The organism is Phycobacter azelaicus (assembly GCF_014884385.1).
In the GTDB taxonomy this organism is placed as follows: domain Bacteria; phylum Pseudomonadota; class Alphaproteobacteria; order Rhodobacterales; family Rhodobacteraceae; genus Phycobacter; species Phycobacter azelaicus.
This window is the reverse complement of record NZ_WKFH01000003.1, coordinates 1,497,486-1,721,156: the sequence shown is the minus strand read 5'-3', so window position 1 is coordinate 1,721,156 and position 223,671 is coordinate 1,497,486. Positions and strand designations below refer to the sequence as shown.

225 protein-coding genes, 1 tRNA gene and 1 pseudogene (1 of these 227 cut by a window edge) are annotated in these 223,671 nt (G+C 60.5%); 108 read left to right on the top strand and 119 right to left on the bottom strand.

Annotated elements, in window-relative coordinates:
- Positions 1–201: 201 nt before the first annotated feature.
- From INS80_RS09285 to rpsL, 5 genes are all read right to left on the bottom strand, one after another.
- Positions 202–1,224: an acyltransferase family protein gene (locus INS80_RS09285; RefSeq protein ID WP_192965363.1), complete on the bottom strand. Its 1,023-nt coding sequence runs from the start codon at positions 1,222–1,224 to the stop codon at positions 202–204.
- Positions 1,225–1,474: 250 nt separating this feature from the next.
- On the bottom strand, positions 1,475–2,650 hold the full coding sequence (gene tuf / locus INS80_RS09280) for an elongation factor Tu (protein ID WP_192965342.1): 1,176 nt from the start codon (positions 2,648–2,650) through the stop codon (positions 1,475–1,477).
- A gap of 63 nt (positions 2,651–2,713) precedes the next feature.
- A complete protein-coding gene (fusA, locus tag INS80_RS09275) occupies positions 2,714–4,831 on the bottom strand; it encodes an elongation factor G (RefSeq protein WP_192965362.1) in 2,118 nt (705 codons plus the stop codon).
- Positions 4,832–4,852: 21 nt separating this feature from the next.
- Complete coding sequence (rpsG, locus tag INS80_RS09270) at positions 4,853–5,323, bottom strand: 30S ribosomal protein S7 (RefSeq protein ID WP_192965361.1); 471 nt, start codon at positions 5,321–5,323, stop codon at positions 4,853–4,855.
- An 18-nt stretch (positions 5,324–5,341) separates the two neighbouring features.
- Positions 5,342–5,713, bottom strand: a complete 372-nt coding sequence (gene rpsL / locus INS80_RS09265; protein ID WP_005621086.1) for a 30S ribosomal protein S12 — start codon at positions 5,711–5,713, stop codon at positions 5,342–5,344.
- 413 nt (positions 5,714–6,126) lie between these two features.
- Between rpsL and INS80_RS09260 the strand changes: the two genes are divergently transcribed.
- Complete coding sequence (locus tag INS80_RS09260) at positions 6,127–6,933, top strand: putative rhamnosyl transferase (RefSeq protein ID WP_192965360.1); 807 nt, start codon at positions 6,127–6,129, stop codon at positions 6,931–6,933.
- A gap of 32 nt (positions 6,934–6,965) precedes the next feature.
- Positions 6,966–7,805 carry a putative rhamnosyl transferase gene (locus INS80_RS09255; protein ID WP_192965359.1) on the top strand — a complete coding sequence of 280 codons (840 nt, stop codon included), beginning with the start codon at positions 6,966–6,968 and terminating at the stop codon, positions 7,803–7,805.
- On the opposite strand, the gene INS80_RS09250 is transcribed toward INS80_RS09255, so the two are convergent.
- From INS80_RS09250 to rplK, 7 genes are all read right to left on the bottom strand, one after another.
- Positions 7,764–8,630: a DMT family transporter gene (locus INS80_RS09250; protein WP_192965358.1), complete on the bottom strand. Its 867-nt coding sequence runs from the start codon at positions 8,628–8,630 to the stop codon at positions 7,764–7,766. The genes INS80_RS09255 and INS80_RS09250 overlap by 42 nt on opposite strands.
- A 450-nt stretch (positions 8,631–9,080) precedes the next feature.
- A complete protein-coding gene (gene rpoC, locus INS80_RS09245) occupies positions 9,081–13,322 on the bottom strand; it encodes a DNA-directed RNA polymerase subunit beta' (RefSeq protein WP_192965357.1) in 4,242 nt (1,413 codons plus the stop codon).
- 51 nt (positions 13,323–13,373) lie between these two features.
- Complete coding sequence (gene rpoB, locus INS80_RS09240) at positions 13,374–17,510, bottom strand: DNA-directed RNA polymerase subunit beta (RefSeq protein WP_192965356.1); 4,137 nt, start codon at positions 17,508–17,510, stop codon at positions 13,374–13,376.
- Positions 17,511–17,790: 280 nt separating this feature from the next.
- The gene (gene rplL, locus INS80_RS09235; protein WP_192965355.1) at positions 17,791–18,165 is read right to left on the bottom strand and encodes a 50S ribosomal protein L7/L12; all 375 of its coding nucleotides are present in this window, start codon (positions 18,163–18,165) and stop codon (positions 17,791–17,793) included.
- Between the two features lie 81 nt (positions 18,166–18,246).
- Positions 18,247–18,765 carry a 50S ribosomal protein L10 gene (gene rplJ / locus INS80_RS09230; protein WP_192965354.1) on the bottom strand — a complete coding sequence of 173 codons (519 nt, stop codon included), beginning with the start codon at positions 18,763–18,765 and terminating at the stop codon, positions 18,247–18,249.
- 393 nt (positions 18,766–19,158) lie between these two features.
- Positions 19,159–19,857 (bottom strand): 50S ribosomal protein L1, encoded by a 699-nt coding sequence (rplA, locus tag INS80_RS09225; protein ID WP_192965353.1) that lies wholly within the window; start codon positions 19,855–19,857, stop codon positions 19,159–19,161.
- A 1-nt stretch (position 19,858) separates the two neighbouring features.
- Complete coding sequence (gene rplK / locus INS80_RS09220) at positions 19,859–20,284, bottom strand: 50S ribosomal protein L11 (protein ID WP_192965352.1); 426 nt, start codon at positions 20,282–20,284, stop codon at positions 19,859–19,861.
- A 293-nt stretch (positions 20,285–20,577) separates the two neighbouring features.
- Here rplK and INS80_RS09215 point away from each other — a divergent pair, with 293 nt between their 5' ends.
- Positions 20,578–21,747: an aminotransferase class V-fold PLP-dependent enzyme gene (locus INS80_RS09215; protein WP_192965351.1), complete on the top strand. Its 1,170-nt coding sequence runs from the start codon at positions 20,578–20,580 to the stop codon at positions 21,745–21,747.
- A 325-nt stretch (positions 21,748–22,072) separates the two neighbouring features.
- Positions 22,073–22,369, top strand: coding sequence for a hypothetical protein (locus INS80_RS09210; RefSeq protein ID WP_192965350.1), 297 nt, complete (start codon positions 22,073–22,075; stop codon positions 22,367–22,369).
- 58 nt (positions 22,370–22,427) lie between these two features.
- Here the strand turns inward: INS80_RS09210 and nusG are convergent, their stop codons facing one another.
- The 4 genes from nusG to INS80_RS09190 all read right to left on the bottom strand — a co-directional run bounded on the left by nusG (position 22,428) and on the right by INS80_RS09190 (position 25,312).
- Positions 22,428–22,961 carry a transcription termination/antitermination protein NusG gene (gene nusG / locus INS80_RS09205; protein WP_192965349.1) on the bottom strand — a complete coding sequence of 178 codons (534 nt, stop codon included), beginning with the start codon at positions 22,959–22,961 and terminating at the stop codon, positions 22,428–22,430.
- A gap of 223 nt (positions 22,962–23,184) precedes the next feature.
- Positions 23,185–23,382, bottom strand: a complete 198-nt coding sequence (gene secE, locus INS80_RS09200; protein ID WP_192965348.1) for a preprotein translocase subunit SecE — start codon at positions 23,380–23,382, stop codon at positions 23,185–23,187.
- 81 nt (positions 23,383–23,463) lie between these two features.
- The gene (locus INS80_RS09195; protein WP_192965347.1) at positions 23,464–24,240 is read right to left on the bottom strand and encodes a hypothetical protein; all 777 of its coding nucleotides are present in this window, start codon (positions 24,238–24,240) and stop codon (positions 23,464–23,466) included.
- The gene (locus INS80_RS09190; RefSeq protein ID WP_192965346.1) at positions 24,224–25,312 is read right to left on the bottom strand and encodes a GSCFA domain-containing protein; all 1,089 of its coding nucleotides are present in this window, start codon (positions 25,310–25,312) and stop codon (positions 24,224–24,226) included. Before INS80_RS09190 ends, INS80_RS09195 begins: the two co-directional genes overlap by 17 nt.
- A gap of 236 nt (positions 25,313–25,548) precedes the next feature.
- Here INS80_RS09190 and INS80_RS09185 point away from each other — a divergent pair, with 236 nt between their 5' ends.
- Positions 25,549–27,738, top strand: coding sequence for an O-linked N-acetylglucosamine transferase, SPINDLY family protein (locus INS80_RS09185; RefSeq protein WP_192965345.1), 2,190 nt, complete (start codon positions 25,549–25,551; stop codon positions 27,736–27,738).
- A 162-nt stretch (positions 27,739–27,900) separates the two neighbouring features.
- On the opposite strand, the gene INS80_RS09180 is transcribed toward INS80_RS09185, so the two are convergent.
- Positions 27,901–27,976, bottom strand: a tRNA-Trp gene (locus INS80_RS09180).
- A gap of 142 nt (positions 27,977–28,118) precedes the next feature.
- Here INS80_RS09180 and INS80_RS09175 point away from each other — a divergent pair.
- The gene (locus INS80_RS09175) at positions 28,119–28,826 is read left to right on the top strand and encodes a lysophospholipid acyltransferase family protein (RefSeq protein WP_369411384.1); all 708 of its coding nucleotides are present in this window, start codon (positions 28,119–28,121) and stop codon (positions 28,824–28,826) included.
- Positions 28,827–29,036: 210 nt separating this feature from the next.
- Here the strand turns inward: INS80_RS09175 and INS80_RS09170 are convergent, their stop codons facing one another.
- The 4 genes from INS80_RS09170 to INS80_RS09155 all read right to left on the bottom strand — a co-directional run bounded on the left by INS80_RS09170 (position 29,037) and on the right by INS80_RS09155 (position 34,172).
- The gene (locus INS80_RS09170; RefSeq protein ID WP_192965343.1) at positions 29,037–29,519 is read right to left on the bottom strand and encodes a hypothetical protein; all 483 of its coding nucleotides are present in this window, start codon (positions 29,517–29,519) and stop codon (positions 29,037–29,039) included.
- Positions 29,520–29,828: 309 nt separating this feature from the next.
- The gene (gene tuf, locus INS80_RS09165; protein ID WP_192965342.1) at positions 29,829–31,004 is read right to left on the bottom strand and encodes an elongation factor Tu; all 1,176 of its coding nucleotides are present in this window, start codon (positions 31,002–31,004) and stop codon (positions 29,829–29,831) included.
- Between the two features lie 164 nt (positions 31,005–31,168).
- Positions 31,169–31,741: a hypothetical protein gene (locus INS80_RS09160; protein WP_192965341.1), complete on the bottom strand. Its 573-nt coding sequence runs from the start codon at positions 31,739–31,741 to the stop codon at positions 31,169–31,171.
- An 82-nt stretch (positions 31,742–31,823) separates the two neighbouring features.
- On the bottom strand, positions 31,824–34,172 hold the full coding sequence (locus INS80_RS09155) for a DNA topoisomerase IV subunit A (RefSeq protein WP_192965340.1): 2,349 nt from the start codon (positions 34,170–34,172) through the stop codon (positions 31,824–31,826).
- A 250-nt stretch (positions 34,173–34,422) separates the two neighbouring features.
- On the opposite strand from INS80_RS09155, the gene INS80_RS09150 reads away from it, so the two are divergent.
- The 6 genes from INS80_RS09150 (at position 34,423) to INS80_RS09125 (ending at position 38,775) form a co-directional block, all read left to right on the top strand.
- Entirely contained in the window at positions 34,423–35,088 is a 666-nt protein-coding gene (locus INS80_RS09150) for an SH3 domain-containing protein (protein ID WP_192965339.1), read from the top strand.
- A 39-nt stretch (positions 35,089–35,127) separates the two neighbouring features.
- Positions 35,128–35,958, top strand: coding sequence for an SDR family NAD(P)-dependent oxidoreductase (locus INS80_RS09145; protein WP_192965338.1), 831 nt, complete (start codon positions 35,128–35,130; stop codon positions 35,956–35,958).
- A gap of 83 nt (positions 35,959–36,041) precedes the next feature.
- Positions 36,042–36,248, top strand: a complete 207-nt coding sequence (locus tag INS80_RS09140) for a twin transmembrane helix small protein (RefSeq protein ID WP_192965337.1) — start codon at positions 36,042–36,044, stop codon at positions 36,246–36,248.
- A gap of 3 nt (positions 36,249–36,251) precedes the next feature.
- Positions 36,252–36,824 carry a cob(I)yrinic acid a,c-diamide adenosyltransferase gene (locus INS80_RS09135; RefSeq protein WP_192965336.1) on the top strand — a complete coding sequence of 191 codons (573 nt, stop codon included), beginning with the start codon at positions 36,252–36,254 and terminating at the stop codon, positions 36,822–36,824.
- A gap of 263 nt (positions 36,825–37,087) precedes the next feature.
- Complete coding sequence (locus INS80_RS09130) at positions 37,088–37,846, top strand: electron transfer flavoprotein subunit beta/FixA family protein (RefSeq protein WP_192965335.1); 759 nt, start codon at positions 37,088–37,090, stop codon at positions 37,844–37,846.
- Positions 37,846–38,775: an electron transfer flavoprotein subunit alpha/FixB family protein gene (locus tag INS80_RS09125; protein WP_192965334.1), complete on the top strand. Its 930-nt coding sequence runs from the start codon at positions 37,846–37,848 to the stop codon at positions 38,773–38,775. The genes INS80_RS09130 and INS80_RS09125 overlap by 1 nt, the downstream gene beginning before the upstream one ends.
- A gap of 124 nt (positions 38,776–38,899) precedes the next feature.
- On the opposite strand, the gene INS80_RS09120 is transcribed toward INS80_RS09125, so the two are convergent.
- Positions 38,900–39,724, bottom strand: coding sequence for a DUF6473 family protein (locus INS80_RS09120; RefSeq protein ID WP_192965333.1), 825 nt, complete (start codon positions 39,722–39,724; stop codon positions 38,900–38,902).
- A gap of 155 nt (positions 39,725–39,879) precedes the next feature.
- Between INS80_RS09120 and INS80_RS09115 the strand changes: the two genes are divergently transcribed.
- Positions 39,880–40,755 carry a 3-hydroxybutyryl-CoA dehydrogenase gene (locus INS80_RS09115; RefSeq protein WP_192965332.1) on the top strand — a complete coding sequence of 292 codons (876 nt, stop codon included), beginning with the start codon at positions 39,880–39,882 and terminating at the stop codon, positions 40,753–40,755.
- A 223-nt stretch (positions 40,756–40,978) separates the two neighbouring features.
- Here INS80_RS09115 and INS80_RS09110 read toward each other — a convergent pair whose 3' ends face one another.
- The 7 genes from INS80_RS09110 to INS80_RS09080 are packed head-to-tail and all read right to left on the bottom strand — an operon-like array spanning position 40,979 to position 46,376.
- A complete protein-coding gene (locus INS80_RS09110; RefSeq protein WP_192965331.1) occupies positions 40,979–41,875 on the bottom strand; it encodes a lysophospholipid acyltransferase family protein in 897 nt (298 codons plus the stop codon).
- Positions 41,876–41,909: 34 nt separating this feature from the next.
- Complete coding sequence (locus INS80_RS09105) at positions 41,910–42,179, bottom strand: HPr family phosphocarrier protein (protein WP_192965330.1); 270 nt, start codon at positions 42,177–42,179, stop codon at positions 41,910–41,912.
- 9 nt (positions 42,180–42,188) lie between these two features.
- Positions 42,189–42,587 (bottom strand): PTS sugar transporter subunit IIA, encoded by a 399-nt coding sequence (locus INS80_RS09100; protein WP_192965329.1) that lies wholly within the window; start codon positions 42,585–42,587, stop codon positions 42,189–42,191.
- Between the two features lie 22 nt (positions 42,588–42,609).
- Positions 42,610–43,476, bottom strand: a complete 867-nt coding sequence (gene rapZ, locus INS80_RS09095; protein ID WP_192965328.1) for an RNase adapter RapZ — start codon at positions 43,474–43,476, stop codon at positions 42,610–42,612.
- Positions 43,469–43,906 (bottom strand): HPr kinase/phosphorylase, encoded by a 438-nt coding sequence (locus tag INS80_RS09090; RefSeq protein WP_192965327.1) that lies wholly within the window; start codon positions 43,904–43,906, stop codon positions 43,469–43,471. The genes rapZ and INS80_RS09090 overlap by 8 nt, the downstream gene beginning before the upstream one ends.
- A gap of 13 nt (positions 43,907–43,919) precedes the next feature.
- A complete protein-coding gene (locus tag INS80_RS09085; RefSeq protein ID WP_192965326.1) occupies positions 43,920–45,635 on the bottom strand; it encodes a sensor histidine kinase in 1,716 nt (571 codons plus the stop codon).
- A 33-nt stretch (positions 45,636–45,668) separates the two neighbouring features.
- Positions 45,669–46,376 carry a response regulator transcription factor gene (locus INS80_RS09080; protein WP_192965325.1) on the bottom strand — a complete coding sequence of 236 codons (708 nt, stop codon included), beginning with the start codon at positions 46,374–46,376 and terminating at the stop codon, positions 45,669–45,671.
- Between the two features lie 355 nt (positions 46,377–46,731).
- Here INS80_RS09080 and INS80_RS09075 point away from each other — a divergent pair, with 355 nt between their 5' ends.
- Complete coding sequence (locus INS80_RS09075) at positions 46,732–48,330, top strand: phosphoenolpyruvate carboxykinase (RefSeq protein ID WP_192967242.1); 1,599 nt, start codon at positions 46,732–46,734, stop codon at positions 48,328–48,330.
- An 83-nt stretch (positions 48,331–48,413) separates the two neighbouring features.
- Here the strand turns inward: INS80_RS09075 and dgt are convergent, their stop codons facing one another.
- From dgt to INS80_RS09060, 3 genes are all read right to left on the bottom strand, one after another.
- Positions 48,414–49,769, bottom strand: a complete 1,356-nt coding sequence (gene dgt / locus INS80_RS09070) for a dGTP triphosphohydrolase (RefSeq protein ID WP_192967241.1) — start codon at positions 49,767–49,769, stop codon at positions 48,414–48,416.
- A gap of 77 nt (positions 49,770–49,846) precedes the next feature.
- Positions 49,847–50,746, bottom strand: a complete 900-nt coding sequence (locus tag INS80_RS09065) for a cation diffusion facilitator family transporter (protein ID WP_192965324.1) — start codon at positions 50,744–50,746, stop codon at positions 49,847–49,849.
- A gap of 59 nt (positions 50,747–50,805) precedes the next feature.
- A complete protein-coding gene (locus tag INS80_RS09060; protein ID WP_192965323.1) occupies positions 50,806–51,573 on the bottom strand; it encodes a sulfite exporter TauE/SafE family protein in 768 nt (255 codons plus the stop codon).
- A gap of 144 nt (positions 51,574–51,717) precedes the next feature.
- Between INS80_RS09060 and INS80_RS09055 the strand changes: the two genes are divergently transcribed.
- The 3 genes from INS80_RS09055 to INS80_RS09045 all read left to right on the top strand — a co-directional run bounded on the left by INS80_RS09055 (position 51,718) and on the right by INS80_RS09045 (position 54,681).
- Complete coding sequence (locus INS80_RS09055) at positions 51,718–53,403, top strand: acyl-CoA dehydrogenase family protein (RefSeq protein WP_192965322.1); 1,686 nt, start codon at positions 51,718–51,720, stop codon at positions 53,401–53,403.
- A gap of 150 nt (positions 53,404–53,553) precedes the next feature.
- On the top strand, positions 53,554–54,252 hold the full coding sequence (locus INS80_RS09050; protein WP_192965321.1) for an SGNH/GDSL hydrolase family protein: 699 nt from the start codon (positions 53,554–53,556) through the stop codon (positions 54,250–54,252).
- Between the two features lie 6 nt (positions 54,253–54,258).
- Positions 54,259–54,681: an META domain-containing protein gene (locus INS80_RS09045; protein ID WP_192965320.1), complete on the top strand. Its 423-nt coding sequence runs from the start codon at positions 54,259–54,261 to the stop codon at positions 54,679–54,681.
- Here the strand turns inward: INS80_RS09045 and recO are convergent.
- The 12 genes from recO to folK form a co-directional block, all read right to left on the bottom strand.
- Positions 54,665–55,390 carry a DNA repair protein RecO gene (gene recO / locus INS80_RS09040; protein ID WP_192965318.1) on the bottom strand — a complete coding sequence of 242 codons (726 nt, stop codon included), beginning with the start codon at positions 55,388–55,390 and terminating at the stop codon, positions 54,665–54,667. The genes INS80_RS09045 and recO overlap by 17 nt on opposite strands.
- Before the next feature lie 3 nt (positions 55,391–55,393).
- A complete protein-coding gene (locus tag INS80_RS09035) occupies positions 55,394–55,723 on the bottom strand; it encodes a DUF1491 family protein (RefSeq protein WP_192965317.1) in 330 nt (109 codons plus the stop codon).
- On the bottom strand, positions 55,720–56,628 hold the full coding sequence (era, locus tag INS80_RS09030; protein WP_192965316.1) for a GTPase Era: 909 nt from the start codon (positions 56,626–56,628) through the stop codon (positions 55,720–55,722). Before era ends, INS80_RS09035 begins: the two co-directional genes overlap by 4 nt.
- Positions 56,625–57,311, bottom strand: coding sequence for a ribonuclease III (gene rnc / locus INS80_RS09025; protein ID WP_192965315.1), 687 nt, complete (start codon positions 57,309–57,311; stop codon positions 56,625–56,627). The genes era and rnc overlap by 4 nt, the downstream gene beginning before the upstream one ends.
- Positions 57,308–58,144 (bottom strand): signal peptidase I, encoded by an 837-nt coding sequence (lepB, locus tag INS80_RS09020; protein ID WP_192965314.1) that lies wholly within the window; start codon positions 58,142–58,144, stop codon positions 57,308–57,310. Before lepB ends, rnc begins: the two co-directional genes overlap by 4 nt.
- Positions 58,145–58,204: 60 nt before the next feature.
- Positions 58,205–58,636 carry a holo-ACP synthase gene (acpS, locus tag INS80_RS09015; RefSeq protein WP_192965313.1) on the bottom strand — a complete coding sequence of 144 codons (432 nt, stop codon included), beginning with the start codon at positions 58,634–58,636 and terminating at the stop codon, positions 58,205–58,207.
- Positions 58,637–58,734: 98 nt separating this feature from the next.
- Positions 58,735–59,196 carry a hypothetical protein gene (locus INS80_RS09010; protein ID WP_192965312.1) on the bottom strand — a complete coding sequence of 154 codons (462 nt, stop codon included), beginning with the start codon at positions 59,194–59,196 and terminating at the stop codon, positions 58,735–58,737.
- Positions 59,197–59,200: 4 nt separating this feature from the next.
- Entirely contained in the window at positions 59,201–59,962 is a 762-nt protein-coding gene (locus INS80_RS09005; RefSeq protein WP_192965311.1) for a pyridoxine 5'-phosphate synthase, read from the bottom strand.
- A 99-nt stretch (positions 59,963–60,061) separates the two neighbouring features.
- Positions 60,062–60,784, bottom strand: a complete 723-nt coding sequence (locus INS80_RS09000; protein WP_192965310.1) for a DUF2062 domain-containing protein — start codon at positions 60,782–60,784, stop codon at positions 60,062–60,064.
- A gap of 33 nt (positions 60,785–60,817) precedes the next feature.
- Positions 60,818–62,962, bottom strand: coding sequence for a RelA/SpoT family protein (locus INS80_RS08995; RefSeq protein ID WP_192965309.1), 2,145 nt, complete (start codon positions 62,960–62,962; stop codon positions 60,818–60,820).
- A 38-nt stretch (positions 62,963–63,000) separates the two neighbouring features.
- On the bottom strand, positions 63,001–63,354 hold the full coding sequence (gene rpoZ, locus INS80_RS08990) for a DNA-directed RNA polymerase subunit omega (protein WP_192965308.1): 354 nt from the start codon (positions 63,352–63,354) through the stop codon (positions 63,001–63,003).
- 90 nt (positions 63,355–63,444) lie between these two features.
- Complete coding sequence (gene folK, locus INS80_RS08985; protein WP_192965307.1) at positions 63,445–64,017, bottom strand: 2-amino-4-hydroxy-6-hydroxymethyldihydropteridine diphosphokinase; 573 nt, start codon at positions 64,015–64,017, stop codon at positions 63,445–63,447.
- A 136-nt stretch (positions 64,018–64,153) separates the two neighbouring features.
- Between folK and INS80_RS08980 the strand changes: the two genes are divergently transcribed.
- On the top strand, positions 64,154–64,729 hold the full coding sequence (locus INS80_RS08980) for a LabA-like NYN domain-containing protein (protein ID WP_192965306.1): 576 nt from the start codon (positions 64,154–64,156) through the stop codon (positions 64,727–64,729).
- 86 nt (positions 64,730–64,815) lie between these two features.
- On the opposite strand, the gene INS80_RS08975 is transcribed toward INS80_RS08980, so the two are convergent.
- A complete protein-coding gene (locus INS80_RS08975) occupies positions 64,816–66,954 on the bottom strand; it encodes an ATP-binding protein (RefSeq protein WP_192965305.1) in 2,139 nt (712 codons plus the stop codon).
- Between the two features lie 330 nt (positions 66,955–67,284).
- On the opposite strand from INS80_RS08975, the gene ispH reads away from it, so the two are divergent.
- The 6 genes from ispH to INS80_RS08945 all read left to right on the top strand — a co-directional run bounded on the left by ispH (position 67,285) and on the right by INS80_RS08945 (position 71,181).
- The gene (ispH, locus tag INS80_RS08970; RefSeq protein WP_192965304.1) at positions 67,285–68,283 is read left to right on the top strand and encodes a 4-hydroxy-3-methylbut-2-enyl diphosphate reductase; all 999 of its coding nucleotides are present in this window, start codon (positions 67,285–67,287) and stop codon (positions 68,281–68,283) included.
- Positions 68,284–68,412: 129 nt separating this feature from the next.
- Entirely contained in the window at positions 68,413–69,027 is a 615-nt protein-coding gene (locus INS80_RS08965; protein WP_192965303.1) for a LysE family translocator, read from the top strand.
- Positions 69,024–69,476: a DUF3429 domain-containing protein gene (locus INS80_RS08960; RefSeq protein WP_192965302.1), complete on the top strand. Its 453-nt coding sequence runs from the start codon at positions 69,024–69,026 to the stop codon at positions 69,474–69,476. Before INS80_RS08965 ends, INS80_RS08960 begins: the two co-directional genes overlap by 4 nt.
- Positions 69,473–70,072 (top strand): class I SAM-dependent methyltransferase, encoded by a 600-nt coding sequence (locus INS80_RS08955; protein WP_192965301.1) that lies wholly within the window; start codon positions 69,473–69,475, stop codon positions 70,070–70,072. The genes INS80_RS08960 and INS80_RS08955 overlap by 4 nt, the downstream gene beginning before the upstream one ends.
- Positions 70,065–70,535: a ribonuclease HI gene (gene rnhA / locus INS80_RS08950; RefSeq protein ID WP_192965300.1), complete on the top strand. Its 471-nt coding sequence runs from the start codon at positions 70,065–70,067 to the stop codon at positions 70,533–70,535. Before INS80_RS08955 ends, rnhA begins: the two co-directional genes overlap by 8 nt.
- 22 nt (positions 70,536–70,557) lie before the next feature.
- Positions 70,558–71,181 carry a trimeric intracellular cation channel family protein gene (locus tag INS80_RS08945; RefSeq protein WP_192965299.1) on the top strand — a complete coding sequence of 208 codons (624 nt, stop codon included), beginning with the start codon at positions 70,558–70,560 and terminating at the stop codon, positions 71,179–71,181.
- 5 nt (positions 71,182–71,186) lie between these two features.
- Here the strand turns inward: INS80_RS08945 and INS80_RS08940 are convergent, their stop codons facing one another.
- From INS80_RS08940 to def (INS80_RS08915), 6 genes are read right to left on the bottom strand one after another with little or no spacing between them, the layout of a single operon-like run.
- The gene (locus INS80_RS08940; protein WP_192965298.1) at positions 71,187–71,423 is read right to left on the bottom strand and encodes a GlsB/YeaQ/YmgE family stress response membrane protein; all 237 of its coding nucleotides are present in this window, start codon (positions 71,421–71,423) and stop codon (positions 71,187–71,189) included.
- Between the two features lies 1 nt (position 71,424).
- The gene (locus tag INS80_RS08935; RefSeq protein WP_192965297.1) at positions 71,425–71,661 is read right to left on the bottom strand and encodes a hypothetical protein; all 237 of its coding nucleotides are present in this window, start codon (positions 71,659–71,661) and stop codon (positions 71,425–71,427) included.
- Between the two features lie 20 nt (positions 71,662–71,681).
- A complete protein-coding gene (fmt, locus tag INS80_RS08930; RefSeq protein WP_192965296.1) occupies positions 71,682–72,587 on the bottom strand; it encodes a methionyl-tRNA formyltransferase in 906 nt (301 codons plus the stop codon).
- 15 nt (positions 72,588–72,602) lie between these two features.
- A complete protein-coding gene (def, locus tag INS80_RS08925) occupies positions 72,603–73,100 on the bottom strand; it encodes a peptide deformylase (protein ID WP_192965295.1) in 498 nt (165 codons plus the stop codon).
- Positions 73,097–73,603, bottom strand: a complete 507-nt coding sequence (gene def, locus INS80_RS08920) for a peptide deformylase (RefSeq protein WP_192965294.1) — start codon at positions 73,601–73,603, stop codon at positions 73,097–73,099. The genes def (INS80_RS08925) and def (INS80_RS08920) overlap by 4 nt, the downstream gene beginning before the upstream one ends.
- A 35-nt stretch (positions 73,604–73,638) precedes the next feature.
- The gene (gene def / locus INS80_RS08915; RefSeq protein ID WP_192965293.1) at positions 73,639–74,160 is read right to left on the bottom strand and encodes a peptide deformylase; all 522 of its coding nucleotides are present in this window, start codon (positions 74,158–74,160) and stop codon (positions 73,639–73,641) included.
- A gap of 99 nt (positions 74,161–74,259) precedes the next feature.
- Between def (INS80_RS08915) and INS80_RS08910 the strand changes: the two genes are divergently transcribed.
- Entirely contained in the window at positions 74,260–75,432 is a 1,173-nt protein-coding gene (locus tag INS80_RS08910) for a MalY/PatB family protein (RefSeq protein ID WP_192965292.1), read from the top strand.
- 92 nt (positions 75,433–75,524) lie between these two features.
- Here INS80_RS08910 and INS80_RS08905 read toward each other — a convergent pair whose 3' ends face one another.
- Positions 75,525–75,893, bottom strand: coding sequence for a hypothetical protein (locus INS80_RS08905; protein ID WP_192965291.1), 369 nt, complete (start codon positions 75,891–75,893; stop codon positions 75,525–75,527).
- 219 nt (positions 75,894–76,112) lie between these two features.
- Here INS80_RS08905 and INS80_RS08900 point away from each other — a divergent pair, with 219 nt between their 5' ends.
- From INS80_RS08900 to INS80_RS08885, 4 genes are all read left to right on the top strand, one after another.
- Positions 76,113–77,087 (top strand): glutathione S-transferase family protein, encoded by a 975-nt coding sequence (locus tag INS80_RS08900; protein ID WP_192965290.1) that lies wholly within the window; start codon positions 76,113–76,115, stop codon positions 77,085–77,087.
- A 141-nt stretch (positions 77,088–77,228) separates the two neighbouring features.
- Complete coding sequence (locus tag INS80_RS08895) at positions 77,229–78,206, top strand: threonine-phosphate decarboxylase (RefSeq protein WP_226892589.1); 978 nt, start codon at positions 77,229–77,231, stop codon at positions 78,204–78,206.
- Complete coding sequence (cbiB, locus tag INS80_RS08890) at positions 78,203–79,114, top strand: adenosylcobinamide-phosphate synthase CbiB (protein WP_192965289.1); 912 nt, start codon at positions 78,203–78,205, stop codon at positions 79,112–79,114. Before INS80_RS08895 ends, cbiB begins: the two co-directional genes overlap by 4 nt.
- 71 nt (positions 79,115–79,185) lie before the next feature.
- The gene (locus INS80_RS08885; RefSeq protein WP_192965288.1) at positions 79,186–80,358 is read left to right on the top strand and encodes a lytic murein transglycosylase; all 1,173 of its coding nucleotides are present in this window, start codon (positions 79,186–79,188) and stop codon (positions 80,356–80,358) included.
- Here INS80_RS08885 and INS80_RS08880 read toward each other — a convergent pair.
- The 5 genes from INS80_RS08880 to INS80_RS08860 form a co-directional block, all read right to left on the bottom strand.
- Positions 80,355–80,714: a hypothetical protein gene (locus INS80_RS08880; RefSeq protein ID WP_192965287.1), complete on the bottom strand. Its 360-nt coding sequence runs from the start codon at positions 80,712–80,714 to the stop codon at positions 80,355–80,357. The two genes, INS80_RS08885 and INS80_RS08880, sit on opposite strands and share 4 nt — an antisense overlap.
- Before the next feature lie 89 nt (positions 80,715–80,803).
- Positions 80,804–81,268: a YbjN domain-containing protein gene (locus INS80_RS08875; protein ID WP_192965286.1), complete on the bottom strand. Its 465-nt coding sequence runs from the start codon at positions 81,266–81,268 to the stop codon at positions 80,804–80,806.
- Between the two features lie 129 nt (positions 81,269–81,397).
- Positions 81,398–84,853: a chromosome segregation SMC family protein gene (locus INS80_RS08870; protein ID WP_192965285.1), complete on the bottom strand. Its 3,456-nt coding sequence runs from the start codon at positions 84,851–84,853 to the stop codon at positions 81,398–81,400.
- A gap of 155 nt (positions 84,854–85,008) precedes the next feature.
- Positions 85,009–85,296, bottom strand: a complete 288-nt coding sequence (locus INS80_RS08865) for a hypothetical protein (protein WP_192965284.1) — start codon at positions 85,294–85,296, stop codon at positions 85,009–85,011.
- 50 nt (positions 85,297–85,346) lie between these two features.
- Positions 85,347–86,600 (bottom strand): aminotransferase-like domain-containing protein, encoded by a 1,254-nt coding sequence (locus tag INS80_RS08860; RefSeq protein ID WP_192965283.1) that lies wholly within the window; start codon positions 86,598–86,600, stop codon positions 85,347–85,349.
- Between the two features lie 199 nt (positions 86,601–86,799).
- Between INS80_RS08860 and INS80_RS08855 the strand changes: the two genes are divergently transcribed.
- Positions 86,800–87,570: a FadR/GntR family transcriptional regulator gene (locus INS80_RS08855; RefSeq protein WP_192965282.1), complete on the top strand. Its 771-nt coding sequence runs from the start codon at positions 86,800–86,802 to the stop codon at positions 87,568–87,570.
- A gap of 20 nt (positions 87,571–87,590) precedes the next feature.
- Here the strand turns inward: INS80_RS08855 and INS80_RS08850 are convergent, their stop codons facing one another.
- From INS80_RS08850 to INS80_RS08820, 7 genes are all read right to left on the bottom strand, one after another.
- Positions 87,591–87,959 carry a CZB domain-containing protein gene (locus tag INS80_RS08850; protein WP_226892748.1) on the bottom strand — a complete coding sequence of 123 codons (369 nt, stop codon included), beginning with the start codon at positions 87,957–87,959 and terminating at the stop codon, positions 87,591–87,593.
- 506 nt (positions 87,960–88,465) lie between these two features.
- Positions 88,466–89,023, bottom strand: a complete 558-nt coding sequence (locus INS80_RS08845) for a F0F1 ATP synthase subunit B (RefSeq protein ID WP_192965280.1) — start codon at positions 89,021–89,023, stop codon at positions 88,466–88,468.
- Between the two features lie 4 nt (positions 89,024–89,027).
- Positions 89,028–89,555: a F0F1 ATP synthase subunit B' gene (locus INS80_RS08840; protein WP_192965279.1), complete on the bottom strand. Its 528-nt coding sequence runs from the start codon at positions 89,553–89,555 to the stop codon at positions 89,028–89,030.
- Positions 89,556–89,640: 85 nt separating this feature from the next.
- A complete protein-coding gene (locus INS80_RS08835) occupies positions 89,641–89,877 on the bottom strand; it encodes a F0F1 ATP synthase subunit C (RefSeq protein WP_008205040.1) in 237 nt (78 codons plus the stop codon).
- An 83-nt stretch (positions 89,878–89,960) separates the two neighbouring features.
- On the bottom strand, positions 89,961–90,761 hold the full coding sequence (locus tag INS80_RS08830) for a F0F1 ATP synthase subunit A (RefSeq protein WP_192965278.1): 801 nt from the start codon (positions 90,759–90,761) through the stop codon (positions 89,961–89,963).
- 40 nt (positions 90,762–90,801) lie between these two features.
- A complete protein-coding gene (locus INS80_RS08825) occupies positions 90,802–91,146 on the bottom strand; it encodes an AtpZ/AtpI family protein (RefSeq protein ID WP_192967239.1) in 345 nt (114 codons plus the stop codon).
- A gap of 195 nt (positions 91,147–91,341) precedes the next feature.
- Entirely contained in the window at positions 91,342–92,238 is an 897-nt protein-coding gene (locus INS80_RS08820; protein ID WP_192965277.1) for a DMT family transporter, read from the bottom strand.
- 91 nt (positions 92,239–92,329) lie between these two features.
- Between INS80_RS08820 and INS80_RS08815 the strand changes: the two genes are divergently transcribed.
- The gene (locus INS80_RS08815) at positions 92,330–92,674 is read left to right on the top strand and encodes an ArsR/SmtB family transcription factor (protein ID WP_192965276.1); all 345 of its coding nucleotides are present in this window, start codon (positions 92,330–92,332) and stop codon (positions 92,672–92,674) included.
- A gap of 6 nt (positions 92,675–92,680) precedes the next feature.
- Here the strand turns inward: INS80_RS08815 and INS80_RS08810 are convergent, their stop codons facing one another.
- Complete coding sequence (locus INS80_RS08810) at positions 92,681–93,592, bottom strand: DMT family transporter (protein WP_192965275.1); 912 nt, start codon at positions 93,590–93,592, stop codon at positions 92,681–92,683.
- Positions 93,580–94,458, bottom strand: a complete 879-nt coding sequence (locus INS80_RS08805; RefSeq protein WP_192965274.1) for a LysR family transcriptional regulator — start codon at positions 94,456–94,458, stop codon at positions 93,580–93,582. Before INS80_RS08805 ends, INS80_RS08810 begins: the two co-directional genes overlap by 13 nt.
- 142 nt (positions 94,459–94,600) lie before the next feature.
- On the opposite strand from INS80_RS08805, the gene INS80_RS08800 reads away from it, so the two are divergent.
- Complete coding sequence (locus tag INS80_RS08800) at positions 94,601–95,182, top strand: FMN-dependent NADH-azoreductase (RefSeq protein ID WP_192965273.1); 582 nt, start codon at positions 94,601–94,603, stop codon at positions 95,180–95,182.
- A gap of 84 nt (positions 95,183–95,266) precedes the next feature.
- On the opposite strand, the gene rpiB is transcribed toward INS80_RS08800, so the two are convergent.
- From rpiB to INS80_RS08785, 3 genes are all read right to left on the bottom strand, one after another.
- Positions 95,267–95,716, bottom strand: coding sequence for a ribose 5-phosphate isomerase B (gene rpiB, locus INS80_RS08795; protein WP_192965272.1), 450 nt, complete (start codon positions 95,714–95,716; stop codon positions 95,267–95,269).
- Between the two features lie 51 nt (positions 95,717–95,767).
- Positions 95,768–96,295 carry a prolyl-tRNA synthetase associated domain-containing protein gene (locus INS80_RS08790; RefSeq protein ID WP_192967238.1) on the bottom strand — a complete coding sequence of 176 codons (528 nt, stop codon included), beginning with the start codon at positions 96,293–96,295 and terminating at the stop codon, positions 95,768–95,770.
- Positions 96,296–96,395: 100 nt separating this feature from the next.
- Positions 96,396–97,121 (bottom strand): hypothetical protein, encoded by a 726-nt coding sequence (locus tag INS80_RS08785; RefSeq protein ID WP_192965271.1) that lies wholly within the window; start codon positions 97,119–97,121, stop codon positions 96,396–96,398.
- A gap of 339 nt (positions 97,122–97,460) precedes the next feature.
- Here INS80_RS08785 and ffh point away from each other — a divergent pair, with 339 nt between their 5' ends.
- From ffh to bluB, 6 genes are all read left to right on the top strand, one after another.
- Entirely contained in the window at positions 97,461–98,999 is a 1,539-nt protein-coding gene (gene ffh, locus INS80_RS08780; protein ID WP_192965270.1) for a signal recognition particle protein, read from the top strand.
- Between the two features lie 6 nt (positions 99,000–99,005).
- Positions 99,006–99,551, top strand: coding sequence for a GNAT family N-acetyltransferase (locus INS80_RS08775; protein ID WP_192965269.1), 546 nt, complete (start codon positions 99,006–99,008; stop codon positions 99,549–99,551).
- Positions 99,551–100,156: a GNAT family N-acetyltransferase gene (locus tag INS80_RS08770; protein WP_192965268.1), complete on the top strand. Its 606-nt coding sequence runs from the start codon at positions 99,551–99,553 to the stop codon at positions 100,154–100,156. Before INS80_RS08775 ends, INS80_RS08770 begins: the two co-directional genes overlap by 1 nt.
- Complete coding sequence (locus INS80_RS08765; RefSeq protein WP_192965267.1) at positions 100,149–100,457, top strand: chorismate mutase; 309 nt, start codon at positions 100,149–100,151, stop codon at positions 100,455–100,457. The genes INS80_RS08770 and INS80_RS08765 overlap by 8 nt, the downstream gene beginning before the upstream one ends.
- Positions 100,458–100,539: 82 nt before the next feature.
- Positions 100,540–100,917, top strand: coding sequence for a 30S ribosomal protein S16 (gene rpsP / locus INS80_RS08760; protein WP_192965266.1), 378 nt, complete (start codon positions 100,540–100,542; stop codon positions 100,915–100,917).
- Positions 100,918–100,921: 4 nt separating this feature from the next.
- Positions 100,922–101,578: a 5,6-dimethylbenzimidazole synthase gene (gene bluB / locus INS80_RS08755; RefSeq protein WP_192965265.1), complete on the top strand. Its 657-nt coding sequence runs from the start codon at positions 100,922–100,924 to the stop codon at positions 101,576–101,578.
- On the opposite strand, the gene INS80_RS08750 is transcribed toward bluB, so the two are convergent.
- Positions 101,575–102,018: a hypothetical protein gene (locus tag INS80_RS08750; protein ID WP_192965264.1), complete on the bottom strand. Its 444-nt coding sequence runs from the start codon at positions 102,016–102,018 to the stop codon at positions 101,575–101,577. The two genes, bluB and INS80_RS08750, sit on opposite strands and share 4 nt — an antisense overlap.
- Positions 102,019–102,210: 192 nt before the next feature.
- Between INS80_RS08750 and rimM the strand changes: the two genes are divergently transcribed.
- The 3 genes from rimM to INS80_RS08735 all read left to right on the top strand — a co-directional run bounded on the left by rimM (position 102,211) and on the right by INS80_RS08735 (position 104,074).
- Entirely contained in the window at positions 102,211–102,714 is a 504-nt protein-coding gene (rimM, locus tag INS80_RS08745) for a ribosome maturation factor RimM (RefSeq protein ID WP_192965263.1), read from the top strand.
- Positions 102,715–102,807: 93 nt separating this feature from the next.
- Positions 102,808–103,620 (top strand): tRNA (guanosine(37)-N1)-methyltransferase TrmD, encoded by an 813-nt coding sequence (gene trmD / locus INS80_RS08740; RefSeq protein ID WP_192965262.1) that lies wholly within the window; start codon positions 102,808–102,810, stop codon positions 103,618–103,620.
- A 118-nt stretch (positions 103,621–103,738) separates the two neighbouring features.
- Complete coding sequence (locus INS80_RS08735) at positions 103,739–104,074, top strand: YegP family protein (protein WP_192965261.1); 336 nt, start codon at positions 103,739–103,741, stop codon at positions 104,072–104,074.
- An 84-nt stretch (positions 104,075–104,158) separates the two neighbouring features.
- On the opposite strand, the gene INS80_RS08730 is transcribed toward INS80_RS08735, so the two are convergent.
- Together INS80_RS08730 and INS80_RS08725 are read right to left on the bottom strand one after the other, a co-directional pair.
- On the bottom strand, positions 104,159–104,662 hold the full coding sequence (locus tag INS80_RS08730) for a hypothetical protein (RefSeq protein ID WP_192965260.1): 504 nt from the start codon (positions 104,660–104,662) through the stop codon (positions 104,159–104,161).
- Positions 104,656–105,051, bottom strand: a complete 396-nt coding sequence (locus INS80_RS08725) for a hypothetical protein (protein WP_192965259.1) — start codon at positions 105,049–105,051, stop codon at positions 104,656–104,658. The genes INS80_RS08730 and INS80_RS08725 overlap by 7 nt, the downstream gene beginning before the upstream one ends.
- Before the next feature lie 376 nt (positions 105,052–105,427).
- Between INS80_RS08725 and rplS the strand changes: the two genes are divergently transcribed.
- From rplS to INS80_RS08705, 4 genes are all read left to right on the top strand, one after another.
- Positions 105,428–105,799 carry a 50S ribosomal protein L19 gene (rplS, locus tag INS80_RS08720; protein ID WP_192965258.1) on the top strand — a complete coding sequence of 124 codons (372 nt, stop codon included), beginning with the start codon at positions 105,428–105,430 and terminating at the stop codon, positions 105,797–105,799.
- Between the two features lie 11 nt (positions 105,800–105,810).
- Positions 105,811–106,032, top strand: coding sequence for a 50S ribosomal protein L31 (rpmE, locus tag INS80_RS08715; RefSeq protein WP_192965257.1), 222 nt, complete (start codon positions 105,811–105,813; stop codon positions 106,030–106,032).
- Positions 106,033–106,293: 261 nt separating this feature from the next.
- On the top strand, positions 106,294–107,919 hold the full coding sequence (locus INS80_RS08710; protein ID WP_192965256.1) for a tetratricopeptide repeat-containing sulfotransferase family protein: 1,626 nt from the start codon (positions 106,294–106,296) through the stop codon (positions 107,917–107,919).
- A 278-nt stretch (positions 107,920–108,197) separates the two neighbouring features.
- Positions 108,198–109,007 (top strand): division plane positioning ATPase MipZ, encoded by an 810-nt coding sequence (locus INS80_RS08705; RefSeq protein WP_192965255.1) that lies wholly within the window; start codon positions 108,198–108,200, stop codon positions 109,005–109,007.
- Between the two features lie 18 nt (positions 109,008–109,025).
- Here the strand turns inward: INS80_RS08705 and INS80_RS08700 are convergent, their stop codons facing one another.
- Together INS80_RS08700 and INS80_RS08695 are read right to left on the bottom strand one after the other, a co-directional pair.
- Positions 109,026–110,252 carry an adenylate/guanylate cyclase domain-containing protein gene (locus INS80_RS08700; RefSeq protein ID WP_192965254.1) on the bottom strand — a complete coding sequence of 409 codons (1,227 nt, stop codon included), beginning with the start codon at positions 110,250–110,252 and terminating at the stop codon, positions 109,026–109,028.
- Positions 110,253–110,319: 67 nt separating this feature from the next.
- Positions 110,320–110,760: a MarR family winged helix-turn-helix transcriptional regulator gene (locus INS80_RS08695; RefSeq protein WP_192965253.1), complete on the bottom strand. Its 441-nt coding sequence runs from the start codon at positions 110,758–110,760 to the stop codon at positions 110,320–110,322.
- Positions 110,761–110,831: 71 nt separating this feature from the next.
- Between INS80_RS08695 and hmgA the strand changes: the two genes are divergently transcribed.
- The 8 genes from hmgA to speB all read left to right on the top strand — a co-directional run bounded on the left by hmgA (position 110,832) and on the right by speB (position 118,784).
- On the top strand, positions 110,832–112,187 hold the full coding sequence (gene hmgA / locus INS80_RS08690; RefSeq protein ID WP_192965252.1) for a homogentisate 1,2-dioxygenase: 1,356 nt from the start codon (positions 110,832–110,834) through the stop codon (positions 112,185–112,187).
- A 70-nt stretch (positions 112,188–112,257) separates the two neighbouring features.
- Positions 112,258–113,514, top strand: a complete 1,257-nt coding sequence (gene fahA / locus INS80_RS08685) for a fumarylacetoacetase (RefSeq protein WP_192965251.1) — start codon at positions 112,258–112,260, stop codon at positions 113,512–113,514.
- A gap of 78 nt (positions 113,515–113,592) precedes the next feature.
- A complete protein-coding gene (locus tag INS80_RS08680) occupies positions 113,593–114,543 on the top strand; it encodes an MBL fold metallo-hydrolase (RefSeq protein WP_192965250.1) in 951 nt (316 codons plus the stop codon).
- Between the two features lie 151 nt (positions 114,544–114,694).
- Positions 114,695–116,308, top strand: a complete 1,614-nt coding sequence (locus INS80_RS08675) for an FAD-dependent oxidoreductase (protein WP_192965249.1) — start codon at positions 114,695–114,697, stop codon at positions 116,306–116,308.
- A gap of 5 nt (positions 116,309–116,313) precedes the next feature.
- The gene (locus INS80_RS08670) at positions 116,314–116,526 is read left to right on the top strand and encodes a DUF2783 domain-containing protein (RefSeq protein WP_192965248.1); all 213 of its coding nucleotides are present in this window, start codon (positions 116,314–116,316) and stop codon (positions 116,524–116,526) included.
- Positions 116,523–117,065 carry a VOC family protein gene (locus tag INS80_RS08665; RefSeq protein WP_192965247.1) on the top strand — a complete coding sequence of 181 codons (543 nt, stop codon included), beginning with the start codon at positions 116,523–116,525 and terminating at the stop codon, positions 117,063–117,065. The genes INS80_RS08670 and INS80_RS08665 overlap by 4 nt, the downstream gene beginning before the upstream one ends.
- Positions 117,066–117,133: 68 nt before the next feature.
- Positions 117,134–117,775, top strand: a complete 642-nt coding sequence (maiA, locus tag INS80_RS08660; RefSeq protein WP_192965246.1) for a maleylacetoacetate isomerase — start codon at positions 117,134–117,136, stop codon at positions 117,773–117,775.
- Positions 117,776–117,827: 52 nt separating this feature from the next.
- Positions 117,828–118,784 (top strand): agmatinase, encoded by a 957-nt coding sequence (gene speB / locus INS80_RS08655; RefSeq protein ID WP_192965245.1) that lies wholly within the window; start codon positions 117,828–117,830, stop codon positions 118,782–118,784.
- A gap of 8 nt (positions 118,785–118,792) precedes the next feature.
- Here the strand turns inward: speB and INS80_RS08650 are convergent, their stop codons facing one another.
- On the bottom strand, positions 118,793–119,449 hold the full coding sequence (locus INS80_RS08650; protein ID WP_192965244.1) for a GntR family transcriptional regulator: 657 nt from the start codon (positions 119,447–119,449) through the stop codon (positions 118,793–118,795).
- Between the two features lie 137 nt (positions 119,450–119,586).
- On the opposite strand from INS80_RS08650, the gene dctP reads away from it, so the two are divergent.
- From dctP to INS80_RS08590, 12 genes are all read left to right on the top strand, one after another.
- On the top strand, positions 119,587–120,573 hold the full coding sequence (dctP, locus tag INS80_RS08645) for a TRAP transporter substrate-binding protein DctP (RefSeq protein ID WP_192965243.1): 987 nt from the start codon (positions 119,587–119,589) through the stop codon (positions 120,571–120,573).
- 68 nt (positions 120,574–120,641) lie between these two features.
- Positions 120,642–121,187: a TRAP transporter small permease gene (locus INS80_RS08640; RefSeq protein WP_192965242.1), complete on the top strand. Its 546-nt coding sequence runs from the start codon at positions 120,642–120,644 to the stop codon at positions 121,185–121,187.
- Positions 121,188–121,190: 3 nt separating this feature from the next.
- Positions 121,191–122,507, top strand: coding sequence for a TRAP transporter large permease (locus tag INS80_RS08635; RefSeq protein ID WP_192965241.1), 1,317 nt, complete (start codon positions 121,191–121,193; stop codon positions 122,505–122,507).
- The gene (locus INS80_RS08630) at positions 122,504–123,760 is read left to right on the top strand and encodes a malonyl-CoA decarboxylase (RefSeq protein WP_192965240.1); all 1,257 of its coding nucleotides are present in this window, start codon (positions 122,504–122,506) and stop codon (positions 123,758–123,760) included. The genes INS80_RS08635 and INS80_RS08630 overlap by 4 nt, the downstream gene beginning before the upstream one ends.
- A 3-nt stretch (positions 123,761–123,763) precedes the next feature.
- Complete coding sequence (locus INS80_RS08625) at positions 123,764–125,281, top strand: malonate--CoA ligase (RefSeq protein WP_192965239.1); 1,518 nt, start codon at positions 123,764–123,766, stop codon at positions 125,279–125,281.
- Between the two features lie 390 nt (positions 125,282–125,671).
- Positions 125,672–126,985 (top strand): sn-glycerol-3-phosphate ABC transporter substrate-binding protein UgpB, encoded by a 1,314-nt coding sequence (gene ugpB / locus INS80_RS08620; RefSeq protein ID WP_192965238.1) that lies wholly within the window; start codon positions 125,672–125,674, stop codon positions 126,983–126,985.
- Positions 126,986–127,068: 83 nt separating this feature from the next.
- Positions 127,069–127,950 (top strand): sn-glycerol-3-phosphate ABC transporter permease UgpA, encoded by an 882-nt coding sequence (gene ugpA / locus INS80_RS08615; protein WP_192965237.1) that lies wholly within the window; start codon positions 127,069–127,071, stop codon positions 127,948–127,950.
- Positions 127,950–128,798 carry a sn-glycerol-3-phosphate ABC transporter permease UgpE gene (gene ugpE / locus INS80_RS08610; protein ID WP_192965236.1) on the top strand — a complete coding sequence of 283 codons (849 nt, stop codon included), beginning with the start codon at positions 127,950–127,952 and terminating at the stop codon, positions 128,796–128,798. The genes ugpA and ugpE overlap by 1 nt, the downstream gene beginning before the upstream one ends.
- Positions 128,799–129,878, top strand: a complete 1,080-nt coding sequence (locus INS80_RS08605; RefSeq protein ID WP_192965235.1) for a sn-glycerol-3-phosphate import ATP-binding protein UgpC — start codon at positions 128,799–128,801, stop codon at positions 129,876–129,878.
- A gap of 9 nt (positions 129,879–129,887) precedes the next feature.
- Positions 129,888–130,787 (top strand): glycerophosphodiester phosphodiesterase family protein, encoded by a 900-nt coding sequence (locus INS80_RS08600; protein WP_192965234.1) that lies wholly within the window; start codon positions 129,888–129,890, stop codon positions 130,785–130,787.
- Complete coding sequence (locus tag INS80_RS08595; protein WP_192965233.1) at positions 130,787–131,680, top strand: HAD-IIA family hydrolase; 894 nt, start codon at positions 130,787–130,789, stop codon at positions 131,678–131,680. Before INS80_RS08600 ends, INS80_RS08595 begins: the two co-directional genes overlap by 1 nt.
- 46 nt (positions 131,681–131,726) lie before the next feature.
- On the top strand, positions 131,727–132,500 hold the full coding sequence (locus tag INS80_RS08590; protein WP_192965232.1) for a DeoR/GlpR family DNA-binding transcription regulator: 774 nt from the start codon (positions 131,727–131,729) through the stop codon (positions 132,498–132,500).
- Positions 132,501–132,648: 148 nt separating this feature from the next.
- Here the strand turns inward: INS80_RS08590 and INS80_RS08585 are convergent, their stop codons facing one another.
- The 8 genes from INS80_RS08585 to INS80_RS08550 all read right to left on the bottom strand — a co-directional run bounded on the left by INS80_RS08585 (position 132,649) and on the right by INS80_RS08550 (position 141,851).
- Positions 132,649–133,347, bottom strand: coding sequence for a hypothetical protein (locus tag INS80_RS08585; protein ID WP_192965231.1), 699 nt, complete (start codon positions 133,345–133,347; stop codon positions 132,649–132,651).
- A gap of 233 nt (positions 133,348–133,580) precedes the next feature.
- Positions 133,581–134,861: an ABC transporter permease gene (locus INS80_RS08580; RefSeq protein WP_192965230.1), complete on the bottom strand. Its 1,281-nt coding sequence runs from the start codon at positions 134,859–134,861 to the stop codon at positions 133,581–133,583.
- Positions 134,858–135,778, bottom strand: coding sequence for an ABC transporter permease (locus INS80_RS08575; RefSeq protein WP_192965229.1), 921 nt, complete (start codon positions 135,776–135,778; stop codon positions 134,858–134,860). The genes INS80_RS08580 and INS80_RS08575 overlap by 4 nt, the downstream gene beginning before the upstream one ends.
- Positions 135,779–135,790: 12 nt before the next feature.
- The gene (locus tag INS80_RS08570) at positions 135,791–136,903 is read right to left on the bottom strand and encodes an ABC transporter ATP-binding protein (protein WP_192965228.1); all 1,113 of its coding nucleotides are present in this window, start codon (positions 136,901–136,903) and stop codon (positions 135,791–135,793) included.
- 155 nt (positions 136,904–137,058) lie between these two features.
- Positions 137,059–138,183, bottom strand: coding sequence for an extracellular solute-binding protein (locus INS80_RS08565; protein WP_192965227.1), 1,125 nt, complete (start codon positions 138,181–138,183; stop codon positions 137,059–137,061).
- 290 nt (positions 138,184–138,473) lie between these two features.
- Positions 138,474–139,313 carry an EamA family transporter gene (locus tag INS80_RS08560; RefSeq protein ID WP_192965226.1) on the bottom strand — a complete coding sequence of 280 codons (840 nt, stop codon included), beginning with the start codon at positions 139,311–139,313 and terminating at the stop codon, positions 138,474–138,476.
- Positions 139,314–139,361: 48 nt separating this feature from the next.
- Complete coding sequence (locus INS80_RS08555; protein ID WP_192965225.1) at positions 139,362–141,038, bottom strand: Na/Pi cotransporter family protein; 1,677 nt, start codon at positions 141,036–141,038, stop codon at positions 139,362–139,364.
- 12 nt (positions 141,039–141,050) lie between these two features.
- A complete protein-coding gene (locus tag INS80_RS08550; protein WP_192965224.1) occupies positions 141,051–141,851 on the bottom strand; it encodes a DeoR/GlpR family DNA-binding transcription regulator in 801 nt (266 codons plus the stop codon).
- 187 nt (positions 141,852–142,038) lie between these two features.
- Here INS80_RS08550 and INS80_RS08545 point away from each other — a divergent pair, with 187 nt between their 5' ends.
- Together INS80_RS08545 and INS80_RS08540 are read left to right on the top strand one after the other, a co-directional pair.
- Entirely contained in the window at positions 142,039–143,583 is a 1,545-nt protein-coding gene (locus INS80_RS08545; protein WP_192965223.1) for a sulfatase-like hydrolase/transferase, read from the top strand.
- Between the two features lie 101 nt (positions 143,584–143,684).
- Complete coding sequence (locus INS80_RS08540; RefSeq protein WP_192965222.1) at positions 143,685–144,941, top strand: glycerate kinase type-2 family protein; 1,257 nt, start codon at positions 143,685–143,687, stop codon at positions 144,939–144,941.
- Here the strand turns inward: INS80_RS08540 and hpaR are convergent.
- Positions 144,938–145,372 (bottom strand): homoprotocatechuate degradation operon regulator HpaR, encoded by a 435-nt coding sequence (hpaR, locus tag INS80_RS08535; protein WP_192965221.1) that lies wholly within the window; start codon positions 145,370–145,372, stop codon positions 144,938–144,940. The two genes, INS80_RS08540 and hpaR, sit on opposite strands and share 4 nt — an antisense overlap.
- Before the next feature lie 107 nt (positions 145,373–145,479).
- Between hpaR and INS80_RS08530 the strand changes: the two genes are divergently transcribed.
- The 13 genes and pseudogenes from INS80_RS08530 to INS80_RS08470 all read left to right on the top strand — a co-directional run bounded on the left by INS80_RS08530 (position 145,480) and on the right by INS80_RS08470 (position 158,386).
- A complete protein-coding gene (locus INS80_RS08530; protein ID WP_192965220.1) occupies positions 145,480–145,872 on the top strand; it encodes a 5-carboxymethyl-2-hydroxymuconate isomerase in 393 nt (130 codons plus the stop codon).
- Positions 145,872–147,380 (top strand): 5-carboxymethyl-2-hydroxymuconate semialdehyde dehydrogenase, encoded by a 1,509-nt coding sequence (gene hpaE / locus INS80_RS08525; RefSeq protein ID WP_192965219.1) that lies wholly within the window; start codon positions 145,872–145,874, stop codon positions 147,378–147,380. The genes INS80_RS08530 and hpaE overlap by 1 nt, the downstream gene beginning before the upstream one ends.
- 46 nt (positions 147,381–147,426) lie before the next feature.
- Entirely contained in the window at positions 147,427–148,278 is an 852-nt protein-coding gene (gene hpaD / locus INS80_RS08520) for a 3,4-dihydroxyphenylacetate 2,3-dioxygenase (RefSeq protein ID WP_192965218.1), read from the top strand.
- A gap of 26 nt (positions 148,279–148,304) precedes the next feature.
- Complete coding sequence (gene hpaD, locus INS80_RS08515) at positions 148,305–149,285, top strand: 3,4-dihydroxyphenylacetate 2,3-dioxygenase (protein WP_192965217.1); 981 nt, start codon at positions 148,305–148,307, stop codon at positions 149,283–149,285.
- A 104-nt stretch (positions 149,286–149,389) separates the two neighbouring features.
- Positions 149,390–150,814, top strand: coding sequence for a pyridoxal phosphate-dependent decarboxylase family protein (locus tag INS80_RS08510; protein ID WP_192965216.1), 1,425 nt, complete (start codon positions 149,390–149,392; stop codon positions 150,812–150,814).
- Positions 150,814–151,671 (top strand): fumarylacetoacetate hydrolase family protein, encoded by an 858-nt coding sequence (locus tag INS80_RS08505; RefSeq protein ID WP_192965215.1) that lies wholly within the window; start codon positions 150,814–150,816, stop codon positions 151,669–151,671. Before INS80_RS08510 ends, INS80_RS08505 begins: the two co-directional genes overlap by 1 nt.
- Complete coding sequence (gene hpaH, locus INS80_RS08500; RefSeq protein ID WP_192965214.1) at positions 151,668–152,468, top strand: 2-oxo-hept-4-ene-1,7-dioate hydratase; 801 nt, start codon at positions 151,668–151,670, stop codon at positions 152,466–152,468. Before INS80_RS08505 ends, hpaH begins: the two co-directional genes overlap by 4 nt.
- Before the next feature lie 29 nt (positions 152,469–152,497).
- A complete protein-coding gene (locus INS80_RS08495; protein WP_192965213.1) occupies positions 152,498–153,268 on the top strand; it encodes an HpcH/HpaI aldolase family protein in 771 nt (256 codons plus the stop codon).
- A gap of 175 nt (positions 153,269–153,443) precedes the next feature.
- Positions 153,444–154,616 (top strand): substrate-binding domain-containing protein, encoded by a 1,173-nt coding sequence (locus tag INS80_RS08490; RefSeq protein ID WP_192965212.1) that lies wholly within the window; start codon positions 153,444–153,446, stop codon positions 154,614–154,616.
- 126 nt (positions 154,617–154,742) lie between these two features.
- A complete protein-coding gene (locus INS80_RS08485) occupies positions 154,743–155,522 on the top strand; it encodes an ABC transporter ATP-binding protein (RefSeq protein WP_192965211.1) in 780 nt (259 codons plus the stop codon).
- Positions 155,515–156,237 carry an ABC transporter ATP-binding protein gene (locus INS80_RS08480; protein ID WP_192965210.1) on the top strand — a complete coding sequence of 241 codons (723 nt, stop codon included), beginning with the start codon at positions 155,515–155,517 and terminating at the stop codon, positions 156,235–156,237. The genes INS80_RS08485 and INS80_RS08480 overlap by 8 nt, the downstream gene beginning before the upstream one ends.
- Before the next feature lie 51 nt (positions 156,238–156,288).
- A pseudogene (locus INS80_RS08475) lies at positions 156,289–157,319 on the top strand (branched-chain amino acid ABC transporter permease).
- Complete coding sequence (locus INS80_RS08470) at positions 157,316–158,386, top strand: branched-chain amino acid ABC transporter permease (protein WP_192965209.1); 1,071 nt, start codon at positions 157,316–157,318, stop codon at positions 158,384–158,386. The pseudogene INS80_RS08475 and the gene INS80_RS08470 overlap by 4 nt, the downstream one beginning before the upstream one ends.
- A 945-nt stretch (positions 158,387–159,331) precedes the next feature.
- On the opposite strand, the gene INS80_RS08465 is transcribed toward INS80_RS08470, so the two are convergent.
- The 3 genes from INS80_RS08465 to INS80_RS08455 form a co-directional block, all read right to left on the bottom strand.
- Positions 159,332–159,691: an aspartate-semialdehyde dehydrogenase gene (locus INS80_RS08465; protein WP_192965208.1), complete on the bottom strand. Its 360-nt coding sequence runs from the start codon at positions 159,689–159,691 to the stop codon at positions 159,332–159,334.
- A 141-nt stretch (positions 159,692–159,832) separates the two neighbouring features.
- Positions 159,833–160,855 (bottom strand): aspartate-semialdehyde dehydrogenase, encoded by a 1,023-nt coding sequence (locus INS80_RS08460; protein ID WP_192965207.1) that lies wholly within the window; start codon positions 160,853–160,855, stop codon positions 159,833–159,835.
- A 96-nt stretch (positions 160,856–160,951) separates the two neighbouring features.
- Positions 160,952–162,127: an MFS transporter gene (locus INS80_RS08455; RefSeq protein ID WP_192965206.1), complete on the bottom strand. Its 1,176-nt coding sequence runs from the start codon at positions 162,125–162,127 to the stop codon at positions 160,952–160,954.
- A gap of 130 nt (positions 162,128–162,257) precedes the next feature.
- On the opposite strand from INS80_RS08455, the gene INS80_RS08450 reads away from it, so the two are divergent.
- Entirely contained in the window at positions 162,258–163,427 is a 1,170-nt protein-coding gene (locus INS80_RS08450; protein WP_192965205.1) for a DUF3095 domain-containing protein, read from the top strand.
- On the opposite strand, the gene INS80_RS08445 is transcribed toward INS80_RS08450, so the two are convergent.
- Positions 163,424–164,074, bottom strand: a complete 651-nt coding sequence (locus INS80_RS08445) for a carbonic anhydrase (protein WP_192967237.1) — start codon at positions 164,072–164,074, stop codon at positions 163,424–163,426. The two genes, INS80_RS08450 and INS80_RS08445, sit on opposite strands and share 4 nt — an antisense overlap.
- 176 nt (positions 164,075–164,250) lie before the next feature.
- Here INS80_RS08445 and INS80_RS08440 point away from each other — a divergent pair, with 176 nt between their 5' ends.
- The 3 genes from INS80_RS08440 (at position 164,251) to INS80_RS08430 (ending at position 166,894) form a co-directional block, all read left to right on the top strand.
- Positions 164,251–164,610 carry a hypothetical protein gene (locus tag INS80_RS08440; protein ID WP_192965204.1) on the top strand — a complete coding sequence of 120 codons (360 nt, stop codon included), beginning with the start codon at positions 164,251–164,253 and terminating at the stop codon, positions 164,608–164,610.
- A 143-nt stretch (positions 164,611–164,753) separates the two neighbouring features.
- The gene (locus INS80_RS08435) at positions 164,754–166,154 is read left to right on the top strand and encodes a leucyl aminopeptidase family protein (RefSeq protein ID WP_192965203.1); all 1,401 of its coding nucleotides are present in this window, start codon (positions 164,754–164,756) and stop codon (positions 166,152–166,154) included.
- Positions 166,151–166,894 (top strand): C40 family peptidase, encoded by a 744-nt coding sequence (locus tag INS80_RS08430; RefSeq protein ID WP_192965202.1) that lies wholly within the window; start codon positions 166,151–166,153, stop codon positions 166,892–166,894. Before INS80_RS08435 ends, INS80_RS08430 begins: the two co-directional genes overlap by 4 nt.
- A 9-nt stretch (positions 166,895–166,903) precedes the next feature.
- Here INS80_RS08430 and INS80_RS08425 read toward each other — a convergent pair whose 3' ends face one another.
- From INS80_RS08425 to INS80_RS08415, 3 genes are all read right to left on the bottom strand, one after another.
- A complete protein-coding gene (locus INS80_RS08425) occupies positions 166,904–167,248 on the bottom strand; it encodes a DUF2794 domain-containing protein (protein WP_192965201.1) in 345 nt (114 codons plus the stop codon).
- 83 nt (positions 167,249–167,331) lie between these two features.
- On the bottom strand, positions 167,332–168,078 hold the full coding sequence (locus INS80_RS08420; protein ID WP_192965200.1) for an ArsR/SmtB family transcription factor: 747 nt from the start codon (positions 168,076–168,078) through the stop codon (positions 167,332–167,334).
- 88 nt (positions 168,079–168,166) lie between these two features.
- On the bottom strand, positions 168,167–169,870 hold the full coding sequence (locus INS80_RS08415) for a Y-family DNA polymerase (protein WP_192965199.1): 1,704 nt from the start codon (positions 169,868–169,870) through the stop codon (positions 168,167–168,169).
- A 137-nt stretch (positions 169,871–170,007) separates the two neighbouring features.
- Here INS80_RS08415 and INS80_RS08410 point away from each other — a divergent pair, with 137 nt between their 5' ends.
- Positions 170,008–170,505 (top strand): c-type cytochrome, encoded by a 498-nt coding sequence (locus INS80_RS08410; protein WP_192965198.1) that lies wholly within the window; start codon positions 170,008–170,010, stop codon positions 170,503–170,505.
- Between the two features lie 41 nt (positions 170,506–170,546).
- On the opposite strand, the gene INS80_RS08405 is transcribed toward INS80_RS08410, so the two are convergent.
- The gene (locus tag INS80_RS08405) at positions 170,547–171,164 is read right to left on the bottom strand and encodes a TetR/AcrR family transcriptional regulator (RefSeq protein ID WP_192965197.1); all 618 of its coding nucleotides are present in this window, start codon (positions 171,162–171,164) and stop codon (positions 170,547–170,549) included.
- Positions 171,165–171,349: 185 nt separating this feature from the next.
- Between INS80_RS08405 and mbfA the strand changes: the two genes are divergently transcribed.
- From mbfA to INS80_RS08375, 6 genes are all read left to right on the top strand, one after another.
- Positions 171,350–172,324 carry an iron exporter MbfA gene (mbfA, locus tag INS80_RS08400; protein WP_192965196.1) on the top strand — a complete coding sequence of 325 codons (975 nt, stop codon included), beginning with the start codon at positions 171,350–171,352 and terminating at the stop codon, positions 172,322–172,324.
- A gap of 318 nt (positions 172,325–172,642) precedes the next feature.
- Positions 172,643–173,119 (top strand): hypothetical protein, encoded by a 477-nt coding sequence (locus INS80_RS08395; protein WP_192965195.1) that lies wholly within the window; start codon positions 172,643–172,645, stop codon positions 173,117–173,119.
- A 353-nt stretch (positions 173,120–173,472) separates the two neighbouring features.
- Positions 173,473–174,402, top strand: coding sequence for an AEC family transporter (locus INS80_RS08390; RefSeq protein WP_192965194.1), 930 nt, complete (start codon positions 173,473–173,475; stop codon positions 174,400–174,402).
- 158 nt (positions 174,403–174,560) lie between these two features.
- Positions 174,561–175,394 carry an S-formylglutathione hydrolase gene (gene fghA, locus INS80_RS08385; RefSeq protein WP_192965193.1) on the top strand — a complete coding sequence of 278 codons (834 nt, stop codon included), beginning with the start codon at positions 174,561–174,563 and terminating at the stop codon, positions 175,392–175,394.
- A gap of 21 nt (positions 175,395–175,415) precedes the next feature.
- The gene (gene sthA / locus INS80_RS08380; protein WP_192965192.1) at positions 175,416–176,879 is read left to right on the top strand and encodes a Si-specific NAD(P)(+) transhydrogenase; all 1,464 of its coding nucleotides are present in this window, start codon (positions 175,416–175,418) and stop codon (positions 176,877–176,879) included.
- Entirely contained in the window at positions 176,876–177,343 is a 468-nt protein-coding gene (locus INS80_RS08375; RefSeq protein WP_192965191.1) for a YaiI/YqxD family protein, read from the top strand. The genes sthA and INS80_RS08375 overlap by 4 nt, the downstream gene beginning before the upstream one ends.
- A 31-nt stretch (positions 177,344–177,374) precedes the next feature.
- On the opposite strand, the gene INS80_RS08370 is transcribed toward INS80_RS08375, so the two are convergent.
- Positions 177,375–177,695 (bottom strand): YciI family protein, encoded by a 321-nt coding sequence (locus INS80_RS08370; RefSeq protein ID WP_192965190.1) that lies wholly within the window; start codon positions 177,693–177,695, stop codon positions 177,375–177,377.
- Positions 177,696–177,817: 122 nt separating this feature from the next.
- Between INS80_RS08370 and INS80_RS08365 the strand changes: the two genes are divergently transcribed.
- On the top strand, positions 177,818–178,417 hold the full coding sequence (locus tag INS80_RS08365) for a TetR/AcrR family transcriptional regulator (RefSeq protein WP_192965189.1): 600 nt from the start codon (positions 177,818–177,820) through the stop codon (positions 178,415–178,417).
- A 107-nt stretch (positions 178,418–178,524) separates the two neighbouring features.
- Here the strand turns inward: INS80_RS08365 and INS80_RS08360 are convergent, their stop codons facing one another.
- Positions 178,525–178,863 carry an NIPSNAP family protein gene (locus INS80_RS08360; RefSeq protein WP_192965188.1) on the bottom strand — a complete coding sequence of 113 codons (339 nt, stop codon included), beginning with the start codon at positions 178,861–178,863 and terminating at the stop codon, positions 178,525–178,527.
- Positions 178,864–178,985: 122 nt separating this feature from the next.
- Between INS80_RS08360 and INS80_RS08355 the strand changes: the two genes are divergently transcribed.
- Genes INS80_RS08355 through INS80_RS08345 form a run of 3 tightly spaced genes read left to right on the top strand, consistent with a single transcriptional unit; the run spans position 178,986 to position 181,509 of the window.
- The gene (locus INS80_RS08355; RefSeq protein ID WP_192965187.1) at positions 178,986–179,948 is read left to right on the top strand and encodes a DMT family transporter; all 963 of its coding nucleotides are present in this window, start codon (positions 178,986–178,988) and stop codon (positions 179,946–179,948) included.
- 26 nt (positions 179,949–179,974) lie between these two features.
- Positions 179,975–180,595: an HAD family hydrolase gene (locus INS80_RS08350; protein WP_192965186.1), complete on the top strand. Its 621-nt coding sequence runs from the start codon at positions 179,975–179,977 to the stop codon at positions 180,593–180,595.
- Positions 180,592–181,509 carry an ornithine cyclodeaminase family protein gene (locus INS80_RS08345; RefSeq protein WP_192965185.1) on the top strand — a complete coding sequence of 306 codons (918 nt, stop codon included), beginning with the start codon at positions 180,592–180,594 and terminating at the stop codon, positions 181,507–181,509. Before INS80_RS08350 ends, INS80_RS08345 begins: the two co-directional genes overlap by 4 nt.
- A gap of 69 nt (positions 181,510–181,578) precedes the next feature.
- Here INS80_RS08345 and INS80_RS08340 read toward each other — a convergent pair whose 3' ends face one another.
- From INS80_RS08340 to INS80_RS08320, 5 genes are all read right to left on the bottom strand, one after another.
- On the bottom strand, positions 181,579–182,193 hold the full coding sequence (locus tag INS80_RS08340; protein ID WP_192965184.1) for a transmembrane anchor protein: 615 nt from the start codon (positions 182,191–182,193) through the stop codon (positions 181,579–181,581).
- Positions 182,194–182,204: 11 nt separating this feature from the next.
- Positions 182,205–182,933, bottom strand: a complete 729-nt coding sequence (locus tag INS80_RS08335; RefSeq protein WP_192965183.1) for a HupE/UreJ family protein — start codon at positions 182,931–182,933, stop codon at positions 182,205–182,207.
- Positions 182,934–182,989: 56 nt separating this feature from the next.
- A complete protein-coding gene (locus tag INS80_RS08330) occupies positions 182,990–183,346 on the bottom strand; it encodes a hypothetical protein (RefSeq protein ID WP_192965182.1) in 357 nt (118 codons plus the stop codon).
- A gap of 122 nt (positions 183,347–183,468) precedes the next feature.
- A complete protein-coding gene (locus INS80_RS08325) occupies positions 183,469–184,050 on the bottom strand; it encodes a hemerythrin domain-containing protein (RefSeq protein ID WP_192965181.1) in 582 nt (193 codons plus the stop codon).
- Positions 184,051–184,148: 98 nt separating this feature from the next.
- The gene (locus INS80_RS08320) at positions 184,149–185,399 is read right to left on the bottom strand and encodes an MFS transporter (protein ID WP_192965180.1); all 1,251 of its coding nucleotides are present in this window, start codon (positions 185,397–185,399) and stop codon (positions 184,149–184,151) included.
- 181 nt (positions 185,400–185,580) lie between these two features.
- On the opposite strand from INS80_RS08320, the gene zapE reads away from it, so the two are divergent.
- The 3 genes from zapE to INS80_RS08305 are packed head-to-tail and all read left to right on the top strand — an operon-like array spanning position 185,581 to position 187,522.
- Positions 185,581–186,648, top strand: a complete 1,068-nt coding sequence (gene zapE, locus INS80_RS08315; protein WP_192965179.1) for a cell division protein ZapE — start codon at positions 185,581–185,583, stop codon at positions 186,646–186,648.
- 49 nt (positions 186,649–186,697) lie between these two features.
- Positions 186,698–187,090 carry a hypothetical protein gene (locus INS80_RS08310; protein WP_192965178.1) on the top strand — a complete coding sequence of 131 codons (393 nt, stop codon included), beginning with the start codon at positions 186,698–186,700 and terminating at the stop codon, positions 187,088–187,090.
- Positions 187,091–187,096: 6 nt separating this feature from the next.
- On the top strand, positions 187,097–187,522 hold the full coding sequence (locus INS80_RS08305; protein WP_192965177.1) for a hypothetical protein: 426 nt from the start codon (positions 187,097–187,099) through the stop codon (positions 187,520–187,522).
- Between the two features lie 108 nt (positions 187,523–187,630).
- Here INS80_RS08305 and INS80_RS08300 read toward each other — a convergent pair whose 3' ends face one another.
- The 4 genes from INS80_RS08300 to INS80_RS08285 form a co-directional block, all read right to left on the bottom strand.
- Positions 187,631–188,905, bottom strand: a complete 1,275-nt coding sequence (locus tag INS80_RS08300; RefSeq protein ID WP_192965176.1) for a bifunctional folylpolyglutamate synthase/dihydrofolate synthase — start codon at positions 188,903–188,905, stop codon at positions 187,631–187,633.
- A gap of 102 nt (positions 188,906–189,007) precedes the next feature.
- Complete coding sequence (accD, locus tag INS80_RS08295) at positions 189,008–189,967, bottom strand: acetyl-CoA carboxylase, carboxyltransferase subunit beta (protein WP_192965175.1); 960 nt, start codon at positions 189,965–189,967, stop codon at positions 189,008–189,010.
- A gap of 60 nt (positions 189,968–190,027) precedes the next feature.
- The gene (locus INS80_RS08290; protein ID WP_192965174.1) at positions 190,028–190,918 is read right to left on the bottom strand and encodes a CPBP family intramembrane glutamic endopeptidase; all 891 of its coding nucleotides are present in this window, start codon (positions 190,916–190,918) and stop codon (positions 190,028–190,030) included.
- Positions 190,919–190,924: 6 nt separating this feature from the next.
- The gene (locus INS80_RS08285) at positions 190,925–194,083 is read right to left on the bottom strand and encodes an ABC transporter transmembrane domain-containing protein (RefSeq protein WP_226892587.1); all 3,159 of its coding nucleotides are present in this window, start codon (positions 194,081–194,083) and stop codon (positions 190,925–190,927) included.
- Positions 194,084–194,555: 472 nt separating this feature from the next.
- On the opposite strand from INS80_RS08285, the gene INS80_RS08280 reads away from it, so the two are divergent.
- From INS80_RS08280 to INS80_RS08270, 3 genes are all read left to right on the top strand, one after another.
- The gene (locus INS80_RS08280; RefSeq protein ID WP_192965173.1) at positions 194,556–195,146 is read left to right on the top strand and encodes a hypothetical protein; all 591 of its coding nucleotides are present in this window, start codon (positions 194,556–194,558) and stop codon (positions 195,144–195,146) included.
- Between the two features lie 106 nt (positions 195,147–195,252).
- A complete protein-coding gene (locus INS80_RS08275; protein ID WP_192965172.1) occupies positions 195,253–196,014 on the top strand; it encodes a DUF6478 family protein in 762 nt (253 codons plus the stop codon).
- 11 nt (positions 196,015–196,025) lie between these two features.
- Complete coding sequence (locus tag INS80_RS08270) at positions 196,026–196,394, top strand: hypothetical protein (protein WP_192965171.1); 369 nt, start codon at positions 196,026–196,028, stop codon at positions 196,392–196,394.
- An 8-nt stretch (positions 196,395–196,402) separates the two neighbouring features.
- Here the strand turns inward: INS80_RS08270 and INS80_RS08265 are convergent, their stop codons facing one another.
- Entirely contained in the window at positions 196,403–197,473 is a 1,071-nt protein-coding gene (locus INS80_RS08265) for a bifunctional transcriptional activator/DNA repair enzyme AdaA (protein ID WP_192965170.1), read from the bottom strand.
- A 278-nt stretch (positions 197,474–197,751) separates the two neighbouring features.
- Here INS80_RS08265 and INS80_RS08260 point away from each other — a divergent pair, with 278 nt between their 5' ends.
- Positions 197,752–198,363, top strand: a complete 612-nt coding sequence (locus INS80_RS08260; protein ID WP_192965169.1) for a hypothetical protein — start codon at positions 197,752–197,754, stop codon at positions 198,361–198,363.
- Positions 198,364–198,456: 93 nt separating this feature from the next.
- Here INS80_RS08260 and INS80_RS08255 read toward each other — a convergent pair whose 3' ends face one another.
- The 4 genes from INS80_RS08255 to INS80_RS08240 all read right to left on the bottom strand — a co-directional run bounded on the left by INS80_RS08255 (position 198,457) and on the right by INS80_RS08240 (position 205,551).
- Positions 198,457–199,797, bottom strand: coding sequence for a S41 family peptidase (locus tag INS80_RS08255; protein ID WP_192965168.1), 1,341 nt, complete (start codon positions 199,795–199,797; stop codon positions 198,457–198,459).
- Positions 199,798–199,804: 7 nt separating this feature from the next.
- Complete coding sequence (locus INS80_RS08250; RefSeq protein ID WP_192965167.1) at positions 199,805–200,953, bottom strand: murein hydrolase activator EnvC family protein; 1,149 nt, start codon at positions 200,951–200,953, stop codon at positions 199,805–199,807.
- Positions 200,950–202,467, bottom strand: a complete 1,518-nt coding sequence (gene gpmI / locus INS80_RS08245) for a 2,3-bisphosphoglycerate-independent phosphoglycerate mutase (RefSeq protein ID WP_192965166.1) — start codon at positions 202,465–202,467, stop codon at positions 200,950–200,952. The genes INS80_RS08250 and gpmI overlap by 4 nt, the downstream gene beginning before the upstream one ends.
- Before the next feature lie 189 nt (positions 202,468–202,656).
- A complete protein-coding gene (locus INS80_RS08240; RefSeq protein ID WP_192965165.1) occupies positions 202,657–205,551 on the bottom strand; it encodes an error-prone DNA polymerase in 2,895 nt (964 codons plus the stop codon).
- 211 nt (positions 205,552–205,762) lie between these two features.
- Between INS80_RS08240 and INS80_RS08235 the strand changes: the two genes are divergently transcribed.
- Entirely contained in the window at positions 205,763–206,227 is a 465-nt protein-coding gene (locus tag INS80_RS08235) for a DUF1203 domain-containing protein (protein WP_192965164.1), read from the top strand.
- Positions 206,228–206,338: 111 nt separating this feature from the next.
- On the opposite strand, the gene INS80_RS08230 is transcribed toward INS80_RS08235, so the two are convergent.
- Both INS80_RS08230 and INS80_RS08225 read right to left on the bottom strand, forming a co-directional pair.
- Positions 206,339–206,806: a GNAT family N-acetyltransferase gene (locus INS80_RS08230; protein WP_192965163.1), complete on the bottom strand. Its 468-nt coding sequence runs from the start codon at positions 206,804–206,806 to the stop codon at positions 206,339–206,341.
- An 11-nt stretch (positions 206,807–206,817) separates the two neighbouring features.
- Positions 206,818–207,747, bottom strand: a complete 930-nt coding sequence (locus INS80_RS08225) for an ABC transporter ATP-binding protein (RefSeq protein WP_192965162.1) — start codon at positions 207,745–207,747, stop codon at positions 206,818–206,820.
- Positions 207,748–207,818: 71 nt separating this feature from the next.
- Here INS80_RS08225 and INS80_RS08220 point away from each other — a divergent pair, with 71 nt between their 5' ends.
- Positions 207,819–208,001 carry a zinc-finger domain-containing protein gene (locus INS80_RS08220; protein WP_192965161.1) on the top strand — a complete coding sequence of 61 codons (183 nt, stop codon included), beginning with the start codon at positions 207,819–207,821 and terminating at the stop codon, positions 207,999–208,001.
- 73 nt (positions 208,002–208,074) lie between these two features.
- Here the strand turns inward: INS80_RS08220 and INS80_RS08215 are convergent, their stop codons facing one another.
- Positions 208,075–208,650 (bottom strand): TetR/AcrR family transcriptional regulator, encoded by a 576-nt coding sequence (locus INS80_RS08215; RefSeq protein ID WP_192965160.1) that lies wholly within the window; start codon positions 208,648–208,650, stop codon positions 208,075–208,077.
- A 101-nt stretch (positions 208,651–208,751) separates the two neighbouring features.
- Here INS80_RS08215 and INS80_RS08210 point away from each other — a divergent pair, with 101 nt between their 5' ends.
- The gene (locus INS80_RS08210) at positions 208,752–209,900 is read left to right on the top strand and encodes an aromatic ring-hydroxylating oxygenase subunit alpha (RefSeq protein ID WP_192965159.1); all 1,149 of its coding nucleotides are present in this window, start codon (positions 208,752–208,754) and stop codon (positions 209,898–209,900) included.
- A gap of 93 nt (positions 209,901–209,993) precedes the next feature.
- Here INS80_RS08210 and INS80_RS08205 read toward each other — a convergent pair whose 3' ends face one another.
- On the bottom strand, positions 209,994–210,899 hold the full coding sequence (locus INS80_RS08205; protein WP_192965158.1) for a hypothetical protein: 906 nt from the start codon (positions 210,897–210,899) through the stop codon (positions 209,994–209,996).
- A 208-nt stretch (positions 210,900–211,107) separates the two neighbouring features.
- A complete protein-coding gene (locus INS80_RS08200) occupies positions 211,108–212,958 on the bottom strand; it encodes an amidohydrolase (RefSeq protein WP_192965157.1) in 1,851 nt (616 codons plus the stop codon).
- Between the two features lie 169 nt (positions 212,959–213,127).
- Here INS80_RS08200 and polA point away from each other — a divergent pair, with 169 nt between their 5' ends.
- Together polA and INS80_RS08190 are read left to right on the top strand one after the other, a co-directional pair.
- Positions 213,128–215,965 carry a DNA polymerase I gene (gene polA, locus INS80_RS08195; protein ID WP_192965156.1) on the top strand — a complete coding sequence of 946 codons (2,838 nt, stop codon included), beginning with the start codon at positions 213,128–213,130 and terminating at the stop codon, positions 215,963–215,965.
- A gap of 221 nt (positions 215,966–216,186) precedes the next feature.
- Positions 216,187–216,945, top strand: a complete 759-nt coding sequence (locus INS80_RS08190; RefSeq protein WP_192965155.1) for an acid phosphatase — start codon at positions 216,187–216,189, stop codon at positions 216,943–216,945.
- A gap of 78 nt (positions 216,946–217,023) precedes the next feature.
- On the opposite strand, the gene INS80_RS08185 is transcribed toward INS80_RS08190, so the two are convergent.
- The 6 genes from INS80_RS08185 to INS80_RS08160 form a co-directional block, all read right to left on the bottom strand.
- On the bottom strand, positions 217,024–217,326 hold the full coding sequence (locus tag INS80_RS08185; protein ID WP_192965154.1) for a 4a-hydroxytetrahydrobiopterin dehydratase: 303 nt from the start codon (positions 217,324–217,326) through the stop codon (positions 217,024–217,026).
- Positions 217,323–218,510: a GNAT family N-acetyltransferase gene (locus INS80_RS08180; RefSeq protein WP_192965153.1), complete on the bottom strand. Its 1,188-nt coding sequence runs from the start codon at positions 218,508–218,510 to the stop codon at positions 217,323–217,325. Before INS80_RS08180 ends, INS80_RS08185 begins: the two co-directional genes overlap by 4 nt.
- A 57-nt stretch (positions 218,511–218,567) precedes the next feature.
- Positions 218,568–219,341, bottom strand: a complete 774-nt coding sequence (locus INS80_RS08175; protein ID WP_192965152.1) for a glycerophosphodiester phosphodiesterase family protein — start codon at positions 219,339–219,341, stop codon at positions 218,568–218,570.
- The gene (locus INS80_RS08170) at positions 219,338–219,796 is read right to left on the bottom strand and encodes a RidA family protein (RefSeq protein WP_192965151.1); all 459 of its coding nucleotides are present in this window, start codon (positions 219,794–219,796) and stop codon (positions 219,338–219,340) included. The genes INS80_RS08175 and INS80_RS08170 overlap by 4 nt, the downstream gene beginning before the upstream one ends.
- A 102-nt stretch (positions 219,797–219,898) precedes the next feature.
- The gene (locus tag INS80_RS08165; protein ID WP_192965150.1) at positions 219,899–221,203 is read right to left on the bottom strand and encodes an HlyD family type I secretion periplasmic adaptor subunit; all 1,305 of its coding nucleotides are present in this window, start codon (positions 221,201–221,203) and stop codon (positions 219,899–219,901) included.
- Entirely contained in the window at positions 221,200–222,933 is a 1,734-nt protein-coding gene (locus INS80_RS08160) for a type I secretion system permease/ATPase (protein WP_192965149.1), read from the bottom strand. Before INS80_RS08160 ends, INS80_RS08165 begins: the two co-directional genes overlap by 4 nt.
- Before the next feature lie 188 nt (positions 222,934–223,121).
- On the opposite strand from INS80_RS08160, the gene INS80_RS08155 reads away from it, so the two are divergent.
- Positions 223,122–223,671: the 5' portion of an MlaA family lipoprotein gene (locus INS80_RS08155; protein WP_192965148.1), read on the top strand. The gene runs 215 nt beyond the window's last position; only the first 550 of its 765 coding nucleotides appear in the window; it begins with the start codon at positions 223,122–223,124; its stop codon lies beyond the right edge, outside the window.

The following is a 223,671-nucleotide window of genomic DNA, read 5'->3' as shown; positions in this document are numbered from 1 at the left end:
TGAGAGGAGGGCCCACGACCACCGCACACCCTCATCGAACCCAAAGGGCGGGAATCACCCCGCCCTGTTCCCGACATGCGGGATGGGGCCGTATACGTCCGATGAGGTCGTTTGGCAAGGGGGCCTCCGGGCCCAAATTTGGCCAATGGTCCCAAAACAGAAGATCGGAGCCCGCTGGGCTCTACGTTCCGGTCCCGCCTTCTACATAACTGCCTTGAAAAGGCGAACGTTTTTGGCCGCCGCGACCATAGCCAAGGAAACACAAAAACCGCAAACCCCAAGAATCCAGTTGGGCGCTGAGTGCGGCAGAAGAGCAAATGAGCTGATTGCAGCCAGAACTGCAGGGTGGAGTAAGTACACACCCAAGGCGAGGTCGCCAAAACTTGCCATAGCATCAGATTTCGGCAATCGCACTGACAATGCCAACAAGCACAGCGGCAGCGCAATCAAAGCCTGCAGCGAACCGCTTCCGATGCCAAAAGCGAAACAGATCAGCGCAGAGATGCCTGCGATAAGCAAGGCAATACTTGTGTGGTCTCTCCTTGTGGCCGCGACAAACCCGGTCCAACATACAGGAATAGAAACCACCCACTGCGCAATTGGGCTTGGCAACTGCAGCGCGGAATGAAACCCGGCCGAAACCGCGAATACAAGTGGAATTGAGCCAAGCGACCACCAAAGTCCACTACGGCCGAAGCTACTCATGCCTGCAAGTGCAACACAGACCAGAAACGCAAATGGCAAGAACCAAAGGTGGATGATGGGACCGATTAGGATATCCCCCCAATGGAAATTGGACGGTGGAAACTGCGCCTTTCCGTCTGCAAGCAGCAACCCCCAATACACAGCACACCAAAAACCCCACGGCACGAGAAGGCGTTTGAACCTCGACCACGTGTAACCTGTCGACAACTCGCGGCCCGCCGCATGATAGCCAAGAAAGAACAGAAACACGAACATCCCGGAGTACCAAGCGCCCTTGTAGGCGGCGTTCGCATGAAACATTACGACACCAAGCGCAGCGATACATTTTAGCCCGTCGTAGAGAACCAGCCGATCAGAGTTCAACGTGTTTCCAATTCGCGAAGCCCTCGCAATCATCAAAAAACCCAATCCCATAGCCCCAAACAATGCCTTCGGACACAAATCGAAATAGACCGTAGTGCAAGAGCCTCTTGTAGGAAACACGCTTTCACCCGTTGCCAGGCGAAATCGCCATTGCATGCCTCGGTCCCTACACGCCTATCGGCTCGAAGAGCACTGATGCCGAATTTGTGCGCGCTATCGGCCATGGCTGGCCAGATTTCGCGCCCCCAAAAAAACACTCATTCAGACGTCCAAACGACAAAAGACCTCCCTTGGGAGGCCCTTTCTATTTCGACGCAGTCCTGATGGTGCGCCTCGGGATCATCGCACTCAAACAAAAAGGGCGCCGCGGAGGCGCCCTTTCCGTTTGATCATTCGCAAGTGCGAATTACTCGATGATCTTCGACACAACGCCAGCGCCGACGGTGCGGCCGCCTTCACGGATGGCGAAGCGCAGACCGTCTTCCATCGCGATCGGTGCGATCAGCTCAACCGAGAACTTCAGGTTGTCACCCGGCATCACCATCTCGGTGCCTTCCGGCAGCGTCACGGTGCCAGTGACGTCGGTGGTGCGGAAGTAGAACTGCGGACGGTAGTTCGCAAAGAACGGGGTGTGACGACCACCTTCTTCCTTGGTCAGGATGTAGGCTTCGGCTTCGAACTTGGTGTGCGGGGTCACGGAACCCGGCTTACACAGAACCTGGCCACGCTCAACCGACTCGCGGTCGATACCGCGCAGCAGCGCGCCGATGTTGTCGCCTGCTTCACCGCGGTCCAGCAGCTTGCGGAACATTTCAACGCCGGTGCAGGTGGTCTTGGTGGTGTCTTTGATGCCGACGATTTCGATTTCGTCGCCAACGTTGATCACACCGCGCTCAACACGGCCGGTCACAACGGTACCACGGCCCGAGATCGAGAAGACGTCTTCGATCGGCATCAGGAACGGCTGGTCAACAGCGCGCTCGGGGGTCGGGATGTACTCGTCCACGGCCGCCATCAGTTCCTTGATCTTGTTCTCGCCGATTTCCGGGTCACGACCTTCCATCGCCGCCAGAGCGGAACCTGCGATGATCGGGATATCGTCGCCGGGGAAGTCGTAGGAAGACAGCAGCTCACGGATTTCCATTTCGACGAGCTCCAGCAGCTCTTCGTCGTCGACCTGGTCAACCTTGTTCATGAAAACGACCAGCGCAGGAACGCCAACCTGACGCGCCAGCAGGATGTGCTCGCGGGTCTGGGGCATCGGGCCGTCGGCTGCGTTCACAACCAGGATCGCGCCGTCCATCTGCGCCGCACCGGTGATCATGTTCTTCACGTAGTCGGCGTGGCCGGGGCAGTCGACGTGGGCGTAGTGACGCGCGTCGGTTTCATACTCAACGTGGGCGGTCGAGATGGTGATGCCGCGGGCCTTCTCTTCGGGCGCGCCGTCGATCTGGTCATATGCCTTGAAGTCACCAAAGTACTTGGTGATCGCTGCGGTCAGCGTGGTCTTGCCGTGGTCAACGTGGCCAACAGTGCCGATGTTGACGTGCGGTTTATTACGCTCAAACTTTTCCTTAGCCATGATGGCCTCCTTTTTGTTGGAAGAAGGTCCGCGCGGGCCGCGAACCTTCCAATGTCATGACGCTTACGCGTATTTCGCCTGGATCTCTTCCGAGATGTTCTGCGGAACCGGATCGTAGTGATCGAACTGCATGGTGAACTGGGCACGGCCCGAGGACATCGAACGCAGGGTGTTGATGTAGCCGAACATGTTCGCCAGCGGCACGAGTGCGTCGATCGCAATCGCGTTGCCGCGCGGCTCCTGGCCGGACACCTGACCACGACGGGAGGTGAGGTCGCCGATGATACCGCCGGTGTACTCTTCCGGGGTGATCACTTCGACCTTCATGATCGGCTCCAGCAGTTTGGCGCCAGCTTTCTTCATGCCTTCGCGCATGCACATACGTGCTGCGATTTCAAAGGCCAGAACGCTGGAGTCAACATCGTGGAACTTACCGTCGATCAGGGCAACCTTGAAGTCGATCACAGGGAAGCCTGCCAGAGGTCCGCTGTCCATGACGGACTGGATGCCTTTTTCCACACCAGGGATGTATTCCTTCGGAACAGCACCACCAACGATGCGGGATTCAAAGGAGTAGCCTTCGCCGGCTTCGGTCGGCGAGATGATCATCTTCACCTCGGCGAACTGACCCGAACCACCCGACTGTTTCTTGTGGGTGTAGGTGTGCTCGACCTCGTGACCGATGGTCTCGCGATAAGCCACCTGCGGCGCGCCAATATTGGCTTCCACTTTGAATTCGCGCTTGAGACGGTCCACCAGGATGTCCAGGTGAAGTTCGCCCATGCCCTTCATGATGGTCTGACCGGACTCGAGGTCGGTTTCGACACGGAAGGACGGATCTTCGGCGGCCAGACGGGCCAGACCCTGGGACATCTTCTCCTGGTCGCCCTTGGTTTTGGGCTCAACCGCGATCTCGATCACCGGGTCGGGGAAGGTCATGGTTTCAAGAACGACGGGTTCTTTCGCGTCGCACAGAGTGTCACCGGTGGTGGTGTCTTTCAGACCCGCCAGCGCGATGATGTCGCCCGCAAATGCTTCTTCGATCTCTTCCCGGTTGTTGGAGTGCATCATCATCATACGACCGACGCGCTCTTTCTTGCCCTTGGTCGAGTTGAGAATGCTGTCGCCCTTGTTGATCACACCAGAGTAGATCCGGGTGAAGGTCAAGGAGCCAACAAAGGGGTCGTTCATGATCTTGAACGCCAGGCCCGAGAACGCCATGTCGTCGTCCGCGCGGCGGGCGATGTTACGCTCTTCGGTTTCGTCGCCCGGCTTGAAGCCCATGTAATCAACAACGTCCAGCGGGCTGGGCAGGTAGTCGATCACAGCGTTGAGCAGGGGCTGAACACCTTTGTTCTTGAACGCGGAGCCACCCAGAACCGGAACGAAGTCCAGCGCCAGAGTACCCTTGCGCAGCAGTTTGCGCAGTGTCGGAACGTCGGGCTCGTTGCCTTCCAGGTATTCCATCATGGCGTCGTCGTCTTGCTCGACGGCCGCTTCGACCATCTTGCCGCGCCATTCTTCGGCCATGTCCTTCAGCTCGTCACGGATCTCGGTCTGGATCCAGGACGCACCAAGGTCTTCGCCCTGCCACAGCCATTCCTTCATGGTGACCAGGTCGATCAGGCCTTCCAATTCGGATTCCGCACCGATCGGAATACCAACCGGAACCGCGCGGGCGCCGGTGCGGTCTTCGATCATGCGAACGCAGTTGAAGAAGTCGGCGCCGATCTTGTCCATCTTGTTCACGAACACCATCCGCGGAACCTTGTAGCGGTCAGCCTGACGCCACACTGTTTCGGTCTGGGGTTCAACGCCGGCGTTGGCGTCCAGAACACAGACTGCACCGTCGAGAACCGCCAGCGAACGCTCAACTTCGATGGTGAAGTCAACGTGGCCGGGGGTGTCGATGATGTTCAGGCGGTGCTTGGGGGTATCGGCGGTCTGACCATCTTCGGTGCGTTCCCAGAAGGTGGTGGTCGCAGCCGAGGTGATGGTGATGCCGCGTTCCTGCTCCTGCTCCATCCAGTCCATGGTGGCTGCACCATCGTGCACCTCACCGATGTTGTGGGATTTGCCGGTGTAAAACAGGATACGCTCCGAGCAGGTGGTCTTACCTGCGTCGATGTGCGCCATGATACCGAAGTTACGGTATAGTTCGAGCGGATATTCGCGTGCCATGGTGTGTAGCCTCTGAAGGGTTTACCAGCGATAGTGCGAGAAGGCTTTGTTCGCCTCTGCCATCTTGTGGGTGTCTTCGCGCTTCTTAACGGCAGTACCGCGGGACTGTACAGCGTCCAGCAGCTCACCGGCGAGGCGTTCTTCCATTGTGTTCTCGTTACGACCGCGGGCAGCGGTGATCAGCCAGCGGATGGCCAGGGCTTCGCGGCGCTCGGGACGCACTTCGACGGGAACCTGGTAGGTGGCACCACCCACACGACGCGAGCGAACCTCAACCGAGGGCTTCACGTTGTCGAGGGCTTCGTGGAACACTTCCACGGGTGCGCGCTTGATCTTGGCTTCAACGCGGTCAAACGCGTTGTAGACGATCTTCTCTGCGACCGATTTCTTTCCATCGATCATCAGGTTGTTCATGAATTTGGTCAGCACGCGATCGCCATATTTGGCGTCGGGCAGAACTTCGCGTTTTTCAGCAGCGTGACGGCGTGACATCTGTGCTTATCCTTCTTCTTACTTAGGACGCTTCGCGCCATACTTGGAGCGGCGCTGCTTACGGTCTTTGACGCCCTGGGTATCCAGAACACCGCGAAGGATGTGGTAACGCACACCGGGAAGGTCTTTTACACGACCGCCGCGGATCAGAACCACGGAGTGTTCCTGAAGGTTGTGGCTTTCACCCGGGATGTAGGAAATCACTTCGAAACCGTTGGTCAGGCGGACCTTCGCAACCTTCCGCATAGCGGAGTTCGGTTTCTTCGGCGTGGTGGTGTAAACGCGGGTACATACGCCACGTTTCTGGGGGCACTGCTCCAGATGCATGGACTTGGAGCGTTTTACTTTCGGCTGCCGCGGCTTGCGGATCAGCTGTTGAATCGTTGGCATTCCGGTCTATTCCCCGTTTCGCAACTGTCATGTCATGCACGCGATAAAGCGTGCGGCTCATATTTCCGGCACTTACGCGTCCGCAAGCGCAAAAACCGCATTCGTTCCCATTCCGAGGTGAACGACGCGGTGGGTCTACAGAGGATCCGGGTGATAAAAGTGCCCGAACCTTGATCCACTACAATAGTGATATCGGCTTTAGGGGCGGCCCCCGGATGCCGGATAAGCGCGCGTATATGGGGAGTCGCAGGAGTTGTCAACTACAGCAGGCCCTTTCGCGCTGCACCGCGCCGGTATCTGCCGGGGTGGAGCGACAGAGGGCCGCCCACAACCGCAGGGAACACTGTTCTTGCCCGGCGACCGGGCGCCATGCATAGTCCAGACGCGCAATGGATAATCAGGACGCCTCAATCATGCAAGTCATCGGCCTTTGCCGCTTTTCCTACCCAGCGATCGGCGGCTTCCAGGTCGAGCATGACAGTCTCGAACAGCGGATCGCGTATCTCTACGGAGAGCAGCGTCTGGAAGAGCGGTTCCAGTTGATGGAAACCGTCGCCCTGCCCTGCCTGCGCGAACAGACGGATCAGGATTTCGAGCTGATCATCGTCATTGGCGACAGTCTGCCAAAACACCACCGCAACCGGCTACACGATATCACTGCGGGCATGCCCCAGGTGCGCATCCACAGCGAGCCCCCCCGCAAACAGCGGCAAGTGATGAAAGAGATCCTGAACAAGGCCCGCCGAGATCCTGCCGCGCCCTGCCTGCAGTTCCGCCATGACGACGATGACGCGGTTTCCGTGGATTTCATCGAACGCCTACGGCAAACGGTTGGGGACTGCCCGGGCCTGATCGAAAGGAACAGGACCGTCGCCGTGGACTTCAACCAGGGCTATGTGGCCGAAGTCGGCGCCGAAGGGATTGCCGCGACTGAAATCCACCGTCCCTATTACGTGGCCTCGCTCGGCATGTATGTACAGGGGGGCTGCAACCTCACGATCATGAACTTTGCCCATGAAAAGATCCTGCGCTTCATGCCCACCGTGACGATCAGCGATCAGCCGATGTTCGTGCGCACCCACAACGGCTATAACGATTCCCGTCAGAAGCCGGTGAAACCCGTGCCGGTGACACCGCTGACGCTTGAACAGATCGGAGAATTCGAGGCCCGCTTTGCCATCCGGCAGGACCATGTGCGCCGCGTCTTTGGTGCCGGATAGGCCCTGCCCTACGAGCAAGAAAAGGATCCGCCATGCAGGTCATCGGATTGTGCCGTTTCTCCTATGTCGGGCTTGGTGGCTACAAGATCATGCACGACAGCCTCGAAGAGCGCCGTGCCTTTCTCTATGCGCCCGGACGGCTTGAAGAACGCTTCCGCCTGTTTGAAACCATCTGCCTGCCGTCCGTGATTGGGCAGACAGATCAGGGGTTTCAACTTCATGTGGTGGTTGGGGAGTGCTTCCCCGAAGCCTATCTCGAACGATTGCTGGCCTTGACCGAGGATTTGCCGAATGTGGCAATCTCCGTTCAGCCTCCCGAACGCCACCGCCGTCAGATGATCCGCGTATTGAACACCGCCCGCGAAAACCCCAATGCGCCCTGCCTGCAGTTTCGGCTTGATGATGACGATGCCATGGCGGTGAATTTCATCGAACGGCTCAAACAGGCGGCACGCGATCTGGCCCCCGTCTGGCAAAGTTACCCTTTGACCACCATCGACTTCAATCGAGGCTATATCTACAGCGCAGGACCAGAGGGGCTGTCGATCGCGCCCGACCGCGAAGCCTATGCGGCGCTGTCTCTTGGCGTGGTGGTGCCGGGTGGCTCGGACCGGACGATCATGCATCAGGGCCATCACATCCTGTGGAAGGAGACCCCGACCCTCACCTTTCCCGATGGCGATATGTACATGCGCGGATACAACGGATTCAACGACTCTCGCTCGAAAGGGCGCGGCAAGAAAGTGCGCCCCTTCCCTGTCACGCCCGAAGAGGCCGAGCACCTGAAACGCACCTTCAATGTGGACAACGCCGCCGTCGCGCGTGCCTTTTCATGCCCCGGCCTGCTGCCGCTCCCGGTAAAGAGTGAATAGGCCTGCCGCCACAACGATGACCGCACCGATCAGGGTCAACCCGCTAGGCCAATCGCCAAAGACCAGCCAGCCCAGCAGCAAGGCCCACAACAATCCGCTGTATCGGAACGGGGACACCACGGCGACATCGCCGACGCGCATGGTCATTACCGAAAACAAATAGCCGCCAAAGATAAAACAGGCCGCACCCAACAACATGCCAAGATGCCAGGCCTCAATCGGCTGCCAGTCCTGCTGAGTGCTATAGACCAGCCCGAAGCAAAAGACCGTCAGCGAGGCCATCAAGGTTACGGTCATCGAGGGTACCGCTGCCGACATTTTCCGGGTGAACAGATCCCGCGCGGTCACACAGCCCACGGCGCCCAAGGCATAGAGGGACGCACTATCAAACCCTGCCGGGCCTGGCCGTACGATCAGGAGCATACCGACAAAACCCGCCAGGATCGCCGCCATGCGCCGCCAGCCAATGCTTTCGCGGAAAAACAGTGCCGCCCCCAGGGTGACGGTCAGCGGCAGCATCTGCAAGACTGCCGTCACATTCGCCAGCGGCATCCGCATCAGCGCGCTGAGAAACAGAAAGGTCGCACCCGCCTCTGACAGGCAACGGCCCAAGACCAGCATCCAATCGCGCGGCGGAAGGTTCAAATGCAGGCTGCCCAGATACCGCGCCAGCAGAAAAATCAACACCGTCGCCAACCCGCCGCGAATGACAAGGATCTGCGATAGCGGCAGATCCGCACCCACCATTTTGACCAGCGTGTCATTAAAGGTGAAAGCCGCCATGCTGCCCATCATCAACAGGGCGCCAGTCTGGTTTGGGGTCATCAGGCACTCCGTCTTGGCTGAAGGTCCGCCGGTTGGCGCCTCCTAGCATGATGTACTGACCTACTCATTCTTCCCATATCGCAAGAACATCCAGAACAATACGGCACAAGAAACGGATATCGGGATCATGATGTCAGTGTAGATGTGGAACTCGCGAAGTAGATACCATACTCCAAAAGCTAAAAGGGGCACGAAACGCACTAGAATATGCATTCTCATCTCAAAATTTTCCTTCATCAAAAAGCCTTAGACGCATTTCAGTGGTTCAAAACGGTATCAAGGCATTTCGGCCTCAGTTCGTCGATTTAGCCACGCATCGTCCTCTTGCGACAATAGCAAATCAGCGCGTGCACCCCGCAACAGGCTTTCAACACGCCGTGCCTTCAACCCAAAAGAAAACCCCCGCACCATCGGCGCGGGGGTCTTTAAATTTCTCATGTGATCAGCAGATCAATCGCGGCTTTCCGGGGTTTCCACCAGATTGTCGAAATCGCCGCCCGACAGATCGTCGTCCATGACCGGAGCAGCCAGAGCCGCTGCGGCCTCGGCTTCTTCGCGGCGGGCTTCCAGCACCACGTTGTCGCGGCTTTGAGCGACCTGACGCATCTGCTGGGTGGCCCCACCGGTACCGGCCGGGATCAGGCGCCCCACGATGACGTTCTCTTTCAGGCCAACCAGCTTGTCCTTCTTGCCCTGAACCGAAGCCTCGGTCAGCACCCGTGTGGTCTCCTGGAAGGAGGCCGCCGAGATGAAGGAGCGGGTCTGCAAGGACGCCTTGGTGATACCCAAGAGGATCGGCTCGCCCTGAGCAGGACGCTTGCCACGTTTCAGCGCCTTTTCATTAGCGGCGTCAAACTCCTGCTTGTCCACGTGCTCGCCTTTCAGCAGCGTCGTGTCGCCAGAGTCGGAGATCTCCCACTTCTGCAGCATCTGGCGAACGATCACCTCGATGTGCTTGTCGTTGATCTTCACACCCTGCAGGCGATAGACGTCCTGAACCTCGTCGATCATGTAGTTCGCCAGAGCCTCGACACCCATGATGGAAAGGATGTCATGCGGCGCCGGGTTGCCGTCCATGATGTAATCCCCCTTCTGCACGAAGTCGCCTTCCTGCACCGGGATGTGCTTGCCCTTAGGCACCATGTATTCGACGGTTTCCAGCGTCTCATCTGCCGGTTCGATCGAGATGCGGCGCTTGTTCTTGTAGTCGCGGCCAAAGCGCACGTAACCATCGATTTCGGCGATGATCGCGTGATCCTTTGGACGACGTGCTTCGAACAGTTCGGCCACACGCGGTAGACCACCGGTGATGTCTTTGGTCTTGGCGCCTTCACGCGGGATACGCGCAACAACGTCACCGGCCTCGATCTGCTGACCGTCCTCACAGGACAGGATCGCATCGACGGACATCGGGTAGGTCACCGGGTTGCCCAGATCGTTGCGGACCGGTTCGCCATCGCCATCCACCAGGATGATTTCCGGCTTGAGGTCGTTGCCCTTGGGCGCCGCACGCCAGTCGATCACGATCTTCTGGGTCATGCCGGTGGCTTCGTCGGTCTCGTCGCGGACCGCAAGGCCCGATACCAGATCGACGTATTTCGCCGTACCCGGCTTTTCGGCGATGATCGGCAGGGTGTAGGGATCCCATTCGAACAGCTTGTCGCCGCGCGCAACCTTCTGACCATCGGTGACGAACAGCTTGGAGCCGTAACCCAGCTTGTGGCTGGCACGCTCTTCGCCCTGATCGTCCTGGATGATGACCTTCATGTTGCGGCCCACCACCAGCATTTCACCACTGGAGTTCTTCAGGGTCTGCGCATTCTCGAAGACGATGGTGCCTTCCTGGCTCGCCTCGAGGAACGACTGCTGGCCACCCTGGGCAACGCCGCCGATGTGGAATGTCCGCATGGTCAGCTGAGTACCCGGTTCACCGATCGACTGCGCGGCGATGATCCCAACAGCCTCGCCCGAGTTGACCATGGTGCCGCGTGCAAGGTCACGACCATAGCACATGGCGCAGACACCCTCTTCGCTTTCACAGGTCAGCGGCGAACGGATACGCGCGGTGGCGACACCGGCCTCCTGAACCGCATCCGACATGCGTTCATCGATGAGCTGGCCCTGCGCGACCAGGATCTCGTCGGTGCCAGGACGCTTGATGTCCTCGGCAGCCACACGGCCCAGGATACGCTCGCCGATGGAGGCAACCACTTCACCGTCGTTGACCGCGGCTTCTGCGGTGATCGCACGCTCGGTGCCGCAATCATGCTCACGCACGATGCAGTCCTGCGCCACGTCCACCAGACGGCGGGTCAGGTAACCCGAGTTCGCCGTCTTCAGAGCGGTATCCGACAGACCCTTACGGGCACCGTGGGTGGAGTTGAAGTACTCCAGAACGGTCAGACCCTCTTTAAAGTTCGAGATGATCGGGGTCTCGATGATGTCGCCGTTCGGCTTGGCCATCAGGCCCCGCATACCGCCCAGCTGTTTCATCTGCGTAACCGAGCCACGAGCACCGGAGTGGGCCATCATGTAAACCGAGTTCGGTTCCATCACAGCACCATTCTCGTCTCGCTTGTCGGCAGAGATGGTGTTCATCATCGCATCGGTGACACGGTCGTTACACTTGGACCAGGCATCGACAACCTTGTTGTACTTTTCGCCCTGGGTGATCAGGCCGTCCATGTACTGCTGTTCGAAGTCCTTCACCTGTTCGCGAGTATCGTCCACGATGGTCCACTTGCCATCGGGGATCACCATGTCGTCCTTGCCGAACGAAATGCCCGCCTTGAACGCTTCGCGGAAGCCCATTGTCATGATCTGGTCACAGAAGATCACCGACTCTTTCTGACCACAGTAGCGGTAGACGGTGTCGATGACCTGCTGAACCTCTTTCTTCCGCAGAAGGCGGTTGACCAGTTCGAACGGCGCCTTGGCGTTCTTGGGCAGCAAAGCACCCAAGCGCACACGACCCGGCGTAGTCTCGAACCGCTTGAGAACCTCGTTGCCTTCCTCGTCGATCTGCGGGATGCGCGCGGTGATCTTGGAGTGCAGGTGCACCTCGCCCGCATTCAGCGCGTGTTCGACTTCCTCGATGGTGCCAAAGACCTTGCCTTCACCCACCATCCCTTCACGCTCTAGGGTCACATAGTAGAGACCAAGGATCATATCCTGCGAAGGAACGATGATCGGTGCGCCGTTTGCAGGCGACAGAACGTTGTTGGTCGACATCATCAGGACACGCGCTTCCAGCTGGGCCTCAAGGCTCAGCGGGACGTGCACGGCCATCTGGTCACCGTCGAAGTCGGCGTTAAAGGCCGAGCAGACCAGCGGGTGCAGCTGGATCGCCTTGCCTTCGATCAGCGTGGGTTCGAATGCCTGGATACCAAGACGGTGCAGCGTCGGCGCACGGTTCAGCATGACCGGGTGTTCACGGATCACTTCATCAAGGATATCCCAGACCTCGGGGCGCTCTTTTTCCACCAGCTTCTTGGCCTGCTTCACGGTGGAGGACAGGCCTTTGGCCTCCAGACGCGAGTAGATGAAGGGCTTGAACAGTTCGAGCGCCATCTTCTTGGGCAGACCACACTGGTGCAGCTTCAGCTCAGGCCCGGTCACGATGACCGAACGGCCCGAGAAGTCCACCCGCTTACCCAGAAGGTTCTGACGGAAGCGGCCCTGCTTACCTTTCAGCATGTCCGAAAGCGATTTCAGCGGACGCTTGTTGGCGCCGGTGATGACGCGACCACGGCGGCCGTTGTCAAACAGGGCGTCAACGGATTCCTGCAGCATCCGCTTTTCGTTGCGCACGATGATGTCAGGTGCGCGCAGTTCGATCAGACGCTTCAGACGGTTGTTCCGGTTGATGACGCGGCGATACAGATCGTTCAGGTCGGAGGTCGCGAAACGGCCGCCATCCAGCGGCACCAGCGGACGCAGTTCCGGCGGGATGACCGGGATCACGGTCATGATCATCCACTCGGGACGGTTGCCCGACTCGAGGAAGCTTTCCACGACTTTCAGGCGCTTGATGATCTTCTTGGGCTTCAGCTCACCAGTGGCTTCGGCCAGTTCGGCGCGCAGCTGTTCGGCTTCGGCTTCCAGATCGATCGCAGCCAGCATTTCACGGATCGCTTCGGCGCCGATATTGGCGGTGAAGGCGTCCATGCCGTACTGGTCCTGAGCGTCCATATACTCTTCTTCGGTCATCATCTGACCGTAGGTGAGATCGGTGAGGCCCGGCTCGATCACCACGTAGTTCTCAAAGTAGAGAACCCGCTCCAGATCGCGCAGGGTCATGTCCAGCATCAGGCCGATGCGGGAGGGAAGCGACTTCAGGAACCAGATATGCGCAACGGGTGCGGCCAGTTCGATATGGCCCATACGCTCGCGGCGGACCTTTTGCAGGGTGACTTCCACACCACATTTTTCGCAGACAACGCCGCGATATTTCATGCGCTTATATTTGCCGCAGAGGCATTCGTAGTCTTTGATCGGGCCAAAGATACGGGCGCAGAACAGACCGTCACGCTCGGGCTTGAAGGTCCGGTAGTTGATGGTCTCCGGCTTTTTGATTTCGCCATAGGACCAAGACAGGATCCGTTCCGGCGACGCCAGCGAGACCTTGATCTCATCAAAGACCTTGGGCGGCGTCAGCGGGTTGAACGGGTTGTTGGTGATTTCCTGGTTCATTTTGATACCTCAAATCTTGCGGAAGGGGGGACGGGAGAAGGGCAAGCGCCCTTACTCCTCAACCTCCGCATCCAGGAGTTCCATATTCAGGCCGAGACCACGGACTTCCTTGACCAGAACGTTGAACGATTCCGGTACGCCCGCTTCAAAGTTGTCTTCGCCCTTGACGATGCTTTCATAGACCTTGGTCCGGCCTGCGACGTCATCCGACTTGACGGTGAGCATCTCCTGCAGGGTGTAGGCGGCGCCGTAGGCTTCCAGAGCCCAGACCTCCATCTCCCCGAAACGCTGACCACCGAACTGCGCCTTACCACCCAGCGGCTGCTGCGTGACGAGGGAGTACGGACCAGTTGAGCGCGCGTGGATCTTGTCGTCGACCAGGTGGTGCAGTTTCAGCAGGTACTTGATGCCAACGGTCACGGGACGCGCGAACTGCTCACCGGTGCGGCCGTCGAACAGGATCGACTGGCCAGAGGTGTCGAAACCAGCGCGAACCAGTGCATCGTTGACGTCTGCCTCTTTGGCACCGTCAAAGACCGGGGTTGCGATCGGCACACCGCGGGTGACGTTGTGCGCCGCCTCAATGAGGTCGGTTTCGCTCATCTCGGCGATGCCTTCGTCATAGACGTTCTCGCCATAGGCGTGATGCATCGCATCGCGCACCGGGGTGAGATCGCCGGAGCGACGGTATTCCTGCAGCGCCTCGTCCACCTTGATGCCGAGACCGCGCGCGGCCCAGCCCATATGGGTTTCAAGGATCTGACCGACGTTCATACGCGACGGAACGCCCAGCGGGTTGAGACAGAAATCGACCGGAGTACCATCTGCGAGGAATGGCATGTCCTCCATCGGCACCACTTTCGAGATCACACCCTTGTTGCCGTGACGGCCGGCCATCTTGTCGCCCGGCTGCAGCTTGCGCTTCACGGCGATGAAGACCTTGACCATCTTCATCACACCCGGCGGCAGGTCGTCGCCGCGGCGGACCTTTTCGACCTTGTCTTCAAAACGGGCATCCAGAGCGCGCTTCTGCGCTTCGTACTGCTCGTTCAGGGCCTCAAGGATCTGGGCGTCTTTCTCGTCCTCAAGGGCAAGCATCCACCACTGACCACGGCTGAGGCTATCCAGCAGCTCTTCGGTGATCTCGGACCCTGCCTTGATGCCTTTGGGGCCTTTTACAGCGGTCTTGCCCAGCAGCATGCCACGCAGACGGGCGTAGATGTTGCGATCCAGGATCGCCAGCTCGTCGTCGCGGTCACGGGCAAGGCGTTCAACTTCCTCACGCTCGATCTGCAGGGCGCGCTCGTCTTTTTCCACACCATGGCGGTTGAAGACACGCACCTCGACCACTGTGCCGTAGTCGCCCGGCTTGACGCGCAGGGAGGTGTCGCGCACGTCCGAGGCTTTCTCACCGAAGATGGCGCGCAGAAGCTTTTCTTCCGGCGTCATCGGGCTTTCGCCCTTCGGAGTGATCTTGCCAACCAGGATGTCGCCCGGCTCCACGTCTGCACCGATGTAGACGATACCCGCCTCATCGAGGTTGCGCAGCGCTTCTTCACCCACGTTCGGGATGTCGCGGGTGATCTCTTCCGGGCCAAGCTTGGTGTCACGCGCGGCGACTTCGAATTCCTCGATATGGATCGAGGTGAAGACGTCGTCACGGGCAATCCGCTCGGAAATCAGGATGGAGTCTTCGTAATTGTAGCCGTTCCAGGGCATGAAGGCGACGACGACGTTCTTGCCGAGGGCCAGTTCGCCCATATCGGTCGAGGGACCGTCAGCAATCACTTCGCCTTTGCGCACTTCCTGACCCACCTTCACCAGCGGTCGCTGGTTGATGCAGGTGTTCTGGTTCGAACGCTGGAACTTGCGCATGCGGTAGATGTCGACGCCCGCATCGCCCAGCTCCAAGTCAGAGGTCGCACGGATCACGATACGCTGGGCATCGACCTGGTCGATGATACCGGCGCGTTTCGCCATGATCGCAGCGCCCGAGTCGCGGGCCACGATTTCCTCGATACCGGTACCGACCAGCGGTGCCTCGGCGCGCAGGAGCGGAACCGCCTGACGTTGCATGTTCGAGCCCATCAGAGCGCGGTTGGCGTCGTCGTTTTCCAGGAACGGAATGAGCGAGGCCGCAACCGAGACCAACTGCTTGGGCGACACGTCGATCAGGTCGACGTTTTCACGCGGGGCCAGGGTGTAGTCGCCGGACTGACGGGTCGAGACCAGATCGTTCTGGAACTTGCCATCTGCATCCAGCGCCGCGTTGGCCTGGGCCACAGTGTGGCGCATTTCCTCGGTCGCGGACATGTAGTGCACTTCGTCGGTGACCTGCGCGTCCTTCACGACACGGTAGGGGGTCTCGATGAAGCCGTACTTGTTCACGCGAGCGAAGGTGGCCAGCGAGTTGATCAGACCAATGTTCGGACCTTCCGGCGTTTCAATCGGGCACATCCGGCCATAGTGGGTCGGGTGAACGTCGCGGACCTCAAAGCCCGCGCGTTCGCGGGTCAGACCGCCCGGCCCAAGCGCCGAGAGGCGGCGTTTGTGGGTGACTTCGGACAGCGGGTTGGTCTGGTCCATGAACTGCGACAGCTGCGAGGAACCGAAGAATTCACGCACCGCGGCCGCGGCCGGTTTCGCGTTGATCAGATCCTGCGGCATCACCGTGTCGATCTCGACCGAGGACATACGCTCCTTGATCGCGCGCTCCATGCGCAGAAGGCCGACGCGGTACTGGTTTTCCATCAGTTCGCCGACCGAACGCACGCGGCGGTTGCCGAGGTGGTCGATGTCATCGATGTCGCCCTTGCCGTCACGCAGTTCGACCAGCGCCTTGATACAGGCGATGATATCTTCCTTGCGCAGGGTACGTTGGGTGTCTTCGGCGTCCAGCGCCAGGCGCATGTTCATCTTCACACGGCCAACAGCGGAGAGGTCATAACGCTCGCTGTCAAAGAACAGCGTGTCGAACAGAGCCGAGGCGGCCTCGACGGTGGGCGGCTCACCCGGGCGCATCACGCGGTAAATGTCCATGAGCGCGGTCTCGCGGCCCATGTTTTTGTCCATCGCCATGGTGTTGCGCATGTAGGGACCGACATTGACGTTATCGATGTCGAGAACCGGAATCTCGGTCACGCCCGCATCAACCAGTTCCTTCACGGTACCACCGATCAGGTCGCCGTCCTTGTCAAATTCAAGGGTCAGCTCATCACCGGCCTCGACGTAGATGGCGCCGGTTTCCTCGTTGATGATGTCCTTTGCGACGAATTTGCCGACGATATGTTCAAACGGCACCAACAGCTCGGTAATGGTGCCTTCGTCGATCATCTTCTTGACGGCGCGGGGGGTGACCTTCTTGCCGGCTTCGGCAAAGATCTCTCCGGTGGCGGCATCGACGAGGTCATAGGTCGGGCGGGTGCCGCGCACACGCTCGGGGAAGAACGGCGTAACCCAGCCGCGGCTTTTCTCAAGCTTGTAGGTGACGGTGTCGTAATAGGCATCCATGATGCCTTCCTGGTCCAGACCCAGAGCGTAAAGCAGGGTGGTCACAGGAAGTTTGCGACGGCGGTCGATGCGGGCAAAGACGATATCCTTGGCGTCGAACTCAAAGTCGAGCCAGGAGCCGCGGTACGGGATGATGCGGCAGGCAAAGAGCAGTTTGCCCGAGGAATGCGTCTTGCCTTTGTCGTGGTCAAAGAACACGCCGGGCGAACGGTGCATCTGGCTGACGATCACACGTTCGGTGCCGTTGACGACAAAGGTGCCGTTCGGGGTCATCAGGGGCATGTCACCCATGAAGACGTCCTGTTCCTTGATGTCCTTGACCGAGCGGGCGCCGGTGTCCTCATCGACATCAAAGACGATCAGACGCAGGGTGACCTTCAGCGGCGCGGAATAGGTCATGTCGCGCTGCATGCATTCTTCGACGTCGTATTTCGGCTTTTCCAGCGCGTATTTCACGAACTCCAGCACGGAGTTTTCGTTGAAATCCTTGATCGGGAAAACAGATTGAAAAACACCGTTGATGCCTTCGCCGTCTTGAGGCGCTTCGGCGTCGCCAGAACGAAGGAACAGATCGTAGGAAGATTTCTGAACCTCAATGAGGTTCGGCATATCCAGCACTTCGCGGATCTTGCCATAATATTTGCGAAGACGTTTCTGGCCAAGGAACGTTTGAGCCATGTCAGATGTCACCTTTCGAATTTCTCACCGGACAAGGATGCCGCCGGGCTTCGGCATCTTGCCCATACGAGATAGAGCGTTCGGATCAATTCATGGCTGCCGTCCCGAATGGCCGCCTCCCGATCACGTGAACCGCATCTAAGAAAAAGACCTGGGCGATAGGTCCCTTTCTGAGACAGGTTCGGCTGGACCCGGGTTTTCCCCGGATCCAGCCAAATTCTGAGGGAGCGCAAGGCAGGGTTTGAAAGAAACCGCCGCCCCTATGTCCCGCAAGCGAGGCTTAGGCCAGCTCGACTTCGGCGCCAGCTGCTTCCAGCTTGCCTTTGATGTCTTCTGCTTCGGCTTTGTCCACGCCTTCTTTGATCTTGCCGCCGGCTTCGACCAGTTCCTTGGCTTCTTTCAGGCCCAGACCGGTGATGCCGCGAACTTCTTTGATCACGTTGATCTTGGACGCGCCGGCGTTCTTCAGAACGACGTCGAATTCGGTCTTTTCTTCCTCAGCTGCGCCACCGGCGTCGCCACCAGCTGCAACCATGACGGCGCCGCCAGCTGCGGGCTCGATGCCGTACTCGTCTTTGAGGATGGTTTTCAGTTCTTGTGCTTCAAGCAGGGTCAGACCAACGATCTCTTCTGCCAGTTTCTTCAGATCAGCCATTTTATCAGCTCTTTCCGTTTTAAAGTGTGTGTTTCCAGCGTGTGAGCATAAGCCCCACACCGGCCATTCAGTGCCAACCGCTTATGCAGCTTCCGCCTTCTCTTCGATGGTCGAAAGGATGCTTGCGATGTTGCTTGCAGGTGCGCCAATTGCGCCGGCGATGTTGGAAGCGGGTGCGCCAATGCAGCCAACGATGGAAGCAATAAGCTCCTCGCGGGACGGCATTTTCGACACGGCTTCGACGCCTGCGCGGTCCAGAGCGTTCTCACCCATTGCACCGCCGAGGATCTCAAACTTCTTGTTATCCTTGGCGAAGCCCTCGGCCACCTTGGCAGCTGCCACGGGGTCCTCGGAATAGGTCAGAACGGTCATCCCTGTCAGCAGGTCGGCCATGCTTGCACACGGCTTACCCTCGAGGGCGATTTTGGCGAGCCTGTTCTTGGCAACACGCACGGCACTGCCCGCTTCGCGTGCACGCGCGCGCAGGTCCTGCATCTCGGCAACTGTCAGACCGGCGTAGTGAGCAACCACCACGACGCCAGAGCTTTCGAAGATCTGGCCGAGTTCCTCGACCAATTTCTCTTTCTGGGCTCTATCCACAGTTCTCTCCAGGTTTTGGGGGGCTTGCGCTCCCCGGCTCTTTGATGTGCCAGACCAGATGGCCCGGCGTTCAAGTCCGCAATACGGGGTTAGCCAAAGTCGCCCGAGGGTCAAGAAACCCTCGATCTATTGGTCTTTCCCGTCTCAGGAGGGAAATTAAGGCCCGATCGAAAGGCCACCCACCATCTTGGACGAAATGAAATAAAGCGCACGACGAATCGCACGCTTTACCTCAAGGGCTTGATAGTCGCTTCGATGCAGATTTCCAAGAGGTAAATCACTGCCTCGCAAAAACTTGCCAGCCCCGGCAGTTCCCAGCGTTTTCATGCCCCTGAAAAGAAACGGCCCGCACGAGGATCTCGCACGGGCCGCTTGGAATTCAAAGAGTGCAGCTTACTCGCTAACGGCCTGATCGACGTCGACAGTCACACCGGGGCCCATGGTCGACGACAGCGCGATCTTCTTCATGTAGGCACCTTTTGCGCCCGACGGCTTTGCCTTGGCAACAGCCGACACGAATGCGCGGACGTTTTCGACCAGCTTGGCTTCGTCAAAGGAGGCTTTGCCAACACCTGCGTGCACAACACCGCCCTTTTCCGCCTTGAACTGGACTTCGCCGCCCTTGGCCGCTTCAACAGCTGCCTTGACGTCCATGGTCACGGTGCCAACCTTGGGGTTCGGCATCAGGTTGCGCGGGCCCAGAACCTTACCCAGACGGCCAACGACGGGCATCATGTCCGGGGTTGCGATGCAGCGATCGAAATCAATGGTGCCGCCCTGGATGGTTTCCATCAGGTCTTCTGCACCAACGATATCCGCGCCGGCTTCCTTGGCTTCATCCGCCTTGGCGCCGCGTGCAAACACAGCAACGCGCATGGCTTTACCGGTGCCGTTGGGCAGACCAACAACGCCGCGCACCATCTGGTCTGCGTGACGGGTGTCAACACCCAGGTTCAGAGCGATTTCGATGGTCTCGTCGAACTTGGAGGTTGCGTTAGCCTTGACCAGTGCAACTGCTTCTTCGACGGTCAGGTTCTCTTTGCCTGCGAAGGCTTCGCGTGCTGCGCGGGTACGTTTACCGAGCTTTGCCATCTTACTTCACCTCGATGCCCATGGAGCGGGCAGAGCCCAGGATGATCTGCATCGCCGCTTCAACATCGTTGGCGCTCAGATCTTTCATCTTCGCTTCGGCGATCTCACGCACCTGAGCGGCGGTCACGGTGCCGACGGTCTCACGCGAGGGGGTCTTGGCGCCGGATTTAACCTTGGCGGCCTTCTTCAGGTAGTAAGACGCAGGCGGCGTCTTGATGTCCATGGTGAAGGACTTGTCCTGATAGTAGGTGATCACGGTCGGGCACGGCGCGCCGGGCTCCATTTCCTGCGTCTTGGCGTTGAACGCCTTGCAGAATTCCATGATGTTGATGCCGCGCTGACCCAGCGCCGGGCCGACCGGCGGGGAGGGGTTGGCTTGACCTGCAGGAACCTGCAGCTTCATTGTACCAGCAAGCTTCTTGGCCATCTGGTGTTCCTTTCAACTGGGGCGAAACGCGTTCCACCCGGTTTTATGTTGCGTGGTCCGGTTTCAGGGTCGCGACCCATAGACCTCCCACGAGAGAATCTCGCCCGAAGACGATAGAGGCGGCGTGTACAGGGGAATGGTCGGGTTGGCAAGGACTTTGGCTGCAAGAGCCCTGTGTGCAGGGCCAAGGGTAGCCTTCAGGTGTTCAGCATTGCAGCAGCAAGGTGATGGCGCATAGGCTCCACCCAATCAGATAACACCCCGAAGGCGCTTCAGAACAAGAGATTTCCCTCATGATTGATATTGATCAGGTCCGTTCGGACACACCGAGCTGCGCAAATGTACTGCATTTCAACAACGCAGGCTCATCGCTGATGCCGAGGCCCGTTTTTGACGCCTTGCAACGGGTTCTGCGAGACGAAAACGAAGTCGGCGGATACGAGGCAGAGAGGCGAGCGCAGGAGGACATTCAGGCCTTTTACTCCGAATTCGCGGCTCTTCTGAACGCAAAGCCTGATGAGATTGCCTTTGTCGAGAACGCTACCCGCGCCTGGGACATGGCGTTTTATGGCCTGCATCTGGAGCCGGGGGACCGGGTGATCACCCATGCCTCTGAATATGCCTCCAACTACCTCGCCCTTTTGCAGCAGTCGCGTCGGCTCGGGTTTGAAATCGACCTTGTGCCGTCGGATCAGACCGGCCAGATCGATGTGGCGGCGCTGGAGGCCATGATCACCCCCCGCACCAGGCTGATCGCCATAACCCATGTGCCGACCCAGGGCGGGCTGGTGAACCCCGCCGCAGAGGTCGGCGCCATCGCGAAAAAGCACGGCGTTCTCTACCTGCTGGATGCCTGCCAATCGGTCGGGCAGATCGCCGTGGATGTGGAGCAGATCGGATGCGACATCCTATCGGGCACCGGGCGCAAGTTCCTGCGCGGGCCGCGAGGGACCGGGTTCCTTTACGTCCGCCAGAGCATCCTTGATCGGATCGACCCGCCCTTCATCGACCTTCTGTCAGCCAAATGGACCGGGACAGACAGTTATGAGCTGGCCCCCGGCGCCAAGAGGTTCGAGAACTGGGAAAGCTATGTCGCTGGCCGTGTCGGGCTGATGGAGGCTGTCCGCTATGCCCGCAGCATCGGCCTTGCCAATATCGAGACCCGCGTGACCACGCTGGCCCAGGACCTGCGCGATGCGCTTGGCGCGATTGACGGCGTGTCAGTACATGACCTTGGCGCCCGAAAATGCGGGATCGTCACCTTCACAAAGGATGGTATCGACCCCAAGGGCATCGCCGATGCGCTACGCGCCAGCCAGATCAACGTCTCCGTCTCCCCCGTGACCTGCGCCCGCCTCGATATGGATGCACGCGGATTGAATGCCCTGACACGGGCTTCGGTGCATTACTTCAACACCCACGATGAGATTGGCCACTTCGTGAATGCCATGAAGCAGGTTTAGACAAGGGCGACATGTAAAGGAATAGCAGGGTCGGTAGACGGGCAATGACCGGCTCCTGCAGTGACCGCTTGGAGCGCAATTCAAATATTGGCTTCCTCATTTTGTCCTTTGGTATCTTACAAGCACTCCGTCATGCTCCTCTTCCTCCAAAAACACCTCTGCGCTGGCATCGAAAGAAATCAACAGTATTTGGTCATCTATCCATTCCAATTCCGCATATGGACCGCCCCATTCGCCAACAATTGAAGCACTATCACTCGTTGTCGCGACGAATACATTTCCCCCACCAACAACCGACTCGCCTTCCCCAATAACTGAAATTTGCGTGGAAAAGTCGGTGGTTGCTCCGCAGCTTCTCTCGAATAGAATTGCTCTCGAAACACCAGTGGGGGATCTCAACGAACTTACCAACGTGTTTTCACACATTCCTGTGGCAGTAGACTCCCAGACCATTCAAGCTATGCCCCCAGCAAAAATCAGTCCAATAGCCATTGATTTGAACATCATTTGCAAGCCCAACAAAACCCTTGGTATTGAAACAGTAGCAACCATGTTATTGGCAACTTCAGCAAAAATTCCAAGGTCTGCTTCGCCCCGAGTAGATGCAGTCGGCACAAACTAAAGAAAACGCCGCATTGCATGAAGCAACACGGCGCCTTGAATTTCAATCGCGAGGGTGATCAGCCCTGCTTGGTGACCTGGGTGAAGTCCAGCTCGACCGGGGTTTCGCGGCCGAAGATCGACACGGTAACCTTGAGCTTCTGGTTCTCGTCGTCCACGCCCTCGACCATGCCGTCGAAATCCTCGAAGGGGCCGTCGTTGACCTTGACCTTCTCACCGACCTCGAAGGAGATGAGCGTGCGCGGGGCTTCTTCGCCTTCCTGAACGCGGCCCAGGATGCCCTGCACCTCGGCGTCGCGCATCGGCATCGGGCGGCCTTGCGGACCCAGGAAGCCGGTGACGCGGTTGATCGAGTTGATCAGGTGATAGCCCTGGTCGGACATTTCCATGTGCACCAGCACGTAGCCGGGCATGAAGCGGCGCTCGGTGGTGACCTTCTTGCCGCGGCGGACCTCGATCACCTCTTCGGTGGGGACCAGAACTTCGTCGATCTCGTCCTCAAGGCCGTGTTCGGCAACCGAGGCGCGGATCTGCTCTGCGATTTTCTTTTCGAAGTTCGAAAGAACGCTGACCGAATACCACCGTTTCGCCATGAGCCTGATCGTCCTTGTTTTACAGGGCGCTGTGCGCCGCATTCATCATAATTCGGTTTTGGCCAGGGGCGACTGCCCCTAACAAAAAGCGGCGCGCAACACGATTCGCCGCACGCCCATGCCAGAGTTACCGGCCCAACTACCCTCAGCAGGGAGTGAGATCAAGAGGCTGCGCGGCTTTTACGGGCGCATCAGACCTCTGCCACACCCGTCTTGCCGGGTATCAGCCAAACATCCCCAATAGCCCGGCAAGCCCCGTACGGATCAACAGGTCCACAAGCGCAAAGAAGGCCGCGGTCAGGGCCGCCATGATAAAGACCATCACGGTGGTCAGCAGCACCTCGCGGCGGGTCGGCCAGACGACCTTGCTGACTTCGGCGCGGACTTGCTGGATAAACTGAACTGGATTGGTCATAGCCATGTGGCGTGATCTCTCTATAGGCGGGTTCGCCGGGATTTAGCTGCTACGGGCCGCAAATTCAAGCCCCGCCGGGGCCTGTCCTCAGACCGATACGTCAACATGAGGCGATGCCGCTGCAGTATCCTCTGCAAGCTGCGCAAACATGGCTTTCAGGATCAAGGCGCCAAAGGCTCCGTTCTTGTGAACCGGGTCCTGCAATTCGATCGCACGGCTTGACGCATACTCAATCCGGGTCAGGCATCCACGCGTCACAGTTTGCTCGGGCTGCGCTATCAGCGTGATGCCGTCCCGATCCATACGCTGCGCGACGCCCTCCCACAGGGCAGAGCGCTCGGCAGCCGTGGCCTGCTGATTGATCGATCGGGCAACCACTTTTTCATCGAGCACCTGATCGTTCATGAAAGAAGCCGGAGCAAAGAACACCCGCGTCTTGCCCGATGCCGCAAAGGCACGCGCTGCGCGGTAGGAGCGGCAGCCGGTCAGCCAGCGTTCCAGAACCGCATCGCGCACCGCCTGGCTGAGGTATCCTGCCTCATCCTGCGCCCGCCAAAGCATCGGCACGATATAAGACTGCGCGCGCAGGCGGCTTCCGACAAAAAGGAACACGTCAAAATCCTCGGGCGCCAAACTGCCGCGGCCGGTGCCACTGATCATTTTGACCTGTTCTTGCGCTTCTTCGGTTAGGGGCTGCAAGCGCCGGTCCTTCAGATGGATCCCGCGAAAGGACGGGCCGCTGGCACCCCAGAATTCGAGCCTCCCAAACGGCACGGAGACGCGGTTTTCATCCAGCGCGTGTTTGATGCATGCAATATGGCTGTCGCCAAAGACGCAGATGGACTGTTCAGCGTGCGAAAGCATCAAGCATTTCCTCTTCGCATTTCACCGCCCGGCCACCGCGATCCGCTACCCCTACCCCAACCTTTCTACCTGTCCGGCCCGTTTTTTGCGGAAACCGGGAGTGCTGCGCTTCAAAGAAACTCTCCATCACATGGTCCACGCCCTTGGCCACGACGCTGCGCTGGTTGCTGGCGTAGAACATGCCGCGAAAGGCCGGATGAGTGATGATCTCATAGGACGGGAAGTAATCGACCCAGTCGTGGTCCGCAGCGAGATCTCCCGCCACGGCGCGCAGCACGGACTTGGAATAGGATGTGGCGGTCAGCACATGCTTTTCCGAAGCGGTTGCAGTCAGCGGCACCGGGGACACCGTGAGCAAGACCCTGAGGCGCGGATTGTTCTGTCGCATCAGGTTCAGGGCCGCGTTCATGTCCGTCTGGATTTCCGGGTAGCGTTGGTTGTGAAACGCATGCTGCTGCGGATCGAAGACACCGCCAGCGGTGCCGGGGCACAGTGCGTATTCCACACCGGCGGTTCGGTTGCGCCAACTTTCGGTCAGCCCCATAGTGAAGACAAAGACATCTGCCTCCCGCACGGCCTTGCGCACTGCGGCAAGCGTTGCGTTGCGGCAGGCAAACAGCTCGTCCAGCGAAGCGAAACCACCGGTTTCTATCACCGGACGCAAGGGGTCCTGGAAACGCCCCTGTGCCTCCCATGTTTCCCGCCATTCAGCCATCTGCGAATCCACCTCACCAAAGGCAAGCTGAAGCCACTGACGCAGCATGCGCGCCGTGTAGATGTTCCCGGTGCGGGCCGAAAATATCCCGTAATTGAAACTGCGGGCCTGCTCCTCGGTCAGCAAGGTGGGTGCAGGTTCGGCATCCAGCCAATCATAGCCACGCGCGATGAGGGCGCGGCTGAAATGCTGGGCGAAACAAGAACCGAAAGTGACGACCTTATCCTTGGATGTAACCGCGAATTTGGGCGTCCAAAGGCCCGATATTTCAAGCGGATTATGCGCTGCGACAGCGCTTTTCCAAAAGGCTGTTTCCGGCAAATCGGCATAGGGGTTTGGGGGCGTCGAGCTGCGCATTATGAACCGTTGTCCTGGGTCTGCAGGCCGAGCCTACGAGCAGAACCCGGTGATTTCAATCAATGCCAGAGATCCTGCGTACCCGGCGGTGAAACCGCGGCGCAGATCCCACAAAACGACCACAAATTTCGATCAATCGATTTTTAATTCTCTTCGGCCATGGTCACTCACAACGGCCCGGTAAGTCATCAGAAGGTGCAGCGGTCGAGAATAGCATGCAAGTGAGATAGGACTCCATGACCATCGCAACTTCTTTGAGCAAAGCTCAACGCTTGGAACGTGACGCAAGACTGGATGACGCTGCACGCGTTTATGGTGACATCCTCAACAAGTTCCCAAAGAACACCCGTGCCCTCAAAGCCCTGAAGTCTCTCCAGCAGCGGATGCAATCTGAACAGAACCCGCCGGAGGAAACGCAGAATGCGCTCATGCAAAGTTTTGCAGCCGGCCAGTTTCAGGCAACTGCATCGTCCTGCGCCACACTGCTGAATTCTTTTCGGCGCTCTCACTTTCTTTGGGACCTTCTGGGCCAGTCTCACCTAAAGGTCGGCAATCTGGATGAAGCTGCAACCTGCCTGCACAAGGCCTGTGAGCTTAACCCCCGGGCGCCGGGAACCTATGCGGCAATGGCAGATGTCTGCACCGCAATGGGGCGCAAGAATGATGCCGTTGCACTTTACAGAAAATGCCTGTCACTCGATGCCGACCACATCATGGCCCTGAACAGTCTCGCCAACATCCTGACCGATCAAGGCAACCTGACCGAAGCATTGACCCTATTGGAGCGGGCCGATCAGAATTGCCCGAACAATCCGCGGCTGATCTACAATCGCGCCAATACGCTGCGACGCCTCGGCAGAGTAGAAGAGGCCAAGGATCTGTTCCAGCAAGCCTGTGAGCTGGCGCCGGAGCTGACAGAAGCCCGCTTCAATCTTGGCCAGATGGAGCTTCTGTCCGGCAATCAGGAGGACGCGATTCGCAGCTTTGAAGACGTCCTGAGTAAAAATCCCGGAAATGACCGTGCCCGCGCGCAAAAACTGCATATGATGGCACAGCTGAACGATTGGAACTGGGTTGGCGAGTACAACGAACATCGCCGGGTTCTGGGCCTTCAGGGCATTTCATGCTCGCCATTCATCATGATGACTTTGGAGGACAATCCCGACCTCTTGCGCCTACGCACCCAGGCCCATGCAAACGAGCTGATCCCCAGCGTACCCGCCGCCGCACCGGCCCGGTCGGCGCAACGCCCCGCGAAACTGCGTATTGGCTACTTCTCTTCGGATTTCCAGGATCATGCGACAATGTACCTGATGGGAGGACTTTTTGCCGCCCATGACAAGAGCCGGTTCGAGATTACCGCCTACTCCTATGGAACCGCACCGGCGGACGCCGCACGCGAACGCGTTATGCGCGATGTCGCCCAGTTTCGGGACGTCTCCAATCTGTCCACCGCCGAAGTGACCGAGATCGCTCAGTCCGATCAGCTCGATATCGCGATTGACCTGAAAGGCTATACCGGCGACTCCCGCGCTGAACTCTTTGCCAACCGGCTCGCCCCTCTGCATGTGTCCTACCTCGGCTACCCGGGAACCATGGGCAGCACCGCCTTTGACTACCTGATCGCAGATTCCATCACCTGCCCGCCCGGCAGCGAGCGCTACTTTGACGAACACCTGATCCGCATGCCCCACAGCTATCAGGTGAACGACCGTGAGCGCCCGATCTCGGGTCAGCAGTTCACGCGCCGTGATTGCGGCCTCCCCGATCAGGGTGTGGTGCTCTGCTGTTTCAACAACAGCTACAAAATCACCCCGCGCGAGTTCGACATCTGGATGCGGATCCTGAAGCAGACCCCAGACAGTGTTCTGTGGTTGCTGGATGGTGGTCCCGTTTCCAAGGCAAACCTGCGCAAAGAGGCCAAAGAGCGTGGCATAGACCCAGACCGCCTGGTGTTTGCCCCGCGCATCGCGGTTGATGAACACCTTGCACGACACCGGGTTGCCGACCTGTTTCTCGACACCTTCACCGTGAATGCGCATACCACCGCAAGCGATGCGCTTTGGGCGGGGCTGCCCGTCCTGACCATGCCCGGCCGTCAGTTTGCAGCACGCGTTGGCGCCAGCCTTGTCAACGCAGTCGGCCTGCCAGAACTGATCGCCAAGAATGAAGCCGAGTATGAAGAAAAGGCCTTGGTGCTCGCCAATGATCTGGAGGCCTTGACCTCGCTTCGTGCGCAACTGAAGCGCAAGCGTCTGTCGTCTCCGCTGTTTGACACGCGCGGTTTTGCAGCCGATATCGAACGCGGATTTGACATGATCTTTGAGCGCCATCTCCAGGGGCTACCTCCGGCGCATCTGGATATTCCGGCCAAGATCGACACGCCTCAATCACGGTCGGGTGGTAAGGTGAACGCCGCAGCCTGATCTGCCACCAATGATGTTCGATCCTGTGCGAACCGACATTTTCCGTTTCACCGCAGTCTCTGTGGTGGAACGTTTTTTTCGGGCCACCCGCCACCACTTGTGATCGCGCGAGCGTCCTGTTGATCGGTCAGGTGGATGATACAATCTGTGCAGTCTGGGAAATGGCAGGGGCAGCAGGGCTCGAACCCGCGACCTACGGTTTTGGAGACCGTCGCTCTACCAACTGAGCTATACCCCTACGGTGCGGCAGTTCCTAAGCCACCGCCGCGTAGGAGGCAAGAGGGAAATGGCGCCAAAACCGCTCAATCCACCCTTTCCCAACCCCGGGCTGGCAGCCGCCCGGTTGCTGGATTATGAGGAGCAGCGAAAGGAACCCTGCCGTGAGCCTCAGAAAACGCATTGCCGACAGTCCGCGCTTCAATCGCACCATTGAGGCCATGTTTGCCTCTTACGTCCGATTCGCCCATCGCACCTCGCGCTGGCAGCGCAGTGGTTTTGAGGACATGGACGCCTGCGTCGCCCGTGGCGAGCCCGTGATTTTTGTGCTCTGGCACCAAAGGCTGATCATGGCCCCCTACCTTTTTGACACCTCCCTGGGACGGATCTGCGCATTGACCTCAGCCGCGCGGGCCGGGCGTCTGGCCGGGCAGATCCTTGTGCGTCTGGGCTTTGAGACCATTCCCATGGCCAGCTATCAGCGCCATGTCGCCCTTTCACGCGAAGTGGTACGCCGCACCAAAGAAGGCTGCTCGATCGGCATAGCGGCCGACGGCCCCCGTGGTCCGGCGCGGATTTCCTCCACCGTTCCGATTGTCTGGGCGCGTATGACGGGCTGCCGGGTTTTCACCGTGGCTTTTGCAGAAAAGAAGGTCATGAAACTGCCCACATGGGACAAGCAGATGCTGCCTCTACCCTTCTCGAGCGGGGTATTGATGTGCCAGGAATGGACAGAGACGGTTCCCAAACGCCCAACCGAAGAAGAAGCCGAAGCGCTGCGCCAAAGCCTGGAAGCCTGCCTGGATGAGATTACGGACAAGGCAGACCGGGCCGCTGGGCGGAAGCCGGAGCCAATCAAAAGCCCTAGCTAGAGCGGCCGGACGTTAGGCGGGCTGAACCCCAGCTGAACCCCAAAAGGGTGACAGGCCTACCCTACGTCCAACATGCCGGATCTGGCCTGTTGTCCCATTGGCCAAGACGGCAAGATGTTTCGCGCGCGAAACGGTTGCGGGTGGGGCGGACGGTGGGTTTGGGGATTGTCCCGGCTCGGAAATGATGGGCTGCGTTGGATGGAGTGGTCTTCACATTCGCTGCAAAGCAACCTTGTAGCCGCGAATGATTTCTTGGACCGCTTCGGCATCCGCAACAGCGCTTTCCGCGACCCTGTCCAAGTATGAAAGCAGCATAGACTTCTGCCCGCCGTCCATGCGCTTCCATAGGTACTCAATGCGGGTAGATAACCTGTGGTGTTTGCGGAACGCCGTTCCGACCCGATCTGGGTCCGAAAGCAGGCGTTCCATGGCCATGGCTAGAAAATGCTCGGAGCGACACTCCCAGTACATGTTTGCCCCTAGATAGTAGAGTGCACAATCGTCGGGGAAAAACGCGTGACAGAGGGTGTAGGTTTCAAAGTCCGATACTTTTAGATCATCCCACGACTTGCCCTCAAAGTAGGCTGTTTCTTCATACGCTTCCGAGGCTTTCCATTGCGGTCGCCACTCCGGAAATTTGGGAGGCGCTGAAGCTTCGAATTTTTCCTTAATTCCCAAGATCAATTCATCCATTCGAGAATGCTATCGCTTACTACGCACGCCGACAAATGGCGGCATGCATTCGCTGGAAAAGTCCTTCAATACCTCTTGAGTGCAAAGCCTAGCCGGACGCCCCGCGTTCGGGCCGCGCCGAGGCTTTCGCCTCCTGCGCCCTCAAAAGCTCCACTGGAGCTGTTGTCGGACACTGCCCTGATCCGCCTGTGCCGCATGAAAAAAAAGGGCCTCCCGAAGGAGGCCCTTTCTATTTGCTACCGAGTTCCTCTCGGGACATCCGCGCCGAGGCGCGGATACCCGGCCGCAACCATCACAGCAAAGCTGTGATTACTCGATGATTTTGGAAACGACGCCAGCGCCGACGGTGCGGCCGCCTTCACGGATGGCGAAGCGCAGACCGTCTTCCATCGCGATCGGGGCGATCAGCTCAACCGAGAACTTCAGGTTGTCGCCCGGCATCACCATCTCGGTGCCTTCCGGCAGAGTCACGGTGCCAGTGACGTCGGTGGTGCGGAAGTAGAACTGCGGACGGTAGTTCGCAAAGAACGGGGTGTGACGACCACCTTCTTCCTTGGTCAGGATGTAGGCTTCGGCTTCGAACTTGGTGTGCGGGGTCACGGAACCCGGCTTACACAGAACCTGGCCACGCTCAACCGACTCGCGGTCGATACCACGCAGCAGCGCGCCGATGTTGTCGCCTGCTTCACCGCGGTCCAGCAGCTTGCGGAACATTTCAACGCCGGTGCAGGTGGTCTTGGTGGTGTCTTTGATGCCGACGATTTCGATTTCGTCGCCAACGTTGATCACACCGCGCTCAACACGGCCGGTCACAACGGTACCACGGCCCGAGATCGAGAAGACGTCTTCGATCGGCATCAGGAACGGCTGGTCAACAGCGCGCTCGGGGGTCGGGATGTACTCGTCCACGGCCGCCATCAGTTCCTTGATCTTGTTCTCGCCGATTTCCGGGTCACGACCTTCCATCGCCGCCAGAGCGGAACCTGCGATGATCGGGATATCGTCGCCGGGGAAGTCGTAGGAAGACAGCAGCTCGCGGATTTCCATTTCGACGAGCTCCAGCAGCTCTTCGTCGTCGACCTGGTCAACCTTGTTCATGAAAACGACCAGCGCGGGAACGCCAACCTGACGCGCCAGCAGGATGTGCTCGCGGGTCTGGGGCATCGGGCCGTCGGCTGCGTTCACAACCAGGATCGCGCCGTCCATCTGCGCCGCACCGGTGATCATGTTCTTCACGTAGTCGGCGTGGCCGGGGCAGTCGACGTGGGCGTAGTGACGCGCGTCGGTTTCATACTCAACGTGGGCGGTCGAGATGGTGATGCCGCGGGCCTTCTCTTCGGGCGCGCCGTCGATCTGGTCATATGCCTTGAAGTCACCAAAGTACTTGGTGATCGCTGCGGTCAGCGTGGTCTTGCCGTGGTCAACGTGGCCAACAGTGCCGATGTTGACGTGCGGTTTATTACGCTCAAACTTTTCCTTAGCCATTCTCTTGGCGCCCTTTTGAAATGTGGGGTCCATCTGCGACCCGGTTTCCTCTGCGCGCGCCGATTATTTGGTTTACGCGCAAAAATCAACCCGTTCCTGCTTGACAGATGCGGATTTGGCCAAGTTCGGCCTGAATGATCGGATTTCAGACCAAAGCCCGGGGCTTAGCCCTCTTCGCTGGCCTCTTTGCCTGTCTCGGCTCGAGGAGCAAACCAGCCATTTTCCTTGTGCTGCTCAGCCATCCATTCCTCAACTGCATCAGCGATGTTGAGTGCAAGGCCAGCGATTTGCTCTTCCTTGGTGCGGCTATGGCCCGAGCCGACAATCGCGCTTTCTCCTGTGGTGTCCTCAAACACCTCCATCTGATGTTTGTCGGCGAGGAATTCCTCATTGGCGACGTCATAGACAAAGACATTCACAACGGCGACGCTTTTTGGATTGAACAGGACCGGAACGCCCGGAGGTGCCAGCATGAAGCCCTCAAGCGTCACAGCCACATCGTATTCCTGGCTGCCCTCGTAACGGCGCAGGCGCGCTTCAAGCGCCGCCTTCATTGGCTCAACCCACTCGGACTGCTGCGCGTCACGAGACATCGGCCATTTCAGGGCCTTTTCCGTGTAGACATGAGCCACCCTTACCTTGAAGGCTCCCAAATCTTCGGGCGGCTCGTTGAGTTGCGTCTCGCTGCAGGCCGTGACCAGGGCAAATAGGCCCAGGAAGGTCAAAAGTCGGATCATGTCTTGTTCCCTGTGTCGCACCGGAAGAGCCGGTCGCCGCCAGATAGCCAGAGCGGGCAGCGCCGGTAAACCCCGGTGGCGATTATTTGAACTTGTAGTTGCGGGGGAATCCGTAAGGCGGACGCTTGCCAACCCCGGCCCGCTTGCCCAGCCACTGACCCAGATCAGTCTCATGGCGCGTCTTGCCGCCGCCCATTTCCCAAGAGAGGCCCTCGTCCCAGTTGAAGGTCGTGACATCGCTGAGGCCACCGTCCAGTTCGAGCGAGCCCTGCTTGCCACGCGCCATGTTGTACTTTTGCAGGCGCACCCCCTTGCCACGGGTGAGTTCCGGCATTTCCTCGACCGAGAAGACAAGGAATTTGCCGTTCTCAGAGACCACAGCCACGTGATCGCCCAGAACGGGGATGCAGATCTTGGCTTTCTCGTCATCCTTGACGTTCAGCACCTGCTTGCCGCCACGGGTCTGGGCCACGATGTCTTTTTCCGCGCAGATAAAGCCGTTGCCCGCCGAGGAAGCGACCAGAAGCCGACCTTCGGGGTTGTGGATCAGGATATCAACGATCTCCACCTCATTGGGCAGATCCACCATCAGGCGGACAGGTTCCCCCATGCCGCGACCGCCGGGCAGGTTGGAGGCCGACAAGGTATAGAATCGCCCGTTGCTGCCAAAAACCAACAGCCGATCGGTGGTCTCAGCATGGAAGATGAAGCGCGCGCCGTCACCGTCCTTGAACTTCAACTCTCGCCCTAGATCAATGTGGCCGGTCATGGCCCGAATCCAGCCCATCTGGGAGCAGACCACGGTGATCGGCTCACGATCGATCATCGCCTCTAGCGGGACATCCTCGACCTCGCCCGCCTCGGCAAAGCGGGTGCGGCGGGCGCCGCCCTCATAGTTCTTGCCAAAGGTCTTTTTCGTCTCGCGCAGCTGTTCGGTGATCCGTGTCCACTGTAGCTCTTCCGAGCCGAGCAATTCGACCAGCCCAGCGCGTTCTTCGCGCAGGGCGTCGCGTTCGCGGGTCAGCTCGATCTCTTCCAGCTTGCGCAAAGAACGCAGGCGCATGTTGAGAATCGCCTCGGCCTGAACCTCGGTCAGCTCCCCTGCCCCGGCAGCGGGCGTCAGATAATCGGCCTCGTCATGGGCGCGGGGGTGATCCCTGGACCAGTCCTCGCGCATCAGGGCAGCCTTGGGGTCTTCATCATAGCGAATGATGTCGATCACCCGGTCGAGGTTCAGGAAGGCGATGATGAATCCGTCCAGTACCTCCAGCCGGTGATCGATCTTTGCCATCCGGTGGCGCGAGCGGCGCTGCAACACGTCGCGGCGATGATCCAGAAAGGCCCGCAGCACCTCCTTCATCGAGCAGACCTTCGGCGTGACCCCATCGATCAGCACGTTCATGTTGAGCGAGAAGCGCACCTCAAGATCGGAGTTGCGGAACATCAGCCCCATCAGGATCTCGGGATCGACATTCTTGGATTTCGGCTCCAGCACGATGCGGATGTCGTCGGCGGACTCATCGCGTACATCGGCAAGGATCGGCACCTTCTTGGTCTGTATAAGCTCGGCGATCTTCTCGATCAGCTTGGACTTCTGGACCTGATAAGGGATCTCGGTGACCACGATCTGCCACTGGCCGCGGCCCAGATCCTCGATCTCGTACGTCGCGCGCAAACGGAACGAACCGCGCCCGGTGCGATAGGCCTTGGCGATATTCTCTTTGGGTTCGACGATCACCCCGCCGGTGGGAAAATCTGGGCCGGGCACGTATTTCAGGAGCGTGTCGTCGTCTGCGCCGGGCGCCTTGATCAGGTGAATACAGGCGTCGATCAGCTCGGTAATGTTATGCGGCGGGATATTGGTCGCCATGCCCACCGCGATGCCGCTTGCGCCATTGGCCAGAATATTCGGGAAAGTCGCAGGCAGAACCGCCGGTTCGGTCAGGCGCCCATCGTAGTTGTCGCGAAAATCAACAGCATCTTCGCTGAGGCCCTCCAGCATTGCCTCGGCGACAAAGGTCATCCTCGCCTCTGTATAGCGCGAGGCCGCCGGGTTATCGCCATCGATATTCCCAAAATTGCCCTGCCCGTCGACCAACGGATAGCGGACGTTGAAGTCCTGCGCGAGGCGGGCCATGGCGTCGTAGATCGCCGCATCCCCATGCGGGTGGAAATCCCCCATGGTATCACCGGAAATCTTGGCCGATTTCAGGAAGCCCCCGGTCGAGCTGAGCCTTAGGCGATTCATCGCGTAGAGGATCCGCCGATGCACCGGCTTCAGACCGTCGCGCGCATCCGGCAGCGCCCGGTGCATGATCGTGCTGAGGGCATATGTCAGGTAACGCTCGCCAATGGCGCGGCGCAGGGGTTCCAGCACTTCGCCATTCTGCGGCGCGGAGGGGAGGTCGGGGTCTTCTACCAAGTCGCTCATATCGTGGTAATACTGCCCCCTTGTGGCTTGGTAAAGCGGCGCGTTGCCCGCCACGGACATGCCGCAGGGCCTCGGGGGAGAAGGAAATGGACTCTCCCCCTGTGTAGACTGGCCAGTTTCACGTAACATTAAGCCTGTGCCGCCTATGGTCCTAGCGCCTGCCCGGACCCATTTTCATGGTCCGAGGAGCAAGCATATGGTCCAGCTGTCACGGGCGGATTGTCGTTGATGTGTTTTCGGGGGATGCGCCATGTCGCGCTTTGTTTTTGTGTCTTTTGCCTTTCTGGGCTGGGGCTTCTACGAGCTCAGTGGCGGGGCGGACTTCACGCCGCCAGAACGCCCGGTCACAGAAATCGCCGAGGCCCCTACCCCCGTCACGAACCGTGGATCACAGAATGGGATCACCGTCTCTGCCACATCGCTGGTGACCCGCACCATGATCGAGGCGCGCCATAAGGATCTGGTCCGCGCCCGCGTCGAAGAACGGCAATCGCCCCCGGTGCTTGCCCCACAAGACCAAGACGGCGAAGCGCACGAAGCTGCGCCACCGGCATCCGCCAGCCTGTTCACCGCAGGCCTGAGGGCCGGTGGGCTTCAACTGGCTTCGCTCGAAGCAGGGCTTGGAGGCGGGGTGCAGTCCCAGTCCCCCGAACGCGCAGCGCCTGCGGCAGCCACGCCCGCCTCGCCATCCGTCCAAGCCGCCGAAGTCGATCTGGACCTGCGCAACATTCGTGCCGCGCGCGTCAACATGCGGCAGGGGCCAGGCACGGCCTACCCGATCATCACGCGCCTTCTGGCCGGAGACGAGGTGATCGTCATTGATGACAATGGCTCTGGCTGGCTGCACCTGCGCACACCAAACAACGAACACTTCGGCTGGATCGCCGCTTCACTGGTGAGCAAAAAGACCCCATAACGGCCCCCGAGTTTGAATGGATACGGCGTGGGGGCCTTCATGCAGAAAACAATCCTGATCACTGGCTGCTCCTCCGGTATCGGCCTCGACGCAGCGCGCGGCATGAGGGATCGCGGCTGGAAAGTCTTTGCCTCCTGCCGGCAACAACGAGACTGTGATCGGATGCGCGCCGAGGGCTTTGAAAGTCCGCTGATCGACTACACCGACCCCGAAACGATCGCCTCCGGACTGCAAGAGGTGCTTGCGGCCACAGGGGGCACGCTGGATGTGCTGTTCAACAATGGCGCCCATGGGCTGCCCGGCGCGGTCGAGGATCTGCCGACAGACGCCCTGCGAGACATCTTTGAAAGTAACTTCTTTGGCTGGCACGAACTGACCCGGCAAGTGATCCCGGTGATGCGGGCGCAAGGCCACGGGCGCATCGTGCAGAACTCATCGATCCTGGGAATGGTCTCTTTCCCTTGGCGCGGCGCCTATGTGGCGACAAAATATGCCGTTGAGGGGCTGACCGATACGCTGCGGATCGAACTGATCGACACCGACATCCACGTCGTCCTCATCGAACCCGGCCCCGTGACCTCAAAGATCCGGGAGAATTCGATCCCGCATTTCGAACGCTTCGTAGACTGGCAGGCCTCGCCCTTGCGGGACCTCTACGAGAAAAGCCTCCTCAAGCGCCTTTACGAAAGCAAGGGGCCGGATACCTTTGAGCTGCCCGCCTCGGCAGTGACCGCAAAACTGATCCATGCCTGCGAATCGCGCCGCCCCCGGCCGCGTTACTATGTAACTACTCCAACGCATATCGCCGGGTTCCTGCGCCGGATTTTGTCGACCCGGTCAATTGACCGCATCCTTGCCCGCCTTAGATAGCGGATTCGCGGTCGCCATCTGCAAACCCAGGCGATAGACCGAGGCTAAGACCAAAACTGGGCAAATGCGAAGGAGCATGAACTATGGGTGATCCGCTCTTCATTTTGGCCGTCGTGGCCATGGCGGCAGTGGTGATCGTGCTGGTGATCGGCATGGGCGGCTTTGGCAAAGGCGGCGCCTTCAATCACAAGTACGGCAACAAGATGATGCGCCTGCGGTTGCTGTTCCAGTTCATCGCGGTGGTGCTCATCGTTGGTTTTGTCTATCTGCGCTCGCAAGGAGGTCAGTGAACCATGGTCGTTCTGAGCAAGATCTATACCCGCACCGGCGACAAGGGCGACACCGCGCTCGGAGATGGGCAGCGCGTGGCCAAACATTCTGCGCGAGTAAGCGCCTATGGCACCTCGGATGAGCTGAACGCTTTTGTCGGCGTCGCACGACTTGAGGCGGAGGGCGAAATGGACGAGGCCCTTGCTCGTATCCAAAACGATCTCTTTGACCTTGGCGCCGACATGTGCCGCCCGGACATGGCCAAGGATGCCGAGGCCGAGTATCCCCCCTTGCGAATGGCAGAGGCGCAGGTCGAACGGCTTGAGGCAGAAATCGATGTCATGAACAAGGATCTGGAACCTTTGCGCAGTTTCGTTCTGCCGGGCGGCTCGAAACTCTCGGCCCATCTGCATGTCTGCCGCACCGTCGCGCGCCGTGCCGAACGGCTCGCCACGGAACTGGCCACGTTGGAAGAGGTGAACCCGGCCGCCGTGCGCTACCTCAACCGGTTGTCCGATTGGTTCTTCGTCGCGTCGCGCATCGCAAACGAAAACGGCACCAAAGACGTTCTGTGGGTGCCGGGCGCAAACCGTTAGCCTGCCGCAAATCACCCGAATCGCCTGGGGCATGGCTGCCCCGGCGCTTGGCCTGCATTGAGAACCTGCCGTTGCGGCAGATCTCTTTGCGCTGCGAAACATTCCTGCAAAATTGATGACCCAAACAGACAGACGCGACGTCCGGGGCCACCAACGTGACGATTTTTCACTGTTGCCCGCATGGCTGACCCGGTATCAACGGCGCGAGAGCATCAAGGCCCGCCGCCCACGCGGCAGGCCATTTGTTAAGGAGAGAACGCAAAATGAAGGTACTCGTGCCTGTCAAACGCGTGATTGACTACAACGTGAAGGTCCGCGTCAAAGCGGACGGCAGCGGTGTCGATCTCGCCAACGTCAAGATGTCGATGAACCCCTTTGACGAAATTGCCGTCGAAGAGGCCATCCGCCTGAAAGAAGCCGGCAAGGCAGACGAGGTCGTTGCGGTCTCGATCGGCGTGAAACAGGCCCAGGAAACCCTGCGCACTGCGCTCGCCATGGGCGCCGACCGCGCCATCCTGGTGGTTGCCGCCGATGACGTGCACACCGACATCGAACCCCTGGCCGTTGCCAAGATCCTCGCCAAGGTCGTCGAGGAAGAGCAGCCCGGTCTGGTTCTCGCCGGCAAGCAAGCGATCGACAATGACATGAACGCCACCGGTCAGATGCTATCGGCGCTGCTCGGCTGGTCGCAGGGCACCTTTGCCTCTGAGATCGACATCGAAGGCGACAGCGCCAAGGTTACCCGCGAAGTGGACGGCGGTCTGCAGACCATTTCTGTCAAGATGCCGGCCATCGTTACCGTGGACCTGCGCCTCAACGAGCCGCGCTATGCCTCGCTGCCCAACATCATGAAGGCCAAGAAAAAGCCGCTGGACGAGAAAACCGCCGCCGACTACGGCGTTGACGTCTCGCCGCGCCTCGAAGTGGTCTCCACCAAAGAGCCCGAAGCGCGCTCGGCCGGTATCATCGTGGGCTCGGTTGACGAGCTGGTTGCGAAACTCAAAGAAGCGGGGGCTGTGTAATGGCTGTTCTTCTCCTTGCCGAAGTGAACAACGGCGAACTGGCGCTGGACGCCACCGCCAAGGCCGTATCCGCCGCCAAGGCACTGGGTGACGTGACCGTTCTGTGCGCCGGTGCATCCGCTGCCGCCGCCGGGGACGCCGCCGCCAAGATCGACGGCGTGGCCAAGGTTCTGGTTGCCGAGGACGCATCGCTGGGTCACCGCCTGGCCGAGCCGACAGCGGCGCTGATTGTCTCGCTGGCAGGCGACTACGAGCATATCGTTGCCCCGGCCACCACCGACGCCAAGAACGTGCTGCCGCGCGTTGCGGCCCTGCTGGACGTGATGGTGATCTCTGACGTGACCGCAGTGGTGGACGGCGAAACCTTCGAACGCCCGATCTACGCCGGTAACGCAATCCAGACCGTGAAGTCGAAAGACGCCAAGAAGGTCATCTCTTTCCGCACCTCGACCTTTGACGCAGCGGGTGAAGGCGGCTCTGCCTCGGTGGAAACCACCGGCGCAGCCGAAAACCCCGGCCTGTCCGAATGGGTCGAAGACAAGGTTGCCGAAAGCGACCGCCCCGAGCTGACCTCGGCTGGCGTTGTTGTTTCCGGTGGTCGCGGCGTCGGCTCCGAAGAAGACTTCAAACTGATCGAAGGTCTGGCGGACAAGCTGGGCGCTGCCGTGGGTGCCTCCCGCGCTGCGGTCGATTCGGGCTATGCGCCGAACGACTGGCAGGTGGGTCAGACCGGTAAGGTCGTCGCTCCTGAGCTCTATGTGGCTGTCGGCATCTCCGGTGCGATCCAGCACCTGGCGGGCATGAAAGACTCCAAAATCATCGTCGCCATCAACAAGGACGAAGAAGCTCCGATCTTCCAGGTAGCTGACTTTGGCCTGGTGGCGGACCTGTTCCAGGCTGTGCCTGAACTGACAGAAAAGCTGGGCTAAGAGCCCCTTTCAAGGATCGCAAGCAAAGCGATATTTAGAAGGCCCGCATTCTATGCGGGCCTTTTCTATTTAAGAAAGCCCGCCGCACACACACTGCCCCGACAAGGCAATGAACCACGTCGCCTTAGCGCGCGTTTACAATCTCTTGCAGATATTCCGCAGTCGCGCAGCCGATCCGGTTGTGCTCCTTCGGGCCAAGCATCAGGCGCGCAGTTGGCAGATCGAGCGGCCCCATCTCCATACCTGTCACGTCATTGGCCAGACCGGCGGTGGTAACGGGCATCTCCACGACACCTTCCACCAGAGGGCGCAGCGAGTCGATCATACCCTGGTCCACGAGAACCGGTTCGCGGTTGACCAGATCCACCCCCCCCAGATTGTAGCGCAGCCAAAGCAGCACCAGCCGCCCGTTCAAGGTGCTGATCAAATCTCCCATGCGGCTGACCCAGTCTGACTGGATGTGGACCCGCACAGTCTCAAACCGCTCATCACAGACGTCCTTGAGACGGCTGAGCAGGTGTTTGTTGAAATGGAACTCCGTAAAGTCGATCTCGGGATAGAGCGACACCAGCGCAGGACGCGCCTGTAAGAAGCGGTCATTTCGCCTTGGATGTACCTTGTAGTATCTGTTCGACAGGTTCTGCGCGCCAAACACTTGTACGACCACAAGGTCGGCATCCTGTGCCACACGCATCAGGCCTGTATCACTCAGGAAACTGTCCAGCCCTGCGTTCACCCCACCAAGGTTCACGCAAGGTACATTCAACAACGATTCTGTCACCGCAGGAAACGGTTCGGACACGAATCGCCCGAACACTTCCGTCCCACCAAGGAACGCAATATAAGGGTCGTCCAAATCACGCACGGGCCCACGCACTTGTAGCCTTGACCCCGCATAGCAACATGTTCCGACCGAAAGCGCCGAAGCGCTGTTCAGCTCGTAGCTCATAGTCCCACCAAATTTTCACCCGATAGTCACTTTGAGACCCAAAGCTTGCAAATTTCCTAAGTCTCGAATTTGGTTAAAATAGCAACTGTGCGGCCTTGTGCCGCCCCCAAAGCCCCCGATATGATCACCAAGCAGACAGCCAGGGAGCCACAGGCATGGAAGTCAAAAAAATCGGTATTATCGGTGCAGGACAGATGGGCAACGGCATCGCACATGTCATGGCAGTAGCCGGCTATGATGTTGTAATTAATGATGTAAATCAGTCCGCACTCGATGGCGCCTTGGCCACGATCCAAAAGAACCTAGCGCGGCAATCCAGCCGGGGAAAGATCAGCGAAGGCGATGTTCAGGCCGCCGTGGCGCGCATCACTCCGACGCTGTCGCTTGCCGATATCGGTGCGACGGATCTTGTGATCGAAGCGGCAACGGAACGTGAAACCATCAAGCAGGCCATCTTCGAGGATCTGCAACCGCATCTGCAACCGCATACGATTCTCACCTCCAACACCTCGTCCATCTCTATCACCCGTCTGGCGAGTCGCACGGACCGGCCCGAGCGGTTCATGGGCTTTCACTTCATGAACCCGGTGCCGGTTATGCAACTCGTGGAACTGATCCGCGGCATCGCCACCGACGAAGAGACCTTTGCCGCCTGCCAGACCGTGGTCGAACGCCTGGGCAAAACCGCTGCCAGCGCCGAGGATTTTCCAGCCTTCATCGTCAATCGGATTCTCATGCCGATGATCAACGAGGCGGTCTACACGCTCTATGAGGGCGTCGGCTCCGTGAAATCCATCGACGAATCGATGAAGCTGGGCGCCAACCACCCCATGGGCCCGCTCGAGCTGGCGGATTTCATTGGCCTCGACACCTGCCTTGCAATCATGAACGTACTGCATGATGGGCTTGCGGACACCAAATATCGCCCATGCCCCCTGCTGACTAAATACGTGGAGGCAGGCTGGCTTGGCCGAAAGACCCAGCGCGGTTTCTATGACTACCGCGGCGAAACGCCCGTACCGACACGCTGAGCCGCTGCTGCGGATACCTCGTCCGCCTGAGTACGAGCAGAGCAGGCGCGGGGTTCCGCGGCCGACAAGACAAATCGCCGAGGGTCTGCGTCCGAAGGGTGCGGAGACCTCTATATATGTTGCAGGGTAAACTGGACTGCGCCAAGCCGGGATCAGGGGGTGAGATCTTCGAAGCTGATGCTTTGGTGACTCTGAAGGTTCATCAGCCCCCAGATCATTGCGATCAGCAGTTCTTCTCGCCAAGGGACAGCGTGTGTTCCCGCAGCCAGGCCATGAAACCGCGCGGATCGCTGTGAAGCCTCTCCATCTGCTCATCGGTCAGGGGCTCCCCGACGATGGGTGCCTGTGGCTTGTTGCAGGAGCGCACGATCTCATGCAGCAACAGCCCCTGGCGCAGGATCGGAGAGATCCGGCAGGCAATCTGGTACCAACGCGAATTTGATCCAGGAAAGAAAATTGGAACCACCCGTGCCCCGGAACGGCGGATCAGCTGAGCGGTGAAAACGTTCCACTCCCGTTCGATGGCGGGGCCGAACCAGCTGTCCGATGACATCACCACACCTGAGGGGAACAAAGCGACAACACCGCCTTCCTTCAGATGCCCCATCGCCTTGGCCCTCATCTCGACCATCTTGCGCTGCGCTTCGGGATCATGGGGAAAGGGAACCGGAATCATGAAGGAGGTTGCCGCCTCATCCAGTCCAGTCAGAACCGAACGCGTCAAAATCCGGTAATCCAGTCGGGTCCGGCCAATGAGATCGGCAAAGATCATACCGTCCACCATCCCATGAGGATGATTGGCGACAATCACCACCGGTCCCTCGGCTGGAATATTGCGGATCTGCTCTTCCGGCGTCAAAAGGTCGATGCCCATGACATTGAGTGCACCGCGCCAGAATTTCTGACCACGATACTGGGCGTTCTGGCGCTCAAACTTTTTGACCATGCGCAGAATGGTCAGCTTGCCAGTGCACCACTCGATCGCCCGGATTGCGATCGACGTCCAGCGATCATCAAATGAATTGGCATAGGTCAACGTGCGCCGATCGTAGACCTCGCCCGTTTGCGTATCACTTTCCGGCGTGAGGCCGCCGTCATGGTCATGCGCCGTGTCCGCCACTTTGCCCTTCCCGTCTTTCGCAACCGTTATGCGATCAGAACCCTTCACCGAACTTATCCGCCACCAAGGCCTCTACAGCCGCAGCCAGGGCGTCCGCATCTGGCCCGGAGGTTTCGACGTCAATAGTCGTTCCTTTGGATGCTGCCAACATCAAAAGGCCCATGATGCTGTCCCCAGAGGCCGACAGGCCGTCCTTTGATACCTCGGCAGTCGCGTCAAACCCTTCCACGACCTCAACCAGTTTGGCCGAAGCACGGGCATGCAGGCCTTTCTCATTCACGATCTTCAGCGTCTTTTGAGCCATAAAATATGCTTACTCCCCCACGGGATTTATGTTCTGCGAATTGATGTATTTGCGCCCCGCCTCCATCGCCAGGCGCACCGCATCGGCAACCGGCAAATGGCGCGACTTTGCCAGTTTGATCAGCATGGGCAGATTGGCGCCATAAAGGATCCGGCGATCTATCGGAGCGCAGGCGCGCAGGCTCAGATTGGACGGCGAGCCGCCGAAGAGATCAGTGACAATCACAACCCCCTGGCCGGTGTCGACCTCATCGGCAGCGATGCAGATCTCGCGCTGCTTGTCTTCGCGATCGTCGTCCGGGGAAATGGTTATCGCCCGAAGGTTCGGTTGTGCGCCGACCACATGTTCGACCGCTGCCAGATATTCTCTGGCCAGCCCTCCATGCGCGACAATCACAATCCCGATCAACCCGGCCTCTCCGTTCTTGCAGCTAGCTTTGCAGCTCGCGATGCCTAATTGACACCTGCTGTCCGTCTTCTGCAAGGGTCTTGGCGAGGGTTTCTGCGAGTGTCACCGAACGGTGTTGCCCGCCGGTACAGCCAAAGGCGATGGATAGGTGCGATTTTCCCTCCTTTCGCACGGCAGGCAAAAGAAAGCTGACCATGTCGATCACGCGTGAGACGAAGCCATCAAATAAGGGGTCGGACTTCACGTAGGCCTGTACAGCACCGTCACGCCCGTTCAGTGTGCGCAACTCCTCTTGCCAATAGGGATTGGCCAGAAACCGGCAATCGAACACAAGGTCGACGCTCCGCGGCACACCACGTTTGTAGGAAAAGCTTTGCACCGACAGAGCCAGAGCTCGCCCTTGCGGTGCAAACCAATGCTCAATCTCGGCCTTGAGCTGGTGCACATTCATTTCCGAGGTGTCGAGCAGGATATCTGCCCGCTCTCGGATCTGGGTCATCAAGTCCAATTCACGCGCAACGCCAACTTCCGGTGTCTCTGCTGGTGCAAGGGGATGCCTGCGCCGAGTCTCTGAATAACGGCGCAGCAGGACATCAGGGCTGGCATCAAGATAAAGAACCGAGAGTTTGGCGTCCCGGCGGTCCGCCAGCACATCGATCATATCCAAAAGCGCTGCCGGGGAAAAATCCCGGTTGCGGCTGTCCAGCCCCAGGGCCATTGGCTCAGTAATCCCGGCCGCTTCGATCAGTTTGGGCAAGAGCCGCAGAGGCAGGTTGTCTATGGCCTCGAACCCGAGATCTTCAAGCACGTTGATCGCGCTGGTCCGCCCCGCTCCTGACGGGCCTGTCACCAGAACAACTGGGGGCGTTTCAGGAGTGGCGTCAGGCATCCGGGTCAATCGCTCCGCATTTCAGGTATTGGATCAAGGCCGGGGCGAAATGTGCGGCCTGCGCGCGCCCCAGCACCGGCACGCTGATCCCCAGTATCGTTTCGAATACCTGTGCCGGAAGTCGCTCGAGTTCAACCCTGTCCAGATCCAAAATCGCGTGAACAGGGCTTTCCCTGGCGCATCGGGCGTTCAAAATCCCGACACCGCGCGCTTCGATCATCCCCGAAATTGCCTGTGGCGCCCGCGCCATGAGACGCCCGTCAAGCGGCCGCAGCAATACTCTGTCATCAGCGACCAACTCGGCGCCATAGGCCATCAGCTGCAAGGCCAGGCCGGATTTTCCGCTGCCTGCCGCTCCCCTGATCACAAGCGCCCGACCGTCCAATGCCACGCAGGTGGAATGGAGGCAAAGATCGCTGTTCTGTGTCATCGGAATACGGGGATCAGACCGGCAGGCCAACCACGAAACGCGCGCCGAGGGGCTCAGACGTGATATCCACTTCCGTCGGGCGAATATTCTCAGCCCAGATCACGCCGCCATGTGCTTCGACGATCTGTTTCGATATCGCGAGCCCAAGGCCGGAGTTGTTCCCGAAATGCTCTTCCGGGCGCTGGGAATAAAAACGCTTGAAGATTTTGGAAAGCGCCTGCTCCGGTATCCCCGGGCCGGTGTCTTCTACGACCACAAGAACGCGGTTGGCCCGGCGTCGCGCCCAGACGCGAATGGCATCCCCTTCTTCACAGAAAGAAATCGCATTGGTGATCAGATTGACGAACACCTGAGCAAGGCGTGCCTCAAGGCCATGAATCATAATCGGCTGCGCCGGCAAATCAGTGATGTAGTCGATCCCCTGTCCACGCGCATCTTCGCTGAGGAACTGGTTGAGGTTCGCCAGCATGTTCAGCAGGTCGAATTCCTCTTCCTCTTCCTTGACCAGCTCTGCATCCAGCCTCGAAGCATTGGAGATATCGCTCACCAGACGGTCAAGACGGCGCACGTCGTGTTCAATCACTTCCATAAGCTTCTCCCGCTGATCTTCGCGCTTTACCATGCGCAACGTCCCAACCGCCGACTGAAGGCTGGCGAGAGGGTTCTTGATCTCGTGTGCCACATCAGCTGCAAATTGTTCGTTACTATCGATGCGACTGTAGAGAGCTTTTACCATGCCGCGCAGTGCAAGGCTCAGGCGGCCGATCTCGTCGGGACGGGCTGAGAGGTCAGGAATACGAATGCGACTCGGCTGGGGCTTACGCCCTCCACGGTCACGACCGCTTTCGGCGGCTTCAGCAAGGTCGGCCAGCGGGTTTGCTATTGTTGAGGCCAGAACGAGGCTGAGCCCGATAGAGACCAAAAGGGCGATGACGAACATCTGCAACACGCGTTCCCGTTCGCTGCGCACCAAGGCGTCGATCTCCCCGATGGGAGAGGCCAGCGCAACGACGCCAATCGCCTGGCCATTGTGAATGATGGGGGCCGCCGCAGAGAACACCGTCCCTCCGCGCGTGTCTACCGCCGTATCGATCGTCGCTCCGGCACTGAGAGTGCGCTTGGCCAAAGCGCCAAGTTGTTCCTCAAGCGACGGGGCCTCGGCCTGCCCTGCATCGTCTGATTTGAAAACTCCACCAACAGCGGACCAGAGCGCCGACAGGCCATCGCTGATCAGGGTCTTGCCGGATTCGTTTTCGTTCAATGCATTCAGCGCATCAGAACGCGCCACACCGGTGACGCTAGCGATCATTGTACCGTTGGCATCAAAGACCATTGCCTCCACGCCGCCGCGCAAGGTCAGCCCCGACAGCGTCTGCTCGGCGTCGATACCGTCCTGTGTCGCAAAACTCACGGCGCCGGCAGCAGGCAGCTCGGCCTCGAAAACGTCCGATATCAGGGACGCCTCGGCAACCAAAGCCCCGGCCTTTTGCCGCACGAGACTCTGACGCGAGGAATTCAGGTACAGAATCCCGGCAACCAGAATGATCAGGGCAATAAGGTTGAACGTGATGATCTTGCGGGTGAGCGGAGATCCCTTGAGCGAAAAAAAGCTGCGTCTGGCCCGGCGCACTTGCAGTTCTTCAGTCACGGACTGTTCCGGCGAGACCCAGTCTTCCCCGAGGACGACGTCCTGATCAGATGCATGTTCCGCTTTGCCGGTGTCGCGCATAGGCGCCTGCCCTTCCAACGCCGTTATCGGCTCTTACTCTTCGTTATACCGGTAACCGATGCCATAAAGGGTCTCGATTGCCGCAAAATCAGGATCCGCGCTGCGCATCTTCTTTCGCAGGCGTTTGATGTGGCTGTCGATGGTCCTGTCGTCGACGTAGACCTGATCGTCATAGGCAACGTCCATCAGCTGGTCGCGGCTTTTGACGAAACCCGGGCGCTGCGCCAGTGCCTGCAGCAGCAGGAACTCGGTCACGGTCAGCGACACGTCCTTACCTTTCCAGCTGACGGCATGCCGCAGAGGATCCATCCGCAGGTTCCCGCGCTCCATCACCTTGGTTTCTGCCACAGGGCCACCTTCGACGGCATCTCCGCTGATGGCTTCCTGGCGCCGCAATAGGGCGCGGATGCGTTCCACCAACAGTCGCTGGGAGAAGGGTTTCTTGACGTAGTCATCCGCCCCCATCCGCAGACCGAGAACTTCGTCGATCTCGTCGTCCTTGGAGGTAAGGAAAATCACCGGCATCTGGGTTTTCTGGCGCAGACGCTGCAGCAGGTCCATCCCGTCCATGCGCGGCCTCTTGATGTCCAACACGGCCATATCCGGAAGCTTCTTGTTGAAAGCATCCAGGGCCGCCTGGCCATCATTGTAGGTCTCGACCTCGAAACCCTCCGCCTCGAGCGTCATGGCCACCGAGGTGAGGATATTTCTGTCGTCGTCCACCAAAGCAATCTTTGACATTGAAAGCGCCCCTTAATCACTGCTCAGCTTGTCGCTTTTTATATTCCTTAATCGCCGTTTCGCGGCATCGAATCAATCCCCATTGAAGAATCATGGCTCGCATGCGGCCCAATTTGGGCAAAAATGTCTTAGCGCGGACTAAAGATATGCCCTGCTTTCCCGCTTCGCGGAAATGGTTGCGCTAAACATCGCCGTGATGGCGCTAACTGCGCCAAAGCGTCCTGTTCACCGCCTAAAACGTCATGTTAAGACCCCGCTGACCGGTGTCGCTACCGGCGAAATTGCGCGTGGGCGCGGCTTTAAATGTATGCGGCTCGATTGGTCGCCACAGGAGAAAGAACACATGACATCAGCCATGGCATCAGGACGGGTAAACCCGAATTTCCGCCTCGAGGATCAAGGCATCGAGGGTCTGGGCAATGTCTATTACAACCTGATGGAGCCCGCGCTGATCGAGGCGGCCCTGAAACGTGAGGAAGGTACCCTTGGCAATGGCGGCGCTTTCCTCGTCACCACCGGCAAGTTCACCGGCCGCTCCCCCAAGGACAAGCACGTGGTCAAGACCGACAGTGTTGCCGATACGATCTGGTGGGAAAACAATGCCGAGATGAGCCCGGAAGGGTTTGATGCGCTTTATGCAGACATGCTGGAGCATATGAAGGGCCGCGACTACTTCGTGCAGGATCTGGTTGGCGGCGCCGACCCGGCTCATGCCATCAACGTGCGCATGGTGACCGAGCTGGCCTGGCACAACCTCTTCATCCGTCACCTGTTGCGCCGTCCCGAGCGCGAGGATCTGGATGAGTTCCTGGCCGATTTCACCATCATCAACTGCCCGAGCTTCCAGGCGGACCCGGCCAAGCACAACTGCCGCAGTGAGACCGTGATCGCGCTGAACTTCGACAAAAAGCTGATCCTGATCGGCGGTACCGAATATGCGGGCGAGAACAAGAAATCCGTCTTTACCCTGCTGAACTACCTCTTGCCCGAAAAAGGCATTATGCCGATGCACTGCTCGGCCAACCACGCCAAGGGCAACCCGGTGGACGCAGCGGTCTTCTTCGGCCTGTCCGGCACCGGCAAGACCACTCTGTCGGCTGACCCAGACCGCGTGCTGATCGGCGATGACGAGCACGGCTGGGCTGACAACGGTACCTTCAACTTCGAAGGCGGCTGCTATGCCAAGACCATCAACCTCAACCCCGAGGCAGAGCCGGAAATCTACGCCACCACCGAGAAATTCGGCACCGTGATCGAGAACATGGTCTTCGACCCCGAGACCTTTGAACTGGACTTCGACGACGACAGCCTGACAGCCAACATGCGTTGCGCTTATCCGCTGAACTACATCTCCAACGCCTCCGAGACGGCGCGCGGCGGTCACCCGAAGAACATCATCATGCTGACCTGTGACGCCTTTGGCGTTCTGCCGCCCATCGCGCGGCTGACCCCGGCGCAGGCGATGTATCACTTCCTGTCGGGCTTCACCTCCAAGGTGGCCGGCACCGAGCGCGGCGTGACCGAGCCTGAGCCCACCTTCTCCACCTGCTTTGGCGCCCCATTCATGCCGCGTCGCCCCGAGGTTTACGGCAACCTCTTGCGCGACAAGATCGCCCAGCACGGCGCGACCTGCTGGCTGGTGAACACCGGCTGGACCGGTGGTGCCTACGGCATTGGCTCGCGCATGCCGATCAAGGCAACCCGCGCCCTTTTGACCGCAGCGCTGGACGGCTCCCTGGCCGAGGTTGAGTTCCGCAAGGACAGCAACTTTGGTTTTGACGTTCCGGTCGCTGTACCCGGCGTCGCGGAAGTCCTTCTCGATCCACGTCGCACCTGGGACGATCAGGAAGCCTATGACAAGCAGGCTGCCAAGCTGGTCAAGATGTTCTCGGACAACTTCGAGCAGTACCTGCCCTATATCGACGAAGACGTGAAAGCCGCAGCGATCAGCTGAGGCCCTTCCCTTTGCAAGACATCAAAAAACCCCGGTCCAGCGCCGGGGTTTTTCATTTGCCCTCGTCCCTGACCCAGCATCGCTCAGCCCTGCGGAACGCGTCCTTCGACCATGTCGCGCACCTTCACCGCATAGCGATCCGTCATGCCGGATACAAAATCAGCCAGTGAGTGCAGCGCGGTATATTCGTCGCTCACCCCGCGCAGGTCCAGATCCACCGCGCGGATCAGTTTCGCCCAATAGCCATGGCGCGCCTTCAGCGCCTCGACGTCCCAATCACAGAGCTTCAGATCCTCATAGAGTCCGCTGAAGTGATCGAGCAACCCGTGCAGCACCTGACGACCCGAAATCTCCAGCTCGGTCTTGCGCCGCGCGGTAAAGATCCGGGCGTTTGAGATGTCTTTCAGACCGGCAAAGGCCTCCGCCTTGGAGGAGACCTCCATCAGCCCGTCGCTGAACTCTCCCATCATGATGGCATCGTAATGGGCCATGAAGGCCTCGACTGCGCTGTCGATGGCCGCGCCAATCGCCATGGCCCGCAGCATGCCGACCCTGTCCTTCAAAGGCTGGGCCGCATCGCCCGGATGGTTCGCTTTGCCGGTAATATCCTCAAGGATCCCCGCAACCAGATCGCTGTCCAGATCGCCCACCGTGGCAGCATCCTCGATGTCCAGAATGCGGTAGCAGATGTCATCCGCCGCCTCGACCAGAAAGGCGAGCGGGTGGCGCCGCCAGATCTGCGCCGCGCCGCTTCCTTCGGACGGCAGGCCCAGCGCTGTTGCAGCCTCGGCGAAAAGATCCCGTTCAGACTGGAAAACGCCGAACTTCTTTAGCCCCACATAGTCGCTGTCCGACAGCGCTTTTGCCTCGGCCGTGCAGGGGTATTTGGAAAAGGCCCCGAGCGTTGCGTAGGACAGGCGCATTCCGCCCTCCCGCTGGCCCATCTCTAGGCGGGACACGATACGAAAACCCTGGGCATTGCCTTCAAAGGCTTCGAATTCAGCCCGCAAAGCAGCAGGTATCCCGGCGGCAAGACCGCTCCCTTTGTCAAACTGCGCCTTGAACCATTCTCCGATACTATCTTCACCAGAATGGCCGAACGGCGGGTTGCCGATGTCATGCACAAGACAGGCCGCCTGCACGACACCCGCCATCACATGCTGCTGCCCCTCGGCCAAGCTGCCGCGCTCCACCAACCGTTGCCCCACTTGAATACCAAGCGAGCGCCCGACGCTGGAGGTTTCCATGCTGTGGATCATCCGGTGGTGCACATGGTCGTGGTCATGCAGCGGGTGCACCTGCGTTTTCTGGGCGAGACGGCGGAAGGGTTCGGAGAACAGGATACGGTCATAGTCCTGCAGATAGGCGGGGCGTCCGGGCTTTTCCTCGAACTCAGGCCTGCACAGACGCCCCGGGTTCAACAGCCTGTTCCAATCCATCGCCATATGCTGCACTCCTGCCCTTATGCGTGTCTTGGAACGGGTTAAACGGAAACAGGCAGGAAATTGCAATTGCCTCAGCGCGGGGAAATGCCGGTCTCCTCAAGCTTGTACTCTGGCTCCACGTGGATATTGACCTTCGCTTCGGGCAGTTTGGCACGGATCGCATCCTCAACCCGGTCGCAGATGTCATGTGCAGCGCGCACCGTCATCATGCCAGCCACCACCATGTGAAACTCCACAAACAAAGCCTTGCCTGCGCGGCGAGTCTTCAACCCATGCACCTGCAGCGCGCCCTCCGCCGAGCGGTGAATGATTTCCTCGATCTCTTCGCGCTCTTCGCTTGGCGCGGCGGAATCCATCAGACCGTTCACCGAGGCCGTCACAACACCAAAGCCCTCACGCAGGATATTGACCGCAACGATTAGGGCCAAAGCGGGGTCAAGCCAGCTCCACCCGGTCCATAGCGCCAGCCCAAGGCCGACCAGCACACCAACCGAGGTCCAGACATCGCTCATCAGGTGTCGGCCGCCCGCAACCAGCGCCGGGGACTTCAGAGCCCCCCCGCGCCCGATCAAAAGCCGCGCCCAGATTAGGTTCACCACCATGGCAATCGCATTGACCCACAGCCCGGCAACCCCCCAGTCCGCAGGAGCCATGGGGCGCATCAAACCGTAGATTGCCTGCTCAAGGATCAAAAAGGCAGCGATGATGATCATGATTCCCTCGGCCACCGCCGAGAAATACTCGGCCTTGTGATGCCCAAAGGGATGTCCCGCATCCGCCGGACGGTTGGCATAGCGCACCGCCATCCATGCCAAAAAGGCGCCGCCAACGTTCACGAGGGATTCCAGCGCATCGGAAAACAGCGCAATCGAGCCCGTCAGCCACCAGGCAACCAGCTTGAGCCCCAGAACAATGAAGGAAATCACGATGGATCCTAGGGCCAGTTGATCTGCACTCAGGCGTTTGCCCATGTCGTTTCTGTCCCTGCGCGCTCACTTTGCCCCGATATTGCCCAGCCTTCAGGCAACGATCACAGCATCAAGGCACGGCGCAGCAAATTCAAGCCCGCGACCAGAAGAACAATCAAGGTCACCCGGCGAAAGGCCGTCTGATCGATCCGGTCATGAAGGCGTCCGCCAATCCACATCCCCAACACCGCTGGCAGAACCAAGGCCACAGAAAAAGGCGCAGTCTCAGAGCGCATGACGCCAGAAGCGATATGGCCAAACAGGAGTGCAACCGCCCCCATGCCATAGATCACACCCTGCACGCGGATCTGTTCGCTCTTTTCGGTGCCAAGCGCGGTCAGGTAGGCCACCGTCGGCGGTCCCCAAACACCGGACACCCCTCCGATGAACCCGGCAAAACCGCCCACCAGCACCTCGGCCAGCCGAGTGGGTTTGGACAGGATCAGTTGCTTGCCCATGAGCTGCGTCAGTGCGAATAGCGACACGGGGATACCAATGATCAGCAGCATGGCCTCTTGCGGCAGCACCCGCACCAGCTGCGCGCTGGTCAAAAGGAATACGAGCCCCACAAGCAGAAACAGCCGGAAGCGCTGCATCGACTGCAGTGCGGCCCCAACGCCTTGACGCAGCGCCTGCATCCCATTGGTGACCAACGTCGGAAGAATCAACCCAGCCAGCGCCAGCTCCGGCGACATGAACATGCTGAGACCTGAGATGAGAATCATCGGCATGGCAAACCCGACCAGCCCTTTGACCGTACCGGCGACAAGGGCAACGGCAAAGGCAGCAGCCAGATCCTCAGGTGTGAATGCAGAAAAAAGGCTTGTCATTCCTCTTCATAGCGATACCTCCAGACCGCTGCACGGGCAAAATAAAGACGAAGTATTTGGTCGAAATGCCGCATCGCGGCGTATTTTTATTGCGCTGCAACTGCGAAAAGACTACGACCAAGCGACCGAAGAAGGATGTGATTCATGGCCCATGACGGACAAGACTTGCAAATGAAGCCCACTGTACTCCCCGAGTTGCTGACATTGACCGCAGCGACGATTGCCCCGCTTGACCAGCTTCTGGACGCTGCCAAAAGCGCAGTACGCGAGCTGGTGACCGCTGAGGGGCGCGTATCGGGCGCACTGGTGGAACAGCACCAGACCGCCGCGCACGGGCTGTCCTGGCTGGCTACCTATGTCTACAGCCTGCGCCAGATGCAGAACTGGGCGGCCCGCATGGCCGGCGAAGGCAAGTTCAACGAGATGGAGCAGCTGATCCACCAGATCGCCTTTGGCGAATACCTGGCGCAGATCCGTGGCGGCATCCAGATGAACCAGACTGAGATCATCCGCCTGCAGGATCTGGGCCTTGATGCCGGCGCCGAAGAGGCTCTGAACACGGCCGAGGTCATGACGCTGGTGCGCGACGGCAACTCCAACGCCGCCCGCAGCCGTCTGGTGGAGCTGATGCAGGAACAGGCCGGGTCTGTGATGTTCGGCGCTTCGGGCCTCGATGAAGAGTTGGAGATGATCCGCGACCAGTTCCGCCGCTATGCGCTGGAAAAGGTCGAACCCTTTGCCCATGAATGGCACCTCAAGGATGAGCTGATCCCGATGGAGATCATCGAAGAGCTGGCCGAGATGGGCGTCTTTGGCCTGACTATCCCCGAGGAGTTCGGCGGCTTTGGCCTCTCGAAGGCGTCGATGTGCGTGGTCTCCGAGGAACTGTCGCGCGGCTATATCGGTGTCGGCAGCCTTGGCACCCGCTCCGAAATCGCAGCCGAGCTGATCATCGCGGGCGGCACGGATGAGCAGAAAGCAAACTGGCTGCCCAAGATCGCCAGCGCCGAAATCCTGCCCACCGCCGTCTTTACCGAGCCAAACACCGGCTCTGACCTTGGCTCCTTGCGCACCCGCGCGGTCAAGAACGCCGATGGCGATTATGAGATCACCGGCAACAAGACCTGGATCACCCATGCGGCCCGTACCCATGTGATGACCTTGTTGGCGCGTACCAACCCGGAGACCACCGATCACCGCGGCTTGTCGATGTTCCTGGCAGAGAAAACGCCGGGCACCGACGAAAACCCCTTCCCCACCGAAGGCATGACCGGCGGCGAGATCGAGGTTCTGGGCTACCGCGGCATGAAGGAGTACGAGCTGGGTTTTGACGGCTTCAAGGTCAAGGGCGATAACCTTCTGGGCGGTGAAGAGGGCAAGGGCTTCAAACAGCTGATGGAGACCTTCGAATCTGCCCGTATCCAGACTGCCGCCCGCGCCATTGGCGTTGCGCAATCGGCGCTAGATATCGCCATGCAGTATGCCCAAGATCGAAAGCAGTTCGGCAAATCGCTGATCAACTTCCCGCGCGTGTCGTCGAAACTGGCGATGATGGCGGTAGAGATCATGGTGGCGCGCCAGCTGACCTACTTCTCGGCCTGGGAAAAGGACAACGGCCACCGCTGCGACCTTGAGGCCGGCATGGCGAAACTCTTGGGCGCTCGCGTCGCCTGGGCGGCGGCCGACAACGGTTTGCAGATCCACGGCGGCAACGGCTTTGCGCTGGAGTACAAGATCTCCCGCGTGCTGTGTGACGCCCGGATCCTCAACATTTTCGAAGGGGCCGCCGAAATCCAGGCCCAGGTGATTGCACGTCGCCTGCTGGCCTGAGCGCCCTCCTTCTCAACGATCACTCCCCGGGGACATCCCCGACTGGCCCGGCCTTTGTGCCGGGCTTCTTTTTTGCCGTGCTGCACCGTTGGGGAGGCGGCGGTGCAGTTTCCCGTTTCCCTTCAACCTATGCGGCGGTACATCTTGGTCATGACTGCATTCTTGCGCCCGGTTTTGATCCTCTTGGTCGCGCTGCTGCCCCTGACCGGCTGCGGCGAGGTGCCCGCGCGCAAACCGGACGCCCGCATTCTGATGATGGGGGATTCCATGCTGGCGTGGAATGGCGGCACCGGGCAGGCCGTGTCGGATGCAATCGAAGACACCCTGAATGAGCCGGTTGTAGACCGCTCTGTCATTGGTGCGCGGATGATCTACCCGCTGCCTCTGACCGGCGCTGCGGGGCTCAACATCCCGAAACAATTCCGCGCCGGAGACTGGGACTGGATCGTTGTGAATGGCGGCGGCAATGACCTCTGGCTTGGCTGTGGCTGTATCGTCTGCACCCGCAAAATTGATCGACTGGCAGCACAGGATTCCAGCGATGGCGCGATCCCCGACCTGATCGCGCAATTGCGCGCCACCGGCGCCCAAGTGATCTATACTGGCTATCTACGCAGCCCGGGCCGTGGTTCGCCCATCGACCACTGCAAAAAGGACGGGCAAGAGCTGGACCGCCGGATCGCGCGGCTGGCTGAGGTAACCGAAGGTGTGTTTTTCCTCTCACTCGACGGTCTGGTGCCCCATGGCGATCTCACCTTCCACGCCATTGACCGGATTCACCCCTCGATCAAGGGCAGCGCTGCCATCGGTGCAAAAATCGCGGCCCTTATCGAACAAGAAGAAAGCTGACCAGAAATGCCCAAGACGTCGTATCGCCGTCTTCACCTGCGCGGCGCCCTTGCCGCTGCCACCATGATTCCACTGGCGGCCTGTGCAGGGGATGAGACCCTCACGGCCTATGGCGCTGCGGGCAAGACATGGGTGCTGAGCCAGATAGACGGCAAGCCCTTCGCGGCAACAGCAACCCTCGAATTCCCTGCGCCCGGTCAGATCGCAGGCCAGGCCCCCTGCAACGCCTATCGCGCCGAGATCACGGCGCCCTATCCATGGTTTGAGGCCGGGAGTCTTGCCGCCACCCGCGCGGTCTGCCCCGATCTGTTGGGCGAAACGCGCTATCTCGAAGCCTTGCAAAGCATGAGTGAGGCCGAGGTCGCCGGTGACGTTCTGATCCTGCGCAATGACGCGGGCAGAGAGCTGGTCTTCACGGCAAGCGGCTGATCAAGTCAGAAAGCCGCCCGCGGGCCTCTGGCAAGGGGCGGTTGCCGAGCGACGGCGCCAGATGATGCTCAAAGAAATGCCCGGTGGTGCCCAGGGCCAAGGCGATCTCGCTATTGCCAGCCTCTCCCTGCCCCAGCAACACCGGTGGCAGCGGCAACAGGCGATCCGCCCAATCCCCCGCGCCCGCTTCTGACACCGCGCGCCCGGTTTTGGGGGACACATAGGTCAGGTTCTCTTGCGTGCCCGTCACGGCGCAGGCGGTCAGATCAAGGCCGAATCCCATCTCCTCAAGCAATGCAACTTCCCAGTGGAGATAAGCGAGCGGCCACAAGTCCTCTTGCTCCAGCAGATCCAAAAGCTGTTCTGTGCGGGCATAAAGGGCCGGATAGGCGGCGCGTTCGGGCAGGCAAAAGGACAAAAGCGCCGTCACTGCATTGAGGCCCGCCAAAGCCAGTCGCCCGGACAGCGCCGCAGCCGCGCGGCTGCGCAAAGGTTCTGCCTGATAGCTGCCAAGGTGTTCCTCAAGCCGGGCACGCCAGGTCAGATCTAGCTGCGCGCCGGGCTGTAGGATCGGCGCCATACGCCGCCCCGCCCCGCCGCGCACCACGCCTGCATGGCGGCCATGGCTTTCGGTGAAAACATCGATGATCGCGGCGCTTTCACCATGGCGGCGCAGGCTCAGCAATATACCATGATCGCGCCAGTCCATCGCCTAGTCCAACCCGGGTTCATCCAGCAGGTGACGGCCCTGCCGGTCTTCCACCTCGATCACCCAGAGGTCGGGGTCAAAACCGCGCTGCTTGGCGATGGCAGCGTCCACATCGCCCTCTGCCCCGGCCGCTAGTGAGACCCATTTGCGATCGCCGCTCATCAGATCATAAGAGCGGTGAAAGGCTTCGGCCCGCCCATCCAGCGTGTTCAGCTTGACCAGAACCGCTCCGGCAGTGTCGTCGCCATGGGCGGTGACAAAGGCCGGGATCTCCTGAAACCTCAGGCGTGCCAGATAGGCATCGACCCAGAAACGCGCCGTGAGGCGGCTCATGCGTTTCCGTCTTTGAAATCAAGCCCCATTTCCGAGTAACGCTCGGCCTCTTCCAGCCAGTTGGGCCGTACCTTGACCTGCAGGAACAGATGCACCTTGCGGTCCAGGAACTCTTCCAGCTCGGCGCGGGCGGCCTGGCTGACGGCCTTGATGGTCTCGCCCCGCTTGCCCAGCACGATCCCCTTGTGACCATCGCGAACCACATAGATCACCTGATCAATCTTGGCAGAGCCGTCCTTGCGTTCTTCCCAATTCTCGGTCTCGACGGTGAGCTGATAGGGCAGCTCCTGATGCAGGCGCAGGGTCAGCTTTTCACGGGTCATCTCTGCCGCGATCATACGCATGGGCAGATCGGCAATCTGGTCTTCTGGGTAAAGCCAGGGGCCTTCGGGAACCTCGTTCGCCAGCCAGTGGCGAAGATCCTCGACGCCGTGGCCGCGCTCGGCAGAGATCAGGAAGGTTTCGGCAAACGCGTATGCGTCGTTCAGCTTCTTGGTCAGTCCCAACAGCTCTTCGGCCTGCACCTTGTCGATCTTGTTGATCGCCAAAGCAACCTTGCGGCCCTGTCCGATCTCTTCCAGCCCTTCAAGGATCCGCTCCACCCCTTCGGTGATGCCGCGATGGGCTTCCACCAGCAGCACGACCACATCCGCATCGGCAGCTCCGCCCCAGGCGGCAGCGACCATGGCGCGGTCGAGGCGACGACGCGGTTTGAACAGGCCCGGCGTGTCGACAAAAACAAGCTGGCTCTCGCCTTCCATCGCAACGCCGCGAATGCGGGCACGGGTGGTCTGCACCTTGTGCGTCACGATCGAGACCTTGGCCCCCACCATGCGATTCAACAGGGTGGATTTACCTGCGTTCGGCTCTCCGATCAGGGCAATGAACCCGGCGCGTGTGGTCATGTGTCTTGCTCCAATCGTGTCAAAAGGGCCTTGGCGGCGGCCTGTTCAGCCTGGCGTTTGGACCCGGCAGAGGCCTGTTCCTCGGTGCCGTCCTCCAGCCGCACCGCGATGGTGAAGATCGGCTGATGATCCGGCCCTTCGCGGGCGATCTGCACATAGGCAGGCGGGTTCTGGCGGCGGGCCTGTACATATTCCTGAAGCGCGGTCTTGGGGTCGCGGGCATCCTCTTCGACGGCTCCGACCCGGTCTCCCCACAGGCGCAGGATCATGGCTTGAGCGGCCTCGAAGCCCGCATCCTTGTAAACGGCGGCAATCACCGCCTCCATCGCGTCTCCAAGCAGGGCTTGCTTGCGCCGACCGCCAGACATCATTTCCGACCGGCCCAGTTTCAGCACCGCGCCCAGGTCGATCTCGCGCGCCACATCGGCGCAGGCCTCTTTACGCACCAAAGCGTTGAAACGCGGTGCCAGCTGGCCTTCGCTTGCGGTCTTGTCATGCTCAAGAAGGGCCGTGGCCATCACGAGGCCCAGCACCCGGTCACCGAGAAATTCGAGCCGCTGATTGTCCTGCCGCGTCGCTGAAGAAACCGACGGATGGGTCAGAGCGCGCACCAAAAGATCGGGCCTGGTAAAGTTATGGCCGATCCGCTCCTGAAAAGCGCGCATATCCTTGGAAAGCTTCACTCGATCCCCTTGAAGAAACGATCGCTGCGCCAGGTCCAGAAGAACAGCATCGAACGACCCGCAGAAGAGAACATGATACGATCTGCGCGACCAATCAGGTTTTCATAGGGCACGAACCCAACACCGCCGGCGGACTGCGGCAGGCGGCTGTCGCTGGAGTTGTCGCGGTTATCCCCGATAAAGAAGTAGTGGCCATCAGGGACCTGGTAGACGCCGGTATGATCCATCCCCTGGTTGCCGATATTGAGGATCACATGCTCAACGCCGCCAGGCAAGGTTTCGATCTGGCGGGATTTCTTGCAGATGGCGCCTTCACCAACCGGAGCGTTCTCACAGCGGGGGTAAGAGCCCATTGGGCCCTGGCGCTCCATCACTTCCTCGAACTCACCCGCATCCTGAAGGGAGACGGCCGTACCGTTGATGTGCAGCACTCCATTTTTGACCTGCACGCGGTCTCCGGGCATGCCGACCACACGCTTGATAAAGTCAGTACCGGTCACAGGGTGGCGAAAGACCGCCACATCGCCGCGTTCAGGCTCACTTCCCAAGATGCGGCTGTTGTCACCATCCAGAAACCCGCAGATGTCGCTGGCATCGATGTCGATGCCTACAAAGCCAAGACGCACGCTGGGACAAGAGGCGTAAGAGTAGCCATAGGCCATCTTGTTCACGAACAGGAAATCACCGATGAGCAGTGTTTCTTTCATGGATCCGGACGGGATCCAGAAGGGCTGAAAGAAGAGCGTGCGAAAGACGCCAGCGATAAGCAGGGCGTAGACAATGGTCTTGATCGTCTCAATGATCGAATGTCCGGCATTCTGTTTGGCCGTCATCGGGCTCTCCGGTGTAATTGGGTTGGGTCGGGGGCTACATGCGGGCCGACAAGGTCTAAGTCAAGCTTCGGCGCCGGATTCGGGGCCCAGATCGGCAATAGGGCGTGCTTCGATCAGCACCATGGCCTGCGCCCAGGGGTGATCATCGGTCAGCGTCACATGAATGTGGGCTTCATAGCCCGGCGGTGTCATCTTTGCGAGGCGCTCGGCCGCCCAGCCGGTCACATGCATCACCGGCTGGCCCGTTCGCAGGTTGCTGACCGACATGTCCTTCCAGGCGATTCCCATGCGAAGGCCCGTGCCAAGCGCCTTGGAACAGGCTTCTTTCGCCGCCCAGCGTTTGGCATAGGTACCCGCCACATCGCGGCGGCGTTCGGATTTGCGCTGTTCAATTTCGGTAAAAACCCGGTTGCGGAAGCGATCACCGAAGCGGTCCAGTGTGCGCTGGATCCGTTCGATATTCGCAAGATCGGTGCCGATGCCCAGAATCATCGTCTTCCCTTTCCTTTCGGATCGAAGCTCATACCTCCGGACATGTCAGCCTGCGACCGAAGCGCCAAACGGCAGCGAGCCCCCTATCGGGCCATACCTTATTCAACCGTGACCTGCCCCGTGGCTTGATTGATTGTCACGACCACAGCGCTCAGGCGACCCAGATCCACGCGCCCGGTATCCGGGTCGAACTGGCCAACGGGAACCACCAAGGAAAGGCCGCGCGCCGGGTCATAGCTGGACCGGACCTTCGGCAGGAAAATCTCGTAATACCCCATGCCTTGGCCAAACGATAGAACGTTACAGGCTTGTCCGTACTCGGGATCTGGCGACAGGATCAGAAGATGGCGGGAGCAGCAAACCGGCTCTCCGCCCGTGTCCAGCAAAGCAATCCGGATTGCCCCATTGGCGTATGTCCGGCTGTTCTCTTCCCATGGCGAGACCAGATTTGCGGCCGATGCCACCCAGTCACAGGGTTCAAGGCTTTGACCATAGACCGGAGCAGAGGCTAATACAGACACACAGCCAAGTGCGGCAAGAAGCGAAGTTCGTACACCCATTCCGCTACCCTTGCCGTGCCGCGTCCATCAGGCGACGCATTTCCGAGATCGCGGCGGGCAGGCCGACGAACATTGCCTCCCCCATAAGGAAATGGCCGATGTTCAGCTCCTTTACCTGCGGCAGGGCGGCAATAGGGCCGACGCTTTCATAGGTCAGGCCATGGCCCACATGGACTTCCAGACCCAATTCATGGGCATAGGCAGCCATTTCGGTGATCTTGGCAAGTTCCGCATCGCGCACGTCCCAGCGCTTTTCAGCCCAGGCATCGGCATAGGCACCTGCATGCAGCTCGATCACCGGAGCGCCAATGCGGTGGCTGGCCTCGACCTGTGCCTTGTCAGCGCCGATGAACATCGAAACCCGACTGCCCGCCGCGCTGAGCGGCGCGATGAATTCTGCCAGCGCATTGTCGTTTCCGGCCACATCCAGCCCGCCCTCGGTCGTTCGTTCCTCGCGCCGCTCAGGGACAAGGCAGACCGCGTGGGGCTTGTGGCGCAAGGCGATGGACTGCATTTCCTCGGTTGCGGCCATCTCGAAATTGAGCGGCGCACTCAAGGCTTTCATCATGCCATCGATATCGCTGTCGATGATATGGCGACGGTCTTCGCGCAGGTGTGCTGTGATCCCGTCAGCCCCGGCGTTCTGTGCCAAAAGTGCAGCGCGCACCGGATCCGGATTGTCGCCACCACGGGCATTGCGCACAGTGGCCACGTGATCGATGTTCACCCCCAGCCGCAGCCGGTTGTCTGCCTTGTGTTCTGTCATATTCCCTGATCCTGAAAGGGCTGTTCTGCGACAGAGACTAGACGGGCAGACCGCAGGGGCAACCCCGATTTCACATACGCAGGTGCAAACAAAAGGGGGTCAGTCTGCGCGCCGCTTGACCCGCGCCCCAATCGAAGTCTTGAGGCTGGTCTTGAGGCCCTTCTTGAGCGGCACCTCCTGCGTTTCACTGCCTTGAAGGGCAGCGCGGCGCTTGATCTCTTCGAACTTGGCCTTGATCTTGGAACGACGGCGCTGCTGGTAGGCCCGGATCAGGGGTAGGCTGATCAAATAGCCCGCCGTGGCCGTAACAACACCGGGGATGAGCCCACCAACCAAGTATGGATAAAAGACCTCGTTGTAGAAAAGATGCAGCCCGCTCCAATCGGCAGGTTGATCGCTGTAGAGTGCAAAAAGGTTATCTTTGAGATCATCCCCTGCGGCCAGGAATTTGCCCACCAGGGATTTGTCCACCTCCTGATCAAACTCGGTGCCGAGCAGCCAGTGACCGGTCTGGAGCGAAACAACGCCAATCGGCACGTAGGTCAGAGGATTACCAAAGAAGGTCGAGCTGAGCGCGGCCAGAATGTTACCGTTCATAACCCGAGCAATGATCGCCGCGACGACAAAATGCATTCCGTAGAACGGGGTAAAGGTCGTGAAGACCCCTGCCCAGACCCCGCGCGCAATCCGTTCAGGAGAATCGGGCAGCCTGCGGACGCGGTGTTTGACGTAGTGAAAGGCCCTGGTCCAGCCGCCACGCGGCCAGAAAAAGTCCGCAACCGCACGTAGGGGCGGACGTCTGTCCCGGCGCCTGAATACCAACGGTTTGCGTCCTTCCCAATTCCAGCCGAACCACTATCCCGGAATCGTGCGTTTCACCGGCTTTTCCCTGAACCGCACCACCTCGGCGACATGACTTTCCGCCTCCAGTGTCAACATGAGGGAATGAAGCTGTTCAACATCCCGCAGTTCAACATTGATCATAAGTCGGTAAAAGTCTGGTTTCCTGTCAACAAATTCCAGGTCCGAAATATTGGCCTTCTTCTCGCCGATCAATGTGCAAATTCGCCCCAACACCCCTGCATCATTACCGATGATCATCTCAAGGGTCGTGCTGTACACCGCAGGATGAGTGCCACTGTGCCAGTGCACGTCGACCCAGCGTTCCGGCTGGTCCTCGTATTCACCAAGCCGATCACAGTCTGCTGCATGCACAACAACACCCTGTCCCCGGAACGTGATCCCGATGATCCGCTCTCCCGGAAGGGGCTGACAGCAGGGCGCGCGCTCAAAGCTCTGTCCCGGCTCAAGGCCGATCACCGCACGGCGCATGGAAACTTCTTCGGCCTCATGCGCGGTCAGGTCGGGGTAAACAGCCTGGACCACGTCGTGAGCAACGATTTCTGCTGCGCCAAGGCGGGCCAAAAGCTCATCCACGGAGCTGACACGCAAAGCGCGGGCAGCGGTTTCCAGTGCCTTGTCCGTCGCCTTGCGGTTCACATGTTCAAAGGCCGAGCGCGCCAGTTCGTGACCGAGCTTCACGAACCGCGCCCGATCCGCTTCGCGCAGGGCGCGACGAATGGCAGTGCGGGCCTTGCCGGTGGTGGCGATCTCGATCCAGCTGACCTGGGGCGTCTGGCCCTCGGCTGTGATGACCTCAACCGATTGTCCGTTGCGCAGCCGTGACCAAAGAGGCACCCGGATTCCGTCCACCTTGGCGCCTACGCAGGCGTGACCAATACGGGTGTGGATGGCATAAGCAAAATCGATCGGTGTGGCCCCCTTGGGCAACTTGATCACATCACCTTTTGGCGTGAAGCAGAAGACCTGGTCGGAATACATCTCCAGTTTGACCGCCTCGAGGAATTCGTCGTGATCCTCCTCGGCGTCGAACTGTTCGGTAAGCGAGGAGATCCATTTCGCCGGATCCACGGCAAAGGGGTTCTCCGAACGCACGCCATCGCGATAAGACCAATGCGCGGCAACGCCGGTTTCGGCGACATCATGCATTTGCCGGGTTCGGATCTGCACCTCGACGCGCTTGCCATCTCGCCCGGAAACGGTTGTGTGGATCGAGCGGTAGCCATTGGATTTCGGCTGGCTGATATAATCCTTAAAACGCCCTGGAACGGCCCGCCAGCGTTGGTGAATGGCACCCAGAGCCCGATAGCTGTCTTCCTCAGACTGGGTGATCACGCGAAATCCGTAGATGTCGGACAAGCGCGAAAACCCCTGATCCTTGGCCTGCATCTTGCGCCAGATCGAATAGGGTTTCTTGGCTCGGCCAAAAACCTCAGCCTCGATCCCGGCCTTGTCGAGTTCCGCCCGCATATCGCCTGTGATCCGGTGGATCACATCACCGGTTTCCCGCTGAAGCGTGACAAAGCGGCGGATGATCGACTGTCGTCCCTCGGGGTTCAGCACGCGGAAGGCCAGATCTTCCAGCTCTTCGCGCATCCATTGCATCCCCATGCGTCCTGCCAGCGGCGCATAGATATCCATCGTCTCGCGCGCCTTCTGAGCCTGCTTTTCCGGGCGCATTGCCTTGATCGTGCGCATGTTGTGCAGGCGGTCGGCCAGCTTGACCAAGATCACCCGCAGATCCTTGGACATGGCCATAAACAGTTTGCGGAAATTCTCAGCCTGCTTTGTTTCCCGGCTGGAGAGCTGCAGATTGGTCAGCTTGGTGACACCATCGACCAGCATCGCGACCTCATCGCCAAACCGGCGGGCCACCTCGTCGTATGAAGCCTTGGTGTCTTCGATGGTGTCGTGCAGGAGCGCGGTTATGATGGTGGCATCATCCAGGCGCTGTTCTGTCAGGATGGCCGCGACCGCAACGGGATGCGTAAAATAGGGCTCTCCGGAATGGCGGAACTGCCCTTCATGCATCTCCTTGCCGAATTCGTATGCCTCGGCAATGCGCTCGGCGTTTGTCTTTGGATTGTAGTTGCGGACCAGAGCAATCAGATCTCCGGCGGAAATTTCGGGAGATGTCATATCCGATCCGCAGCCTCAGGTATCAATGTCTGCGATGCTCAGCCCTGGCCCTGGGCCTCCATCAGTGCACGCAGCAGTTTTTCCTCGGACATGTCGTCCTCGGTGGGTTTGTCGTTCTCGGCCCCCATTAGCAGGGCCATCTGATCTTCTTCAGGCTCGTCCACCTCGATCTGAGTCTGGTTGCTCTCAATCAGGCGCTCACGCAGCTCATCGGTGCTTTGGGTTTCCTCTGCGATTTCCCGCAGAGAGACAACGGGGTTCTTGTCGTTGTCACGCTCGACCGTGATCGGAGATCCGGCCGAAATCTCGCGGGCACGGTGTGCGGCGAGCATTACCAGCTCAAAGCGGTTGGGTACCTTATCTACGCAGTCTTCAACCGTCACGCGGGCCATGGGCGACTCTCCAAAAATTGTGTGGGTCCGGAAGGGAGACTTCTAAGCCGATATCTTTTTATTGACAAGCTCAGAAAAGAGCGCATTGGGTCAATTAATAGGGATTACGGCCTCGATTTCGGCTTTCGGCAGCGTCTCGAGCAGCTCAGCCGCCGTTTTGTTCAAGACGGGATGGCACCAATCCGGCGCGATATCGCACAACGGCACAAGAACAAAGGCCCGGTCCTGCACACGTGGATGCGGTAGAATCAGCTGCTCGGGGACTTCCTGCATCTGAGCTTCCAGAGGCAGGGTGCGCCAGCGATCATATCGCTCTTTATCCGGCAGCACATTTGAACCAAGATCGATAAGGTCAAGATCAAGCGTCCGCATGCCCCAGCGCTGCTCTCTTTGGCGCGCATGCGATGCCTCGATCCTGTGCAGCTCCTGCAACAGAGCGTCTGGCGACAGCGTGGTTTCGATATGAACAACGGCGTTTACATAATCCGGCCCGGCCCCTGCCGGGAAACAGGGCGTGCGAAAGAATCGGGAAACCCCGCGCAAACGGGACGGCCCAGCAGCAAGCTCCGAAATCGCTGAGGCAAGGGTTGCCTGCGGCAGCACGTCGCGGAAATTCAGGTTTCCACCCAGTGCGATATACGCATAAGACCGGATATCGGACATTTTGGCGCCATTCCATATGATCCTTTTACTTGCAGCAGGTGCCAAATAACTTATATTAAGTCCACCCGTTTCGCCCCTTATTAGCATTCACTCACGGAACATCTGGCGAGGCGGGCATATCGGAAGGACTGTTTTTATGTTTTACAAAGACGAACGGCTTGCGCTGTTCATCGATGGTTCGAACCTATACGCAGCAGCAAAGGCACTGGGTTTCGACATCGATTACAAGCTTTTGCGGCAGGAATTCATGCGCCGTGGAAAGCTGCTGCGCGCCTTTTATTACACGGCCCTCTTGGAAAACGACGAGTATTCCCCCATCCGCCCCCTGGTGGATTGGCTGCACTACAACGGCTTCACCATGGTCACGAAGCCCGCCAAGGAATACACGGACAGCATGGGGCGCCGTAAAGTCAAAGGCAACATGGACATCGAGCTGACCGTTGATGCAATGGAACTGGCGCCGCGCGTGGATCATATCGTGCTCTTCTCCGGGGATGGGGATTTCCGGCCGTTGATCGCAAGCCTGCAGCGCCAGGGGGTTCGGGTGTCCGTGGTCTCCACCATCCGCAGCCAGCCACCGATGATCTCGGACGAGTTGCGCCGTCAGGCTGACAACTTTATCGAGCTGGAAGAGCTGAAGGACGTGATTGGACGCCCTCCACGCGAATATCCCACCGAGCAGCAGCGCTCTCCTGTGGCGGCCCAGTCGTAACGAACCCGATCCGGCCTATTCGGTTTTACCAAAAAGAAGGCGCCCTTTCAGCGGGGCGCCTTTGACTTGAGAGTGCGCTGGCCTCACTACACAGCTGCAGATCCCGTCTCGGGCGGCGTGTCATCGGACACATCGTTCGCCGAATATGCCGCCTCCGGGAGGTATATTTTTAGGATCTTCTCCAAAGAGGCGATGGTGACAGGCTTGGACAGGTAATCGTCCATACCGGCCGCAAGACATCTATCTGCCTCCCCTTCCAGCGCGTTTGCCGTTACGGCAATCACCGGAGTGCGCGGCCGCCCTTCACTCGCTTCCGCCTGTCGAAGACGCCGGGTTAGTTCGAAACCATCCATGACCGGCATCTGGCAATCCGTCAGCACCAGATCGAAGTTCCCCGTTTCCCAAGCCTCAAGGCATTCTTTCCCATCCCGCACGATCACGGATGAATGCCCAAGCAGTTCAAGCTGGGAGTCAAAAACAGCCTGATTGATCTCATTGTCTTCGGCCACCAGGATCCTGGCCGCGCCCGATGATGCTTGCACCCTTTTGCGGCTTCCCGGCGCCTGCTCCGCCGCAGCACCGCTACCCGACAGGAAGGCAAGGCCATCCCAAAAATGGCTGGGCAGAATCGGCAGGTCTTGAACCGCGTAGTGGCTGGACGAACGCATGCCCGTCACCTGGGTACGATCACGGCTGAACAGCAAGAGCTTTGCGTCGGGGGCCTCTTCGCCAAGCCGGATACGAAGCCACTCACTGGTACGATCCTGAGGTGTGGGCGCTGCCAGCACGAAAATCATGTTGGGTCCAGCATTTCGGGCTATCGACAGGAATTCATCCCTGTTTGAAACCCACTTTATATCGCAATCCGCCGCCAGGGCATAAGACGACCAAGTGGCCCTATCTGCCCCCTTTGGCAGCATGGCGACGACCTGCGTTCCGGGCAAACGCTGGCATTTGAGCGGGCCTGAGGCATTCTCGATGGGCAAACGCAGTGTAAAGACTGACCCTTCACCAAGAGTACTGCTCACAACCACTTCACCGCCCATCTTTTCGACCAACTGCTTGACGATGGTCAGGCCGAGCCCGTTGCCTTGGATCATCCGCTTGACGACGTCGCCCGACCGTTCGAAGGGTTGAAATATTGCCGCCTGCACTTTGTCGTCCATTCCGATGCCATTGTCCTCGACAATGAATTCAATTCGCTCAGCACCATCCATCTGGACGCGCAGGCTGACGAGCCCGCAGGGGTCATCCTTTTGTGGAGCGGAAAACTTTATCGCATTCCCAAGAAGGTTAAGCAGGATCTGGCGTAGACGACCGGCGTCTCCATGAACGGTGTCCGGCACATTGGCCTGAACCGATAGCGAAAGCTCCACCCCTTTTTGATCTGCATGCGCCCGCAAGGTTTCGGCCACACTTTCGACAACCGGCAGCAGACGCATGGGAGCGTTTGACAGCTCCATCTTGCCCGCCTCGATCTTGGAGACATCCAGAATGTCATCAATGATCCACAACAAAGAGGATGACGACTCTTTGATCGCATGGAGGATACGGCGTTGCTCAGCGGCGAGCTGGGTGTTCTCCAGAATCTCGACCATACCGATGACTCCGTTCATCGGCGTGCGGATCTCGTGGCTCATAGCGGCGAGGAACTCGCTCTTGGCGCGGTTCGCCTTGCGTTCCTTCTGGTGTGAATTCCAGAGCTCTTCACTGTAAGAGTCTGTCAGATGCCCGAAGGCCATCATCTCAATCATGATGATGCCAAAAACCGTGAGCATAATCGGAAGGGACAGATAGGTGCGGGAGAACGCTTCGTCGAAAATCGGCGGGCCAAAGTAGTCATGACCAACCAGACGATACCCGATCCAGGCGCAAAGGATACCGATAATCAGCCCGATGATCAGCGGCTTTTCCCGTTTCAAGGAAAAGGTCATGAAGGGTCCGCCCAGCAGGGCAACAAACATCATCTCGGCGTTGCTGGCCGGATGCAGCATGAACACGGCACCGAGCACCGCCAAAAGCCCCGTCGTGTACCATATCAGCCGCGCGATCAAAGTATGTGACGTCTGGACCATATACCAGGCAATCGCCGAGCCCAGCCCAGCCACAGTGGCGATACCAAAGACCGCCGGTTCCTGCATATAGACGCCAAAACCTGCCCATACAGCGCTAAGAACGACAACCAAATACGCCGTGCTCCGCACGGTGCGGAAACGGCGATCCATGTTGTCTTGCAGTGCACTCCCCTCCAGGGCTGCACTGGTTCGCTCTGTATTCTGTCTGTTTGCCACTCTGGCCCCCAAAAGACCCTTTAGATACATCCCAAGCGAATGGTCAGTGTTCAAAATCAGATGAGCGCGCCTTGCGGCCATCCTGAAGAACCATGCCGACATCAGGTTAATTTTCCGTCATTCCGTCCCCATACCCCCAATCAGATCACATCTATTTGACGGTAAAGAGCCGCAGCATGGCGGCCCGGCGGATATCGCCTTTGCCGAGATCCTCTGGACCTTCGCCACAGAAAACCCTACCTCTGCCGTGCAAGGAGATGCCCGATGACACCCGAGAACCAGAACACCGATGTGAAGGCAGCCACCGCTCAGGGCGCAAAGCCGCCCCTGACCCTGTTTCTTGCTGCACCGCGCGGGTTTTGTGCGGGCGTGGACCGGGCCATTAAGATCGTCGAGATGGCGCTCGAAAAATGGGGTGCGCCGGTCTATGTGCGCCATGAGATCGTGCACAACAAATATGTGGTGGACGGGCTGCGCGCCAAAGGCGCTGTCTTTGTTGAAGAACTGGACGAATGCCCGCAGGACCGCCCGGTCATCTTCTCGGCACATGGGGTGCCCAAATCTGTCCCGGCCGAGGCCGAAAAGCGTCAGATGGTCTATGTCGATGCGACCTGCCCGCTTGTGTCGAAAGTGCATATCGAGGCCCAGCGCCACGCCGAAGCAGGCCTTCAAATGATCATGATTGGCCACAAGGGACACCCGGAAACCATCGGCACCATGGGACAACTCCCTGAAGGCGAAGTGCTTCTGGTGGAGACCCCGGATGATGTAGCAACGGTTGAGGTCCGTGATCCTGACAGATTGGCCTATGTCACCCAGACCACGCTGTCAGTCGATGACACCAAGGACATTGTCGCCGCCCTCGAGGCCCGGTTTCCCAATATCGTCGGCCCCCACAAAGAAGACATTTGCTACGCCACCACCAACCGTCAGGAAGCGGTCAAGGCGGTCGCGCCAAAGGCGGACGCGTTGCTGGTTGTCGGCGCTCCCAATTCCTCAAACTCCCGCCGTCTGGTCGAAGTGGGCGCCAAGGCCGGTTGTGCCTATTCGCAACTGGTACAGCGCGCCGAAAACATAGACTGGCGCGCGCTGGATGGCATCAAGTCCGTTGCAATCACCGCTGGCGCCTCGGCTCCGGAGCTTCTGGTGAACGAGGTGATCGATGCCTTCCGCGCAAGGTTTGATGTGACCGTCGAAACGGTAGAGACCGCTGTCGAACGTGTCGAGTTCAAGGTTCCCCGTGTTCTGCGCGCGCCGACTTAAGGGCAAATCTCTCCTCTCCAAACGCTCTATGCGACAGACTGATTACCGCCCATCGGGGGACTCCCCGCCTCGGGCATCTCGTGCTACCAAAAGGTAGAACGTGCTGCGCCAGGACCCTGGAGACCCTAGATGATTTCACTGCAATTCCTGATTACCGCCCTCGTGGTCGTCATCGCGCCGGGCACAGGTGTGATATACACACTGGCGCTTGGCCTTGGACAGGGCATGCGGGCCTCTGTCTGGGCTGCCTTTGGCTGCACGCTGGGCATCGTTCCGCACCTTGCAGCGGCCACGTTGGGGCTTGCAGCAGTGATGCACAGCTCGGCGCTATTGTTTCAGATGGTCAAATTTGCAGGGGTTGCCTACCTTTTGTACCTCGCCTGGCAGGCGCTGAAATCCGGCGGGGCCCTCGCGATTTCATCCGAAACCCGCGCTCAGTCGGGGCTGCGGATTGCGCGCCGGGGCGCCTTGATCAATATCCTCAACCCCAAGCTTTCGGTCTTTTTCCTCGCACTGTTGCCGCCTTTCCTGTCAGGCAACCCCTCCAGCGCTACATCGGAGATGGCTATGCTTGGAGCGATTTTCATGGCGCTGACATTCCTCGTCTTCATGCTCTATGGTCTTTTTGCCGCCAAGGCCCGCGATCTGGTGCTCGGCTCTGAGCGCGTTCTGGCGTGGCTTAATCGCGGCTTTGCAGCGATCTTTGCCGCACTTGCTGTCAGGCTGTCACTGGAGCGTGCATGATGAGAATTCCCTTCTCCCCGCTGATCCTTGGCCTTGCCGGTCTGATCCCCTTCATCTGGGGCGCGGCCACCACGCATCTGCCCGATTTGCAGGCCTGGGGTGCAGCTGAGTTGGGACCGCGCTTTGTGGGCCCCTACGTGCAGCTGTTCTATGGCTCCGTGATCCTCAGCTTTATGTCCGGCGTCCTCTGGGGCTTTGCCACCAAAACCAGTGGCGCTCAGGCAGCCCTTGGCTATGTGCTGTCGGTCCTCCCTGCACTTTGGGCGTTTTTTATGACTGGCGGCGGCCCCGAAGTGGCCGCACAGAACCTGATCTACGGCTTTGCCGGGCTTCTTCTTCTCGACTATGTCTTTTTCCTGTGGGAACTGACCCCGCCTTGGTGGATGCGCCTGCGGCTTCTGCTCACGGCGATCGTGCTGCTGTCGCTGTCTGCGGGGCTTTACCTGTGAGCGACAAGGAAACCCTCGCGGTCTATGCCCGCGCAGCCGCGGATTATGCCAAGGGGTTTGCCCGCAGCAAGGACACCGAGCAGGAAGAGGACTATGCCGCCTTCACCAATCGTCTGCCCGTCGGCGCGCGGGTGCTGGATCTCGGCTGCGGCCCCGGTCACTGGGCGGCACGTCTGCGCGATGATGGCTATGATACGGATGCGCTGGATGCCTCCGAAAAGATGGCCGAGCATGCCCGCATGGCCTACGGACTTGAAGTCTCGGTCGGCTCCTTTTCAACGCTGAAAGCGGAGAGAACCTATGACGGGATCTGGGCAAACTTCAGCCTGCTGCATGTTCCGCGGACTGACTTGCCCACCGAACTTGAGCGGATCAAACGCGCCTTGAAGCCAGGTGGCACCTTCAGCATCGGCATGAAACTGGGCAGCGGAGAGGGGCGCGACTCTCTTGGTCGGTTCTACGCCTATTACGGCGAAGAGGAGCTGAAGCAGCTTCTGACGGAGGCCGGTTTTGCCGTCTTTCGCAGCCGCAAGGGGAATGGAAAAGGACTGGCTGGCGCCGAGGAAACCTTCGTAGTAATGACCGCCCATGGCTGATCTTTTTGCTTATACCGACGGAGCCTGCTCCGGTAATCCCGGCCCCGGTGGATGGGGCGTTCTGTTGCGCGCAATGGAGGGCGGTGAAATCGTCAAGGAGCGCGAACTCCAGGGCGGCGAGCCTGAGACCACCAACAACCGGATGGAGTTGCTGGCGGCGATCAATGCGCTCGAAAGCCTGAGCCGCCCGAGCAAGATCACCGTGGTCACCGACAGCAACTACGTGAAGAACGGCATCACCGGCTGGATCTTCGGCTGGAAGAAGAACGGCTGGAAAAACGCTGCCAAGAAACCGGTGAAGAATGCTGAGTTGTGGCAGCGCCTAGATGCGGCGCAGCACCAGCACGATGTGACCTGGGAATGGGTCAAGGGCCACGCAGGCCACCCCGAGAACGAGCGCGCCGATGAGTTGGCCCGCGCTGGCATGGCCCCCTTCAAGAACGGCAAACGCAAATCGGCCTGAGCCGAAGACCGGAGAGCAGCCCATGACAGTTCTGACGCTGCTCGATTACGCTTCGGTGCTTATCTTTGCTTTGACGGGCGCGCTGGTGGCCAGCCGGTCGCAGCTTGATATCGTCGGCTTTGCCTTCGTGGCCTGCCTGACGGCGGTGGGCGGCGGCACGGTGCGCGACCTTCTGCTGGATCGTCACCCGGTGTTCTGGGTGGATGATCCCAATTTCATCCTTCTGGCTACAGCGGCCGCCGGAGTGGTCTTTATCACCGCGCACCTTGTGGAAAGCCGGATGAAATGGGTGATCTGGCTCGATAGTTTCGCCCTTGCCGTTGCAGTTCCGGCTGGCACCGGCGCGGCCATCGCCATGGGCAAACCGCCGGTGATCGTGGTGCTGATGGGCATGGCAACGGGCTCGCTTGGCGGATTGATGCGCGATGTGGTCTGCAACGAGGTGCCGCTGGTGCTGAAACAGGGCGAGCTGTACATCTCCTGCGCCATGGCAGGGGCGATCACCGCTGTAACCGCAATCTGGATGGGGCTTGAGACGGGGCCTGCCCTGTTGGCCTGCGCGGTGGTCTGCTGGGCGTTGCGCGCGGGATCGATTGCCTTTGGCTGGCACCTGCCGGTTTACAAAAGCCGCCCGCCCCGCAGCTAGGGCCCTTACTTCTGAAAGTACTTCTGCCAGATCCAGATCAGCGCGAGGGCGCCAAGGACCGCGCCCACAAAGCCCGACAGCATCCCCATCACCGCCAGAAGCGCGCGCAGCACCAGCCCGCCAATCAGCGCTCCAGCCATGCCGATGGCCACGGTGGTGATGATATCCGCCTCGATCCTCATCAGCCGTGTGGCCAAAAAACCGGCGGCAGCCCCGATGATGATGAGCGCAACGATGGACATCTCATTTCCTCCAGTGGGTCGGCATGATGATCAGCGCGCCGACAGAGGACAGGATGGCATTCCATCCCGGCGAATGAAAGCCGATGCCGAACATCAGACGTAGGAAGAAGAACAGGAAGGCGCCCCCAATGCAGATGATGATCGACGGGATATAGCCGTTCTGAGTGAACCCGGTTTTCTCGGAGGCGTAGCCGATGATCCCGGCAATCACCACGGTTCCAAAGAGTGTCAGTAGCATCGCAGGCCCTCCTATCGGGGTCAGAGGCGCGCGCCCTTGGCCACAGGGAAGCCGCGCAGGAAGACTTCGCGATCCTGCGCGCCCTTGCCCGCCCGTTGCAAGCGCAGCAGCTCTACCGCGCCACTGCCGCAGGCCACGGTGAGAGCGTCATCCAGCACTTCGCCTGCCTCGCCCTTCCCATCGGCCGGACGTGAGGCCAGGAGTTTCACCCGCTGACCGTCGATCTCGCACCAGGCGCCGGGAAAGGGCGACAGACCACGGATCTTGCGATCCACCTCTTCGGCTGGTTGGCTCCAGTCGATCTGGGCCTCGCCCTTGTCGATCTTGGCGGCATAGGTCACGCCCTCATCAGGCTGCACTTCTGGTGTCAGCCCGGGCAGGCGCGCGAGCGCCTCCACGATCAGCCCGGCGCCCATTTCCGACAGTCGGTCGTGCAACCCAGCGGTGGTTTCCTCGGCTCCTATGGGAGTTGATTGGCGCAAAAGGACCGGGCCCGTGTCCAGCCCTGCCTCCATCTGCATGATGCAGATACCGGTTTCTGCATCGCCCGCCATGATCGCCCGGTGGATCGGCGCCGCCCCGCGCCAACGCGGCAGAAGGCTAGCGTGAATATTGAGGCAGCCATGCTTGGGCGCATCCAGCACTGCCTGCGGCAGGATCAGACCATAGGCCACCACCACGGCGATATCGGCCTCAAGCGCTGCAAAATCCGCCTGTTCCTCAGCCCCCTTCAAAGAGACCGGGTGGCGCACCTCAAGGCCCAGCGCCTCGGCCCTTGCATGAACGGGCGTCGGGCGGTCCTTTTTGCCCCGCCCCGCCGGGCGTGGCGGCTGGCAATAAACGGCGGCGATCTCATGCCCCGCATCCACCAGCGCATCCAGCACCGGCACGGAAAACTCGGGCGTTCCCATAAAGACGACGCGCATGGGCCTGATCCCCTTTTAGCCGGTCAGTTTCTTGGATTTGCGGATCAGCATGTCGCGCTTCACCTTGCTGAGCCGGTCGATGTACAGCTTGCCGTTCAGGTGATCGATCTGATGCTGCACGGATGTGGCCTCGATCCCGACAAAATCCCGCTCGGTGATCTCTCCATTCTCGTCCATATAGCGGACGGTCACGGCGCGGGGGCGTTTCACCTTGGCCGAAACACCCGGCAGGTTGGGCGAGGCTTCTTCGTGCTCGCGCAGCTGGGTCGAGGCATGCAGGATCTCGGGGTTGGCCATGCGCACGGCCTTGCCGCGCTCGGTCGAGCCATCGACGACGGCAAGGCGCAGCATCACGCCGATCTGGTTGGCACCAAGGCCGACGCCGGGCATCGCCTCCATCGTGTCGATCATGTCCTGCCAGATCTGGCGGATCTCATCGGTGATCTCACTCACCTCTTCGGCGCGGGTGCGCAGGCGTTTATCGGGCCAGGGCAGGCAGGAGCGGACGGTCATTCTGTGGTCCCTTTCAGGGCGGTGTATTCAGCCTCGGCCATAGCGCGCGCCTCGGGGGTCAAGTGATCAAGGGTCAGGGTGCCGTTCAGATGGTCGAATTCATGCTGGATGCAGCGGGCTTCAAAGCCGTCGAAATCGGCCATGTGAATGTCGCCTTCGGCGGCGGTCCATTGCACGGTGACAGCCACGGGGCGTTCGACCGGGACCATGATACCCGGGATTGACAGGCAACCTTCCTCCATCGTCACCGGCACGCGCTCCACCGCCATGATCGAGGGGTTGATCATCACCATGGGGGAGCGTTTGCCCTCTTTCCAGGTGCAGTCCATCACGAATAGCCGTTTCATCACCCCCACCTGCGGCGCGGCAAGGCCCCGGCCATTGACGGCGTACATGGTGTCGAACATATCCGCGATCAGATCGTCGAGGTGCTCCTGCTCCACCGGCGCACAATGCTGGGTTAGCCGTGGGTCGGGCCATTTCAGGATCGGGAGAACGGCCATGGGCAAGCCCCTCGTTTGGCGCTGCGGGCGGGGCGTTACTGCTCCCGCGCGCGCTCGCGTTTCAGCTTTTGCATCTTGCGGGTGATCATCTGCCGCTTCAGCGGCTTCAGATAATCGATGAACAGTTTCCCATTCAGATGGTCGATCTCATGCTGCACACAGGTCGCCCAAAGCCCGTCAAAGGTCTCGCTCTGCTCGTGCCCGTCGCGGTCCATCCACTTGACCTGCACCTCCTTGGGGCGGGTCACCTCTGCGTATTGATCAGGGATCGACAAGCAGCCTTCCTCGTAGACGTTGGTTTCATCAGAGGACGAAACGATCTCGGGGTTGAACATCACTAGGGGGCGGGGTTCGCCCTCGCCTTCCTTAACGCAATCCATCGCAATCACCCGCTGTAGGATGCCCACCTGAGGCGCTGCCAGGCCGATACCCGGCGCGGCATACATGGTTTCCAGCATGTCATCGGCCAAGCTGCGCAAATCGTCCGATACGTCGGCGACAGGCACACAGACCTTTTTCAGGCGGGGGTCGGGATGGATCAGGATAGGACGTTTCATGGGCATGATTTAGGCGATTGCACCCCGCCCTGCAACGCCCCCCTTGCGCATGGCGCCATTGTGCGTAGCTTCACTGCCAAACAACCGGAGTTTTGAGCCATGGATTTTGACACCCTCATCGACCGCCGCGGCACCCATTGCGCCAAATGGGACATGATGGAGAGCCTTTATGGCGTCTCACCCGATGACGGGCTTGCGATGTGGGTCGCGGACATGGATTTCGCCGTTCCACCCGTTGTCACCGAGAAGATGCGCGAGATGGCGGATCATGGCGTCTATGGCTATGTGAACTGTGAGAAACCTTACAAGGACGCGATCCGCTGGTGGATGGAGACACGCCATGGCTGGCAGGTGGAGGCCGATGCGATCTTCACCACCACGGGCCTCGTCAATGGCGTGGGCATGTGTCTGGATACCTTCACCCAGCCCGGCGACGGCATTGTGCTGTTCACGCCCGTCTACCACGCCTTTGCCAAGGTGATCCGCAACGCGGGCCGCGAGGTTGTCGAATGCCTGATGACCAACACCGATGGCCGTTACGAGATGGATTTTGACGCCTATGATGCGCAGATGACCGGCAAGGAAAAGATGGTCATCCTTTGCTCACCCCATAACCCCGGTGGGCGCGTCTGGACGCAGGCCGAACTGCAGGCGGTTGCGGATTTCGCAAAACGTCACGATCTGATCCTGTTGTCGGATGAAATCCACCACGATCTGGTCTATCCCGGCCACACCCATATCCCGATGCAGAACGCCGTGCCCGAGGTGACCGAGCGTCTCTTGATGCTGACCGCGCCGTCCAAGACATTCAACTTTGCCGGGTTGCACACGGGGCAAGTGATCATCCGCGACCCGCATCTGCGCGAGCAGTTCCAGCGCCGGATGCTGGCGCTGGCGCTGGCGCCGAACTCGGCCGGGCAATTCGCCACCGCCGCCGCCTATTCGCCCGAAGGTGCCAAATGGGCCGATCAACTGGTCACCTACCTGGATGGCAACCGTCAGGTATTTGATGCCGCGATCGAGAAGATCCCGGGCCTATCCTCCATGCCACTGGCCGCAACTTACCTGTCGTGGGTGGACTTCTCAGGCACCGGCATGAGCCGCGAGGAATTCACCAAGCGGGTCGAACAGGGGGCGAAAATCGCCGCCAACCACGGCACCACCTTCGGCACCGGCGGCGAGAACTTCTTGCGTTTCAACCTCGGCACACAGCGATCCCGCATCGAAGAGGCCTGCGCGCGTCTGGCCGAGGCGTTTTCGGACCTGCAGTAACCACAACAAAAAGGACGCGGCCTTGGGGCTGCGTCCTCACATCAATCAAAAGTCTGGTTTGGTCAGTACCAGGGCCTTTTTAAGGGGTGGCTTCACGCCTCGCCGTGCAGCCCGTCATACGCGATCAGCCCCACCGGCGCGTCCGGCGCACGGTAGAAATCCAGCGGCGCCTCGTCAGCGGCAGCAGTCGAGCGCTTGAAATCATACCGCATCTCGCCACCTTCCGCCTCGGAAGCAACGATCAGACACTGAGAGATGTGGCGGGCACCATCATAAAGATCCACTAGGCCGCGCAGTTGCGGTGCGTCTGCCTCTTCCACGGAAAACCCATCTTTCCACATGCGCAGAACGGGGAACTGAGCCTCGCCAACCTGTACACGCAGGCGGCTTTTCTTTTTCATCCCCGCGAGACGCGCGGCATCCAGTGCGTCCTGAATGGCTTTTGGCACATAGGTGGTCATGGCATCTGCTTTCTTTGGTGATCTTATGATCTCTCGCTTTCACTAGGGTGACTCACAATTGCCTAAAATCAAGTGAACTTTTCCCAAAACTGAGTGCCTTCTGTCACGGTCAGATCGTTGGATTGTGCAGATCCGCAGGGAAGCTGCGCGCCTGTCGGTGTGGGCTGAAAGCCCGAGTCTGCCTATTTTGCAGGCTCAAAGCGGATAGGAGCGAGATCGATGGGTCTTTTGGTTGACGGCACTTGGCACGACAAATGGTACGATACGAAATCCACCGGCGGCGCTTTTGAGCGCTCGGTTTCCCAGTTCCGCAACTGGATCACACCCGATGGCAGCGCAGGCCCCTCGGGCGATTCGGGCTTTGCTGCCGAAAGTGGCCGCTACCACCTTTACGTCTCGCTGGCCTGCCCCTGGGCCCACCGCACGCTGATCTTTCGCCAGTTGAAAGACCTGGCCGATCATATCTCGGTTTCGGTGGTGCACCCCGACATGCTGGACCGCGGCTGGACCTTTGAAACCGACGAACATGGCGCGACCGGAGATACCCTGTTCGACCATGACTATGCCTATGAGATCTACACGCGCGCCGATCCCGCCTATTCAGGACGCGTCACTGTGCCGATCCTCTGGGACAAACAGCGCAACACGATCGTGTCGAACGAAAGCTCGGAGATCATCCGGATGTTCAACTCGGCCTTCGACGATCTGACGGGCAACCGCGACGACTATTGGCCGGAAGAGCTGCGCGAGCCGATCGAAGCGGTGAACGCGCGGATCTATGACACGCTCAACAACGGGGTCTATCGCTGCGGCTTTGCCACCACGCAAGAGGCCTATGACGCGGCGGTGACGCCGCTTTTCGACACGTTGGACTGGCTGGAAGACCTTTTGTCAGAGCACCGCTACCTGCTTGGCACCCAAATAACCGAAGCGGACTGGCGTCTGTTCACCACCCTGTTGCGGTTTGACCCGGTCTATCATTTGCATTTCAAGTGTAATCGTAAACGGCTGATCGACTATCCAAACCTCTGGGCCTATACGCGCGAGCTATACCAGTGGCCGGGCATCAAAGAGACAATTGGCATGCACCATATCGTGCGCCACTACCACTACAGCCACGATACCATCAATCCGAGCCGCATCCTGCCGATCAACCCGCTGATCGATTGGGAGGCTCCACACGGGAGAAGCTAAGGAATTCCCTACTTTTTATGAGTTTCTCTCCTTCATTTCCCGCCCTGATTGCAAGGACCGGTTGCTTTATCACCTGACCTGTTTCATACGGCTCTCGTCCGGCACCGACGGATCGATGCTTTTTACAGGTCAGGGCCTCAAATGGCGGCGAAAAACATGGCAACCGGCGATCTGCAATCGCAGGCTCCAGTAAGGGATCACGGCGGAAACCTGTCGGCTGCGGTGGCCAAATACGGCGGGGCACGTTCTGACTGGATTGATCTTTCGACCGGTATAAATCCCGTCCCTTACCCATTGCCCGACTTTTCTTCGAACGATTGGTCCGCCCTTCCAGATACCGCCGTTTCGGATGACTTGCACAACGCAGCCCGCCACTTCTGGAAGGTTCCGCATGGTGCGTCCATCCTTGGCGCGCCGGGGGCCTCCGCACTGATTGCCCTGGTCCCGGCCCTTGCGGACGCCCGCTGGGTCAGGATTGATACGCCGACCTACAATGAACATGCCGCGGCCTTTCAGGCACAAGGCTGGCGCATGGCCGAATGCGAACCAGCAGAGGCCTGCGTCGCCGTACACCCGAACAACCCGGATGGACGCCTCTGGAAAGCCGATGAACTGACCGCACCGTTGCGCATCATTGACGAGAGTTTTTGCGATGTCTGCCCGGAGCAAAGCCTCATTCACCTTGCCGATCAGCCCGGAACACTGGTCTTGAAAAGTTTTGGCAAATTCTGGGGGCTGGCAGGACTGCGGCTTGGGTTTGCCATTGGTGATCCCGCTTTGATCTCTCAACTTTCGGATCTGCAAGGACCATGGGCGGTATCGGGTCCAGCGCTGAAAACCGGCATCAAGGCGCTGTCAGATCCTGCTTGGGCCGCCGAGACGCGCAAGAGGCTGGCAGAGGATGCAAAACGCCTGGACGCGATGGTTCTGCCCAAGGGCGCAGACCTAGCCGGGGGAACGGATCTGTTCCGGCTTTATCATGTGGACGATGCGGCCGCCTGGCAGGATCGGCTTGCTCGCGCCCATCTCTGGAGCCGCATCTTCCCCTATTCGTCCAACTACCTGCGCCTAGGCCTGCCACCGGATCACGGCTGGGAGCGTTTGGAGGCAGCCCTATGAGCACGGCGGCCATTTTGTCTCTCGCACTGATCCTGGATGCCATGTTCGGAGAGCCACGCTGGCTCTGGGATCACCTGCCGCACCCTGCCGCTGTGATGGGGCGGCTGGTCAAAGCCTTGGACGCGCGATTGAATTCTGGCAGCGGCCGCCGCACCAAGGGTGTGGTGGCGGTGCTGGTTCTTGTCGCAGCGGGCCTGATCATTGGCGCGCTGCTCTCCCTGCTAGGGCCGATTGTCGAAATCATCGTGGCCGCGATCCTTATCGCCCAGCGCTCTTTGGTGGAGCACCTCATGGCCGTGGTTCATGGCCTGCGGGGCGGGCTGCAGGGCGGACGGGATGCCGTGGCGATGATCGTCAGCCGGGATACTGCCGATATGACCGGCCCGCAAGTGGCGCGTTCGGCCATCGAAAGCGGTGCGGAAAACATGTCGGACGGTGTGGTTGCACCCGTGTTTTGGTTCCTGGTGGGCGGCTTGCCTGGGCTGATCACCTACAAGATGATCAACACCGCCGACAGCATGATCGGCTACCGCACCGCGCGATATGAGGACTTTGGCTGGGCTGCTGCGCGGCTTGACGATCTTCTGAACCTGATCCCTGCCCGGCTGACTGCCGTGCTGATCGCGGCCAGCGGCGGCGTCCTGCGCGACTGGCCTGCCATTGCGGCAGATGCCAAACAGCACCGCTCTCCCAATGCAGGCTGGCCCGAAGCCGCAATGGCCCGCGCCCTTCAGGTCGCGCTGGCAGGGCCGAGATCCTACGATGGCGAAATGCGTGATTTCCCCTGGGTGAATGAGAGTGGTTCCAAAAGCGCTGATGCGCACGCAATCCGCCGCTGCGCCGAAATGCTCTGTAAAACCTGGAGCCTTGGCCTCGTGCTGACGGTTGCTATCGCGGCGTTCTTCTAGCACACAAGGGGACAAAGCCTCTTGATACGGTTTCTTGATGGCGCCTTCTGTCTAGAAAGGACACCGAACGCATGCGTAAACTGGCCCTTTCCCTTGCCGCATCCGTGTTGTTCCCTGTAGGCGCCATGGCGCAATGCGGCGGCAGTTTCTCCGATTTCGTGAAAGGACTGAAACAGGAGGCCGTCACCGCCGGGTTTGACCCCGCCACCGTGAACGCCTTTTTCAAAGGCACCCAACAGGACCCCAAGGTTCTGCGCGCGGACCGGGCACAAGGGGTATTCCAAAAGCCCTTCATCGAGTTTTCGCGCCGCCTCATTTCCCAGAACCGGATCGACCGCGGCCGGACCATGTCGAAGAAATACGACAGCATCTTCCGGCGGATCGAAAACACCTATGGCATTGATCGCGGTGTCCTTCTGGCCTTTTGGGCGTTTGAGACCGACTACGGCGCTTTCCAGGGGGATTTCAACACCCGCAACGCGCTGGTGACGCTAGCCCATGACTGCCGTCGCCCCGCGCTGTTCCGCCCGCAGATCTTTGCCGCGCTTGAGCTGTTCTCCCATGGCGATTTTGACCCCGTCCGCACCACCGGCGCCTGGGCCGGAGAGATCGGCATGGTGCAGATGCTGCCCCGCGACATCCTCGACAATGGCGTTGATGCGGATGGCGACGGTCATGTGACACTCAAGACCTCAGCTCCCGATGCGCTGATGTCCGGGGCCAAGATGCTGTCTCACCTAGGCTGGCGCCCGAACGAGCCATGGATACAGGAAGTGCGCTTGCCCAACGGCATCGATCTGTCGCTCACCGGGCCTGCGCAAAAGCTGCCCGTCACCGACTGGTCCCGTATGGGCGTTGCCCCGCGGGAAGGGCAGCTGCCGGATCCGGCAACACCGGCCTCGCTGATCCTGCCACAGGGGCACAAGGGGCCTGCCTTCCTCGCCTATCCCAATTTCGACGTCTATTTCGAATGGAACCAGAGCTTTACCTATGTGATGACCGCCGCCTATTTCGCCACCCGGCTGGAAGGCGCGGCGGTTTATGACGCAGGAAAGCCCGATCAGGGGCTGAGCGGCGCGCAGATGAAGCAGCTGCAAACGAAACTCCAGGCCATGGGCCATGACGTGGGCGATATCGACGGCATTCTTGGCGCCAAAACCCGGATCGCGGTGCAAGCGGAACAGAAACGCCTTGGCCTGCCAGCCGACGCCTGGCCCACTCCAACGCTGCTCAACCGGCTCTAACGAACGGGATAACGCTCTCCTGTTTCGGTAATCAGCACCACGCGATTTCCGCTGTGAACATAAAGATCGCAGCGGGAAAAACCGTTCACGAAATCGATGCAGACGCTTCCGTCCGGTGCCAGGTTATAGCTGCCCCAACGGGTGCCTCCGCCATTTGCGGCCGAATAGGTGTAGGAGTAGGCTCCGTTGGCGCCGAAAGCCGCCTCTCCGTCATCATAAAAGACAAACGACTGCCCCGGCAGAGCCGCAAGTTCATCCGCGTCAAAAGGCCGATCCGTCTGGCGCAACGTCCAGTCCGCAGCAAGAACACTGACCGGACAGAGAAACAGGATTGATGCAACAAGATTACGTCTCATTCACGTATCCTACCCCGGATACTCCGCAGGGAGGTGTCACGATCTGGTGACGCCGCCCTGACCTGAACAAAACTCTTTTGTGCCTCGGCTTACCAGCCGATGAACTCTTCAAAGTCCTTCATGGCGCGCGACCACATGGACACTTGGCGGGCGAAGTCATCGGCGCTTATTCCGTCGCGCCCCATGAAAATGTCCATTTCGATCCGGGCGGAGCCTTCGGCAGAAACATAGCTGCGGGCAAAGCGGTTCTCCATGTTCCATTCGTTGATCGTGGAGAGCCGTACGGCCCCATCGGTCTGGTAGCCAGAGAAGAACTGCACCGCATCACAGTTCCTGTTGTCCTCACAGCCGTAGTAATAGACCGAGAACTCGCTGCCGTAGTAATCGACGCGCAGTTTGGGATCGCCCACGTTGTCGGTTGTGGTTTCAACCTCAGCACCTTCCTCAAGGAAGAACCGCGCCAAGCTCTGCCCATCCGACGCATAGACGTTTTCAGCCTGCGCCGCCAAGGGGCACAACAAAAGGGTCGCGGCAAGGGGTTTCGCTAGATGCATGAGGGCTCTCCTTTGGACTTTGTTCAAAGACTAAGCTTCGACTGTCCTTGGCACAAGAAATTCCCCAATCATGTAAGGGGGAGTTTCCTCTCACTCGGCTCAGGACAGAACCCAAGGTCGGCAAATGCGTCACGCCACCAGCGCTTCGGCCTTCTTCAGATCAACCGAGACTAGCTGGCTGACGCCCTTTTCCTGCATGGTGACGCCGAACAGCCGGTCCATGCGCGCCATGGTCACGGCGTGGTGGGTGATGATTAGAAAGCGCGTGTCTGTCTGGCGGCACATCTCGTCCAGAAGATCACAGAACCGGGTGACATTGGCATCATCCAGCGGCGCATCCACCTCGTCGAGTACGCAGATCGGCGCCGGGTTCGACAGGAAGACCGCAAAGATCAGCGCCATGGCGGTCAGCGTCTGCTCCCCGCCTGAGAGCAAGGACAGGGTCGACAGTTTCTTGCCTGGCGGCTGGCACATGATCTCAAGCCCTGCATCCAGGGGATCGTCGCTTTCGACCATCACCAGGTTCGCCTCGCCGCCACCGAAAAGATGGGTGAACAGCATGGCGAAACTGGCGTTGACCTGTTCAAACGCCGTCAGCAGCCGCTCGCGCCCTTCGCGGTTGAGGCTGGCAATGCCACTGCGCAGTGTCTTTACCGCCTCTTCCAGATCATGCTTTTCAGAGACCAGCTCATCGTGTTCCGTCTGGATTTCGCGGGCATCCTCTTCGGCGCGCAGGTTCACCGCCCCAAGCGCATCGCGCTGTCGCTTGTGACGGGACACCTCCGCCTCCAGCACCTCAGCCGAGGGCATTTGATCCGGGTCTGTATCGAGCTGTTCAAGCAAAGCCTGCGGAGCGCAATTCTGTTCCTCGGCGATCCGCTCGGCGGCATGGGCCACGGTTTCCCGCGCGGCTTCAAACCGTGCCTCGGAGCCTGCACGCGCCTCGCGTGCCTCTGACGCCAGGCGCTCGCAGTCACGTTCGGCCTGAACCGCCTCGCGCAGCACACCTTCGGCAGCGACCAGCGCATCCGTGGCTGTCGCCTTGCGGGCCTCGGCCTCTTCAATGGCTTCGTTCAGCTCTTCGCGCTTTTCGGAAATCTCGGCAGGGACCGCATGGGCGTCTTCCAGTTCCTCCTGCGACGCCTCGCGCCGCTCGGCCAGTTCTTCAATCCGCCGCTCTGCGGTCTCCAGCCGATGACGCCAGCCCGACAGTTCCTTGGTGACCTGCTGCGCACGTTTGGTGCGCGCCTCGCCCTCGCGGCGCAGCTCGTCATGAGACGAGCGATGCGTCAGCATGGTAATCCGGGCCGCTTCGACCTGCTGCTTGATCTCCTCGACAAGGCTGCGCGCCTCATCGAGATCGCCAAGTTCGGACAAAGCCTTTTCCGCCTCACTCAGTTGCAGGCGCGCGGCCATGGCGTCTTCATCATGGCGGGCCACTGCGATCCCAAGGGTTTCCAGCTTACCCTCGGCCATATTGCGTTCGGCCTCGGCGCGGCTCAGTGCGCGAGCGGCATCCGCGACGCGCTGATCGGCAGCGCGGCGGGCCTGGCGTGCCAGTTGGTCCGCCTGAGAAACCTCTTCCAGTTTGCGTAGCAACGTCTCATGGGCCGCACGGGCGCCGTCGGCGCGAGCGCCAACCCGCTCAAGATCCTGCTTCAGCGCTTCCAGCCGGTTGAGCTGCTCAAGCCGTAGGGCCGCGGCACTGGGCGCATCCTCGGCCCATGCGCGATAACCATCCCAGCGCCAGAGGTCCCCTTCAAGCGTGACAAGCCGCTGTCCCGGCTTCAAATGCGCCTGCAAACCGCGCGCAGCATCCCCTTCGACAAGGCCGATCTGACCAATGCGTCGCGCCAGAGCCTCTGGCCCTGAGACGTATTTCGCCAGCGGCTCAACTCCATCCGGCAAGGGTGCATCCCGGTCATAGCCAGCAAGCGTGACCCAACCCGTCGGGCCGTCTACATCCGCCAAAGGCGCGCGCAGATCGTCAGCCAGAGCCGCACCCAGAGCCTTCTCGTAGCCAGGTGTCACGCTCAGCTCATCAAGAATCTGACCACCCTCGGCCGTGTCCCGCTCCACCAGTTTGGCAAGCGCGGTGACCTCGGCACGCAGGGTGCCCAGCTCTCCTTCGGCTTCGGAACGCTGCGAGCGGGCCTCGGTCTCACGCTCCTGAGTATCGGTGCGTAGCTCATCGGCAGCAGCCAGAGCGTCTTCGGCTGCTTCTGCTGCTTCGCGAGCGTCTTCCTCGGCGGCAACAGCAGCCTCAAACCGCTCTTGGGACTGCTCAAGCGCCTCCTGTGCCATCTCCTGCGCGGCACGAGATTTCTCTCCCTCCTCGCTCGCCCGGGTCAGCGCCCGCTGGCAATCCTCAACCAAACGGCGAGCAGACTGGTGACGCGCGGCAAGACGGGCCACATCCTCGGTCACCTGCGACAAGTGCTCTTCGCGTGCCTCAAGGATCTGCCCCGCATCACGCGCCAGCTCGGCCGCTTCGGAAAGTCGGTCGTCGTGCCCTTCGCTGGCCTTGGCCAGCTCGCGCTGCTCCCATTCGAGGCGTTCGATGGTTTCTCCGGCGTCACGGTTCAGACCGCCCTCGCGTTCGATGTCATTGCCAAGCTGCTGGATGCGAGAGGTCAGCCGCTCAATCGCCTGCCGTGCCTGCGCCTCCTGATCGCTCAGCGCATCGCGCTGGACCACAAGCCGCTGCAGGATCGCGGCCGCGATGGCCTCTTCTTCACGCAGGGGCGGCAGGGCCTCTTCGTCCCTGGCGCGTTTTTCACCCGCGGCACGGCTCAGCGCTTCGGCCTTGGCCGCCTGTGTAATGCGAATGCGCAGGTCTTCCTCGGCAGCCTGGCGGGCATCATCTGCCTCGCGCCAGCGGCGATAAAGCAACATGCCCTCGGCAAGGCGCAGTTTCTCACCTATGTCACGGTAGCGCTGCGCCTGTTTCGCCTGCCGCGCCAGTTGCGACAATTGCCCGGCCAGTTGTTCGATCACATCGTCAACGCGCAACAGGTTCTGTTCGGTGTTCTTGAGCTTCAGCTCGGCTTCATGACGACGCTGGTAGAGGCCAGAGATGCCCGCCGCTTCCTCCAGGATCCGCCGACGGGCCTTGGGCTTGGCGTTGATCAACTCGGAAATCTGTCCCTGCCGCACCAGCGCGGGCGAGTGCGCGCCTGTCGAGGCATCGGCAAACAGCATCTGCACATCGCGTGCGCGCACATCCTTGCCGTTGGATTTGTAGGCGCTGCCCACATCACGGGTGATACGGCGTACGATCTCCAACTGATCACTGTCGTTGAACCCCGAAGGTGCCAGCCGGTCGCTGTTGTCGATCTGCAGGCTCACCTCGGCGAAGTTGCGCGCCGACCGGGAAGAGGTGCCGGCAAAAATCACGTCCTCCATGCCGCCACCGCGCATGGCGCGGGCGCGTGTCTCTCCCATCACCCAGCGCAGCGCTTCCAAAAGGTTCGACTTGCCACAGCCATTGGGCCCGACAACGCCGGTCAGCCCATCCGCGATGATCAGATCAGTCGGATCGACAAAGCTTTTGAAACCGTTGAGCCTGAGTTTGGAAAAACGCAAAGCTGCCCCTTTGTGATTCTTGTGCCCGAAATCTCAGCAGGTTCTAAGGCTATGAGTCAACGCCGCAGCCCCCAAATCAGGCAAGATGGCAGCCCAGGGCCACTATATCTTGTGGATAACCCCGCCATCATAGCCGCTGTGGGCCGACAAAGGCCTTACGGGCAGCTCAGACGCCCCAATAGAACTGCCTGATCCCCCATAACCCAATCCACGTCACAGCCGCTGGCCAGCGCCATTGCGCGGCTGGCTCTTTGCCGCAGGGGGCCAAGACGAGGCGCGTACTGCGGGTTCACACGGATGGCTTCAACCAGTGTTCCCCGTCGCCGCAGATCGAAGGTGCTGCCTTCGACCGTCACACGCACCGGCTCAATCCCCTGAAAATGAGAGCTGGACACAGCGCAGCCCATAGGCAAACAACACAAGGCAATGATCACTGCGCGCATGGGCGGCCTCATCTCAAACCCCGCTCCGACAAGAGCGGATCAGAGGCACATCATACCATCTGGGCCGCCTGCTGCCGAGTCCACGCCGGCGCCGATAGAACATCCGATATCAAACGCCCCAGCCTCGCGATCCCCTCTTCGATTTCGGCTTCATCCAGCACCGAAAAACTGAGCCGCAGTGTGTTTGCGCCGCCACCATCGGCAAAGAAAGCCTGTCCTGGCACAAAGGCCACCTTCACAGTCTCGAGCGATCGCGCCAACAACTCCGCACTGTCGATACCTGCCGGGAGAGTGACCCAGACGAACATGCCACCCTCGGGCCGGGTCCAGTGTACACCGGACGGCATATGCTGCTGGAGCGCGCCCAGCATTGCATCGCGGCGTTCTTTATATGCCCTGCGCACGGTCTCCACGTGGCTGTCAAATATCTGCCGCGCAACGGTATTCACGGCCATCTGGTTCACCGTCGCAGAGTGCAGGTCGGCCGCCTGTTTGATTAGCACCATTTGTGAAATCACCGGCTTGGCCGCAACTACCCAGCCGACACGCAGCCCGGGCGAGAGCGTCTTGGAAAACGAACCGCAGTAGACCGTTCGACAGTCTTCGATGGATCCTTTCCGGGACAATTCCATTGCGAGGATCGGCAACACCGGGTCGCCATCATAGCGCAGGTCCTGATAGGCACCGTCTTCGATCACAGCGCAGTCCAGATCCTCGGCCATGTCCAGAAGGCGCGTGCGCGCCGCGCTGCTGACGGTCCGTCCGGTGGGGTTGGCAAAATCCGAGGACAGGTAGGCGAATTTGATCTCACTTTTCACCGCGCCAGCTTCGTCCCCGTAGCTTTGGACGGTGCGGTTGCCCTCGAGACTGAGTTGGTCGTATCTCGGCTCATAGGCGTTGAAGGCAGCTAGGGCACCCAGATACGTCGGCGCCGTCACCAGGGCGGTATCGCCGGGCGAGAGGAACAGCTTTCCGATGTAGTCGAGCGCCTGCTGCGAGCCGGACGTGACCAGGATGTTGTCTGGTGTGCAAGCGACCCCAAGCCGCGCCATGCGATCGACGATCCATTCCTTCAAGGGCAGATAACCCTCGCTGACAGAATACTGCAGGGACTGTGCTTGCCGATCACCGGATAAGGCCTGCTGAAAGGCCGCGCCAAAAGCATCGGTGGGGAACAGGGCCGGATCCGGGATGCCCCCCGCGAAGGACAGAATACCTGGCTGGTCCAGCAGCTTGAGCAACTCCCGGATTTCCGAGGCCTTCATGCGCAACGCGCGGCTGGCAAAAATCTCTTTCAATGACATGGCGGTCTCCCGGATACGAGTCGTTCCAGAGAGTATGATTCTGGCTCTTAAGTCAACAAAGCTGACCTATTATTACAGAATAGTGATGCCTGCTTTGCATATATTGCGAAGCGCTTGCGGGCTTGCACGGGCTGTGGTCATATGATTTGACCAATCCAGACCGCTCTTTCACCAAAAAGACGCAAGGCCAGAGACCAAGATGCCCTTTCAAAAAGTTCAGCCTGAAAAGCTCTCCACCTCAGTCGTGCGTCAGATCGAGCAGCTGATCCTGCGCGGCGTCCTGTCGCCGGGAGAGCGTCTTCCGCCAGAACGGGAGCTTGCCGAACGCCTTGGCGTTTCCCGCCCGTCCCTGCGTGAAGCGATTGCCGAACTGCAGGAGCGGGGTCTTCTGGCCTCCAAGGCGGGGTCCGGGGTCTTTGTGGGAGATGTCCTCGGCTCGGCCTTTTCCCCTGCGTTGGTGCAGCTCTTTTCGAGCCACGATGAGGCGGTCTTTGATTACCTGTCATTCAGGCGCGACATGGAAGGGCTGGCGGCGGAACGGGCCGCGCGGCTTGGGTCAGATGATGATCTCAAGGTGATCCAGACCATTTTCGACAAGATGGAAGCTGCAGGAAATCCGGCGGAATCCGAAGAGGCGGCCCAGCTTGATGCGCAATTTCATTCGGCCATCATGGATGCCAGCCATAACGTCATCATGCTGCACATGATGCGATCAATGATCGACCTGTTGCGGGAAGGCGTGTTTTACAATCGGAAGGTCATGTTCCAGCAATACACCACTTACGAGGCGATCCTGGAGCAGCATCGTGCCATCAACACCGCTCTGCAAGCCCGCGACCCGGCCGCGGCCCGCAACGCAGTCGAACAGCACCTGGACTATGTCAAACAGGCGCTGATGGACCATCAACGGGCCGAGCGGAATGCCGACGTGGCACGCCAGCGTCTTGAACATGAGAAAAGCAAGTCCTGAGCGGAATCTTTCGCTATCGGCTATTTCAGGCTCTTGCGCCAATCGATCATCGCTTTGCCCAAGCTTGCCGATATCTTCTGAAAATCTGGCCCGTTCAGGAGTTCCGAGGCCGTATCCCCCAAACCATTCTCCACGCATTTGGCAACATGGCCCGCAGCCTTGTGAAACCGCGCATGGGCAGCAACAACAGCGGCATATTCGGGAGAAGAACTTGTTTCCGGGTCGGCTTGAAGATCCTGCAGCCATTTTCCAAAGCTGCAGAGATCGTCGCGCGAGATGTGCTCGGCTGGATCTCTGAGGCGTCCATGCGCAACGGCGTCTTTCAACTGCTGTTTCCAGCACCCATGCGCACCCATTGCGTCTTTGATCTGCTTGTCCAGACCTTCCATACTCACGCCCGTGCCTCTGCAATATTCACTTGACCGTCATATTAGCGAGTCGGAGTGAAAGCGGGGTTACGATGGGCTTGTGGACTCTGCCGGAGATCAGGCGTGCGAGAAATCCGGCAAAAAGTCATATCCACTCACAGTCGCACTACGCTTGCTCTCGCGGCCGCCGGTCAGTTTCCCAATGCAATAGGTTGCAATCACACGCCCAGTTCCGTTTGCACAGACGGGAGGTTTGATACTGAGCCCTTCAAACGCAGATCCCAGAGGGCCGTCGCAGGCGCATGCCTCACGGGGTGCTGTTTGGATCATATCGGGCCTCCATGACTATTAGCTCATTGGAGTGTACCCCACTTTGGCCACCCCGGCAGCAGCACCAAAGCCCAAGCGAATGTACCCTTCGGTGAGGATACCTATCCATAAGGACTAGAGGCCGTGCTCTGCTCGCTGCCACAAAAAAACCCGGCCGCCTGGGCCGGGTTCTTTTTGGATATAAGATCTGATGCGGTTCAGTGCAGCTTGGCGTCCACATCCGCGATGGCTGCGTCGATCAGCTTGTTCGCTTCGGTCGCGGTCATCTGCTTTGCAATCACCTGATCGGCGGCTGCAACGGCGATGGTGATCGCCTGATCGCGGACTTCCTTTACGGCCGAAGCCTCAGCAGATGCGATCTGCTCTTCGGCTGCGGCCAGACGGCGCGCAATCGACTTTTCCAGATCGACCTTGGCCTCGGCAGCCGCTTTTTCAGCGTCTTCACGGGCCGCTGCCACGATGCGATCCGCCTGGGCCTGAACTTCCTGCTGTTTGCGCTCATAAGAGGCCAGAATGGTCTGAGCCTCTTCACGCAGAGCGCGGGCTTCGTCCAACTCTTTCTGGATGCCTTCAGCGCGCGCGTCGAGTTGGCCGCCGATCAAGGTCGGGACCTTGACATAGAGCAGGATGCCAATGAACAGGATGAAGGCCAGCGCAACAACCAGATTGGTGTTGGACAGATCCATGCCACCACCGGCAGCAAAAGCAGGCGACGTGGCGCCAAGGGTCAGGGCAATTGCCAGTACTGTGCGCATGTCCTTATCCTTTCATCCGCTCGTCGACCGCAGCCGAGATGGCTTTTGCGTCAGCCTTGCCGCCCAGGGCTGCAACCAGCGCCTCAGCAGTGTCGTTGGCCACGGTCTTGACGCTTTCCAGCGCACCGGCCTTGATTTCGGCAATCGCCTTTTCAGACTCGGCGGCCTTGTCGGCGATCTGCGCATCCGCCTTGGCGATGGCTTCGTTCAGATCGGCCTGAATTTCAGCGCGGGCCTCGGCAGCGATACGCTGCGCCTCGGCGCGGGCGTCGGCCAGGGCCTTGTTATATGCATTTTCGGCCTCGACCGCCTTGGCTTTAAGATCTTCAGCCGCGGCGAGGTCATTGGTGATCGTTCCCTGGCGTTCAGCCAGTACCGCCGCGATGCGGGGCAGGGCTACGCGCGACAGGATGAGGTAGATCACGACCAGCGCAACGGCGAGCCAGAAAATCTGGTTTCCGAAGGTCGAGAAATCCAGTTGCGGCATAGCGGAGCCGCCGCCGTGGGCTGCCTCTTGCGTATTTGATGCCATGTCGTTCTCCTTGGGAACTTGCCGTTACACCGGGCAGCGCGAGGTTTCGCACCGCCCGGCCGTAAGGATTGAGGTTCCTGAGGTCTTAGACAGCGAACATCAGCAGCAGAGCGACCAGGAACGAGAAGATGCCCAGGGCTTCTGCAAACGCGATGCCGATGAAGAGGGTTGCGGTCTGGCCGGCAGCTGCCGACGGGTTGCGCAGAGCGCCTGCCAGGAAGTTGCCAGCAACGTGGCCCACACCGATTGCGGCTGCGCCGGAACCGATTGCTGCCAGGCCTGCGCCGATGAACTGACCGAGTTGTGCGATATCGCCTTCCATGATTTCTCTCCTTACGATGGAATTGGTGATTTAGGGTCGCGGGAGGGCCACCTGGCCCGCCCGGATGAGGGGTCTATCCTGCCTTAGTGGCTCGGGTGCAGTGCGTCCTTGAGGTACACGCAGGTCAGGATGGTGAACACATAGGCCTGGATGAAGGCCACGAGGACTTCGAGAGCGTAGACTGCGGTGATGGCAAAGATCGGCAGGAAGCTGAATGCGCCCAGAGCGGCGGCAAAACCTGCGAACACCTTCAGAACCGCGTGGCCAGCCATGACGTTACCAGCAAGACGAATGCTGTGGCTGACGGGGCGCACGAAGTAGGAAATAAGCTCGATGATGGCCAGGATGGGGCGCAGCGGAAGCGGCGCGCTCGACACCCAGAACAGGCCGAGGAAACCGGCACCATTCTTGACGAAGCCGACGATGGTCACGGTGAAGAAGACCAGCGCGGCCAGAACGGCGGTCACGGCAATGTGCGAGGTGGTGGTGAAGGAGCCGGGGATCAGGCCCAGGAAGTTCGCCATCACGATGAACATGAACAGGGTCATGATGTAGGGGAAGAACTTCACACCGTCCTTGCCGGCAACGTCCTCAACCATCTTGTAGATGAAGCCATAGGCCAGTTCCGCAACCGACTGTGCGCGGCTCGGCACGATGGCGCGGCGCGAGGACCCCAGAACCAGCAGGGCAAAGACCGCGACGATCGCCAGGCCCATCCACAGCGTCACGTTTGTGGGGGTGTACCACGCGATGTGATCGCCGAACAGCGGGGAAACCTTGAACTGATCCATCGGGTGGATCGCCAGCTCAGCATGCTCGGGCGCGAAAACGAACCCTGAGACGATGACCAGCGCCAGTGCCGCGAAAAAGAAAATCTTGCCCATCTGTCCGTGTCTCCTGTCGCCGAAAGCTGCCCGTTGGAGGTCAGTCCCGGTCTTGCGCATTTTTGTCGGCCTCTTCGGCCAGTTTCTCGTTCTGGATCTCCTGCGCCGTGCGAAGCATCGTCTTCACCCCGGCGGCAAGCCCCAGCAATATGAACAGCACCATGAAGATGGGCAGGGTTCCAAACAGCTGGTCCAGCCCGTATCCGATGCCAAAGCCGATCCCGAGACCGGCCACCAATTCGACCACCATCCGCCAGGCCTGGTTGGCCAGGGAGTAGTGTTCATCCGCGCGCGGCTTGGGCTCTTGGGCCTTACGCGCCTCTGCCAGTCTGGCCTCCAGCTGCGCCATGCGCTGCTTTTGGTCATCATCGGTCACGGGCGCCATCCTCACGCGAATTCCTAGGCAGCGTGCTAAGGCCAAGAGGCGAAGGAGTCAATTGCAAGGATGCAAGATTCAATAGTGGATCAACTCTCTGTTTTCAAACGATACTTATACTACGTCAGCCGACCGCGCCGCTCTGCCGCAGGGGCCGTGAGCGCCAAAGCTTGTTGGAATCCATATTCAACCGAAGGGTTGATTTTAGTAGACGGGCAGTTTTGTGAGCCGCCAGCGCAGGATCCGTCCGTCAATCAGCAGCAGCCCCAAAAGGATCGCTGCCATCCCCCACAGGTGCTCTGCGAGTAAGGTCTCCCCCAAGATCCAAGTGCCAAGAAACAACGCCGAAACCGGTGCGATCAGCGTGGGCAAGGTGATGTTGGTTGGTCCCACCTTTGGCAGGACCCAGTAGAACGCAATAAAGGCCGCTGAGGTCAGAACAAAGCCGATCATCACCAGCGATGCCCAGGTCTCTATTCGCGTGATGATCGGCACCCCCTCGCTCCACAACGCGACCGGCGCGATAGCCGCAGTCGACCCGGTCAGCGCGATAGCCACCAACACGACCGGCTCCATATCCCGAAAGCTGCGCGCGATATTGACAGAAAAGGCATAACACAATGGCGCACACAGGGTGATCAGCACCGCCCAAACTTCCGAAGATTGGCCGCTCTCCAGGATCGGCAGCGACAACAGAACAATGCCCAGGAACCCACAGAATACCCCCATAGACTTCAGCACTGTGGCCCGCTCACCACCAGGCCAGAAGTGGGATACCACAACCGCAAGGGCCGGTGTGGTCGCGTTGACGATACCCGCCACGCCACTGGCGATATGCTGCTGACCCAGCGCGTAAAAAGCAAATGGCCCGGCATAGCTGAGCGCACCGAAGCCAAACAGAGCCAGCCAGCGCCATACATTGACTGGAACGGTCTTGCGAGCTGCCAGCACGTAGATCCAGCAGCCCAACGCACCAAACCCGACCCGCCCCATGGACACAGACAGAGGACCCAGCTCGCGCAGCAGTATGGCGTTGAACATGAACGACATGCCCCAGCCGATACCCAGAGTGAAAATCACCGCCCAATAACGCAACGCCATGCCGACTGCTCCTTCAAAAATGCCTTGGACGGATCCATCGCAGCTTTTGCAGGATTGTCGACCCGCTTCCTGCCCTTTAGGAGTATCAGCCATGAGCGGCACCCTCGACACCGTCTTTTCTGCACTCGCCGACCCTACACGGCGGGCGATCCTGACCATGCTTCTTGAAGATGACATGGCGGTCACGGACGTGGCTGAACCATTCGAGATGTCGCTCGCGGCCATTTCCAAGCATCTTACCATCCTGACCCGCGCTGGCCTCATCGCGCAGGAAAAGCGGGGCCGGGTGAAATGGTGCAAGCTGCAACCGGACGCGCTGCGCGGCGCATCGGTCTGGATGCAGGGTTTTGGCCAGTTCGAGCCGGTGAATCTCGATGCCTTTGAACGCTTCCTTGCGTCCGAGCTGGATGGCGAAGAGGCAGACGCGCAGGAATAGGCGCGATCAGGTTGGGGCCCGAGCCGGTTTTGCGTCATCCTCCAGCAGCAGCACCAGTGCGATCACCGTAAGGGCGATGCCGACAAACAGCAGCCCCGAAGGCACCGGGCGTCCCAAGGCCACCTCCCAGACAATCACCCAGCTGGGCGTCAGGTAGGTATAGGCCATCACCTTGGCCGAGGGCAGATGCAACGTCGCAAACTGCAGCAGAACAAAGGTCGCTGCGCTGGCAAAGATCGCGAGATAGAACAGTCCGATCCAGACGATCCAGGGCAGGTGAAGCCAAGGGGTTGCGCGGATATCTCCCCAGCCAAAGATAGTCAGGATCACCGCGCCTGCGATCAGCATGCCAAAGGTAAAACTCACAGCAGGCTCACCCCGGTTCAACTTGCGCACCATTGGCGTGTAGATCGCATGAGACACACAGCCAAGGAAATAGATCATCTCCCCTTGTCCGATCTCGAATGCGACAAAGGCGGACCAATCGGCGCGGAAGATCACCCATAGCGCGCCGGTCGCCCCGATCGCCAGCGCCAGAGCCATGCGGGGAGTTGTCACCTGCCGCAAAAGGAACCAGCCGAAAAACCCACTCATCACGGGTGTGAGGGTGAAGACGGCCGAGGCGCTGACCGGATCGGCCGTCTGAAGGCCATAGAACATCAGCACAAAATAGGCCGCAAACAGGCCCCCCAGAACCAAAAAGCGCCAGGGCGCGTGAAAATGGCTGGCGCGAAACTTGCGGGTTCCAAGGGCGACCGCGCCAATGATAACCGCCGCCAAGGCAAATCGTGCCGCGTTGAGCGCAGCGGGTGCGATTTCGTTGGCCACCATCACGCCAAGCGAAAAAGACCCAGCCACCAGCGCGGAGAACAAGAGCATGGCCAGATGTCCCCTGAGGGCCGGCGTCAGGCCACCCATTCCTTGGACCTCTCTTTCAGGAATTTGAGGAAGCTCTGCACTTTGTTCGTGCGATGCAGATCCACATGAGTGACGAGCCACAGACTGCCTTCCCACTCTTTCAAAGGCTCCATCATCTGCACCAGGTTATCGTGGCGCGCCGCCTCCCACAGAGACAGGAAACCTATCCCTGCCCCGGCCAGCACCGCCTCCTGCATGGCAATCCCGTCGGTGCAGCGGAACATGATCGTCTCGGGTGTCGTATGCTCGCGCAGCCAGCGATAGAAAGGAGCGCGGCTGTTTTCATTGTCGCTGCTGACAAAGCGGTGATTGGGCAGGTCCTCCACTCCTTTCAGTGCGCCATATTGATCGACGTAGTCAGTGGTGGCAAACATACCGATCCGCTGGCTGAGGAAGGGCTGCACCACGTTGTCGGGCTGATCCGGCGCATTTCCGGCCCTCAGTGCCACATGGGCCTCGCCATACTCCAGGCGGAACAGACGCTCTCCGGTCAGGTAGCGGATGATCAGACCGGGATGCATCTTCTGGAACTCGGTCAGAACGGGCACCAATAGATGAGACATCGATGACAGCGAGGTGACGACAAGCTCGCCTGTCACCTCGTCCCCCTGCCCTTTGAGCCGCCCGGCCAGCTGGCTGAACTGATCATCCGTGGTCTGTGCGACCCGCAAGAGGTCCTGCCCCGCTTCAGTCGGCGTATACCCGCGGGCATGGCGCTGGAACAGCTTGACGCCGAGGCGCGCCTCGATCGCGTCGATATGGCGGATGACTGTGGCGTGATGAACGCCCAGCACTTCGGCCGCACCGCTGACTGTGCCCATGCGCGCGACCTGATAGGCCGTGCGCACTTCATCCCAATTTTCCATCCAGCTCTCCGTCCTAGAACAGCGCTAACCCGCCAAACATGTGCAAAATCGCGCACGTTCTGTGAAATATCGGCGATTGCGTTCAAAATTGCAATAACGCATCTGTTGTCTCAAGCTTCACCCCAGATCAGGACAAAACACAATGACCAAGACCGTATTGCACATCGACTCTTCCGCCCGCCGCACAGGATCTGTCTCCCGCGACCTGACCGCCCAGATCGTAGAGCGCCTTGGCGCTGCAGAGGTGATCCGCCGGGATCTGGCGACCCCGCTGCCGCTTCTGGATGAGACATGGATCAATGCCAACTTCACCCCGGCCGACCAGCGCAGCGATGAGCAGACACAACTGCTTGCGCAGTCTGACGCGCTGGTTGAGGAGCTGAAAGCGGCCGACACCCTGGTGATCGGCGCGCCGATCTACAACTTTTCCGTACCTGCCGGCCTCAAGGCCTGGATCGATCTGGTTGCACGTGTCGGTCTGACATTCACCTACACTGATCAGGGTCCGGTTGGTCTTCTGGAAGGCAAGCGCGCCATCATCGCCGTCGCGTCGGGCGGCACCGAGGCCGGATCGGCCATCGATTTCGCCACAGGCTACCTGCGCCACATGCTTGGCTTCATGGGCATCACCGAGGTTGAGATCGTCGCCGCCGACACCCTGGCCATCGACGAAGGCGCGGCGCTTGCCAAAGCGAAAGCCCAGATCGAAACTCTCGCGGCCTGATCATCTCCAAGCGCCATCACCCATGAACCAAGAGAGCCCCCGTCTTTCGGGGGCTCTTTGCTGTAGGTGGCCGATAACAAGAAATCAGGCCTCAATCGCCTTGATCATATCCACGCGGGTGCCGTGACGACCGCCTTCGAATTCTGCCCCGAGGAAAGCATCCACGATTTCCAGCGCCAGCGACTCCCCGATCACCCGGGCCCCGATCGACAGCATGTTTGCATCGTTATGCTCGCGGATCATACGGGCCGAGAAGGGATCAGCGCAGACGCCACAGCGGATCCCTTTGACCTTGTTCGCGGCCATCATGATGCCCTGCCCGGTGCCGCACAGGATGATGCCCAGCGCGCAATCGCCTGAGGCCACCTTGCGGGCAGCAGCTTCACCGTGCTTGGGATAGTGGGTGCTTTCCGGGGTGGTTGGCCCGATGTCGACCACCTCCCAGCCTTTGTCGGCGATATGCTTGGCGATAGCTTGCCGCATGTCGATGGCGGCGTGATCGCTGGACAGAACAATGCGTTTGTTGTCAGCCATTGGGCGGTCTTCCTTTATGGTTGCTGTGGCGCCTGCTGAAGGCACCCTGAGTTAGATCCAGTTCACATCGACCCCAATCCGGTCGAAAAAGCTCAGCACGTCAGCACGCGCCATCACTACGGTGCGGTCATTCACAAGGGGGTGCATGCAGATAACATCCGCGTCCTGCACCGCACGGTCAAAATGGAAGATCACGCCTTTTTCGACGCCAGTGATCATCGCAAGCGGGCTAACAGCACCGGGGCGAATGCCAAGGAACTCCATCAACCGATCTGCCGAGCCAAAGCTGAGACCCGGAGCGCCGATCTCCTGACCCAGCGCTTTCAGATCGATCTCGCGGTCCTGCTCGACCGAGATCAGATAGTTGCGTTTCTTCCGATCTCGCAGATAAAGGTTCTTGATCCGCAGCGCGGAAACGCCCGGGACCTCCATCTCAGCTTCGACCGTTTTGGCATCCTCCACCGTGCGCAGGGGAACATGTTCATAAAGCGTGTAGGCCAGCCCCCATTCATCCAGCTGCGCCAGCAGCGCATCGGAGGATACGGGCAAACTCTCCTGGTTGAGCGACGATGCATCCATGGCAAGCGTTCCATCCGCAAGTCTGTGATAGCCGCCATGTGCCAGAGAATGCCCCTGCTCGGCAATGCGGTTCTGCCCGGATCGGGTGAAATTCGCAGGATCAGCTTCCGACCATGGCAAGTTCAGGCTCGAAACAGCGCAACCATGCGGCATCCACCCGCGCGATGGCTCCTGCGTCAAAACGGTCCATTTCAGTCCAGTAGCGGCCCGATGGGACAAGATAGCCAAGCGCCTCTTCCTGAGCCAATGCCTCTGCAACATCCGCTTGGCAGAACTCTGACGCTTGAGCGGTGGACACACTGTCCAGAGTGCGTCGCTGATATGGCAAGACACTCTCTTTGGTGCTGAGATTGACCATGGCGCATTCCTGACGGGCCGCGAAATACTCCAGTCGGCGCGCCTTGGCCGGAAGGTTTGCCAGCGTCACATCATCCCGCAGCGGATCCGCTGTACCTGTCCCGTAAAAATGCGTCTGCCCTGCTGCCGGATAGACCATGTCACAGCCGAAATAGCACAGGCGGCTTGGGTTTAGCGCGTGCAGCGCCCAGTAGCCTGCGGTAAAGGCCATGGTTCCCCCCGCGTAGACAAACCCGCCATAGGCGTTTTGCGCGGGCACGTAGTCCTCGGCGGTGACGACATACTGGTCCGGCCGGATCTTGGTCGGGCGCCTGTCTTCGGGAAAGTCTTCCGGATAGATCAAGTGACTCCAGTCGGACCGGATGCGCCAGGCATTGTTGATCACGACCACATGATCAAAAGCCTCACGCGGCCAGTCTGCCGCTTGCACCGCATAAGGCGCGCTGCCAAGAATCAAAACGCTGGTCAATTCTTCATCCCCACTGCAAACCGCCGCCCTGTCAGAGTGAGTTTGGGGCGCTGAGCGCGCATTGCCAGATATTTTCACCCAAACGGCAGCCTTTTCTCTAACCTTGTCCGTCAAAAAGGCACCGACCCTGCCGCCCTGCTCTTGCCAAGCTTGACTCGCGGGTAGGAACAGGATAGCCCGCATCCAAATTCCGGGAGCATCATGTCTTCCGGTCCCCGCCCATTGCCGGGGATCGCCCTCCACCAGCGTGTTACGCCCGTGGGGGCATTTGTGCATGGGCGTCATGGTCCCTACATGTGGGGCAGGAAACCGAAACCGGCTCAAAGGAGGCCGCAAGGCATGTTTGAAAATCTATCCGAACGCCTTTCCGGTGTATTTGACCGGCTGACCAAACAAGGCGCCCTGTCCGAGGAAGACGTCAAGACCGCCCTGCGCGAGGTGCGCGTCGCCCTGCTGGAAGCAGACGTTTCACTGCCCGTGGCGCGCGACTTCGTCAAAAAGGTGCAGGACCAGGCCACCGGTCAGGCCGTAACCAAATCGGTCACCCCCGGCCAGCAGGTCGTCAAGATTGTGCACGATGCGCTGGTCGACACCCTGCGCGGTGAAGGCGATCCGGGTACGCTCAAGATCGACAACCCGCCCGCGCCGATCCTGATGGTCGGCCTGCAGGGCTCGGGTAAGACCACCACCACCGGTAAGCTGGCCAAGCGGCTGAAGGAAAAAGAGGGCAAAAAGGTCCTGATGGCCTCGCTCGACGTCTATCGCCCGGCGGCGATGGATCAGCTAGCCGTGCTGGGCACCCAGATCGGTGTCGACACCCTGCCAATCGTGCCCGGCCAGAAACCCGTCGACATCGCCAAGCGCGCCAAGCAGCAGGCGGCTCTTGGCGGTTATGATGTCTACATGCTCGATACCGCAGGCCGTCTGCAAATCGACGAAGTCCTCATGCAGGAAGTCGAAGACGTGCGCGATGTGGTTTCCCCGCGGGAAACCCTGCTGGTGGTCGACGGTCTGACCGGTCAGGTGGCGGTCGAGGTCGCAGAGGAATTCGACGCCAAGATCGGAATCTCGGGCGTGGTCCTCACCCGGATGGACGGCGACGGGCGCGGCGGTGCGGCGCTGTCGATGCGCGCGGTCACCGGCAAGCCGATCCGCTTTGTCGGCCTTGGCGAAAAGATGGATGCCATCGAGACCTTCGAGCCGGACCGGATCGCGGGCCGTATCCTCGGCATGGGCGACATCGTGGCCCTGGTCGAGAAGGCGCAGGAAACCATCGAGGCCGAACAGGCCGAAAAGATGATGAAGCGCATGATGAAGGGTCATTTCAATATGAATGACCTGAAGATGCAGCTTGAACAGATGCTCCAGATGGGCGGCATGCAGGGCATGATGTCGATGATGCCCGGTATGGCCAAGATGGCCAAACAGGTCGAAGATTCCGGCATGGACGACAAGGTGCTCAAGCGCCAGATCGCCATGATCCAGTCGATGACCAAGAAGGAACGCGCCAACCCCGCATTGCTGCAGGCGTCGCGCAAAAAACGCATCGCGGCAGGCTCTGGCATGGAGGTTTCGGACCTCAACAAGCTTCTGAAGATGCACCGCCAGATGGCGGATGTGATGAAGAAGATGGGCAAGATGGGCAAAGGCAAGATGCTCAAACAGGCCATGAAAGGCATGTTCAGCAAAGGCGGAGGTATGCCCGAAATGGCGGGCGGCCTGCCCGGCGGCATGGACCCCAGCCAGCTTGACCCCAAGGCGATGGAGGCCGCGGCCAAGGCGCTTGGCGGCAAGGGCGGTCTGCCCGGCGGCCTGCCGGGACTGGGTGGCATGGGCGGTCTGCCCGGTGGCCTGTCTGGTTTTGGGAAGAAGAAGTAACAGCCCATGACCGTGACCATCCCCATCATCGAGACCGAACGCCTGATACTGCGCGCCCCTGCGCTGTCGGATTTCGACACTATGTGCGACTTCTACGCCTCCGATCGCGCAACCTACGTGGGTGGGCAGATGAAGCCCGAGCAGGTCTGGCGGCACCTGGCCTGCGAGATCGGCCATTGGCAGATGCTGGGCTATGGCCGCTGGAGCGTGGATGAGAAATCCTCCGGCAAGCTGGCAGGCAATATCGGTCTCTGGAACCCTCATGGCTGGCCCGAGCCGGAAATCGGCTGGGATCTGTTCGAAGGCTTTGGCGGCAAGGGTTACGCGACCGAGGCGGCCATTGCCGCGCGCTCCTATGCCTATGACGTTCTGGGCTGGGAGACCGCGATCAGCCTGGTGCATCCGGAAAACCACGCCTCCCGCGCGGTAGCAAAACGTCTTGGCGCGCAGCGCGGTGAGGATTACACGCATCCCCGCTTTGGCACGCTTGAGCTGTGGCGGCACCTGTCTCCGGCAGAGGTATCGGACGGTGGTATGGAGGCCTATGCATAATGCCCGCCTCCTCCATCCCCACCATCGAGACCAAGCGCCTGATCCTGCGCGGCCCCGAAGCCGAGGACTACCCGGATTTCAAGGCGACCTTTTCGTCCTATCGCTCACGCTTCATGGGCGGGCCGCTAAATACTTACGAGGCCTGGATGCTTTATGCCGCTGAAATGGGGCATTGGCAGATCCGCGGCTTTGGCATGTGGATGATCCACGATAAAATCACGGATGAGACCTACGGCATGGCCGGCGGCTGGAAACCCGCGGGCTGGCCCGAGCGTGAGATTGCTTGGATCATCTGGCCCGACAAGGCCGGCAAGGGCTACGCATTGGAGGCCACCAGCGCCGCGCGTCGATACTTCTACGACGAATTGGGCTGGGACGGGGCGGTCAGCTACATCGACCCCAAGAACCTCGATTCCATCCGTCTGGCGGAACGTCTTGGCGCCAAGAAAGATAATGACGCCGAGACCATCGACGGTAGCGATGCGGTCTACCGGCACCCTTCGCCCGAAGCGCTAAAGGGCAGCCAGCTTGCGCATGGGATCGAGATGGAAATCAGCCACTACGCCGACCCGCTGTTCAAACCGAAAGGATGGGCCATTGACTGATACGACACGCGATGATGTGGCCCGCGCCGCCGAAGTGCTGAAAGGGCACCGCGAAAGCATCGACCGGCTGGACGCTATTCTTGTCTACACCCTTGGCGAACGCTTCAAGCACACTCAGGCGGTGGGCAAGCTGAAAGCCCAGCACGACCTTCCCCCGTCCGATCCGGCCCGCGAGGCAAAGCAGATCGCACGGCTCGAAGACCTGGCGAAACAGGCAGATCTGGACCCTGAATTCGCCAAGGCGTTCTTGAACTTCATCATTGATGAGGTCATTCGCCACCACAAGAAACACCAGGAATGATCCTCCCCGATCCCCTGGAGCACGAAACTGAATGAAATAACCGGGTCCGTCCCGGTCAACGCCATCAAAGGAGACTGAACCCATGGCAATGAAAATCCGTCTGGCCCGCGGCGGCTCGAAAAAGCGTCCCTTCTACCGCATCGTGGCTGCTGACAGCCGCATGCCCCGTGACGGCCGCTTCATCGAGAAGCTCGGCACCTACAACCCGCTGCTGCCGAAAGACAGCGAAGAGCGCGTGAAAATGGACGTCGACGCGATCAAGGCATGGCTCGACAAGGGCGCCCAGCCCACCGACCGCGTGTCCCGCATGCTGGAAGCCGCTGGCGTTCTGGAAAAGAAAGAGCGCAACAACCCGCAGAAAGCCCAGCCCGGCAAGAAAGCCCAGGAACGCGCTGAAGAAAAAGCCGCCAAGGCTGCCGAAGCTGCTGACGAAGCAGAAGCGCCCGCAGACGCGGAATAAGACCATGACGCTGCGGGATACCGGCAACGAGGGCGCTTTTCCCGAAGGCTTCCGCAGCGAATTGGACCGGTTGATGCGATTGCGGCGTGATGTGCGCCGCTTCCGCACTGACCCAGTGGATGAGGCAGTGCTTGCGCGCTGCCTTTCTGCTTTCTCGATGGCCCCCTCGGTGGGCCTGAGCGAGCCCTGGCGTATTTTGCGCATTCAAAGCGAAAACGCCCGAGCTGCGGCTTTGCAAAATTTTCAACAAGCAAATGCCGAAGCGCTGAAGGGCTATTCGGGTCCGCAGGCTGAACGCTATGCCGGGCTCAAACTGTCGGGCATGCGCGAAGCACCCGTGCAGATGGCGGTCTACTGCGACGACACCACCCCCAAGGGAAGCGGCCTTGGCGCGGGCACCATGCCCGAGATGCGCCGCTATTCCGTGGTCTCGGCCATCACGCTGTTCTGGCTAGCCTTGCGCGCCGAAGGGCTGGGGTTGGGCTGGGTTTCCGTGCTGGACCCCGTGCAGCTGAACCGGGATCTGAACGCCCCAGAAAGCTGGCAGCTGATCGGATATTTCTGCATCGGCCATCCGGAAGTTACCGAGGATGACACGCCGGAACTGGAACAGAAAGGCTGGGAGCGCCGCGCGAGCGCTCTGTTGATCGAACCGCGTTAGGCCTGTTCTGGTACAACAACGACCCTGACGCCGCTCAGAAGCTCCTCAATCGATGCCGCCTCCAGCCCGAGCCATGCCAGGCAGGCCCTCTGATCCGCGCTGACTTCTACCTCAAGATTTCCACGCATGGCTGACGCGGTCTGATACATGCGCGCAAGACCAAAACTAAGATCCGTAGGTGCCCAGATCGCCGATCGCAGGGTTCTTTCCTCGTTTCCGAGCCGTTCGGACGTGAGGCGAGCCACGTTACTGAGATCCGCGAAACGGACATCCATGTCGGTCACAAGGCTCATGTCGTCAAAGGTGGACCCCATATCAGAGTAGCCTTCGATACCGTTGAGAGCTTCTGCAACACGAGGTAGATCGGAAACGGAGAAGCTCCCGCGATACTGAATATAGGCCAAATCAAGATGGGGCAGCACCGAAACGGCAATCTGCATTGCAAACCTCTTGCACGGTGGGAGCCGGGGCACGGGAAAAGGTATTCATAAAAAACGTCGCCATGGTAATCGGACCGCTGCCATATCCCACCAGTTGCCAGCCCGAAACTAGATCTTGTCATCAAAGACACTATGGCCCAGATACTGTGGAATGAATTCGGCCAGCGATCAACAGTCATACAGGATTTTGCCATGAGCGATCTGATCTGCGTCGGCGCGGTGGCCGGTGCCTTCGGGGTGCGCGGCGAGGTGCGCCTGAAAAGTTTTTGCGCCATTCCGGAAGACATCGAAACCTATGGCCCGCTCAGCACCGAAGACGGCAGTCAGACCTACTCGGTGATGCTGACCTCCGCCATCAAGAACGGCTTCACTGCGCGCCTGGGCGGCGTTGAGACCAAGGAGGACGCCGATGCGCTGAAGGGCCTGCGGCTCTTTGCACCGCGCGACCGCCTGCCAAGCCTGCCGGATGACGAATACTACCATGCCGACCTGATCGGGCTTGAGGTCTATGACGCTGGCGGGGCGTTGCTCGGTCGGGTGAAATCGGTGCAGAACCATGGCGCCTCTGACCTTTTGGAGCTACACGGGCCGGGCATGAAGACAACCGTGCTTTTGCCCTTCACCCTGGCCGTCGTCCCCACGGTGGACCTTGAGCAGGGCCGCATCATCGCTGACCCACCCGAAGGGTTGTTCTGAACCGTCTCCAGCGCAGTTGATCGCTCCGAGGTTTCAAACCTGAGGTATCGGCGCTATAGGACCTTGGCATCTTTCCTCTGACGGCAGTCCGCTATGACCGACAAACCCTCCGCTCCGGCCAAATCCCATGGCCGCAAGGCGATCCGCCCGACCCTGAAACCGCGCGAGCTGATGACGCCGACGCCGGATCTGGCGGGCGTATGGAAAGTGAAGATCCTGACGCTGTTCCCAACCGCTTTTCCCGGCGTGCTGGGCGAAAGCCTGACCGGCAAAGCCCTGCAAGAAGGCCTTTGGCAGCTTGAGACCATTGATCTGCGCCAGTTCGGCGTCGGCAAGCATCGCAACGTGGATGACACCCCCGCGGGGGGAGGTGCAGGCATGGTCTTGCGCCCCGATGTGCTCGGCAATGCGATCGAACACGCGATGGAGGGCATGCGGGGCAACTGGCCGCTGATCTACCTGTCGCCACGCGGACGACGCATGGATCAGAAGATGATGCAGAATCTGGCGCGCTGCGATGGCATGACGCTTCTGTGTGGCCGTTTCGAGGGCGTAGATGAACGGGTGCTGGAGCATTATGGCATCCAAGAGGTCAGCCTCGGCGATTTCGTCATGACCGGTGGAGAGATCGCCGCCCAGGCGCTGATCGATGCCACCGTGCGGCTGATCCCTGGCGTGCTAGGGAACCAAGCCTCGACCGAGGAGGAGAGTTTCTCCTCGGGTCTGCTGGAACATCCGCAATACACCCGCCCCGCCGAATGGAAGGGCCACGAAATTCCCGAGGTTCTGATGTCCGGCCATCACGGCAAGATCGCCGAGTGGCGCCACCAGATGAGCGAAGAGATCACCAAGGCCCGCCGCCCCGATCTGTGGGAAAGCTACAACCGCACCAAGGATGCAAGCTGATCCCCAGTTATCGCCCGTGATATCGCGGTGCATCTTTTCCCCAATGGAAGCCGTTGCCGTGATGGCAAAGCCGTGTTTATCTCTTTCTTGAGTTTTTATGATGACAGGAGGTCATAGGGTGGCTGGAAAATTTGAACTCTACGAAGATAAGGCTGGCGAATTCCGCTTTCGCCTGAAGGCGGGCAATGGCGAGAACATCCTGGCCAGCGAAGGCTACAAGCAGAAGGCCAGCGCCGAAAACGGCATCGCGTCTGTGAAGAAGAACGCCTCTGAGGATGCCCGCTACGAGCGCAAGGAAACCTCTGCCGGGAAATTCATGTTCAACCTGAAAGCCACCAATGGCCAGGTCATCGGCACCTCGCAGAGCTACACCAGTGCCTCGGGCCGCGACAATGGCATCGAGTCTGTGAAGAAGAACGCGCCGGACGCCGCCGTGGACGATCAGACCGCCTGATCGTCAGGGTCATTAATTAAGCTTCAGCATCCGCGGCGCCCAACCGGGCCGCGGATGTTTATCTTGGTGCAAAGCCTTTTCCGCCTAGTTGCAGCCAAACCTGCTCCGGTCAAAGACAAAGGCTTCGGGGGCTGTACAGCGGTTGAGCCGGTAGGGGACAGCCCCTGATCGCAGATTAAATGGGTCGCCTTGCAGGCTCGCCACGATGGTCTTTTGCGACAGGACCAGGCTTTGGCAGGCATAGCCGCCGCCCGTCTGTTTCGTCACCGGGTTGTAGAAGCCCGACGGATGACGCCAGCACATCGCAGGCGTGCCGCCGATCGTATCCGTTTTCCACTCCTCTGGCACCACGCCGGAATTGCCCGGATACCAAAGCCAGGCCCGGCCATTGCCGATGTAGTTGACCTGAAAGCCATGCGCCTGCGAAAAGCTGAGGTAGGTCGTTCCCGGCTGCGGATAGGCGGTGAAGCGATTGGGACGCTCCATCACCTCTGCCACCGGGTTTTGCGACACCGTCGCTGCGGTGCAGGCCACCAAGACCGGCAAGGCGGCCACCACGCCGCAGGCGAGGATGAGCTTCCTCAGCATGAAAGGTCGGCACGCCAGTAGTTAAAGCCAGAAACCTTTGCCTGAATGGGGCGCAGGTCCGCCGCTTCCGAATACCCGCCCAGGTAGGCCAGAATACCTGCACCGAACGTTGCCTTGCAGCCTGTCTGGGCACGGGCAACCGCTTCGACCTCGACCGGGGAGTAGGCAAAATCCGAGCGCGCCGGCGAAACAAAGGCAAAGGTGCGGTCCGGGGCAACGGCAATTTCGTAGGTTTTGCCATTCATCGCAACGGTATCCCGCATTTTCCAGATCGCAGCGTTCTTCGCTTTGTTCTCCCGAATTTCCGCGCGCTGCTCTGGGGATTGGCTCGGTCCACAAGCCGACAGCGCAACCAAGGTGGCGATAAGGGCAACAACTGATTTTTTCACAATATTCTCCTCATAATTGCTCAAGCTGACTGTCACACGCCCACTCCCCCAGTCAACTGGCTGAAATCGCCGCCGCAGGGCAGCCCCTCCGCCAAAAGTCACTCCACGCGCGATTGCCCTTGATTCATGGGCCGCCCCGGCATAAACAGCGCCGGTCTGGATTCGCTTTTGCGGCTCCGGGCTGTTTGTCTTTTGGCGCAACCTATCTGGCGGGTCTTCTTCGACCCAAACCCCAGGAGCGCAAGAGGCAAGAACAAGGAACGATCGGTGTGATCTCTGGCGGGCTGCATCTGCGGGACCCGGTGAAGACCAAGAGCTCTCATATTCGCGCACAACTTCGTGGACAAAACCACGAGCATAAATAGGAGATGATCAGATGGACCTGATCGCACAGCTGGAGGCGGAACAGATCGCCGCCTTGGGGAAAGATATCCCCGATTTCAAAGCCGGTGACACCATCCGCGTCGGCTACAAAGTGACCGAAGGCTCGCGTAGCCGTGTTCAGAACTACGAGGGCGTCTGCATCAGCCGCAAGAACGGTTCGGGCATCGCCGGTTCCTTCACCGTCCGCAAGATTTCCTTTGGCGAAGGCGTGGAGCGTGTGTTCCCGCTGCATTCGACCAATATCGACAGCATCACCGTCGTGCGCCGTGGCCGCGTGCGTCGTTCCAAGCTGTACTACCTGCGTTCGCGCCGCGGCAAATCTGCCCGTATCGCCGAAGACGCAAACTACAAAGCCAAAGCGTAAGGAGTGGTATCATGAAAGCCGACACCCATCCCGATTACCACTTCATCGACGTCAAGATGACCGATGGCACCATCGTCAAGATGCGCTCCACCTGGGGCAAGGAAGGCGACCAGCTCGCGCTGGATATCGATCCTTCTGCGCACCCCGCGTGGACCGGCGGTTCGACCCGTCTGATGGACGCCGGTGGCCGCGTCTCCAAGTTCAAGAAGAAATACGAAGGTCTGGGCTTCTAAGCTCCGCTTTCACCGCTTGGAAAAGCCGCTCCTTTGGGGGCGGCTTTTTTGTTTCAGCCCGCCGTTGCAGCAAGCGCAGCAAGTGTGGTTTTGGCACATTTGCCTTTTGGTAGGGTATTTTCATCATAATAGGGACGAAATTGCGTAAACTCATGATGGAAGCCTTGTATGTTATCTTCACCCAGCCGCCGGGGAAGCGCTCCCCACCGACAAGGCATCCCTCGCCCCGGGCGAGGCTCAAAACCCGTCAGCCAGGCGGAAGTGAACGCAGTTGTTACCTTGTACCAAAGCGGGAAAATCGCCGCGGCCCTAGATGCGGCGCGACGCCTCGCCCGCCGGGCGCCGGATCTTGTTCCGCTGCTGGATCTGCAGGGCGCCTGCCTTCAGGCACTGGGTGATTACAAAAACGCCCTTGGCTTCTTCAAACGCAGCCTCAAGGTCGGGGGCGGCACGGCTATCGCCCATTTCAACGTCGGCGCCGCGCTCTATCATCTTTTTGCGCTGGAAGAGGCGACCAAACATCTGAGCCAGGCGGTTACGCTGGAGCCGAACAACGCACGGATGGCCCAGACCCTTGCCATGTCCCTTGACGCACAGGGGCACCATATGGAGGCCGTTCAGGTGCTCTCCTCTGTGGTTGAAAGGGGGCAGGTCTCTGACGAGCTGCTGAACATGCTTGGGCAATGCCTGCGCAACCTTGGAAAGCTTGACGAAGCCAAGGCCTGCCACGAGGCCGTCACCAGCACCGCAGAGGCCGGAGCCCAGGCACACTACAATCTCGGCCTCATTGCATCGGCGGAGGGAGACAAGGAGACGGCACGGGGACACCTCGAACAAGCCGTTGAAATTTCCCCCACCCTGACGCCTGCGCACCGCGCCCTGTCCAACCTGATCGACTATGATGCCGATCATCCACATCTGAAGTCCATGCTACGGCTGCTCGAGGAGGCCAGCCTCGGCACCGCTGCGGAAATCGAATTGCGTTTTGCACTGCACAAAGCGCTAAATGACGCAAAGCAGTATGAGGCTGCATTCACGCAACTGGAGCGCGGCAACAGCCTCAAGAAAAAGATGATCGGATACTCGGTCGAGAACGAGGAAGAGCTCTTTTCCTATCTGAAAAAAATCTTTGCCCGGCCAACCCCGGTCGCGTCATCGGACCTCCCGTTTCGACCGATCTTCATCGTCGGCCTGCCGCGCTCGGGATCAACCGTGACGGAACGCATCCTCTGCGGCGCCCCCGGTGTGACCGGCGCGGGAGAGCTGCAATACCCCACAACCGCCATGTTCAATCTGCTGAAACAGATGCAGACAGAAGGACAGTCAGAGTTCACCGAAGCTCATGCACAGGCGCTGCGCGATGCTCTGGGGAAGGCGATGCAGTCTCATGCCGACGAAGCACCCGTCGTGATCGACAAGATGCCACTGAATTTCCGCTGGGTCGGCGGTCTTCTTGCCGCCTTTCCGGAAGCACGTATTGTCTACACCACACGGCCGGCCCGTGACATGGCCTGGTCGCTTTACAAAGTGGGCTTGCAGGGTAGCGGCAACGGCTTCATCTATGACATGGATGACATCATCCGGTATCAGACCTTGGCCGATGACCTGATGCAGCACTGGATGACGCTGTTCCCCGATCAGATCTACCGCGTGGATTACGATCAGCTCACCAGGGAGCCGGAAAAGAACATCCGCCCGCTAGTGGATTTTTGCAAGCTGGAGTGGTCCGAGGATTGTCTGCATCCTGAAAATCAGAAGAGTGCCATCCGAACGGCGTCTTCACAGCAGGCCCGAAAACCGATTTATCACCGGTCCACACCTGACTGGCTTCCCTATGAAAGCTATCTGACAACGGCTTTTGAAAAGCTGGACCAACTAGATATCTAGGCGCAGAACCGCACGCCAGAACGTGACGCGCATGGTCACTGCCGGGCAAAGCATGTTCGTGAAGCATCATCACGACGGCCCCATCGAGCGACAGATCATTGGGCTCAGCCAGAGAACAGGCCTCCACTTACCCCTGGCATGCAAGGTTCGGCACCGCGCCGGGCAGCCTGCAAACAGGCTCTAATTCGGGCTGTTCTGCGCTTTTCATTGATTCGGGCACTGTCTATAGTCCGCAAAAATCGCGCAAAGCGCGCGCTCGGAACCAGAGGGATCACTGAATGGCGCATATCATTGTCGTCGGTAACGAAAAGGGCGGTGCAGGCAAATCCACCGTCTCCATGCATGTGGCAACCGCCCTGGCCCGCATGGGCCACAAGGTCTCCGCGCTGGATCTGGACCTGCGGCAACGTTCGATGGGGCGCTACCTGGAAAACCGCAAGGCCTTCATCAAGCAGGAAGGGCTGGAGCTGCCCATCGTCGAGCTGCACGAGCTGCCTGACATTGATCCCGACAGCCTGCAACCGGGCGAAAACATTTATGATCACCGCCTGTCTGCCGCGGTCTCCAGCCTGGAGCCGGACAATGATTTCATCCTGATTGACTGTCCCGGCTCTCATACCCGGCTCAGCCAGGTGGCTCATTCGCTGGCCGATACGCTGATCACGCCGCTCAATGACAGTTTCGTGGATTTCGACCTTCTGGCCCACACCGATGAAAAGGGCGAAAAGATCACCGGGCCGTCGGTCTACTCGGAAATGGTCTGGAACGCACGCCAGCTGCGCGCCCAGGCCGGCCTGAAACCCATCGACTGGATCGTGATCCGCAACCGCGTCGGCACCCAGCGAATGGTCAACAAGGAAAAGATGGAACGCGCCATCAAGATGCTGTCCAAACGCATCGGTTTCCGCATTGCGCCCGGGTTTTCCGAGCGGGTGATCTTTCGCGAATTGTTCCCGCGAGGCCTAACCCTTCTGGACCTCAAGGATATTGGCGTCAAACAGCTCAATATCTCGAACATCGCCGCCCGCCAGGAGCTGCGCGACATGATGAAAGAGCTGAACCTGCCCGGCGTCGAGGTCAGCATCTGAGCCGCAGGCATAGCCCTGTTAGCTCGCCTCTGTGGCGGGCTCGTAGATCGTAAACAACTCGATAGGCTCCGGCACACTGCGCAGCATGTAGCGACCCAGCGAAACGAGGTCGTGCCCTGCCCCTGCACCCGCCCGCTGCACATCCTCGGACAGTATCACGCTTTGCCCGACGGAATGGTCCAAACCGGCGATCCGGGCGGTCTGGTTCACTGTCGGGCCGATCACGGTGAAGTCGAGCCGGTTAGCCGATCCGATATTGCCATAAAGAATGTCGCCTGCATGTAGCGCCAGAGTAAAATCCGGTGCGGGCAGGCCAGCCTCCGCCCGCTCACGGTTTCGGGTTCGCATTTTCTGGCGCAGTTCCCTGGCGGCATCGAGAGCCGCCTTGGCGTCTGTTTCAAGCGAGCCGAGGTTGAACATCGTCAACATCCCGTCTCCCATGAATTTCAGTATATTGCCGCCATGGGACTGGATGATGCCAACGGCAAGGCCGAAATAGTCGTTCAGCATGTCAATGACCTCCGGTCCCGGCATCTGTTCGGCCAGACTGGTGAAACCCTTGAGATCAAACAGACAGATCACCGCGTTGATCTTGTCGGATGACCCGCGCTGGATCTCTCCGGACAACACCCGGCGGCCCGCGTCCCGCCCCAGATAGACCTGCAGCAGATCGCGAGCCATCTGTTGATTGGACATGGATTTCAGCGCAAGCCCCATATGGTTTGACACTGCACGCAGAAGGTTCAGGTCCTCCTCACTGAAGCCCCCCGGACAATCTGCTGTCCAGGAGATCAGAACACCTTCGGACGGATGATGGGGATCCATTGGACCTTCCACTTCGGTAAAGCGAAGGCCGAGCGCGAAATAGTCGGTCCCGCCCCGTTCCAACAGATCCTGAAGCATCGGGAACCTCTCCCGGTCGTGCTGGTTCAGATCCGAGCGGAACTCCTCCAGATCCTGGGCCAGAAGATGAAAGAGCGGGCTTTGCAGCCAGATATCGCGCGGAACCTCCCTGTGCTCGTAGTGCTCCTTCGACATCCCGGCCCCACGGGTCCAGCTGAATCCGATCCCCCCGAACTGAGGGTGAAACGCCCGCTGTGCCAGATGCATGCGCATCAGCGGCAGCCCGGTTGCCACCATTTCCTCGCAAAAAGCCTGCAAAAAGGCCTCTCTGTCCCGACTGCAGAGCCCGTTTTCAGCTAACCAGTTAATCAGGGCAAAGGCGCGTGGGTCTGGCTGTTGCATTGGGCATTCCTTGGGTTGTGCGCAGAGGCGCCTGTGGCTGTCATTTGAGCGCGCCGCCGGCAAATGTCTATGGCTCGATCCCGGCCAATTGGCGCAGCATGCGCCGCAGAGCCTTTTCTTCGTCGGCCGAGAACCGGCCGGCCAGTTGCTTGTCGTAGCTTGCCGCCTGACCACGCAAGTCGCGATAGGCTGCCTCGCCCGCTGGGGTCAACTGAAGGTGCTCGGACCGACGGTCGTTCTCATCCCGGCTGCGGGTGATGAACCGCCGCTCAGTCAGCTTGGCCACGGCGCGGCTGATCTTGGTCTTGTGGATCTTGGCACGCAGACCGATGTCCTTGGCCGTCATGGTGCCATAGGTGCCAAGGTGAAACAGCACCCGCCATTCGTTGCGCAGCATCCCGTAGCGGTTCTTGTAGTAGGACTGGAAGGCGAGCGAGCTTTCCTCGGCCGCGCGGTTCAACAGGAAGGGCAGGAAATCCTGCAAAACGAAATCATCTTTTTCCGGCATTTAGGTCTCCTTGCTCTTGTTAGTTACAAAAACAACTATTACCCCGGCAAGCAGAAAAGGAGGAACGCGCCATGAATCGTCCTGCACATCCGCATGAAATGATCCAGGCCCCGTCGCTTGCCGGGGCGCATGAAGGTTATATGCCCGGCTTTGGCAATGACTATGAAACCGAGGCCCTGCCCGGCGCCCTGCCCCAGGGCATGAACAGCCCGCAGAAATGCAATTACGGTCTTTATGGCGAACAGCTGAGCGGCACCGCCTTTACCGCCGAACGCCCCGAGCGCACCTGGTGCTACCGCATTCGCCCCTCGGTGAAGCATTCCCACCGCTATGAGAAGATCGACCTGCCCTACTGGAAATCCGCGCCCTGCGTCGATCCCGATGTGACCTCTCTGGGTCAGTACCGCTGGGATCCGGTGGCCCACAGCGGCGAGCCGCTGACCTGGCTGACGGGTATGCGCACCATGACCACGGCGGGCGATGTGAACACCCAGGTCGGCATGGCGAGCCATGTGTACCTCGTGACCGAGTCGATGAAGGACAGCTATTTCTTCTCGGCCGACAGTGAACTGCTGGTCGTCCCGCAAGAAGGCCGCCTGCGCTTCTGCACCGAACTGGGCATCATCGATCTGGAGCCGAAAGAGATCGCCATCCTGCCGCGCGGCCTGCTGTATCGGGTCGAGGTTCTTGAAGGCCCCGCACGCGGCTTTGTCTGCGAAAACTACGGTCAGAAGTTCGAACTGCCGGGCCGCGGCCCCATCGGCGCCAACTGCATGGCCAACCCGCGCGACTTCAAGGCACCGGTAGCGGCATTCGAGGACCGCGAGGTGCCCTCCACCGTGACCATCAAATGGTGCGGCCAGTTCCATGAGACCAAGATCGGCCATTCGCCGCTGGACGTGGTCGCCTGGCACGGCAACTACGCGCCGGTGAAATACGACCTGCGCACCTATTGCCCGGTCGGCGCGATCCTGTTCGATCACCCGGATCCCTCGATCTTCACCGTGCTGACCGCGCCGTCGGGCCAGCCGGGCACCGCGAATATCGATTTCGTGCTGTTCCGCGAACGCTGGATGGTGGCCGAGAACACCTTCCGCCCGCCCTGGTACCACAAGAACATCATGTCCGAGCTGATGGGCAACATCTACGGCCAGTATGATGCCAAACCCCAAGGCTTCATCCCCGGCGGCATGTCCTTGCACAACATGATGCTGCCGCACGGACCGGACAAGAACGCCTTTGAGGGCGCGTCGAACTCCAACCTCGGCCCGGAGAAGCTGGAAAACACTATGTCCTTCATGTTCGAAACCCGCTTCCCGCAGCACCTGACCGAGTTCGCCGCCAAGGAAGCCCCCTTGCAGGACGATTACATCGACTGCTGGTCCGACATCGAAAAGAAATTCGACGGCACGCCGGGCCTGAAGTAAGCCTGTTGCCATAGCCGTTTTCAGCGCCGGGGCATCCCCGGCGCCTGCACATAACGTTTTGGGAGACACCATGCCCCTTTTGAAATCCTGGGTCGCCTCGGCCAATTCCGCCGACACACCCTTTCCGCTGAACAACCTGCCCTATGGCGTCTTCTCGGTTGGAGAAGAAGATCCCCGCTGCGGCGTCGCCATTGGTGACATGATCCTTGATATGCAAGCCGCCGAAGAGGCGGGCCTCATCGATCTGACCGACTACGCCCTGTTCGAGGTCCCCTTCTGGAACGACCTGATGGAAGAAGGCCCCGCCGTCTGGGCCGCCCTGCGCGAACGTCTGATTGCGCTTCTGTCCGCAGGGTCCGCCGAACAGGCCAAGGTCGAGCCGCTTCTGGTGCCGATGAAGGACGCCGAGCTGCACATGCCGATGATGGTCAGCGAATACACCGATTTCTATGCGGGCAAGAACCACGCCTTCAACGTCGGCACCATGTTCCGCGGCCCGGAGAACGCGCTGCCGCCAAACTGGCTGCACATTCCGATCGGCTACAATGGCCGCGCGTCGTCCGTTGTTGTATCCGGCACCGATGTGCGCCGCCCCTGGGGCCAGCTGAAAGGGCCGAATGACGACGCCCCCCGCTGGGCACCCTGCGCGCGTTTCGACATCGAGCTGGAAATGGGCGCCATCGTCGGCACCCCTTCCGAAGGCCCGATCACCGTGGCCGAGGCCGATGCCAATATCTTTGGCTACGTTCTGCTCAATGACTGGTCCGCGCGTGATATCCAGGCCTGGGAATACCAGCCACTTGGCCCCTTCCAAGCCAAGGCGACCGCGACAACCATCAGCCCCTGGATCGTGACCAAGGCTGCGCTGGAGCCCTTCCGCTGCGATACGCCCGAGCGCGAGGTGGAGCTGCTGGACCACCTCAAGGACTGCGGGCCGATGCTTTATGACATCGATCTGGAGGTGACCATGGCGCCCGAAGGCAAGGACGCAACCACCATTGCGCGCACCAACTACAAAGAGATGTACTACTCCGCCGCGCAGCAGCTGGCCCATCACACCACCTCGGGCTGCCCGATGAATGCAGGGGATCTCTTGGGCTCCGGCACCATCTCGGGCGAGACCAAGGAAAGCCGCGGCTCGCTCTTGGAACTCAGCTGGGGCGGGAAGGAGCCGCTGACGCTGAAGACGGGCGAGGAACGTTCCTTCATCGCAGATGGCGACACGCTGACCCTGAAGGGTGCGGCCAAGGGCGATGGCTACATGATCGGCTTTGGCGATTGTGTGGGCAAGGTGCTGCCCGCGCTGGACGACCCTTACAAGCGCTAAGCGCAACCTCAAGAAACACTGGCACCGAAGACGGCCCCTGATGCGCGGTCTTCGGCCCACCGCAAAAGGACTGAACACATGGCAAAGGCATTCGCGTCGCAAGGCGACATGACGGAAAAGAAGATCAGCTTCACCGAGGTGGGCGAAGGGCTTTACGCCTTCACTGCCGAGGGTGATCCGAACTCGGGCGTGATCATCGGCGATGACTCGGTGATGATCGTGGAGGCGCAGGCCACCCCGCGTCTGGCGAACAAGGTGATCGAATGCGTGCGGTCCGTGACCGACAAGCCGATCACCCATGTGGCGCTGACCCACTATCACGCGGTCCGGGTTCTGGGCGCTTCGGCCTTTGGCGCGCAGCAGATCATCATGGGCGATACCGCCCGCGCCATGGTCGTGGAACGCGGCCAAGAAGACTGGGACAGTGAATTCCAGCGCTTCCCGCGGCTGTTCGAAGGCCACGAAAGCATTCCGGGCCTGACCTACCCCACCACCACATTTTCCGACGACATGACCGTCTATCTCGGCAACCGCCGCGTTGACCTGATGCATCTGGGCCGCGCTCATACCGCAGGCGACATCGTGATCCATGTGCCGGATCAGAACGTCATGTTCACCGGCGACATCGTGGAATACCACTCGGCCTGCTATTGCGGCGACGGTCACTTCAGCGACTGGGGTGACACGCTCGATGCGATCAAATCCTTCGACGTGGACGCCATTGCTCCCGGTCGGGGCGACGCGCTGGTCGGCAAGGAGATGGTCAACGCCGCCATCGAGAACACCCGCGATTTCGTGGAAAGCACCTATCGCCCCGCCGCTCGCGTGGCCGCCCGCAACGGCACCCTGAAAGAGGCCTGGGATGCGGTGCGCGCAGAGTGCGATCCGAAGTTCAAGGACTACGCGATCTACGAGCACTGCCTGCCCTTCAACGTCGCCCGCGCCTATGACGAGGCCCGCGGCATCGACACCCCCCGCATCTGGACCGCACAGCGCGATCTGGAAATGTGGGACGCCCTACAAGGGTAAGGCCCAGGCGCCATCCAACCTATGTGCCGGTTTGATCCAGATCGTACCGGCCTTTGAGAAGACATGAGACGATGACAATAGCCTCCCGGCCTGAATACAGGCCGGGAACCGGAGAAGTCGTGCCGATCGGCACCATTTGGGAGGACACCAGATGAACAAGATCTTTGAAGTGCCCCTGTACCCGTATGAACGCCATGCGGATCAGGACGCCCCGGCGCCGGTGCGGCGCAAGGTGGTGATCATTGGCGCAGGCCCCGTTGGCCTGGCTGCCGCCATCGATCTGGCCCAGCAGGGGGTTGAGGCCGTGGTGCTGGATGACAACGACAAGGTCAGCTTTGGCTCTCGCGCGATCTGTTTCGCCAAGCGCCCACTGGAGATCCTCGACCGCCTTGGCTGCGGTCAGCCGATGGTCGACAAGGGGGTACAGTGGAACCTCGGCAAGGTCTTCTTTGATGACCGTCAGGTCTATGACTTCAACCTGCTGCCCGAAGAGGGCCACCAGCGCCCGGCCTTCATCAACCTGCAGCAGTACTACTTCGAAGAATACCTGGTGAACCGGGTCAAGGAGCTGCAAGCGGAAGGCGCCCCGATTGAGATCCGCGGCCGCAACAAGGTCTCTGCCATCGGCACCCACCCCGATCACGTGACCTTGGAAATCGACACACCCGAAGGGTCTTACAACATCGAAGCCGACTGGCTGATCGCCTGCGATGGCGCAGGCTCGCCGACCCGTACCATGCTGGGGCTGGATTTTGTCGGCCGCGTCTTTGAAGACAACTTCCTGATCGCCGATGTGATCATGGATGCCGATTTCCCCACCGAACGCTGGTTCTGGTTCGACCCGCCCTTCAACAAGGGGCAGTCGGCGCTACTGCACAAGCAGCCCGACGGCGTCTGGCGCATCGACCTGCAACTGGGCTGGGACATCGACAAGGAGCGTGAAAAGCGCCCCGAGAATGTGATCCCGCGCCTGAAGGAGATGCTGGGGGAGGATGTGAAATTCGAACTCGAATGGGTGTCGATCTACACTTTCCAGTGCCGCCGCATGGAGAAATTCCGCCATGGCCGCGTGATCTTTGCGGGGGATGCCGCACATCAGGTTTCGCCCTTTGGCGCGCGCGGTGCAAACTCGGGCCTGCAGGACACCGACAACCTGTGCTGGAAGCTGAAATTGGTGATGGAAGGCAAGGCGCCCGAAAGCCTGCTTGATAGTTACGACCAGGAGCGCATTTACGGCGCCGATGAGAATATCCTCAATTCCAGCCGTTCCACCGATTTCATCACGCCGAAATCGGAAATGTCCCGCGTGTTGCGCGATGCGGTGCTGGACCTCAGCGAACATCACGAATTTGCCCGTCCGCTGGTGAACTCGGGCCGCCTATCGGTGCCCTGCACCTATGACGGCTCGCACCTCAACTCCGCCGATGCGCTGCAGGATGGGCCCGCTCGGACACGCCCCGGCTCCCCCTGCCCCGATGCGCCTTTGGGGGAGGAGTTCCTGCTGCCGAAACTGGCGGACAAGTTCACCCTGCTGACCATCGACGCCGACGCGCCCGATGTGATCGAGGAAGACGGTATTGAGGTCACGCGCCTGGCGCTGTCCATCAAGGACGACAGGACGATGGCACTGAAGGAACGCTACCTTGGCGATAACGACAGCGGCGTTTACCTGATCCGCCCTGACCAGCACGTGGCCGCCCGCCGCGCCACCTATGACGACAACCAGTTCCGCGCCGCCATCCGCCGCGCCGTGGGCAAGGAGTAATACGGATGTCCGAGCAACTGATCCTGACCCCGAACATCGACGGCGCAGATGATTTCTACGCTGATCTTCTGGCCACCCACGAAGGCCTCACCAAGGCCGAGAGCGACGCGCTCAATGCGCGGCTGGTTCTGGTCCTGTCCAACCACATCGGGAAACGCGCAATCCTGAAACAGGCGCTGGCTGCCGCCGCGCTTCAGCCCTCGGAGGAGAGCAAGTGAAAATCGAGAAAATCCACCACGTCGCCTACCGCTGCAAGGACGCCAAGGAAACGGTGGAGTGGTACAACAAGATGCTGAAGATGGACTTTGTCCTGGCCATTGCCGAGGATCACGTGCCATCCACCCATGAACCCGACCCTTACATGCATGTCTTCATGGATGCAGGCGACGGCAATGTTCTGGCGTTTTTCGAACTGCCCACCAAGCCCGAGATGGGCCGCGATCTGAACACGCCGGAATGGGTGCAGCACATCGCCTTCAAGGTGAAGGACCGCGCGACCCTGATCGAATTCAAAGAGCACCTCGAGGCCAACGGGGTCGAGGTGCTGGGCGTTACCGACCATTCGATCTTCCACTCGATCTATTTCTTCGACCCCAATGGCCACCGTGTGGAACTCGCCTGCCCCGACCCGGAAGAAGACGCGCTACTGAAAAAGCTGGACGCGGTGAAGTGGGAAATGCTGGAGGAATGGTCCAAGACCAAGAAGGCCCCACAGCACGCGGACTGGCTGCACGCCAAGGAATTGAACAAGGCCTGATCCTCGGGCACAAAATGACAAACCGCACCCGGCCCGTTCGGGTGCGGTTTCATACAGGGAGAGGCAAAATGACGGATGTGGTTCTTTTTGATTACTGGCGCTCTTCGGCCAGCTACCGGCTGCGCATTGCGCTGAACCTTGCCGGGATCGCCTACCAGTCCATCCCCGTGGATCTGGTGAAGGGAGAGCAACGCAGCCCCGAACATCTGGCGCGCAACCCGCAGGGTTTCGTGCCGGTGTTGGAGATTGACGGGCTGCGGCTGACGCAATCCTTGGCGATCCTCGACTACCTCGATCAGACCCGGCATCTGAACCTTTTGCCGAAAGACCCGGCAAAGCGCGCACAGGCGCAGGCGCTGGCGCAATCCATCGCGGTGGACATTCATCCGGTCTGCAACCTGGCCGTTGCCCGCCACGCCACGCGGCTGAGCGGCGGGCGTGAGGATATGCCAAAGGCCTGGATGCAGCATTTCATCCGCCCCGGCCTGCAGGCCTTTGAAACCCTGCTGGCAGGGTTCGAACAAGCCCCCTATTGCACCGGCGACACCCCCGGGCTGGCCGATATCTGCCTCATGCCGCAAATCTACAACGCGCGCCGCTGGGAGGCGGATATCTCCGACATGCCGCGTCTATCGGCAGTGGAGGACGCCTGCGCCCAGCATCCCGCCTTTGCCGCCGCCCACCCGGAAGCGGTGCAACCCACCGCTTGACCGGAGGCCGCCGCTTCCCCTTACTGGCAGCAAAGACAGTGGGGAGCGCGGCATGAGCAAACACGGTTATGACAGCGGGCGGCTGAACCTGCCCTTCGTCGGCATCTGCACCTTTGGCAAATATCCTTACGTGGAGGATTGGAACGCCATCGATGCCGATGCCGCCGTACTTGGCGCGCCGTTTGATTTTGGTGCCCAGTGGCGGTCCGGCGCGCGCATGGGGCCGCGCGCCATTCGCGAGGCCTCGACCCTGTTCAGCTTTGGCCATGCAGGCGCCTATGATTTCGAGGATGACGTCACCTATTTGGACCCTGAAAAGGTCAGCATCGTGGATCTTGGGGATGCCGACATCATCCACACTGACACGATGCAGAGCCACGCCAATATCGAATACGGCGTGCGCAAGATCCTTGAGGCAGGCGCCCTGCCGGTGGTCTTGGGCGGCGATCACTCGGTCAATATTCCCTGCATCAATGCCTTTGACGATCAGGACCCAATCCATGTGGTGCAGATCGACGCCCATCTCGATTTCGTGGATGAACGCCACGGGGTGCGCTATGGCCATGGCAACCCGATGCGCCGGGCCGCCGAAAAACCTTATGTCACCGGGCTGACCCAGATCGGCATCCGCAATGTATCTTCCACCGCCAAGGACGGTTATGACGCCGCCCGTGCCATGGGATCGGACATCCAGTCGGTCCGTCATGTGCGCAAGATGGGGACCGAGGCGCTGATTGCCCGCATCCCGCAAGGAGAGCGCTATTACCTGACCATCGACATCGATGCCTTTGACCCTTCGATCGCGCCAGGAACCGGCACGCCCAGCCACGGCGGGTTCCTCTACTACGAGGTATTGGAGTTCATAGATGCCCTCGCTCAGCACGGCGATATCGTCGGCCTTGATCTGGTGGAGGTCGCGCCGGACTACGACACGACGGGCTGCACTTCGATCCTTGCCGCACAGCTGTTGATGAACACCATCGGACGCATCCTGCATCACCGCGACTAGGAGCCGGATTACTCCGCCGCGCTTCTGAGGCTGGCCATCAGGGTGTGGAACTTTTCGCCCTGCACGGCCACATGTTCGCGCAGCACGGCGGCCGCTGCCTCGCCGTCACCATTGGTCAAGGCCTCGACGACCGCCTCATGCTCGGCCATGGACTGCGCCAGCCGCCCACGGAACCGGAGTTGCTGGCGGCGAAAGGGCTTCAGCCGCTTGTGCAGCTTGCAGGCTTCCTGCTGCAGGAAACTGTTGCCGGATTCGCGGTAGAGAATGTGGTGGAAACGCTCGTTTTCCACGTAATACGCATCGCTGTTCTGCGCTTCCAGTGCTGCGTGGCATTTGGCATTGGCATCGTTCAGCTCGGCCAGGGCCCTGTCCGAGATCCGCTTGCCCGCAAGCCGTCCGCAAACTGCCTCCAGTTCGGCCATGACCTCGAACATCTCCATCAGCTCCACCGGTCCCGGCTGGCGCACGAAAGCGCCCCGGCGTGGGATCAATTCGACCAGGCCAGACAGCGCAAGCCGTTGAAATGCCTCGCGAAGCGGAGTGCGGGACACCCCAAACTGCTGCGCAAGCCGCACTTCGTCCAGCCGGTCACCGTCCGAGAACGTCCCGTCAAAGATCCGCTCTTCCAGCTCTTCCGCAATGGTATCTGCACGACGTTGCCCCATGAAACCGCAGTAGCATCCAACCAGTCAGAATTCAAGATTTCCATTCTTGTATACAAAATGATTGACTTGAAAAACACCTGCCGCTTACCCTTGGGCATCTCCGGTCGCAAAAGACCGGATGCTCTGGGAGGAAAAACATGAAAACCATGCTGAAAGCCGCGGTCGCCGCCGCGGCGCTTCTGTCGTCGGCCGCTCTGGCCAATGCCACCGAGCTGCGCCTGTCGCATCAGTGGTCGAACAAGGACATCCGCCATCAGGTGGCACAGATCGTCGCGGATGAGGTCGCCGCCGCCGGTGTCGATCTGGAGATCAAGATCTTCGGATCGAAATCCCTGTTCAAACCGCGTGAGCAGTATAAGCCGCTCAGCCGGGGCCAGCTGGACATGACCGTCCTGCCGCTCAGCTATGCCGGTGGTCAGCAGCCCGCCTATAACCTGACGCTGATGCCCGGCCTCGTGAAGAACCACGACCACGCCGCGCGGCTCAGCAACTCTCCCTTCATGGAGGCGCTTGAGGCCAAGATGGCCGAAGACGACGTGATGGTTCTGGTGCATGGCTACCTGGCCGGTGGCTTTGCCGGCAAGGACAAGTGTATCACCAGCCCCGCCGATATCGAAGGGCTGCAGACCCGCGCAGCCGGCAAGTCGTTCGAACAAATGCTGGCGGGCGCTGGCGCCTCCATCGCCTCGATGGCATCGTCCGAGATCTACAATGCCATGCAGACCGGCGTTCTGCAGGCCGCGAACACCTCGTCCTCGTCCTTTGTCTCTTACCGGATCTACGAGCAGGTCAGCTGCTACACCCCGGCGGGCGATGTGGCGCTGTGGTTCATGTATCAGCCTCTCTTGATGAACAAATCCACCTTTGACGGCCTCAGCGAAGCCCAGCAGAACGCGCTGCTGGCCGCCGCCGAAAAGGCCGAAGCCTACTACCTGGAAGAAGCCAAGAAACAGGATGCCGCCTCAGCCAAGGTGTTCTCCGACGCAGGCGTGGAAATCGCCCAGATGAGCGCGGATGATTTTGAAGCCTGGCGCAAGCTGGCCATGGAAACCTCCTACAAGAAATTCGTGGATGAGGTTCCGGACGGGCAGGCGCTGCTCGATCTGGCGCTCGCTGTCGAGTGAACCGAACCGGCAGAGCGGGTCCATGTCCGCTCTGCCTCCCAAACACCCAATAATATCAGGAGGCGGGAATGGCAGGACAAAGCTCGGCCAGGATCGCAAACACCGGGAACAATACGTTCCTGCGGGCCGTTGCGGCCCTCTCGACCCTCGCAGGCTGGTGCTCAGCCGCCATGATTGTCGCCGCCGTGGCCATCACTTGTCAGATGATCGTGGTCCGCTTTGTGCTGAACGGCTCGACCGTTTGGCAGACCGAAGCGGTGATCTACCTGGTGATCGCGGCAACCCTTGTGGGGCTTCCATACGTGCAACGGCTGCGCGGACATGTGAATGTTGACCTGATCCCGATCTCGCTGCCGCCGCGTGCACGGTTCACGCTCGCCATTGTCACGTCGATCCTGTCCATCGGCATCATGGCGATCATGCTGTGGTACGGGTTCGAATACTGGCATTTCGCTTGGGAGCGCGGCTGGCGCTCTGACACGGTCTGGGGCGTACGGCTCTGGATCCCCTACCTCGCAATTCCCGTCGGCTTTGCCCTGTTCCTGCTGCAGCTGATTGCCGACCTCGTGGCCCTTTTGACTGGCGCCGACAAACCCTTCGGCCTGGAGATCTGAGCCATGGACCCTCTTATTCTGGGCGGGCTTGTCGCCCTTGCCACCATCCTTGTGCTGTTTTCCGGCGTCTCTGTCGCGCTAGGCCTGCTGATCGTTTCGGCTGGCTTTCTCATCGTCTTTGACGGCATGCGCAGTCTTGAGCTGATGCCGGAGATCCTGTTCGGCAAACTGGATAACTTCGCCCTTCTATCGATCCCGATGTTCATCATCATGGGAGCCTCAATCGCCTCAACCCGCGCGGGCGCTGACCTTTACGAGGCGCTGGAGCGGTGGCTGACACGGGTGCCGGGCGGGCTGGTGATCTCCAACCTTGGCGCCTGCGCGTTGTTTGCCGCGATGTCGGGATCCTCTCCCGCAACCTGTGCGGCAATCGGAAAGATGGGCATCCCCGAGATGCGCAAGCGCGGGTACCCGGACGGAGTCGCGGCAGGCTCAATCGCCGCGGGCGGCACGCTCGGCATCCTGATCCCGCCCTCGGTCACGATGATCGTCTACGGGATCGCCACCGAGACCTCGATCGGGCGGCTATTCCTGGCGGGCGTCATTCCGGGGCTGATGCTGGTCGGGCTTTTCATGGCTTGGTCTCTTTATTCGACCTGGCGTTCGGGCGAGACCAAAAGCCTCGGGTCAGGCAGCTATACCTGGGCGGAGCGTTTCGAGATCCTGCCCCGCGTCATCCCCTTCCTGTTGATCATCCTTGGCGTGCTTTATGCCATGTATGGCGGTGTTGCGACGCCGTCGGAAACCGCCGCCGTGGGCGCGCTGCTTTGTCTGCTCATTGCAATGGTGATCTACAAGCTTTGGAACCCCGCCGACCTGTGGGTGGTGCTGCGCGACAGCACCAAGGAGTCTGTGATGATCCTCTTCATCATCGCCGCTGCCGGGGTCTTTTCCTACATGCTCAGCTCGCTTTTCATTACCCAGTCGATTGCAGAATGGATCGGCACGCTGGATGTGAACCGCTGGGTACTCATGGGGGCGGTCAATGTTTTCCTTCTGATCGCGGGCTTCTTCCTGCCGCCCGTCGCGGTGATCCTGATGGCCGCGCCAATCCTGCTGCCGATCATCACCACCGCCGGGTTTGACCCGATCTGGTTTGCCGTAGTGCTGACCATCAACATGGAGATCGGGCTTATCTCTCCCCCGGTAGGTCTGAACCTTTACGTGATCAACGGCATCGCGCCGGATATCTCGCTGAAGACCATCCTGATGGGCTCCCTCCCCTTCGTGGCCTGCATGGTGATCGCCATCATCCTGCTGTGCCTCTTCCCGGGGCTTGCCACATGGCTGCCAAACGCGGTGATGGGAGGTGCCGTGTGAGCCTTCTCGCCGACCTGCTCTCGACCGTGTTCGAGCGGCGCTACCTCTGGCCCGGCGGCGGGCAAAGGGACAGCCGACCGATTTCAGAGCTGGCCGAGGATCTGGTCGGTTCCGCCGGGGAGACCTCGGGCCTGATGCTGGCGCAAGAGGTGATCTCTGGATTTGAGGGACTGGAAGACGAGGAAAAGCTGGCCTTCTTCACCCATATAGCCAACCAGCTGAACATTGATCCCGAAGCGGTGCGCAATGGGCTGGACGCCTACGAACAAGCGCCTTCGAAAGACAGCTATCGCACCTTTATGGCGGCGGTGGAACCCCGCCGACAAGAGCTGATCCGCCGCCTCAACCGCGTGCCCGGAGCAACCGGCGCCTTGGTGCGGATGCGCGCCGACTTGTTGCGGCTGGGGCGCGGCATTCCCGAGCTGGAGGCGCTGGATCAGGACTTTCGCCACCTCTTTGCCTCTTGGTTCAACCGGGGTTTCCTGGTGTTACGGCCGATCAACTGGCAAAGCCCGGCCAATATTCTGGAAAAGATCATCGCCTATGAGGCGGTGCATGCCATCGACAGCTGGGATGACCTGCGCCGCAGGTTGCAACCGGCGGACCGGCGCTGCTTTGCCTTCTTCCACCCCGCCATGCCGGATGAGCCGCTGATCTTTGTCGAAGTGGCTCTAACAAAGGGCATTCCAGGGTCTGTTCAGGCGCTTTTGACTGAGGACCGCACGCCAATGACGGCGGATGAGGCAGACACGGCGGTATTCTATTCGATCTCCAACTGTCAGGCGGGGTTGGCCAGCATCTCATTCGGCAATTCCCTGATCAAACAGGTGGCCGCTGATTTGGCCGCTGAACTGCCCGGACTGAAAACCTTTGTCACCCTCTCGCCCATTCCGGGGCTTGCGGGCTGGATCGCGAAAGAAGGTCTGGAGTGGGATCCGAGCGACCCGGAGCAGGTCAAGGCCGATGCCGCCCATTACCTGCTATCAGCCAAGGGGCGCGGCGGCCTGCCCTTTGATCCCGTCGCGCGGTTCCACCTTGGCAATGGCGCGATCATTCATGCCGTACACGCCGATGCAGACACCTCGGACAAAGGTCGGGCGCAATCGGGCGGCGCAATGGTGAACTACCTCTATGACCTCAAGAAGGTCGCACAAAACCACGAGCAATTCGCCACCACTCTCAAGGTGGCCGCAACGGCAGAGGTACGAGCCCTGGCCGCCGCCTCAAAGACTCACAAAACGGAAAGCAACTAGCCCATGGCAAATCCTCTTTATGACGGGCTGTTCGGTGCCCATGCCGGAAACACCACCGCCTTCCTATATCTGCCTGACGGTCAGGTGATCACGCATCAATCCTTCCTGGAGACGGCGGCCCAGATCGCCCATGTGATGACCACAAAGGGCCTTGAGCCGGGCGACCGCGTGGCGGTGCAGGTCGAAAAATCCCCCGAGGCACTGGCGCTCTATGCGGCCTGCGCGCAGGCGGGGCTGGTCTTTCTGCCCCTCAACACCGCTTACACGGTGGATGAGCTGACCTATTTCATCGAGAACAGCGGCGCACGGATGATCGTCTGTGACGGCGCCAGCCTGAACGGGTTGACGCCAGTGGCCAAGGATCTGGGCGCGCAGATCATGACCCTTGGCGCAGATGGTAGCGGCAGTCTGATGGACGAAGCAAAGCAGCAGGATACGAGCTATCCAACGGTTCCGCGCAACGGCGATGATCTGGCGGCCTTTCTTTATACCTCCGGCACCACGGGCCGTTCAAAAGGGGCGATGCTGACGCAGGACAACCTTCTGTCCAACGCGCGCACTCTGGTCAGCGAATGGCGTTTCACCAGCGATGATGTGCTGCTCCATGCGCTACCGATCTTTCACACCCACGGGCTGTTCGTGGCCAGCAATGTGACCCTGGCGGCGGGCGGGTCGATGATCTTCCTGCCAAAGTTCGATCTGGATGCCATCATCGCACATCTGCCAAAGGCGACCACGATGATGGGGGTGCCGACCTTCTACACGCGTCTTTTGGGCGATCCGCGCTTCACCCGCGATCTGGCGGCGCATATGCGGCTGTTCATCTCGGGGTCGGCGCCGCTTTTGGCGGAAACCCATGTACAGTTCGAAGAGCGGACCGGCCACCGCATCCTGGAGCGCTACGGGATGACGGAAACCAATATGAACACCTCCAATCCTTTTGATGGCGAACGGCGCGCGGGCACGGTGGGCTTTCCCCTACCCGGCGTCGAGCTGAAAATCACCGATCCAGATAGCGGTGCCACCCTGCCCGATGGAGAGATCGGGCAGATCGAGGTACGCGGGCCAAACGTCTTCAAGGGCTATTGGCAGATGCCCGAGAAGACCGCCGCCGAACTGCGCGAGGATGGGTTCTTTATCACGGGGGACCTCGGGTTGATCGACGCGGATGGCTATGTGCAGATCGTCGGGCGCAACAAGGATCTGATCATCTCGGGCGGTTACAACATCTACCCCAAGGAAATCGAATTGGTTCTGGACGATCAGCCCGGCGTGCTTGAAAGCGCGGTGATCGGAGTGCCGCACCCGGATTTTGGCGAGACCGTTCTGGGCGTGATCGTGCCCGAACCCGGAGCCTCCCCCGACACCGGCGCCGTCATGGAGGCGGTACGGGGCGTGCTGGCGCGGTTCAAACACCCCCGCAAGCTGGTGGTTCTGGACGAGCTGCCCCGCAATACAATGGGCAAGGTGCAAAAGAACATCCTGCGGGATCAGTTCAACTCCACTTTCAAGGCTGGCTGACACCCGGCGAAGATGGCCCTTTCTGACTAAGAGAATCAACAAACCCGGCCGCGCATGCCTGCAGGCCGGGTTTGGCGTTCTTCAGCGCCCATAGGTAAAACCGGGCGCTTTTTCCTGTGGACATCGCGCCCCAAAAAGTCGGCAATTTCACCAAAATCCGCGCAAATTCAAGCTTATGAAGGGCGCGAAAGGGCCGATAACGGCAGATGACTATTTATTGAGCAGGTTATGTACGCGCTTGACGAAATGTTCATCTGAACGCAAAGTGAATTCATATGAGCGTTACAAACACAGAATAAAGCGCCTCATATGAGTGAGTGAACTCATAGAGAATCAAAACGGGGACCTGCTGCGGCCGCGATTAACAATCCGCAGCGATAGGAGATGAACATGAAACTCAAATCCATTCTGTCGGCAACCACCGCCTTTGCCATGGTTGGCACCACCGCATTCGCCGAAAAGGCTGAAGTCCAGTTCTGGCATGCCATGGGCGGTCAGCTGGGTGAGACCGTCAATCAGATGGCTGCGGACTTTAACGGCGGTTCGAACAGCTGCCAGATCAATGCCGTCTATAAAGGCAACTACACCGAGAACATGACCGCAGCGATCGCCGCCTTCCGCGCCGGTGAGCAGCCGCACGTCGTGCAGGTCTTTGAGGTCGGCACCGCCACCATGATGGCCGCCGGTGACAAGGGCGCGATCTACCCGGTCTACAAGCTGATGGAAGATGCAGGCGTGGAATTTGACGCCTCTGCCTATCTTCCGGCCGTGATTTCCTATTACACCGACACCGAAAACAACCTTCTGTCGCTGCCGTTCAACTCGTCCACCCCGGTTCTGTGGTACAACAAAACCGCGCTGGACGCCGCCGGTGTTGCCGTTCCGACCACCTGGGACGAAGTTGAAGAAGCCGCCCGCGCCTTGAAAGCCAACGGCGTTGAAAAGCCCTTTTCCTTTGGCTGGCAGTCCTGGTCCAACATCGAGAACTACTCGGCCTGGCACAACCTGCCCATGGGCACCGAGGAAAACGGCTTTGCCTCGCTCAAGACCGAGTTCACCTTCAACAATGATGCGGTTGTGAACCACATTCAGCGTATCGCAGACATGGGCAAAGAAGGCCTGTTCGCCTATGGCGGTCGTCGCGGTGACAGCCGTGGCCAGTTCGTCAACGGCGAAACCGCGCTGTGGATCAACTCCTCAGCCTACTATGGTGGCTTCAAGAAAGACATCACCGACTTCGAATTCGGCCAGACCATGCTGCCGGTTGACACAGCCGTTGCAGACAAACCGCAGAACTCGATCATCGGCGGTGCGACCCTCTGGGTGCTGAACGGTCACGAAGCGCCCGAATACAAGTGTGTTGCCGAATTCTTCAAGTTCGTCTCCTCGCCTGAACAGCAGGCCGCCTGGCACCAGAGCACCGGCTATGTTCCGATCACCAACGCAGCTTACGATCTGTCCAAGGAGCAGGGGTTCTACAACACCGATCCGATGACCGACACCGCGATCAAGCAGCTGTCGCTGAACACACCGACCCCGGCCTCCAAAGGTCTTCGTTTCGGTAACTTCGTTCAGATCCGTGACATCATCAACGAAGAGCTGGAAGCCGTCTGGGCAGGCGACAAAGACGCCAAGACCGCCCTTGACGCAGCTGTCGAGCGCGGCAACGCCCTGCTGCGCAAGTTCGAAAAAGCCAACGACTGATCATCCCCACCTGTTGGCTTTATTGGGAGGCCCCCGCCGGGGCCTCCCCTTTTTGACCACGATCCCCCCAAAGGTTCCTGCCCGTGCAAAAGCGTGTCGTCTTCCGCTCAAAGCTGCTGCCCTACATGTTGGTGCTGCCGCAAATCGCGATCACCGTCGCCTTCTTTTTCTGGCCCTCCTATCAGGCGCTTGAAAGCTCGTTCTTCATCGAAGACGCTTTTGGCTTTTCCCGCGAATGGGTCTGGCTAGAGAACTACTACGAGCTGTTCCGCGATCCAGGCTATCTGAAGTCCTTCCGCACCACGCTGATCTTTGGCTTTTCGGTGGCCTTCCTGGCGATGGCGATCTCGCTCTTGCTGGCGGTGGCGGCCAACCGGGCGATCAAGGCCGCGACCAGCTATCGTACGCTTCTGATCTGGCCCTACGCGGTCGCCCCCGCTCTGGCCGGTGTGATCTGGTACTTCCTGATGAACCCCTCGCTTGGCATCGTGGCTTACTGGCTGAAAGGCATCGGGGTGGAATGGAACCACTACGTGAACGGCGATCAGGCGCTTTTGCTGGTTGTCGTGGCCGCTGCCTGGAAACAGGTGAGCTACAATTTCCTGTTCTTCCTGGCCGGTTTGCAATCGATCCCGAAATCCCTGATCGAGGCCGCCGCCATTGACCGCGCAGGTCCGATCCGCCGCTTCTGGTCGATCACATTTCCTCTGCTGACGCCCACCACGTTTTTCCTACTGGTTGTCAACCTCGTCTACGCCTTCTTTGACACTTTCGCCCTGATCCACGCCACCACCGAGGGCGGCCCGGCCGATGCAACCTCGATCCTGGTGTTCCGGGTCTACAACACCGGCTTTATCGGTCAGGACTACGGATCCTCTGCCGCGCAGTCGGTGATCCTGATGGGCATGGTGATCCTAATGACCTTCATCCAATTCCGTTACGTCGAGCGCAAGGTGCAATACTGATGGTCGAAAATCGCCCCATTCTGACGTTCCTCACCCATGCGATCCTGATCGTCGGTGTGCTGTTCCTGTGTTTCCCGGTCTGGATGGCGCTTGTTGCGTCGACCCACGGACCCGGCGCCCTGTCACAATCCCCCATCCCGCTGTGGTTCGGCGATCAGGCCTGGGAGAACTACACCCAGCTGCTGTCCGGCGGTCTGCCCGAGGCGGGCGGTGTGCCCATCGGTATGATGATGTTCAACAGCGCGATTATGGCTCTCGTCATCACCTTCGGCAAAATCGTCATCTCGATCCTGTCGGCTTATGCCATCGTCTATTTCCGCTTCCCCTTCCGCATGGGCTTTTTCTGGATGATCTTCGTCACCCTGATGCTGCCCGTCGAAGTGCGGATCCTGCCCACATTCGATGTGGTGGTGAAGATGGGCCTGCTGAACACCTATGCGGGCCTCACCGTGCCGCTGATCGCATCGGCAACGGCAACCTTCCTGTTCCGCCAGTTCTTCCTCACCATCCCGGATGAGCTGGTCGAGGCCGCCCGTATCGACCGCGCAGGGCCGATCCGCTTTTTCAAGGATATCCTGCTGCCGCTGTCGCGCACCAATATCGCGGCGCTCTTCATCATCCTCTTCATCTACGGCTGGAACCAGTATCTCTGGCCGCTGCTGATCACCACCGACGAAAGTCTCTACACTGTCGTCATGGGCATCCAGCGCATGGTCAACTCGGGCGAGGCGCTGCCGGTCTGGCACTACATCATGGGCACCGCCGTCCTTGCCATGATTCCTCCGGTTCTGGTCGTCGTTCTAATGCAAAAGCTCTTTGTCAAAGGGCTGGTCGAAAGCGAGAAATAAATGGCTACTCTCAACATCAAATCCCTGGGCAAGACCTATCCGGGCGGTGTCACCGCCGTGTCCGACGTGAACGTGGATATCGCGGATGGAGAGTTCATCGTGCTGGTCGGCCCTTCGGGCTGCGGCAAGTCCACCATCCTGCGGATGATCGCCGGTCTTGAAAGCATCACTACTGGCGATCTGAACATCGGTGAGCGCCGGGTGAACAACTTGGAACCCGGCGATCGTGACATCGCCATGGTGTTCCAGAACTACGCGCTGTACCCGCATATGTCGGTGCGCGGCAACATGGAGTACGGCCTGAAAAACGAGGGCCTGCCCAAGGACCAGATCGCCGAGCGCATCGCCGAGGCCGCGCGTACCCTGCGCCTGGAAGAGTATCTCGACCGCAAGCCCGCACAGCTGTCGGGCGGTCAACGCCAGCGGGTCGCCATGGGCCGCGCCATCGTGCGCGACCCCAAGGTATTCCTGTTTGACGAACCCCTGTCGAACCTCGATGCCAAGCTGCGCACACAACTACGCGCCGAGCTAAAGGCACTGCACCAGCGCCTTGGCGCCACCTTCATCTACGTGACTCACGATCAGGTCGAAGCGATGAGCCTTGCCGACCGGATCATCATCATGAACGCCGGCCGGGTCGAGCAGATCGGCACGCCCATGGATCTTTACCTGCGCCCCGCCAGCCGGTTCGTTGCCGACTTCATCGGCAGCCCGGCCATGAACGTGGTCGAAGGCACCGTTACCGAGGATCGCCGTGGACTGCTGGTCGATGGCAGCCGAGACATCCGCTTTGCCGACGAAATCCCTGCAAGCGCAGGCGCTCAGATCGCCATGGGCATCCGCCCCGAACACCTGTCCATGGACGCCTCGGGTGCGGCACAGTTCCACCTTGAGGTCGATTTCGTCGAACAGCTCGGCGCCGACACGGTTGTGCACGGCACTGTCTCGGGCACCTCGGTGCCGCTGGCAGTGCGCCTGTCCGGCGTGCAGCAGCATGGCAGCGGTGAAATGCTTGAACTTGGATGCGCAGCCGATCAGCTGCACCTTTTCGATCTGTCCTCCGGGCAACGTCTGAACTAGGAACACGCGATGCAACCGCCCAAGATATTTGGCCACCGCGGCGCGCCGGATGTGCTCCCCGAGAACACGTTGGAGGGCTTTGAGCACACGATAGCCTCTGGCGCCGACGGGATCGAACTGGACGTGCTTCTGACCCGTGACGGTGTGCCTGTCGTGACCCACAATCACCGCCTTCTCGCCGACACGACGCGCGATGCCGACGGCGCCTTCCTGACCGCGGAAGGCCCGGATGTGCGCAGCCTTACCTTTGCGGAGCTTTGCACCTTTGATGTTGGCGGCATCCGACCCGGATCGGAGTATGCCAAGAAACACCCCCAGCAGCAGGAACTGCCCGGCGCCCGCATTCCGCGTCTCTCCGAGGTACTGGACCTGGTGGCCAAGGCGGATCGGCCCATCGACGTGCTGGTCGAGCTGAAACACGATCCCGACGACAGCGCCGAACCGCACCCCGAGGATTTCCTGCGCACCACCGCGGAGGTGATCGCGGCCACCGGGACGCAGGACTCCTGCCTGATCCACTCCTTCAACTGGCAGATCCTGACTGCAGCCCGCAAACTGGTACCGCAACTGCGCCGCTCACACCTGTCGATGAGCAAGACCATCCATCCCAGCGGGAACCTCTACGACGGCTCGCCCTGGCTCGATGGTGCCAGCGCAGAGCCCGAAACCATGCTGCGCGATCTGGCCGCAAATGGCGCCAGCGTCTGGAGCCCCCTTTTCTGGGAAATGACGGCGGATCAACGCGCGCTGGCACGCGACCTTGGCCTTAAGGTCATGGTCTGGACCCTGCGTGGGGAAGAGGCCATTCGCAAAGGCCTTGCCTCAGATGTCGACGGGGTGATCACCGACGATCCCGCCATGGCCATGCGGCTGCGGCGAGAGGTCTTTGGCGCGGAGGTCACAGCGTAATGACCCCCGAAGCGGCCTTTATCCGATACGAGCAAATCCGCACCCGACTGCCCGCCAGCTGTCAAAAGGGGCTGGCCGAGCCGGTTGAAGGCCTTCATAAGCTCATGGATGTGACAGATGCCTTTGTCTTTGATGCCTACGGGGTGCTCAACGTCGGCGACCGCCCGATCCCCGGCGCGCATGAGCGCGTGGCCGAGCTGCGCGCGGCTGACAAGGCGCTGTTGGTTCTGACCAATGCCGCCAGTTTCACCCGTGCCCAGACAACTGAGAAATTCGCCCGCCTGGGTTTTGATTTCTCCAGCGATGAGATCATCTCAAGTCGTGAAGTCTGCGAGACCTGCCTGACCGATATTGCGCCGACAGGCTCCTGGGGCGTAATGGCCCCGCCGGATTTCAATCCCACAGAGCTACCGGTTCAGGCAATGGCGCTTGGGGACGACGCAGCGGTCTACGACAGCGCCGATGCTTTCCTGATGCTCAGCACCTCCGATTGGTCAGCCGCGCGGCAAGGCCTTCTGGAAGACAGCCTGAGGCGCCATGCGCGCCCTGTTGTGGTGGCCAACCCGGATCTTGTCGCGCCACGCGAGGCCGGGCTGACGCTGGAGCCGGGATACTATGCCCATGCCTTGCAGGACCGGCTAGGCATTACTCCTGTGTTTCATGGCAAGCCCTTCCCGTCCGTTTATGCGGCGGCGCAAGCACGCCTTGGCGGCATAGCGCCGCAGAAGATCACCATGGTTGGCGACACGCTGCATACGGATGTGCTAGGGGCGCAGTCGCAGGGTTGGAACACCGCCCTCATCACAGCGCACGGGCTGTTCGCCGGTCACGATGTTTCAGAGTTCATCGCGCGCAGCGGAATTACCCCGGATTGGATCGCGCCGTCGATCTGATCCGAACGGGACCGAAAAGGCGGCGACAGAAGGAACGGAAGCCGGAATGAGCGAGCTCAACGACCGTCAACGCCAGATCATGGAGCAGCTCCGCGCCTCCGGCCAGCAGTCCATCAACGAACTGGCCAGCGATTTCGGCGTCGCCACCCAGACCATCCGCCGCGATATCAATGACCTCTGCGATCAGGGGCTGGCTCGGCGCGTGCATGGCGGTGTGGCGCCGCCCTCGAACCCGCTGAACCTCAACTTCCATGTCCGCTCGACCCTCAATGAGGACCGCAAACGCGCCATTGCGGCGGCTGCGGCGGCGATGATCCCGGAAGGATCAACCGTGCTCTTGGGCATCGGCACCACGGTGCAATACGTGGCCGAGGCGCTGGTTCAGACGCCGGATATCACCATCGTCACAAACAACCTCGAAGTAGCGCGGCTGATGTGCAACGCGCCCTCTTGCGATGTGCATGTGGTGGCCGGGCAACTGCGTCCCGAAGACCGGGATCTGGTGGGCCCTCAGGTGCTTGAAGGGTACCGGCGTTTCGTTGCGGATTTCGGCGTGATCGGTGCGGGTGCGCTGGACCCCGCGTTTGGCATCCTCGATTTCAAACAATTCGACGCCGAGGTCAGCAACGCCATCCGCGCCAGCGCCCGGCAAATGCTTCTGGTGGCCGATCACAGCAAATGGGGCCGCACCGCCGCCCACCGTGTTGCGGGTTTTGATGCGATGGACCATTTCATCACCGACCGCCTGCCCGAGGGTCTGGACTGGTCCGGCCCGCCGGTGACGGTGCCGGGTGGTATTGGGCTGAGCCGGGTTGGGTGAGGGTCCTAACCCAATTGTCTCGGACTATCGTGTTGGCCCGCTCTGAGCCCTTGTTACCAAATGCTGCGAGGTTAATGAATGTCGGCTTTAGGCAAAGACTGAAGCGAAACAGTGTTAATGACCGAATAGTCCTCGAAAATAGATGTGGTTAGTCCGAAAACTCATAGACGAGTGTCACGCAGTCTCCGCAGAAGAAAACTTCTTTTGGGTTGCCAGCGCCGAAACTCAAATCTTCCTCAACTGCGTTTTTAAAGCATATCTGCAAGTTTTGGGAGTCAAGCCATTCAGCCGAAATCTTCAAGTCAGAACGGTCACTGTGGAAAATGCCGCCTCCACCCTCGCCCCACATAACCGACGCGGATGTATAAAGAAACTTCCCATCCATGTAGTCCTCTTGGATTGTTAGAGACTTACAATTGTCTGGAGCAATCAAGTCGACCAGAATAATCTGTTTGTACTCAGGAGTTTTATGAACTCGCCTTTTCTTCGAACGCCTTGGAGTACTAAGCTTACGCAAAAACGAACTCAACGCTCCACGACGTTTCGCTAACAGCGTTTCATCGCCGCCTCTTTCAGACCAGTTCCTTAGGCTTTCGCCGGTCGAAATGAATCTCTCAACCTCTTCAAGAACCCTGATGTCATTGTGCTGTGTTTCCCATTGGGCAAAAGAGAGAGCGAGATAGGCTTCATATTGGTCATCACTGTCAGAAAAATACTCCGACAAATCTTCAAGCACTCGCTTGCTGGCCTCTTCTGGAGCGGCACCGTGATTGTAAGCATCGAAAAATAAATCATAGACGTCGCAAAAAGCGTCATCCTCTCCAACCTTGTAGCCCCAAGTTCCCATAGTTGGTTTTTACCTCCCGAGCAGAAGTCGGCTTTGAAACCAGAGTGTAGATAGCACAGTGGCCTCAACAAAGGTGTGTACAATTGCCCACGACAGAAGCAAAGCGGACCTTCACCGAGATGCAATCAACGGCAGCTTTGTCCGCAAAGCCGACGAACACGCCAATAAGAACTGCCCCAAAAGAAGGCGGCCCCGCTAGGGACCACCTTTTCTTTGTTCACCTAAAATCATGGTCAGTCGCCACTGCCTTCACCGCTCAGCGTGCTGGGGGCAAAGACGTTGCCAAAGCCGGAGTTGTTGCTGTCCTCCGCCTCGGGCGCCTTGCTTTCTTCTTCCTCGCCGCCGCCGGTCAGGGCGTTGGGGCTGAAGACCCCGCCAAAGCCGGAGTTGTTGCCCGAAGGCGCTGCCTGCGGTACCGGAGCCGTTTCGGCCTCTTCCGCCGCTTTTCGGGCGGCTTCCTCGGCGCGGCGCTGGCGCAGCTCCTGGATGCGCAGCTCGGTCTCGATGCGTTTTTGCTCCTGCACATCAGCGATACACTGCGCGGGGCTATAGACCGTGGCGGTGCCCACCACGACAACCGTGGCGCAGGCCATCACGACCAGCGCAACCGCCGCCCAGTTGGAGCTGAGGAAGCCCGGAACGCGGAACTTGCCGCTTTCGAGTTCCTCCACCGTGGCGTCCTTGCGGGCCGCCGCGACCAGATCCTTGCGGCGGATGTTGGCCTCGTTGAACAGCGCCGCAAAGACCGTCAGCACTACGATGATGAAGGCCAGCGCCGAGATCGCGGGCGTGATGCCATAGCGGACCTTTTGCGCCAGCTCGATCGTCAGCGTCGGGTATTCGCCAAAGGTGAAGGTGGTGGTGTTGTAGTTCTCGAAACTGGCAAGGAAGGCCAGAACAGCCGCCGAGGCAATCGCCGGTTTCATGAACGGGAGCAGCACCTTGCGGAAGGCCTGCGCGTGGGTGGCACCAAGGTCCAGCGCCGCCTCGGTCAGCGCCACATCATAACGCTGCAGACGCGCCACCAGAACCAACATGCAATAGCTGGCGATGAAGGTGGACTGGCCGATCACCGTCAGGAACAGCCCGTTCGACAGGAAACTGTCCGCCCCGAGCCCCACCATCCGGTTGATGCGATCCCAGAACACCAGCGTCGAAATACCGATGACCACGCCGGGAATGAGGATCGGCGCGATGATGATGGTGTAGTAGGTCGCGCGCAGTTTCGGCCAGATCTGGGTGAGCATCAGCGCCCCCGCCAGACCCATGGCCACCGACAGCACCACCGTGCCCGCCCCCACGAGGATCGAGTTCTTGATCCCGTTGAGGATCCGCTCGTCCTGGAACAGCGCCGAGAACCACTCGAACGTCAGGCACTCCCAGGGGGTCGCACGGGGGAACTCGGGGCTGTTGAAAGCCGTGATCGACATGATCACCAGGGGGCCTAGCAGGTAGGCGAAAAAGATCGCCAGATAGACCCAGATGCTGACGCGCATGAAGGAGAAAGACTTCATTTGCCGATATCCCCCATGTTCACCTTGAAGAGGCGCATCACCGCCAGAACCAGCAGGATACAGGTCACCAGCAGCACCACCGCATAGGCCGCGCCCTGTGGCCAGTCGCTGTTGTCATTGAACTGCTGATAGATCAGCTGCGTGAACCAGAGCGAGGACGGTCCGCCCAGAATCTGCGGCGCGGCCAGCGCCCCGGCCGACAGCATGAACACCATGGTGCAGCCGGAACTGATCCCCGGTTTGGCATAGGGAATCACCACCCGGCGGTGGATCATTGGCCAGCTTGCGCCCATGTCGCGCGCGGCTTCGATCTGGTTGCGATCCAGGCTCTCGATCACATTGTAGATCGGGAAGATCATCAACAGGATGTAGGCATAGCCAAGACCCGCATAAAGCGCGATGTCGTTGCGGATGAAATCAAAGGGCGTGTCGAAAATCCCCAGGCCCACCAGCGCGTTGTTCAAAACCCCAGTTTCACCAAAGATGATCCGCAGAGCAAAGGCGCGCAGGATCTCGTTGATCCAGTAGGGGATGATCAGCATCAGCGCAAAGATGCGGATATGGTTGCCCTTGGTCTGCGCCAGGTGATAGGCGATCGGATAGCACAGGATCAGGTTGAACAGCGTCACGAATACGGCTGCGATCAGGGTTCGGTAGAACACCCGCAGATCGACCGCGTTATAGTCTTGGCTGCCGCCTTCGGGGCCAAAAATCAGGTATTTGTAGTTCTCGACCGTGTAGACATCCTTTGGCCCGCCAATCTCTGGCGGCGGCAGGTTGGGCCTGAATGAGAAGTCGAGCATCGACAGCTGCGGCAGGATGATGAGGCCCACCGTCCAGAACAAGACCAGCGCCAGCATCAGGGAGCCCATCCCGACACCGTTGCGATTAAAGAATTCCCTCAAGAATCGAGGCATGACGGAGGCCTCCTATTCCGTGGCCAGTTCGCCTGCGGGCAAGGCCACGGCGTTCTGGACATCATATTGCAGGGTCATCGGCTGGCCCTTGTGGCTGTCAAAGGACTGGCCAAGGTTTGGCAGGGAGACCTTCAGCTCCTTGCCGCCATCACCTTCCATGAAGATGTTGAAGACGTTGCCCTCGAATTCTTCGTTTGTAACCGTTGCCGTGACGAAATGATCGCCGCTGGCCCCTGCGGGGGCGAGGGCAAAGGCTTCGGGGCGGATAAAGAGCATGGCGTCATCGCCAGGCTGCATCTTTCCTTGGTTGGCGGTGGAGACGCGCGCAAGAAGGTCACCCGAACGGTTGGTGGAGATCAGCGCGGTGTCACCAGAGACCTGTTTCACCTTGCCACGAAAGACGTTGTTTTCCCCCACGAAGGACGCCGCAAAAGCGGTAGAGGGGTCATTGTAGACGGTCTTGCCATCGCCGATCTGGTCAATGACGCCTGCCCGCATCACCGCGATATTGTCGGACATGGTCAGCGCCTCGCCCTGATCGTGGGTGATGTAGATAAAGGTGATGCCGACCCTCTGCTGGATCTCGCGCAGTTCGGTACGCATGTGTTGACGCAGTTTCAGATCCAGCGCCGACAAGGGTTCATCCAGCAAGAGCACGTCCGGTTCGGCGCAGAGTGCGCGGGCGATGGCGACCCGCTGGCGCTGACCGCCGGACAGTTCCGAGGGCAGTTTGTCCCCCTGCCCCGGTAGCGCGATCATGTCCAAAAGCTCGTCAGCACGCTTGCGGCGTTCCTTGGCCGAGGCGCCCTTGATCTCCATCGAGAAGGTGATGTTCTCCCAGACTTTCATCAGCGGGAACAGTGCAAGGTTCTGAAAGATCAGCGCGGTGGGGCGCTTGTTCGGGCCGATGCCCTTCATGTCGTTGCCGCCGATCAGCACGCGGCCTTCGCTTGGCTCCAGAAACCCTGAGACCGCCCGCAGGATCGTGGTCTTGCCGCATCCCGAGGGGCCGAGGAAAGAGAAGAAATCGCCCCCGTTGATCTTTACGTTCGCGTCGCGCACGGCGACGAAATCTCCAAATCGGATCCAGAGTTTCTCCAGATCTACGCCGACCCCAGCACTCATATGGCCTCTCCCCGAGGTGCAATCCAACAGCCCGGTGACACGACGCCAGCCGGTGCCCGCCGCACCCGTTCAATTGATGTTTGCGTCTTGCGCCCCCTAGGCGCGTGGCTGGCCCCCCGGGTGCACCGGGAAGCCAGTTTGGTGTCAGGCGCGGATCAGGCGCTCTTGAACTTGTTGACGAACTCGGTGCGCACGTCGGCGTACCAGGGCGCCTCGGCCGGCCAGGGGTTGAGGTTGGCCAGGCTGTCGCCGGGATAGGCTTCGGCAAAGTTCTTCTTGTAGGTGTCGCCCGAATAGGCATCGGCGCCCAGAACCGGCGAGTTGTAGCCGTGGCTGTCGATGGCCACGCCTGCTGGCTCCTTGCGGTAGGCGAATTCGATGAAGGCATAGACCTGTTCGATGTTCTGCGCACCGACCGGCATCGACATGCCGTCGACCCAGGCCATCGCACCTTCGACCGGCGCCTGATAGTGCACCGGCTCGCCTGCGGATTTCAGCGCCAGCGGCGGGCCGTCCCAGGTCTGACCGACCACGACGCCTTCGTTCAGAAGACCATTCTTCTGGGTGTCGGCATCGTTCCAGATCAGCTTGATCCGATCCTTGCGTGCCACGCACCAGTCGGTGATCTGACCCCAGACCTTGCGCATGGTTTCTTCGTTTTCATAGGCGGCCCAGACAGAGCCCGGCTCCATCTCGCCCGAGGCTTCCATGTAAAGGCCGGCGCCCAGCATCATCGAATGGGCGCGGCCCATGGTCTTACCCGCATTTTCTTCGCTCCAGACATCACCATAGGACGGCGCGTCCCCGGCGGGCAGCCATTTGTCGGTGCGGTAGGCAATGCCTTCGGTGCCCCAGATATGCGGCAGCCAGTGCGATCCCTTGCTATCAAAGTTCCACGCGTCGGTGCCGATCTTGGCCATCGCCGGGTTCACCGCATCGATGTTGACCTTGTTCATGTCGAAGGGCTGAAGCAGTTCCAGCGGCCCCCACTGCAGCGAGCGGTTGTTGGTCGGGGAGACGATGTCAAAGCCCTGACCCTTGGTCGCTTTCATCTTGTTGATGATTTCTTCGTTCGAACCGATCCCGGTGTAATTCACCTTGATGCCGGTTTCGGCTTCAAAGGCCTCCAGGAAAGAGGGCGGCAGATAGTCCGACCACATCAGAATGTTGACTTCACCCGAGGAGGCCAGCGCGCTTTTGGAATACAGCGGAGCCGCCAGCGCCGCGGCGCCGGCCGACTTCAGTACAGAGCGCCGGGTCAGGTTGTGTTTTGCAGTCATGGTTTAGTGTCTCCCTATAGGACTATTGATCGTTTTTTTATTTTCGTTGTCTTACGTAACAAAAGCTTGCGGGCGCTCCGCCTCAGCCGACAGTGACAGTTTCAAAAATTGATAAGGCCAGAATGTCGCACTATGGCGGTCGGATCGGTCCAGAAGCGTCTGAAAGCTCAGGTTTGCCTTTATTTTAATGCGCCACAGCGGGGCCGTGACGATGAGCAGTTTGCGCCCCACTCTGACTTGCGTCAACGCTCATGCCCGCAGATTGGGCACTGATGCCGCGATGATACTCATCACAGCGACGTTCCGATCAGGGCAACTCCCCCCGCCATCAGCACCGCAGCGCCAAGGCGGCGCATCCAGTTTCCCTCCTTCAAGAAAACGAATCCGATGAGCGCCGCAAAGATCACCGAGGTTTCCCTGAGGGCAGAAACCGCGCCGAGCGGGGCATAGTTTTTGGCGTAGAGCACCAGACCATAGGCCGTCATGGAGACAAATCCGCCACCAATCCCGATCGCCCAGGTGCGCGGGCGCAATGCGCCGAGGGCATTCCGTTTGCGCAGGCCAATGAAAAGAGTCACGAACAGGTGCAAAAACGCACCCCAGGCCCAATAGCTGAGCGTATTGCCTGACAAACGCACGCCCAGCCCATCGGTCAGCGAATAGGCCGAGATGCAGATCCCGGTGCCGACCGCATAGCCGAGCGCGGCCCGCCCAACACCCGAGCGCAGTGCCTGCCAGCTGCTCAGCTGGATTCCGCAGGCAATCAGCGCAATCCCGCCCCAGGCCTGAAGCGGCAGCACCTCTCCGGCAAAGAGCATCGCCCAAAGTGCAACCAGCGCAGGCACGACACCACGGGCAATCGGGTAGACGACGCTGAGGTCACCATGCGCATAGGCCCGCCCCAGCATGTAGAAGTAGCCAAAATGTATCACGGTGGAAGCCAGCACATAGGGCAGGCTTTCCGGGGCGGGCAACGGCAAAAGCGCGACCATCACAGCGCCGGGAATGACATGGCCCAGCGCAACCAGCCCCAGCATGGTCGTTCGATCTGCCGCCGTTTTCACGATGGCATTCCATACCGCATGCAGCATGGCCGCAGACAGAACGATCACGATGACAAAGGTACTCACAGCCTATTCACGCCTTTTGAATCGAGAGCAGTTCGAGCCGCTGCAAGGTCACTCCACAGCCTCGGGCTGCATGTCTTGGATCAGCCGCGTCTCCAGCAACTGTCCATTCTGATAGAGAACCGGGTAAGACACGGCCGCGATATGGCTGTTGAATTCCCTGAGGGCACGCAGGGTCTCCAAATGAATATCGGAGGATTCGAAACTCTCCGACACACCCGACTGCAGGCGTTTGAGGTGACGTTTGCGACTGTCACGCTCCATCCGCTTGACCTCGGTCTTTTCCAGGTTGAGCAGGCGCGCGCTCTCCAGATCGTCCGAGATCAGCACATTAGACGCCAATCGCAGATTGGCCATGATCGCCTCGTGCATGCGCGTGATTTCCCCCCAGCCGTCCTTTGAAAACTTCAAATTCTTCTTGTTTTTCTCGCCCGCAAGGGCCGCAAGGCGGGCCGCCGCCACATCGCCTGCGGTCTCCAAGCGGATCGCATATTCCACCATCTCACGGGCGGTCTTGAGCTCAGCCTTGCTGAAGGCGCCCTCGGGGATGCCCGCCACATAGGCGCGGATACCAGAGAGGCAAGTGTTGACCTCGTGGTCCAGCGCCTGAACCGCCTTGATCTGCACAGCATTGCCACTGCGATACAGGTCCGGAACCGGGCGGAACATGGTATCGATCAGATCGATCATGCGCAGCAATTCGCGCTTGAGATTGGAGATTGCCAGCGTCGGCGAAGCATAGTCGCCCGGCACCAGCGCAGAGACCGGACGGGTCGGCACCTCTGGCTCAGGCCCAGCGGCCTCAGGCAGGACACGCACCATCAGTGCCTGCACCGGGCGGCACAGCGGCAATGCCACCACAAGCAACGATGTGTTGAAGGCCAGATGTGCATAGACCAGCATCTGCCCGCCTTGCGGATCACCCAAAAGCCCCTGCCGCAAGGCATAGTTGGCTCCGAAAAGGCAACAAACCGCCCAGGCCCCGCGCAGTCCAAGATTGGCAAAGGGAATGCGTCGTGCGCAGATCGCCATTCCACGGCTCAACCAGACCGGAATGAACCCCGACCCGAAATTCGCCCCCAGCACCAGCGAGAGCCCCGCTTCAAAGGGAAGCGCATCGATCTGCACCAAGGTAACGCACATAAGGATCGCTGCGACGGACGAATGCATCACAAAGGCCAGCGCCCCGCCCACCAGAAAGGCCGTGATGTAGTCCCGTGCGAGGTAGCCCGCGATCGCAGGCAGAAAGGCACTGTCACGGATCGGGTCCATCGCCTCCCGCAGGAAGCGCAGGGAGATGAGGATAAAGGCGATACCAAGGATAATGCGCCCCAATTGGCGCGGCTTCTTGGCCTCGGTTTTGACAAACAGGTAGCCGCCAACGGCCAAGAGCACCGGCACTAGCCAATCCAACCGAAAGGACAACGCCTGAACGATCAGCGCCGAGCCAAGGTCGCCGCCCAGCACGATCGCAAGCCCCATCGGAAAAGTCAGATAGCCACTTGCGGCAAACCCCGTCACCAACAAAGCCACGGCAGCCGAGCTTTGCAGCACCAGCGCCAGACCGATGCCTGCAGTTGCACCCTGAAACTGGTTGTCCGCCCCCGTCAGCAGCCGCTGAAACGAGGCACCATAACTGCGCTCGATCCCGGTGCGCACCATCCGCACCGCGAAAAGCAGCAGCATGGTTGCCCCCATCAGGCTGATCAGGAAGGTAAGAATTGCCATCTCCGTCTCCGATTATTGTTCTTTGCCTGCCTGAGCGACGGCGATTTCAGCCCTGATGCCCCAGTCCTCAAGCGCCTTCGCCAGCTTCTTGCCCGGCATCTGGTCGCTTACCAGAACGTCGAGGATGCTTGGCTCTGGTCCGCGGTGCGGCGCGGTCTTGCCAAACTTGCCATGGTCCAGAACCAGCATCGCAGTCTCGGCGCCATTGGCGATCACCTGGGCAAGTCGGGCCTCGGGCGCTCTGTGGAACAACGCCCCATGTTTCGCGGACAGCGCATCTGCAGACAAAATAGCGACGTCCAGGGCGAACTGCTGCGCCTGTTGCTCGGCCACGGGGCCAAAGGTGCCGCGCTCATCACTTTGCATCTCTCCGCCCAGCATGTGAACGCGGTTGCCGTTGTGGCTCGCGAGGGTCTGGGCGACACCGATGGAGTTTGTCACCACCGTCAGATCATGCTTTTGCCGCAACGCCTCAGCCACAAAGGCACTGGTCGAGCCGACATCAAGAAAGACCGTAGCACCATCTTCGATGCTGCCCGCTGCGGCCTCAGCGATGCGCTGCTTCTCCGGCGCGTTCTCGGTGATGCGGCGAAAGAAACTGGCGCCTGAGGATCCGCCCACCAGATGGGCGCCACCATGGACACGCTCAACAAGGCCCGATTTTGCCAGCGCCTTGATCGTGCGGCGCACGGTTTCCTCTGACACGTTCAGAACCTGCGCCAGTTCACCGCTGCGCCCCGAGCCACCAAGACGGCGCAGCGCCTCGACAAGTTCGGCCTCGCGGCGCGAGAGATCTGTGGAAGTGGTGGACATAAATCAGCCAGTCTCAACAGGGTCTTCACGAAAGTTAGCTCTAACATGACCGGATTTCCCACATATATCCACCCCAATTCACACAAAACGGTCATCCATTACGGGATTGTGTGGTCCAGAAAACGCTTTCCAAGCCTCCCGCAGCAGGCTTATCTGGCACCGAAAAGAGCCGGAGGAGGCGCATACCATGACCGAACGGCGCAAGAATGTTCTGTTCATCCTCATTGATCAGCTTCGGGCCGATTGCCTGAACGGGGCGCTGGCAGCCCATGTGGGTCTGCCCAATCTGCGCGCCTTTATGGAGACCGCTGTCACTTTCGAGCGGAACTACACCGTGGTGAACCCCTGTGGGCCATCCCGCGCCTCGATCCTGACCGGGCAATATGCGATGAACCACCGCTCGGTCCGCAATGGCACGCCCTTGCGCCATGATGCCCCGACGCTGGCGGGTGAAATGCGCAAATGCGGTTACCTGCCGATGCTGTTTGGCTATACCGACACCTCCCGCGATCCGCGTGTGCATCACCCGAATGACCCGGCAGTCCAGACATATGAATACCACATGGCCGATTTCCACGAGATGCTGGAGATGCGGCTTGAGATGTCCTATCCTTGGCGATCTTACCTCATGACCAAAGGGTACAGGTTTGACGACTACTGGGATCTGTACAAACCTGTTTCGTCCACGGGCGGCCCACCGCGCCTTAATGATCCTGCGCCCTACCGGGCCGAGGACAGCGACACCGCCTTTCTGACAGATCGCTTCCTTGCCACGATGCCCGCCTACAGAGACCAAAACTGGTTCGCGCATCTGACATATATCCGCCCGCATCCTCCGCTGGTGGCGCCCGCGCCCTATAACGAGATGTATGACCCTGCCGCCCTCCCACTCCCCACGCGGCTGGCCGATGCGCAGGCGGAGCGCGCCGTGCATCCCTTCTTTGGGCCGATGATGGACGCGATCACCCCGGCCTCGACCGTGCTGGGCTTTCCTGAGCTGGAGGCCAGCGACAAAGCGGTTCAGACCCTGCGCGCACTCTACCTTGGTCTCGCCAGCGAGGTGGACACCCATATCGGGCGCGTACTGAAGTTTCTGAAGGACAGCGGCCAGGAGGACGACACCCTCGTGATCATCAGCGCCGACCATGGAGAGATGCTGGGGGATCGCCACAGCTGGGGCAAATTCTCGGTCTACGATGCAGCCTACAAAACGCCCCTGATGATCCGCCTGCCCGGCAATGAAGCCCGAGCGGGCAGCCGGTTGACGGACATCACCGAATCCATTGATCTGACCCCAACCATTCTGGAGTGGGTTGGGCAAGACATTCCCAACGCCATGGATGGCGTCTCGCTCCTGCCGCTTCTGCGCGGAGATCGTCCTGCAGGTTGGCGCAGCTATTCTTACTCAGAGCTGGACTTTGCCCAGCCCGAGGACCCCGGCACGATACCCGGTCTGGATCTGTCGAATTCCTCCCTTGCCATTCTGCGGGACGACCGCTTCACGCTGGTGGAGTTCGCCGCCGAGCTGCCGCCCTTGCTGTTCGATCACCAAGGCGCGGGCGAGATGGAGAATGTGGCAGAGGACCCGGCCTATCAGACAGACTTGGCCCGCCTCACACGCACCATGCTGCGCCACCGCATGAAGAACGCCGATCACACCCTGTCTTTGGATCAGATCACACAAGACGGGCCACGCAGACTCACGCGTCCCCGCCCTAAAGCGCGCCCATAAGGTTGACGCGGTCCTTCGGCTTGAGGCAAAAGACCCCGCAAGTTTAGCGATAACATGAACGAGCGCGTCGCAAAGGGCAGCGCCAGACGGGGACATGAACCATGAGTGACCTACGAAAGACCGCGCTTGCGCTGTTTTCGGCCGCCGTCGAACGCGCCGATCCGGCTCACGCCCTGCGCCAGCAGCTCGCGCAGGCACCACTCGCCCCTGTGCCCGACGGAGGACGCAGCCTGATCCTCGCGGTGGGCAAGGCGGCCATCCCAATGATGCGCGAGGCGCTGGATCACATTCCCGAACCGCGCGCGGCCCTTGTGGTGACAAACCCGGAAAACCTATGCGATCTGCCCGGCGCCAAGGTCATGGCGGGAAGTCATCCCGTACCGGATGAGGCCAGCGCAACCGCTGGGCGCGCTGTGATGGATTTCCTTGCACAGGCGGCGCCACAGGACCGGGTCATCGCACTGATCTCGGGCGGAGGGTCGGCCCTGATGGTCGCGCCCGCGCCGGGGCTGACATTGGCGGACAAATCCGAGGTCGGCCGCCTGCTGCTGGCCTCGGGACTTGAAATCAACGAGATGAACCTGATCCGACAGCAGCTTTCTGACCTCAAGGGCGGCGGGCTCTTGCGCCATGCGGCCCCGGCAGCCGTCACCACCTATATTCTGTCCGATGTCATCGGCGACGATCTGCGCGCCATCGCATCCGGGCCGACAGTGTCGCCCATCGGCACAAAAGCCGAGGCCCGCGCGGTGATGGAGCGCGCGGCGATCTGGGCAGACGCACCCGAAGCCGTCAGGGCGCACCTGTCCTTGCCCGATGATGATGTCGCGCTGCCAGAGGCGGAAAACATCCTGATCGGATCGAACCGCCACAGCCTGTCCGCAATGAAAGACGCAGCAAGCGGATGGGAAGCGCAGATTGTCAGCGACCACCTGACCGGCGACGTGGCCGAGGCCGCGCAAACCGTTCTGGATGCTGCCAGCAACGCCCCAAGTGACAAGCCAGTTGCGCTGATCTTTGGCGGGGAAACCACGGTGCGGCTGAATGGAACAGGCGTTGGCGGTCGCAACCAGGAACTGGCCCTGCGCGTGGCGCGGCTCGGTGCAGAGCGGCTCAGCGGCGACTGGCTCTTCCTGTCTGGGGGTACGGACGGACGCGATGGGCCGACCGATGCTGCGGGCGGTATCGTCGGGCCAGATACCTGGCAGGCCATTCGCGACGCAGGTCAGGATCCCGAGGCTCTGTTGGCGAATAACGACAGCTACGCCGCTCTCAAGGCTGCCGACGCCCTCGTCATGACAGGGGGCACCGGCACGAATGTGGCCGATGTTCAGGTTTTTTTGCGCAAAGCGGATTAAAGATCAATCCGATCCAGATCGTTCAAAAGATCAAGGAGCGCCTCGTACCGCTCTTCCCCCATTTTTTGCCGGGTTCGCTCCACCAAGGCCATGCTGGCCTCGATATTGTCGTCGATGATCTTTTCCCCGGCGGCCGTGATCTTCACGACCTGACGGCGGCGATCGACGGAATCGCGGCTGCGACTGATCAGTTCTTTCTCTTCCAGCTTTTGCAGGATGCGCGTGAGGCTCGGCAATAAGAGACAAGCCTCTTCCGAGATCTGGGTCGGGTCGGTTGGCCCGCTTTCCTGAACGACACGCAAGACACGCCATTGCTGTTCGGTCAGGTTCGAATCGCTCAGAAGTGCGCGGATCGGCCCCATAACCCGTTCACGGGCCCTTAGAAGAGCAATCGGCAAAGAACGGTTGGTCGATGGCAAAGTTCTGGTCATGGGTATTTATCACCTTAAACACCCCACAAGTGCAATTGGATTGCGCGGCTTGACGGTGGCCCTCACATTTGGTACACATGTTAAATAAATGGGAAGGAGCGCTTTCGATGCCCCATATTACGGTGGACTACTCGCCGAACGTGGAAGGCTATGTCGATGTCGCAGGACTGTGCAATGTTCTGCGACTGGCCGCGGCACAGACCGGCGTGCTGCCGTTGGCGGGCATACGGGTGCGGGCCTTCGCTGCAACGCATGTATCGATTGCCGATGGCGATACCCAGCATGGTTACGTTGATATCGCCGTTCGGTTGCGCGGTGGTCGAGATCTGGAGACCCGCAAGCGCGCCACCGCCGAGATCTTTGAGGCCGCGCGCCTTTATCTGGAGCCTGCGATGCAGACCCACTCCCTCGCGCTGTCGTTCGAGATGCGCGACATCGACCCCGATCTTTCCCCCAAATGCGGCACCATCCGCGACCATATGAAGAAGGCAGAGCAGTGATGAGCGATCTGGCCAGCAATATCGAGAAACTCAGCGGCTATCTGGCGCGGTTCAAGGACACCGGCATTCAGAACCGCATTGCCGGGCAGGATGTCGCCGGATCCGGTGGGGTGTTCCAGTCGACCTCTCCGGTGGACAAAAGCGTGATCTGCGATGTGGCGCGCGGCACTGAGAGCGACATCGACCAAGCCGCCGCTGCGGCCAAGGCCGCCTTCCCGGCCTGGCGCGATATGCCCGCCACCGAGCGTCGCAAGATCCTGATCCGCATTGCCGATGCGATTGAAGCCCGCGCCGAGGAAATCGCCCTGTGTGAATGCTGGGACACCGGTCAGGCCCTGCGCTTCATGTCCAAGGCCGCCCTGCGCGGGGCTGAGAATTTCCGCTATTTCGCCGATCAGGTAGTTCAGGCCCGCGACGGCCAGCACCTGAAATCGCCCACCCTGATGAATATCACCACCCGCGTGCCCATCGGCCCGGTGGGGGTGATCACGCCGTGGAACACGCCCTTCATGCTGTCGACCTGGAAGATCGCGCCAGCTTTGGCCGCAGGCTGCACTGTGGTGCACAAACCGGCCGAGGATTCGCCCCTGACCGCGCGCCTGCTGGTCGAGATCGCCGAAGAGGCAGGCCTGCCGCCGGGTGTTCTCAACACCGTCAACGGCTATGGCGAAGACGCAGGAAAACGCCTGACCGAACATCCCGATATCAAGGCCGTCGCCTTTGTTGGCGAAAGCCGCACCGGGAGCCTCATCACCAAGCAGGGCGCCGATACGCTGAAGCGGGTGCACCTGGAGCTGGGCGGCAAGAACCCGGTCATCGTCTTTGACGACGCCGATCTGGATCGCGCGCTGGATGCAGTGATCTTCATGATCTATTCGATCAATGGCGAACGCTGCACCTCTTCCTCGCGCCTTCTGGTGCAGGACAGCATCCGCGACGCATTCGAGGCCAAGCTGGTGGAGCGCGTCAATCGCATCAAGGTCGGGCATCCGCTGGATCCCACCACCGAGATCGGCCCGCTGATCAGCAAAGAGCATTTTGACAAGGTGACCTCTTATTTCGAGATCGCCCGCGAAGATGGCGCCATCATCGCAGCCGGCGGTGAGACTCTGGGCGACGAGGGCTATTTCGTCCGCCCCACCCTGTTCACCGGTGCCAATAACCAGATGCGTATCGCACGAGAGGAGATCTTTGGCCCGGTGCTGACTTCGATCCCGTTCACGACCGAGGAAGAAGCGCTGGAGATCGCCAATGACACGCCCTACGGGCTGACAGGCTATGTCTGGACCAATGATCTGACCCGCGCGCTGCGCTTTACCGACCGGCTGGAAGCAGGGATGATCTGGGTGAACAGCGAAAACGTGCGTCACCTGCCCACCCCCTTTGGCGGGGTCAAAGCCTCCGGCATTGGCCGCGATGGCGGCGACTGGAGTTTCGAGTTCTACATGGAGCAAAAGCACATCGGGTTCGCCACCGGCCAGCACAAGATCGCGCGCCTCGGCGCCTGATCGCCCTTTCGGAAACGCGCGCAATACATTTCGGGAGGAGAGACCCATGGGAGAGATCGTACTCGCCGCCAAGATGACCCACGTGCCCACCATGCTCATGTCCGAGCAGGAGGGTCCCATCAAAGGCACCCGCCAACCCGCCATCGACGGGCACTATGAGATCGCCCGCCGGGCCAAGGCACTGGGGGCCGATACCGTGGTGATCTGCGACACCCATTGGGTGATCAACGCGGGCTTTCACATCAATGCCAACAATCGTTTCGAGGGGCTTTTTACCTCGAACGAGTTCCCGCAGTTCATCCAGAACCTGCCTTACGCCTATGACGGCAACCCCGAGCTGGGCGATGCCATCGCCAAGGAAGCCTCGGACCGGGGCGCCTATACGCTGGCGCATCATCTGGACAGCCTGGAGCTGGAATATGGCACACTCGTTCCAATGCGCTTCATTAGCCGGGAACACGACATGAAGGTCGTCTCCGTCGCAGCCTGGGCCACGGTGCACGGCCATGACGAAAGCCGCGTGGTGGGCGAAGCGATCCGCGCCGCGGTGGAGGCTTCGGACAGCAAGGTGCTGCTGGTCGCCTCAGGCTCGCTCTCACACAAGATCTGGGCCAACAAGGATTACGCCGCCAACAATGGCACCTTCACCATCAGCTCGGAGTTCAACCGCCAGATGGACCTGCATGTGCTGGAGATGTGGAAAAACGGCGATCACGCGACCTTCCTGAAAATGCTCAGCGAATATGCGCAATTCTGCTGCGGTGAAGGCTCGATGCATGACACGGCGATGCTCTATGGCGCGCTGGGATGGGATGCCTATGATGGCAAATGCGAGGTGGTGACGCCCTATTTCCCCAGCTCAGGCACCGGCCAGACAAATGTGATTTTCCCGGTCTAGGCGCCGGTTCAAACAAGGAGGCACCAATGCCCGTTCCCGCCCCCGTACTCTACCCGCCCTTCAACATCCTCCGCCTCAGCCACGTGGAGTACGCGGTGACGGACCTTGCCGCCAGCCGCGCCTTTTACGTGGACACGCTGGGCCTTCAGGTCACCCATGAGGACGACAGCCGCATCTACCTGCGCGCGATGGAGGAACGCGGCCATCACTGCATCGTTCTGGTGCAGGCGGATACGCCGTCGGTGGCGGTTCTGGGCTTCAAACTGTTCGACGAACCCGACCTCGACAAGGCCGCCGAATTCTTTGCCCAAAAGGGCCTGCCGGTGGAGTGGGTCGAGCGCCCGCACATGGGCCGCACATTGCGCACCCGCGATCCCTGGGGCATCCCGCTGGAGTTCTACGTCAAGATGGACCGGCTGGAGCCGATCCACCAGAAGTACAGGCTCTATAACGGGGTAAAACCGCTCCGCATCGACCATTTCAACATGTTCTCGGCCGATGTGGATGCCAGCGTCGCCTTCTACAACGAGATCGGTTTTCGCGTCACCGAATACACCGAGGATGACGACAGCGGCAAAGTCTGGGCCGCCTGGATGCACCGCAAGGGCGGCGTGCATGACGTGGCCTTTACCAATGGGCTTGGCCCGCGTCTGCACCACACCGCCTTTTGGGTGCCGAACCCGCTCAACATCATCGATCTGTTGGACTTGATGGCGACCACCGGCTATGTGGACAATATCGAGCGCGGCCCCGGCCGGCACGGCATCTCCAACGCGTTTTTCCTTTATGTGCGTGACCCGGACGGGCACCGGATCGAGATCTACTGCTCGGATTACCAGACCTGCGATCCCGACCTTGAGCCGATCAAATGGTCCCTCACCGACCCCCAGCGCCAGACCCTATGGGGCGCCCCCGCGCCGCGTAGCTGGTTCGAGGAAGGGTCAAGTTTTGAGGGGGTAGAGCCACAGCCCAGTGCGCTCACCGCGCAGCCGATCATTGCACCGTAGAACAACATCAGGACAGCGACTGACCTTGGGGAGGCGAGAAGCGCCTTCCCAGGGGGAAGGTCAGGCGCGGTCTGGGCCAAGGCCCGAACATTGGAGAATAATTTATGAAATGGGATGAATTCTCAGACTGGGGCCGCAAGGTCGCCGACTGGGCACAGGACTATCACCTGACCGTGGGCGAAAAACCCGTACGCGCCCGCACCGAACCGGGCGAGGTTCTAAATGCTCTGCCAAGCCATCCACCTGAAAGCGGCGAAGGCATGGAGGCGATCTTTGCCGATTTCGAAGAGATCGTGATGCCCGGGATCACCCATTGGCAGCACCCGCGTTTCTTTGCCTATTTCACCTCGAACGCAGCAGCGCCCTCGGTATTGGCGGAATTCCTGGTATCGGCCATCGCGCCGCAATGCATGCTCTGGCAGACCTCCCCGGCGGCGACCGAGATGGAAACCCGGATGATGGACTGGCTGCGTCAGGCGCTGGACCTGCCCGAGCCGTTTCAGGGCGTCATTCAAGACAGCGCATCTTCGGCGACACTGGCCGCCGTGCTGACCATGCGGGAAAAGGCGCTGAACTGGAAAGGCAATCAGGAAGGTCTGTTCGGTCAGAAACCGCTCCGGGTTTATTGCTCATCCGAGGTACATACATCCATCGACCGCGCGATCTGGGTCGCCGGTATCGGCCAGCAGAACCTGGTACGCGTGCCGATCAAGGGCGATTGGCGCGGCATGGACCCCGACGCGCTCGAGGCCGCGATCAAGGCAGACATTGCCGCTGGATTGCAGCCTGCGGGCGTGATCCTCTGCGTGGGTGGCACTGGCACCGGCGCCACCGATCCCGTGGACAAAGTGATGGATGTGGCCGAAAAATACGGGCTTTACACCCATGTGGATGCGGCCTGGGCCGGCTCGGCGATGATCTGCCCCGAGTACCGCCACTACTGGCCGGGGATTGAGCGCGCCGACAGCATCGTCTTCAACCCGCACAAGTGGCTCGGCGCGCAGTTCGACTGCTCGGCCCATTTCCTCAAGAACCCCGACGATCTGGTGCAGACGCTGGCGATCAGCCCCGAGTACCTGAAGACCCACGGCAAGGACGGCATCATCAACTATTCCGAATGGTCGGTGCCGCTGGGCCGCCGCTTCCGCGCGCTGAAGATCTGGTTCCTGATCCGTACCTATGGGCTGGAAGGACTGCGCACCCGCCTGCGCAACCACGTCAACTGGTCGAACCAGCTGCATGACAAGCTCGCCGCCACCCCGGATTTTGAGATCGTGACCCCGCCCATGTGGTCGCTCTGGACCTTCCGCTATGCCCCCGAAGGCGCCACGGATCTGGATGCGCTGAACCTCGCGCTGGTCAATGCCATCAATGACGACGGGCGGATCTACCTGACGCAGACCCGCGTCGATGGCGATCTGGTGATCCGCTTCCAGGCGGGTCAATTCGAAACCACGGAAAGCGACGTGATGATGGCCCATGATGTCATCACCGAAATTGCCGCCAGCCTGACAGAAGGAGCCGATTGATGCGATTTGCCACCTATAGCGCCAATGGCGAGACTTATTACGGCGCCGTCACGGACGAGGGCATGGCCGCCCTGTCGCCCGGTTTCCCCCATTGGCCGACCCTGCGCGATGTGATCGCCGCCGACGGGCTGCATGATCTGGCGGTGGCCGCCAAGGATCATCCCATCACGCACCCGAACGGCACCTTCACCTACCAGATCCCGGTCCCCAACCCGGAAAAGATCATCTGCGTCGGTGTGAACTTCCCCGACCGCAATGCCGAATACAAGGACGGCCAGGACGCGCCGCCGAACATGTCGCTGTTCATCCGTTTTCCGCGTTCTTTCACTGGGCAGGGTCAGCCGCTGATCCGCCCGCCGGAAACCCCGCAGCTGGATTACGAGGGCGAGATCGCAATCGTCATCGGCAAGGGTGGTCGCCGCATCAAGGCCGAGGACGCCTATGACCACATCGCCGCCGTGACCCTTTGCAATGAGGGCACCCTGCGCGACTGGGTGCGCCATGCGAAATTCAACGTCACCCAAGGCAAGAACTGGGACAATTCCGGCGCCATGGGACCGTGGCTGGTGCCGTTCACCTCTGCCGCGCAACTGGATGATGTGCGTCTCACCACCCATGTGAATGGCGAACTGCGCCAGGACGATCGCACCAGCCGGATGCTGTTCCCAATCCGCCGCCAGATCGAATATATCTCGACCTTCACCACGCTGGTGCCCGGCGATGTGATCGTGACCGGCACCCCCACCGGCGCCGGCGCGCGCTTTGACCCGCCCCGCTTCCTGGAACCCGGTGACGTGATCGAGGTGGAGGCCGAGGGCATTGGCAAGCTGACCAACACGGTGGAGGATGAGGCATGACCCCCGACCAGCACCTTGAGGCCGCTGCGCGTCTGCTGAAGGCCGAAGAAACCGGCCAGCAATGCGGGCTCTTGTCCCTCGCCTACCCCGGCATGACGCTGGAGGACGCCTACGGCGTGCAAAAGGCGCTGGTGGCGCAAAAGCTGGCGCAGGGACGCCGCAAGATCGGCTGGAAAATTGGCCTCACCAGCCGCGCCATGCAGCAGGCGCTGAACATCACAACGCCCGACAGCGGCGTGTTGCTCGATGATATGGCATTTGAAACTGGCGGCACTGTTCCGGCCGGCCGCTTCATCCAACCGCGCGTCGAGGCCGAGATCGCATTTGTGATGAAGGCGCCCCTTGCAGGTGCCGACTGCACGCGCGAGGAGGTGATTGCCGCAACGGACCATGTGGCGCCCTCGCTGGAAATCCTCGACACCCGCATCCTGCGCGCCGATCCCGCCACCGGGCAAGCCCGTATCATCACCGACACCATCAGCGACAATGCCGCCAATGCGGGCGTGGTGCTGGGCAACCAGCGGCACGACATCGACGCGCATGATCTGCGCTGGGTCGGCGCCATCGTCACCCGCGACGGCACGGTGGAGGAGACAGGCCTGGGCGCCGGGGTGCTGAACGATCCCGTCACCTCCGTGTTGTGGCTGGCGCGCCGCATGGCGGAATATGGACAACAGATCGAAGCCGGGGATATCGTCCTATCGGGGTCGTTCATCCGGCCCATCGAATGCCCGCCGGGCAGCGAGATCACCGCCGATTTCGGCTCCTTCGGCCGTGTCGCCATCACATTCGCCTGACCGCCCATACCTGACCAACGAGGTTTTCCATGCCCGCACCCAAGAACCACTTCAAACAGGCCCTCGCCGACGGCAAACGCCAGATCGGCTGCTGGATGAGCTTTGCCGAACCCTCCGTGGCCGAGATCATGGGCACCTGCGGCTTTGACTGGCTCGTGGTGGATGGAGAGCACGCCCCCAATGACATCCGCTCGATCCGCGATCAACTGATTGCACTGGAAGCCTCGGACAGCCACCCGGTGGTGCGCGTGCCGATTGGCGAGACCTGGATCATCAAGCAGGTGCTCGATGCGGGCGCACAAACCGTGCTGGTGCCCATCGTAGAAAGCGCCGAACAGGCCGAGGAACTGGTACGCGCCTGCAAATACCCGCCGCATGGCACCCGCGGTGTGGGGGCTGCAGGGGCACGGGCCAGTCGGTTCGGCTCGGTCAGCGAATATATCCAGACGGCGGATCAGGAAGTCTGCCTGCTGGTGCAGGTGGAAAACCGCGCCGGCATCGCGGCACTTGATGATATCCTGAAGGTCGAAGGCATCGACGGCGTCTTCATCGGCCCCGCAGATCTGTCCACCGACATGGGCCATCAGGGCAATGCCGCCCACCCCGAGGTGCGCGCTGTGATCAAGGGCGCGCTGGAACATATCCGCGCCGCCGGAAAGGCACCCGGCATCCTGGGCGTCACCGAAGAGGCCACGCAGGCCTATTTCGACATGGGCGCGCAGTTCCTTGCCGTGGGGCTGGACGTGTTGATCCTGGCGCAGAACGCCCGCAAGCTAGCCGCAGACTGGAAGACGCGCTAGGCTGCAACGGCGTCGCCCTGCGCTGCCACCACACGGGCGGCGCGGAGCGATACGTATTTCCCTGCAATTGACCGGTTTCCCCCTGCCCCGCTAGCCTGAGCGCACAGGAGAATGACCGCGTAAGAGGCCCTTGGACATCTCAGGGCAGGCCCGCGCGGCATCAGGGAGGACAGCTATGAAACGCGCAATTCTTGCGGGTATGGTGTCGGCGCTCGCCTTGGCTTCGGCCGCAGCCGCAGACATCAAGATCGCCCATATCTATGGCAAGACCGGCCCCTTCGAGGCCTATGCAAAACAGTCTCATGACGGGCTGATGCTGGGGCTGGAATACGCCACCGACGGCACCATGCAGATCAACGGCGAAAAGATCGTCGTGATCGAAAAGGACACCCAGCTGAAGCCGGAAAACGGCAAGGCCCTGCTGGAAGAGGCCTATGGCGATGACGAGGTAGATCTGGCGATTGGCCCGGTCAGCTCGGGCGTGGCGCTGGCGATGCTGCCGGTGGCCGAGGAGTACGAGAAGCTCTTGATCGTCGAGCCTGCAGTGGCCGACAGTATCACCGGCTCCAACTGGAACCGCTATGTCTTCCGCACTTCGCGCAACTCGTCCCAGGATGCGGTGTCTAACGCCATCGCGCTGGCCGGTGAGAACGTCCATATCGCAACCCTCGCGCAGGATTATGCCTTTGGCCGCGACGGTATCGCCGCCTTCAAGGAAGCGCTGGAAAGTGTCGGCAGCGGCGTTGCGCATGAGGAATACGTGCCCACCGACACCACCGATTTCACTGCGGCCGCCGAACGGATCTTCAACGCGATGAAGGATCTGGACGGTGAGAAGAAGCTCTTTGTGATCTGGGCCGGCGGCGGCAACCCGATGAGCAAGATCAACGCCATGGACCCCAGCCGGTTCGGCATCGAACTGGCCACCGGCGGCAACATCCTTGCGGCGATGAAGGGCTACAAGGAATTCCCCGGCATGGAAGGCGCCACCTATTACTACTATGAGATCCCGCAGAATCCGGTGAACGACTGGCTGGTGAAAGAGCACAAGGCCCGTTTTGGCACCCCGCCCGATTTCTTCACCGCAGGCGGCATGACAGCCGGTATCGCGGCGGTCGAAGCGATCAAAAAGGCCGGCTCCACCGACACCGAAGAGCTGATCACCGCTATGGAAGGCATGGAATGGGAAAGCCCCAAGGGCACCATGATGTTCCGCGCCGAAGACCACCAGGCGCTGCAGCCCATGTATCACTTCCGAATCAAGGTCGAGGACGGTGTCGACTGGGCGATCCCCGAATTGGTGCGTGAGCTGAAGATCGAAGATCTGCCGATCCCGGTCCGCAACTAAACACCTGACGATATGGACGGTCCGGGGTCCTGCCTCGGGCCGTTCCTGTCCGGCATGGCCATCCCGCGGTGGCCCATTTCCGCAGCCTTGGGCGTTTCCCATCTCGCGGACAGACCAGAGACTGACATGACCACCTCTCCCATACTCTGCACCACAGACCTGACCGTGCGGTTCGGCGGCCATGTGGCGGTCGATGCGGTGACCTGCGACTTTCACGCCGGTCAACTGACCGCCATCGTCGGCCCCAATGGCGCGGGCAAGACGACCTATTTCAACCTGATCTCGGGTCAGATCCCCGCCAGCGCCGGGCGCGTCTTTCTGAAAGGGCGCGACATTGGCAGCATGTCGGTCTCATCCCGCACCCGCGCCGGGATTGGCCGTGCCTTTCAGCTCACGAACCTTTTCCCGAACCTTTCGGTGCTGGAGAACGTGCGCCTTGTGGTGCAAGCCAAATCGGGGCGCAGCTTCAACCTCTGGTCCATGGTCTCGGGCCATCAGGACCTGACCGATCAGGCCGAGGCGATCCTGCGTCGCGTGCGCCTGCTGGAGCAGCGTCATCAGGTGGTTTCGGAACTCTCACACGGCAACCAGCGCAAGCTGGAAGTGGCCCTGCTGATCGCGCTGGATCCTGCTGTCTACATGTTTGATGAGCCCACGGCGGGCATGAGCGTCGATGAGGCGCCGGTGGTGCTTGATCTGATCGAGGAACTCAAAGACCAGCGTGACCGCACGATCCTCTTGGTGGAACACAAGATGGACGTGATCCGCACCCTCGCAGACCGCATCATCGTGCTGCACAACGGCGCGCTGGCCGCCGATGGGCCGCCTGCCGAGGTCATGGCCTCGGATGTGGTGCAAGAAGCCTATATGGGCCGCGGTCTGGAAGGAGTGCTGGCAGATGTCTGATCCGATCCTGAAACTCGAAGGCGTCTATACCAACATCGCCCAGTACCACATCCTGCAAGGGGTCGACCTTGAGGTGCCACGCGGCGCTGTGACCATGCTTTTGGGGCGCAATGGCGTGGGCAAGACCACAACCCTGCGCACCGTGATCGGCCACTGGCGCGCCCATCAGGGACGCATTCTGTTCGATGGTGAGGACATTACAAAGATGCCCACCCCGGCGATTGCCCGCATGGGCCTTGGGTTCGTGCCCGAGGATATGGGCATCTTTGCCGATCTCACGGTTGAGGAGAACATGGTGCTGGCCGCCGCCTCCGGTCCGATCAATTCGGCTCGGCTCGACTGGATCTTCGCTGCCTTCCCGCCGCTGAAGACTTTCTGGAAATCGGACGCCGGAACCCTTTCGGGCGGGCAGAAACAGATGCTCTCCATCGCACGCGCCATGGTCGAGGAGCGCAAGCTCTACTTGATCGATGAACCGACCAAGGGGCTGGCCCCTGCCATCATCTCCACCATGGCCCGCGCGCTGAAGGACCTGAAGGATCAGGGTGCCTCGGTCCTGCTGGTGGAACAGAACTTTGCCGTCGCCAAGGCGCTGGGGGACAGCGCCAATGTGATGGACGACGGGCGCATGATCTGGTCCGGCCAGATGCAGGAATTGGCAACGGATGCCGCCCTGCAAGAACGCCTTATGGGCCTCAGCCTGGAGGCGCATTGATGACCGCTCGTTTCGCCCCGCTTCCCGCAACCGCACTTCGTGAGGCCTAAGATGACCGCCGCACCTGAACACGCCCCCAAGATGGCAGAGGCCAGCTTGCGCGACCGCATTGCGCCGCATATGCCGGTCCTGCTGGTTCCGCTCATTGCCATTGCCGGGTTCATCGCCATCCAGAACCCCTCCAGCTGGCTGACGCTGACGGTATCGGGGCTGGCCATGGGGATGATGATCTTCATCATGGCCTCAGGCCTGACGCTGGTTTTTGGCCTGATGGATGTGATCAACTTTGGCCATGGGGCTTTTGTCTCGGTCGGGGCCTTTGTCGGCATCTCTGTGCTGATGCTGCTGGGCCATATGACCGAGGCCCCTCCTTGATGCTGAACCTCGGCGCAATCCTGCTGGCGGTGATCGGCGCCATGCTGGCCACCGGGCTGATGGGCTGGGCCTTTGAAAAGGTGATCGTAGAGCCGGTTTATGGCCATCACCTGAAACAGATCCTTGTCACCATGGGCGGCCTCATCGTGGTCGAGCAGCTGATCATCGTTCTATGGGGCCCCGAGGAGATCTACATCCTGCGCCCCGAAGCACTGAAAGGCGCCATCACCTTTGCAGGGGCAGCCATCGAGAAATACCGTCTGGTGGCGGTGGGCGTCGGCCTTGTGGTCTTCCTGGCAATGCGCTGGGTGCTGCGGCGCACCAAGATCGGGTTGATCGTGCGGGCCGGCGTCGAAAATGGAGAGATGGTCCAGGCGCTTGGCTACCGACTGCGGCTGGTGTTCGTCGGCGTCTTCATCGCAGGCTCTGCTCTGGCGGGTCTCGGCGGCGTGATGTGGGGCCTCTACCAGGAAGTGATCACCGCCCATATGGGCAATCACGCGATGATCCTGATCTTCATCGTGGTGATCATTGGAGGGCTCGGCTCGGTCGAAGGCTGCTTTATCGGTGCGCTTCTGGTCGGTCTTTTGCAAAACTACATCGCCTTTCTGGAACCCAAGGCCGCGCTGATTTCCAACATCGCCCTGATGGTTGCCATCCTGATGTGGCGCCCCATGGGCATGATCCCGGTGGTAAAAGCAAAATGATACGCACGCTTCTTTCGGGCGATACGCCCCGGTCCCTCCCGCTGGCGCTGATCCTTGGCGTGATCCTGATCAGCCTCGCGCTGGCGCCCTTCCTCTTTCCCGGCGTGCGCACGGTCGACACGGCAGCGCGGATCTGCGTCTTCATCGTGTTGGTCGCGAGCTATGACCTTTTGCTGGGCTACGGCGGGATCGTCAGCTTTGCCCATACCATGTTCTTTGGCATCGGGGCCTATGGGGTCGCGCTGGCCTCAACCCATATGGGACGCGGGTTTGACTCCATCGCTGTTGGTGCCGTCGCGGGCGCCATGCTGGCTGCTGCCCTGACGCTGGTGATCGGTCTCTTTTCCCTAAGGGTGCGGGCGATCTTCTTTGCGATGATCACGCTCGCCGTCGCCTCGGCCGTGGCTGTTCTGGTCAGCCAGCTCTCAAGCCTGACCGGCGGCGAGGACGGGCTGACCTTCAAGACTCCGCGGGAGCTGGGACCGGCCTTCAAATTCGGCAAGGAGACCTTTGACGGCGTGCTCTTTGGCGTGAAGCTGAACGGGAAACTGCTGGCCTACTACTTCATCTTCTTCGGCGCGCTGGTGCTGTTCCTCGGTCTGTTGCGGGTGGTGAATTCACCCTTTGGCCGGGTGCTGCAAGCCATCCGAGAGAACGATTTCCGGGCCGAAGCAATCGGCTATCGCGTGGTCTACTACCGCGTTGCGGCCACCTGCCTTTCGGCAGCGGTCGCCGCGCTGGCTGGATCTCTCTACGCGGTCTGGCTGCGCTATGTGGGGCCGGACACCTCCCTGTCGATGGAGATCATGATCGATATCCTTTTGATGGTAGTGATTGGTGGCATGGGCACCATGTATGGCGCAGTGATCGGCGCGACACTCTTCGTTCTGGCGCAAAACTACCTGCAGAACCTGATGGGCGCCGCATCCGAACTGACAAGCGGGCTGCCGCTGGTGCCGGAGCTTCTGAACGCGGATCGGTGGCTGTTGTGGCTGGGCGTCTTGTTCATTCTCAGCGTCTATTTCTTCCCGACCGGTATCGTCGGACGCCTGCGCAACAACGGATAGGGCAGCTCTTAAAGGAAAGAAAAGCTCTCCCTCGCCCGCCGGGTGCCGTGGCTGCGCTACAACACCCGAAGCGGCCTTGGGCCCGGCGCCGCTGAAGGGGCGCGGCCGCACGCCTTGGACATTCGGGTCAAGGGCGGCTTGCCGTTGTCCCGAAAGAGAACAAACAATGGATCTGGCGTCTTGAGAGGAAAAAATGCCCCTCAAGGCGCCTCTTAGCAGAATTCAGCGCCGCGCTAGCGGCGCTATGCCAAACAAAAGGGGACCGGATCTTTGTGAGTTACCCCCAGCAAATCGAACACGGACGTAAACTACGATTTCTTGTCTACTGATCTTCGACGAGAAGGGGATGAGCGTTGTCGGGACGGAGGAATCATTCGCCGGATTTCAAGGCGAAGGTGACGCTGAATCTGATGCGGATGCGTCAGGTCGATCGCCCCGGTCCTCCGTTGGCGGCAAACCAGCAGCTGTGATCTACTGGCTGAGACAAGACCCAACCCGATCAGCAGGAGCAGAGAGTGGCTAAACTTACGCCGAAAACTGCCGGAACATTGGGGAGTAGCTCAGACACGACCCTACTGAGCGCGAACCGCCACGCCAATCTGCGATCTTTGGCGCTTCCCGTAAACAACAACAGGGCGCCGTGAGAGCGCGGCACCCTGTTCAAAATTGCAATCATGAGATACAGGTCTTCGAAGCCGCCAACCACAGGGTCAGGGTAGGGATGTTACCGCCAGGGCCACGGGGGGCGGTGCAGCCGGCGGTTAAGGCGGAAGCTGGCCCAGTGGTCAGCGGCTTCTCAGACAGGTCAGGGTCCGTGGACCCCTTTGGAGTAGTTCCAAGTTACCCCTAGAACTGTGCCGCGCCTATCTGACCAAAGGGTCCGAAATGGCGCTCTTTTCCGTAGTACACTCTCCAAAAGGATAGGCCGCACGAAGCCACTGAAAGTCAGTTGCGCACCGGGAGTTTGCGTACCTTGCGCGTCGGCGCTGATTGCTTGAAACGCTTTTCCAGATCCTCGGACGGGTAGCCCAGAAAACTGCAGGTGCAGATCTGAACGTGGCTGTGGCCATCGTAGAGATGCATGTGACCCTTGGACCGCTTCATGTAAAACCCCTTGGCCTGAAGTGCGCTGCGCAGATCCGACCAACTGGTTGCGCTTTCAAAGACCGGAGCCAGCGAAATGCGCAGCTGAATGACCATCTCCGTATCCAGCCTGCTTTGATCGCAGGCACTGGACCATGCGGTCTGTGCCATGGCGGCATCGCCGGTTGTAACTGTTTCGCGTTCAAAATCCTGAGAGTACATGGCAGCGTTCCTCGATATCTCTGACCCCTTCAAGCATGGTCTTGTTTGTGACCAGAATGGGGCCTCCGAAGACGCAAATGGGGCCACTTCTTGCGAAATGGCCCCAGTTTTATTGGTATTTGGTGCAAGTTGCGCGGCAACTTACCCTTTCTTCAAGACCTCACGGCCCAGGAGTTCGGCGATCTGAACGGCGTTCAGCGCAGCGCCTTTGCGCAGGTTGTCACTGACACACCACAGGTTCAGACCATTGTCGATGGTGCTGTCCTGACGGATGCGGCTGATGAAGGTGGCATAGTCGCCGACGCATTCCACCGGCGTCACGTAACCGCCATCCTCGCGCTTGTCGATCACCATGATGCCCGGCGCCTCGCGCAGGATGTCACGCGCTTCGTCTTCATCAAGGTGATCTTCGAACTCGATATTGATCGATTCGGAGTGACCGACAAAGACCGGTACGCGCACGCAGGTCGCGGTGACCTTGATGGCGGGGTCGACGATCTTCTTGGTCTCGGCGACCATCTTCCACTCTTCCTTGGTCGAGCCGTCTTCCATGAAAACGTCGATATGCGGAATCACGTTGAAGGCGATCTGCTTGGTGTAGACCTTTGGCGGCACTTCCTGCGTGGGGTTGTAGACCGCCTTGGTCTGGTCCCACAGCTCATCGATGGCGTCCTTGCCCGAGCCCGACACCGACTGATAGGTGCTGACGATCACGCGCTTGATCTTGGCGCGGTCGTGCAGCGGCTTCAGCGCCACGACCATCTGCGCGGTCGAACAGTTCGGGTTGGCGATGATGTTCTTCTTTCCATAGCCATGCACCGCTTCGGGGTTCACTTCGGGCACGATCAGCGGAATGTCCGGGTCGTAACGGTAAAGCGAGGAATTATCGATCACCACGCAACCCGCAGCCGCCGCCTTGGGCGCATACTTCTTGGTCGCGTCCGAGCCAATGGCAAACAGCGCCATGTCCCAGCCGGTGAAATCGAAAGTGTCCAGATCCTGGGTGGTGAGGGTCTTGTCGCCGAAAGTGACTTCGGTCCCCAGGGATTTGCGGCTTGCCAGAACGGCAACCTCATCCGCAGGGAACTGGCGCTCGGCCAGAATGTTCAGCATTTCGCGGCCCACGTTACCCGTGGCACCCGCGATGACGACGCGATAACCCATAATAGTTTCTCCAGTTTTGCCCGGCCTCGTGGCCGGCTGCGGTGTCATATAGGGATTGACGCAGGATTTAAAGGGGCTGCGTAAGACATGGACATGTCAGTCGAGGCTGTCGCGACTGAACAGGTAGATAAGGCAGCCAATCAAAAGCGTGGCCGCAAAGAAGGCGAAGAGCGCGACATAGGGTGCAGCGGCATCTGCCGACCTGGCTATCTGCGCATGGATGCGCCCGCTGACAAACTGCATCAGCCCGACACCCCCGATGCCAAAGAAGTTCAAGAGCGTCACACCCCGCCCAACCAGATGCGGCGGTACAAAGGCGCGGCCATGGGCAATCACCACGGGAAAGGATGCGCCAAAGAACCCGATGCCTGCCATCATCGCGATGGGAGCCCAGACCGGCGCCTGCGGCCACAGAATCAACACCCCCAAAAGCACGACCACCGCCATGCTGCCTCCCCAGATCAGCCATTTGCGCGTGCCTAGAACGCGGTCAAGCGGTCCATAGGCAAAAGTGCCAAGGATCATTGCTGCCCCCATGACAAGGGTCACCAGACCGATCTGGCTGGTGTCCATCCCATGCACATCGCTGAAATACGGGCCGATCCAAAGGCCCCGGATGGCGGCAACCGGCGCATAGCTGACCAGCATGATGGGAAAGATCGCCCAGAGGACCGGCAGCCTCAGCAGATCCAGAACAGATCCTTTCTGCTCGGAAATGATGCGCGGCGGATCTTTGACCGTCAGCCAGATCCCGGCAGCCACCGACGCCGATATGACCGCCAGCCCAGCCAGAGTTGCCCGCCAGCCTACTAGCTCCACCGCCAGAGCCGTCGGGTAAGAAGCAACCAGATTTCCTGCCGAGCCCACGCCCAGCATCACCGCAGCAAGGGTTGCAAACCGCGCGGGAGGATACTCACGCGCGAAGATGTAATAGGAGGCCATCAGAACCGGCGAGCAGCCAATTCCGATCAGGAACATGGCGATTGAGACATGAGCGGGCGCACTCGCCAGGGCGAATACAAGGGCACCGCCGCCGCCGCCCAGAACCAAAAGCACAGCAGCACTGCGTCGTGGGCCAATCTGATCCAGCGCCCAGCCCACGGGCAGCTGCAAGGCCGCGAAGGCCAGAAACCACATGCCGGAGGCAAATGCCAGATCGTCTGCCCCCGCGCCGATATCCTCTGCCAGGACTGGAGACAGAACCGCCAGGAAGGCGCGGAAAAACTGGCTCAGCACATAGGCCAGGCACAGCAAGATTAACCCCGCCTGCATCCGCTCACTCCTCCCTAATCGCGCGACGTCATCAAGAGATGCGCGACAAAACTACTCATACCTGCTTGCATGGGCGGACAATCATCACAGTTCAATAGCAATTCGCATTTGATAACGGATAACCCGAGCCATGGCAGAGCAGGCCGAATTCTACGAACAGCTGCCCAAGCAACGCACGTTTGCGGATCTCGCGCGCCCTGATGCCTTTGTGCCTCTTCCTGCTGGTTGGATCATCTGCTGTACTGACATCGTGTCCTCAACCGATCTGATCGCAGCAGGCCGCTACAAGACCGTCAACATGATCGGTGCGTCGGTCATTGCCGCCATGATGAACGCTTTGGAGAACGCCCCTTTTCCCTACAGCTTCGGAGGGGATGGCGCCTCATTTGCGGTTCCCCCCGAATGGGCAGGGGTCGCCCGGGACACGCTGGCGGACCTTCGCGCATGGGTTCTGCGCGAATTCGACATCTCCCTGCGCGCGGCGCAGATGCCGATCGAGCGTATTCGTTCAGAAGGCCTTGATGTGACAGTTGCCCGCTATGCCGTTTCTGCGGATGCGGATTACGCGATGTTCTCGGGCGGCGGACTGTCCTGGGCAGAACGGCAGATGAAGTCGGGTGCCTATGCGATTTCACCGACAGAGAAAACGGCTGCACCAGATCTGACCGGTCTCTCATGCCGTTGGGACAATACGCCAGCCCGAAACGGCCTGATTCTGTCCGTGGTGGTGCAGCCCACGTCACAAAGCGATCCGCGGCTCTTCAGCGGGCTTGCCGCGCGGCTTCTGGAGTTGACGGCGCAGCTAGAGCGTGGTGGACATCCCGTACCTCAGTCCGGACCAAGGCTGCGATACCCGCCTCCCGGCCTCATGCTGGAAGCCCGCCTGTCGCGCGGGCGCCTGCCGCTGGCCTTTCGCGCACTTTGGTTGATCGTCGGATCGGCTATCGCCCGCCTTTTGTTTGCGCGGGGCAGGCCAACGGGCGGCTTTGACCCTTCGCATTACCTGTCCGTGATTAGTGCAAATTCCGATTTCCGAAAGTTCGATGATGGGCTCAAGATGACCGTCGATTGCAGCCCGGCGGTGCGCGATCAGGTGGTCGCGCTTCTTGAGCGGGCAGAGGCTGCCGGAGAGATTCGCTTTGGCCTTCATGAACAGGACGCCGCCATGGTCACCTGTATCGTGCCGTCGGCGATGCGAGACGATCATGTACATTTTGTTGATGGGGCATCGGGTGGGTACACCCGTGCAGCAGCCGACCTTCAGCGCCGCTCTCCAAGGCAGATCGGAGAATTAGCCTAGACCGGCTGGAAAGCCCCCGATTTGGGATCATAGCATTCCAACCCGCCCTCGCCTATGTCGGTCCACAGGCCGTGCAGGCTCAGTGCTCCCTCTTTCACGGCACTGTCGATAAAGGGAAAGGTCATCAGGTTCTCCAGCGAGGCCACAACCGCCTGACGTTCGAACTGACGCGCCTGTGCCTCGGGGTCCTCGATGTCGGCGACCGATGTGAACTTGGGCTTGAGAATATCCATCCAGCGCCCGACGAAACTGCTCTTTTCCTCCAGTGCGGGCGCCTGCCCCTTGCACATGTCGATACAGCCCTGAACCCCTCCGCATTGCGAGTGCCCCAAAACAATCAGGTGCGAAACCTTCAGAACCGTCACCGCATATTCGACCGTGGCACTTGTGCCATGATGATCGCCATCAGGCGCGTAAGGCGGCACCAGATTTGCGATATTGCGATGAATGAAGAACTCTCCCTGGTCCGCACCAAAGATGGATGTCACATGCACGCGGCTGTCACAGCAGGAAATGACCATGGCGCGCGGGCGCTGCCCCTCGCTTGCCAGACGTCGGTACCAGCCTTGGTTCTCCTGATACGACGTCGCTTTCCAGCCATGATAGCGTGTCACCAGATACCCGGGCAGTGGTTTGGCATATTGCATGTAGAGCATTCCCTGAATTGAGCTTGGCAAAGCTGATAGCCTGCATTGTCAGTAAATTCGAGCAATTTGGACACCCGCGCGGAAACCTTTTGACAACCTGTGAGGTGCAAGTTGGGCATCGTGCCGTGGGGGCATAATGAATTGGGGTGAATGTGGTGGCTAATATAATCACTGTCATGCACAAGGAAAACGTGCACCTGGATCCGGGGAAACTGTCCGAGTTGTATACGCAACTGGGCGAAACCGGAGCCGAGGATGTCGTCTGCCGTGCAATTGAAGAACTGGCCGTCCGCCTGTCGCATTGTGAGCGATTGTGGCGTCAGGACGATATGGAAAATCTGCGCAAGAACGCGCGCTCGCTGATCGCGATTGCCGATCAGATTGGCATGACGGCGATGGCTTCCATCGCTCAGGATGTCACGGGCGCGATCGACAGCAAGGACGCACCCGCCATTGCGGCGACGGTGTTCAGGCTCTTGCGCGTGGGCGAACGCTCGCTGACGGCAGTGTGGGAGCAGCAAGATCTCTCCATCTGACCGTACGATCCGGGGCCAATCCGGACTGTGACGATCCCCCATAGCGAAATCTGATTGTTTTCCAGTTTGTAAGCAGGTCTTGCAGGCACCGTGGAGGCGGATACTCTGGTGGCAACGACGCCCCCTTCTTCTGGAGTATCTGGATGCCCACCGTTTTTGCCGCACCTTGCGATTTTGCGATTGCCGTTCATGTTGTTGATCAGGTTTCGTTGGAGGATTGGCTGAAGCGCCAGCCCGAACATGTCGCGCACTGGATGCAGGCCAACGGGTTCAAGGCATCCATCGGACAGGCCCTGTTGGTACCCGGCGCCGAGGCTTCAGCGCCGGAAATTGCGGTTGTCGGCTATGGTACGGCAGCCCAGCGTGCGCGCCAGCGGTTTGTTCTTGCTGCTGGCGCCAGCAAGCTGCCGGACGGCACCTACAAGCTGGCCGAAGCAGATGAGGACAACGCGATTCCTCAGAATATGCTGCAGCAGGAGTGCTTTGGCTGGCTGATGACCGGCTACGCCTTTGGTCGATATAAAGAGGCAAAAGGATCCGGCGCAGCCTTGATCGCGCCAAAAGCGGTGGATGCCAAAGGCATCGAATCTCTCGTGGCCGCCGAATGCCTGACCCGCGATCTGATCAACACACCCGCTGCCGATATGGGACCGGACCAGTTGCAGGCCGCAGCCGAACGCCTGTCACAAGAGTTCGGCGCCACCACCGAAATCACGCTGGACAAGGAGCTTCTGGCTCAGAACCTCCCAATGATCCACGCCGTGGGCCGCGCCGCCGAAGCCCGCCCGCGCCTGATTGACATGCGCTGGGGCAAAAAGGGTCCCAAGCTGACCCTGGTAGGCAAGGGCGTCTGCTTTGATACCGGCGGGCTGAACCTCAAACCCGGTGGCAGCATGGCCCTGATGAAAAAGGATATGGGCGGCTCGGCCACGGTGCTGGGTCTGGCGCGGATGATCATGGCCGCGGGTCTGCCCGTTCAGTTGAGGGTACTGATTCCGGCAGTTGAGAATGCCGTATCGGGCAATTCTTTTCGCCCCGGTGATGTTTTGACTTCGCGCAAAGGGCTGACCGTGGAAATCAACAACACGGACGCCGAAGGGCGCCTCGTTCTCGCCGATGCTCTGACGCTCGCCGAAGAGGATGCCCCGGATCTGCTGATCTCGATGGCAACGCTCACCGGAGCCGCACGGGTTGCTGTTGGTCCGGATCTGGCTCCATTCTATGCCGGGACCGATTCGGATGCCGTCGCCATAGCCAACGGCGGCGCCCAGATGGCTGATCCAGTCTGGCGCATGCCTTTCCATGACCCTTACGAATCGATGATCGAACCCGGAATTGCCGATCTCGACAATGCACCCTCGGGCGGCTTTGCCGGCTCGATCACCGCCGCGCTCTTCCTGCGCCGGTTTGCGGGCGATGCGCGCTACATGCATTTCGACATCTACGGCTGGACACCCAGCGCTGCCCCCGCTCGGCCCAAGGGCGGCGTCGGGCAGGGCGCGCGGGCGATCTTTGCCGCCCTGCCAGAGCTGCTGAACCTATGACCTCACCAGCTCGGGTCAATCGTCCCGTGGTGGACCTGCTGCGCGCCCCGGATGGGCCGCGGGATCGCCAGTTGTTGTACGGAGAGACGGTCGAAATTCTGAGCAGGAATGAGGCTTGGGCAGCGGTGCGGGCCGACAAGGACGGTTACACCGGCCATATCGAGGCATCGGCACTCGATACACCTCTTGAGGCCACCCATTGGGTCAGCGCCCCGGCCACCCATGCCTACGCGGACGCCGACTTCAAATCCCGCGATCTTTGCGCCCTCAGCTTTGGCAGCAGAGTGCAGGTTCGTTCCGACACAGACCGTTTTGCCGAGACCGAGCTGGGCCATATCCCAATGACACATCTGTCCCCTATCGGAACGCTGCCGGCTGATCCGGTGACGGTGGCGGAGGGGTTTCTGGGAACGCCCTACCTCTGGGGCGGCAACAGCCGCTTTGGCATCGATTGTTCAGGCCTGGTGCAGGTGGCGCTCTTGGTCTGCGGCATCCCCTGCCCCGGTGACAGCGGCCCGCAGGAGCGAGAACTTGGCAGGCTTCTGCCGACAGGCAGCAGCTATGAACGCGGCGATCTGTTGTTCTGGAAAGGACATGTGGCCCTGGTGCGCGATCCGGACAGCATCATCCATGCCAATGTACATCATATGGCTGTGGCAATCGAACCGCTCGACGCGGCAATCAAGCGCATCGCCGCACAGGGCGACGGGCCTGTGACGGCACATAAACGGCTTGGCTGAGGAGCCGCATTATTCGACCGCGCGGATCAGCTTGCGCTCCAGAACGCGCAGCACGGTCTTAAGATCATGGCCCCGTTTCAGGATCTGCCCGTCCATGCCAACAACTGAATACTGCCCCTGACGGTTGCGCAGCTTGGGGTGTTTTTCGATCCGGTAGAGCGGATGTTCGGCTGTGCGGCGGAAAACCGAAAAGACGGCCAGATCCCGCAAGGAGGATATGCCGTAGTCCCGCCACTCTCCCGCGGCGACCATGCGACCGTAAAGGGACAGGATGACCGCCAGTTCCTTGCGGTCGAACGAGACCTGTTCGGGTATGCCTGATCCGGGGAAGGACGCGCTGCTTTGAAATGTCATGGATCAAGGTTCGCGCCAAACCGCGCGTGAATCAAGCGGTTTCGGCTCGCGCGTCTTTTGGTTGCCCTGACGCAATGCCATCTTCAGACGGTGTTTGGTGCCTGCTGCATACCGCCTGTGATCTCCGATAGCTGCAGATCTAGGATTTGCTCCAGCGCCATCCGCCCCGGTGCGGTCAGGGTCAGGCCCCGCTTGTGCGCGCGACGCTGCATCCAGCCGCACGCCAGCGCATGGGTCAAAAGCTGCCGTCCAAGCGGCCCTGCCACATGCAGGCGCCGCTCGGTCCAGTCAAGGCAGGGGCGGGCAAAGGTCTGCCGGGTCGGCTTGGCTTGATCGGGCAATTGCACGCCAAGCGGTTGCCAGGCTTCGGACGGGACGGCATGAAACCCGCCTTCACGCTCGATCAGCATACCTTTGTTCAATAAGGCCTCTGTCATCGCCACGGCCAAAGGACCAGCCAGATGGTCGTAACAGCTGCGCACCTCGGCCAATCCGCCCGCCTTGCGACGCTGCGCCAGATAAAGGCTGTCCATCGGAGCGATAGCTGCAAGCTGCTCCAGCGCTTGCGCCACCTCAGCGCCCGCCAACCGGTTATAGACGCAGCGGCCGCGTTTTTCGGCCACGACCAACCCCGCATCACACAACAGGCGCAGGTGCGCGGTGGCGGTCTGCGGCGTGATCCCGGCGGCTGAGGCGAGTTCCTTGTTTGTATAGGCGCGCCCCTCCATCAGCTCACACAGCATGCGAGTGCGGCTGGCATCGCCGATGGCCTGGCCCAGAATGTCAAAGCGCGGGGTGCGGGGCGGTCGGTGGGGGTCAGATACAGTCATATGTCGATCCTAGGCCCTGGGGCCCCCGCCCCATAGTGTAAAGACTTCGCCATGGAGCGAAGGGTTTCTTCTGCATCTGAACACGCACTCAGGCAAAACTGCCATGGCAGAACCAGCCCCGCGACAGGGCAGCCCCATGGGCAAAGAACAGCCAGAGTCGGGCGCCGCAGCCAGTGACCACCACCCAGTAATCGCGCACCCCGCTGCGCCAATTGGGATCCTCCAGCCACCATTCCGGGGCAATACGTTCGGGACCTTCGGCCTCGGCCAGCTGCCAGTCGCGGCCGCGCCAGCGGAAGCGTTCGGGCACGGTGGGCACATCCGGCGCCATCACCAGTTCGGGCCGCCACATCAGCAAGGGGCGCGGATGCGGAGAGGGCGGCCAGTCCTGCGCCGGTTCGGACCAGGCGGCCGCCAGCACCTTAGCCGTCTTTTCGGGAATATGAGTGTCGACCGGGTGGCGCCGGGTGATCGCCTCAAGGCCAATGCGGGCACCGATACGCCCGATCAGATCCTCCAGCACCACATCCTGCCCTCCCGCCTGTCGGGTGCGGGCGGCGGCAGTGGCCTCAAGGTGCCCGGCCTGGGTACGGGCATGGATGGGTTCCGCCCGAAGCACCTCAAGGCGCAGCATTTCTATGCCAAACCCGGCGTCGATCTCTTCCAGCTTCATCTCAAGCAGGGGGCGGATACGCTCCGCATCACGGCTGGCGCGGGCCAACCCGACAGTGACGCTCTGCGCTGCCTGATCCACCCGGTGCGCCTCCAGCCGCAAAAGCCGAGCACCCTTGCCCCGGTCCTCAAGCCGGGCGCAAAGGCGGGGTAGCATCCGGTCTATGCCCGCCAGCAGATCATCGACCAGTCCGATCGGCTCCGGCAGGGTCAGGCGCACTGCGAAACTTTCGACCGCACGGGCCGGAGAGACCGGCTCGGGCGTGCTGCCCATGGCCTGATCCAGACGCAGCACCAGCCCCCGCCCGAACCGCCGGGCAAGGCTGGCGCGAGGCTGATCCAGCAGATCGCCGATCTGTCGCAGGCCAAGGCGGCCCAACTGCGCCACGGTACTGGCCTCAAGCCGCAGCGCCGCAATCGGTAAGGAGGCCAAGGCCACGCGCGACTGCCCAGGCGGGGCAATCCGGTGCGGCGATTTTGCGGTCTCAACCGGCTGGGGGGCGGTACCGCCCCGGGTCCAGTGCCTGCGCCCCGCCTTGCCCTTATGCTGGCCCCGCGCGGGACTGCGGGCGGCGCGGGCACGGGTGGCGCGGGCCTCCTGATCAATGGCATCACCCGAGCGATCCGGCGGCAGCCCTGCCTCCTGCCCGGCATAGCGCGCCAGCGCCCAGGCCGCGCCCAATGTATCGGCCAGACCCATCCGCACGGTGAGCCCCATCCGCGCGCAGTCTTCTTCGATCCGCTGCAAAAGCGCCTCTTCCCCGCCGAAAAGATGGGCAGATCCCGTCATATCAAGGTTGATGCTGTCAGCCCCCTCGGGCGCGACCCAGGGGCTGAACTTTCCAGCCCAGCGCCCCAGCGCCTCAAGAAAGGCTTTTTCTGCCGGTGCATTTCGCCTGCGGGTCAACAGGGCACCGCAGATGGCATGGGCATCGCGCAGGGGCTGACCTACAAAAAGCCCCTCCTCCTCGGCCTCGGCATTTAACGCAGAAATAACCTGTGTGTTGGAAAGTTCCTCCACAATGGCCAAAGGTCCGGCAAGACTACCCTGCCCTGCCCGCATCACCCGCTCCGCGCCCAGGCGCGGAAACCAAAGCGATAATATGCGGCGATGAGGCATGGCGCGATCCGGGTCGAAGGTTTGAAAATTTATGGAAACCAGCAGTCAGCACTACCGATGTTCTACATTTGTTCCAAATATTCGATTCGGTCAATCCTCTCTCCCGAGACGAGAATCCCCATGAAGGGAGCGCGCCCATGAAGCCGTATCGCTCTGTCCTGACCCACCACCGTACGCTACGCAGCCTGCCTGCGCTTCTGGTTCTGATCCTGGCCCTTGTGGGCGCCCAGCTGGATGCCGCCGCGCCGATCACCGACAAGCACGTCAAACGCCGGGTGGAGCTGATGACCAGTCAAAAGGCCGCTATCACCACCCTGGCCGACATGATGGCCGGGCGCATGGTGTTCAACGCTGCCAAGGCCAGAGCGGCTCGACGCAGCCTGATCAAAAGCACAGGCGACATTCGCAAACGGTTCAAGAAACCGCGCATGGACCCGCACTCTCATGCGCGGCCCTTGATATGGCAGCAATGGGAAGACTTCGAAACACGCGCCGAACGGGCCGAGGATGCCGCCAGACAGATCAGTGCATATACGCGCAATGGCCTATTGCGCACGGTCCCGAACATGGTTCAGGCCTGCCTCAGCTGCCATGAGACCTATCGCGACACGCCCAACGATTTCGTCACGCATTGATGCCGCAAGGCCAATTGTAATTAAACGATAGGTGCGAGGGGTCAGGTACCGTAACGCGCCATGAACATGTCCACGGCGCCGGACACGATGCGCTCACGCTCATCCGGCGTGAAACTGGTATCGATATTAAAGACAAGGCGCGGCACCAGGTCGGCACGGCACAGTTCGGCAAACTGGTCCGCTGCCAGATCGAAGTCCTCGATCTGAAGCTCTCCGCGCGTGGCCGCCCCTTGCAGATAGTCGCGCAGGCGAGCCCGCACCACCATCGGTCCGCTTTCATAGAACTGACGGCCCAGATCCGGGAAGCGGTCCGCCTCTGCCACACAGATCCGGAACATCCGCAGACCGAATTCCGACAGGCTGACCGACAGGATATGCCGACCGGCAGCGGTCAGAACATCGCGCGGCGTGCAGCACGCCCCCGAAAGATCCATCGGCGCATCCGCCTGCCGGGCGCATTCGTGCCGGGCAACTTCCATGAACAACAGCCGTTTGTCGGGGAAATAGCTGTAGAGCGTTGCTTTGGAGACCCCCGCTGCACGCGCGATGTCATCAACACTCGCCCCTTCGAATCCATCGGCCATGAACACTTCGCGCGCACCTTTCAGGACCTGGTCGAACTTGCGACCTGTCCGCAGAATGCTGGCTTGCTCGTTCATGATCCGACCTCATGGCGCTCGCGGGATGACTGTATTGGGCGCAACCACCCTAGCCCAACGGCCTCCCATTCAACAACTGTGTTCCCTGCAGGCTCTGCCTGCGTCAAGCTGTATCGGCTTTCCCACTTGCACTTTTGAGTGATGCGCATAATCTACTTTAGAACAATTCTAAAAAAGGAAGTCACATGCGGTTCCTTCCCCAACGAAAACGCTTCTCCGACCTCACCGGGCAAGAGATCCTAGCCCTGGCGATCTCCTCGGAAGAAGACGACGCGCGCATCTACCGCGGCTATGCGGCACGGCTGCGGGACGACTTTCCCGCCTCGGCCGCCATGTTCGACGGAATGGCCGCAGAAGAGGACGGGCATCGCGCCCGGCTGATCGCCCTGCACGAGAAACGCTTTGGCAACGCCATTCCGCTGATCCGGCGCGAACATGTGGCCGGATACTACAATCGCCGCCCGATCTGGCTGATGGAGAACCTGAGTCTTGATCGCATCCGCGACGAGGCCAAGGCGATGGAGGCCGATGCGGAGCGGTTCTACCTTGCAGCCGCCGCTCGTACCAAGGACGCCGAGACCCGCAAACTGCTGGGTGACCTGGCAGCCGCAGAGGCCGGTCACCGCGACACGGCGACAGAGCTGGAAGAGGCGCATCTCACCGGTGACGCCCGCTCAGAGGAAGATCGCACCGCGCATCGCCAGTTCGTGCTGACCTGGGTACAGCCGGGTCTGGCCGGGCTGATGGATGGGTCCGTATCTACCCTTGCGCCAATCTTTGCGACCGCCTTTGCCACGCAGGACACCTGGACAACCTTCCTGGTGGGGGTCGCCGCCTCTGTCGGGGCGGGGATCTCGATGGGCTTTACCGAAGCCGCTTCGGACGACGGTGAACTATCGGGGCGCGGCTCTCCCATGAAACGGGGGCTGGCGTCGGGCGTGATGACCACGGTGGGCGGGCTGGGCCATGCGCTGCCGTACCTGATCCCCGAGTTCTGGACGGCAACCACGATCGCTTTCATCATCGTCTTTATCGAACTCTGGGCGATTGCCTGGATCCAGAACAAGTATATGGAAACGCCTTTCTGGCGCGCAACGCTGCAAGTGGTTCTGGGCGGTGCGCTTGTCCTTGGTGCAGGCGCCCTCATCGGCAGCGGTTGATCGGATCAAACCGCAAAGGAGGCCCTCCCGCCCGTCGGAAGCTGCCCCGCAGGCAGCCCCTCCCGTTGGGCGTGGCGCCGCGCTATCGCGCGGCGGGGTGCGTTTGAACGAGAGCGGTCAAATAAACAGCAGCGCAAATGCCCGGAAAGGCTGGAAGGGGCACTCACCGAAGCTTTGAAGATGTACAGAGACAGGCGGTCAGGCCTTTGTTCACATCCCTCCGGATGTCGCCATCAAGCAATAAAAAGCCGGGAATTTACGCAATACACATCTCTTTTGGGCACACTGCGGCCATAACCAGTAAAGGATCAGGCCAATATGTTGTCTCCGCAACAGAATGTAGGGCATTCCGCTGCAGCGGCCCGCCCGCTCGCATCGCAAGACGCACAGAAAACGAACCACTTCTCTTCAGACAAGAAAAGAGTGGCAGCACACCGATCCAAGGCTCGCGCGCTTTATGACAGTGTCAGCCATCTCAGCCGAAGAGACGCGATCGACGCCCTGTTTCAGATGTCGCATGAGCAACAACTATCCGTTCACTCTAGCGACTATCAGGCTTACAGCAGCGTGATCCGATTGGTCGGTACAGAAGGCGAAATGGAGAACCGCAAAAAGGAAGCCAAAGTCGCCAGCAATGTACTGTTTGAACTGCTGGAAGAGCTACCGACCGCAACCGAGGAGCGCTTGGCCGTTCTTCGCTCGGAGATCGTGACCCTAGGCGGCTTCGCCGATCAGGCACAAAACCGGGTTGAGGTTCTCAAGGCACACGTCGCGGAAATGATTGCCGACCTTTAGAGGAAAACGCATTGGGCGTGAGTGCGCTTTAAGGGTGTCCAGCCCAAAACACAGCCGCCCGAAACATAGCCGCGCGTAGCAGTCCGACGTATTCGGCATCCAAGGTCGTCTTGATCCACTGCAGAACGGCAGACATCGCTCTGGCGGCTGGCAAGTAAGGCTTACGATAGATCGGGCTCCTCGCGAATAGCCTGCAGCCGCCAAGAGCCCCCCGCCGCGCGCCAGCGCGGCCCGGCCCAACGGGAGCCTTGCATGTCTCATGCAAAGGCGACGGGCGGGAGCTTACGCCTGTTTGAGGCAGGCCCTGTCAAACAGGCTTTTCGTTTTGGTCAATTCAGGTTACCAATCCTGCGATGGCTGACATATTCTTCAGAACCCTGCCCTTCTTTGCGATCATCGGCCTTGGCTACTGGGCCGGGCGCACGCGGTTCTTCACGGACGAGGCGACGGCCTATCTGACGAAGTTCGTCTTCTTCTTCCCGCTCTCGGCAATGATATTCAGCTTTGCGGCCAACCTCTCCTTTGCAGAGGTGTTCGACCCGAACCTGATACTTGGCTACCTTGCAGGCACCCTGGCCGTTTACCTTGTGGCCACGGCCGTGGCCGCGCTCAGGGGGCTGAACATCCCCACCGCAGCGGTCGAGGCGCAATGCGCCGCCATCGGCAACGTGGGGTTCCTGGGCCTTCCGATGATGGCGATCCTGTTCGGGGAGGCCTCGATCGGGCCGATGATGGTTGTGCTGAGCGTCGATCTCGTGGTGTTTTCTTCGCTCATCGTCATCCTGATCAATGCTGGGCGCGGATCGGGGCTCGGCTTGCAGACCCTGAAGCTCGTGGCGCTCGGACTGGTGCGAAACCCGATGATCGTCGCCATCGTGGCTGGTCTGGCCTGGTCGGCCTCCGCTCAGCCGATCCCGGCGCCGGTCAATGACTTTCTGTCGATCCTCGGCGGTGCGGCAACGCCCGGCGCGCTATTCGCCATCGGAGCCTCTTTGGCCTCGAAATCCGCAGAACGTATGCAGGTGGCTGGCTGGCTCAGCTTTGCCAAACTGGTCCTGCACCCCATTTTTGTTGCCATTGGCGTACTGTGGCTGGTGCCGGTTGCCAGCTTCCCGGCCTCGGTCGCCATCGCGGCGGCCTCCCTGCCAGTTGCAGGTAACGTCTACATGCTGGCCCAGCATTACAACGTGGCGCCGCACCGGGCCTCGGCGGCGATCCTGATCTCTACCGCGATTTCGATCCTGACGGTACCGCTGGCCATCGCCTGGGCTTCAGGGCAGTAGCTTTGGCAGCCTGACCGATCACCGGTCAGGCAAATCCCTCTGCATTCAGGCTTTTGCAAGCCTTCTGCCGCAAAAAGACTGCGTCAGGGCGCCGCAACACTGGACCCCACCGCCAACGCCGGATAGCTGATAGGCAACCATTTGCAAGGAGCCTCACCATGGAAATCGTTTCGGAGAACACATGCTTTGGCGGCGTGCAGGGCGTCTACCGGCACAAGAGCAGCGCAACGAAAGGCGAGATGACCTTTGGTCTGTTCCTACCCGAAGAGGCAAAAGACGGCCCGGTACCGCTTTTGTGGTTCCTGTCGGGCCTGACCTGCACTCATGAAAACGCCATGACCAAGGCAGGCGCACAGGCCTGGTGCGCCGAGCAAGGCATCGCCATCGTCTTTCCCGACACCTCACCGCGCGGCGATGATGTGGCCGATGACGAGGGCTACGATCTGGGTAAGGGCGCAGGCTTTTACGTGAATGCCACGCAGGCCCCTTGGGCGCCGCACTACCAGATGTGGGACTATGTCGCCGAAGAGCTGCCCGCGTTTCTGGGCGAAAACTTTGCCGTGGATCTGGGCCGTCAGGCGATCTGTGGTCACTCCATGGGTGGACACGGCGCGCTGACGCTGGCGATGAACCTTCCGGGGCGCTTCCGCTCGGTCTCTGCCTTTGCGCCGATCTGTAACCCAACCGCCAGCGACTGGGGCCGAAAGCAGCTGACCGCCTATCTGGGCGCGGATGAGTCCACCTGGGCGAAACATGACGCCACCCTCATGATGCGCGAAAAAGGCTTTGACGGCCCCGTGCTGGTGGATACGGGAACCGCCGACCAGTTCATCGATCTTCTGCGCCCCGAGGCGCTGGCACAGGCCGTGAACGAGCGCCGCCAGCAGGCGACGTTGCGCCTGCAGCCCGGCTACGACCACAGCTATTTCTTCATCTCCACCTTCATGGAAGATCACGTCGCCTTCCACGCCGAGGCGCTTTATCGCGACTGATCCCGAAAGGACCAAACGACCATGAGCCAGTACGATTACGATCTCGTCATTATCGGATCCGGCCCCTCGGGGCGCACCGCGGCCATTCAGGCCGGCAAGCTCAAGCGCCGTGTGCTGGTCATCGACCGCAAGGACCGGCTGGGCGGCGTCTCGGTCCACACCGGCACGGTGCCGTCAAAGACGCTGCGGGAAACCGTGCTGAACCTCACCGGCTGGCGCGAGCGCAGCTTTTATGGCCGCGCCTACCGGGTGAAGGACCAGATCGACGCCGAGGATCTGAAAGCGCGTCTACACATGACGCTGGATCACGAGGTCGACGTGCTGGAACACCAGTTTAACCGCAACCACGTCGAATGGCTGGCGGGGCTTGCGCGCTTTATCGGCCCGAACGAAGTGGAGGTCGCCACCGAAGCAGGCGATACCACGCGCGTTACCGCTGAAAAGTTCCTGATCGCCACCGGTACCCGCACCTATCGCCCCGATGATGTCCCCTTCAACGGCAAGACAATTGTCGATGGCGATGAGTTCCTCGAGATGGAAGAGATCCCCCGCTCCCTGATCGTGGTCGGCGCCGGCGTCATCGGGGTCGAATATGCCACCATGTTCTCGGCGCTGGATGTACGCGTTACCCTGATCGAGCCGCGCGAGACTTTCCTCGATTTCATCGATCGCACCATCATCCACGAATTCACCCATCAGATCCGTGAAAACGGCGTCGACCTGCGCCTTGGTTCGGCCATTGAAAAGATCGAGGACGAAGGTAGCCATATCGAGGTCAGCATGGCCAATGGTCGCCACGTGCGCGGGGAAATGCTGCTGTTTGCCGCCGGGCGCATGGGCAATACCGACAGCCTGAACCTAAAAGCCGTGGGCCTGGAGACCGACCACAGGGGCCGCATCAGCGTTGAGCGCAAGACCTATCAAACCGCCGTGCCGCACGTCTATGCCACTGGCGATGTGATCGGGCACCCCTCGCTTGCCTCTACCTCGCTGCAGCAAGGGCGCGTCGCTGCCTGTCACGCGCTGGAAACCCCAACCGTGCCTGAAAGCCCCTGGTTCCCCTATGGCATCTACTCGGTGCCGGAGATTTCGACCTGCGGCATGTCCGAAGAAGAACTGCAAGAGCGCGGTGTGCCCTACGAGGTCGGCATCGCCCGGTTCCGCGAAACCTCGCGCGGGCATATCATGGGGCTGGAGCATGGCATGCTGAAGATGCTGTTCAGCCTCAAAACCCGCCGGGTGCTGGGCGTGCAGATCGTCGGCGAAGGCGCGACCGAGCTCATTCACATCGCCCAGGCGGTGCTGAACCTCAAAGGCACGGTGGAGTACTTTGTCCAGAACACCTTCAACTACCCGACCCTGGCCGAAGCCTACAAGATCGCCGGTCTGGATGCCTTCAACCGGATGCCCATCCCAGAGGAGTTCAAGGTGAAGACCCCGGCCAAGAAATCCGGGAAATCAGAGTCTAAAAAGGGAAAGACGTGAGCGCACTCTACATCGACGCGGATGCCTGCCCGGTCAAGGCCGAGGCTGAGCGGGTCGCCACCCGGCATGGGCTCAAGATGTTTGTGGTCTCCAACGGGGGCCTGCGCCCCTCGGCCAATCCTTTGGTGGAAACCGTGATCGTCGCCGAGGGGGCGGATGTGGCTGATATGTGGATCGCCGAGCGCTGTGGGCCGGGTGACGTGGTGGTGACGGGCGACATCCCGCTGGCCGCCAAATGCATCGAAGCGGGCGCCCGCGTGTTGCGCCACAATGGCGAACGCTTCACCGAAGCCAATATCGGCCAGCAACTGGCCATGCGCGACCTGATGGCGGACCTGCGCGCGGCCAACCCGCTTGGCGCGGGCGGCAGCGGCAAGGGCTTTACCAAGGCGGACCGATCGCGGTTTCTGGACGCTCTGGAGCGGGAAATCCGGGCGGCCGCCTCGGGCGGCGTGCGACCATAAACGCCCGAGACCGCCACAAGGCTTCCGCGTCTTACATTTCGAGCTCCATGTCAGGGGCGATCTCAAGGGACCCGCTTCCAGACAAATGCGGACAGCCGCGCACCATCTCGATCGCTGCGTCCATGTCAGCGGCTTCGATCACCGTGTAGCCTGAAAGCGGATTAGCGCCTCCATCCTCTGCCACCGACCCATCGCTCAGAACGGTCTTTGACGGCCCCAAAGCAAGGCCCGGATCCACCGCAGCCGCGCCAAGACCGGCCATCCAGGCCTTCCAGTCTGCCATCATCTTTGCGCCCTCCTCGGGCGTCGAGACATCGGGGTGACCATGATAGGCGATTACGAATTTTGGCATCTTAATGCTCCCTTTGAAATCATCAGTGACCCCAAGGCTATCCGCCCTCAAAATATGTTAAAGAACATATTTTGAACTCTGTCACACTGGCCGTAACCGCCGAAAACAGGAGCCACAGCCCCATGCCCTACAGCAGCACCCACAAGGCAAAGACCCGTGCCCGGATCGTCGAGGCCGCGCGTATCCTGTTCAATATCCACGGCTTTCATGGGGTGACCATCGATATGGTCATGGCCGAGGCAGGCCTGACGCGAGGCGGATTCTACAGCCATTTCGCAACCAAGGAAGATCTGTTCGGCGCCGCTGTTTCCAGCTTTTTAATGGGCCGCGGTGCCCAGTGGCGCCATGAGGCGGGCATCAATGCGATGAACCCTGACAGCGAGGCCGCACGGCAGATGATCCAGAGCTACCTTTCGGATGCTCATCTTGGGGCCGTGCAGGACCAATGCCCGATGATCGCCCTGCCATCGGACGTTGCCCGCGCCAGCCCCGAGGTGCGCGACGCTTTTCAGCGGCTCCTGACCGCCATGGTGGGCCTTTTGCAAGGCAGCCTGTTGCAGCAGAATGCCCCCGACGCACGGCAAAAGGCTATGGCCATGGCGGCGCTTTGTGTGGGCGGAATGGTTCTGGCGCGTACCCTGCCCGATTCCGATCTGGCCGCTGAGATCCGCGCCGCCGCTTTTGCGGAAGCAACGGCAATGACTGAAGAGCCCGCGCAATAGGCTCGAATCCATCCACCTTGTTGATCCGCCACGATGCCCACGGTCGCGCCGCTCCTTTTGCCAAAGGTAGTCCTTTGGGGCCTTATGGGATGTGGGAGTTGCCCCGATCAACCCATCGCAGCCCGCAAGGGGGCCAGATCACCCTCCATTACGGGTTTCAGGAAACTACGGTCATAGCGGCGGATGATGTCGTTTTCCTTGGCGAAACGGAACGCCGCCTGGCAATCGGCGTCTTCAACGCTCTTGGTCCGGTAGTCCTCATAAGCCGCAAGCGAGGGGAAGGAGAACAGCGCCAGCGCCAAGTCATTGGCGCTTTCCTGCGGCAGGAAATAGCCGTGATGGGTGCCACCAAAGCGTTCGACCAGCGGGATCCAGGCCTTGGCGTAGATCTCAAAGGCCTCCACCCGGTCCGGGTTGATTTCATAGGCGACGTAACATGTGATCATCCGGGCATTCCCTCATGGTTTTCTTCAGGGTAGGAACAAAGGGTCGCAGCGCCCAATGGCATTTTGTCATCAGGGGAATAACAGCTCGTGATACATCGAAAAACGCGCCAGAAAGGCAGGCCATGAGCCAGGAAATCAAAGTCAGTGTTCTGGGGCTGATGGCCGCTGCGGGGTCTGCCGTCTGTTTCTCCGTGATCGACGTGATCTTCAAGTTTCTGTCGGGCGATTATCCGCTGTATCAGGTGGTGATGGTGCGCTCGGTGGTGGCGCTGATCGTACTGGCGGCAGTGATCATCCCCTTGGAGGGCGGCTTCCACATCCTGCGCACCCGGCAGCCGAAACTGCACCTGATGCGCTGCTGTGCCGTGCTGTTTGCCAACCTTTGCTTTTTCACCGGTCTTGCCATCATGCCCATCGCCGAGGCGGTCGCCATCGCCTTTGCCACCCCCTTGATCGTCACCGCCCTGTCGGTAGTGGTGTTGAAGGAACGCGTTGGCCCCTGGCGCTGGGGCGCGGTGGCTGCGGGGTTCCTTGGCGTTCTGATCATCATGCGGCCCGGCCCCGGCAGCTTTCAGGCCGCCGCGATCCTGCCGCTGCTCGGCGCCTGCGGCTATGCCACGCTCCATGTGCTGACCCGGCGCGCGGGCGGGGCCGAAAAAGCCTCCACCCTGTCGTTCTATCCCACCTTGGGCTTTCTGGTGGTCAGCGGACTGGTTGGGCTTTTCACGGGCGATGGCCGCTTTGCCACCGGTGATAATGCCGCCGTGGATTACATCCTGCGCGCCTGGATCTGGCCCGCACCACAGGATTGGTGGCTGTTCGTCGGCGTCGGCCTTGCCGGATCGCTTGGCGGCTATCTGGTCAGCCAGGCCTATCGGCTGAACGAGGCGGGCCTGGCCGCACCGTTCGAATATGTCGCCATGCCCATGGCGGTCCTCTGGGGCGTTCTGGTCTTCGATGAATGGCCCGATCTGCCGGTCTGGGCCGGTTCGGCCTTGATCATTGGCGCAGGTCTTGTTTCAGTCTGGCGCGAAACCCGGCGCAGCCGCCCGGTGCCCCGCCCGCGCCCCCGGTCGGCCGGGTAAACGAGGACAGGACAGGGACCGACAAGATGCCCATCGACGCCGTCGTTTTCGACATTGGCCGCGTATTGATCGAATGGAATCCCGAAGGTTTTTTCGACGCCCGCATCGGACCGGACCGGCGCACAGCGCTGTTTGCCGAGGTGGACCTGCATGAGATGAACCTCGATATCGACCGGGGGCATGATTTTCGCGCCTCGGTTTACAAGCTGGCAGATCAACACCCCGACTGGGCCGAAGAGATCCGCCACTGGCACGACAGTTGGATCGAGATGGCCTCGCCCGAGATCCCCCATTCGGTACGCCTGATGCGCGCGCTGCAAGCGCGGGATGTGCCGGTCTTTGCGCTGACGAATTTCGGTGTCGGAACCTTCGAGGTTGCCCGCAAGGCCTACCCGTTCTTCGACGAATTCGACCGCTCCTTCGTTTCAGGCCACCTGCGCACCATCAAGCCTGAACCGGAAATCTATGCCCATCTGGAGCGCGACACGGGCGTGGCGCCGGACCGTTTGTTGTTCACGGATGACCGCCCGGAAAACATCGAGGCCGCCGCCGCGCGCGGCTGGCACACCCATCTTTTCACCACACCGGACACCTGGGCCGCGCGCCTGGTAGACGAGGGGCTTTTGACGCCCGAGGAGGCTGCATGACCATCCCATCCATCGGATTTGCAGAAGGGGAAGCCCTTCTGGACTGGACCGAATTCACTGAGGCACTGGCCAAGGGGCATGATCTGCCCAAAGCGGAAATCGGCGATACCTTCCTCTACCGTGACCCCGACACGCTGCTCAGCCGCTCGGCCTGGATTGACGGGTTGGGCCTTGCGGTAAAGACGGCAACGATCTTTCCGGGCAACCCAGCGGCGGGCAAACCGATGGTCAATGGCGCGGTCTGTCTTTATTCCGATCAGGACGGCACCCTCGATGCGCTGGTGGATTTCCACCTGGTGACCAAGTGGAAGACCGCAGGCGACAGCCTTTTGGGGGCGATGCGGCTGGCGAACCCCGAAAGCCGCGACATCCTGATCGTCGGCGCGGGCACCGTCGCCGGATCGCTGGTGGAGGCCTTTGGCTCCGCCTACCCCCGCGCCCAGATCCGGGTCTGGAACCGCACCCGGTCCAAGGCCGAGGACATGAAGGCCATCTATCCGCAGATCGAGGTCACCGCAGATCTGGAGGCCGCCGTGCGCTCGGCGGATATCATCGTGACCTCCACCATGTCCTCGACCCCGGTGGTCACAGGGGAATGGCTGAAACCCGGTCAGCACCTGAACCTGATCGGTGCCTACCGCCCCGACATGCGTGAGACCGATGACGAGGCGCTTTGCCGTGCGCGCATCTATTGCGACAGCTTCGACACCACGCTGGATCACATCGGCGAATTCAAGATTCCGCTGGCTGAGGGCGTCATACAGCGGGGCGACGTGCTGGCGGATTTCTACGCCCTCGACGCCTTCCCCGCCTATGACCCAGAGGCGATCACCCTGTTCAAGAACGGCGGTGGCGCCCATCTGGACCTGATGGCCAGCCGTCACATCCTAGAGAAATGGCGCTCTGAGAGATAACGAGCGCCAAGGATCACGATTTCAAATTTGTCCGGCGCACACATCACATAGTCTGCGCCGGACAATCACTTATTCACTCCGAACGATGGCGTTGTAGTCGCCTCGCAACTGAAGCGTCACCGTGACGGGCTTGTCGTCACGGTTCCTCCAAAACCAACCATGATCCCCGGCAAAAGGCGTCTCGAAGCTGCCTTCGCCCTCGGTTTTTCCACGGCCCTTTTCATAGGTGACGTTCTGCTCGCCCGCATGGGCGTGGAGATCAAAGTTGATGCGCCCTCCGTCCGCAACCCACGAATAGTAAAGGGTCGCGCCTTCCTGCATGGTCGCCTTGATCTCGACCCAATCGCCGGGTTCGAGCGTGAAGGTCATCTCATCCTGCCATGTGTCCTGTGCATGGGCCGCTGAAACGAACAGGCCGAGGATGTCATCCATCAAGGATGACGAAGCATCAGAGCCGTGCAGTTCCGCATCTTCTGCGGCTTCCTGCGCAAGCTGTTGCTTGATTTCACCCATCTCGGTCAGACCAAGGAGTGTGCCGACGCCAGTGGGATCTTTGCCCAGCTCTGCAGGCATGTAGATCATCACTGCGATCATGACTGCGCCGATGCCTGCGGCAATGGACGAGCGCCGCAACTGCGCCCGTGTGGGCAGATCTTCGAGGTTCGGTCTTGGTGCGTTATGCATATCGTCCTCCGTCAGTGTCCGTGATGAAAGAATTGCAGGAAGCCTGCGACTTGCACGTAGGTCAGCCAGATCCCCAGGCCGACCATGATCCAGTTGGCGATAGAAGCCTGGCGAATGAAATTCGGGCTGCGGCGCCAGTATCCCATGACGATCAGGATGACAAAGAGAGCCAGCAATTGCCCAAGTTCCACACCGACATTGAAGGCCAGGAGGTTTGCCAACAAACCGTCCGGATCAATCCGGTACTCCAGGATCTTCGATGCAAGCCCCGTACCATGGAACAGACCAAAGATCAGCGTTGCCCATTTGGTGTTCGGCTGGACCCCAAACCATTTCTGGAACATGCCAAGATTGTCGAGCGCCTTGTAGATCACCGACAAACCAATGATGGCATCGATGATATAGGCATTGATGCCCCAGCCGAACCAAACGCCCAGAAGCATCGTGACCGAGTGACCAAGAGCAAAAAGGCTGACGTAAATCGCCACGTCCTTCATGTGATAGAGGAAGAAAACGACGCCCAGAAGGAAGAGGATATGGTCATATCCCGTGATCATGTGCTTTGCGCCAAGATAGATGAAGGGGATGACATGCACGCCCCAAATCTCTTGAATATAGCCCGCATCGCCAGGGGTGACGTCATGAGCAAGCGCAGTGCCTGTTGTAAGTGCAAGCGCGGCTAGGACGAGAAGCGCATGACGCATTGGCATGCGCCGAACGCCCTCAGTGAGGGTTTTCATGGAATTACTCCGCTTGAATTGAGGTTGATCGTTTGACACGGCATAAGCCGCCCCGATCATCCGCGCGGAGGTCGGTCTATTCGGAACTGCCTGTACGGGCCGTCAATCGACGCTATCCTCGTCCAGGGTTTCGTGAACTCGGAAAACGGATCAGCTTCCCTGCCGAGAGGGAGAAGCGCCTGACCGTGATCGTGATCCGCTACATCATGGCTGTGCCCATGCATCGCCCAGTAAAGGTCTTCCTCAAAGCCATGCGAGTGCCCATGAGCTTCGACCATTTCCAGGTGATCCTGCATGGTGTCAATGACTGTGGGTGCATGTGTAAAGGACGGAACCAGCGACCACACGAGCAGGGCAGCGCAGGAAAGCACCGCAAACAGTTGCTTCATCATTCCGTCGGTCACGAATTTCATAGAATGCCTGCTCGTCACGGTCGAATGCCGCTTTTGGCAGACAATACTATCAAGCGGTCTCCCGAACAAGGCGCTGCTGACCGGTCGTAGTCTCACGGCTATCGCACCCAGAAAGGCGCCCATCAAATCGCGCCGAGGTAATACCCGATAGCCTCTGCCAGTTCCGTTTCCTCATAGCCGAAATGCGAGCGCACAACCTCTTCCAGTTTTCGGAATATGGCGGCTGCCTCAGCGAAATTCGCTTCGCACGGGTCTTGCGCCAGTGCCTCCGCTGCGCGGGCGAGGCGGAGGATCAACTCGTGGACCACTTCATGCTCTGACTTCAACTTGGCCACGATCGCACGGAACCTTTCCCCAGCCGCGGCTTCGATCCGGGGGAACATATCGGCGCTTTCAATGTCGTGGTGAAACTTCAGCACCTGACATTCATGCCCGCACAGCGATCCGAAGGCGCGAAAATTCTCGGCCATATCGAGGGACAGCACGATCGATTCCAGGTCTTCGGGCGGCGTGTCCCCAGCTTCGATCCGCGCCAGAACGGCAGCGATCTGAGCCATCTCCATCAGATAATGACGATGAATGGCCGCCAGTTGTTGCCCCTGACGACGGTGCATATCTGTTGCTGCGGGCACCGGCGGCGCCTTGGGCCGGGCTGGCTCGTTGAGGCTAAGCTCGTCCAGCGATTGGGTCGAAAGATCAGTCATGCCGGACAAGAAAGTCCATTGTCACGCCAAGTCAAGAACACCTGCTTTGAAAGGCCTAACAACCTGCACGCTTTGCTGGCTCCGCCCGTTTGCAAAGATCACGCCGCCACGCTGCCCAAGGGGCGTTCCCGCACCGGCAGATGCACGATGGCGCTGAAGGCCCCGACGGCCACGCCAATCCACCACACGAAGGTATAATCGCCATAGGCGTCATACATACGCCCACCTAGCCAGACGCCCAGGAAACTGCCCAGCTGGTGGCTGAAGAACACGATCCCGTAAAGCGTGCCCATGTAGCGCAGCCCATAGATATGCGCGACGAGGCCAGAGGTCAGCGGCACCGTCGCAAGCCACAGCGACCCCATGACAATAGAGAAGATGATGACCGTCGTCGGCGTGATCGGCACCATGATGAAGGCCGCCGCCGCAATGGTGCGCCCGGTATAGATCGCCGCCAGCAGGTACTTCTTGGAGTACCGCTTACCCAGATACCCCGCAAGCAAGGTGCCCCCCACATTGGCGGCCCCGATCAAGGAGATCGCAACCGCGCCCAGCGCCGAGGTGGAGGTGATCCCGATACTATATAGCGCCCCGCCCGGCATGATCGGCCCGCACATCTCGGTGACAAAGGCCGGGAAATGCGCGGTGACAAAGGCCAACTGATAGCCGCAGCTGAAAAACCCGAGGAAGATCAGCGTATAGGAGGGATCCTTGAAGGCCTTGATCAGGATGGCGCCCATGCTTTCTTCCAGCTCTGATTTGCTGGCCATTTCCGGCGCGCGCATCAGCGGCAGCGTCAGGATCAGCGCCAGCACAACGCCTGCAAAGACAAGGAACACCGTCTGCCAGGTCAGGAAGGTGAGCATCCACTCCGCCCAGGGCGCGCCAAAGATCTGCCCGGCCGAGCCTGCCGCCGTGACAATCGCCAGCGACATCGAGCGGTTCTCATCCGAGCTGGCCCGTCCCACGACCGCCAGCACCACGCCAAAGCCCGTGCCCGCGATGCCAAAGCCCACCAGCCAAGCATAGGCCTGATGCTCAATCGGTGTGGTAGACCCTGCGCTCAACGCCAGCCCCGCCGCGTAGACCAAGGCGCCCAGAATGATGGCCTTGCGATCGCCGATCTTTTCCGCAATGGCGCCAAAGATCGGCTGGCCAATGCCCCAGGCGAGGTTCTGGATCGCGATGGCCAGCGAAAACTCCGTGCGCAGCCAGCCGAACTCTTCGGCGATGGGGATCTGGAACACCCCGAAAGAGGCGCGCACCGCAAAGCTGACCATGATGATCACGCAGCCCACGATCAAAACCGGGGTGAACAAGGGTGTCTTCTGTGCCGCTGCGCCGCTCATAATGGATCCTCTCAAATCAGATGTGCGACGTTAGGCATTGAGGGCGACACGTCAATTCAAGAAATCTGCGCAGTCACATAAGGAGAATTGATGTGAAGTTCATGGGTTGCGCTCCAGCAACAATAGCCAATGCCCTCTGTCAGCCTTCCCATCCCCCGCGCCGCGCGTTATGGCTGGCGCCATGACCCAAGTAAGCGCGCATTATCAGACCCGCAGCGAAGCAGGCCAGATCCGCCCGGATCCGGCACAGCAGGCTGTTCTGCCGGAATTTGACCGCATAGCCGAGGGCCTGATGGCGCCGCCGGTGAAACGCGGCCTCTTTCGCAAGGCGACGCGGGCCGAGGTCAAGGGCCTCTACCTCTGGGGAGGGGTCGGGCGCGGCAAATCCATGTTGATGGATCTCTTTGTCGACAGCCTTGATGGCATTCCCGCAAGGCGGGTGCACTTCCACGCCTTCATGCAGGAAATCCACGCCAAGATGCACGAGGCGCGCCAGCAGGGCGTGCAGGACGCTCTTGCGCCCGTGGCCAAGGAAGTTGCGGACTCCGTGCGCCTTCTGGCCTTTGACGAGATGCAGATCACCGATATCACCGATGCGATGATCGTGGGGCGGTTGTTCGAAGCGCTGTTCGAGGCGGGCGTCACCGTGGTCACCACCTCGAACCGGGTGCCGGATGACCTCTATAAGAACGGCCTCAACCGACAACTCTTCCTGCCCTTCATCGATCTCATCAAAGAGAAGATGCAGGTCTGGGAGATGGTCAGCCCGGTGGATTACCGGCAGGATCGCCTCAAGGGCTCACCTGTCTATTTCACGCCGGTGAATGCAGAGTCCCGCGCCCAGCTTCGCGCCATCTGGGAGGATCTTTCGGGCGGCGATGCTCAGCCCCTCACGCTTGAGGTGAAGGGCCGCGAGGTGGTGCTGCCCGGTTTCCGCAATGGGGTCGCGCGGGCGACATTCTATGACCTTTGCGGCAAGATGCTGGGACCAGGCGACTACCTTGCCATCGCCGAAGAGGTGAAGGTTCTGGTGCTCGAGGACATCCCCCGCCTGTCGCGCAGCAACTTCAACGAGGCCAAGCGCTTCGTCACCCTGATCGATGCATTGTACGAGGCGCAGGTGCGGCTGATCTGCACTGCCGCCGCCGAGCCGGAATACCTCTATGTCGAAGGCGACGGCGCATTCGAATTCGAACGCACCGCCTCCCGCCTGCGCGAAATGCAGGACAAGGACTGGGGTCAAAGTTGAAAACACGGCGCATCGGGCTTACTCTCTTTCCCAAAGGAGGGTCCGAAAAATGCCCAACGATGCCGCCACAACAGCCCTGAGTGCGCAGCGCAACCTGCATGATGATCTGGTGGGTCAGGCCTGGCAGTCTGCGGTTTGGAACGGATTCTGCACCATGGTGGCCTACGGCGCGTCGGTCTTTGCGTTCAGAGAGGCCCTACCCAGAGTGGACTACGGCGATCTGATCGCACTTGGCTGTCTGGCAGTCGCCATTGTGGTCGTGATGACCTTTGTTGGCGTACGTTTGCGGCGAAACCGATTGGCCGCTGCTCTTGAAGGGCGGCTGTACAAGACCATCGCCCACATCGACCAACGCGATCCACAGGCAGCTGCCAAGGCGGCCAGCCTCGACCAGAAAGAGGTCATTCGGGCCGCACTCGCGCAAAGTGCCGAAAAGCACTAGCGTCGGATGAAACCGCCCATTCTCAACAAGGCAAGCCCGACCGACCTGGACGACGTGGTCGCGGCCTTGCTGAGGAACCCGGCGGACATCCTGATTTGGAACGGTCTGGACAGGCATCCCCGTCCCGCCGACCAGACCCGACCACGTTTCTGGGCCGATATCCTCTTGCAGGCAAGGCAGCATGAGTTGAGGAAGGCCCCGCCGGCTATCGAATACGCCCTGACCGGCGGTGGGTGGACCGCTACGGTTCTTGGCTTCGGCTTTCTCACCACGCCCCTTGGTGTCCCCGCACTCATATCCATGGCGCTCACGGCGATTGGATCGGCCACTACACTCTTTGGTGGGGTGCGTCTCGTCGGACAGGATATCAGATCGATGGAGCGACTGGCCGCCATCGAACAGGCCCGCGCCCTGCTGGACGACCATATTTAGAGCCGCTATCGCGGCACCTCGGCCACGCCGCATCAGCGGCGCCATGCCCAACGGGGTGAGATCGCAAGATCGAAGCCGGGCGGGAGTACCCCGCCCTGCCCGTGTCGTTCAGCCGTTTTCGCGCAGGATATTGCCCGCGAGGTAAAGCGATCCGCAGATCAGCACCCGAGCCTCCGGATCTTCGGCAACGATCGCCTTCAGCGCCGATAGTGTATCCGCTGCGCGGTTGGCGTTGATACCGACGGATTGCGCAGCAGCCTCTGTCTCTTCGGCGCTCAGCGTTGCCGCCTCTCCGGGAATTGAAATGGCCGTCAGGCTTTCCACATGGGGCGCCAGCGGGGCCATGTAGCCGGTGACATCCTTGGTGTTCAGCATCCCGCAGATGAGATGCGTTGGTTTCTTTGGCAACCCCGCAAGGACATCAGCAAGCGCCACGCCCGCCGCCGCGTTGTGCCCGCCATCCAGCCACAGCTCGGCGCTTCCCGCTGCCTCCAAAAGCGGGCCCGTCTTCAGGCGCTGCATCCGCGCAGGCCATGTGGCGCCCGTCATGGCCGCTTCACAGGCCGCCTCATCCATCCCCAGATGCCGCAGGGCCGCCAGAGCGATCCCGGCGTTCTGCACCTGATGCGCCCCGATCAGCGCGGGCATGGGCAGATCCATGAGGCCGGTTTCATCCTGAAAGATCAGGCGACCGCGTTCCTCGTAGACGTGCCAGTGCTGGCCGTGGGCAATGAGTGGCGCGCCATGGCGGGCCGCGACGTCCTCGATCACCTCCATCGCTTCATCCGCCTGCGGGCCGACAACCACGGGCACACCGCGCTTGATAATCCCCGCCTTTTCGCCCGCGATCTTGGCGATCGTGTTTCCAAGGAACTGTTCGTGGTCGATCGACACCGGCGTAATCACCGAAAGGGCGGGTTGTCCGACCACATTGGTGGCATCCAGCCGACCGCCAAGCCCAACCTCCAAGAGGGTGTAATCGGCAGGCGTGCGCGCAAAGGCCAGCAGGGCCGCGCAGGTGGTGATCTCGAAATAGGTTATGTTCTCACCGCCATTCGCCGAATAGCACTCGTCCAGAACCTCCGCGAGGTGATTTTCCGTGATCAGCTCACCGGCCAGCCGGATACGTTCGTGAAACCGCGCCAGATGCGGCGAGGTATAGGCATGAACGGATTTTCCCGCCCCCTCCAGCCCGGCGCGGATCATAGCCTGGGTCGATCCCTTGCCGTTGGTGCCCGCAATATGCACCACCGGCGGCAGGGCGTCCTGCGGGTTGTGCAGCGCCGCAAGCAGGCGCCAGACCCGGTCCAGCGTCAGATCGATGATCTTGGGATGCAACGCCATCATGCGGTCGAGGATGGCATCGGAGGTCTGTTGCGTCATGGCTCGCTCCCTGCTGGGGTCTGATGAAAAAGCCCGCCCGCCGGGTCAGGCAGACGGGCGCGGCAAAGCACCCAGCACGGGTGCACGCAGTCTATGACAGGGTTACTTGGTCTCGTTCGCTGTATCTGCGGCAGGTTCCGCGTCTTTTTCGACCTCGGGCGCGGGCAGCTCTTCGGCCTCCCCCGGCGCCGGAAGATCACCCACCACCTGCGGCGGCAGGCCCATCAGCATACGCACGATGGTGATCAGCTCTTCGCGAAGCTCGGTGCGCGGGGTCACCCGGTCCAGCATGCCATGATCCAAAAGGTATTCGGCACGCTGGAAACCATCGGGCAGTTTCTCGCGGATGGTCTGCTCGATCACGCGCGGCCCAGCAAAGCAGATCAGGGCGTTCGGCTCAGAGATCTGCACATCCCCCAACATCGCATAGGACGCCGTGACGCCACCGGTGGTGGGGTGGGTCAGAACCACGATGTAAGGCAAACCCGCCTCTTTCAGCATCTGCACCGCAACAGTGGTCCGCGGCATCTGCATCAGCGACAGGATACCTTCCTGCATGCGCGCGCCGCCAGCCGCCGAAAACAGGATCAGCGGGCGCTTCAGCTTTACCGCCTCTTCGGCGGCTGCAATGATCGCATTGCCCACATACATCCCCATGGAGCCGCCCATGAAGGAAAAGTCCTGCGCAATGGCCACGATGGGCGTGCGGCCCATTTCACCGGCGGCCACCAGCATGGCTTCTTTTTCGCCGGTCTTTTTCTGCGCCGCCTTCATGCGGTCGGGATATTTTTTCTGGTCGCGGAACTTCAGCGGATCGGCCAGAGGTTCAGGCACAGCGACCTCGGTGAAGATGCCGCCGTCAAACAGTGCATTGAACCGGTCGCGCGGCGTGATGTGCATGTGATGGCCGCAGTTGGTGCAGACGTTCAGATTGTCCTTCAACTCGCGGTGAAACAGCATGGTGCCGCACTCGTCGCATTTGGTCCACAGGTTTTCCGGGACTTCACGGCGCGAGAAGATCGAGTTGATCCGCGGGCGGACGTAGTTGGTGATCCAGTTCATATCATGCCTCTGTGGGGGCTGTTCGGCCCCTCAGATAAGCCCCATCGCGTTCAATTGCAATCAGCGCCGTATCGCAAGGCGCGCAGCAAGCCATGTGACCAGCATCATGGCAAAGTCCACCGCAAGCCAGGGTCGCAGCGCCTCGGTATCGGACATGTCAAACGGCTGTAGATAGAGAGCAAGCCCATGAAGGCTGCTGGGTGACGCGAAAAGCAGCAGCGCAGTGACATTGTTGAAGAAATGCACCGCAATGGCCGGACCAAGCGTACCCGCACGGGCAGTAAGATCGGCCATCAGACAGCCAAATACCCCGGCCCAAAGCGCAATGAGAACAGCGTTATCCCCTGCCTCGTTTGGCAGAAAATGCCCAAGCGCAAATACGGCAGAGGGCGCCACAAGCCAGATCAGAGGGCTTTTGAAGCGCGCTGCAAGGCTCTGCTGGATATAGCCACGAAAGAGAATCTCCTCAGCGCTGGTCTGGATCAGCACCACCAGCAAAGAGAACGGCAGCAAGGACAACCAGGTTCCAAACGGCAGGTTCGGCTGCATCGGCGCTCCCATTTCATAGGGAGGAAGCAGCGACAGCACGATGCCGAGACCCAGCAGATAGAGGCTCACACGAAGGAACTGGCGCACCAGCGGGCGCGGCTGCCCAATGACCGAAAAGAAGGCGCGATCCTGCAAAAGCCGCGCGCTCAGCGCAACGCCCAGCGTGATGAAGCCAAAACCACCCAGCAAAACCAGCATCGCCCCGGGCGTGCTGCCATCGGCCATTCCGCTCAGCCAGGTGCCGGGAAAAAGCGCCGCCAGGATCGGCAGAACAACCGAAGAGAGCGCAAAGGCGATCAAGTAAACAACGACGAGACCGATCCCGAGCCGCCAGAGCTGCGGTTTTGCCCGCGCAGCACGCACAAGCGCTTCGTGGGCGGTGTAGTTCTGCCTCTCCAGCATCAGGTCTTAGTCCTTGTTCGGTTCCGGCCCCACGTTCCCCGCCGCGTCCTGCACTCCGCCTTGTGCGCTTTGCTGCGCCATCGACAGCATCCTGTCACCAGCATTGGACAAATGGCCCGCAGTGGTCTCTAGCAGGCGCAGGGCCGCGTTGATATCGCTTTCGATCACCGCCTTGTATTCCGTGGCGCCGATGCGCAGAAACCTGCAGTCCTCGGCTGCAAAAAGATCCAATTTGCGGGTGTCTTTCGTGATCACCGCCAGATCGCCGATCAGCCGTCCCGGCTCAATCACGGAAACCGGCGCGGCCCCCTCTGGTGCGTTTGGCCATCTGAGCTCGGCCCGGCCCGACAGGCAGAGGTAGACCGCATCGCCACTTTCCCCGGCAGCAAACACCCGCTCGCCTGCGGGCACCTCGTGCCAGCCCGCAGAAAACGCCAAAAGCCGCTGGTTGCGGGTATCGAGCTGCGCAAAAAGATCGGCTCCCGCAATGATGTCGAACTTGGCCGCGAAATCGCTGGTTCCAGCCCCCTCCGGAACCCCTTCGCTGCGCCGCTTGACGCCATCGATCCTCCCATCGCGGATCTCGAAATAGAGGTCATATCGCTCAGGATGCTGGATATGATCCTCCATGAAGATCATGGTGGTCTGCGGCATCAGACCGCGCAGGCGATCCCGCGTGCGCAGGCGGTTCTCGGCGCTGTGGCTGGCAAGAGCCTTGTCCAGAATCAGGATGTCGGGCCGCTTGATGGCGGCACGGGTAAAGGCGGCGCGTTCCTGGAACACCGGCTCCAGCATCGAGCCGCCAAGACCAGTTGGCAGATCATAAAGGATCAGCGCCAGGCGTTTTTGCAGGCCGTGGGATTTCAGCACCTCGGCCACAACAGCCTCAACCTGTGCCGCCCGCGCCCCGGCGCGGAGTGATATTCTCCCAAAAAGCGCGTTTTCAAGAACCGACAGGCGCGCGAAATAGGCCTGCTCTTTCAGCGGTTGAAACAGCCCTTCGGTCTCAGCGATCAAACGTGCGGCGTGACTTTTGCGAATTTTCAGAATGCGTGCCTTGAAGTCATCGGGCAGGCTTGATCCGATCTGCTCTTCGCTCAACAGGAACGGCACCGTCATCAGGAGCGCCTGCTCCTCTTCTGACATGCCGCCGCTACCCTGCGACGTGAACTGTTCAGCCGCGCTGCACAGGCGCCGATACAGATCCTCCTCGATGCCCAGACGCAGAAACAGGGGATGGTCCGTGTCCTCGCGCCCGAAGGTCTTGATAAGCGTATCCACCACCCCAAGGCCGATACCCATGGTTTCGGCGCTGAGACCCTGTTCGCGGATCAAGCGCAGCAGCAGCCCGCCGGGAGCGATAAGTTCTTCCACCGGCACCTCGCGGGTCGGCACGGCAAAAAGGATGTTCCCGGCAAGGGGCACCGCCGGGTTGAAGCGTTCCGGATCAAAGTGATGTACCGCGTCCGCAAGGCCCGCGTCCTGCAAACGCTCGCGAATGATGGGACGCAGGCGGATGATGTGCTGCACCAGCGCCGGATGGGCGCCGCTTTCGAACCGAGCATGGAGGGTGCGCTGAAACAGCTGCTCATCGATACCCATCGCCTCGATCAGCTGAAACCACCAGTCACGAAGGTCCCCTTCGGAGCCGAGACCCGCCAATTCGGGATTGACCCAGTCGGCCTCCAAAAGATCGCCGCTGTTGCCGGCCCGCTTAGCCTCGGCCTGTTTGCGCAAGGTCGCATTGTCGCGGCTGACGTTGCCGGGGCGGCTGCGCAGCGGCATCAGGACGTTGTCGCCAAGGGAGCCGGAAAAGAGGTAGGGGTGCGAATAGGCATATCCGATGCGGGCGGCGATCACTCCCTGGTGCAACTGGTCAAACCGATGCCCGGCCACCTCGATCGTTCCGCGCGCGGGCATGATCTCGCGGGTCAGCAACTGGCCAAAGGCCGCCCGCGCGCTGTCGCTGGAACTTTTGATCGCAACCCTGCTGCCCGCCGGAATGGTCAAGGAGATATCTTCGAGCACGATATTGCCATCACCGTCCCGAACCGAGACACCCCGCATTTCGATATCCCCGCGCAGGTGCGGGATGTCATCTGGCTCTCCCTCGATCAGCGCCGCATCGATCATGCCGCGCGGGGCAAAGCGGTCCACCATGATCTTCCAGCGCAGGGACATGTCCTGCACCTGGTTGTAGTAGGTCAACAGCTCTTTCCACGGGGCCGACAGATCCTTGTAGGCCGCCAGCGCCGCGACCAGCGCCCCGACGGTGATGTCCCCCCGGATCGCCAGAACGCCCCCCGCCGAGTAGAACACGAAAGGTGTCATATGGCCGATCATGTTGTTGAGGAACTTCATGAAGTACTTCTTGGTGTAGATCCGGCGGCGAATCTCGAACAGGCGCCCCAGCCGGTCCGAGACCTGCGCCAGGCGATACCGCCAGCCGCCATTGGCGCGCAGATCCTCTATCCCGGCAGCGGTCTCACCGATCTCGGCAGCCAGCATCCGCACCTCCTGAATGCGGTCCTTGTTCAGCAAGTTGATCTGGCGCTGCAGCATCGGAATGAGCCAGGCCTGCAGCGGAATGAGCGCCACCGACACCAGACCGAACCAGACGCTTTGCATGAACAGGAAGGTCACGATGGTCAGCATCTGCCCCAGCTGGAACACCGGCTGCGCCACCGCATCGCCCATCAGGCCGCCCATGGGTTCGCTCTCTGATGTGATCATCGACACCAGCTCTCCCTGGCTGGTGGTGCGGAAATAGGGCCGCGGAAAGCGGATCATGCGACTGATCAGCGTATAGCGAAGGCGCCGCAGCAGGCGTTCGGCCACGATACCTTTCATGGTGTTGAGCCGCATCTTCATCATGCCGCCCAAGAGAACCGCCCCTAGAAACGCCAGACACAAAAGCAATAGATAATCGACCTGACCGACCTGATGCCCGCCCCAGACATCGATCACCGGCGCCTCGGCGCCGATGGCATCGTTGATGATCCGTTTTGGCAGCTCTAGACTGGCATAAAGAAACGGGAAGGTCAGAACAGTAAGCGCAAGCAGCAGGAATTGCTGACGGCGCGAATGTGCCCAGATAAAGGCGAAGAGTGAAACCGGCAAAGCCTGCGCCCCCTTGGAGGGCGAACCGGATTTTATCGATCTCATGATGCCACCCGGTCTTACCTGTGCTGACGATTTGAAACGACCCCGCAGCGTTCATCACGCTTTGGCTTCCCTCAGGCCGCCCGGTCAAAAACAATCTCGTAAAACTAGGCAGCACTGTGCATTTTGACAAGGTGGAGCCGGGCCAAAGAGCCTTGCCTCTTGTCCTGTTCCTTTGCCGCATCTATCCCTGTTGGACGCACTGAGAGAAGCGCCTGCCGGGGGAGCAGCAAAGCTGGGCAAAAGAGCGAGCATAAAAGATCGTGTCACGCACGCGCTGCGGTTCCTTGGCCGCCGTGCAAATGGGTTTGCGGCATTCTCTGTCTTCGCCGTTGTGTCCGCTTGCGATCAGGTGCCGAGCGGCGGTCTTCCTTTCGCCGCACCAAGCGCGGGCACTGACCGGCTGACCGCAGTGGCCATGGATGGCGCTGATATCGTACTGGCAGCGCCCGCAGGTTATTGTTTTGATAAAAAGATGCTCCGGCGGGATGCGGCCGACGGATTTGCCCTGCTGCCGCGCTGCGACAGGCTGGGCGTCAGGGGGGTCTTTGCCAGCTTTGGCAAAAGCGCCGTCATAACCGCCACTCTCGGCAAGGCCGCCGATGGCCGAGCCTCCCCTTCGCTATCAGAGCTGGCGGCAAGCGTGCCGGGAGCGCATGTTCTGGAAGAACGCAACGGAGGGACGCTGCCGCTGGTCAAACTGGATATGCCGGATCACGGCGCGCGAGGGGCCAGTTCCGAGCACTGGCGCGGCGCCTTTGTGCAGGACGGTTACGTGATCCTGCTGGCGCTCTACGCCCCGGAGCAAAGCCCGCTGCTTGATGCACGCGGCGCAGACCTGCTCGATCAGATGGCCCAGCGCACCCGCGCCGCCTCTGCTCTGCAGCCAGTGGTGGCTACGACTGTTTCACCCCCTGTCACTACTCACCTGCCGCGCCGCATCCCCTCGGGCGCCTTGCGGCCTGTTGCGCGCGGTGACCGCGAGCAGCAGGCAAAAGCGCCCCTAAAATCCGGCGGCGGCACAAATCTCTCTCTCACGGAGCGAATTGCAGGTTTATTTGACTGATCCGGAGCGGCTAGATTGTCGGCAGCGGTTCGGGCATATGCGCCAAGGACCGTGACCGGTAAAACCGGCAAGGCAACAACAGTCAGAAGGCAGGGCCCCAGAAGTCATGAGCAGGATTATGGAAAAGCTGCTGCATCGCCGCACCCTGCGCCATTGGGGCCGCATCGCCAATAAGGTGGAAACCGCCCCCCTCAACGAGTTGCGCCGCCAACAAAACCGGGCACGGCAGCTCAAATCGCGCCTTGACCGGCTGCTGCATGTGGCCGAAGGGCGGCTCGCTCTGCCGCATATCGGGTCCAGCTCATTTCCGACGCCTCATGGCAGCGACTGGTCCTGGCGCCCAGAGGCATGGCGCGGTCCCCTGCCGGTTCCCGGCCTGTCCTCGGTGCCATCCAAGGCCAAGGTCGGCAGTGAGGTGCAGGTGTTCCATGATTGTGCCTATTCCGAGCTGACCCTGCGCCAGTTGCGCAATACGCGCGAAGAAGACCTTGCCCCCCATGGCTTGCGCCTGGATGTTTTCAACTTCGACGGCTCGTTCCTGTCTCTGGTTATCGCCCTGCCTCAAGGCGCATTGGAAGGACTGACCCGTCAGCACCTGATCCGCTTTGACACCATCGTTGAGACCGAAAGACCGCTCGAGATCTTTGCCAGGCTCAACATCAGCCACGGGCCGAACACCGAACAGATCGTGCGAGAGCTGCCCCACGGTGAACGCCGCATGGGCGTGGAGTTCGATCTGGCCTATACGAAAATCAACGAAAAGCGCGTCAAGAGCGCCTGGCTTGATCTGATCTTTGAAGCGCCCGAGATGAACCAGGTGGTGCTGCGCGACCTGACCTTTGCCCGGCATCGCCGCGCCAACCTGTGAGGCCCTCCGAGATGAGCGATCTGACAATCACCAAGATCCGTTTCCGCAATGGCCGCTGGGAAGGCCATGTGAGCGGGGGCGGCGAGCAGCCGGACATCACGGTGCTCTACCTTGATCAACCCGTCAGCGATGTCAGCCTGAACGAAACCGAAACGGCAGGTGTCTGGGAGCTGGTCATACCGATCCCGTCGGCGGCCGTAGCTGATGGCGTGCACAGTTTCGTCATCACCTGCGCAGGGCAGGATAAACCACTGTACCATTTCACGCTCCTTGGGGGGGATGTGGACTCCACAGACCTGCGGACCGAGGTAGACCTCCTGCGGGCAGAGCTCGACATGCTGAAACGGGCCTTCCGGCGTCACTGTGTGGAGACTGCCTGATCCGGTTATCAGGCCGCTGTTCCCCTTGCGCGCGCCAGATCGGCCTCGATCTCGATCAGGCGCTGTTTGCGCCACAGACCGCCGCCATATCCCGTGAGGTTCCCGTCGGCAGACAGAACCCGGTGACAGGGCACGACCAGCGCCAGTTGATTGGCCCCATTGGCACGAGCCACCGCGCGCGTAGCAGACGGACGCCCCAAATCCTTGGCAATCTGGGAATAGCTGCGCGTTTCTCCCGCCGGGATATCGCGCAGGAGGTCCCAGACAGCCCGCTGGAAGGGCGTGCCGTGCAAGGCCAACGGTGTTTCAAATCGATCCGAGGTGCCTGCGAAATAGCCGTTCAATTCCAGTGCCACCTGATCCGTCGGCGCTGGACGACCAAAGCCGATACCGCCAGCTTGAGAGGCTGCCAGCCGCATCATTTCCCTTGGGAGGGCCTTGCGATCCGCAAACTCCAGAAGGTGCAGCCGATGCGCACAGCTAACCGCGATCATGGGGCCAAGGGGCGTGTCTATCCAATCGGCCAGCAAAAGGGCATCCGAACGGAAACTGCCCGGTGCCAGACCCGTCAAGCGAGCAAAGGCGGCCCTGAAGGCAGAAGGGGACTCGAACCCCGCTTCGATCTGCGCTGCGATCACCGGCTCCCCGGCCTTTAGCGTCGTGAACCCCTCGCGCAGACGGCGCTGGCGGGCCATTTCGAGGAAGGTCATGCCGAAATGGCGCCGGAAACTGCGCCGTACTGTGGAAGGATCAAACCCAAGGGCATTTATATCTCTCTCGCGCCACCGGTGGGTCGGGCGTTCTTCAAGGGCGGCCAGAAGGGCTTGCACCGTGGGATCTTCTCCGGCGGCGGCGGCCAGGGGCTTACAACGCTTGCAGGGGCGGAATCCTGCGTCGATACAGTCGCCCGGCGTCTGGAAAAACCGGCAGTTTTCGAACCTGGGTTTGCGCGCCGGGCAGGTCAGGCGGCAAAAGATGCCGGTTGACGTGACACCCACATAGACGCGCCCATCATAAGATACATCACGGGACAGCAGCGCTTTGTACAGGGTACGGGAATCAGGCAGATCGAACATCATGAGGCCACCCTAGCCCAGCACGCCGCCGGATGCCGCCGGTTTCCGGGCGCCTATTTCAACCGGGTTTGCCTGAGGGTCATGCCGCAGCCCTGAAACGGGCGAAATCCCGCCGTGATATTGAATAACCATTGAGCGTACGGCTTGATAGCCACAAGATTGATTGGCCGACGGGACCAGTGGCGACAGCCAGCGTGTCACCGGGCGGCGACCTGCCGACAGGCGTAGCGTCGTGCAGGAGGCAGCGGGCGCTTTTCAGCCTGCACAAGGAGACACAAGACATGAGATTTTTGGCAGCAGGAGCAACGGCCATTCTAATGGCATCCCAGGCATTTGCAGGGTCATACGAGACCAGGTGCGAAACGCAGATGGTGCCTTATCAGGAAACCGTCAAAGGCGGCAGTCCTGAAAAGATAATCGGCGGAGCAATAGTTGGCGGAGTGATCGGAAAGGTCGTGACCGACAAAAACGCCGGCGCTGCCGTCGGGGCCATCGTTGGTGGCGCCGTTGCCAATGAAACCAGCAAGAACACCGTCACCAAATACCGAGAGGTCGAGACCTGCACAAATGTCTTCGTGCCCGAACGCATCACTGATGAGGCGGAGCTTCAAAAGGTCTTGCAGGATCTGAACGACGGCAACACTGTCAGCAAGGAGATGACCATGGACGCGCAGTACACGATTGGCGTGTCCTATGACGGAAAGTGGGGTCCGAAATCACGGCTGGCAGCCGAGAAGTACCTGGCAAATCTTGCGCCGGATGCGCCGCTCTATTCCCTGGTGGTGAACGATGTGGTCATTGTCAGCTCGCCCGATGTCAATGCGATTGATGAAATCAAGGAGGCCTTGCTTGAGGCTGGTGTCGCCTCGCAGATTTTCATTGACCTGGAGTGACGCCCTGACGGTACAAAAACGCCATTGGGGCCGAACCCAGGCAGAAAGGCCGCCCCAACGGGGCGGCCTTTCCACTTCTTCTCCTCACCCGGATCAGTCGTTCGGACCGAGCGCGGTCAGCCCCTTCAGAATGTCGATGGCATAGGCCAGCTGGTAGTCCTGTTCCCGCAGTTCGGCAGCTTTTTCCGCTTTTTCGCGATCTTCTTCGATCTGACGGACTTCGTCCTCTGTCAGGCTGTCATTGTTGAGGCGCCCGCGAAGATCCGCCTCCGAACGAGAGCGATGTGCCGCCGAGGCTGCCTCTTCCTCCTCGGTTGCAGGGCTGCGGCGGGGTTGTTCCACCACGATGTCCGGGCTGACGCCCAGCGCCTGGATCGAGCGGCCCGAAGGCGTGTAATAACGCGCCGTAGTCAGACGCATTGCGCCATCACCACGCAGTGGCATGACGGTCTGAACCGAGCCTTTGCCAAAGGATTTGGTGCCCACAACGATGGCGCGGCGGTGATCCTGCAGGGCGCCAGCAACGATTTCCGAGGCCGAAGCCGAACCGCCGTTGATCAGCACCACGATGGGCTTACCGCCCGACAGATCACCGGGCGTTGCGTTGAAACGCTCGCCGTCTTCGGGGTTGCGGCCACGGGTCGAAACGATCTCGCCACTGTCAAGGAAGCTGTCCGCGACCTTGATCGCCTCCGTCAGAAGGCCGCCAGGGTTATTGCGCAGATCCAGAACGATACCGTTCACGTTGTCGATGCCACCTGCGGCTTCGATCTGCTCTTTCAGGCCGCTTTCCAGGTTTGGCGTGGTCTGGCGGTTGAAGGTGGTGATCCGCATCACCACGGTGTCACCTTCAGTGCGGGCGCGCACGGCGGTGAGCTTGATGGTGTCGCGGATGATTGAGACGTCAAAGGGTTCCGGCTCACCTTCACGCACCACGGTGATGATGATCTCGGATCCCACCGGGCCGCGCATCATATCCACCGCCTCGTCCAGCGACAGGCCAAGCACACTTTCGCCATCCACATGGGTGATGAAATCGCCAGCCTCGATCCCGGCCTCATCCGCCGGGGTGCCATCGATGGGCGAGACGACCTTCACAAAACCCTCTTCCTGGGTGACTTCGATACCAAGTCCGCCAAACTCTCCCTTGGTCTGCACCTGCATGCTGGCCGCGTCATCCGGTGACAGATAGCTGGAGTGCGGATCGAGCGACGACAACATGCCGCCGATGGCCGCTTCGATCAGCTCTTTCTCATCCACCTCTTCGACATATTGTGCGCGGATCCGTTCGAAGATATCGCCAAAGAGATCAAGCTGCTCATAGACCGTCGCCTCGCGGGCGCCTTCCTGAGCCAAGAGGGGGCCAGCCACGTAAGTGGTTGCCACGATCCCTGCCAGCGTTCCGCCAAATGCGGCCATCGCGAATTTTTTCATGAAACCTTTATCCACCTTTTCCGGCGTCGAACCATGTTTCAGGATCCACCGGGCTGTTGTCCATTCTCACCTCTATATAGAGCGTTTCTGTGCGGTCAGTTCCACCCCCTTCACCGCTTAGTGACAAAATCGCCCCCGCTTGCGGCGCCTCACCGCCCATCAGACCGACAGGTGTGCCCTCGGGGATGACCTCTCCGGCCGTACCAAAAACCTCGGCAAGGCCGGACAGAATGAACAGCGTGTCGGGCTGCGGCTCCAGAATCATCACGTTGCCAAGATCAAGCAAAGGGCCGCGATAGCGGATCGTCGCTGCCGTCGGCGATGTTACCAGCGCACGCGGGCGCGCGGCCACTAGGATGCCGGGGCGCGCAATCCCCGCAGCATCGCGCGCGCCATACGTGCGCAGCACCAGACCTTCGACCGGCAAGGGCAGATCCCCGCGCAAGTCGCTCACATCGGCGCGACTCTGGATCACCTCGCCATCGGCGATCTCGGAAAGGCCGCTGGCAAAACCAGACAGGGTCTCGGTCGAGGCAATCAGGGACGCGGTGCGGATTGGATCCTCGGTAAAGCGTCTGGGTAGGTCGGTGCGATCCGCGATGGCCGTCGACAGCTCAGTGCGGGCGGTCTGGATACCGCTCAGCCCCTCTTGCAGCTTTTCCGCCGCCGCCTGCTGCAACAGGCGCAGGGTCTGCACCTCTTCCAGATCTGCGCGCAGCGCTTCGGCGCGCGCATTGAGACCCGGCGTGACCTCGGCCAGCATCATCGCAGAGCGCGCCGCGCCCAAGGGCCCGGACGGGTGCAGCATCAGAACCGGCGGCGAGGAGGTTTCGATCGTCTGGATAATACCCACCAGCTCGGCAACCTCCTCCTCGCGAGCACGCAGCTGCGCCAGAAGCTGGGATTCGCGTCGCGCCACGCCGCGCAGACCGTCGCGCATGGCGGCCAGGCCCGCCTCATAGGCTCGGATGGTCTCGCTTAGCGCCTTTACCCTATCGCGGGCGCTGTCAGCCTGCTCCAGTTTCAGCGTTGCCGCCTCCAGCTGCGCTGCCGCTTGCCGCGCCGCGCGCGCGGCTTCGGTTTCGGCCTGCGCAGGTAGCGCCAGCGCAAGACACAGCACAAGTCCGCAGAACAGGCTGGAGGGACGCAAAGTCATGCGAGCAGGCTCTCGCCGGTCATCTCGTCCGGCTTGGGCAAGCCCATAAGGTCCAGCAGGGTCGGCGCCAGATCCGCAAGGCGCCCATCGCGCAAGGTTGCCCCTTCGGGTCCGCCGACCAACGCCAGCGGCACAAGGTTGGTGGTATGGGCAGTATGGGCGCCCCCGGTTTCGGGATCGATCATCACTTCGCAGTTGCCATGATCGGCTGTCACCAGCATGGCGCCACCCGCCTTTTCGAGCGCGGCAACGACCTGGGTCAGGCCCTGATCCACCGCCTCGCAGGCCTTGATCGCAGCCTGAATGTCGCCGGTATGACCGACCATGTCCGGGTTGGCGTAATTGGTGACGATCAGGTCATAACCCTTCTCGATCGCCTCGACGAATTTCTCTGTCACCTCAGGCGCCGACATCTCGGGCTGCAAATCATAAGTGGCCACTTTTGGCGATTTCGGCATGTAGCGGTCCTCGCCCGCCTCCGGTTCCTCCTTGCCGCCGTTGAGGAAGAAGGTCACGTGCGGATATTTCTCGGTCTCGGCCAGGCGGAACTGGGTGAGGCCCTGTTTCGCGACCCATTCCCCCAGCGTGTTGACGATGGGCGCCTTGGGATAGCAGGTGGTCATATAGGCGTTGTGCCCGTCGGAATATTCCACCATCCCCAGAAGCCCCGCCAGTTCGGGGCGCGCACCGGTGTCGAAATCGGCAAAGCCCGGCTCGCCGATGGCGCGCAGGATCTCACGCGCGCGGTCGGCGCGGAAGTTGAGGCAGAAGAAGCCGTCGCCGTCCTTCACCCCCTCATAGCCCGCCACCACGCTGGCACCGATGAATTCATCGGTTTCGGACTGGTTGTAGGCATGATCCACCGCGTGATGGGCATCGCGCACGCTGCGCCCCTGCGCCTTGATCATGGCATCATAGGCTTCCTTGACGCGCTCCCAGCGGTTGTCGCGGTCCATGGCGTAATAGCGGCCCGTCACGGTGGCAACACGCGCGCCTTCGGACATCTTTTCCTTCAGTTCCTCGAAATAGCCAAAGGCGGATTTCGGTGCCACGTCGCGCCCGTCCGTCACGGCATGCAACCAGACCGGCACGCCTGCGTCGCGGATCGCTTTGATCGCGGCCAGGATATGGGTGATGTGCCCATGCACCCCCCCGTCCGAGACCAGCCCCATCAGATGCGCAGCGCCGCCGGTTTCCTTCAGTTTGGCAATGAAGTCCTGCAGAGCATCGTTCTGAAAGAAAGAGCCATCCTCGATGGCAAGGTCTATCTGGCCCAGATCCATCGCAACCACCCGGCCCGCGCCGATATTGGTGTGGCCCACCTCGGAATTACCCATCTGCCCCGAGGGTAGCCCCACATCCGGCCCATGGGTGATCAGCCGCGCGGTGGGACCGTTTTCCATGATCGCATCGAAAGTGGGTGTATTCGCCATATGAGGGGCATTGGCCACCCCCGGCTCCCCTGTGCCCCAGCCGTCAAGAATGCAAAGAACAACGGGTTTGGGTCTGCTCATCGGTAGGTCTCCGGGATAGTCGGACTGTGTCAGCGTTGAGATGCCTTCTACAGGCTTGCCGCGCATTGGGAAACCGCCGTTAGCGCCAGATGTGGCAATGGGTGCACGTATTGCTGAGGGTCGCGCCCGACCCTGGGTGGGTTCAAAGCGCCCTCCCAAGGGGGAGGGCGGTGCCGGACCAAGTTGCCCTCAGCCCTCTGGCGACAGGATATGCCGCAGCAGCGCGACGGGATGCGCCCTCAAAGACAGGCGCATCGAGACGTAATCCTCCACCACTTCCTCGCCGATGCTCATCTGCGGCAGGTGGGCGGCGGGTTCATCTATCGCCTCGCCCTCCAGCTCGCGCTCGAACAGGGGCAGTGGTTTCTTCGCGGTGATCGCCTTGGCCTGCCACAGCGCCTCACGACGGGACAGGCCCAGAACGGCAAAGGCATCCGCCTCGGCCAGCCGTTCGATCACCGGCGGCGGCAGACCCGCCTTGCGCCAGACGTCCTGCACCTCGGTATAGCCATTGCCGCGCGCCGCCGTCAGCCAGCTGATATCCTCGTCGCTGAGGCCCTTGATCTGGCGAAAGCCGAGGCGCAGCGCCAGCCCGCCCTGCCCGTCCGGCTCCATCACATTGTCCCAGTAGCTGGCGTTGATGCAGATCGGGCGCACCTCAACCCCATGGGCGCGGGCGTCCCGCACGATCTGCGCGGGCGCATAGAACCCCATCGGCTGGGAGTTGAGCAAAGCGCAGGCAAAGATACCCGGATGGTGGCATTTGATCCAGGCCGAGGCATAGACCAGAAGCGCGAAACTGGCCGCATGGCTTTCAGGAAAGCCATAGGCGCCGAACCCTTCGATCTGAGAAAAGCAGCGCTCTGAGAAGTCGGCGTCATAGCCGTTGCGTGCCATGCCACGCAGGAACAGGCTGCGGAATTCGGAGACATTGCCGTGCTTCTTGAAGGTCGCCAAGGAGCGGCGCAGCCTATCGGCCTGTTCGGGGCTAAAGCCCGCGCCCACCATGGCGATCTGCATCGCCTGCTCCTGAAACAGCGGCACGCCAAGGGTCTTGCCCAGCACTTCACCCAGCGCATCCGAAGGAAACTCCACCGCCTCCTCTCCGTTGCGGCGGCGGATATAGGGGTGGACCATATCGCCCTGAATGGGACCGGGGCGGATGATCGCCACCTCGATCACCAGATCGTAGAAGTTGCGCGGCCGCATACGCGGCAGAAAGTTCATCTGCGCCCGGCTTTCGACCTGGAAAACCCCGATACTGTCGGCCCGGCACAGCATGTCATAAACCGCGGGATCCTCGGGCGGCAGCGTGGCGAGGGCGTAGTCCAGCCGGTGATGCTGCCGCATCAGATCGAATGCCTTGCGGATGCAGGTCAGCATGCCAAGGCTAAGGACATCGACCTTGAGAATGCCCAGCGCGTCGATGTCGTCCTTGTCCCAGCAGATGACCGTGCGCCCCTCCATGGTGGCGTTCTCGATCGGCACCAATTCGTCCAGACGGCCTGCGGTGATGATGAAACCGCCCACGTGCTGCGACAGATGCCGGGGAAAGCCGATGATCTGCCCCACCAGATCCAGCGTTTGGCGCAGGCGGGGCGCGTTCGGGTCCAGGCCGATCTCGCGCAGGCGGGCGGGGTTCGCGCCGCTGCGGTCAAAACTCCCCCAGAGCTGCGAGGACATGGCGGCGATGGTATCCTCGCTCAACCCCATGGCGCGGCCCACCTCGCGGATGGCGCGTTTGCCCCGGTAGTGGATCACGGTTGCGCACAGCCCCGCCCGGTGGCGACCGTAACGCTCGTAGATCCATTGGATCACCTCTTCACGACGCTCATGCTCGAAATCCACATCGATGTCGGGCGGCTCGTCGCGCGCTTCGGACACGAAACGTTCAAAAACCATGGTGCCCATTTCCGGGCTGACCGAGGTGACGCCAAGGCAGTAGCAGACCACCGAATTGGCCGCCGAGCCGCGTCCCTGACACAGGATCCCGCGGGAGCGCGCAAAGTCGACAATGTCATGGACGGTCAGGAAGTAAGGCTCATACTTCAGCTTGGCGATCAGGGTCAGCTCATGCTCCAGCATGGCGCGGACCTTTGGCGGAGCGCCTGCCGGATAGCGCCAGATCAGCCCCTGTTCGGCAAGACGGCGCAGACGCTGGGATGAGGTTTCGCCCTCCAGCCCTTCGTCCGGGTAGTCATAGCGCAGCTCATCCAGCGAAAAGGTGAGGCTGGCGGCCAGATCCTGCGCGCGCATCAGGGCGTCTTCGTGGCCTCGGAATATGCGCTTCATCTCCTCCGGTGCGCGCAGGCGCTGCTCGGCATTGGCAAGGGCGGCGCGGCCCAGATCCTCTACCCGGCAGCGCAGGCGGATGGCGCTCAGCACATCCGCAAGGCGGCGGCGCGATCCATGGTGCATACGCGGGGCGGCGCTGGCGATCGTGGGCAGGCTCAGTTCATCGGCCAGGGCCGCAAGCCGGGTAAAGCGGTGTCCATCCCGCCCGTCATAGGCAGGGGACATCATCAGGTGCATCCGTCCGGCAAAGCGGCGCGTCAGCGCTTTCATATGCGGCCCCCACCCGCCCGCGCCGCCCGGCAGAGGCTCCGCCTGTGGCAACAGAAGCAGGTGGAGACCGTCGGCAAACTCCAAGAGGTCAGACATCTGCAGATGACACGCGCCTTTCTCGGCCCGCAGCCGCCCGGTCGAAAGCATCCGGCACAGGCTCCCCCAGCCTTTGCGATCCATGGGCAGGGCGATCACCGGTGGCGCATCGGTAAAGACCAGCCGCGCCGCCGGGATCAGACGTGGCACCGCATAGATCGGGAAAGAGGGCACGGGCGGGATATGCGCAGGCCGGGGCGGCCCGATGGGCATATTCTCCCGGTCCCAGGCCTGCCGCTCACCCACGCGGCGGGCAATATCACGCGCCGCGCTATGGGCGCGCACGATCCCGGCAACCGAATTCTCATCCGCAATCGCCAGCGCCTCGATCCCCAGCTCAACCGCGCGCGCCACATACTCCTCCGGGTGCGAGGCCCCGGTGAGAAAGGTGAAATTGGACAGAATCGCAAACTCAACAGACATGACCTCACCTATATATTCACGTTTTGTTCCGATATCGAGTCGCCCCCGCGGATCACGCCCGAAGGGGGATCCGCGCCACGCCCAACCGGCGAAAACCCGGCTCTGCCGGTTTTGAGACGGGCGGGAGCCCCCCATCGGTCAGATGCGCAGGATCCGGGTCGCTCTGCCCCTTCGGAAAACGGCAGTACTGATGCCAAACAGGAGACACCCCATGCTGAAGATCACCGCCCTTCCCACCAACATCACCCGCACCCTTCAAGCAGGCGGCCCAGACGCCAACGGACAGCCGCCGGAACGCTGCCTATCCGACGGCGGCGGCAATCCCTGCCGCCATTGCCTGCGCTACATCCCCAAGGGCGCGGAGATGCTGATCCTCGCCCACCGCCCCTTTCCCGCGCCACAGCCCTATGCAGAGGTCGGCCCCATCTTCCTGTGCGCGGATGAATGCCCCCGCTATGACGGGGGTGAGATGCCCGAGGCGCTGCAAGGCTCCCCCGATTACCTGGTCAAGGGCTACGGTGCAGACGACCGCATCGTCTACGGCACCGGAGCGGTGGTAGAGCAGGCGCAGATGCTAGAACAGGCCGGGCAGATCTTCACCGATCCCCGCGTCGCCTACATCCACATAAGATCCGCCCGCAACAACTGCTATAAGGCGCGGATCGACCGGGGGTGAATGCAAGTAGGGCAGCGCCTAGCCGAGGTGGGGACAAAGCCCCCGCCATGGGGGCGGGCGGGGGCTGCCCGGCCTATTGGCCGGACACACAGGTCTGTGTTTACGCTGCGCCTACAACGCCTTCTCCATCGCGTAGTTGTGCATGGAAACGCCCCGGCGGGTGAACTCGCGGCGGCCCTGATCGGTGAAACCGTGCCGCAGAAAGAACCGGCGGGCGGCTTCGCTGGCCTCGACATATAGGCGGGCAAGACCTCGGCTATTGGCCTCTTCCTCCAGCGCGGCATAAAGCGCCGCACCCATCCCGGTGCCCGCGTGAACCGGTGCGATGTAGAAACAGTCGATATGGCCGTCCGGCTCCAGCTCGATAAAGCCTTGGGCAACATCCGCCCTGTCTGCAGCTACCCAAATGGTGCGACCATCGCGAGCGCGTTCGCGGATCACCTTTGCCGGAGCTTCCTCCGGGCTCCAGGCCTCGCATTGGGCGGGGGTGTAGTCGCGCACGCCAATGCCGTGCACGGCGGCGTGAAAGATGCGGCCCCAATCGACGCCATCGCGAGGTTCAAACGCGCGAATGCGCATCGGGGCGCCCCTTAGCGGGATTTCGTGAGGGCGAGGAAGACATCCTCCAGATCCGCCTCTTCGGTCTTTACATCGCGGATGGTGATCCCGGCGGCGCGCACGGCGGCCAGCACGTCCTCGGCGCTGGTTGTCTGGCTGTGATAGCGCAGCACCACGGCGCCATCGCCGCGCAGCTCGGCCTCGATCCCTGCGCCCTGGGGCAGATCGCTGACCGGCGCGGCTGGGTGCACCACCATGGCGCGGGCATCAAGACGGCCCAAAAGGTCCGCGGTGCTGTCGCGCGCCACCACTTCGCCCTGGTTGATGATGGCGATCTCGTCGCACATCTCTTCGGCCTCTTCGAGGTAGTGGGTGGTCAGGATGATGGTCATGCCCTGTTCATTGAGCTTGCGCACGTTGTCCCAGAGCATCTGGCGCAGCTCGATATCGACGCCGGCGGTGGGTTCATCCAGCACGAGGATGTTTGGACGATGCACCAGCGCCTTGCCCAAGAGGAGCCGCCGCCGCATGCCGCCCGAGAGGGTGCGGGCATAAGCCTCGGCCTTGTCCTCAAGCCCGATCATGCGCAGAATCTCATCGCTGTAGCGTTCGGATTTCGGCACGCCATAAAGACCCGCCTGCACCTCCAGCGCGCCGCGTGGGGTAAAGAAGGGATCCAGATTCAGCTCCTGCGGCATCACCCCGATCGAGGCCCGGCTCTGGCGCGGGTTCTCATCCTGATCGAAGCCCCAGATCGTCACCTTGCCGCTGGTTTTTACCACCAGCCCCGCGAGAATGTTGATCAGGGTCGACTTACCGGCACCATTGGGCCCCAACAGGCCAAAGACCGATCCGCGCGGAACGGTGAGATCGATACCCTTCAGCGCGTGTTTCTCGGGCTGGCCCTTTGCCCCTTTGTAGGTTTTGCGCAAGCTTTCGATCCGGATTGCATCATCAGTCATCGCGGCTCTTGCTCCCTCGGCTGTCCTGTCACATAAAGCCCCTACCCCATCAGCAAGAGGATCGCCAGCCGATGACCATCGAAGCGCCTGAAACCAAGATCGTTGACAGCTACCGTGTCGCCTGCGACGGCGGCGAAGGCGCGCTGGGACATCCGCGGGTCTACCTGCAGATCCCCGAGGATACCGGCTGGGTCGAATGCCCCTATTGCGACTGCAAGTACATCCACAAGGATTTCGAGGGCAAGGTCGACTGACCAGCTTCACCCGACCAGATGAACAAGGGCGTCCCGGCCATCCGGCGGCGCCTTTTGTCATTTGCGCCGCGGACTACCTGCCCAGGAAGGCAGCAACAGCCTCCTTGGCGTTCTGCCTCGTGTGCTGGTGCAGCGCTTCCATCGCGCCTGTTCCATACATGCCTGAAAGGGTTGGCGTGGAAATTGAAAAATACTGGGATGCTCCGATAAGCTGATAGAGGCCTGCCAACACTTCTTCCTGTGCAGCGCCTTGCCAGCGTTCCGTTTGCAGGGCCAAGACCACCAGTTTGTCCAGATAGGGTTTCAGCGGCCAGATTTTTGCCGTCTCGTCGCTTTCCAATAGCGCGCGGATCACGAGGCGCGCATCCTGCAAACTGCCAACGCCCTGGCGTTCAAAGTAGTGCATCAGACGGTCCTCTGCACGCTCGCCCGGCAGCTCATCGATTTCTGTACATAGGCGCGTGGCCAGCGCGGAGAGCACCGCCGCATAAAGTCGCTCCTTGGTGCCAAAGAAATGCAAAAGCGCCTGTTTGGTGACCTTCGCTTCCCTGGCGATGGCGGCAAGGCTGACGCCTGTGTATCCGCGCTCGGCAAAATGCCGGGAAGCCAGTTTCACATAGCGATCTGCTGCCTCTGTGTGTTCAGCCATATGCATACTCCTGTGTGGCCATCATAGGCCATTATTGACAACTTACCACGCAGTAAGTTACTTACCATATGGTAAGGCATTTTGCACTGGGAGGCAGCACTATGGACCGGACCGAGGAAATCACCCTCATCAAGGAAATCATCGGGCTGGCCGAGCAGAAATCGGCCTATCTGGATGCGTCGATCTCGCATTCGCCGATCTCCCGGTATTGCAGCCCAGATCGCTTTGAGCGTGAGCGCGCGATGATCTTTCGCCGCAAACCCACGGTTGCCGCCCATTCCAGCGAGCTGGCAGAGCCAAGGGCCTTTCTTGCGCGCGATGTCATGGGGCTGCCGGTCCTTTTGGCCCGAGATGATTCGGGGCAGGTGCGCGCCTTTCTCAACGTCTGCCGCCATCGGGGCGCCCGGCTGGAACGGGAGACGTCGGGCTGCAAGCGGGTATTCACCTGCCCCTATCATGGCTGGAGTTGGACAAACGACGGGGATTTGCGCGCCGTCCCGCAAGAGGCACAGGGCTTCCCGGACCTTCCCCGCAGTGAACGCGGGCTGCGCCGCCTGCCGGCGGCCGAGGCGCATGGCTTCATCTGGGTGATCGCAGACCCGGATGCAGGCGGAGATCTGAACGTTGACAATTGGCTCGGAGGCATGGCCGCAGAGTTGGATTGGTTGGCGCTCGCCGATCACCGCATTGCCGTAGAAGAGACAATCGAGATAGCTGCGAATTGGAAGGTTCTCGTCGAAGGCGGGATCGAGGCCTACCATTTTCGCGTCGCCCATGCGGCAACCATTGCGCCGCATTTCCCGGACAACCTGTCGACCTACCAGATGTTTGGATCACACATGCGATCGGTCCTGCCGCGCCGTACGATGACCGCTCTGGGCGACACACCCGAACAGGAGTGGTCCATTCGCAAGGACGCCAACCTTCTTTATTCCCTGATGCCGACAACGCAGATGCTGGTGCAACAGGATCATATTGTCTGGATCAACAGCACGCCTTTGTCGGAGGGCCAAACCCGAATGCGCCTTGCAACGCTGGTGCCAGCGGACACGCCCGATACGCCACAGATGCAGGCGCATTGGGAGAAGAACCACAAGATCACCCATATGACCCTGAGGGAGGATTTTGATCTGGGCGAAGAAATTCAGGCGGGTTTTGCCTCACGCGGGAACCCGAGCCATCTTTTTGGCAGGTTCGAAGGGGCGTTGAACCGGTTTAACCTGCTGGTCGAGGAGTTGATCGCGGGCTGATCGGTCAAGCTTGCCAGGCGCCCAAAGGAAAAGGCGCCCGTGAGAAGATCCAAGGCGCCTTTTGGGTTCCCGTGCAAAAGCTGACAAGCGGGATCAGGCGAGGTCGATATCCTCGACCTCGGGCATCAGGTCCTCCTCTGCCGGGGCGTCCATGCCCGGCTCCAGGCTCAACACGGCCATCAGATCGGACCCGTCGTCCGCGCCGGATGCGGGTGCCAGTATCCCGTCCTCAATCGCCGCATCATAGGCCGCAAGCAGATCATCGGCGCTTTGGAAACCGCCCTCGGGTGCATCCAAGCGGAACTCCTCCACAAGGGAGCCATCCTCGGCGGTCTGATAGAAGACAACGGATTGCAGCGTGGTCACATCACCGCCGACCTCTTCGGACGTGAAATAGTTCAGGTAATTCTCAAAAGTCGGCTCGGTGCCTTCAGGCAGGGCCAGGTTGTTATAGGGGTTCGGGTCGGGTTCTTCATCCAGGATGAAGGTGCCACCCAAGGGATCACCGGCATCCGAGAACTCCTGACCGAAGAACACCTTCTGGTAGGTGGGATCCTCTTCTGGCTCCTCCGGTTCTTCCGGGTCATCGGAAACCGCCTTGATCGACCCCGCATCGGTGGTCGTCGAGGTTGCGCGGATGCCGAAAATATCGACCTCATCCAGGCTTTGCACATCCAGCTCAAGCGTCAGGGTATCGCCCGCCTCAAGGTAGGTTTCCTTGTCTGCACCCTCAGGTCCAAGACCCGGATCACTCAGTTTGATGGCCTCGTCCCATTGAATTGGCTCACCGTCGCTCTCCGCTCCGTTCATGTTGAGCGGGCCGCTCAGTGTCTCGCTGTCGCCGGAAAGGGTATCGTCCCCGAAATAGATGGCGTTCACATCCATGCTCCCTTCGGCGACGGAGATATCCGCAAAAATCTGCCCGTCCTGTTCATAGAGGGTGACCGTGTAAGACAGTCCCTCGACCGAGTAGGAAAAAACCTTTGTGTGATCCGACATCGTGACCCCCTTTACGAAACGAGCAATTGCGGAGGCGTCGCGCCTTGGCGCGCACCCCAACTTGGAACGGGGCGAAATTAGCACAAATTCTCGACAAAAGGGCGGCAGAGCGCGCGCCAAGCGGAAACAGAGTGTTTACGCTTGGGAACCTGCAAACCAGAATGTAGGGGTTCGGCTCAGGGGCAAAAGGTACCCCTGGCCAGCTGCTTTATGCGCCGCGCTTGTAGACCTGGCGCCCGTCCATCCAGGTTTCCAGCACCGCGATGTCCTTGATGGTGTCGGGATCCACTTTGCGCGGGTCCTGATCGAGGATCACCAGATCCGCCAGCTTGCCCGGCTCCAGGCTGCCCACCTCGTGATCCGAGAACAGCTGCCAGGCCGCCTCGGACGTGATCGCGCGGATGGCGGTTTCGACCGAGACCTTTTCATCCGGCGCCAACACATAATCGGGGTCTTTCCAGGTCTTCCGCGTCACCGCCATTTCGATCATGTGCAGCGGGTCCGGGTCGGTCACGGTAAAATCGGAATGGATGGTGAAGCCAACGCCCGCGTCCTCGACACTCTTGCAGCGATCCAAGAGCTGCGCCTTTTCCTCGCCAAAGACCTCGTCGCGCATGGCGACGCCCCAGTAGTGGACGTGGCCGATCAGGAAGCTGGCCGAAACGCCAAGCTCCTTCATGCGGGCGATCTGTTCATCATGCAGGATCGAGCAGTGCTCGATGCGTGCGCGCACCCGGCTCATGTCTATCCCTGCATCGCGCACCGCCTCGCAGGCGTCCAGGACATTGTCGATGGCCGCATCGCCGTTGCCATGGATCGCCAGCTGCCAGCCCTTGCTGGCACGCTCCACCGCCATCTCGACCAGATCATCAGGGGCGATATAGGCAATGCCGTAATTGTCTGAGTTGAGGTAGGGCTCGCGCTGAAGACCCGTGTAGCCCTGGTTCGACCCGTCCGCGACCAGCTTGTAGCCCGATACACGGGCCAGAGCGTTACCCATGTTCGGAGTGATATCGGCGGCGTCCCAGACATCAGCCCCGATGGAATAGAAGGGATAGCCGCGCAGGCGCGCCGCCAGACGGCCCGTCGCCGCCGCTCCCATCAGGATATCCACATCCGCCGGGGACTGCGTGAGGCCACCAAGGGCCAGCTCGCTGACGGTTGTCAGGCCGAGGGCACTCCATTTCGACAAAAGCCCCACCAGCGCATCCACAGGATCGGTCGAGGCCAGCTTGGGATATCCGCTCAGCACCTGCAGGAAGGCCACGTTGTTCTTGATGACGCCAGTTAGGTTGCCATCGGCATCGCGCACGAATTCTGCACCCGGAGGGTTCTGCACATCCATCGGCACATTGGAGGCCTCAAAGGCGGCGAGATTGGCATAGGCCAGATGCCCGGAAGCATTGATCACAAAGATCGGATGCTCGGTGGAGATCGCATCGAAATCGGCAAAGGTCAGCTCGTCCGCACCCTCCTGCACCGCAGGGTCAAAGTTACGGAACACCAGCCATTCCCCTGCGGGCGCATCTGCCGCGCGGGCGGCGATGTGATCCAGCACCTCGGCCACGGTGCCGAAACGCGCCATGCCGACATATTCCATCACCGCATCCATCACGGCGCCGCTGACCACATGGGTATGGGGATCGACAAAACCTGGCAGGACGGTCTTGCCCTCCAGATCGACAACAAGGGCATCCGCCCCGGCAACCGAGCGCACCTCACCCGCAGTGCCCACCGCCAGGATCCGGTTTCCACGAATGGCGATGGCCTCGGCCTCGGAAAAATCCTCATCGACCGTCAGCACCGTGCCGCCGGTAAAGACAAGCGTGGATGTCCCTTGCGCCTTTGCCCCGCTCGGAAGGGCCGCCGCAAGGCCGGCAATGGCCGCGCCACCTTTCAGGAAATCGCGTCGACCAAGGCTGCCGAGGTCCATGCCCCAGCGGCTGGACCAGCTGCCCTCGGCCACCTGCTCTTTCAGGTCCTTAACCCGCTGGTTTGTCTTGAAAATCTGCCCGAAATCGCCACTGCAACAGATGCAGCCATGAATGTGTTTGCTCATCTCCAACTCCTGAAAACAAAACGGTGCAAGTCTCGTTCACCATAAGGCGGATTGCTCATATGTCACCCGCAACTTTTGCCTGCAGGACAAACCGGCGGATCTCTGGGCAAAGGGCAATTGCCCTTCCGGGCGCGATCACCGATAACAGGGCCAAACGGGAGTATCGGCGATGAGCGAGACACAATTCGGCAAGGGATGCCATCTTCATCTGATTGACGGCTCGGCTTTCATTTTTCGTGCCTATCACGCGCTGCCCCCGCTGACTCGCAAATCCGACGGGCTGCCGATCGGGGCCGTCGCGGGCTTTTGCAACATGCTTTATAAGTACATCGAGGCAAACACTGGCCCCGATGCACCGACCCATGTGGCGGTGATCTTCGATCACTCAGGCAAAAGCTTTCGCAACGATCTTTACGATCTTTACAAGGCCAATCGCCCCCCCGCGCCCGAAGACCTGCGCCCGCAGTTTCCGCTGACCCGCGATGCCACCCGCGCCTTCAACATCGCCTGCAAGGAGATCGAAGGGTTCGAGGCCGATGACATCATCGCCACCCTCGCCCATCAGGCGCGAAACGCGGGCGGACGCTGCACCATCATTTCCTCGGACAAGGACCTGATGCAGCTGGTGGGCGGCGGCGTCGAGATGCTGGATGCAATGAAGAACAAGCGCATCGACAGCGACGGCGTGGTGGAGAAATTCGGCGTCGCCCCGGAGCGCGTGGTCGATGTGCAGGCGCTGGCAGGCGACAGTGTGGACAACGTGCCCGGCGCGCCGGGGATCGGGATCAAGACCGCAGCACTGCTGATCAATGAATTCGGCTCGCTCGAAGAGCTTCTGGACCGCGCCGAAGAGATCAAACAGCCCAAGCGCCGCCAGACCCTGATCGAGATGCGCGAGCAGATCGAACTGTCCAAACGGCTGGTGCAGCTGGATTGCAACATGACCCTCGACTTCACGCTGGAGGATCTGGAGCTGCAGGAGCCGGATCCCGATACGCTGCTCGATTTCCTGGCGCAGATGGAGTTCCGCACCCTCAGCACCCGCATGGCCAAGCAGATGGGCCGCGAGGCGCCGGTCATACCCGAACCGAAAGCCCCCGCAGGCACCCCGATCGAGGATACTCCGGCAGAGGCGGCACCTTTTGATGCCGAAAAATACGAATGCGTGCGCGATGCCGACTCCTTGCAAAAGTGGATCGACCGCATCCGCCATCGTGGCTGGGTCGCCTTTGACACCGAAACCACGGGCCTCAATGAAATGACCGCCGATCTGGTCGGTATCTCGCTCTGCGTCGAGCCGGGAGAGGCCTGCTATATCCCCCTCACCCACAAGGCCGAGGCGGGCGGCGACGATCTGTTCGGCTCTGACGCGCTGGCCGAGGGGCAGATGGAGTTCGACACCGCATTGTCGATGCTGAAACCGGTGCTTGAGGATCCCGCGATCCTCAAGATCGGCCAGAACATGAAATATGATGCCAAGATCATGGTGCGCCAGCGTGGCGAAGGGTTCGCCGATGGCATCACCGTCGCGCCCTATGATGACACCATGCTCTTGTCCTATTCCCTTCATGGCGGTGAGCACGGCCACGGCATGGACACGCTCTCTGAACGCTATCTTGATCACACGCCGATCCCCATCAAATCGCTGCTGGGCACCGGCAAATCCGCGATCACATTCGACCGGGTGCCGGTTGCCGACGCGGTGCCCTATGCGGCCGAGGATGCAGACATCACCCTGCGCCTGTGGAAGCTATTCAAACCGCAGCTCCACCGCGAGAAGGTCACCACCGTCTACGAAACGCTGGAACGCCCCCTGTCGCCGGTTCTTGCCCGGATGGAGCGTCACGGCATCAAGGTCGACCGCGACACGCTCAGCCGCATGTCCAACGCCTTCGCCCAAAAGATGGCGGCGCTTGAGGATGAGATCCACACGCTGGCGGGCGAAAGTTTCAACGTGGGCAGCCCGAAACAATTGGGCGAGATCCTGTTTGACAAGATGGGGATCGAGGGCGGCAAGAAGGGTAAGACCGGCGCCTATGCCACCGGCGCCGATATCCTGGAAGAGCTGGCAACCGAACACGAGCTGCCCGCCCGCGTGCTGGACTGGCGGCAGCTGTCGAAACTGAAATCGACCTATACGGACGCGCTGCAGGATCACATCAACCCCGAGACTGGGCGGGTGCATACATCTTATGTGCAGACCGGCGCCAACACCGGGCGGCTGGCCTCGGCGGATCCGAACCTGCAGAACATCCCCGTCCGCTCCGAGGAAGGCCGCCGCATCCGCGAGGCCTTCGTGGCCGAAGAGGGCAACAAGCTGGTCTCGCTCGACTACAGCCAGATTGAACTGCGCATCCTCGCCCATGTGGCCGATATCGGCACGCTGAAACAGGCGTTTGCCGATGGGCTGGACATTCACGCGATGACTGCGTCTGAGGTGTTCGACGTGCCGCTGGACGAGATGACGCCGGACATCCGCCGCAAGGCCAAGGCGATCAACTTTGGTGTGATCTACGGCATCTCGGGCTTTGGTCTGGCGCGCAACCTGCGCATCCCGCGGGGCGAGGCGCAGGGCTTTATCGACCGCTATTTCGAGCGCTTCCCCGGCATCCGCAAATACATGGACAGCACGGTGGAGTTCGCCAAGGAACACGGCCACGTGCAGACCCTGTTCGGCCGCAAGATCCACACGCCCGAGATCAACGCCAAGGGGCCGCGCGCCGGATTTGCCAAACGCGCCGCGATCAACGCGCCCATTCAGGGCACCGCCGCCGACGTGATCCGCCGCGCCATGATCCGTATGCCCGACGCCATCGCCCACCTGCCCGCCAAGATGCTGCTCCAGGTGCACGACGAATTGATCTTCGAAGTGCCCGAGGCGGCGGTCGATGAAACCATCGAAACCGCCCGCCGCGTCATGGAAAGCGCCGCCGACCCGGCGGTGCATCTGGACGTCAAACTGACCGTGGATGCAGGGACAGGCAACAACTGGGCCGAGGCGCACTGATCAGGGGCGGGCGGTAGCTGCCCCATCGCTGAACCGGATCGCGCGTTGCACGCGAAAAGCGGACCTTCGTGCATGACGCAGCGAACGCCTGTTCAGAGCCCAAAGTGATGGTTTTCGCTGCCAGAAATCCAACTCTCTTGCCTCTATGGCTTCAAAAAAATGGTGGCGATTCTCGTCGCAAGCATTATATGTAATAACATAGCGATAGTGGAGAAAATTCCATGAACCCCAAACTAAACATCGCCACGGTGATCATAGCGCTAACCGGCTTTTCGGGAATTGCTTTGGCTTTGGAGCCTACCAACATCCTTGATCTAGAGCCTACAAAGCGGGGCGCTTACACTTTCTATACTCCATATCTTGAAGACGAGGTCGAAGCGATGGCGATCGTCGCTCCCCCTCCTTCAAAGGGCACGGAAGCCTACAATGCAGACATGCGGGCCGCCTTGCAGGAATACGCCCCATCACGTGTCGCACAGGCGACACAAGACGCTAGAATCAGCCCTGACTATTATTCAAAGGTATTCGGTGCGGTTTTGGGTGAGACGATCAGCATCGAAAGCACACCTGCCATCTACGCTTTAATCGCACGCTCAATATCTGACTACGGTCTGTCAACGTATGATGCGAAGGATCACTATCAACGTACACGTCCCTTCGCCAAGTTTGGACTGCCTACATGTACGCCGTATGCAGAAGACTACTTGCGCGATGATGGTGGTTATCCTTCAGGACACACCGCGGCAGGCTATGGCATTTCGCTAGTACTGGCTAAGGTCGCTCCTGAACGTGCTGATGAGTTGATTGAGCGCGGCAAGGACTACGGTCACTCTCGTGTCGTATGTAAGGTTCACTATCTCTCTGACATCGAGGCGGGCATTAAAGTTGCGGAAGCGGTCCTGAGCTATCAGATGGATGTCGAGCAGTTCAATGTGGATCTTGAAGCTGCTCAAAAAGAGTGGAAAGCGCTAGGGAATTAACCTCAATCGAACCAGATAGGCGCTTAGGCTAAATGTCGGCTCAGAACCGCAAGGACGCCCCGCCCAGCTTCCCTCCCCTCACTCCCCCGGAAACAGCGCGTCCATTTTGCGGGCGAGTTTTGCGTCCAACGCGCTGAGGCCGCCCACGTCGTGGGTGGTCAGCACCACCGTCACCCGGTTGTAGACATTGCTCCACTCCGGATGGTGGTTCCATTTCTCGGCCCAGATCGCGGCGCGGGTCATCCAGCCGAAGGCCTCGTCAAAGCCGCCGAAGGTGTAGGTCTTGGTGATGGCATCGCGCCCCTCGACCATGCTCCAGCCCGCCTGAAACAGCGGGTCCAGCAGCGGGCCTCGGGTGGCTTCGGATAGTTTTTCGGTCATTCCTGTTCCTCCACTTGCACCTTTTTGAAAGGGCCATAGTCCGTCAGGATCTCGATCTCTTCTTCCACGGCGGCGCGCTCGGCCTGCAAATAGCGTTTCACCGCATCGGCAAAGCCCGGATCGCCGATCCAGTGCAGGCTGTGGGTCTGCGTGGGCAGGTAGCCGCGCGCCAGCTTGTGCTCGCCCTGTGCGCCCGCCTCGACCCGCGACAGCCCCATGGCGATGGCCTGTTCGATGGCCTGATAGTAGCACAGTTCGAAATGCAGGAAGGGGGGATGTTCGATGCAGCCCCAGTAGCGGCCAAAAAGCGTCTCGCGCCCGATAAAGTTCAGCGCGCCCGCGACGGGGTATCCATCCCGCTCGGCCAGCACCAGAAGCATGTCATCGGCCATGGTCTCATGCACGATGTCAAAGAACTGCCGCGTCAGGTAAGGCGTGCCCCATTTGCGGCTGCCGGTGTCCTGGTAAAAGGCCCAGAAGGCATCCCAGTGTTCAGGCTGGATCTGCGCGCCGGTGTAGCAGCTAATCTCACCGCCAAAGGCTTGCGCCTCGCGCCGTTCCTTGCGCAGGGTTTTGCGCTTGCGCGAGGACAGCGCCGCAAGGAAGTCATCGAAATCGCGATAGCCATCGTTCAGCCAATGGTACTGCTGTGTCGCCCGGCTCATCAGCCCCATCTCTTCGCCGATCTCGGCCTCCGTTTCGGTGCAGAAGGTCACATGCAAAGAGGACAGCCGATTGTCCGCCGCCAGTTGCACCGCGCCCTGCACCAAAGCCGAATGGCCGATCCCCTCATATCCCGGGCGCACAAGAAAGCGCCGCCCGGTGGCAGGCGTGAAGGGCACCGCGATCTGCAGTTTCGGATAATAGCGCCCCCCGGCCCGTTCATAGGCATGGGCCCAGTTGTGATCGAAGATATATTCGCCCTGGCTGTGGGATTTGGCATAAAGCGGCGCGCAGGCAATGAGCGTACCGTCCTGATAGGCCGTAAGGTACTGCGGCTGCCAGCCGGTGCCGCGCCCGACAGAGCCGCTTTGCTCCAGCGCCAGCAGAAACCGATGCGTGGTGAAAGGATCAAGCGGGCGGCCGCCATCCGCCGCCTCGGGGCAGGCGCAAGCGTCCCAGTCGCTCTCCGCAATCTGCGCGAGGCTTTCCAGAACCCGAATTTCGATTTCTGCCTGCTCCATCTGCCCGGTTTGGCCTTTCCCGTTTTGCCTCAGTATCTGGCCTCTTGTGGGCGCGGATCAAGTCGGCAGGGGGGAAAGATAACCCTCAAAGGTCACATTGTCCGCAAGGGCGCGCGCCTCTGCCTCCTCGCTGGGCGAGGTGATGGTCCAGCACAGAACCGGCACACCCGCATCCCGCAAGCCCTGCACGCGGGGACGGGACAAATCGCTGGCCTCGTGGCTGATGAAACAGGCTTCGCTGCGCTCGAAATCGGGGATATTGCGCAGGTCGTGGCAGACCGCGCGGGGCAGTTCGGGCCACTCGTCCGGCACATAGGCGCTGGTGACGATCCCGCGCGCGATGCCGGGCGCCAGCCGGGCCAGTTCGGCAACCGAATGGGGATTGAAGGACATCAGCGCGATATCCCCCTGGTACCCGTCAAGCACCTTGACCGCCGCAGCCTCCAGCGCGCCCACGTTGCGCCCCATCTGCCCGTCCTGGTCTTTCACCTCGATCAACAAAGGCACTTGCCCGGCCACCAGATCAAGCACCTCGGCCAGATCGGGTATGCCTTCGCCATCGCCGCCCTTCAGCGGGATCTGTCTCAGTTCCGCGCAGGTGCGGGCGCGGACCGGGCCCCTTTCATCCGTAAGACGGTCGAGGTCATCGTCATGAAACACCATTGGGCAGCCGTCCGAGGACAGCTGCAGGTCGATCTCGATCGCATAGCCCGCCGCGATGGCCGCGCGGATCGCCGCGCGGCTGTTCTCAGGGCGGCCCCGCGCCACATCATGCAGCGCGCGATGGGCCACCGGCGACCGGAGCAGGGACTGCGGCAGCGGGGGCCTCATTTGATCTGGAACACCGCGTCGATTTCAACGGCAACGCCAAGGGGCAGCGAGGGGCTGCTCACGGCAGAACGTGCATGACGGCCCGCATCGCCCAGAGCCTCGACCAGAAAATCGGAGGCGCCGTTGACCACTTGTGGCTGCTGAGTGAAGTCGGCAGTGGAATTCACAAAGGCGCCCAGCTTCACGACCCGCACCAAGCGCTCCAAATCGCCACCGCAAGCTGCCTTGAGCTGCGCCAGCAGGGAAATCGCACAGCGTTTCGCCGCCGCCTGACCGGCTTCGACATCCATATCATCGCCCAGAGTGCCGGTGATCAGCCCGTTCTCATCCGCCGAGATCTGACCGGACACATAGACCATGTCGCCCGCAATGACGAAGGGCACATAGTTCGCCGCCGGCGCCGGGGCTTCGGGCAGGGTGACCCCCAGTTCTGCGAGTTTGGCTTCGATGCTCATGATCTGTGTCCTTTCAATCTCTGTGTTGTCGGCGACGCTAGCGCCGATACACGCGGTCGAAAAGAGCAAAACCGCCCCAGCACGCGGCCGAGGCGCTGCGGATCATGTTTCCCGGAAGGCCTTGACGAAATAGTCTGTCAGAGGTTTCAGCAGATAGGCCATGGGCGAGCGGTCATTGGTGCGGATGTAGCTTTCCACCGGCATTCCTGGAATGAGCACCGTTCCCTCGGGCAGGCGCTCCAATTCGCCTTCGTCCAGTTCGACCTCGGCGCGATAGTAGGACAGGCCGGTGCCTTCCTGCTCGAAAGCATCGGCCGAAACCTGCGACACCTTTCCGAACAGCTCAGGTGTCTGCCGCTGGTCCAAAGCCGAAAAGCGCAGCGCCGCGGATTGCCCGACAAACAGCTGGTCAATGTCCGTGGGGGCAACCTGAACCGCAATCACCAGAGGTCTGTCCTGCGGCACCAGATACAGCACTGGTTCCGCCGGGCGTATGACCGAGCGGGGCGTGTGAACCTGAAGCCCGTAGATGACTCCCGAAACAGGGGCCGTGATATCCAGCCTGTTCAGCTTTTCCAGGATCGAGCGGCGTGTTTCCGCAAGCTCCAACTCCTGGTAGCGCAGATCGCGCAGGCGAGTGATTGCCTCTTCGCGCTGCTGGGTTTCCAGCGACAGGATCTGGATGTCGATCTCGGTAATCCGGCCCTCGGCCTGCGCCTGATTGGCCAGAAGTTCACCGAGAGAGCCGCTGAGATTGGCCTGCGTTCGGCGCAGGTTCAGTACGGTCCCGGCTTGGGCCAAACCACGTTGCAGCAAAGTTTCCTGATTCTTCAGCTCCTCGCCGATCAGATCCAGCTGAACGCGTATCGAATCCTGCTGCGCCTTGATGCCGACGATCTGGTCCTCAATCTGGGCACCGCGCTTTTCCAGCTGTTCAATCTCACGCGCCCGAGAATCGCGCCGGGCCAGAAACAGCCGCTGCTGTCCCTCCATCAGGTCGCGGACTTCGTCCCGTTCAGCGGCAAGGGCCATCAGTTCGGGGTCGAAACTGATCTCGTCCGTCTCGTCCCGTTCCGCCTCAAGGCGGCCACGACGAGCCATGAGTTCGAACAACTGCCCTTCGGTGATGGTCAAACGCGATTTCAGACCTGTCGCATCAAGGCGAAACAGGACATCGCCCGCAATCACGGTGTCGCCCTCGTCCACCAGGATTTCCGAAACGATCCCACCGTCCAGATGCTGCACCACCTGACGGTTGCGATCCACCTCGATCCGGCCGCTGGCAACAACCGCACCTGCGATTGAGGACATGACAGCCCAGCTGCCAAAACCGCCGACAAGAACCACCAGTCCGATCAGACCGATGATCAGAGGTCGGCGGGCAGACCATTCCTGTTCAACGCTCATTGCACACCTCCGGCCGTCTTGGACTTCTGGATCGTCTGATGGTTGGCCACCATTTCTTTCAGTACCTTGTCCTTCGGACCAAAGGCGGCCTGAACACCCTGATCGATCACAAGAAGCGTGTCGCATTCCTGAATCGCTGCCGGGCGATGAGCCATGATGAGCACGGATTTGCCATCAGCCTTGAGCTGTTTGATCGCGTGATTGAGAGCCACCGAGCCATCGTTATCAAGGTTGGAGTTGGGCTCATCCAGAATGACGATCACCGGATCATCATAAAGCGCGCGCGCCAGCGCAATGCGTTGCATCTGCCCGCCCGAAAGGCGCCCGCCCCCAGCAGAAACAGGCGTGTCATAGCCTTCGGGCAGTTTGACGATCATATCATGGGCGGCAGCTTTCTTGGCGGCGGCCACGACCTTCTCGGCATCAGGCTGCGCACTCAGCCGAGCTATGTTCTGGGCAATCGTGCCATCGAACAGCTGCACGCGCTGCGGCAGGTAGCCGATATGCTTACCCAGAACTTCGGGCGCGTATTGATCGACAGAGGCCCCATCCAGCCGTACGGTACCGGCCGCAGGACGCCAGGCACCTGTCAGGGCTTTGGCAAGGGTCGATTTTCCCGATCCCGACGGGCCGATGACGCCAATGGCCTGCCCGGGTTGAACGCGAAAGCTCACATTGCGCAGAAGGGGCCTTTTGTCGCCGGGCGCAACGACGGCCAATCCCTGCACTTCCAGCAGAGCCTTGGGTTTCGGCAGGGCGGTACGCTCCTGTTCGGGGGGGACCTTGGCCAAAAGCTCACCCAGGTTGTCCCAGCCCTTCATGGCGCGCTGCACCAAAGGCCATTGCCCCAAACCGAGCTCGATCGGAGCGAGGGCCCGGCCCATCAGAATGGAACCGGCAATCATGGCTCCAGGTGTCATCTCTCCTTGCAAGACAAGGTAAGCGCCAAGCCCGAGCATGGCAGACTGTAGGAACAGGCGCAGGGTCTTGGTCAATGTGGTGAACCCGCCACCGGTATCATTGGCAACAAGGTTGTCTCTCAAGGCTGCGCTGCGGGCTGTGGTCCAACGCTGGAACGCGGCATCACGCATGCCCATCGCCTGGATCATCTCTGCTTCCGTACGGATCTCCTCCGACATCAGATTGGCCTTGTGACCGGACGCACTTGCCTTTTGCTGCGGCGTGCGGCTGAACAGCTGATTGAGAAGCGCGATTCCGATCAGAATGGTCCCCCCGGCGAGCGCGAGAATGCCCAGCCAAGGATGGAACAGGGCGATGCCAGCAAGGAAAATGGGCGTCCACGGCAAATCAAAGGCCGCTCCAAGGACCGGAGACGAGATAAACCGCTGGACAGATTCCAGATCGTTCAGGCCGGTCTGCGCAACAGGATCGCGGGCCACGGCCGAGCGCCGTATCATCGCATCAAAAACCCGATGGTCCAAAGCCGACTGGAAACGTGCACCCGCCCGCGCCAGAAGACGCCCCCTGGCATAGTCCAAAAGCCCCATCATCCCATAGAGAAAGACCACCAGAAGCGATAGCGCAACAAGGGTCGCCTCGGACCGGCTGCCCAGCACCCGATCGTAGACTTGCATCATGTAAAGCGGTCCGGTCAGCATCAGCATATTCACGAAAAAGCTGAAAATGCCGGTGGACCAGTAAAGCCCGCGACTGCGGCGCCGAACGGCGCGCAGCTCATCCAATCCGGGTTTAAGTTGTTTTTCCTTCATGTCAGGATCCAATACCTGTTCAATCCGCCCAGTTCATATTAAAGCAGGGATCAAGGCTGGGCGACGCAAACCTGTTCCATATCTGTCACAGTCTGATACTCAAAACGTTTCATGGGTGGGATAGAAGAACATTCCCAATATGTGCCCAGTATGTGCGGCAAATCTGGACCAAGGAAAACCCGGAGCTGATGTCTTATTTTCCCCGATCGATCTTTGTTGTGGTTACCCTGTTTTTTTCAGGGGTCTTGATGAGCGGCTGCGCGACACAGGACCCTGCGGCAAAAGCCGCAGGCGAGATATTCGACCCATATGAGAATACCAACCGGGCCATTCACAAGTTTAACCGTGGCGTAGATCGGCTGGCCTTTCGTCCGGCATCCAAAGGCTATGTCGCGATCGTCCCGGAGCCGATGGTGACCAGTTTTTCGCATTTCGCAGAAAACCTTTCGATGCCCGGGCAGGCCATAAACGCGCTTTTGCAGGGCAACGTCAAAGAATCGGGCATCGCGCTGGCCCGGTTTGCGATCAACACGGTCGTGGGTGTTGGCGGACTGTCCGATCCGGCCAGCGCCTTTGACATTCCAACGGTGGACACCAACTTTGGCGAGACCTTGCATGTTTGGGGCTTCGGCGAGGGCGCCTATGTGGAGTTGCCGGTCTATGGGCCGTCGACCTCTCGGGATGCTGTCGGCGTGATTGCCGACTTTTTCACCAACCCGATCACCTTTGCCCGGCAAA

What these genes read in the sequence shown, in the direction of transcription:
- INS80_RS09005 (WP_192965311.1), bottom strand. Translation starts at nt 59,962, where the DNA reads ATGACAGAACACAAGGCAGACAACCGGCTGCGGCTGGGGGTGAACATC.
- INS80_RS09170 (WP_192965343.1), bottom strand. Translation starts at nt 29,519, where the DNA reads ATGGATGAATTGATCTTGGGAATTAAGGAAAAATTCGAAGCTTCAGCG.
- INS80_RS08550 (WP_192965224.1), bottom strand. Translation starts at nt 141,851, where the DNA reads ATGTCCACCACTTCCACAGATCTCTCGCGCCGCGAGGCCGAACTTGTC.
- INS80_RS08205 (WP_192965158.1), bottom strand. Translation starts at nt 210,899, where the DNA reads ATGTCGGATCACACAAAGGTTTTTTCCTACTCGGTCGAGGGACTGTCT.
- INS80_RS08905 (WP_192965291.1), bottom strand. Translation starts at nt 75,893, where the DNA reads ATGACCACCTATGTGCCAAAAGCCATTCAGGACGCACTGGATGCCGCG.
- INS80_RS08175 (WP_192965152.1), bottom strand. Translation starts at nt 219,341, where the DNA reads ATGAGGCCCCCGCTGCCGCAGTCCCTGCTCCGGTCGCCGGTGGCCCAT.
- INS80_RS08900 (WP_192965290.1), top strand. Translation starts at nt 76,113, where the DNA reads ATGGGTCTTTTGGTTGACGGCACTTGGCACGACAAATGGTACGATACG.
- INS80_RS08390 (WP_192965194.1), top strand. Translation starts at nt 173,473, where the DNA reads ATGGCTGACATATTCTTCAGAACCCTGCCCTTCTTTGCGATCATCGGC.
- INS80_RS08975 (WP_192965305.1), bottom strand. Translation starts at nt 66,954, where the DNA reads ATGGATCGCCGTTTCCGCACCGTGCGGAGCACGGCGTATTTGGTTGTC.
- INS80_RS09195 (WP_192965347.1), bottom strand. Translation starts at nt 24,240, where the DNA reads ATGCTTTCGCACGCTGAACAGTCCATCTGCGTCTTTGGCGACAGCCAT.
- INS80_RS08440 (WP_192965204.1), top strand. Translation starts at nt 164,251, where the DNA reads ATGCACAAGGAAAACGTGCACCTGGATCCGGGGAAACTGTCCGAGTTG.
- INS80_RS08600 (WP_192965234.1), top strand. Translation starts at nt 129,888, where the DNA reads ATGCAACCGCCCAAGATATTTGGCCACCGCGGCGCGCCGGATGTGCTC.
- fmt (WP_192965296.1), bottom strand. Translation starts at nt 72,587, where the DNA reads ATGCGCGTCGTCTTTATGGGAACGCCCGAGTTTTCCGTGCCGGTGCTG.
- INS80_RS08470 (WP_192965209.1), top strand. Translation starts at nt 157,316, where the DNA reads ATGATACGCACGCTTCTTTCGGGCGATACGCCCCGGTCCCTCCCGCTG.
- rnhA (WP_192965300.1), top strand. Translation starts at nt 70,065, where the DNA reads ATGGCTGATCTTTTTGCTTATACCGACGGAGCCTGCTCCGGTAATCCC.
- INS80_RS08200 (WP_192965157.1), bottom strand. Translation starts at nt 212,958, where the DNA reads ATGAGCAAACACATTCATGGCTGCATCTGTTGCAGTGGCGATTTCGGG.
- INS80_RS08190 (WP_192965155.1), top strand. Translation starts at nt 216,187, where the DNA reads ATGAACCCCAAACTAAACATCGCCACGGTGATCATAGCGCTAACCGGC.
- INS80_RS08850 (WP_226892748.1), bottom strand. Translation starts at nt 87,959, where the DNA reads ATGGAAGGTCTGGACAAGCAGATCAAAGACGCAATGGGTGCGCATGGG.
- ispH (WP_192965304.1), top strand. Translation starts at nt 67,285, where the DNA reads ATGACACCCGAGAACCAGAACACCGATGTGAAGGCAGCCACCGCTCAG.
- INS80_RS08210 (WP_192965159.1), top strand. Translation starts at nt 208,752, where the DNA reads ATGGACCGGACCGAGGAAATCACCCTCATCAAGGAAATCATCGGGCTG.
- bluB (WP_192965265.1), top strand. Translation starts at nt 100,922, where the DNA reads ATGACGCTGCGGGATACCGGCAACGAGGGCGCTTTTCCCGAAGGCTTC.
- rpsP (WP_192965266.1), top strand. Translation starts at nt 100,540, where the DNA reads ATGGCAATGAAAATCCGTCTGGCCCGCGGCGGCTCGAAAAAGCGTCCC.
- INS80_RS08455 (WP_192965206.1), bottom strand. Translation starts at nt 162,127, where the DNA reads ATGCAGGCGGGGTTAATCTTGCTGTGCCTGGCCTATGTGCTGAGCCAG.
- INS80_RS08395 (WP_192965195.1), top strand. Translation starts at nt 172,643, where the DNA reads ATGTTGTCTCCGCAACAGAATGTAGGGCATTCCGCTGCAGCGGCCCGC.
- INS80_RS08365 (WP_192965189.1), top strand. Translation starts at nt 177,818, where the DNA reads ATGCCCTACAGCAGCACCCACAAGGCAAAGACCCGTGCCCGGATCGTC.
- INS80_RS08370 (WP_192965190.1), bottom strand. Translation starts at nt 177,695, where the DNA reads ATGCCAAAATTCGTAATCGCCTATCATGGTCACCCCGATGTCTCGACG.
- INS80_RS08340 (WP_192965184.1), bottom strand. Translation starts at nt 182,193, where the DNA reads ATGCATAACGCACCAAGACCGAACCTCGAAGATCTGCCCACACGGGCG.
- INS80_RS08750 (WP_192965264.1), bottom strand. Translation starts at nt 102,018, where the DNA reads ATGCAGATTGCCGTTTCGGTGCTGCCCCATCTTGATTTGGCCTATATT.
- INS80_RS08700 (WP_192965254.1), bottom strand. Translation starts at nt 110,252, where the DNA reads ATGCAACAGCCAGACCCACGCGCCTTTGCCCTGATTAACTGGTTAGCT.
- INS80_RS08510 (WP_192965216.1), top strand. Translation starts at nt 149,390, where the DNA reads ATGAAATGGGATGAATTCTCAGACTGGGGCCGCAAGGTCGCCGACTGG.
- INS80_RS08255 (WP_192965168.1), bottom strand. Translation starts at nt 199,797, where the DNA reads ATGAAAAAATTCGCGATGGCCGCATTTGGCGGAACGCTGGCAGGGATC.
- speB (WP_192965245.1), top strand. Translation starts at nt 117,828, where the DNA reads ATGAGCAAACACGGTTATGACAGCGGGCGGCTGAACCTGCCCTTCGTC.
- INS80_RS09260 (WP_192965360.1), top strand. Translation starts at nt 6,127, where the DNA reads ATGCAAGTCATCGGCCTTTGCCGCTTTTCCTACCCAGCGATCGGCGGC.
- INS80_RS09075 (WP_192967242.1), top strand. Translation starts at nt 46,732, where the DNA reads ATGGCATCAGGACGGGTAAACCCGAATTTCCGCCTCGAGGATCAAGGC.
- fghA (WP_192965193.1), top strand. Translation starts at nt 174,561, where the DNA reads ATGGAAATCGTTTCGGAGAACACATGCTTTGGCGGCGTGCAGGGCGTC.
- INS80_RS08225 (WP_192965162.1), bottom strand. Translation starts at nt 207,747, where the DNA reads ATGACTGATGATGCAATCCGGATCGAAAGCTTGCGCAAAACCTACAAA.
- INS80_RS09060 (WP_192965323.1), bottom strand. Translation starts at nt 51,573, where the DNA reads ATGACAAGCCTTTTTTCTGCATTCACACCTGAGGATCTGGCTGCTGCC.
- INS80_RS09130 (WP_192965335.1), top strand. Translation starts at nt 37,088, where the DNA reads ATGAAGGTACTCGTGCCTGTCAAACGCGTGATTGACTACAACGTGAAG.
- INS80_RS09035 (WP_192965317.1), bottom strand. Translation starts at nt 55,723, where the DNA reads ATGAGCCGCCTCACGGCGCGTTTCTGGGTCGATGCCTATCTGGCACGC.
- INS80_RS08490 (WP_192965212.1), top strand. Translation starts at nt 153,444, where the DNA reads ATGAAACGCGCAATTCTTGCGGGTATGGTGTCGGCGCTCGCCTTGGCT.
- INS80_RS08435 (WP_192965203.1), top strand. Translation starts at nt 164,754, where the DNA reads ATGCCCACCGTTTTTGCCGCACCTTGCGATTTTGCGATTGCCGTTCAT.
- INS80_RS08220 (WP_192965161.1), top strand. Translation starts at nt 207,819, where the DNA reads ATGACCATCGAAGCGCCTGAAACCAAGATCGTTGACAGCTACCGTGTC.
- INS80_RS08845 (WP_192965280.1), bottom strand. Translation starts at nt 89,023, where the DNA reads ATGCGCACAGTACTGGCAATTGCCCTGACCCTTGGCGCCACGTCGCCT.
- INS80_RS08310 (WP_192965178.1), top strand. Translation starts at nt 186,698, where the DNA reads ATGCCCAACGATGCCGCCACAACAGCCCTGAGTGCGCAGCGCAACCTG.
- INS80_RS09010 (WP_192965312.1), bottom strand. Translation starts at nt 59,196, where the DNA reads ATGGGTGTACGAACTTCGCTTCTTGCCGCACTTGGCTGTGTGTCTGTA.
- INS80_RS08540 (WP_192965222.1), top strand. Translation starts at nt 143,685, where the DNA reads ATGAGTGACCTACGAAAGACCGCGCTTGCGCTGTTTTCGGCCGCCGTC.
- INS80_RS08770 (WP_192965268.1), top strand. Translation starts at nt 99,551, where the DNA reads ATGCCCGCCTCCTCCATCCCCACCATCGAGACCAAGCGCCTGATCCTG.
- INS80_RS08285 (WP_226892587.1), bottom strand. Translation starts at nt 194,083, where the DNA reads ATGAGATCGATAAAATCCGGTTCGCCCTCCAAGGGGGCGCAGGCTTTG.
- INS80_RS08230 (WP_192965163.1), bottom strand. Translation starts at nt 206,806, where the DNA reads ATGCGCATTCGCGCGTTTGAACCTCGCGATGGCGTCGATTGGGGCCGC.
- INS80_RS09105 (WP_192965330.1), bottom strand. Translation starts at nt 42,179, where the DNA reads ATGGCTCAAAAGACGCTGAAGATCGTGAATGAGAAAGGCCTGCATGCC.
- INS80_RS08185 (WP_192965154.1), bottom strand. Translation starts at nt 217,326, where the DNA reads ATGACCGAAAAACTATCCGAAGCCACCCGAGGCCCGCTGCTGGACCCG.
- INS80_RS09250 (WP_192965358.1), bottom strand. Translation starts at nt 8,630, where the DNA reads ATGACCCCAAACCAGACTGGCGCCCTGTTGATGATGGGCAGCATGGCG.
- INS80_RS08855 (WP_192965282.1), top strand. Translation starts at nt 86,800, where the DNA reads ATGCCCTTTCAAAAAGTTCAGCCTGAAAAGCTCTCCACCTCAGTCGTG.
- hpaD (WP_192965217.1), top strand. Translation starts at nt 148,305, where the DNA reads ATGCCCGTTCCCGCCCCCGTACTCTACCCGCCCTTCAACATCCTCCGC.
- INS80_RS08695 (WP_192965253.1), bottom strand. Translation starts at nt 110,760, where the DNA reads ATGCCGGAAAAAGATGATTTCGTTTTGCAGGATTTCCTGCCCTTCCTG.
- INS80_RS08300 (WP_192965176.1), bottom strand. Translation starts at nt 188,905, where the DNA reads ATGACGCAACAGACCTCCGATGCCATCCTCGACCGCATGATGGCGTTG.
- INS80_RS08250 (WP_192965167.1), bottom strand. Translation starts at nt 200,953, where the DNA reads ATGACTTTGCGTCCCTCCAGCCTGTTCTGCGGACTTGTGCTGTGTCTT.
- hpaE (WP_192965219.1), top strand. Translation starts at nt 145,872, where the DNA reads ATGAGCGATCTGGCCAGCAATATCGAGAAACTCAGCGGCTATCTGGCG.
- INS80_RS08960 (WP_192965302.1), top strand. Translation starts at nt 69,024, where the DNA reads ATGATGAGAATTCCCTTCTCCCCGCTGATCCTTGGCCTTGCCGGTCTG.
- INS80_RS08605 (WP_192965235.1), top strand. Translation starts at nt 128,799, where the DNA reads ATGGCTACTCTCAACATCAAATCCCTGGGCAAGACCTATCCGGGCGGT.
- INS80_RS08575 (WP_192965229.1), bottom strand. Translation starts at nt 135,778, where the DNA reads ATGCCTCGATTCTTGAGGGAATTCTTTAATCGCAACGGTGTCGGGATG.
- gpmI (WP_192965166.1), bottom strand. Translation starts at nt 202,467, where the DNA reads ATGAGCAGACCCAAACCCGTTGTTCTTTGCATTCTTGACGGCTGGGGC.
- INS80_RS08790 (WP_192967238.1), bottom strand. Translation starts at nt 96,295, where the DNA reads ATGGATGCATCGTCGCTCAACCAGGAGAGTTTGCCCGTATCCTCCGAT.
- INS80_RS08730 (WP_192965260.1), bottom strand. Translation starts at nt 104,662, where the DNA reads ATGCTGAGGAAGCTCATCCTCGCCTGCGGCGTGGTGGCCGCCTTGCCG.
- zapE (WP_192965179.1), top strand. Translation starts at nt 185,581, where the DNA reads ATGACCCAAGTAAGCGCGCATTATCAGACCCGCAGCGAAGCAGGCCAG.
- INS80_RS09190 (WP_192965346.1), bottom strand. Translation starts at nt 25,312, where the DNA reads ATGCGCAGCTCGACGCCCCCAAACCCCTATGCCGATTTGCCGGAAACA.
- INS80_RS08805 (WP_192965274.1), bottom strand. Translation starts at nt 94,458, where the DNA reads ATGGAAAATTGGGATGAAGTGCGCACGGCCTATCAGGTCGCGCGCATG.
- hmgA (WP_192965252.1), top strand. Translation starts at nt 110,832, where the DNA reads ATGAATCGTCCTGCACATCCGCATGAAATGATCCAGGCCCCGTCGCTT.
- INS80_RS08860 (WP_192965283.1), bottom strand. Translation starts at nt 86,600, where the DNA reads ATGTCATTGAAAGAGATTTTTGCCAGCCGCGCGTTGCGCATGAAGGCC.
- INS80_RS08640 (WP_192965242.1), top strand. Translation starts at nt 120,642, where the DNA reads ATGGCAGGACAAAGCTCGGCCAGGATCGCAAACACCGGGAACAATACG.
- rpsL (WP_005621086.1), bottom strand. Translation starts at nt 5,713, where the DNA reads ATGCCAACGATTCAACAGCTGATCCGCAAGCCGCGGCAGCCGAAAGTA.
- ffh (WP_192965270.1), top strand. Translation starts at nt 97,461, where the DNA reads ATGTTTGAAAATCTATCCGAACGCCTTTCCGGTGTATTTGACCGGCTG.
- INS80_RS09185 (WP_192965345.1), top strand. Translation starts at nt 25,549, where the DNA reads ATGACCATCGCAACTTCTTTGAGCAAAGCTCAACGCTTGGAACGTGAC.
- INS80_RS08595 (WP_192965233.1), top strand. Translation starts at nt 130,787, where the DNA reads ATGACCCCCGAAGCGGCCTTTATCCGATACGAGCAAATCCGCACCCGA.
- INS80_RS09135 (WP_192965336.1), top strand. Translation starts at nt 36,252, where the DNA reads ATGGTCGTTCTGAGCAAGATCTATACCCGCACCGGCGACAAGGGCGAC.
- hpaH (WP_192965214.1), top strand. Translation starts at nt 151,668, where the DNA reads ATGACCCCCGACCAGCACCTTGAGGCCGCTGCGCGTCTGCTGAAGGCC.
- INS80_RS08240 (WP_192965165.1), bottom strand. Translation starts at nt 205,551, where the DNA reads ATGTCTGTTGAGTTTGCGATTCTGTCCAATTTCACCTTTCTCACCGGG.
- INS80_RS08810 (WP_192965275.1), bottom strand. Translation starts at nt 93,592, where the DNA reads ATGGGTGGCCTGACGCCGGCCCTCAGGGGACATCTGGCCATGCTCTTG.
- INS80_RS09155 (WP_192965340.1), bottom strand. Translation starts at nt 34,172, where the DNA reads ATGAGCGACTTGGTAGAAGACCCCGACCTCCCCTCCGCGCCGCAGAAT.
- INS80_RS09255 (WP_192965359.1), top strand. Translation starts at nt 6,966, where the DNA reads ATGCAGGTCATCGGATTGTGCCGTTTCTCCTATGTCGGGCTTGGTGGC.
- INS80_RS09120 (WP_192965333.1), bottom strand. Translation starts at nt 39,724, where the DNA reads ATGAGCTACGAGCTGAACAGCGCTTCGGCGCTTTCGGTCGGAACATGT.
- INS80_RS08235 (WP_192965164.1), top strand. Translation starts at nt 205,763, where the DNA reads ATGCTGAAGATCACCGCCCTTCCCACCAACATCACCCGCACCCTTCAA.
- INS80_RS08570 (WP_192965228.1), bottom strand. Translation starts at nt 136,903, where the DNA reads ATGAGTGCTGGGGTCGGCGTAGATCTGGAGAAACTCTGGATCCGATTT.
- nusG (WP_192965349.1), bottom strand. Translation starts at nt 22,961, where the DNA reads ATGGCGAAACGGTGGTATTCGGTCAGCGTTCTTTCGAACTTCGAAAAG.
- rpoB (WP_192965356.1), bottom strand. Translation starts at nt 17,510, where the DNA reads ATGGCTCAAACGTTCCTTGGCCAGAAACGTCTTCGCAAATATTATGGC.
- INS80_RS08840 (WP_192965279.1), bottom strand. Translation starts at nt 89,555, where the DNA reads ATGGCATCAAATACGCAAGAGGCAGCCCACGGCGGCGGCTCCGCTATG.
- INS80_RS08265 (WP_192965170.1), bottom strand. Translation starts at nt 197,473, where the DNA reads ATGATGTTCGATCTGCCTGATTCCCGTACCCTGTACAAAGCGCTGCTG.
- INS80_RS09145 (WP_192965338.1), top strand. Translation starts at nt 35,128, where the DNA reads ATGCAGAAAACAATCCTGATCACTGGCTGCTCCTCCGGTATCGGCCTC.
- maiA (WP_192965246.1), top strand. Translation starts at nt 117,134, where the DNA reads ATGACGGATGTGGTTCTTTTTGATTACTGGCGCTCTTCGGCCAGCTAC.
- INS80_RS08495 (WP_192965213.1), top strand. Translation starts at nt 152,498, where the DNA reads ATGCCCGCACCCAAGAACCACTTCAAACAGGCCCTCGCCGACGGCAAA.
- INS80_RS08180 (WP_192965153.1), bottom strand. Translation starts at nt 218,510, where the DNA reads ATGGAGCAGGCAGAAATCGAAATTCGGGTTCTGGAAAGCCTCGCGCAG.
- INS80_RS08945 (WP_192965299.1), top strand. Translation starts at nt 70,558, where the DNA reads ATGACAGTTCTGACGCTGCTCGATTACGCTTCGGTGCTTATCTTTGCT.
- INS80_RS08445 (WP_192967237.1), bottom strand. Translation starts at nt 164,074, where the DNA reads ATGCAATATGCCAAACCACTGCCCGGGTATCTGGTGACACGCTATCAT.
- INS80_RS08305 (WP_192965177.1), top strand. Translation starts at nt 187,097, where the DNA reads ATGAAACCGCCCATTCTCAACAAGGCAAGCCCGACCGACCTGGACGAC.
- INS80_RS09115 (WP_192965332.1), top strand. Translation starts at nt 39,880, where the DNA reads ATGGAAGTCAAAAAAATCGGTATTATCGGTGCAGGACAGATGGGCAAC.
- secE (WP_192965348.1), bottom strand. Translation starts at nt 23,382, where the DNA reads ATGGCTATGACCAATCCAGTTCAGTTTATCCAGCAAGTCCGCGCCGAA.
- INS80_RS08465 (WP_192965208.1), bottom strand. Translation starts at nt 159,691, where the DNA reads ATGTACTCTCAGGATTTTGAACGCGAAACAGTTACAACCGGCGATGCC.
- INS80_RS09045 (WP_192965320.1), top strand. Translation starts at nt 54,259, where the DNA reads ATGCCCAAGACGTCGTATCGCCGTCTTCACCTGCGCGGCGCCCTTGCC.
- INS80_RS08830 (WP_192965278.1), bottom strand. Translation starts at nt 90,761, where the DNA reads ATGGGCAAGATTTTCTTTTTCGCGGCACTGGCGCTGGTCATCGTCTCA.
- INS80_RS08910 (WP_192965292.1), top strand. Translation starts at nt 74,260, where the DNA reads ATGGATTTTGACACCCTCATCGACCGCCGCGGCACCCATTGCGCCAAA.
- INS80_RS08675 (WP_192965249.1), top strand. Translation starts at nt 114,695, where the DNA reads ATGAACAAGATCTTTGAAGTGCCCCTGTACCCGTATGAACGCCATGCG.
- INS80_RS08670 (WP_192965248.1), top strand. Translation starts at nt 116,314, where the DNA reads ATGTCCGAGCAACTGATCCTGACCCCGAACATCGACGGCGCAGATGAT.
- INS80_RS08875 (WP_192965286.1), bottom strand. Translation starts at nt 81,268, where the DNA reads ATGCATCTAGCGAAACCCCTTGCCGCGACCCTTTTGTTGTGCCCCTTG.
- INS80_RS08430 (WP_192965202.1), top strand. Translation starts at nt 166,151, where the DNA reads ATGACCTCACCAGCTCGGGTCAATCGTCCCGTGGTGGACCTGCTGCGC.
- INS80_RS08565 (WP_192965227.1), bottom strand. Translation starts at nt 138,183, where the DNA reads ATGACTGCAAAACACAACCTGACCCGGCGCTCTGTACTGAAGTCGGCC.
- INS80_RS08215 (WP_192965160.1), bottom strand. Translation starts at nt 208,650, where the DNA reads ATGGCTGAACACACAGAGGCAGCAGATCGCTATGTGAAACTGGCTTCC.
- INS80_RS08280 (WP_192965173.1), top strand. Translation starts at nt 194,556, where the DNA reads ATGCTCCGGCGGGATGCGGCCGACGGATTTGCCCTGCTGCCGCGCTGC.
- INS80_RS09055 (WP_192965322.1), top strand. Translation starts at nt 51,718, where the DNA reads ATGGCCCATGACGGACAAGACTTGCAAATGAAGCCCACTGTACTCCCC.
- def (WP_192965294.1), bottom strand. Translation starts at nt 73,603, where the DNA reads ATGGCCGTTCTCCCGATCCTGAAATGGCCCGACCCACGGCTAACCCAG.
- INS80_RS08410 (WP_192965198.1), top strand. Translation starts at nt 170,008, where the DNA reads ATGAAGCCGTATCGCTCTGTCCTGACCCACCACCGTACGCTACGCAGC.
- INS80_RS08160 (WP_192965149.1), bottom strand. Translation starts at nt 222,933, where the DNA reads ATGAAGGAAAAACAACTTAAACCCGGATTGGATGAGCTGCGCGCCGTT.
- INS80_RS08345 (WP_192965185.1), top strand. Translation starts at nt 180,592, where the DNA reads ATGACCATCCCATCCATCGGATTTGCAGAAGGGGAAGCCCTTCTGGAC.
- fusA (WP_192965362.1), bottom strand. Translation starts at nt 4,831, where the DNA reads ATGGCACGCGAATATCCGCTCGAACTATACCGTAACTTCGGTATCATG.
- INS80_RS09080 (WP_192965325.1), bottom strand. Translation starts at nt 46,376, where the DNA reads ATGTCAAAGATTGCTTTGGTGGACGACGACAGAAATATCCTCACCTCG.
- INS80_RS08880 (WP_192965287.1), bottom strand. Translation starts at nt 80,714, where the DNA reads ATGAGACGTAATCTTGTTGCATCAATCCTGTTTCTCTGTCCGGTCAGT.
- rplK (WP_192965352.1), bottom strand. Translation starts at nt 20,284, where the DNA reads ATGGCCAAGAAGCTTGCTGGTACAATGAAGCTGCAGGTTCCTGCAGGT.
- INS80_RS08480 (WP_192965210.1), top strand. Translation starts at nt 155,515, where the DNA reads ATGTCTGATCCGATCCTGAAACTCGAAGGCGTCTATACCAACATCGCC.
- INS80_RS08800 (WP_192965273.1), top strand. Translation starts at nt 94,601, where the DNA reads ATGACCAAGACCGTATTGCACATCGACTCTTCCGCCCGCCGCACAGGA.
- INS80_RS08775 (WP_192965269.1), top strand. Translation starts at nt 99,006, where the DNA reads ATGACCGTGACCATCCCCATCATCGAGACCGAACGCCTGATACTGCGC.
- INS80_RS09125 (WP_192965334.1), top strand. Translation starts at nt 37,846, where the DNA reads ATGGCTGTTCTTCTCCTTGCCGAAGTGAACAACGGCGAACTGGCGCTG.
- rpsG (WP_192965361.1), bottom strand. Translation starts at nt 5,323, where the DNA reads ATGTCACGCCGTCACGCTGCTGAAAAACGCGAAGTTCTGCCCGACGCC.
- INS80_RS08865 (WP_192965284.1), bottom strand. Translation starts at nt 85,296, where the DNA reads ATGCGCGCAGTGATCATTGCCTTGTGTTGTTTGCCTATGGGCTGCGCT.
- INS80_RS08360 (WP_192965188.1), bottom strand. Translation starts at nt 178,863, where the DNA reads ATGATCACATGTTACGTCGCCTATGAAATCAACCCGGACCGGGTGGAG.
- INS80_RS08705 (WP_192965255.1), top strand. Translation starts at nt 108,198, where the DNA reads ATGGCGCATATCATTGTCGTCGGTAACGAAAAGGGCGGTGCAGGCAAA.
- rplA (WP_192965353.1), bottom strand. Translation starts at nt 19,857, where the DNA reads ATGGCAAAGCTCGGTAAACGTACCCGCGCAGCACGCGAAGCCTTCGCA.
- INS80_RS08895 (WP_226892589.1), top strand. Translation starts at nt 77,229, where the DNA reads ATGGCGGCGAAAAACATGGCAACCGGCGATCTGCAATCGCAGGCTCCA.
- INS80_RS08170 (WP_192965151.1), bottom strand. Translation starts at nt 219,796, where the DNA reads ATGAGCATCGAAGCCAAACTCGCAGAACTGGGGGTCACCCTGCCCGAA.
- INS80_RS08545 (WP_192965223.1), top strand. Translation starts at nt 142,039, where the DNA reads ATGACCGAACGGCGCAAGAATGTTCTGTTCATCCTCATTGATCAGCTT.
- INS80_RS08290 (WP_192965174.1), bottom strand. Translation starts at nt 190,918, where the DNA reads ATGCTGGAGAGGCAGAACTACACCGCCCACGAAGCGCTTGTGCGTGCT.
- INS80_RS08505 (WP_192965215.1), top strand. Translation starts at nt 150,814, where the DNA reads ATGCGATTTGCCACCTATAGCGCCAATGGCGAGACTTATTACGGCGCC.
- tuf (WP_192965342.1), bottom strand. Translation starts at nt 2,650, where the DNA reads ATGGCTAAGGAAAAGTTTGAGCGTAATAAACCGCACGTCAACATCGGC.
- INS80_RS09160 (WP_192965341.1), bottom strand. Translation starts at nt 31,741, where the DNA reads ATGATCCGACTTTTGACCTTCCTGGGCCTATTTGCCCTGGTCACGGCC.
- dctP (WP_192965243.1), top strand. Translation starts at nt 119,587, where the DNA reads ATGAAAACCATGCTGAAAGCCGCGGTCGCCGCCGCGGCGCTTCTGTCG.
- INS80_RS08935 (WP_192965297.1), bottom strand. Translation starts at nt 71,661, where the DNA reads ATGCTACTGACACTCTTTGGAACCGTGGTGATTGCCGGGATCATCGGC.
- hpaD (WP_192965218.1), top strand. Translation starts at nt 147,427, where the DNA reads ATGGGAGAGATCGTACTCGCCGCCAAGATGACCCACGTGCCCACCATG.
- INS80_RS09085 (WP_192965326.1), bottom strand. Translation starts at nt 45,635, where the DNA reads ATGCGCGACACCGGCAAAGCGGAACATGCATCTGATCAGGACGTCGTC.
- INS80_RS08335 (WP_192965183.1), bottom strand. Translation starts at nt 182,933, where the DNA reads ATGAAAACCCTCACTGAGGGCGTTCGGCGCATGCCAATGCGTCATGCG.
- INS80_RS09065 (WP_192965324.1), bottom strand. Translation starts at nt 50,746, where the DNA reads ATGGGCAAACGCCTGAGTGCAGATCAACTGGCCCTAGGATCCATCGTG.
- rplS (WP_192965258.1), top strand. Translation starts at nt 105,428, where the DNA reads ATGGACCTGATCGCACAGCTGGAGGCGGAACAGATCGCCGCCTTGGGG.
- INS80_RS08450 (WP_192965205.1), top strand. Translation starts at nt 162,258, where the DNA reads ATGGCAGAGCAGGCCGAATTCTACGAACAGCTGCCCAAGCAACGCACG.
- INS80_RS08355 (WP_192965187.1), top strand. Translation starts at nt 178,986, where the DNA reads ATGAGCCAGGAAATCAAAGTCAGTGTTCTGGGGCTGATGGCCGCTGCG.
- INS80_RS08530 (WP_192965220.1), top strand. Translation starts at nt 145,480, where the DNA reads ATGCCCCATATTACGGTGGACTACTCGCCGAACGTGGAAGGCTATGTC.
- ugpB (WP_192965238.1), top strand. Translation starts at nt 125,672, where the DNA reads ATGAAACTCAAATCCATTCTGTCGGCAACCACCGCCTTTGCCATGGTT.
- trmD (WP_192965262.1), top strand. Translation starts at nt 102,808, where the DNA reads ATGACCGACAAACCCTCCGCTCCGGCCAAATCCCATGGCCGCAAGGCG.
- INS80_RS08325 (WP_192965181.1), bottom strand. Translation starts at nt 184,050, where the DNA reads ATGACTGATCTTTCGACCCAATCGCTGGACGAGCTTAGCCTCAACGAG.
- INS80_RS09090 (WP_192965327.1), bottom strand. Translation starts at nt 43,906, where the DNA reads ATGACACAGAACAGCGATCTTTGCCTCCATTCCACCTGCGTGGCATTG.
- INS80_RS08980 (WP_192965306.1), top strand. Translation starts at nt 64,154, where the DNA reads ATGTTTTACAAAGACGAACGGCTTGCGCTGTTCATCGATGGTTCGAAC.
- INS80_RS08485 (WP_192965211.1), top strand. Translation starts at nt 154,743, where the DNA reads ATGACCACCTCTCCCATACTCTGCACCACAGACCTGACCGTGCGGTTC.
- acpS (WP_192965313.1), bottom strand. Translation starts at nt 58,636, where the DNA reads ATGATTCTGGGCATCGGCACCGATCTTGCGAATATCGAACGGATCCAG.
- INS80_RS08965 (WP_192965303.1), top strand. Translation starts at nt 68,413, where the DNA reads ATGATTTCACTGCAATTCCTGATTACCGCCCTCGTGGTCGTCATCGCG.
- INS80_RS08995 (WP_192965309.1), bottom strand. Translation starts at nt 62,962, where the DNA reads ATGACATCTCCCGAAATTTCCGCCGGAGATCTGATTGCTCTGGTCCGC.
- recO (WP_192965318.1), bottom strand. Translation starts at nt 55,390, where the DNA reads ATGGACTGGCGCGATCATGGTATATTGCTGAGCCTGCGCCGCCATGGT.
- polA (WP_192965156.1), top strand. Translation starts at nt 213,128, where the DNA reads ATGAGCGAGACACAATTCGGCAAGGGATGCCATCTTCATCTGATTGAC.
- def (WP_192965295.1), bottom strand. Translation starts at nt 73,100, where the DNA reads ATGACCGTCCGCTCCTGCCTGCCCTGGCCCGATAAACGCCTGCGCACC.
- INS80_RS09050 (WP_192965321.1), top strand. Translation starts at nt 53,554, where the DNA reads ATGACTGCATTCTTGCGCCCGGTTTTGATCCTCTTGGTCGCGCTGCTG.
- rpiB (WP_192965272.1), bottom strand. Translation starts at nt 95,716, where the DNA reads ATGGCTGACAACAAACGCATTGTTCTGTCCAGCGATCACGCCGCCATC.
- INS80_RS08275 (WP_192965172.1), top strand. Translation starts at nt 195,253, where the DNA reads ATGAGCAGGATTATGGAAAAGCTGCTGCATCGCCGCACCCTGCGCCAT.
- rpoC (WP_192965357.1), bottom strand. Translation starts at nt 13,322, where the DNA reads ATGAACCAGGAAATCACCAACAACCCGTTCAACCCGCTGACGCCGCCC.
- lepB (WP_192965314.1), bottom strand. Translation starts at nt 58,144, where the DNA reads ATGACGGCCAAACAGAATGCCGGACATTCGATCATTGAGACGATCAAG.
- INS80_RS08815 (WP_192965276.1), top strand. Translation starts at nt 92,330, where the DNA reads ATGAGCGGCACCCTCGACACCGTCTTTTCTGCACTCGCCGACCCTACA.
- INS80_RS08680 (WP_192965250.1), top strand. Translation starts at nt 113,593, where the DNA reads ATGGCAAAGGCATTCGCGTCGCAAGGCGACATGACGGAAAAGAAGATC.
- rpmE (WP_192965257.1), top strand. Translation starts at nt 105,811, where the DNA reads ATGAAAGCCGACACCCATCCCGATTACCACTTCATCGACGTCAAGATG.
- cbiB (WP_192965289.1), top strand. Translation starts at nt 78,203, where the DNA reads ATGAGCACGGCGGCCATTTTGTCTCTCGCACTGATCCTGGATGCCATG.
- INS80_RS08460 (WP_192965207.1), bottom strand. Translation starts at nt 160,855, where the DNA reads ATGGGTTATCGCGTCGTCATCGCGGGTGCCACGGGTAACGTGGGCCGC.
- INS80_RS08635 (WP_192965241.1), top strand. Translation starts at nt 121,191, where the DNA reads ATGGACCCTCTTATTCTGGGCGGGCTTGTCGCCCTTGCCACCATCCTT.
- hpaR (WP_192965221.1), bottom strand. Translation starts at nt 145,372, where the DNA reads ATGACCAGAACTTTGCCATCGACCAACCGTTCTTTGCCGATTGCTCTT.
- INS80_RS08590 (WP_192965232.1), top strand. Translation starts at nt 131,727, where the DNA reads ATGAGCGAGCTCAACGACCGTCAACGCCAGATCATGGAGCAGCTCCGC.
- def (WP_192965293.1), bottom strand. Translation starts at nt 74,160, where the DNA reads ATGAAACGTCCTATCCTGATCCATCCCGACCCCCGCCTGAAAAAGGTC.
- INS80_RS08835 (WP_008205040.1), bottom strand. Translation starts at nt 89,877, where the DNA reads ATGGAAGGCGATATCGCACAACTCGGTCAGTTCATCGGCGCAGGCCTG.
- dgt (WP_192967241.1), bottom strand. Translation starts at nt 49,769, where the DNA reads ATGGATTGGAACAGGCTGTTGAACCCGGGGCGTCTGTGCAGGCCTGAG.
- INS80_RS08165 (WP_192965150.1), bottom strand. Translation starts at nt 221,203, where the DNA reads ATGAGCGTTGAACAGGAATGGTCTGCCCGCCGACCTCTGATCATCGGT.
- INS80_RS09150 (WP_192965339.1), top strand. Translation starts at nt 34,423, where the DNA reads ATGTCGCGCTTTGTTTTTGTGTCTTTTGCCTTTCTGGGCTGGGGCTTC.
- INS80_RS08555 (WP_192965225.1), bottom strand. Translation starts at nt 141,038, where the DNA reads ATGGCAATTCTTACCTTCCTGATCAGCCTGATGGGGGCAACCATGCTG.
- era (WP_192965316.1), bottom strand. Translation starts at nt 56,628, where the DNA reads ATGACCACACGCGCCGGGTTCATTGCCCTGATCGGAGAGCCGAACGCA.
- INS80_RS08585 (WP_192965231.1), bottom strand. Translation starts at nt 133,347, where the DNA reads ATGGGAACTTGGGGCTACAAGGTTGGAGAGGATGACGCTTTTTGCGAC.
- ugpE (WP_192965236.1), top strand. Translation starts at nt 127,950, where the DNA reads ATGGTCGAAAATCGCCCCATTCTGACGTTCCTCACCCATGCGATCCTG.
- INS80_RS08425 (WP_192965201.1), bottom strand. Translation starts at nt 167,248, where the DNA reads ATGACATTTCAAAGCAGCGCGTCCTTCCCCGGATCAGGCATACCCGAA.
- INS80_RS08650 (WP_192965244.1), bottom strand. Translation starts at nt 119,449, where the DNA reads ATGGGGCAACGTCGTGCAGATACCATTGCGGAAGAGCTGGAAGAGCGG.
- mbfA (WP_192965196.1), top strand. Translation starts at nt 171,350, where the DNA reads ATGCGGTTCCTTCCCCAACGAAAACGCTTCTCCGACCTCACCGGGCAA.
- INS80_RS08420 (WP_192965200.1), bottom strand. Translation starts at nt 168,078, where the DNA reads ATGACTGTATCTGACCCCCACCGACCGCCCCGCACCCCGCGCTTTGAC.
- rapZ (WP_192965328.1), bottom strand. Translation starts at nt 43,476, where the DNA reads ATGCCTGACGCCACTCCTGAAACGCCCCCAGTTGTTCTGGTGACAGGC.
- INS80_RS08580 (WP_192965230.1), bottom strand. Translation starts at nt 134,861, where the DNA reads ATGAAGTCTTTCTCCTTCATGCGCGTCAGCATCTGGGTCTATCTGGCG.
- fahA (WP_192965251.1), top strand. Translation starts at nt 112,258, where the DNA reads ATGCCCCTTTTGAAATCCTGGGTCGCCTCGGCCAATTCCGCCGACACA.
- accD (WP_192965175.1), bottom strand. Translation starts at nt 189,967, where the DNA reads ATGAACTGGATCACCAACTACGTCCGCCCGCGGATCAACTCGATCTTC.
- folK (WP_192965307.1), bottom strand. Translation starts at nt 64,017, where the DNA reads ATGTCCGATATCCGGTCTTATGCGTATATCGCACTGGGTGGAAACCTG.
- rimM (WP_192965263.1), top strand. Translation starts at nt 102,211, where the DNA reads ATGAGCGATCTGATCTGCGTCGGCGCGGTGGCCGGTGCCTTCGGGGTG.
- tuf (WP_192965342.1), bottom strand. Translation starts at nt 31,004, where the DNA reads ATGGCTAAGGAAAAGTTTGAGCGTAATAAACCGCACGTCAACATCGGC.
- INS80_RS08320 (WP_192965180.1), bottom strand. Translation starts at nt 185,399, where the DNA reads ATGAGCGGCGCAGCGGCACAGAAGACACCCTTGTTCACCCCGGTTTTG.
- INS80_RS08405 (WP_192965197.1), bottom strand. Translation starts at nt 171,164, where the DNA reads ATGAACGAGCAAGCCAGCATTCTGCGGACAGGTCGCAAGTTCGACCAG.
- INS80_RS09285 (WP_192965363.1), bottom strand. Translation starts at nt 1,224, where the DNA reads ATGCAATGGCGATTTCGCCTGGCAACGGGTGAAAGCGTGTTTCCTACA.
- rplL (WP_192965355.1), bottom strand. Translation starts at nt 18,165, where the DNA reads ATGGCTGATCTGAAGAAACTGGCAGAAGAGATCGTTGGTCTGACCCTG.
- rpoZ (WP_192965308.1), bottom strand. Translation starts at nt 63,354, where the DNA reads ATGGCCCGCGTGACGGTTGAAGACTGCGTAGATAAGGTACCCAACCGC.
- INS80_RS08885 (WP_192965288.1), top strand. Translation starts at nt 79,186, where the DNA reads ATGCGTAAACTGGCCCTTTCCCTTGCCGCATCCGTGTTGTTCCCTGTA.
- INS80_RS08820 (WP_192965277.1), bottom strand. Translation starts at nt 92,238, where the DNA reads ATGGCGTTGCGTTATTGGGCGGTGATTTTCACTCTGGGTATCGGCTGG.
- INS80_RS09215 (WP_192965351.1), top strand. Translation starts at nt 20,578, where the DNA reads ATGATTGATATTGATCAGGTCCGTTCGGACACACCGAGCTGCGCAAAT.
- INS80_RS08270 (WP_192965171.1), top strand. Translation starts at nt 196,026, where the DNA reads ATGAGCGATCTGACAATCACCAAGATCCGTTTCCGCAATGGCCGCTGG.
- INS80_RS08350 (WP_192965186.1), top strand. Translation starts at nt 179,975, where the DNA reads ATGCCCATCGACGCCGTCGTTTTCGACATTGGCCGCGTATTGATCGAA.
- INS80_RS08415 (WP_192965199.1), bottom strand. Translation starts at nt 169,870, where the DNA reads ATGCCTCATCGCCGCATATTATCGCTTTGGTTTCCGCGCCTGGGCGCG.
- INS80_RS08825 (WP_192967239.1), bottom strand. Translation starts at nt 91,146, where the DNA reads ATGGCGCCCGTGACCGATGATGACCAAAAGCAGCGCATGGCGCAGCTG.
- INS80_RS08330 (WP_192965182.1), bottom strand. Translation starts at nt 183,346, where the DNA reads ATGAAATTCGTGACCGACGGAATGATGAAGCAACTGTTTGCGGTGCTT.
- sthA (WP_192965192.1), top strand. Translation starts at nt 175,416, where the DNA reads ATGAGCCAGTACGATTACGATCTCGTCATTATCGGATCCGGCCCCTCG.
- INS80_RS08260 (WP_192965169.1), top strand. Translation starts at nt 197,752, where the DNA reads ATGAGATTTTTGGCAGCAGGAGCAACGGCCATTCTAATGGCATCCCAG.
- INS80_RS08940 (WP_192965298.1), bottom strand. Translation starts at nt 71,423, where the DNA reads ATGTCCATCGTTGCGCTCATCATCATCGGGGCTGCCGCCGGTTTTTTG.
- INS80_RS08625 (WP_192965239.1), top strand. Translation starts at nt 123,764, where the DNA reads ATGGCAAATCCTCTTTATGACGGGCTGTTCGGTGCCCATGCCGGAAAC.
- INS80_RS09140 (WP_192965337.1), top strand. Translation starts at nt 36,042, where the DNA reads ATGGGTGATCCGCTCTTCATTTTGGCCGTCGTGGCCATGGCGGCAGTG.